Below are 227061 nucleotides of genomic sequence, written 5' to 3' on the forward strand. Positions count from 1 at the left end.
CCGTCTCCAATCTCGGCATGTTCGGCATCAAGGACTTTGCCGCCGTCATCAACCCGCCGCATGCGACGATCCTGGCGATCGGCGCCGGCGAGGAGCGGGCGGTGGTCAGGAACGGCGAGATCAAGATCGCCACCGTGATGTCGGTGACGCTGTCGACTGACCATCGTGCGGTTGATGGCGCGCTGGGGGCCGAACTGCTGGTCGCCTTCAAGAAGCTGATCGAGAATCCGATGGGCATGCTGGTCTAGGAAAGGGAAAGGCTGTGCGGATATTCTTCACCAGCCTTTTCGCCTTTTTGATTTCCGGCTTGGCCGGCGGCCTTATCGCGCAATGGTTGGCTGTCGCCACCGGCGCCGAGGAAGAATACATCATCGTCTTCATGTTCTCGGTGCTGGTGACTTTTGTCGCCACCTTCATCTTCTTCGTTGCGCAATTGACGAACGATCCGGTCGCGGCCGTTGCCAGGGCGGGCAAGTGGACGCTGATTGCCTTTGTGGCGCTTCTCGTCCTGCTGGTCGCGCTGATCCTCTACAGCGACAGCAGCGCCGCGAAAGACATACCGATGGTTGCCGGTCTCGGTCTGCCGGGCCTGGTGACGATCGTCATCCATTGGTTGTTCGTACGCTGGCGCGTGAAGCGCGGCGTGGCCGACACAAAGGCAGGTTGAACGGATGAAGACGGTGCTTTGTTACGGCGACTCGCTGACCTGGGGCTACAATGCCGAGGGCGGCCGTCATGGGCTCGGGGATCGCTGGCCAAGCGTCCTGCAAGCAGGCCTCGGCGAAGGCGTTCAAGTCGTCGCGGAGGGGCTCAATGGCCGCACCACCGCCTTCGACGATCATCTGGCCGGAGCCGATCGCAACGGCGCGCGGCTGCTGCCGACAGTGTTGACGACGCATGCGCCGATCGACCTGATCGTCATCATGCTCGGCGCCAATGACATGAAGCCATGGATCCATGGCAACCCGGTTGCCGCCAAACAAGGCATCCAGCGGCTGATCGATATCGTGCGTGGCCACGACTATCCGTTCGACTGGCCGGCACCGCAGATCCTGATCGTTTCGCCGCCTCTTGTCAGCCGCACCGAAAATGCCGACTTCAGGGAGATGTTCGCCGGCGGCGATGAGGCCTCGAAGCAGCTTGCGCCGCAATACGCCGCACTCGCCGACGAGGTCGGCTGCGGCTTCTTCGACGCTGGCACGGTGGCGCAAACAACACCTCTCGATGGCGTCCACCTCGATGCCGAGAATACGCGAAACATTGGCGAGGCGCTGACGCCGGTCGTGCGCGTCATGCTGGAATTGTGATTGAAGGAGAAACCCGTGGCTGAGAACTATGACGTCATCATCATCGGCTCCGGCCCCGGCGGCTATGTCACCGCGGTGCGTTCCGCCCAGCTCGGCTTCAAGACGGCGATCGTCGAGCGCGAGCATCTGGGCGGCATCTGTCTGAATTGGGGCTGTATTCCGACCAAGGCGCTGCTGCGGTCGGCCGAGATCATGCATTATTCCGATTATCTGAAGGATTATGGCCTGAAGCTCGATGGCGGCAAGATCAGTGCCGATACCGCCGCCGTCGTCGATCGGTCGCGAAAAGTGTCGCTCAGGCTCAATGGCGGCGTCGCCTTCCTGATGAAGAAGAACAAGGTCGACGTCATCTGGGGTGAGGCCAAGCTGACAAAACCAGGCGAGATCGTCGTCTCCAAGACGGCCAAGAAGCCGATGGAGCCGCAGCCTCCAGTGCCGAAAGGCGTCAAGGGCGAGGGCACCTACACCGCCAAGCACATCATCCTGGCGACCGGCGCCCGGCCGCGCGCTCTGCCCGGCATAGAGCCGGACGGCAAGCTGATCTGGACTTATTTCGAAGCCATGGTGCCGAAGGAGATGCCGAAGTCGCTGCTGGTGATGGGCTCAGGCGCTATCGGCATCGAATTCGCCTCCTTCTATCGCACAATGGGCGCCGAGGTCACGGTGGTCGAGCTGCTGCCGGCGGTGATGCCGGTCGAGGACGCCGAGGTCTCGAAATTCGCGCAAAAGCAGTTCGAGAAGCAAGGCATGAAGATCATCCTCGAGGCCAAGGTAACCAAGGTCGAGAAGGGGACGAACTCGATTACCGCGCATGTCGAGATGAAAGACGGCAAGGTCGAGAAGATCACCGCCGATCGCATGATCTCGGCCGTTGGCGTCCAGGGCAATATCGAGAACCTCGGCCTTGAAGCACTCGGTGTTAAGACCGAGCGCGGTTGCGTGGTCATCGACGGTTATGGCAAGACCAATGTGCTTGGTATCTACGCCATCGGCGATGTCGCCGGTCCGCCCATGCTTGCTCACAAGGCCGAGCACGAGGGCGTCGTGTGCGTCGAGAAGATCGCGAACTTCCCCGGTGTTCACGCCACGGACAAGCTCAAGATCCCTGGTTGCACCTACTGCAATCCGCAGGTCGCCTCGGTTGGACTGACGGAAGCAAAAGCCAAGGCCGAGGGCAAGGATATCCGCGTCGGCCGCTTCCAGTTCGGGGCCAACGGCAAGGCCATCGCGCTTGGCGAAGACCAAGGCTTCATCAAGACCATCTTCGACAAGAAGACCGGTCAGTTGCTCGGCGCACACATGGTCGGCGCCGAAGTCACGGAACTGATCCAGGGTTTTGTCGTGGCGATGAACCTCGAAACCACCGAGGAAGAGCTGATGCACACCATCTTCCCGCATCCGACGCTGTCCGAGATGATGAAGGAAAGCGTGCTCGACGCCTATGGCCGCGCCTTGAACGCATGATAGATTCCCCGCGGGAGACTCAGCTGTCAAAGCCGTGGGATCTCGACGGCGAGGCAGTTCGTTTCCGAATGCATTTTTACTGGCGCAAGGAGAAGGCATATGCACTTGAACGGCGTGGGCTGGATCGCAGCAATCATTATCGGCGGCCTGGCAGGCTGGTTGGCCGAAATGGTCATGAAGAGCAACACCGGCATATTCATGAACATTATCATGGGCATCGTTGGCGCGGTGGTGCTGAACGCAGTCTTGCAGGCGCTCAACATCGGCGTGTTCGGCGTCGGCTGGACCGCCTATCTGATCACCGGCTTCATCGGTGCCTGCCTGCTGATCTGGGTAGGTCGCCTGGTGCGCCGTTAGTCGATATCGTTTTCGGCTATGCGAAAACGGTTGTAGCGGCATGCGCCGCTGCAGCCTTTTTCTTTGTCCCGAAAAGTCCTAGATGACGTTAAGGTGACGATCGCCGACGGGCGGTCGCAAGAAAGGCCAGGGTTCAGATGGTCACTGTCCTCGACACGATCGCCAACGCGCCGCGGCTGCGGCATCCCGAGAAGGCCCACAAGCCCGACCAGGAGGTATTGCGCAAGCCGGACTGGATCCGCGTCAAGGCGCCGGTGTCGAAGGGATATGCCGAGACACGGGAGATCGTGAAATCGCACAAGCTGGTGACAGTATGCGAAGAGGCCGGTTGCCCGAACATCGGTGAGTGCTGGGAAAAGAAGCACGCCACCTTCATGATCATGGGCGAGATATGCACGCGCGCCTGCGCCTTCTGCAATGTCGCCACTGGCATCCCGACCGCACTCGACTCCGACGAGCCCGCGCGTGTCGCGCATGCCGTCAAGCAAATGGGCCTCAGCCACGTCGTCATCACCTCCGTTGACCGCGACGATCTCGACGATGGCGGTGCGCAGCACTTCGCCGATGTCATCCGTGCGATCCGGGCGGCAACGCCTCTGACGACGATCGAAATCCTGACGCCCGATTTCCTGCGCAAGGAAGGCGCACTGGAGATCGTCGTGGCGGCCCGGCCCGACGTCTTCAACCACAACCTCGAAACCGTGCCGTCGAATTATCTTAAGGTCCGGCCGGGCGCCCGCTATTTCCACTCGATCCGGCTGCTGCAGCGGGTCAAGGAACTCGATCCGTCGATTTTCACCAAGTCCGGCATCATGGTCGGCCTTGGCGAGGAGCGGAACGAAATCCTGCAATTAATGGACGATCTGCGTTCGGCCAATGTCGACTTCATGACCATCGGCCAATACCTGCAGCCGTCGAAGAAGCACCACCCGGTGATCCGCTTCGTCACGCCGGAGGAATTCAAGTCCTTCGAGACGATCGGCAGGACAAAGGGTTTCCTGCTGGTGGCATCGAGCCCGCTGACACGCTCTTCGCACCATGCCGGCGACGATTTCGCCCGGCTGCGCGCCGCGCGCGAAGCGCAGCTCCAGAAATTGGTCTAACGCCGGTTTCATGCCGAAATTCGAAGCCACCCGCCGCGTCGCCCACACGCCTGAGCAGATGTTCGCGCTGGTCGCCGACATCGAAACTTACCCGCAATTCCTGCCGCTTTGCGAAGCGTTGACGGTCCGCTCGCGCAAGGAGCGTGACGGCCGCACCATCCTCGTGGCCGACATGAGCATCGGCTATAAGGCGATCCGGGAGACTTTCACGACGCAGGTGCTGCTCAAGCCCGACGAACATGCCATCGACGTGAAGTATATTGACGGCCCGTTCAAATATCTGAGCAATGTCTGGCGGTTCGAGCCGGATGGTGCCGGTTGTGCCGTGCGCTTCTTCATCGACTATGAATTCAAGAGCCGCATCCTGGGTGCGCTGATGGGCACGATGTTCGATCGTGCCTTCCGCATGTTCGCCGAAGCTTTTGAAAAGCGCGCCGACATCATCTACGGCAAGAAACCGGCGGCCTGACTCTCGCCAAGCGCCTGCAAGCCGATCTCAAGTGCATGATGGACCGTTTCCCGGCGGATGAAGTCACGGCCATTGTCGGCAAACAGCTTGCGTTCAGCCGTCACGGGTCGGCCGTTCACCGCAACGCCAAACCAGACCAGCCCGACCGGCTTTTCCCTGGAACCGCCACCCGGACCGGCAATGCCGGTGACGGCCAGCGCCAGCCCGGCACGCGAACGGGCGAGCGCTCCGGCGGCCATCTCGATGGCTGTCTCGCCCGAGACCGCACCATGCACGTCGAGCGTGGCGGCGCGAACACCGAGCATGTCCATCTTGGCTTCATTGGAATAGGTGATGAAGCCGCGATCGACCACGGCGGAAGAACCGGCAATGTCGGTCAGCGCGGCGATGATCATCCCGCCGGTACAGCTTTCCGCGGTCGCCAGCATGATGCCGCGCTCCCGGCACGCCTCAAACAGGGCGGTTGCCAGTTCGCTGTTGGTCATTCCGGAACCTCGCCTGGAAACACCACACTGGCGGTGGCGATCGCCGCGATACCTTCCTCGCGGCCGACAAAGCCGAGCTTCTCGTTGGTTGTCGCCTTGACCGAGATGCGGTCGGCGGAAATGCCCAGCATCAGCGAAAGGACTGATGTCATCGCCTCGCGGTGCGGGCCGACGCGCGGCGCCTCGCAGATCAGCGTGATATCGGCATTGGCGATGCGTCCGCCGCGCTCCCGCACCAGTCTTGCCGCATGTTCGACGAATATCCGCGATGCAGCGCCTTTCCACTGCGGATCGGACGGAGGAAAGTGCGTGCCGATGTCGCCGGCCCCGCAGGTCGCCAGCAGCGCGTCGGTCAGGGCGTGCAGGCCGACATCCGCGTCGGAATGACCCGACAGTTTCCTGTCATGCGGGATGGCGACGCCACAAAGCGTAACATGGTCGCCGGGCTCGAAGGCGTGGACATCGTAGCCATTGCCGGTGCGGATATCGGGAAAGTGTGTCCGCTCGCTGGAAAGTCGCTGGTGCGCCATGGCGATGTCCCGTGCCCATGTGAGTTTGACATTGTCGGGCGATCCCGGAACGAGCTTTACCGGCATTTGCATCCATTCGGCGATCGACGCGTCGTCGGTAAAGTCGGATTTGCCGCTGTCATAGGCTTGCTCATGCATCGTCATGATCGCGAGGAAGGGAAAGCCTTGCGGCGTTTGCGCCGCGTGCAGCCCGCTCCTTGGCACCGTTTCGCCGACCATGCCGGTCGCCGATTCGCGTTTCAGCGTGTCGGCGACCGGCAGGGCGGGAAGCGCGCCTTCACGTTCGCCGATGGCCGCGATGGTGCGGTCGATCAGATCCATGTCGACAAAGGGGCGCGCGGCGTCGTGGATGAGGACCTTGTCCGGCGCGTAGCTTCTCAGCGCCTGCAGCCCGAGCCGAACCGAATCCTGCCTGGTCGCGCCTCCGGCAATTGCCGTTACCCGATCCGCATCGGTTCCGACCGCTTGCTGAAAAAGCTCGCGGTCCTCTGCATGGATCGCCACGACAATCCGGCCGATGAGTGGGTGCGCCAGAAAAATGTCTATCACACGAGCGATAACGGCGCGTCCGCCAATTCGTTGATATTGCTTCGGACCATCGGTTTGTCCGGCGCGCGCGCCGCGGCCGGCCGCGACGATAACCACCGCGACTTTGCCACCCGGATCCGGAGCCTGTTTTTCGGTTGCGCCAGTCATGCAGTCCGGTCCTAGTCGCGGCCAAGGCCGAAGGCCAGCATTTTCCCAATTGCGCCTTAATGTGGCGTCATTCCGCGTTGCACATTTCTCTCGATCTGGCTAGAGAATGTGCAACGAATGGACGTGCTTGGTTTTTGTGCATGGTTAACTTGACCGGATTGGCCCAGTCTCTCGACGTCGGCGGCGTCAGAATACTCAACCGCGTCTTCCTCGCGCCAATGTCGGGGATCACGGACGAGGCGTTCAGGCAGCGCGCCCATGGGCATGGCGCAGGCCTGGTGGTGTCCGAAATGGTGGCCAGCGGCGAACTCGCCAAGGGCAGGGCGGGTTGTGGCCTGCGGATACGCCATTCCGGACTGCCCGTCCACATGGTGCAGCTTGCCGGGCGCGAGGCAATGCATATGGCCGAAGGCGCGCGGATCGCCGCCGGCGAGGGCGCCGACATCATCGACATCAATATGGGCTGCCCGGCCAAGAAGGTCACCGGTGGCTATGCCGGTTCGGCATTGATGCTGGACCTCGACCACGCGCTCTCGCTGATCGAGGCCGTGGTGGGCGCGGTCAAGGTGCCGGTGACGGTCAAGATGCGGCTGGGTTGGGACGAAGGCGCACTCAACGCTCCTGTCCTGGCGCGCCGGGCCGAGCAGGCGGGCGTCAGGATGGTCACGGTCCATGGCCGCACACGCTGTCAGTTCTACCAGGGCAAGGCGGACTGGCGCGCCATCGCTCGCGTCAAGGAGGCTGTTTCCATTCCGGTCGTCGCCAATGGCGATGTCTGCTCCCCAAGCGAGGCAGCCGCCGTTCTCGAACAGTCCGGCGCCGATGCGTTGATGGTCGGTCGCGCCCATTATGGCGCGCCGTGGGTCGCCGGCGGCATCGCTGCGGCTGCCGGCGGGACATTTTCGCCCAGCATTCCCGAGACCGCGCAAGAGCTTACCGATTATGTCGTCGCCCACTACGAGGACATGCTGGCGCTTTACGGCATCGAGAGCGGCCTGCGCCAAGCGCGCAAGCATCTGGGCTGGTATCTCGACCGACATGCCGAGGGTGTCGCTGGCGAGAGTAGGAAAGCGATATTGACCGCGTCCGAACCGGCCCGCGTCATTGCCTTGCTGCGTGACGTGTTTTCGCGCGATCCGCAAACCTTGAACCTGCGGAGCGCCGCATGACCGCAACCCCTGGCCAAGGCGTTGAAATGGCGGATGCTGCCCAGATCGTGCTAAACACGATCCGCCGCCCGGTGATCATGATCAGCGAGGAAGGCTTCATCACCTTCGCCAATGCCGATGCCGAGGACTTCTTTCGCTCCAGCGCGACCATGCTGGCGCGCAACACCCTGTCCAAGCTCATACCCTTCGGCAGTCCGCTGCTGACACTGGTCGACCAGGTGCGCGAGCGCCGCGCGCCCGTCAACGAATATCGGGTCGACGTTTCGTCGCCGCGCCTCGGCATCGAAAAGGTCGTCGATCTCTATGTCGCGCCGGTACCGGAGTTTCCGGGCTCCGTCGTGGTCATGTTCCAGGAGCGGTCGATGGCCGACAAGATCGACCGGCAGATGACGCATCGCGGCGCCGCGCGCTCGGTGACCGGTCTGGCGGCGATGCTGGCGCATGAGATCAAGAACCCGCTCTCCGGCATCAGGGGGGCGGCTCAGCTGCTCGAGCTGTCCGCTTCCGATGAGGATCGCGCGCTGACGCGGCTGATCACCGATGAGACGGACCGTATCGTGTCGCTGGTCGACCGCATGGAGGTGTTTTCCGACGAGCGGCCGATCGACCGCTATCCCGTCAACATCCATGTGGTGCTCGATCACGTGAAAGCGATCGCAAAGAACGGTTTCGCTAGGAAAATCAAGATACTGGAGGACTATGATCCATCATTGCCTCCGGTGTTTGCCAATCGTGATCAGCTGATCCAGGTGTTCCTTAATCTGATCAAGAACGCCGCCGAGGCAATCGGTAGCGACCCCCAGGGCGAGATCGTGCTGTCCACCGCCTTCCGGCCCGGTATTCGCGTTTCGGTTCCGGGGACGCAGGACCGCGTGTCGCTGCCGCTGGAGTTCTGCGTGCGCGACAATGGTTCCGGCGTGTCGGAGGATATCCTGCCGATCCTGTTCGATCCCTTCATCACCACCAAGCCGAACGGCTCGGGGCTCGGGCTGGCGCTGGTCGCCAAGATCGTCGGTGAACATGGCGGCATCATCGAATGCGATTCGACGCCGCGCGCGACAACATTCCGGGTTCTGATGCCGGCCTGGAAGGAAACGGCGCTTGGCGCTGATCAAGACGGTGAAGGAGACCGCAAATGACCGTTCGCGGCAATATTCTGGTCGCCGACGACGACGCTGCGATCCGCACCGTTCTCAATCAGGCCCTGTCGCGTGTCGGTCACGAGGTGCGCGTCACCTCCAACGCGTCGACTCTGTGGCGCTGGGTGGCGGCTGGCGAGGGGGATCTCGTCATCACCGATGTCGTGATGCCTGACGAGAACGCTTTCGACATGCTGCCGCGCATCAAGAAGGCACGGCCGGAACTGCCCGTTATCGTCATGAGTGCCCAGAATACTTTCATGACGGCGATCCGCGCCTCCGAAACGGGCGCCTATGAGTATCTGCCGAAGCCTTTCGACCTGACCGAACTCCTTAACATCGTCAACCGCGCTTTGTCCGAGCCCCGGCGGCCGAAGATCGATGCCAGGCAAGAAGAGCCGCCCGAAACGATGCCGCTGGTCGGCCGTTCGGCAGCCATGCAGGACATCTACCGCATGCTGGCGCGCATGATGCAGACCGACCTGACGGTGATGATTTCGGGCGAATCGGGCACCGGCAAGGAACTGGTGGCGCGCGCGCTGCATGAATATGGGCGCCGTCGTGGCGGCCCGTTCGTTGCCATCAACATGGCGGCTATCCCGCGCGATCTCATTGAATCGGAACTGTTCGGTCACGAGAAGGGCGCCTTCACCGGCGCGCAGAGCCGCTCGACCGGTCGCTTCGAGCAGGCGGAGGGCGGCACGCTGTTCCTCGACGAGATCGGCGACATGCCGATGGAGGCGCAGACGCGCTTGCTGCGCGTCCTGCAGCAGGGCGAGTACACGACCGTCGGCGGCCGCACGCCGATCAAGACCGATGTGCGCATTGTCGCCGCCACCAACAAGGACCTGCGTACGCTGATCAACCAGGGCCTCTTCCGCGAGGATCTTTTCTACCGTCTCAATGTCGTGCCGCTCAGGTTGCCGGCCTTGCGCGAACGCTCCGAGGATGTGCCCGATCTGGTGCGCCATTTCTTCAAGCTCGGCGAAATGGAGGGGCTGCAGACCAAGCGCATCTCTTCCGGCGGCATCGAACTGATGAAGCGCTATCCCTGGCCAGGCAATGTGCGCGAGCTGGAAAACCTGGTCCGCAGGCTCGCCGCGCTTTATTCGCAGGACGAGATTTCCGCCGAGATCATCGAGACGGAGCTCAAGACGGGCGAACGCCCCGTGGTACCGGGTGGCGGCAACCTCATTCCCGACGATCTTTCCATCGGGCAGGCGGTGGAGCACTTCCTGCAGCGCTATTTCGCCTCCTTTGCGGGCGAATTGCCGCCTGCCGGTCTGTACGAGCGTATCTTGTCCGAAGTCGAATATCCGTTGGTGCTGGCTTCGATGACGGCAACCCGCGGCAACCAGATCAAGGCCGCCGAGCTCCTGGGACTCAATCGCAACACCCTGCGCAAGAAGATTCGCGAATTGGGCGTCAACGTTTACAAGTCCTCCCGCCAGACCTGAGCCCGCGCTGCATACAGGATCTTTTCAGGGGACCGACCGGGGAAAGAGTCCTGTAGTTGTCACACTTGTTGCATAATCGCCACAATGCGTTGCATAGATCGGACGCAATCACTGGCTCTAGACGGCGACATGGCTCCGCAGACACCTGTACTCAACAAACCGCTCTTCAGCGAACCTGGCGCGCGCGACGGGCGCCGGCTGCTGGCACTCCCCGGCGTGGTGGCGGTCGTCGGTGCCTTGGTCATGGCGGCTATTTCGTTCGCCATCCTGGTCGGTGCGACACCGATTGCGCCTGACGCCAAAACGACCTGGGCGCTGATCGCTCTCAACGCCGCCTTCGTGCTCTTCCTCATCGCGCTGGTTGGACGCGAGGTGCATCGCATCGTCATGGCGCGCCGGCATGGCAAAGCGGCTTCTCGGCTGCATGTGCGCATCGTTGCCATGTTCGCTCTCGTCGCCGCCATTCCCGCCATCATGGTGGCGATCATCGCCTCGATCACGCTCGATATCGGCCTTGATCGCTGGTTCGAAATTCGCACCAAGACGATCGTCAATTCGTCCCTGTCGATCGCCGACGCCTATGTGCAGGAGAACGCGCGCAACCTGCAGGGTACGACGTTGTCGATGGCCTACGATCTCGATGCGTCGCGAACGCTCTACGGCCTCGATCGCACCGGCTTTCTCGATCTCATGAACAAGGAAGCCGTGGGGCGCTCGCTGGCGCATGCCGCGCTGATCAAGCCCGATGGCTCCTTCGTCATGAGCGCCAAGACCGATGCCGATTTCGCCATGCCGGAACCGCCGGAAGGAGCGGTGGCCACCGCCACCGACGGCAAGCCGGTGCTGATCGAGCCGCGCACGCGCAACATCATGGGCGCCATCGTCAAGCTGCGCGAGCTCGATGGCCTCTATCTCTACACCATCCGTCTGGTCGACCCCGAGGTGATCAAGGCGCGGCAGATCGTCAGGTCCAACACCGACGAGTATCGCAATCTCGAGGACAACAGGCGTACCTCGCAAGTGGCGTTTGCGCTGCCCTATCTGTCGCTGACCCTGATCATCATCCTATCGGCAATCTGGACCGGCATAGCTGTTGCCGACCGGCTCGTGCGGCCGATCCGTCAGCTGATCGGCGCTGCCGACGAAGTCGCGACCGGCAATCTCGACGTCGCAGTGCCGGTGCGGCCATCCGATGGCGATGTCGCCTCGCTCGGCGACACGTTCAACAAGATGCTGCTGGAGCTCAAATCGCAGCGCAACGAGATCCTGTCAGCGAAGGACCTGATCGATGAGAGGCGGCGTTTTTCCGAAGCCGTGCTTGCCGGCGTCACCGCCGGCGTCATCGGCGTCGACCCTTACGGCATCATCACCATCGTCAATCGTTCTGCCGAATCGATGCTGGCCGTTTCCGCCAGCGCGGCACTTGGGCAGAATCTTTCCGCAATCCTGCCGCATGTCGGCCGCGTCTTCGAGATCGGTCGTAAATCCGGCAAGCCGGTCTACCGCGAACAGGTGACCTTCTATCGCGCCGGCGCCGAGCGGACCTTCAATGTGCAGGTCACCATCGAGGCAGGCGACGACGGCTCGGAGGAAAAATCCTATGTCGTGACCGTCGACGACATCACCGATCTGGTTCAGGCCCAGCGCTCATCCGCTTGGGCCGACGTGGCGCGGCGCATCGCCCACGAGATCAAGAATCCGCTGACGCCGATCCAGCTTTCCGCCGAACGCATCAAGCGCCGCTACGGCAAGGTCATCACCGAAGACCGCGAGGTTTTCGACCAGTGCACCGACACCATTATCCGGCAGGTGGAGGATATCGGCCGCATGGTCGACGAGTTCTCGGCTTTCGCGCGCATGCCAAAGCCCGAGATGAAGGCCATCGACCTGCGCGAATCGCTGCGCGAGGCTTCCTTCCTGGTCGAAGTCAGCCGCGCCGACATCACCTTCGAGCGGATATTCGGGAACGAGCCGCTCAAGGGAACGTTCGACAGCCGGCTGATGGCCCAGGCTTTCGGCAATGTGATCAAGAATGCCGCCGAGGCGATCGACGGACTGGAACATAAGGACGGTTCGCACGGCATAATCCGGATTCAAGCCGGCCGTCAGAATGGCGCGATTCGCATCGATGTCATCGACAATGGCAAAGGCCTGCCGCGCGAGAATCGCCAACGGTTGCTGGAGCCCTATATGACCACGCGTGAAAAGGGCACCGGGCTTGGTCTCGCTATCGTCAAGAAGATCGTGGAGGACCATGGCGGCAGGCTGGAACTCCATGACGCGCCTGCGGATTTCCACGGCGGGCGCGGCGCGATGATCAGCATCATCCTGCCGCCTGCAACCAGCGCGCTGCCGCGCGGCGAAACCAAGGCGGACCACGAAAGAGAAACTGAAAAGGTCGATAATGGCGTCTGATATTCTCATCGTCGATGACGAGGAAGACATCCGCGAACTCGTCGCGGGCATCCTGAGTGACGAGGGTCACGAAACCCGTACGGCATTCGATGCCGACAGCGCACTGGCGGCTATCGCCGACCGAGCACCGAGGCTGATCTTCCTTGATATCTGGCTGCAGGGTTCGCGTCTGGACGGCTTGGCGCTGCTCGACGAGATCAAGACCATGCACCCGAACCTGCCGGTAGTGATGATTTCAGGCCACGGCAACATCGAAACGGCGGTTTCCGCCATCCGTCGCGGCGCCTATGATTTCATCGAAAAGCCGTTCAAGGCCGACAGGCTGATCCTCATTGCCGAACGCGCACTCGAGACCTCGAAACTGCGCCGCGAAGTTTCCGACCTCAAGCTGCGCAGCGGCGAGACTTTCGATTTGATCGGCATGTCCTCGGCGATGAGCCAGTTGCGCCAGACAATCGAGCGTGTCGCGCCGACCAACAGCCGGGTGATGATCGTTGGCCCTTCCGGATCGGGCAAGGAACTGGCCGCCCGCGCCATTCATACGCTGTCGACGCGCAAGGGCGGGCCGTTCGTGACACTGAGCGCCGCCAATATCACGCCTGAACGCATGGAGATCGAACTGTTCGGCACCGAATCGAACGGGGTCGAACGCAAGGTGGGGGCGCTGGAGGAGGCCCATCGCGGCATTCTCTACATCGACGAAGTGGCCGACATGCCGCGCGAGACGCAGAACAAGATTTTGCGCGTCCTGGTCGAACAGCAATTCGAGCGGGTGGGCGGTACTAAGCGGGTCAAGGTCGACGTCCGCATCATTTCCTCGACCTCCCAGAACCTCGAGGCGATGATCGCCGACGGGCGTTTCCGCGAGGATCTCTACCACCGGCTCGCCGTGGTTCCGGTCATGGTGCCGGGACTGGCCGAGCGGCGCGAGGACATTCCCTATCTCGTCGACAACTTCATGAAGCAGATCGCCCGCCAGGCTGGCATCAAGCCACGCCGTATCGGCGACGACGCGCTGGCCGTGCTGCAGGCGCACAACTGGCCCGGCAACGTGCGCCAGTTGCGCAACAACGTCGAGCGACTGATGATCCTGGCGCGCGGCGAGGACGTGGACGCGCCGATCACCGCGGATCTGCTGCCGTCCGAAATCGGGGATGTCATGCCGCGCACGCCGAACCAGTCGGACCAGCATATAATGGCGCTGCCGCTGCGCGAGGCACGCGAACAGTTCGAAAAGGACTATCTGATCGCCCAGATCAACCGGTTCGGCGGCAACATTTCGAAGACAGCCGAGTTCATCGGCATGGAGCGTTCCGCCTTGCACCGCAAGCTGAAGTCGCTGGGCGTCTGACCCAATCCTCGGTGGCCCACGCGATTGTCCGTTACCTGCACGGCGGAATCGCTTAAACAGGCCGAACCAAATCTCCCGAGGTGACCATGCCGCGCATTGCCTATGTGAACGGGCGCTACATCACTCATGCCGATGCCTCCGTGCATATCGAGGATCGCGGCTATCAGTTCGCCGACGGTGTCTACGAGGTCTGCGAGGTGGCGCGCGGCTTCATCGTCGACATGCCGCGCCACCTTGCCCGGCTGAACCGCTCGCTGACCGAACTGTCGATCGCCTGGCCGGTGACACGCAACGTGTTGCCGCTGATCCTGCGCGAAGTGGTCAACCGCAATCATGTCGTCAACGGCCTGGTCTATGTTCAGGTGACGCGCGGTGTCGCCAGCCGGGAATTTGTCTTCCCATCGGCGAACGTCAAGCCCGCGCTGGTGGTGACAGCCAGGAAGGCCGACCCTGCCGCGGGAGCCAAGCGAGCCGAGACCGGTATCGCCGTCATCACCGTGCCGGAGAACCGGTGGGACCGCGTCGACATCAAGACCGTCGGGCTGCTGCCCAATGTATTGGCCAAGCAGAAGGCCAAGGAAGCGGGCGCGCAGGAGGCGTGGTTCGTGGATGCCGACGGCAACGTCAAGGAGGGCGGGTCGTCGAATGCCTGGATCGTTACCAGGGATGGCGTTCTGGTCACCCGGCCGGCCGAACATGGCATTCTGCGCGGCATCACGCGCACCACCATGTTCGAAGTCGCGGCAAGGCTCGGCCTGAAGATCGAGGAACGGGAATTTTCCGTCGCCGAGGCCAAAGCGGCCCGCGAAGCATTCATCAGTTCCGCGACGACTATTGCCATGCCGATCGTGGCCATTGACGGCGATCCCATAGCCAATGGCCACCCCGGCTCAATAACACTTTCGTTGCGGCATGCCTTTTTTGACATTGCGGAAAAAAGTCCAGCCTGATAACCGCACAGGTGGAATGAACATCAATATATCTCGTTCTGCTTGTCGTTACTGACGGCAAGAGGGTGTTTGCGCGCTTGACATGTGCCCGCTAATTTGGCGCATTGGCTGCAAACCGAAGGGGATCGGCGAAAGACAAAAACAATGGCGGAACGATCGCAAAACCTTCAGGACCTGTTCCTGAATTCAGTTCGCAAGAGCAAGAACCCGCTCACCATCTTTCTTATCAACGGCGTGAAGCTGACCGGCGTGGTCACTTCTTTCGATAATTTCTGCGTCCTGCTGCGCCGCGACGGTCACTCCCAACTCGTCTACAAGCACGCCATTTCCACGATCATGCCGAGCCAGCCGGTTCAGATGTTCGATGGCGAGGAAAGCCAGGGCGCCTGATTGGCACGTGAGAAGGACGCGGACGGCACGGTTCGCGGAAAACCAGCGCATCATCCCGGGACGGAAGCCAAGGGTCCGACCCGGGCCGTTGTCATTGTGCCTCTGCTTACCCGCCAACCGCGTAACGACGATGACACGAACCGTCCGCGGCTGACGCGCTCGGCCGAGGCGCGCCACGACGAAGCAGTCGGCCTTGCCCGCGCCATCGACCTTGATCTGATCCATACGGCGGTCGTGACCGTCAACGACCCGCGCCCGGCGACGTTGCTGGGCAGCGGCAAGGTCGAGGAGTTCGCCGGGATCGTCAAGGAAGGGCAGGCGGAAGTGGTCATCGTCGATCATCCGCTGACGCCGGTGCAGCAGCGCAATCTCGAGAAGCAATTCAACGCCAAGGTGCTGGATCGCACCGGGCTGATCCTGGAGATCTTCGGCGAACGGGCGCGCACCAAGGAAGGCACGCTGCAGGTCGAGCTTGCCCATCTCAACTACCAGAAGGGCCGCCTGGTGCGCAGCTGGACCCACCTGGAGCGTCAGCGTGGCGGTGCAGGCTTCCTCGGTGGCCCCGGTGAAACGCAGATCGAATCCGATCGGCGGCAGTTGCAGGAAAAGATCATAAAGCTGAAGCACGAGCTGGAAACCGTGCGCCGCACCCGCGACCTGCACCGCGCCAAGCGCAAGAAGGTGCCGTTTCCAGTGGTGGCGATCGTCGGCTACACCAACGCCGGCAAGTCGACGCTGTTCAACAAGCTGACCGGAGCAGGGGTGCTGGCGCAGGACATGCTGTTCGCCACGCTGGATCCGACACTGCGCCGCGTGCGGCTGCCGCATGGCACGCCGATCATTCTTTCCGATACGGTGGGCTTCATTTCGGACCTGCCGACGCATCTGATCGCGGCGTTCCGGGCGACCTTGGAAGAGGTGGTCGAGGCCGATCTCGTCATCCATCTGCGCGACATTTCCGATCCCGACACGGCGGCGCAGGCCGAGGATGTCGAGCGCATCCTCGCCGATCTCGGCGTCGACGCCAGCGACACCAGGCGCGTGATCGAAGTCTGGAACAAGATCGACCTGCTGGACGAAGGCAACAGGCAGCGGCTGCTTGCCGACAGCGCCGACGGTTCCAAGGAGCCGCCGATTGCCGTATCGGCGGTGTCAGGCGAAGGCATCGATGCGCTGAAAGCGGTCATCGAAACGCGGATGGCCGGCGAACTGCAAGACCTGACGGTGACGATCGAGCCGGCACAATTCGGCCTGGTCGACTGGCTTTATCGCAATGGCGATGTCGTTTCGCGAACCGACAATGACGATGGCAGCGCCACCGTTTCGCTGAAGGCCACGCAAAGCGCCCGCGAAGAGATTGAAAGCCGATTGCGTCGCAAAAACAACGGCTAACGCGCAGAAATTCGAGAAGAAGTATCGCGGTTTTCCGTCCGAGGCTATAGGCTTACCTTGCAGTTTTTGCTTCCTGCCAGAGCGCTTCCATCTCCTCTAGGCTAGCTTCCTCCAGCGAGCCGCCTGATTTTTCCAGGGCTCGCTCGACATAGTGGAAGCGTGAGCGGAATTTCTCGTTGGTGCCGCTGAGTGCCGCCTCCGAATCGAGCTTCAGGTGACGGCCGAGATTGACGACGGCAAACAACATGTCGCCGAACTCGTCCTTGATCGAGGCCGTCTCACCCCTCGCCAAAGCCTCGCGCAACTCCCCGATCTCTTCCTCGATCTTGTCCAGGATGGGAGCCGCCTCGCTCCAGTCGAAGCCGACACGGGCGGCTTTTTCCTGAAGCTTCAGCGCTCGCGTCAAGGCGGGCAGGGCGACCGGAACACTGTCCAGGAACCCCTTGCCGTTGTCCTCCGGGTCGAGGCCGCGTGCGAGGCGGGCTTGTCGCTTCTCGGCCTTCTCCTGCGCCTTGATCTTCTCCCACATGCCCTTGGCCATGCCGGCGCTGCGGGCCTTCTCATCGCCAAAGACGTGCGGATGGCGGCGGATCATCTTGGTGGTGATGGCCTGGACAACGTCAGGGAAGGCGAATTCGCCGGCTTCCTGCGCCATCTGGGCATGGTAGACGACCTGCAGCAGGAGGTCACCGAGTTCGTCGCGCAAATCGTCGAGATCGCCGCGCGCGATGGCATCCGCCACCTCGTAGGCCTCCTCGATCGTGTAGGGCGCGATGGTGGAGAAGTCCTGCTCGATATCCCACGGGCAGCCGGTCTTCGGCGCGCGCAACGCCGCCATGATCTCGATCAGGCGTGAAATGTCTTTCGATGGCGTCATGGTGCGGATGCTATCGCGCGAACCGCCACTCGGCCAACGCTGTCAGCCGGCGAGGGGACCTTGTCCACAGGCGCACCGTACCCGCCTCGTCAGTCCAGCACGGAAACGATCGCCTTGGCGAGGTCATCCATGCCGTCCTCGGGCAGGCCGGCGACGTTGATGCGGCTGTCGCCGACCATGTAGACGGCGTGCTCGGCGCGCAGCCTTTCGACCTGCGCTTCCGTGAGGCCGAGCCGCGAGAACATGCCACGATGGCTAGCAACGAAGTCGAAGCGGTCGGAATTGGATTGCCGGCGCAGCGCCTCGGCGAATGCGACCCTAAGCCTCAGCATACGAAGACGCATCTCTTCCAGTTCTGCTTCCCAGTCGGCACGCAGCGCGGCGTCTTCCAGGACGATGCGCACCGCCGCCGCGCCATGGTCGGGCGGCATAGAATACATGGCGCGCGCCGCCGACAGCATCTGGCTCATCGCGACGTCGGCCTGCGCGCCGTCCCTGGCCAGGATCATCGCCGCGCCGACCCGGTCGCGGTACACCGCGAAATTCTTCGAGCAGCTCGACGCGACAACCATTTCCGGAACTTTCGCGGCCAGCAGCCGCAAGCCGAGGGCATCGGCCTCCAGGCCGTCGCCAAAGCCTTGATAGGCGATGTCGACAAATGGCAGCAGGCCGCGCTCGACGACGAGATCGGCGATGGCTTCCCACTGGGCCGCATCCAGATTGGCGCCGGTCGGATTGTGGCAGCAGCCATGCAGCAGCACCACGTCGCCGCTGTTGGCCGACCGCAGCGTCGCCAGCATGTCGTCGAAACGAACCGCTCCCGAGGCCGCATCGAAATAGGGATATTCGCGAATCTGCAGGCCGGCGGAACGCATCACTGGCATATGGTTCGGCCAGGTCGGGTCGGAGACCCAGACCGTGGCATCCGAACGCGTCCGCTTGAGCAGTTCTGCCACCAACCGCAGCGCGCCGGAGCCACCAGGCGCCTGTGCCGCCCGGATGCGCGACAGGTCCGCGCCTGGACCGAAGGCGAGCTTGGCCATCATAGTGTTGAACCCGGTATCGCCGGCAAGGCCGAGATAGGTCTTGGTATCCTGGCTCTGCAGCAGTCGCTTCTCGGCCTCGCGCACGGCCCGCATAACCGGCGTCTTGCCGTCGCGATCCTTGTAGACGCCGACACCGAGATCGACCTTGCCAGGGCGTGGATCGGCGCGATAGAGGCCGATCAGCGCAAGAATCTTGTCGGCGGCAGCTGGCTGCAGGTCTTCGAACATCATTATGGTTCCGTTGGCGCGGCGGAGTGATACGCAAATTGGCCACGTTTCACCAGCGGTTTTGATCGCGCCGGCGCGAAAGGCGGCACCTGCTGGTGCGGCTTTTCAACCACTTCAGAGAAGGCATGCCATGCTCGTCCGTCTGACCATGATCTGCGCCGGTGCCACGGCGGCGACCCGGAAAGGGCGGTTTCCCTCGGATGAACCGCTGGAGCCACGATCGCTGACATTGGCAAAGGCGATGCGCGGGACGCTGCGTCGCGCCGACCGTGTGTGGACAGCGCCGGCGCTTCGCGCCTGTCAGACCGCCGACGCGCTGTCGCTGAACGCGACTGTCGATCCGATGCTGGCCGACCAGAATAACGGACGATGGGCAGGCAAGAGCTTTGAAGAGGTGCAGGCGCGACAGCCTGAAGAAATTGCCGCATGGCTTACGGATCCGAATGTGGCCCCGCATGGTGGTGAGTCGGTGGCCGATGTTGCCCGACGGACCGCTGGATTGATGGATCGATTGATCGCCGAACGTGGCCATACCATCGCCGTGACCCATGCCAGCGTCATCCGCGCCGCGATCCTGCATGTTCTCGGGGCGCCGCTTGCCGCCAGCTCAAAGATCGACGTCGAGCCACTGAGCATCACCGATTTTCGCAGCGACGGCCGCCGGTGGGTGTTGCGCGCCTGCGGTGTCACGGTTCCCAAACCGGCAAAACCACTTGGACCTAAGGGCGTTCACGGAACCTAGGCGAGACGAGATACCTGCAACCGATATTTCGCGCGAAGAAAAAACGGCACGGCCGGGATTAAAATCCCCACTGCTCCGTAAACAGGGCATGAAACGGTCGATGCCACGCTTTGACATCATTGGACAACTCGGGTCGCTGCGGCGCTACGCCCGTTCGCTGACGCGCGACGGCGTCGAGGCCGAGGATCTCGTCCACGACGCGCTGGTGCGCGCCTATGAGCGGCGCGGCACGTTCCGCTCGGGCGGAAACCTGCGCGCCTGGCTGCTGTCGATCGTCCACAACACCTTCATCGACCGCGTGCGCTCGCGCCGCTCGGAAGCGGCACGCCTCGAACAGGCCCGATATCTGGCCGACGGCAGCACCCCGGCGCCGCAGGACCATTCCGTGCGCCTGGCGCAGGTTCGCGAAGCCTTTTTCAGCCTGCCGGAAGAGCAGCGCTCGGCGCTGCATCTGGTCGCCATCGAAGGGCTCTCCTACCAGCAGGCCGCCAACGCCAGCGGCGTGCCGCTGGGCACGCTGATGTCGCGTATCGGCAGGGCGCGCACAGCCTTGCGGCAGATGGAAGAGGCGCCCGCCCGGGGCAAAAATCATCTCAGGATCGTGGGAGGTGACTCATGACCGCTCTTGTCGACCCGGTTACGGACGCCGATCTCGACGCCTATATCGACGACCAGCTCGACGTCAGCCGCCGCATCGAGGTCGAAGCCTTCCTGTCGGCGCGTCCGGACACGGCCGCGCGTGTGATGTCGGATCTGCGCACCCGCGATGAATTGCGCGTGGCGCTGGCCGGCTCCGAAGGCATGGCGCGGCCGGCGACGGCCGATGCGGCGCGGCGGCTGGAGAGGGGGCTTGGCCGGGGCCGCATCTTCGGTGTGCTGCAACGCGCGGCAGCGGTCGCCGCTTTCGTTGCCGCCGGTTGGCTGGCCAACGGCATCGTCGGGCCGATGTCGGTGACCAAGGTCGTCGCTTCACCGCAGCCGCCCGCCTATGTCGACGAGGCGGTACAGGCACACAGGACCACGCTGCTGCGCGAAAACATGCCCTCGCAGACCGAGGCGCCTAATTACAATGCCGGCGAGATCCGCGCCGCCACCGCCATCGTCATGCCGGCGCTGCCGAAGGATTGGAAGGTCCGCGACGTGCAGATCTATCCGTCGCGCTTCGGCCCGAGTGTCGAGATTGCGGTCGACACCAAGGAGATGGGCCTGGTTTCGCTGTTTGCGATCCGGCCGGGCACTTTCGATGTAGTCAAGCCGACCATGGCGCCCTCGGGCGACATCTCCTCGGCCTATTTCCAGATCGGCGATGTCGCCTACGCTGTCGTCGCCAAGAGCGAGGTTCATGATCTCGACCGCGCCGCCGAAACGCTCGCCAGAACGCTTTACTGACCAATCCACAAAGGAGACCTCGAATGAATACGCCCAATCTTGGACACCGCGTGGGCACAGGCGCCCGGACTGGAGCCGTCTATGACGAGGGCCTGCGCCAGCACATGCTGCGCGTCTACAATTATATGGGCCTTGGCCTGGTGGTTACCGGCCTTGTCGCCTTCCTGGTGTCGTCGACGCCGGCGCTTTATGTGCCGATCTTTTCCAGCCCGCTGAAATGGGTGGTGATGCTGGCGCCGCTCGCCTTCGTGCTCCTGTTTTCGTTCAAGATGCAGACCATGTCAGCGGCAAGCGCGCAGGCGATGTTTTGGGCCTTCTGTGCCGTCATGGGCCTGTCGCTGGCTTCGGTGTTCCTCGTCTTCACCGGCACCAGCATCGCGCGCACCTTCTTCATCGCCGCCACCATGTTCGGCGCCACCAGCCTCTATGGCTACACGACAAGGCGCGACCTGACGCAGTTCTCGTCCTTCCTGATCATGGGCCTGATCGGCGTGGTGATCGCCAGCATCGTCAACATCTTCCTCGGCTCGACCGCGCTGCAGTTCGCCATCTCGGTCATCGGCATCGCCGTGTTCATTGGCCTGACGGCCTGGGACACGCAGACGATCAAGGAGCAATACGCGGAGAATTTCGATGCGGAGTCGCGCCAGAAGCTCGCCGTCTTCGGTGCCTTCTCGCTCTATCTGAACTTCATCAACATCTTCCAGCTGCTGCTGAATTTTACCGGCGAGCGGGAATAGTCCGGACCGTAGCAGGCAACAGCTTTGAGCCTTGGCTGGCCGGAGGGAAACCTCCGGCCATCTTCTTTCGAAAGGGGCGCCTGGCCCACCATCAAGGTTCATCGGGATCGCGTGAAATGCAAATGCCGTCCGCCACCTTGAGTTCACGCCCGGCCATTTGCTAGCCTGCCGGCCACGCCGGACGAACCGCGAGGACATATGGAACAGGACAGTCTGACGCTTCATGGCGAGGGCATATCGGCAACCATCATCGCCCACGGCGCAGAGTTGGTTTCCCTGCGGGATGCACGAGGATTTGAGTTCCTGTGGCAGGCTGGACCGGCCTGGCGGCGCCATTCGCCGGTGCTGTTTCCGATCGTCGGCCGGCTGAATGGCGATCACCTGCACCATCGCGGCCAGACCTATCCGATGACGCAGCACGGCTTCGCCCGCGACAAGCCTTTTATGTGGGCGGAGAGGGGGCCTCGATCCTGCACGCTGGTGCTCGCCGACGACGCGGAAACCCGAACGCACTACCCGTTCGCATTTCGACTGGCCGTGACCTATACGCTGGGCGAGGCGCAACTCGACATAGAATTCGAGATTACCAACCCGGGCGACGAACCGATGCCGGCGTCGATCGGGGCGCATCCGGCGTTCAACTGGCCGGTTCTGCCCGATATGGCCAAGGACGCCTATCGCCTGACGTTTGCCCAGGCAGAGCCAGCGCCGATCCGCCGGCTGAAGGATGGCCTGCTCATCGCAACGCCGCAGCCAACGCCGGTCAAAGGCACTGTGCTCGTGCTGTCCGAACGGCTGTTTGAGGACGACGCTGTGATCCTGGACCGGCCGGCCAGCAACAGCGTTCGCTACGGCGCCGATGACGGTCCGGCGATCGAGGTCTCATGGCAGGGATTTCAGGAAGTGGGCATCTGGTCCAAACCCGGCGGCGCACCGTTCCTGTGCATCGAGCCCTGGCACGGCATTGCCAGTCCGTTGGATTTCGATGGCGAGTTCACCGACAAGCCCGGCCTGATGCTGATCGCGCCGGGCGCGAGGCGTTCGCTGAGTTACCGGATCAGCGTGGAGCAGGGGCCTCGGTAAAGTTTTCCTGCAAGCCATGAAGCGGGCGCAAAGCCGGGCCGGGGCTGTATTCGATCTCAGGTCGGGTCTCAGACCTGCCTGACCAAGGCGCCGATAACATTGACAAGAAGGCGCGCGGCGGTGAGCGCCGACAGGCCGTCACTGTCGGCTGGCGGATAGAGCTCCACAAGATCGAATCCGGCGATCCTCGCTCGCTTGCCCAGGCTCGCGATGAGATCGATGACCTGCGTATAGGTAAGGCCGCCGGGCGTACGCGCGGCCACGCCCGGCATGATGCCGGGGTCGAGACTGTCGCAGTCGAGGGTAACGACGACTCGCGCGCCTTCCGGAATATGGCCGAGCGCCGCTTCGACACCCAGGGCGTGGACCTCGCGAGCGGTGACGAAACGGCTGCCATAGCGCCGCGACGCTTCGATTTCCGTGAGGCGTGCGCTGCCGACGCTGCGCAGTCCGACCTGCACCATGCCGGCGACATGCGCCATCTCGCTCGCGCGGCGCATCGGGCTGGAGTAGCCATGGCGTTCGCCATGCACCTCGTCTCGCCAGTCGATATGGGCGTCGATCTGCAGGATCCAGACAGGCCCGTGATCCGCGAAGCCGGCGACCACGGAATCGTCTCCGCCGAGCAGGATGGGCACGGCCGGCAAGGACAGGATCTCGCGCGTCTTCGCCTCGATCCGGGCGCGGTTGCCGGCATTGTCATGCATGATGGTCAGGATGTCGCCGACGTCGACGCAGCAGACGGGCTTGCCGTCGAACAGCGGGCCGCCGAGATCGAAATCCCAATGCTCGACGAGCGCGGCATCACCCTGGCTCGCAACGCGGATGGCATCGGCGGCCAAGGCATGACCGCTGCTGTCCTTGCCGGGATAGGTGCTGCCGTGCCCGGCGCCGAAGATCACCGCGCGGGGGGCCGTGTCATCGGCGAGGCGATCGGGCAAGCCGAGAAAGGAAGATCGTGTGGTCATTCTTGATAAGCCTTTGAGTCCAGCCGAGGCGTGATGGATTGAAGCTAGCGTAGTTGCTGGGATGGTCGAATTCCATTGCCGAAATCGCCGTCCAGAAGTTCCGTCGGTTCCAAGCTGGAGGCGGCCCTGAGACGGGGACATTGAGCTTGCTAAAGTGGGTAAACGTTGCAGATTACTGGAACTGCGATAAAGCGAATGGACCGACCGAGGAAAATCCGCATGATCTATCTTTGTTGTCGAGTGCCGCGGTTCTTATGGCTGAACGCATCCGCATAGATGTGGTTGATGGGGAAGGGAATGACATTGCCAAAGTTCTCATGGCAGGCAGGTCTCCTTTTCGGCCTATGCGCTACTCCCGTTGCCTTCCTGCTGGCACTCTTTTCGGCCGGATCTGGGCATGGCGACTATGTGCTAGCCCGCATTCTCTATCCAATCCCCATGTTGGCAACTCTTTTGACCGACAACACGATTACCAGCCTTTCCCTAGGGTTGGCTGTGGCACAGTTTCCTGCCTATGGGGCATTTGTTGCTCAAGCCGGCCGCGCCGGTTGGTTGGCGCTTGGCCTCGTCCACGTCATTGCAATAGCAACTGCTTTCAGCGGGGTGCTCGACAATTTTTAGGAACGCCTACGACGCGCCTCGCTGCCGCTACGCGCAACGGAATCAGTCTGCAGGTACCGCTGCGCTGGCAGCTATATGCTAACGTCAAAGTGACCTGGAGACGCGACATCGCCAGCTTCGTCGGCAGGATTCCATTGCCAAAATGGTCAGGTCCCGGCCGTCCCGCACCGGTTGATCCTCCGATGTCTCTTGACGTTATTTGTCCCGGAACCTTCCAGCGCGAGCATCGTAAACGAGGAGAGGCATTGGAAGGCCAATGCCAGGGTCCACCATCTCGACCGCGACCCGGAGTTCCTGATCGAATTGCCGGAGCGAATCCAGATCCACCGCATCCTGCTCGACCGGCGGAGGCTGCCCTGATGCGACCGGTCGCGATGTAGGAACAGATGGAAAGCGTCGCGCGCCGCCGCCGCGTCATCTGGCATGATATGCTCGGTACGGGCGTCCGCCAAACCGGACGCGATGTCTCGAGCGACGTGCCGGTGTCGGCGGCGCCGGGTCAGGAGGTCGGGTGAAAATCTATAGTCCGCGTGTAGTGGAGGGACAGGAATGGGTTCTTCCCCAACAAGCCGAGGACTACCAGCTATTCGCGAGCCTCGGCGACCCAGGCCAGAAGCGATGGCGTCCGCCGCGGATGAAATTCCTGCGCGAGCAAGAAGACGGAACACCCCGGCTATATTCGGATTTTCCTTGGCTCGGCGAGCACGTGCTCATTCTGAGGAGCACGGCGTTGAAGTTGCTACGGCCGATTCTAGAACCGTATGGTGACTTCCTGCCGCTTCGTGCTGACGAACCCATATCGCTGTTCAACGTCACCAATGTGGTCGATGCGATGGACGAAGAACGTTCAAGAACCGTCCGGTTTGACGATGGCGGTATCATGACGATCGAAAATCTCGTCCTTCGGCCGGAGGCCATCGGCGGGGCCGAGATATTCAAGTTGCCGGAGCGGCCCGATGGCGTGCGACTATCCGATATCTATCTGCAAGAGACCATCGTGCGTCAGATTGGCGAGCTCGGATTCAAAGGCATCGCCTTTGAATTGGTCTGGAATGACGAAGCGGTCGGTCGCGACAGGATCGAATACCGCGGCATGGAGCGGCGTGCGCCAGTTTCATTCGCGAGTTTGAGACGCTTTTGGTCCGGTCTGCTTCGGAAGCCCGGGCTGTGAAGCAGGGCTGTGAGATGGATTCGAGATGCTTTTCACGCCGTGATAAAAGTCGCATAAGATAGATTATGGAACTTGCGCACGTAGCGCGGCCGGGGAATTGCTGCGGTTCTGACCGCTGCCGGCAATCATCGTGAATGCGCGCCACCGGCACTTCACGACCTCGAACCCATGGTCGAGCGTTCAAACGACGACTTGAAACGCCAACTGAGCAGCAGCCTCTAGCGGTTTGACTCGTATGGGATTTCGATCACCATGCCATCATAGGCTGGTTCGACATTGTCGGGCGTCTCGGCCATCACGGCGGTGTAATCGAGCGGCACGTGCATGTGCGTCAGCACGGCGCTCCCAGGCGAAAGCGCCTCGATCCAGTCCAGCGCCTGGCCAAGCGAAAGATGGCTTGGATGCGTGTTGTATTGCAAAGCGTCGATGACCAGCATGTCGAGACCTCGCAGCCGTTCTGCGGTGGTCTTGGGAAAGTCGCTGACATCGGGACAGTAGGCGAGCCCACCGATGCGGAAACCCAGCGAAATGATGTCGCCATGGATCTGGGGCAGCGGCTCGAAGGTGAGGGCACCCCCCTCTCCTTCGATCACGACCGGCCTGGTATGATCGATGATGCGGGCGTCGACGATCGGCGGATAGGAACTGCCTGCCGGCGTCTGGAAGCAATAGCCGAACGCCTCGCGCAGCCGCAGCATGGTCGGCTCGTCGGCATGGATGCCGATGCGATGCCGTTGTTCCAGCACATAGCCGCGCAGGTCATCGATGCCGTGGATGTGGTCGGCATGCGGATGCGTGTAGATCACCCCGTCGATGCGCCTGACTGAAGCCATCAGCATCTGCTCGCGGAAATCGGGGCCGGTGTCGATGACGACCGTGGTGCGGCCGCCATTGGCGGCAATGCGCTCGACAAGCGCCGCCGTGCGCATGCGCCGGTTCCTGGGATTGGTGGGATCGCAATTGCCCCAGTCGCCGGTGATGCGCGGCGTGCCTGGGGATGACCCGCAGCCGAGAATTGTCAGGCGCAGCCGGTCGCTCATGTCTCGAGCGCCTGCTGGCGAGGCATTTTTCCAAACAGCCGAAAGAAATTATCGGTCGTCACCGCCGCGATCTCAGCCTCGCTGACGCCGATTGTCTCGGCCAGCACCTTCGCGGTTTGCGCGACGTAAGCCGGCTCGTTGCGCTTGCCGCGAAACGGCACCGGCGCCAGATATGGCGCGTCGGTCTCGACCAGCAGCCGGTCACGCGGCAAATCGGCGGCGATGGCGCGCAATTCGATCGAGTTCTTGAAGGTCAGGATGCCCGAGAACGACACATAGCCGCCAAACGACACGCCGACCTCCGCGAGCCGCCGTCCCGACGAAAAGCAATGCAGGATGAACGGGAAGGCGCCCTTCCCTGTCTCGTCCTCGAGAATGGCGGCCATGTCGTCGTCGGCATCGCGTGAATGGATGACGAGAGGCAGCCCGGTCTCGCGGGCGGCGGCGATATGAGCGCGAAAACCCTGCGCCTGCGCATCGCGCGGTGCCTTGTCGTAGAAATAATCGAGACCTGCTTCACCGATCGCCACCACCTTTGGGTGAGTGGACAGGCGGACAAGGTCGGCGGTGGTGACGTCGAGCTCCTCGGCGGCATTGTGCGGGTGAGTGCCGACCGAGCAATAGACTTCGTCGAAAGTCTCCGCGATCTCAAGAACTTGCTGAAACCGCTTCACGCGCGTGGAGATCGTCACCATGCGGCCGATTCCGGCCGCCTTGGCGCGGGCGACAATGGCCGCCCGCTCCTCGGCGAAGTCCGGAAAATCCAGATGACAATGGCTGTCGACGAGCATCAGGCGTTCGCGTCCGTCTGTTCGACGTAGCGCGGAAACACGCCCTCCGGCGCGGGCAGCGCCGTCCCGGAAACAAGCGCGTGGTCGGCGTGGACATGCACGAACTCGCGATAGTCCGCCGGCACCGCCAGCAGGTCGAGCAGCTTGCCGGCCGAGCCCGGAATGAAGGGCTGGCATAGAACCGCCACGCGCCGGACCACTTCGGCCGTCGTCCACAGCACCGTTTCCATGCGCTCGGGATTGGTTTTCTTGAGCGCCCAGGGTTCCTGTCCGGCGAAATACCGGTCGGCTTCCGCAACCACGCCGAAGATCGCCGCCAGTGCCAGATGGATGCCCTGTTCGGCCATTGCCTTGCGCGCGGTGGCGAGAGCGTCGATCGCTTGATCCAGGATCACCTTGTCGGCTTCCGCCAGGTCGCCGCGCTTCGGTACCACGCCGCCGCAATTCTTGGCGATCATCGACAGCGAGCGCTGCGCCAGATTGCCGAGACCGTTGGCCAGATCGGCGTTGGTGCGGTTGACGATCGCTTCATGGCTGTAGCTGCCGTCCTGGCCGAACGGCACTTCGCGCAGGAAGAAGTAGCGTACCTGGTCGAGGCCATAATGCTCGATCATGGTGAACGGGTCGATGACGTTGCCGACCGATTTCGACATCTTCTCGCCGCGGTTGAACAGAAAGCCGTGGCCGAAGACGCGCTTCGGCAGCGGGATGCCGGCCGACATCAGGAAGGCCGGCCAATAAACCGCGTGGAAGCGCACGATGTCCTTGCCGATGATGTGCGCATCGGCTGGCCAGAACTTCCATTTCTCATCTTTTTCATCGGGATAGCCGACGCCGGTGATGTAGTTGGTCAGCGCGTCGACCCACACATACATGACATGCTTTTCGTCGCCGGGTACCGGCACGCCCCAGTCAAATGTGGTGCGCGAGATCGACAGGTCCTTCAGTCCCGACTTGACGAAGCTCATCACCTCGTTGCGGCGCTCGGCCGGACCTATGAAGTCGGGCTGGCCTTCATAAAGCGCGACGAGCTTGTCCTGATAGGCCGACAGGCGGAAGAAGTAGCTCTCTTCCTCGACCCATTCGACCGGCGTTCCCTGCGGCCCGTAGCGGACATTGTCGGGACGGACCTCGGTCTCCTCCTCGCCGTAATAGGCTTCGTCGCGCACCGAGTACCAGCCGGCATAGCCGCCCTTATAGACGTCGCCATTGGCGGCCATCGCCTTCCAGATCGCCTGCGAAGCAGCGTAATGGCGCTCCTCCGTGGTGCGGATGAAATCGTCGTTGGAGGCGTTGAGCGCGGTCGCCATGCGCTTGAACTCGGCTGAATTGCGGTCGGCCAGTTCGCGCGCAGAAATGCCTTCGCGCTTGGCTGTCTGCAGCATCTTGATGCCGTGCTCGTCGGTGCCGGTAAGGAAGAAGACCTGCTTGCCGTCGAGCCGCTGGAAGCGGGCAAGAGCATCGGTGGCGATCAGCTCGTAGGCATGGCCGATATGCGGCTTGCCGTTCGGATAGGAAATTGCGGTCGTGATGTAGAATGTGTCGCGTGACATGAATGAACCGTCATGAATGTCTGAATGGAGGCCGTGGCGGTGGATATCGCATCGGAATGGCGATTGCCATCCCGAGACCAGTGCATGCCGCCCAAAAGTGGCCCCGGTTTAAGGGGCAACGGCATGCACCAAAAAAGCCCGTCACATTCGCATTGCAGAATTCAGGCGGTCGATCATGGTCAGGGCGTGCTGCTTTTTGTCGAGATTGTAGGTGTCCGTCTCAGATATAGCGTCCAGCGCCTCATGCCAACTGTCCGACAGCGTTTTGGCCCGCTTGAGATCGCCAGCCCGCGCCGCCTGGCTTGCCGCATCCGACAGAAGGTCCAGCGCCCGGCGATTGAAGATGTCGAACTGTATCGCCTGGTCCTTGCCCGCGACCGCCTCGGCCAGGCGATAGGCGCCGCCAATATCGCTCTTTCCCGTCGCCACCAGTCCATCCAGCGTCCGCGCGATCTCCAGCCCGCCATACTGCGTCAACAGGATCGCGTTGCGGGCGCTGCCCCCTGCCCGCTCGACCAATGCAGCCCTCGCGGCCGGATCGTCGGGCGGCGGCGGCTCCGCTGTCTCCAGCACCGCCATCAGTTCGTTGGCGTCGAGCGGTGTCAGCCGCACCACCTGGCAGCGCGAGCGGATCGTCGGCAGCAGACTGCCGGGTGCATGGACGATGAGAATGAACAGGGTCCGTGCCGGTGGTTCCTCGAGATTCTTCAGCAAGGCATTGGCCGCATTGGCATTCATGTCGTCGGCCGGATCGACGATCACCACCCGGTAGCTGCCGTCATGCGAAGTCAGCGACAGAAAGCGGCTGACCTTGCGGATTTCGTCGACGGTGACGACGGTCTTGAAACTCTTGGTCTTGTCGTTCAACGGGCGGGTCAGATGCAGTACGCCGGGATGCGCGCCGGTTGCGATCTGGCGAAACAGCGGCGAGGCCGGATCGGGAACTGCTAGGTTGCCAGGCGCCTGGTCGAAGGCCGGATGCTTCAAAAGGTGGTGGGCGAGATGGAAGGCGAGCGTCGCCTTTCCGATCCCGACCGGACCGGCGAAGATAAGCGCATGAGGCAGCTTTCCCGCACGATAGGCGGCGGCAAGCATGGTGACGGCCTGCCCGTGTCCGACCAGACGCGGTGTTTCGGAGGGTTCCGGCACACCGTCCAGCGTATCATGCTGTTCCGGCGCGATGCGTTCGAAGATCATACGGGTGCGACCTGCCTGTTGCGCTCGGACGCCCTTGCCTCCAGTGCCGCGAACACGGTCGCCGTGACGACATCCTCCACCGTGTCCGGATCGGCGGACGCATCGACGACGATGCAGCGTTCCGGCTCTGCCGCGGCGATCGCCAGGAACGCTTCGCGGCGGGCCTGGTGGATGGCCAGCGTCTCTTTTTCGAAGCGGTCGGCTGTGGCATCGCTGCCACGCCGCAATGTCGCGCGCTTCAAACCCTCGGCCGGGTCGATATCGAAGATCAGCGTCATGTCGGGCATCATGCCGTTGATGGCGACCTGTTCCAGCATGGCCATGAATGCCGGATCGATCCCACCCGTAACGCCTTGATAGACACGCGAGGAATCCAGGAAGCGGTCACAAAGCACGATGGAGCCGCGTTCGACCGCCGGACGGATGACCTGCTCGACGTGGTCGGAACGCGCGGCTGCGAAGAGCAGCGCTTCCATCTTGGGCCCGAACGGTTCGGCGGCACCCGAAAGCAGCACATGCCTGACCGCTTCGGCGCCCGGCGAGCCGCCCGGCTCGCGTGTCCGTACGACATCATACTTCTTGGCGCGCATCTTGGTGGCCAGCCGCTCGATCTGTGTCGACTTGCCTGCGCCTTCGCCGCCTTCGAAGGTGATGAAAAAACCGCGCGCCAACCGAGGGCCTTTGTTCGTGTTCGAGTGGATTGTGGGGCTGTAGATAGTCCGCGTTCGGGAAAACGTCCATGCCCTCGGCGCTATCGAAGCCAGCCGATCGCCAGTTCCTTGACGGCATCGAGAGCGCGTTGCGGCAACGTGCCGACGCTGATCGACTCGGCGGCGAACAACGGTGTCTCCTGGCTCAGCGTGTCGCCGATCCAGACGCGCAGTGCGCCCACCGGCTGCCCCTCCTCCACCGGTGCCGCGACCGGGCCGGTGTAGATGATCCTGGCCGTCAGCTTGTCGCGGTTGGTGATCGGCAGGAAGATGTCGATCGGACCTTTTGCCTTGAGCGTCACGCCGGATTTCATGCCGCCAAAAACCTGGGCCTCTCCGACCACCTCGTCCTTGGCGAAGATTTCGGTCTTCTCGAACGAGCGAACGCCCCAATCGAGCAGTTTGCGTGCCTCTTCTGCGCGCTCCTTGTCATTTGCCAGCCCGCTCATCGCCGCGATCACCCTCGTGCCGTTGTGGCTGACCGAAGCCACGATGCCGAAACCGGATGTCTCGCTTGCGCCGACAGCCAGGCCGTCGGCGCCGATGTCCATCGCCAGCAACGGGTTGCGGTTCCTCTGCGAGATCTTGTTCCAGGTGAAATCCTTCAACCCGTAATACCGGTAGAAATCGGGGTATTCGCGCCATAGATGCAGGGCGAGCTGCGCCAATTCGCGCACGTTTGTCTGTTGGCCGTCGGCCGGCAGGCCAGTGGAGTTCACGAAAGTCGACGTCTTGAGGCCGATCTGGCGCGCACGTTCGGTCATCTCTCCGGCAAAATTGTCCTCGGATCCGGCCATGCCTTCGGCGATGACGATACAGCCGTCATTGGCGGCCTGCACGGTCACCCCCTGGATCAGGTCCTCGAGCCGGATCGCCGATTTGAGCTTGGCGAACATCGTCGAGGTTCCCGACGGCGCGCCACCTTTGCGCCAGGCGTTTTCGCTGACCACGAACGTATCGTCGAGTTTGAGGCGCCCGGATTTGAGGGCGTTGAAAACCACTTCCATCGTCATCAGCTTGGCCATCGAAGCCGGCGGAATGGGTTTATCGGCATCTTTCGAAAACAGCACCGTGCCGGTATCGGCATCGATCATGAAGGCTTGCGCGGCCTTGGTCTCGAAAAGCTGCGCTTGGGCCGGCGAAAGCGTAAGCAGGAGGCTGAGGAGAAAAAAAACGGCGAAAGGCTGTAGCAAGCGAAACTGCATGAAAATCGACCCGTTGGCCGGCCCCTCCGGCGTCCCGAAACTATCGGGCTTTTTCGGTGAGGGATCAACTGCCGGGCGCAAACCGGCGCTGGATCAGTCGCGCACGACCAGCGCGTCGGGCGCGCCATGAGACCACGCCGCCTTCAGCAACTCGTCCAGACCGCCATGGCCGTCCGGATAGAGGTTGACCGCATACCAGTCATTGCCGTCGAGATCGGAGCGCTGGATTTCTATTCTGCCGAAGGGCTTTAGTGCCGAGGCCACACGTGTGGCTTCGGTGGCGTCGTCGAACGTGCCGGCGGCGACATAGTCGGCACTGGATGGCGCCGCTTGGCGGCCGGTGTTTTTCCACGACCGCAGGATGTCTGCGGGCGACATGCCGCTGTCGTCCAGAGCGGCAAAGACATCCGCGCGATGGACGCGTTCATCCGCATAGGACAGCGACGCCATGGCGAACGGCGATTGCGGCGGCAGGCTGATCTGCGGCCGTTCCGGCACGATCGGTCCAAAATCGGGCAGCGCCGGATCGCCGAAGGCCGGCTGCGCGGCCATCCGTCCCTGCATCGGAGCCGCGGCATCCGTCAGCTGACCTGGAAACGGCACGGCGGCCGCGCCGACCGGAAGGCTCGGCGAAGGCCCGTTCATGGCCACCATGACGCCGGTCGGCAGGCCGTCCGATGGGTCCGGTATGCGGTTGCCTGGATGGTAAGAGGCCATCAGGTACTGGTCGTCATTGCCGTTGAGCGGCGCGCGGCCGATATATTCGACCTTCACCTTCGCGGTACCGACCTTGTCGTAGTCCAGCATCTGCGCGGCTCGCTCCGAGACGTCGATGATGCGGCCCTCATGGTAGGGGCCGCGGTCATTGACGCGCACGATGACCGAACTGCCGGTTTCGAGGTTGGTGACGCGGGCATAGCTGGGCAGCGGCATGGTCGGATGCGCCGCCGTCAGATGCGCCATGTCGTAGACTTCGCCATTGGCGGTCAGCCGGCCATGGAAGGCGTCGCCATACCATGATGCCAGACCCACCTTGGCGTACTTCTTGTCTTCCTTGGGATAATACCACTTGCCGCGCACCTGATAGGGCTTGCCAAGCTGGTCGCGACCGCCGCCGCGCCGCATGAAGGCAGCGCGCGGACTGGCCTTCACCCCATATTCGGTCTCGGCGAAATATTCCTTGGAGCGGGTCTTCTTGTAGACCATCCCTTTCGGCTCGGGCTGCGACGCGCAAGCGGCGAGCAATGCAGCCGACGCTGCAAGCAACGCAACCGTGGCAACGCGACGAAGACGCGGGTGCGTCACAGCCTGCATTCTTGATTGCCCCCTAAATCTCATGAAGACGTCGCATCCGACCATCAGAGGAGCCAAAGCACTCACTCGACAATGCCAACGACGCCTCGAACCCCGATCCTTTGTGCGCAGGAATTGTTTATCACGGTATTAACCGATTGTGGCCGGAACCGGGCAAGATTGTGACGCCGCCTGTCCTGTCCTAGGCTCAGGGAGCGACCTGCTCATGCAAGCCGGTTGACAGGCCTTTGCCGGGCACACTAGAGCAGTGGCCGGCAGTAGCTGGAGGGATGGCCGAGCGGTTTAAGGCACCGGTCTTGAAAACCGGCGTGGGCGCAAGTTCACCGTGGGTTCGAATCCCACTCCCTCCGCCAGATATTCCACTAATGGGTTGATTATACTTTACGAATTGGCTTTGCCTTTATTCGTGCCTAACTTGGTGCCTAACCCGTACAAACGATGAAGCCCGCCAGGGCGTACCGTGGCGGGCTTCGGCAAGCTTGCCGGTCCGAGGCGAATCACCAGCCGTTGCGGTGCCAGTCAGGCTACGCTCGATGCGCCGAGCTGTGCGCGGTCATCCCTCACCCCTTTCTTCGCCATACGGGCGATGTCCGCCATGATGTACCCGATATCGGCTTCGTCGGCGTACTCCCATGTTTTGTGGACCCGAGCCTTTGCTGCCAAATCGTCGAAACTGTGCGCCGGGGAGCGAATGACACGATTTGCGGCTGCCGTGGCCCGAGCGTGCTGGCGCTGGTAGGCACGGTTGACGCGGGTGAAGCCGGTGCTGCACCTGACCTTCCACTCGGCCCTGTTGTAGGTACGCAGCGCGTCGTCAAATTCGAGCGCTGCCATGGCTCCCGGCAGGCTGCGCGACATATCGCCAAGCTCAGCAACTGTCATGTTCCTTACAGCCTCGATCTCCTCCCGAGTGCGTTCTCGCAAGACAGGCTTCTGGAGCTTGACGCGTTCGTCGAAATACCGACGTTCGGCCGCGCCGTGTTCCGGCTCTAGGGCGCGAAGCTTATTCCATTCGGCGAAAAACGCGGCTTCGAGAGCCGGCAGCTTTGACGTAGCCCCAGCCCTCGCCGGTACGCTTGCAGCGATGCCAGCTACAGTCGCCGTGACATAGGCGGTGGTTTCAAAAAAGGTGCGGCGGCTGACATGTTGGTTCATTAAAGGCTCCATAGGCGAATTCAGTGTTCCGGGCTCACTTCCCGCACACGCATGCCAGGACATCAGCAGTTTACGTATGAAGCCCGTCTTTTGTGGATTGCGGGGACAATCGGGCATGCCTTCGGCTGCTGCCCGGACACAGGTGTTCGGCATTGACGTTGCTCCAAGTGGTGATATTTACACCATTAACGATACGACCATAACCGGTTTGCTGTCAATCACATTGGGTGATAAAAACCCCACATGAAGCCAGTTCAATGCCGCATGGGGCGTGCAGCCCTCAATTGGACCACTCTCGATCTTGCCAAAGCGGCAGGCGTTGGTGGGAATACAGTCAATCGTTTCGAGGCTGGACAGGATGCCCGAGTCAGCAGCGTGGACAAGATGCGCGAGGCACTAGAAGCAGCGGGCGTTGAGTTTATACCGGAGAACGGTGGTGGCGCGGGTGTGAGATTGCGAAAGTGAAGAAGTCCGCTGTTCGCGCAGCCGCCAAACAGGAGGCGTTGCAGGTCTCATTGATTCCTGCCGAGGTTCGCTATCAAGCTCAAAAGGAGCTTCTTTTCGGTGCTCTTGAGAGGCAATACGAGTACGGCAAGTGGCTGCTCGCTTCACTTCTTACCGTCCACGCAGGATCTCTTTTAGCAATCTCGCAGGCCGGCGCTGCCACTGCGCGCCTTTACCAGGCTTGCGGTCCCCTTCTGATCTATGGAGTTGCCACAACCCTGGTGGCCGGTGGTTTGGCGTGGATCAACTTCTCCGTCGTAGCCAACGTTTATGCGGGGTTTCTTAGTGACATTCGAAATGGAAGGGAGCCGATCTTGATTGGCGGACGAAAATGGCTCGCGAAACTGACGTTTTGGATCACGCCACTAGTTGCTATTGGGGCGCTGATCCTTTTCTTGGTTGCGGCCGTGCGCGCTGCAAGCGTCATATGAGCTTTGGCCTCGGACGAGGCCAGCTACATCACCGTGCCAAAGAGCACTTCGTAAAGGCGGGCTGGATCTAGCGCGGCAAATCCGCCCCGGCGACCTTGCGGGTATAGGCGCGCTCAACACCGAACACGGCTTCATCCTTGGTCTCAACGCTCCCGCTTGAGGAGCCACTAAACCAGAACCATCGGCCCGCCGACGGGCCGTGGAATTCCTTCATGATGCGGCCGGCGTTGTCAGTCTGGAATTCCGCCGAGAAATCACACGGTTTGGATTGACCGCTTATGATTGTTCGCCGCCACGCCAGACGTAGGCGACCGCCGCGATCGACTAGGCAGCGGAACGCGTCTTCCTTGGTCTCAAAGGTGTCCACGATGGTGCTGCCGTCGACAACCTGCCAGCCGCGTTGATATGCGAGACGGACGGTCAGGCGCTCGCTCATCCCCGAAACCTTTCGGTGTACCAGGTGATCTTGCCGTCCACCTTCATCGGCTTGTGGATCATGAGACGCTTCGGAAGGTGCTCGGGATGGACCTCCAAGAGCGTGATCTTCACTTGCGGCTTGCATCGGTTGCAGTCGAATTTCAGCTTCAAAGGATCAACCCCGCCGCCATAGACCATCATGAGATCGGCCGATCTGCAGTAGCGGACATTGCCGCAACTGCATTCCACTTTCACAAGCATATTGTGCCGGGTCGCCTTCCCCAGCGTGTCAATCGGATCGTGCGCCATGAGAACAGAAAAGGAACAAATTCCTTGCCCGTCAAGCCGTCTTGTTGAATCTTTCCGTAGACTCTTAAGGGTGCCGCGCTTCTTCTGCCGATACAGCGACAACCTCCTTATTCTCACGTCTAGCGCTTGCTCGCTGCCGCGCCGCTGCGATCCTCTCGCTCTTCGTCGTGGGGAACCCAGCAAGGCCGTAGGCATTCACAATCGAGCCGAAGCGCTTCGTGAAAACCTTGTATTTCGGCAGGCCGCTGGCAGCGTTGATCAAAGCCATCGTGACGAATCCGAACTTTGCATGCAGTCGGCGAATGCCGTTTAGCAGCTCGTCATCCGAGTAGTATCTACCTCGTTGCCCGGTCGGGGGGCACATGAAACCTACGGTCCTATACAGTGCCGGCAGGCTGCCGAAGTGCGCCCAATATGCATGAGAGGATGGTGTGTAAGGGCACTCGTTAATCATTGCCTGCGAAAGCCTCTTCTTCTCTCGAAAAAGTCGCTTCAGACTTGCGATCATGTCGGGCTCCCGGAGTTGGTAGCCCCGTCTGAGCCTGAATAGCCGCTGCGCTCGCGCAAATATTTTGGGATTGACAATAGGTTCCATTACCCTGGTTCGCACCCAAAGATCCGGAGGGTTGCGACTTACCGGCTTTTTCATTTTATGGTTGGTCCGGTTGAAGACATAATATCCGATCATCAACTCGCTTTGGAGGACGCTTTTAACCCGTGCCCTGCTCCATAAGGCGCCATCCGTCGACGGTATATTTTCGTCGTTCAACCTCTTAGCGATGTCCGCAATGCTCCGTTTCTGGACGACAAACATGCGGAAGATTCGCCTTACAATTTTGAGTTCATTCTGAGGGCCAGGCATAAAAACTACGCGATCTGAGTTCAGCCCCTTACGCTCGCCAGGTCCGAGCAAAAATCGCGGTGTTCCATCTTGGCTTACTAGAAAACGCGTTATGCCAAACAGCGCAGGGCCGCCCTGCTTGAACCCAAGGCGAGCTTGCTGGATGTGCGCTCTGCAGATTTTGCTGGAAAGTTCGCGGCTGTACTCGGCTGCCATCACCCGCTTAAGGGTCTTTACGATGCTGGTGACCACGCTGCCGTCATTCTCGAAAGGCTCCCCGCAGTAATGGACATTGACCCCAGCATCGCGGCAAATGAATTCATAGTGGGCGGCTTGGTCCGTATCCTGGAATCTCCCCCACCGGCTCACATCCAGCACCAATATGGCCGAGAAGCTAGGCTGGCCGGACACAACGTCGGTCAGCAGCTGCTTCAGGCCATCTCTTCCTTTAAGGCTTAGCCCACTTTTGCCGGCGTCTGCATACGTCTTAACAACGGCAAAGCCACGGCGCTCGGCATACTCCGCTATGGCCGCGCACTGATTGTCCAGCGAATAGCGTTGGTGCTCTGTGGACATGCGGATATATTGGGCTGCCGGGGTGCGAACGTCCGATGCGAGCTCAGTCACTGGAATGGCCCTCCATGTGATCCGCCATGGGCGGAACTGTATCATAGAAAAGCCTGCTTCATGGGCGCTGACAGGAGGCGGGCGGCCTGCACCATCCCGAGCCCATCGGGGACCAAGTCCCAGCTCGCCGACGCGAAGCTGACCATCCTAGTCGGACGGATAATCGATCGCGTCGGCCTCGCCGGCAGCCTCCGCCTTCCTGATGGCAGGCAAGCGTTGGCTATTGCCTATCCCGGAAATCGAGCAGCTTGGCATGACGCAGCTTCTCCTCGCCCTTCAGGAACCTCACGCGGCCGACCAGGCCTGGCTTCAGCCATTCTGCCTTGTCGCTCTTAAGCCCCTTCGGGACCGGACCGCCGACCTTGCCTTGCACGCGGTCCCATAGCGCTTGCCGTTTGTGAGCCTTGAAGGTGACAAAGGCGCCGCCGGCATAGCGGCCCTTGTCCGCCATGAGCACCATTGCGGGCTTCCCGGCCTCACGCTGCACGCCAATGATGTCCATTTCCTTCTCAGTATAGCACTTGATCTTGCGCCAGTTCATCGTCGGCCCGCTGCGATACGTGCTGTCCTTGCGCTTTGAAACCATGCCCTCGAGGCCGGCTTGGTCGACAAGGTGATAGACGGCATCGCCGGTCCCCGGCATTGCTTCGCTGAACTGGATGCGGCCGCCGGTCGGGATCAATGCCTGGAGAATTTCGCGGCGGTCTTCCACTGGCATGTCGCGCAAGTCATGGCCGTTGAGATGCAGGAGATCGAACGCCACCAGATAGAGGTCGCGAGATGGCGTTCGGTTGGTGACGGCTGACTGCATTGCATGGAAGTCAGACAGGCCGGCTTCGTTGATGGTGATCGCCTCTCCGTCGATGATGAAGTCTTTCGCCTCGATCGCCGCTGCTTCGCCGGCAAGCTGGATATAGCGGCCGGTCCAGTCATAGCCGTTTTTGGTGATCAACCGAATCCCATCGTCATCCTTTAAAACCTGGGTGCGGTACCCATCGAATTTGATCTCGTGGATCCACTCATCGCCCTGGGGCGGGGTGTCCACCAGTTCGGGCTCCATCGGCTTAATGAACTTCAGACGCATCAACTCACTCACGACACCGTCCGATTCAATAAGCCTTAGCTAAAATAGTTCCGAAACTGCAAGCGGCAGGCGCTGTCCGACCTCGGAGCGCCCATTCCCGGCAAGCGAGAATTTATCGTGCCCTTGTCGCGGCGCAATCGTCACCGCGTCAAGAACGTAGCCACCAGGACCATTAGGACCATTGATATCGCGCCTACTCCTACAAAAACCTGCTTGGCCTCGAATGCGGCTTGTCTCCCCCAATAGGCGCCTGACGCGTCGTCGTACTCGTAGACCTTTGTTGCAAGCGCTTTTTCAACGGTTATCAAGCCAAACACGTATTGCAGATAGTCACAAAGTATCGCCATCGCGCCGCAGAAACCTATCAGGAACACTAGAACTCCGTAGGTTTTTAGGTGGGTGGAGAATGATGAATTATCGGCGCTTATCGTATAGAATGCGACGAGCAGACCGAATGCGATGTAGCGGCAGAGATCTGAGATTGTTGCGCTCAGAGACTTTTTGTCTTGAAGGAAGTCTTCGCGTTCCAGCATCTTATTTCACTTTCGGCGCGCTTGGCCCGGGATCATCAGTGCCCGGATTAGAACTCTTTAAGATGAGCGCGCCGGCCGGATATGCGGCTGGATCTCGCGGGCTCACCAGCAGGAATTTGAAGTCGTCTTTGCACCGAAATAACGCGCCAGCAGCGGACCAAAAACCTTCTGGTGGGCAATCGACAGGCTTTTTTCCATCTGGTGTTACGTGAACAGGTTGCACAATTCCCGTCATTGCGTCGACTACTCTTGGCCCTGTCCCATTCTTAGGCACTAAATATAAACTATCAAAATTACCCGCATCGGCAAAAACAGCGGTCGTCGCTACGGCACACACCACAAGAAACAATCTGCGCATGATCCCCTCCCGAAAGAGCGGGCAACATACAGGAGTACCGTTAACCTGAGCCACCCTAATTCTATCGGTCAGAAAATTCGCATCCGCAGAGATGGAGCCGCTTTAAAAATCGAAGAAATCGAACTATGTTCCCGCCCCATGTCGCGCAACACGGTCATTCAGGTTATAGCCGCCGTCATCCTGCTTGCGATCCTGGTTGGCATCCACCAGGGGCTGGGATGGCTGCTGGACCAGATGACCACACAGTTCATATATGGCGCAGCGTCGGCATCAGTCGTCATACTTAGCGTTTTCGCCGTCGCCTTCTGGATGGAAGGTTCAGTGACGTTCGGCCGAAGAAAGCAAAAGCGCTCGCGCGACACGATCGACCTGTGACTGTTGTAGCGGAGATCCGAGGTTGACCTTCATCAGCGCGTTGAGTACGGGGCTTTGCTGACCGCTGGTTAGCGCGGTCGCCATCTGAGAAATCGCCTTCTCGTTTCCGCCGCTGCGCAAGGCGTTGATGACCTTTTCCGCACTGCGGTAGCCGGCCGCTCGTGCGGCGCCACGGACACCGCCGGCCATAAACGCTTCTGGCGCGCCGAAGCCTCGTCCTGACTCGCCCGTTACGGCATCCTGAGCAGCAATGCGTGCTGCGCTTTCAGAGTTTCGCGTGACGATGCTCGACGTATCGGCAAATTGCCGTTCGCGGTCGAGCAGATCAATGACGCGGTCAGCCTTGTCCTTGCCCCAGAGCGTAGTGAGCCGGTCGCGGTTCCAATCGCCCTCGCCCTTAATGATCTGTTGAAGCGCAACGCGGTCGTTCGCCTTTGTCCCGACGATTCGCTCAATCTCGGCGCGTGCCCCTTCGCGAAGCCGAAGCGGAACAGCCGAGGGACCGATCTGCATTCCCTGTGGCAGAGCGCCCTTCTGAAATTCTTGGGCAAGCTCTTGTGGACGGGGAGCATCACGTCCGCTGGCGAGGACGGTTTGACCGCGCTGCACGGCTTGCCTTTGCCGTGCCAACTCGGAATATTTGGCGTCGACTTCCTTGATGCCGGGAACAGAAGCGCGCAGTTCGTCATCTATCGCTTGCCGAGCGGTCGACAGTGAGTTGATGGTGTTCGTTCCTTGTGTCGTTTCCAGCATATCGTCGATGGCGTGCCGGGTGTTCAGCAGCTCGCCGGCATCGGTGACCAGCGTCGTGCCAGGCGGTGGCTGGCCTAGCGCGCGTGCCTGCGCGATTTCTGCCGGCGTTGGCTGATGGTCCAGCATGGAGCGGACCCGCTGCAACACCCGCTGCGGCTCGCCGCGCAGGGACTGAATGTCTTGGTCCAGGTAGCGAGCAATCGGCAAGGTATCGACTGGGCCCGCGTTATGCAGGGCTTCCCGATACTCTGGTGACAGTGCCCGCTGATTGGCCTCGATGCCGCCTGTGATGTGAGACGGAACCGGGGCGGTCCCGAGTTCTTGGTCAAGGGCGTTCCGAATGCGCTGGTTTGCGACCGTGTCCCTTGCATCGATCGCGCTGCGCACGATCTGCTTTCCCTCGCCTGGAGTAGCCGCGATGGCGCCGGCTGTGTGGCGCATATTCGGTCCGAGATCCATCAGCATCCCGTTATCGCCCAGCCTACCCAGCGCAGCCGGGTCAATTGTATCCTGCCGAGCCGCATCGGCGACGACAGAGAGCGCCCGCTTGTCAAGGCCGAGAGCGCGCGCCACACTTCCAAGATTGAGGCTATCGGCGACGGCCTTCACGCCCTTGCCCACCAAAGGGCCGACAACCGGGGCGGCTAGACCCGCGCCTAGGCCGAGTAATCCGCCTTTGAAGGTTTCGCGCGGGTCACCACCGGATCGCACTGCGGAGTCGGCGGCATTGATCAAGCCGCCGCTGCCAGCGCTCACAAGCGCCTGTGCGGGAATCGACGCGGCTCCAATGCCAAAAGCTTCCGGCGCAGCAAGCATGGCTGGCAAGGTGCCTGCCACGGCGCCAGTTACGTTGCCTGCCGTTCGGGCGATCGGATGCGCTGCCCGACTGGTCTCGTTCATCTGCTGCATGTCTGTGCTGACCTTGGAATAAGGCTCGCCGGTCAACGCGGACCCGATGCCGGCCGCCGCTGCGGTCAAGCCTTTGTCGATGTACGGTCCGGCGATCGGCACGCCCTCGCCTGTCGTTGTCAGAAACGTGCCACCAGCGCCCATATCAAACCCTGGGGGCTGATAGTCTGGCACCTTGTGGCCGCCTTCCGGCTTCGGTCCACCGCTTGCAACGACTGCCTGAGCCCGTGCAATGCCCGCCTGAGCGCGCGCGGCGGCATCGCCTTCTTCGCCAGTCGCTGGCGTCGGCAGGGACTTGGCAATCTCTTCAACCGCCGCGTTCTGCTGGTCTGGCGACATCGACAGAAACGCATCGTCGACCTTGACCTTCCGGCCTTGGATGTTGAGCGTGGCCATCAGGGTTCAAGGCTCCATTTCAGTCCGTTGCTGGTCGTTCCCGTTCCGGTGCCAGTAACGGCGGCTGGCGCATCGCCACCGCCACGGCTGCTTTTGATGGCATCAACCATCGCGCGGACACGAGCCAGCTTGTCGTCGACCGACGCTTGAGCCTCACCAGGCTTTGGCGTGAGGATAGATGCCTGGTTCTCGACTTCGGCAGGCGCAGCGGTCGCGCCGGACACGCTGTAGAGGTACGACGCAATGATGGTCTTCAGCGAATTTGATGCGCGCTGGTAATCGGACGATTTCAGATAGTCGGCGCCAAAATCCGAACCGTGCGGGATAGCCGAAAGCGCCTGATCCGAGGTGTTGGAAAGCGCCTTGAAATTGTCCTCGACGATTTGCAGCTCCGGCGCGACGACGGCGTAAAGTTTTGCGTCGCGCTGCTGCTGCTCGTTCTGCGGTTTCGTCTTCGGCCCGGTCAGCGGCATGATGCCCGGAGTCGGCGACGCATTGTCGGCACGCGGGCTCAATGGAGCGATAGGTGCTGCCGGGGCTGCCTGGGGGGCTGCGAGCGTAGGACTTAACTGTGCAGGCGCTCCCGGGGGCTGCTGGGCGGGCGTGGGCGCGGCGGAGGCCGGCGGCGAGACTGGCTGAGGTGCGCCGCCCTGGGCAGGCTGCCCAAACACGCCCTGCGGGGTCAGGAACATCAATTCCCCATTCGGTCCGGAAATGGTCTTGCCGGCACCAAGCTGCTGGGCCTGCTCTTCGCTGATCGCGTTGCTGTCCATCAGGCCGTTCAGCGATTGCGCCTCGACAGAATTGCCCTTGAACCTGAACTGACCAGCATTGGAACCGCCAGCCGTCACGGCCTTGGTTTGGCCGGTGCGCTTGTTGTAGAGCGTGCCGTCGTCGAGCTTTTCCCAATCGGTCTGCTGGCCGGTGTAAACGGCCTGGTGCGTATCTGGATCGACAAGGGAGCCGCCCACCTCGATCAGCTTGCTTTGATCGGCCTTGAGTTTGCGCTCATCGAAATCGAGCCGCGCTTTTTCTGCCGGCGTCATCTGCGGATTTTGCAGGCGCTCCGTCTCGATGCGGGTCTTTTCCATATCGAGACGGTTCTTCTCCATCTCCAGTTGGGTGGCCGGGTCGTTTTCCGCCATTTTCTGTTTCAACATGATGCCGACCACGCCGCGCTGCTCTGCGGACAGGCGCGGGTCTTGGGCGGCCTGCATGAGCTGCTGAAGCGTCGGGCCGCCAGCGACGCGAACGGGCTGCTGCTGAGCCGTGGACGCGGCCGGCGCTGCCTGGGAAATGGCAGACGCCGGGGTACCAACCGGAGCAGGCTCTGCCATGCGAGGCGACTGCGCTTGCGGACCAGCATTGAGCGCCGCCTCATTGACGGGGATCCAGCCAGACGCACCCGTCGCGCCGGTCATGCCGGTCGTTTCAGCGTACTGGTAGGTTTTCTCATCTGGACCACGCATCACCGTCCCGGGCGCAGCAGTCTTCGGAAGGCCCGCCTTGTGGGCCAGTGCAGTGGCGACAGCGTTTCCGGGCGCGGCAGGCCGAGCCGGTGCGGGTTTGGCGTTGAGAGCTTGCGCCACGCCCGCCGACGGATCGACGCTGGCGACTGTCACCGGGGCTGGCGATGGCTGATCGCTGTTGCCGAACTGAGACGCAAACGAGTTCGCAAGCGCAATGCGACGGCCAGCCTCGCCACCCGGTCGATCGTAGCCGGCGAATTTCCAGGCGTTGTTCATCATCTGCTGCGCCTCTGCCGGCGTCTTGGCAGAATTCAGCCGATCGATCAGGCCGGGATCTTCCTGTAGGAAATACTGTGCCTGAAGCTGCGGGCTCGGGCGGTTCGGATCGCCGCCGTTGTCCGCTGCGAACTTCTTCATGTTGGCCAAGCGCTCGGCACGCCAGGACATGATGCCGCCGGCCTGCCCTGCCTGGCCACTCTGGCTTGGATCGGACCATGACCGGAAGACATTGCCGGGAGAGAATTGGCTTTCCGCGTTGCCGGTCGCCGCCACTGCCGCCAGGGCGTTCGGGTTGGTGATCTTGCTTTTCACCGTGTCCATGAAGCCGGAATAAATGTCGTTGCCCGACAAATTAGGCGCCGACCCTGCAGAGCCGCCGAGGGCTGGCGTCGAACCGCTGGGCGCGCTGCTGGCAGTGGAAGCCGGTGCGGTGGTCGACGGATCGGCACCGCTGCCAAACAGAGCGGAAAACACGCTGTCGCCGCCCTTGCGCCAGTCCGTTTCCGCTTTGTTGGCTCTGCTGTTGGCCATGCGATAGCCAAGGGCCTCGCCAATCGCTTTCAAGCCTTCGCCGACATTGCGAGGCGCAGCCGGGCGCGAGAGCGCATCCGCGATGGCGCGGAGGCGTGCCAGTTCCTCGGGCGTCTTCACGCCCGTGTCGCCACCGAAGATGAAAGATGGCTGGACCGTCATGCGAGTGCCTTCCCATAATCGACCGCATCAAACCCATCGACCTTGAAGACAGCGTTCGGCCTGAACCGGCGCACCTCATCGGCCATGACGCCGGTCTGCTCGCCACCGCCCCACAGATATTCGAAAGCGTATTTCGCAAGGCCGTTGGCGTACTCGCCGACCCTGCGGACGTTGCGCTTCAGGCGACGGTCAGAATATTTGATGATGTTCGCACCGAGGCCGAACAGACCGCCCAGCACGCCGCTCGAATTGGCTTGGTCCTGCTGCCATGCCTGGAGCTTCTGGTTGTAGTTGGTGTTGATCAGCCCGGCCGTGTCTGTGGTCGGTATCGTTGGCATGTTCGCATTGACGAAATTCGGCTGGCTGACCTGAGAGCCAGAGAGCAGCGCGGTCAGGTTGTTGATCGGCGCCGAATTTTGAGCCAGGGCTTCCTGCACGGCCTGGCCGCGACCGCTCAGCAGCAACTGATTGTAGGCGTCGTTTTCGCCTTGATCCTGAATGTTCTGCGCTTGTGCGTAGTTGTCCGATCCCGGGCGGATGCCTCGGTTGATCAGGTCGGCCTCATTTGCGGCGCGGCGCTGGTCCAGCGCGGGCTGTAGGCGCTTCATGCCGAGATCCATCAACCGGCTTTCGGTTGCATCGTTCGACAGGTCGACCGGCTTGGCCAGGAAATCGTTCAGGAAAGCCGACTGGGTATTTGCCAGCTTACTCAGGTTCAGCTTGGCCTCGTCGGTCTGTCCCTGAATGGCCTTACCGGCGTCCGACAGGCTTTGCGTGGCCGTGTAGGTCGGGATGTCGTAGGACTTGCCCGTATAGGGGTCGTTCCACTTGTAGGTGCCGCTCTGGCTATAGGTCAGCGAGCCGTCAGGTGTGATCTGGTTGACGTTCCCAAGGTTCGCGTTGGCGATAGCCGTCCCCACGTTCGTCGAGGTCGACGCGGCGGACGTTTCTTTGGGATCTGGCGGCTCCGGGGCGGAAGGTGCGCACATTTTCAGTTACTCCTGAAGGAAGTAGGTCATAGCGATAGCCGACCGCCTGAAGCCCACGCGCTCGCACATTTTGGCGACGCGTAGGTCCGTGGCGATGGTGACGTGCGCTCGCTGACACCCGCGCGCTTTCAGTTCGGCCAAGATATGTTTGGTGAAACGGCGGCCGATGCCGTTGCGATGGTCGGGGCGCATGTAAATCGTGTCTTCCGAGCCGATCAATTCGCTATTGTGCATGTCCTGCGTGATCCAGATGAAGGCGTAGCCGACCGCCTCGCCGTCGATCCGGACAACGAAGCACAGGAGATGCGACGCGCCGCCGTAGACGTTCACGCGGGGGTTGAAGTCGCCGATCTTCATGCCTTCCGAAGCCATGCGGCGCTGCATCTCGCCGTAGTGCTCCCGGCAGAGCGGTTCGAGCTCCGGCCACGCTTCCTTGAACGGCTCAATCGCAATCGAATATTCAGACAACGACGCCTCCATTTTCAATGGTCACGTCGAGCTGGACGAATTCGGTAATGGGCCGTTGGTTGAGAAACCCGGTGATCTGCAGTTGCGGCTGCATGACATAGCCGCTCTTGCCTATCGATATCCACTGACCGCCGCCGACCGAGGCCACCGGCTGCGCCTGGTCCCACTTCGCAACATCCCACAGACCGGAATCCCAAAGGTCAGCGGAACCGCCATCTGCGGCGGCCGGTGCGGTCGGAAGGCTGACCGAGTAGTTGACCGAGAAAGAAATCTTCGGGTTGTAGGGCGTAGCGCTGAGAAACGTCGGGCGGGCCTGGTGAACCGTCTTCAGGCCGCCAAGCGACTTCATGTGATCGGGATTTCCGACATATGTGTAATAGATCGGCAAACCGGCGTCGTTGCCGCCAATATCAGCCTCGAAAACCAACCCCTCGTTGGTGCCGAAGAACAGGCGACTGTCGTGTAGTTCGATGCAGCGCGTGGCCCAGCCGACGAACTTGCACCAAGCTCCCGTTTCAAGATTGACCACAAACGCCCACGCGTCTTGGCCGTCCGCACTGATGGGCAGCGACACGATGGCATAGTTCATGTCTGGCCACTTGATGATCTCCCACGGCAGAGACAATCGGCGCGCTGCTTCTCTTTTCCAGTCCGGCTCGATGTTGCGTGACACTGCGGCCAGTGACAGAGCGGCGGCATCCTTGTTGATAGCCGCCGAAATCGGAACGAGCCCTTCCTTCGTCGCAACGATAAGGTCGCCGCCGGCTCGCATCGTCGCGCGCTTGCCCATGGGGTCGGTTAGGTCGTAGCGACCGACCAGGTTCCATTCGGCCGCTGTTGCACCAGCCGGGTTTGACCCTTCGAAGATAGCGGCCTCGCCTTCGGTGGTGATGAACACGCATTTGTCGTCAATGCCGTCACCCGCATCGAGCGACCAGGTGGCACCGAACAGCAGCGATCCGCCGCGCTGGAAGATACCGGACAGGTTGAGCGATCCGAGAGCGCCCGTCACACTGTCGACGCCGAGATAGCGAGCGCGCATCGTGCCACCCTCGATGAAGAACAGCCGATTGCGATAGAGCCAAACGTGCGACAGGGCCGAGGTGGCAACGCCCGTGATGGCCGCCGAAATCTGAACGATACCGGTCGGGATGTCCGCCTTCGCAGATCCGGCAATCGACCCGGTGATGGTCTCATTGTCCTGAAACGTGCCGGTGATGCTCTGGATGTAAAGCGAGCCTGTTGCACCGGCATCGATCGACTTGACCACTGTCGCGGTTGCCCCGCTGGTGCCGCCTGTGATGGTCTGACCTGAGACATAGTTGACGGTCTGGGTATCGAAATTGAGCCGATAGGTTGCCAGGCCATTGACGGCCGACCAGTCGAACGTGGTGCTGTAGAGTTGCAGGAAGTCGGTGCCGTTCACCGCGACCACGAACGAGCCGCCCGACGTGGTGAAATTCACATAAGAATAGTAACCGCTGGTCTGTCCCGAAACCGAGGCAGATGGGGGCGTGTTCGGATCTGCCGGAGCCGTAACGTCGCGAACGGTCGTGGCGTCGCAGGCCCAAATCTTCTTGGTGCCGCCGGCATTGTAGGTGATGAAGCTTTCAACCGGAACTGTGCCGGTTTTTGCCCGCTGGATCGATCCGCCGCGCAAGCTGATCCCGGTCGACGTCGGGAAGAAGTTCTCAAGCGTCTGGGCCGAAAACGGTTTCGATTTCACAAGACTCTGGTTTGTCACCCACCCGGCTACGGGCGCGCCGAACGTGTAAGGCTGCGACCGTGCCGCAGCCTGGACAGGAACAGCCTTACGGCGCCCCGGGAACCGCTCTGCCCTCACGCTGCACCTGTAACCGTGCCCGGCCAGGCGGACTTACGCCCGCGCCAGCTAAGCGGAGGGATTCCGGAGACAACCGGCTTCGAACCGGCATCCTTGTCGATCAGGCTCAGTTTCAGAGTTTCAAAGTCGTCTTGGGCCTGCTGGTAGGCAAGGCCCTTGTTCTGCTTCCACCGGTAGATGATCGCCATCTTCAGCAGCCGTTCGGAAAGCCTGAACGTGTCGGCATCTTCCGTGAACGCCGGCTTCAACGAGCCATTGCTGGCCGCGATAATCTGGTTGGAGACGTAGAAGAATTTCACCGTCTCGGCCACCGCCATGACAGGCGACTGGTGGAACTGGTCGGCAAAGATGATCCAGTATCCGTTGACCGACGCAACAGGCGTCACCTGAAGCTCAATCCAGTCGTTCGGGCTGGTGAGATGGCTGGTTTCCCAATGCCAGCGGGACGACCACAGCGACGATGTTTGCTGCATGCGTTCGTAATCGTCGGGAAGGTCAAAATCCGCGCTGATCCCGTCGCCGGTGATGGTCTTCGGGATCAGCAGTTTTTGCCAGTCGTAAGCGTCCACGATTTCAGACGCCATGACGTTGGCAAGTTCCTGCATCTCAACCATTTCTCGCGTGGTGTTGCCATAGACGAGTGTCGGCACATCCATGCCGAGCACTGTCGCTGCGCCCTTCACCACGTCGAGAATGGACATCAGGCAGCGTCCTTCGCCCTGGCCTTGGGCTGGGTGCGCTCTTCAAGTAGCGCCTCCATGGCCGCCATGCGCTCGACCAGCGTGGCGTTCTGCTCAGCCATCTGTTCAATGATGGCGTCCTTCTGAGCCTCCCGTTCGGCCGACTTCGCCGCATCGGAATTTTCGAGGAACAGTTTTGCTTGCTTGCGCATCTCGCGCATGTTCGGGAGGCGCACCTTGTCCATCTGGCCCTCGGTCAGGTCGCGCACTTCCTCAACCGTTCGAATGCCGGACTGCCGCAGGACTTCCGCCTGCTCGACCGACACGCCGGGCCATGCGGCGAGCGCCATGCCGTTGATCGGGATATCCCGGCCCGCCTTGAAGGCGTCATAAGCCGGCTGGATCTGCATCCAGCGGGCGGTCATGAACCGAAGCTTCTCGCCATCCTGGTCTTCGCCCATCTTGGTCGGGTCGGGCTGCATCAGGCGAACGCGCTCGGTCGTCTTGGTGTTCATCGGCGAATGAGACGGGGAATAGGTCACCCAGTCTTCCGCTTGAAGCTCCAGGAGGCGGCGTCCGCTGGCGTCGAGCTTGTAACCCTTCAGGTCGCACTTTTCCGTCACCGGATCGCCCACCACCGGCAGCTTTTCGTAGCTGGTCTTGAAACCCATCACGCGGATCATCGGGGCTGTGTTTTCGGACATTGGTCGTTCTCCTGCGCCGCAGCGCGCATTAGCTGTTGATGAGTTCGATGAGCCCGGGAAACTCGCCGAGCAGCGCGCCGTATTCCACGTCGGTGAACTGGCCAGAGGCCGCTAATTCCGCAGCGGCGCGGTGTTCCCCGCCGTTCCAGAGCTTGCGGAAACGGCGAAATCCATCGGCATCGGTGAGGACTGGATTAAGGGTCATCGGCGCGCCGGGCTCGGCCTTCATAGGGTCGGGCAAGATTGCCGGGTCAGTCTCGATCTCCATGGTGTCTTCGGCCATGACGGCGCTCCTTTACACAGAAAAGAGGAAAGCGGGGCCGGAGCCCCGCTTAGTCGATCAGCACGGGAACGCGCACATGACTATCTTCGCCGAAGCGAGGATGCAGTAGGCGCAAACCGTATCGGTGACGGCGGCGGCAACCTTCAGGGTGCCATCGGTAGTCACCGACAGGACCAAGGCGTTGCCGGACGCGCCGGACACCAGAGCCGTGTTGAGCGTGGCCGGGCCCTTCACCTGGATCCAGCCATATTCACCGTTGCCGGGCGTGCCCGCGAGCACGCCGGCACCGTTGGCCGCCGTGTCCGAAACGTCCGAGGTCACTTCGTTGTAGACGCCGGTCGAAGTACCGCCGGGGGCATAGAACCCCACGACATTTCCAGCAACGGCGGCGATGGCGCCGGCACCCTGGTTGTACTTCACGAAGCGGTAGGTCTTGCCGTCGTACGATTCGTACAGATCGCCGAGCTTGGGAGCCTTGCCGGATTCCGTGCCGACGAGCTGCGCCGCCGTGAACGTCTTGGTGACATCAACACCAACAAAAGAAGTCATGTTCCTTGCTCCTTATGCCGCATCGAACAGGACGCCCTGAAGCGACCGGTTCGAGGTGACGAGGTTGCCCATCCAGTAGAACGGGATGACAACAGCGTCCTGGTTGACGGGCTTCTTCTCGTCGTCCTGCGTCCACTGAGCTTCCTTGTGCTGGTCGACGTAGACGTAATCCGAGTTGATGAAGTAGCCCTTCTCGGCCGTGGTCGTGAAATTCGTGTTGTCGTCGAAAATCACGTCGGCGGTCTTGTACTTGAGGCCGATGAAGCCCGACTGGGCCATGTCGGCATCCATGTACCGCTGCAACTGCTGTTCGCCGAGTTCGTAGAGCGAATAGAAGTCGTGGCTGAAGGTGATCAGGTCGGGCTTGTCGGCGCCACGCGTGAGGCCGAGCCAGAGCTTGTTCATGTCAGCCTTGAACGACGCGGCGTTTGCTGCGGACGGCGATGCGGCAAGGTTAGTGCCGGTGGCCTCCAGGAACTTGTTGCGCCAGAACGTCCACGTTGCGGAATCGATGCCGCCGACCGTCCCCTGACCGTTGGTCTGGAGGATGTTCGCCAGGCCGCCGATCTGGTTGGACAGCGAACCATCCGAATAGAGGTCGACGGAAAAGTTGTTGGCCGCAGTCTTCAGGGCGTTGCCCTTCTTGGTCTTTACGAGGTTGATCATCGCGAACTTGCCGCTGTTCTGGCGAAGTTCCTTGCCGCTCGACACGACATGCAGCGCGACCTGCGCCCAGTCGAATTTCGCGGACGTGACGACATCCGAGCCATTGGTGTTCAGCGTGTCGAGACCGGCATAGCGCTGATAGGTGTTGTTCTCCGCGTATTCGAGCTGCACCTGGATTTCGGTGCCGCCATCGAGGTTGCGGATCTTGTTCTTCTTCTTCAGTCGGTTGAGGAAGGCGTTGTTCTTCGAAACGTTGTCGGCCACCTCATTCGCGCTATTGCGAAGGGTGGTGGACACCATTTCAGTAAAGACAGTCGACGGACCAGCCATCGGGTTTATCCTTTCTGATTGCGGTCGTAGACGGCGGCCAGCTCTTCATCTTCAGTGAGAGCGCGGCCCCGCCCGGATGCGGTTGATGGGATGTTGACGGCGGCGGCTCGACGAGCGCTTTCGATCTTGGCGGCGCCATTGGTAGCGGCTGGTTTCGCAGCGGCTGCTTTGGCCCTCAGATCGGGGTCAGCGTTCACGGCCATGTCGTAAGCCATGGTGAAAACGGCCTCTTTCGAGGCGGCATCTCCAAGCTTCCTTCGCGCCTTGTGGATTGCTTCAACCATGTCGACTTCTGGAATCTCCGAGTAGAGCGGCTTGTCAGCGGACAAGCGGGTCAACTCTTCGGCGGCCGACTGCTGGTCGGTCCGCTCCTGAAGCTTCTGGTTTATGCGGTCGTCGATCGTTGCGGGGTTATGCGCAGATGCGAGCATCTGCTTAAGCCCGGCGATTTCCCGCCGCAATTCGCTTTCGCCCTGCTGGACGGTCTGACCGAAGGCGGCGGCGAGCTTGTCGCGCACGCCATAGCTGTCGGCCAGGGCCAGGAGGGATTCGACCGGCGCAGCGTCCAGATTGGCCTGTGCCTGAAAAAGGAATTCGATGGCCCGAGCCGGGGTGACAACAGAGCCGTCCGCCGTCTTGCGGCCTTTCACCGGGTCGAAGTAATGGGCGAATTTGTCGATGGCCTCCTGCACCGGCTTCGCAGCCGAAATCTGGCGGCCATGGTCGGAAAGCCTGCTTTGCAGATCCTGCTCGCGAGCCGCAACGAAAGCGCGGATCTCGGCCGGCGTCTTCTCCCAAGCGCCCTTGACGACATCGGCGCCCTGAAGGCCCTTCCAGTTGTCAGGCAGGGGAACCGTACCGGCGCTAGGCGTCAGACCATCGCCAGCCGGTTCCCCGCCTTCACCGCCCTTCGGCGATGCCGTTGCAGCCACGTCGGCGCGCTTCTCCGGGTTGGGGCTGACGAACTTGCCATCCTCGCGTTCCGCGCCGTGATCACGCTCCATCTTGTCCCAGACAGCGCCCAGGGCGGCGTCTTCCGTCACAGTGTTGTCAACGACGACATCCGAGGTAGGAGCGGCTTCGGTCACGGTAGCGAGTGCGTTCATCGAAATTCCTCTGACACCTGAAGGCCCCGCTTCTGACAGAAGGCAGGGTTTTTGAACTTGCCCTTGGTTGGGGAAAGGCTCGGCTCGTACTCGACGCAATTGTGCTTCTTCAGATCGTCGCGGCGCTGCGAGCGCGACCCGATCAGCGCGCCGTCGATCGGCGAACGGTAACCCGGAATGTCCGACATCACGTTGGGCATGACGATCTGTCCGGCGAACGGCTTTTCCATCGGAACGCCGGTTTTCCGGTCTACAAAAATGCCATCGCGAAAGACGTAACGGGCCAAGAGATGCAATCCCTGCTTTGTGGGCAGGATCAGGGTGCGGCCTATCGATGCGAAAAGATAAGCCGTTTGGATTTCAAGAGGCCAACAGCAGCAAAATAGCGTCGTCGTCGTCCGCCATGGCCATAAGTTCGCGTTCCATCAGGATGCGACCCATGCGCGCGTCGAGACCGTCAACCATCCCGGGCAGATTTGACGCCGGAGCGGAGAGCCGAGCCATCAGCGCCGCGACGATTTCAGGGGTCAGTTCAAGCGCGGCCGGAACGGTTTCCAACTCAAACGGCGGCGGCTCGTTTAGGTCGACAACTTTCCCGTCGCGAACGTACTTGATGGGCCGTCGATAGTGCCCGCCATCACCGCCGACAGGATGCGCGATGACCGGCGATTCCGCCACCGTGGGGAAGTACCGGTTCGGGAAGTACCGTTTTCCGAAATACCGATCGGCAAACATCAGCTTGCGTCCAGCGTCACGCCCAGGCGGTTGCCGTCAGCATCGACTGAAGCAATAATTCGGTTCTTGGTATCCGAAACATCGCGGAAGACAGCCGTCGCGGTCGTCATTCCGCTTGCCTTGCCAAGCATCGCGGAATTCTGCAGCCTAGTCGACTGCCGGAAAGTCAAGGCGCCATCAACCACTGCATCGTGCACGGCAGTCGCAACAGTGGCAGCGCTCGGAATGTCGCCGGTTCCCGATGGCGTGGCCGGCAAGTTGTCGGTCTTGGCCTTGATCGCGTTGACTGTCGTATTCACGGTGCCAACGTCGGTGTTGACCGTGCTGAAAGCCGCCGCGATGTCTGATGCGTCGGCAGGGTCAGGCGGCAGATTGGCCGTTTTCGAGCTGATGCCGGAAAGCTGGGTGTCTAGATTGGCCGAAGCCAAGCCAACGGCGGTTCGCACGCCGGGCGCGTCCAGATCGTTGAAGCCTGTCACGCCGGTTCCCTTAGCCAGCACGATGTTCGTTCCAGCGGTCAAAAGGCGCGTTGTGGTCGACCAAACCGCATCGAGCGCGTTGGCTGCGAATTTCGCTGCTGTGATCGCGCCGGCCGCAAAGGTGTTGGCGGTGATCGCACCTGAATTCCACGCTGTGCCGCCAGCATTCACCACATTGACGCCCAGTTGCGCCGTGGTGGCGCTGACAGCCGCTCCGGCGATCTGGGTGGTGTTCACCGCTGCAATGCCCGCTGTGAGGCTGATCTGGCCTGTACCGGTTCCGGACGACAACAGCACGCTTGCGCCAATGTCGCGTGCTGTCTGCGCAGTGCCGGCAATCTTTGCTACGTCCACCCGGCCGTTCGCGTCGACCAGCGCAGTGGTGCCGCTCGTGGTGTCGCGCCGGAAAAGCTCGATGACGCGCGTGACCGGGGCCATGCTGGCCTGGGTAATGTGCACCGTGTACTCTTCCGCATCGGATGTCGACGCGATGGTCGTGTCCTCGTCGATCAGCAGCGAATAGACGCCGGGCATGTTGGCGGCCGACAGCTCGGCAACGGTCGGCGTGGTGTAGATCGTGGCCGTACCGCCGTTGCGGCTGCGATATACCGTGAAGGATGTCAGGCCCGTCTTGCGGGTCTTCAGGTCGGCCGAATCGACAGCGACGAAATAGATGTTCTGGTCACTCTTGCCGCTTGGAATTCTCATGGCTTAGGCATCCGGGAACGGGTACGTGCGCGGGGTGTAATTGGCGGAATAACGGCCGACCCCCTTGGTGATGCGAATTTCTTCAACCCAGCAGTCGATATAGCGGGACAAGGCAAGGTCTCTGCCAAACCAAAGGCCGCTTTGCAGAAAGCTGGTCGATGATGCGCCGCTCGCAACCTGGCTGCCGTCAATGAAGATTTTCAACACGTTGGACGTGCGGGAGCATGCCAGGCGATACCAAACTGCGGTTGTGGGTGACCACGAAAAGGCCAGTTCGGACGAGACCCCCGCCTTAGCAAACTGCCAGCTGCCAGCCGTCGTGGTCTGATAAATGGCCCACCCGCTGTTGATGTTGGTGTGGAAGATGTTTCGATCTGTGGCGGGCGCCGTGTTGAAACGGACGGCAAACTCGATAGTGAAATCACCCGGCAGGGCAAAAGCGGCGTTGGCTGCGGCAGAGATATAGTCCGTTGTGCCATTCGTGAGACGGATAGACCCACCGCTCGAAAATAGCGACTGCGCCGTGCTGATCTGGGCGGTTCCATTCGCCGTGAAAGTTTTGGGCGACGGAGAACTGTCCGTTATGGTGGTCGACCCATTCGCGCCATCGCCGTGAAGCAGGACCACAACGCTGGCGAAATTCAGATCGGCTTCGTTGATCCCCCCAATGATGGGGTACAGCAGTCCGTCCATGAATTGGAACGGCTCGCCGGGATAGAACTGTCCGTCAAACATTAGCTGTTGAGATCCACTGCGGCGACGGCATCGGCCTTGCCCTTCAGCGCGGTGAATTCAGTCGTCATCTTGGCAAGCTGTGCCTTAACCGCCGCTTCGTATGCATTACTGGTGCCGAAGGCAGTGACGGTTGCAATCACGTCGGCGAAGTCGTTCGGGATCGCCGCTAAAGCAGTTGAGGCCGTGCCCGCGCTCGCCTTGACCTTCAGCATCACCTGGCGTTGATCGCTCAGACGCTGCGAAATTGCAGCCATGCCAACTTCGATTTCACTGGTTGTAGCCATTGGCTTGAACTCCTGGGTTCTGCGTTGGGGCGGTCTGGATCGGGACTGCGGTGACGGCGCGCCCTTGCGCGTCCCTGACGATCTGCTTTGGCTTCGCAAGCTCCTGGATGAGAGCGGCGAGCAACTGGCCGAACTGGTCACGCTGCGCGGCCATTTCCTTGAGGAGGGATGGACCGTCGATGATTTCAGGGTCAGGAGGCGGGACAATCCCATTTGCCAGCAAGGCCTGGTTCTGATCGGTGCGCGCCTGCTGGCGCTTCATCTGCAAATCAAGCTGCTTTTCCTGCATCGTCATGCCGTGCAGCTCGCGCTTGTTCTGCATATCCTGCTCAGCTTGGGCGGCCTTGATCTTCGCGTCGTTTGCTTTTGCCGCCGCGTCCGCCTCTCCCGCCTTCGCTTTCGCTTCAGCGGCTTGTTGTTGGGCGTTAGGCTGTGGTGCCGGAGGGTTTTGGGCCTTCGCCTTGGCATCGGTGATCATCTTATCCAGAACGTCCTCAACGGACTTGCCGAGATTGAACAGGCGGGAATTCGCGGCGAAGATTTCGACCGCCACCTCTTTCGGTAGCTCGCCGCTCTGGACCATGGGACCGACCGCCGCCCAATACGCGCCAGCGCCCTGAAGGAATTCCGCAGCTTCGGCCTTCTGCCTGGAAAGGTCAGCTTTGACCGTCGAATCGCTCTCGACATCGATGCGGTACATGGTCGACAGCTTCTGCCCGAGCAGCGCCTGGACGGCCTGCATCTGGGCAACCTTGGCCTGCCGAGCCTTTTCCGCCTCCTGGGCCGCCTGAGCGGCCTGCTGATACTGCTGCATCATCTCGGGCGGCACCTGTGCGCCCTGTGGTGGCGGCGGTGGCGGCTGGACCGGTGTCAGATCCTGCTGTGTAGGGATCAACTGGATGCCGGTCATCTGCTGGAGCGTTTCATGAGAGAATTTCGCCGGGATGATTTCCGACATCATCACGAACAGGTCACGCGCACCGCGCTCCATCATGCGCTGCATCTTCTGTATGCGCAGACTGCCCCACTGCGTTTTGATCTGCTGCGCACCAAGCGTTTCGCTCGCCTGAGATGCGCCGCGCACGATGTCGGAAATCCCGGTGATTTCGTAAATGGCCTGCTTGGTCTGGTCGCGTGCCGTGTACAGCTCGCGCAGCACCAGAATGAACTTTTCCACCGGCCAGAACGCGACGGCCCCAGACAGGCCGCCGTTGGCCGCCCAAATCTCGGCATTGCCGATCGGAACAAATTCCGTATCATCGGCCGCCAGCATGTTGGCAATGTCGCCGGCATCTCCCGAATACCAGCCTTTGACCTTCATGTGGTTGGTGATGATCTTGATACGCTTGGTCGTCAGGTCCAGTTCGTCGGCGAGCTTCGAATAGACCGAGAACGGGTTGACCGGCATCAGGCGGCCGGTCAGTTCGATCGGTTGAACAGGCGTGGCGATCGGAAAGAAGTTTGTAAGGCCTAGCGGGTCATCGACCGTCTTCAGCATCACGCCGGTATCGTCGATGAAATAGACCTTGCGACTGGCCTTGCACCAGATTTCCCAGCCGACCAGATCGCTATCGGATTCGCCGCGAGCCTTCTTTTCCTGATCAGTCGTCTGCATGCCGATCATGGCGGAATCGAAAGCCGTATCCTCGTTCTCTCGCGACAGGATGAAGCGGAAGGCCTCCCACGGGCGATCTGCCCAGCGCTTGGCCGGGCCGTGCCGATAGTCGCGCCAGCTTACTGCCTCGAACTCGATGCGCTCGTTTGCAAGGCGTTCTTGGCCAGGTGCGACTGGATCTGCGGTCTCGTTCTCAGCATCGTAGCCAGCGCCTGCATCGGCCTTATCTGTGGCAACTTCAGCGCTTTGTCCGGCTGATCCAACCTCTGCCTTTGCTTCAAGGCCGTCGGTCGCATCCTTCACAAAATCGCTCTTGAAGCGTAGGCGGACGATGCCACGGCCTGCCAGGAAAGCATCTTGCGCCTGCCCCTCAAGCTCGACCTGAAGCTTTCCATCGTCGACCTGGACTTTGATGGCGCGTTCAAGGATCTGCGCCACGTCCTTGCCGGCTGGATCATCATCCGAAAATCGGCGGCGAACGTCTGGCGCGGGCGGGCTGTTGATGACAGCCGGGACGATGGTTTCGACGTTGGCGTAAAGAATGTTGAAATCGTAGGTGGTGCCGAGCGCCGTCGACGAGGAATAGTCTCGGGTCGACGTTTCGCCCGTGAATGCCTTCACTGCTATGTCGGCGTCATCGAGCCACTGCTTTTCAAGCTTGCCGGCCGCGTCAACGCGGTTGAGCCACTTGGCCCCCTCATCGCGAAGGGCCTTGCCCTGCTTCTGCTCGTCGGGACTGCGCTTGTCTGCCTTGGCCATGTCGGCAAGATGCCGGTCAGCCTAGCGAAAACATAAGCCGTTTGAGAGGGTGAAAAAGTCACTGCAACGGCTGGCCCGGCGGGGGTACCGCCTTGGTTGATTTCACCGGCTACTGGCAGCGCCGCCTTTAAGGTGGTGTAGCAGGAGGGGCTGCCGGAGCGGGAGCGCTCTGAACAATCGGCGGCGCCAGTACTGCCTGGAGACGAGGAATAATCGCAAGAAACCCACCCGCAATGACAAGGCTTGAGGTAACGACAGCCACGATGAACCCTTTGCCCGGCAGATGGTCGACCTTAACTTCCAGAGCAATTACTCTATCCCGCATTTCGCGGACGTCTTTGCGAGCCTCGTCAATATCTCTTCTGAGATTGGTGGCGTCGCCTTGAAGCTTGGCGATTTCCACCAAAGCGATATCGGATGACCGCTGCTGGTCACGCGGCGGCGGGCCGGCGGGCGCTTCGGGAGGCGGGGAAGATCCAGTTCGGTCGTTTCTCAAAGACTAACTCTTCGCGTTTGCCTTTAGCCATTCCCATAGAGTCTTACTATGCCATCCCCAATAGTTGTCGACGGCAAATATTACAAACTTCCCGCGCTCGCCCTTCTGGCCTACCCGCTCCGCCAACTGAACGGATGTCACCCCGTCTTCCTGAATAAGATACTGGCCGGGGGAGGGTGAAAATCCGGCGGGGAACGTCTCGCGCACGTAAGCCGCCATCGGCTCGTTGTCGGGCTCGAACAGGATCGCAAATAGCGTCATATGGCGATGCTCTTATCAAATTCCATCAGTGTCAAACAGTCTAGTCGCTCAAAGGTTCATATCTCATGCATATGACGGCCATATAAGGTAAGTGGTCAACGATGCCTAGGTCCAATGCCGTTCGCGGCATCTTCCGAACGAGTTTCATGCCAAGGCCCAGCGCCTCGGCCTTCCTTCGTGAATGCTCACGTCCCTATGGTTTTTCAGCGACGCTCTCAGTCTTCAGCCAACGGCTTAAATTTTCGCACGACCATCTCAAACACGATGTCAGAAATCCACATGGCAGAAACACCAATGAGAAAGGCCGCCGCGAGCGTCGTGGTGTCATCGTCAGTGGTCGGGACCGGCAACCCGGTCGACCGGAAGTAAGCGACGACAGGAAGGGTGAGATAGGCCGCCGCCAGCGCGCCACAGACTGGCGAGGCGACCATTTCGCGGATCTTGTATCGGTGCCGCGACAATGCCCGCAGAATGCCGCCAGAGAGGCCGGCAACGAGCACAGGGGCCTTGATGCCAAGCAGGTCGAGCAAATCGTGCATCACGGCTTCCACCTGCAAAGCTTGGCGCCCTTGAGATTGTGCGCGAGCGCGGTGCGAGCCTCTGCCGGCGTCATGTCCGAAACCGGATCACGGTTCGGCCGCTCGACATCGCAGAACGTCCCGCCGGGAGTCTGGCACGCCGTAAGCATCACCATGGCAATCAGGATCACGACTTTGGGCGGGACCATTTGGCCTGTCCTTTCAGCACCTCGGCATCTGTCATACCGGCAACTGCCTGGTCGATCTTGTCGGCTTCCGTTCGCGCCTGAAGGCGTTCGGCGTCGTGCTTGGCCTCATTGGCTTTCGCGCCCGACACGCGGCCATGAACCCACGCGCCACCCGCCGCGACAATCCCTGCTCCGAGAGCAAGGATGAACGGATTGGAGAGCAGAAGCGCCATCATTGGTTCGGCCTATCCTTAATGAGGTAGCCGAACACCAGAATGATGAGAGGCGTGACGTTCATCATGGTTTCGGGATCATACCAGCCGGGGGCGAGGTTCTTCAGCACCAAGCCGGAAATCGAGATTGCCGCCGCTGCCGCCATGGCTGCGGTCAGTTTATTCGTCGGGTTCTGTGTTGGCTGCGGAACGGTCACGTTGTCCATCGGTCAATGCCCCAGGTGGAAGAAGGTCGCCGCCGCGGCCAGCAGCATGAGGATGATCGCGATCAGGCCGCTATGGTGGGGCGGCGTGGGAACCGGTCGCGTTGCCGACTGACTCGCTGGCGCGGGGAGCTGGATTGTGATGCTCTGATCCGAGGCCGGGTCCTTGACCACAATCGGTGCTGGCAGGGCTTTGCCGGGCACCCAGGGCGTGTCCTTGATCCTGGACCACTTGCGGAAGGCATCCGCCAGCCTCACGTCGTATTCGTTCTTGGCGTAGCTCTTACCGTTGTATCCCAGCGCGAAAGCCGCCCAATTGTGGGATCTAAGCGCGGCGTCGAGATGGTTGTGCTGGATGAAGTTGATAGCCGCCGCAAGCTGGATTTCCTCATCCGCCATCATCCCTTCAACCATGGCCTGCGGCGTGAGGAAGCCGGCCGCCTCGAAATTCTCGCCAAGCACCTGGCCAAGGCCCCACGACGCCGATTTGAGTGCGGCGGTTTCGTCGATCGCACAGGCGGCAATCAGGCGCGGATAGCTGTCTTTAGGATATGGCTTCTCGCCCCATTCCGGATATGCAAGTCCTTGCGCGACGGCTTGCGCCAAAGCATCGCCAGTCAGGTTGCGATGAAACACGTGAGGCTCGAAAAGGATGATCGGCCGGCCCTGCGCATCGAAGCCGTGGCCGCGCGTCTCAACATCGACGAACGCGTGGATCTCATCCTCGCCTACGCCGATGCAAGCCCCGAGCTTCGGAAGGTCAATATCATCCAAGCGCTTCGCTGCGCCCACAAACGTTCTGTCCACTGCTGACACCCTTTCATCGCGGCGTGGCCAAAGGTGCATCAGGAGAGCGCGAAAACTATAGCCGCTTGATTTCAGAACCCCTCAAGGGCCTGATTTGGTCAAGGCGGATGGTGCTTTACACAGGTGCGAAGATGACACCCGTTGAATTTAGCGGCGATAGGGGGTTACTCATAGCTGCAGTCGACTACCGGGGTGTTCAATGGGCTTTGCAAGAAAACTTAAAATCAAACTGGGTCTTAGGCGGCCGCCGATTAAACTTCCCGAGCATCTATCGGTTGGGCGCTGGACATATGGCGTTCACCCCAGCAGTATCTTTTGCTGCGATGCGACCTCACCGATAAGAATAGGGGCGTTTTGCTCAATCGCGCCCGAAGTCATGTTTCTTGGCCGGGCCAAGCACCCCACGCACCTGGTATCGACTTTCCCATTCGAGTTTGCCATGACAAAGGATGCACCTTTCGGTGACCTGTCGGTCGAGGGGCCCACCGTAATTGGCAACGATGTGTGGATCGGACTGCGCGCGGTCATCATGCCGGGGATCAAGATTGGGGACGGGGCAATCGTCGGTGCCGGCTCGATTGTAACGAAGGACGTGCCGCCTTATGCCATCGTGGCGGGAAACCCAGCCAGGCTGCTCCGGTATAGGTTTACCGATGACCAGATCGCCAGCTTGCTCGCGATCCGCTGGTGGGATTGGAGCGACGACAGGCTTGAGGCTGAGCGGCCGAGATTATTCGGGCCGATCGATGCTTTCATTGCAGCGAACCAGGCTTCTAGCAGTACGAGATGTTAATTTTGCCGGCATCGAAAGCGTTGACCCCGCCTTGGGTCGTGAGGCGGATGCGGTCCAGCGTGCCAGCGAGAACCTTCGACCCCCCGGCCGTTGACGCAAAATTCGAGTTGGAAACACTGCCGACCCAAGACATGGACCAAGTGTTGCTTGCGGCCTCGATAAGATTGAATACAGCGACACCATGCACGGAATCAGCCGCCGCCGTCGCGGTGGGTGAGAACCGCAGCCCGTCCGATAAGACCAAGCTTGTGGCCGTACCCCCGATGGCGCCGACAGAGCCGTTATACCCAGTGTTTTCCACCCCGCCGGCGGTTCCCATCTGCAACATGACTGGGGATGTTCCGTTGGTGGATATCCCCGAGAGCGACACCGTTATGCACTTTGCTGTGGCGGGGATGCCGGTGAAATCCACCGCTACTCCTGAGGCCGATACAGGGGTGCCGAGCGTGACCCTATCCGCCCACGCCGGCGCCGTAGCGCCAGGATTCATGTTCAGGACTTGCGCGGCTGTGCCCTTGGCAAGCCGCGTCAGCACTTTCGAGGCGGACAGGTAAAGAAGATCACCAGCGACCGTGCTTGCGGGCAAGGGCACGAATATCTGTGTCGCAGCGCCATCGCCAACGACAATCACGTTGTCGTCGGTATCCCACTGGATACGGCCCTCCGCAGTCGGCACGGGCGCGGCGCTCTGCTCAAGCGTCAAGGCGGGCTGGGTGAGCACGTTGTTGAAGGGCGCTGTCGTCGCCCGCTGATAGCTGATGCACTGCCAGTTCCCGCCGCCGAGGGACCGCATCGTGGCGACGTCGCCAGCCGCCGTGATGATGTTGGCCGCCCCCGGCAGTATCATGCTGGTTGCGTTGTAGGTGAGCGTCAGAATGGCAGCGAAGGTCAGGACGCGCTCAGCGCCAGCCCCAACGACGCCAAAGCTGGTGATGGTCACGGTTCCGGTGATGGTAAGCGCGCCGCCCGTGGCATTGGCCAGGTTGACCGTCGCCGCTGAAGCCATGTTGGCGCCGGCTGCGTTCAGATTATCGCTGCCGCCGACTGCGGTAGTAGCCCCCATGCCGCCCGCCGTGACGGGACGAGCCGCGTTCGCGTCGGTGACAAGATCCGCCACCAGCGCGTTGTATTTCGCCGATTCAATCGTGGTGTTTGGCGTTCCTGCCGTCCCCGGAGGGGCGGAATATACTCCACCAGCGCGCGGCATGGCTGCTCCTGCTTTGACTGCGCGCTAACGTGCTGGCCCCATGACGAAAAGATAAGCCGCTTGAAAGCCTTTCAGGTAAGGGCCATCTGTCGTCAAATAAGCATTGAGAGGGGTTTACAGGATGGACACAGCAGATCAGGAGCGTCTGGCCGCAGCCTTCGCGACCATGGCAACTAACGTTAATTTGCGGTTGGCTAATAAACCTGTTCCTGGGAATGCAGGTACATCGGACCCGATTTTGGGTCTCATCCACGAGTTTGCATCTGAAGGTAAGGTGCGGGCGATGGGCGAGGCCTTTCACGAGTTCAAACGGCGTCACAGCTCCAACGCTTCTTTTGTTGCGCCCAAAATTCTCGGCATGATCACGGAGTATTGGCGTCGCCAGTCCGCTCTGCCCTCTGCTGAGAAAACTAAGCATCTGGCGTTATGGGAATCTCTGCACCCGGACTGGGCTGCTGAACTCGCGCACGCGTTGCAGACGCCATCTGCCTTTGAAGCCACAGTAGAGCAAATGCTTAGGGAGCAGAACGGGCTGATTGGCGGTCCTGTACCGGTTATGGCGGGCTATGCGGACGTCGACCGCAATGCGTTCGCCAAACTCTACCTTGGATCGGGCGACCAACTATCCGGCTCGGAAGAACAAGAGTTTGAGACGGCTTTTGACGCCTGCGCGGCGGCGATTGCGGCTCAAGATGAGGGGAAATACCAGAAGGTCCGGGTATGGGTTGAGGATGCAGGTTTTATCGATTTCCCCCTCATAGGGGACTATTACACCTATTGGGTCGCCAACCCGGAGCCATAAGCGCTACCTAGCGCTACGCCGGCGTCGTATCATCGCATCAACGGCCTCTTTCACTGTCTGACCGCTCCGGATCGAGCCATCCGGCATGGCCTGATAGGTTCCTTTGTTCTCCGGTGGCTTGGACACGGCTACGATGGCCTCTCGCCACGCGAGCCCAAGATACCGGAATGCCGACGCGTAGTGCTCCGCCCAGTTCTTCACTGGCGTGTCTCGAAACGCCTTCTTGTCGTCGTCCCATTCTCGGCGAAAGGCCTTGAGCCCTTCAACGCCATCGGCCACGCGCTCGTTGTTGCTGAAGCGCGCAAGCTTGATCGTCTGGCGGCCGGCGTTCACGCCATCGGCAAAGCTCGCTATGCCGACCATCTTCGGCTTGCGACCGTGGTCCTTGAGGGTTTGCAGACGCGTCCGCGCGGTTCCCCACTGCGGGTGCAGGATGTCGTGCGGAACATAGTCGTTGCCGTTATAGCCCTTGTCGTTGAGCCACTTGCACCAGTCGGCAATGTCTTCGCTGTCCGGTAGGTAGAAATCAACAATGATCGGCAGGCCATTGCGGACTTGGAAGCACCAAATGGGATTGTTGGCTGCCTTCCCCAGATCCCAAGCGGTATGAACCGGATAGGCTGGATCGACTTCGACGACACCGAAACCGATCCGCAATTCGCGTTCGGCCTTGGCAATCTCGGAGCCCCAATAGGAGCCTACGAGGGCGCCAGCGAACGAACAGTAATATTCCTGGTCAATGAGCAGATCGGCGGTCTCTTTGCCGAACAGGCCCACATAGATGGCCCGCTGCTCTTCGATGGTGATTTCGTCGATCGCCCCCGTGACGTTGGCCGGCAGCACCTCGCTGAACCAGCCGCGCGGGTTTGTCACCGGGTGGAACACGTTGTCCTTGACGGCATCGAGCATGCCCTTCGCATGGTTGTTGCCGCGCGGCGTCGTGATGAACGAGGCCCAGCCGCCATTCTCGGCTAGGATCGGCGACAGGTATGCCCATGCGGCTGGGTTGGCGATTGCCCATTCCGAAAAGGTGATACCGACCGGTGGCGAGCCAACCAACGAATTGAAATTATCGCTGCCGACGACCTGAAATGTCGAGCCGACCTTGAACCGGACGAACATCTCGTTGTCGTTCATGTTCTCGATTAGCGGCTCAGGGAAGGCCTCGAACAAGCGGCGCTTGCCGCTGTGCGGGTTAACGGCATTCCAGATCGCCTTGCGCGCCTGTGAGGCCTCGGGAAGCATGTGCCAGTACGTTCCAGGCCGCTCGTGCGCAGACACGGCATGCATGTTCAGATTGATTTCATCCTTGCCGGCGCGGCGATGCCAGAACAGGAGCTGGCGCTTGCACCCCTGCTCCCATGTGTCCCAAGCCTTTTTCTGATACCAGCGAGGGCGCCAGCCGCTATTGGGAAGCTGAATTGTCGGCATCGGCCGGCGCTTCCTGCTCGGACAGCTTCAGCACCTGGACGACAAGCGGGCCGCCGTCGCCATCCGTCAGCGCAACTTTGTCGCCGTACTTCTTCGGCCGCATCCGCGCCGCGATCCATTTGCGCGTGTCGATGCGCAACCGCGACCGTTGGATGTTCTCGCTGTTCAACACGTCTTCCGTCGACCCGTCACCTTTCGTCCGCTTGATCCAGTCATTGGTGCTGTCATCGGCGATGTCGGGCATTTCGTCGACATGGGTGTCGGCTTGGATCTCTCTCGCGCGCGCGTACTGGTTGCAAAAAGCCTCGCGGGCCGGATCAAGCAGCCAGCGATGAACTGTTACACGGTTGGGCATGTCGTCAGCCTCACAGATGGAACGGAGGCTTTGGCCGTCTGCAAGCTGTTCGCAGATCGTATCGGCTATCTCTTGGGTGAACTCGCTTGGCCTGGCCACTATCGCCCTTCCCTCAATCGGATCTGCACCAGGCGCACATTGATGTTCAGTCGCTTGGCAATCTCCCGCGACGACAGGCCCACAGCCTTGAGGTCGCTGATGGCCTTGCGCCGTTGAAGAGCGAGTTGGCGGCCGCGATGCTTGAAAGGTCGCTGCACCCTGACATCGCCCTTTATCCGCGCGCGTTTGACGTATTGGACAACGGTCGTAGGCGAAATGTCTAGACACTCTGCTATCGCCTCGTAGGTGCCCATCTCCTGGTACATGTCGAGCGCCTTGTTGCGGCGGCGAGCAACGAGGTCGACGGTCTTCCCTCCCTTCTTGTTGAAAGACGAGTAGGCATAAAAGGGCAGCGCTGCGCGGCTGTTGCGTTGCGACATCAAGGGCTACACCTCGTATCTCAGTTGCTGACGGATCATATCGAGCGAGGTTGGCATTGCCGGAGGCAGCGCATCAGCCCGTCCCAGAAGGGACAGCTCGTCGGCGCGCTCGTTGCCGATCACACCGGAATGGCCTCGTACCCACTCCAGCGTGATCGGCGTTGTGGTCAGCGCGAGGTCAAGCGCCTTCCACAAGTCGAGATTCGCGATAGCCGCTTTTTGTGGACCGGCGTTGGGTCCGCCCCGTTTCCAGCCCTTGGCCTTCCACGAATGACGCCAGTCATTGCACCCATCGACGGTATATTTGCTGTCTGAGAAGAGCCTGGCTACTGGGGCAGCAGATTGGTTTGCGCTAAGCCAGAGCAACGCCTGGAGAGCCGCTGTTAATTCCATTCGCTGATTGGTGGTATCGGCCTCGCCACCGCTTTCGCAGTGAACTTCAACGCCGTCATGATAGGCGACGAAGCCCCATCCGCCGGCGCCAGGGTTCGGCTCGCAAGCGCCGTCTGCATAGACCACCAGCCCATCGTCGTGATGTAACGTTTGCAAACGCTTGGTAACGTTTGCAAACGTTACGGGCTTCGGATTGTCGGGGCCGGTCAATGTTGCCGCTCCGATGTCAGCGGGTCCAGCGCGGAGCGGTTATATGGCAGATCAGCAAGGGTAGCGTCCGGGAAGAGCGCGTTCGCGAAGTGCTCACCGGCAAATGACACGGACCGCAGTAAAAGCTGGTTGCCGGACTTGTTGAAGGCGAGTGAGCCGAAAGGTGATTGTTCATTGCGACCCCACCGCTCCAACAAGGCAAGGGTGAAATTGCCCAAGAATAGTTGAGCACTGGAGATGAGCGCCACCGTCTCCCGGACAGCGCCCATCATCTTGATCGCTTGGCCGCCCCGGCTAAGAATTTCCAGTGTGGCGGCGTCGTTCGTCTCACCCGGGGACCAAGCCGGCAACGGCGTGTCCATCGTCGCGAGAAAGGCTTTTGCCTCGCGAAGCACGTTTTGAGGTCCAAAGCCTCGCTTCAAGAAGACATAGCCATAGGCTTGCCCGAGCACCACGGTATCAAGGATCACCTGTCCTTTTTGGTCGCGAAGACCAGTGTCGTTCTTGATGCTGATTTCGCCGCCGCGCTTATGCAGATCCGTGTACAAAAAATCCGCGAAGCCGGGCGCCTGATCATCGATCTGCTCTCGCACAAAGGCCAGAGCTTCGGCAGTTGGACGGATTTCATCAAACAACGTGAGCAAATCGCCGCGTCGGGCCGCCAACGACTTCCATGACAGGAGCAGGTGCCGGCATCGTGCATCAACCTTGAAGCGCTCTTCAGCCTCCGCATACAGCTCGCCAAAATGCCTCGCGGCGCACTTGTGTCCAATGAACCGGACCGCCTTCTCTTTCGGGAACCATGCGCCGCGTCCGACTTTGAACTTCTTTCCCGTCGGCGAGCAAATTGGGCATGGCACCCATTCTTGCCCTTCACGCCGCAGCACCGGCACTTTGACCTCGCCCGACAGAAGGACGACCTTGCCATGCTTCGGCGGATGGGTCGTGGTGACGTTCGGATAGGTCTCAGGGTAGCCGGTTTCGTTTATGTGAGCCAGCCAGCTGGCCACAAAGGCGTCATCAGGCTGCGTCGGAAATGCTGGAAAACAAGCTAGGTCAGTCATCTTCAACCTCTTGTTCGAATTTGGATTAGCAAGGGCAATTGCCGCTCGCCTGCTGATAGATTTGCTGCCCGCCCGCTGGTGCGGGCGAAAGTGGATCGGATCACGCCGCATCACCATCGTATGGGCGGGAACCGGACATCCTTGCGAAAACCGCGTCGGCAAAACCCTGCAACTCTGTCTCGATCACACGGCTCTGCAGGCCAGCCTTTTCCATTTGAGACCGCATGCCACCGATTACCTGTTGCCAGTATCGGTCAGCGCCCTTCCCGTGGCGGTCGCCCAGGATTTCGGCCGTGCGACGGATCTTTCCTGTCCGCCTATTCGCTGGAAAGGGTACGACTTCGCATGCTGAGGGCGTCCATGCTGGGACAGTCAGGCCATCATGTCGCATGGCATGTCCCCGTACCGGCCAAACTATATATAGCCCTTCGTATTCCCGAAATTGGCTGGAGCCTTGCGCTGCAACGGTTTGGCATGTGTCACCTCGCGCCGACAGCGCGACGGACTTCGGGAATACGAAGCGGAGGGGTTTCGGAAACCCCAAGCGAGGGTTTACGCTTTCGTCCTACGCCCGCCCGCTTGGCCTTGCGCTGATCCCTGACGCTCTCGACCCATTGTTTGGCGTGATCGTCGGTACAGCGACGCCAGTCATTCGTTGCTGCCGCACCCTCGAAATCACCATCGAAGGTCAGCCGGAAGACGTTCGGGTGGGCTGTCCCATTGCCAGCACGACCTCGATTTATCTTCAAGAGGCCTTTGAAATCCAGTTCATCCAGGGCGTCGCCGACATACTCGGCGGTGACGCCGTAGGAAATGAATTGCTCATGGGTAACGATCAATTTGCCATTGTTCGTCCTACCGTGGCCGATATGCTCTATCTTGAGCCGGTCGAGCGCCCGTCTGGCATTTGTGCTGAGGGTTCTATAGGCCGACGACTCCAAGAAGTCGCGGGTCTCGGCCATCCATCCGCCTTGATCAGTTGGAGGCTGAGTGTGCTTCTTCACCAGCGAGAACCGTTTGCCCCGCTCGGTCCGGCTATTATCTCGTTCGCTGCGAAAGGCCATCAATGCGCCCTCGCCTTCCCGAGGTTCGCTTCGCGCATCGCCTGCACAGCTTGTAAGGCGGTAAGGCCGAAACGTTGTCTGAGTTGAGGGACGACCGGCTTGGAGCGATCCGCCGAACCAGTTGCCAGCCAGCTTGCGGCAGCGGCAACCGGCGACATGTCCACCGCCGCGCTCATGCAGCCTCCGCAATGTCTTCAGTGATGCTGACAGAGGTCTCCAAGGTGTACCGCGCATGTGTCCCGCCGAAGTCTCCGCCGTGGCTTTCGTGTCTGGTCGAGATCACGAAGTGGCGCCGAAGCAAGAAGATGTAGTGCGCCATTCGAACACCGGTCGGCAGATCAAGCGGTGTGACGCCACGCGCACCGGCGTTGATCAATTGCTTCATTGCCCATGCGGCCCGCCCCTCAAGATGGACGGTTTGCCCGCCTGGTTGGACCTTCACCGTGAGGGTGAGTTTCTTGTTCGCTGTCTTCGAATGTGAGTTAACGGGCTTAGGCCCGCCTGCTATGTCCTGCATTGTCATTCTTCCTTTCCGATTTAGGTCCGCGATTGGGAGGGTGATGAAAAAGGGGAAGTAGGCGGCTGGTTTGGCGACGAGACCGCTTACTTCCCTTCGTTTACGTCCGGCGTCCCTTTCGGAAGGTTATCCAGCCAGGCATCGGCATCAACTTTGCGGATCAAAGTCTTCCTGCCTGCCTTTCGATATTCCAGCCGACCGGCCTTCATTTCGAGATATGCTGAGTTACGGCGGATGCCGTAAGCGTCGCAAAAATCAGCGACAGTAAAGGCGTTTGGACTACTGTTCATTTCCTTCCTTCCTTCCTTCGAGACGCCAACAAATCAATACGGAGATATTACCATCGTCAGGACTCGCGGACGACCCCAAAATCGAGCGATACCCGGTTTCCACAGGCGTAAAATTCCTGCTTAAAATTCAGACAGTTACTCATTCGAGAGATTGACTTTTCCACAGGATTTCCCCACGAGCGTTCTCTTTTGGTTCTGAGGAACAGGCGCACTAACGCGCCGATGGTCCCACAGACCAAAATTGCCCTCCCAGGCTATGCACGGAAAAAAGCGGGAACCACCGCGCCCCACGCGGTATCGCGGCCGGCTCAGAATCAAGCCGCGAATAGGTCCGGTCCCTCAAATCAGTTAGCAATATCGGCCCGAGAAATTCGACCGTCAAGACACTGCGGATGCCAGCAAACAGCTATTGTCGGTTTCCCCCGACCAGCCGCAAGTTACCCTTGTTCAATGGTGCCACCAAATAGTTCGACCATGCCGCCATCAACTTGCGCCGCTTCTCTAAAGCGTCCGACCGACGATATGCATTCTCGACCGCATCACCGACTTTATGGGCAAGAGCTGCTTCGGCGACTTCGCGCGGGAAGCTGGTTTGATCGCCGGCCCAATCACGGAACGCCGAGCGGAAACCATGTGGCGTGAATTGTCCGACTTCCATGCGGCGCATCTGCATCGTCATCGCCATAACCGACAGCGGCATATCAATCGGCCGCTTGCTTTCGCCCGGAAAGACGTAGTCCGACACGCGCGTCTCATTGAGCGGTGTCAGGATAGCGAGGGCGGCATCAGGCAACGGCACCCTATGGAGGACGCCGGCTTTCATCCGGTCAGCCGGCACGGTCCAGACCTTTTCGTCCAGATCGATTTCGGCCCACTTGGCGCCCAGCACTTCGCCCGAGCGCGCCGCCGTCAGGATGAGGAAGTCCATTGCCTTCGCTGACATAGCCTCAGAGGCCCTGAGGCGCTTCACGAACGCCGGCACGTCCGCGTATGGCATCGCTGCATGATGCCCGCGTGAGAGCTTCTTACGCTTCGCCAGGAGGTGTTGCAGATGGCTGCGCCACAGGGCTGGATTTTCGCCAGATCGATGACCAGCAGCCTTTGCCGAATCTAACACTCTTTCAATTCGGCCACGCAAGCGTTGCGCCGTCTCGGGCTTCTCGAACCAGATCGGTTTCAGGATCTGTAGAACATCGGCCGTGTCGACCTTATCCACCGGCTTGGAGCGGATCGATTTGCAGTATGCTTCGCCGAGGGTCATCTCCCATTGGGCTTTGTGCTTGGCGTTCCGCCAGCCCTTCCCGACAGCAGCGATTAGGTCTTCCGCGCACTTCGCGAACGTCGGTTTCTCTGTCTTGGCTTCCGTGTCGATCGGTTCCAGGCCCCGTCGCAAGCGGTCGCGGCAGTCTGTGGCGGCGATACGCGCGTCCTTGAGCGAGACGGAGGGATAAGATCCCAGCCCGGCTTCCTTCCACTCACGGCCCTTGCCCGAGCCCTTGAAGTGGATGAAGGCCCAGGACTTAGTCCCTTCCTTCTTCACGCGCAGATAGAGCCCGCCGCCGTCGCTATAGCGACCCGCTTTCAAGTCTTTCTTTCGGATGGTCGTTTCGGCGAGCAAGTTCAGTGAGCGAACCATATCCCAGCAACTCCGTGCCTAACTTCGAAGCATGATGTTAGCGGATTGGCGGGGATAACAGCAAACATAGAATGGCGGAAACCCATGGAAATCAACGGGTTTCTGATACATCAGCAAACGTTGAAGGACGGAGATTTAAATGACACTCCCTCCGCCACAACCTCTATGAATCAGATAGGGACCCCACCGCTATCCCCTGCCCGCTTGGCTGCGGTGGTGCCGCAACATCTTCACCAAATCATCCGCGGGTGCCATGGTCGAGTTCGAGACGGGCATCTGGGGCCGCCGATTTGAGAGCCGATAACGGGTGACTGCAAGGGCCGTAAAGCGTCTCGTAGTTACCATTCACGATGATTTTGGGCATGGTGGGCACAGGGAACCGGTAGCTATCCACCGCGTTCTCTCGGCATGCTCAAGAAAATCGCCTTTGCCGCCGTGCTTGTTCAAGTTGCAGCCTTGTCAGCCCTCCTGACGCAAACATTCCTCCTTGCATCCACGCCTACCCAAGCGGCCAGTGTGCAAGGCGAGCCCGTGGTGGCCGTTACGGCATCGGAATGCGCCAAGGCGACATGGCCTAATATTCCCGTTCAGTGCCTTGAGAGGGTTGAGGCGAGAGCGCAATAAAACCGGAGAAACGCAAGCCGGCGGGCCGCCTCCGACACACGGAATTGTTCCATTGCGTCCAAGGCGATCATTGCCATCGTCGAAAGCTACAGATTACTGCTGACGCCCGACCGGCGAAACTGTCACGATTAACGAATCATTGACCGCGCTGTCCTATTCTGAGACAGCGCGGTCAAATCCCAACCGGACTGCGCAGGCGGCTCCGGCAACCCAGCCCCCGCCGCACTGTCGGAGCCGCCACCATACAATGGAATAAATACCAGCAATGGTTGAATCAACCGTTACTGCAGTTGTTGCAACTAGAACGAACGATTCCACACCGTTCCGCACCATTCCACCTAGCGCTCCCGGTTCAAAAAACCGCAGGACGTCATAGGACCAAAAAAGCCCGCCGGGCGGAGCCAGTCCGCTCAGCGTGACAAACAGGAGACTGATAGCGAATCCGTTTCGATTTATGCTCTGAGCATGGAATGCGCCTTCGATGACATCGCCAGCGCCCAGATAGCCCGCAAACGGCAATGGGTAGCGCTATAGCAGCGAGTCTTGCTCTAGCTCCCTCTCGCAAGGCATGGGCCGTGCCACAGCCGGCTGACGCTCTACAGAAGAGCCGAGCAGTCAATCTGATCGCGCATCGAGGCTAGATCGTCGCGAACGAGCCATTCCGAGTAAGCCCGCAGTCGCCTGAGGCCAGCGGTCTTGGCGTCTCGCTCGGTTCGCTCGGCTTCCAGCGTTGCTGACGCTGGAAGCCACGCGATGCATTTAGGCTTCGGATGGTACCGAAGTGATCCGACAATTTGATCCTTCACCGGCCATTCCCTCATACGCCCTGTGAAGCTTTCACATGTGGCGGGGTAAGTCGTCCGTCATTGTGATGATGTCACGGCCAACTGCTATGCGTTAGCAATCGCTTGTTCCCTCTGGACTATCGCCGTGCCGACCGCGTTGTTTCCCGGCTGGTTCCAATGGCGGCACCTCCCAGCTGCGCGGGTGCAAAAAAGCCTTCGGCCGGGGCAGGAGGCAGTTCAAAGGGGCGAACCGATAACAGGGAAGCGGACCAGTTCCGAGCCTTCATGACCGGCACATATTTTTCAACCCACCAGCAAAAGGCCCGCCAGGTGGGAACCGGCGGGCAAGTTCTGGAGTGCTGGGATCAACCAGCATAGGTCAACGATGGGCGGCGAAGTTGGTTGCGGGGGCGACCCAACCGTAGACGGCTATTTCGACTCCACGCCCGGCTCAGGCTGAATGTCGATCGTGTCGCCATCTCCATGCACGGCATCACGGTCCCAATCATTGGCCTTGTCAGGTGTTTTGGCAATCGCTTTTCGGGTGTCCCTTCCTCGGTCCTTGCGGGGTTCTGGACCTGGCAGTTCGCGTGATGACTTCGGCTCCACATGCGCCTCCTGTTCTCTACCAAAACAAAGTCGGGGGGCTCGGGTTCCAACAAAGCAAAGCCCGCCGCCTCCGGGAGGAGCGCAGCGGGCCATTCGGCTAGGAGTTGAGGGGACATCTCCACGCTGCCAAAACAACAGATCGGCAGCGGATTGGTTCCCTGAGACGGGACCGTGAGATAGCGTGTTAGCCCAACAGCCGCCGCAACCGCTCCGCCCGGCAAACGATCGGCGTTTGCTATTTGGCTTTTAGCCGGAGACATGTCAGCCAGATTTTTTGGCTCGGTCGCTTTTCGCTGCGCGTTCGTCTGGTGGCCCCGACGCTTGGTGCAACCCGACCGTCTCCCGCCGTTTGAATGATGCCGTTTCTGGAAGCTGGCGTATTAACGGTCAAGCTGGCGGGTAATCATCCCAACCCAACACCGCTGGTCAGGCCCGGCGGCGTCCCACCCCTCCTCGCCGGGCCGCCCGCATGTTGCACAAAGGCGAAGGTCGCCACCTTGCTCAGTCGGACTGCTGTGTGCGCTCCGCGATGGCAAACGCCTGCAGGTTCCTGGCCTTGCCGATGTCCCGGTCGGCGTTCGCGATGATCGAAAAGAAGGCTGCTCTGGCGATATCCTTCTTGGAGGCCTTGGGGTGCGCTTTCCGGGCAGCCTTGACGAGCTGCTTGGGAGACATGTCGGGCGTGACGATCCTCATGAGGGTATCGCCGATCGCACTCATTTCGCTTGCATCCATGATGGGCGTCCCTGCTGACCGCAATGCCACAATAGCAAGGACAACTCGCGACCGACAATATGGTTCTGAAAATGAGAAACCCCGCCGGCAGGGACCGGAGGGGTTAGTCCTGGAAGGACGCGCGTTGCGCTGCGTTCGACAAGCGCGCATTGTCCAGATATCGCGCGGTTGCGACACCGATGTGACACAAGGACAGATGGCTGCGTACGCCCTTCGCAAGGACGATCGGTACGCGTCTCGCGGTCTTGCGACATCGGTGGCGATCACATGCCGGCCATAAGCATTATCGGAGATCCCTTCAGCCTTTGGAAAGGGAGATGTGGTTCTGCTGAGGAGTTGAAGCGCTGGCGGCGTGCCGGCGACAGGCTGGGCGATAGGGGCGGATGGACATCTTTGGCATCAAGGCGCTTTTGATCTGTGCGCTGATCTTCATTCCGTTCGAACATCTGTTTGCCGAGCAGCCGCAGAACGTCCTCCGCAAAGGCTTGGATGTCGATCTGATTTATGTGCTGTTCAACACCTTCGTCATAAAGGCAGCCATGGCCATGATGGCGCTCGGCACCCTCGAAGCCGCCGCGATCTTTGTCCCGCAATCGGTAACGCGGGCCGTCAGCGGCCAGCCCATCTGGCTGCAGGTTGCGGAAATGATCCTGATCACCGATATCGGCGTCTATTGGGCGCATCGGGCCTTCCATAAAATCCCCGCTCTCTGGAAATTCCATGCGATACACCATGGCATTGAGGAGCTGGACTGGCTCGGCGCTTTCCATTCCCACCCGGTCGACGCGATCGTCACAAAGGCAATATCGTTGACGCCGATCTACCTCCTTGGCTTCTCCGACGCCTCACTCGCCGTCTTTTCGCTTATCTACTTCGGCCACACGATGCTTGTTCATTCAAACCTGCGGATTGCGTTCGGCCCCTTCAAGTGGTTGATCGCCAGCCCGCAGTTCCATCGCTGGCACCATGCCAACCAGCGCACAGCCTACGACAAGAACTTCGCCGGCCAATTGCCGTTCCTCGACGTGATATTCGGCACCTACAATGCCACCGGCAACAAGCTGCCCGAGAAATACGGCGTCGATGATCCCATCCCCTCCAGCTATTTCGGCCAGCTCGGCTATCCGTTCTTGCCTCACAGGAAGCCGTCGAAACGGGCAGCGCCGAGCGTCGAAGCAGGCTGGTTGCCGGACACGCCGGGCATCGAGCATGTCGACAGATGAGTTCGGGGCCACGGTGCCGAGGCCTTTCATGGCGAATCGGCTAAGCCTCGAGGCATGAACGAGACCTCACTCTACGCGCCGGTGAAGCGCTTCCTCGAAAACCTCGACTTCGTCGTGAAAGGGGAAATCGGCGGTTGCGACATCGTCGCGCTGCGCGAGGGAGAGCCGCCGATCGTCGTCATCTGCGAGCTGAAGCTGCAGTTCAATCTCGAACTGGTTCTGCAGGGCGTCGACCGTGCGGCTGCTTGCGATGAAGTTTGGCTGGCAGCGCGCATGTCGGCGCGGGGCAAGGGGCGCGAAAGCGATGCCAGGTTCCGCAATCTCTGCCGTCGGCTTGGCTTCGGCCTGCTCGCGGTGACCGCCAATGACAGGGTCGAAGTGCTTCTCAGTCCGGTCGCCCAGGCACCGCGCAAAAATGCGCGACGGCGTTCTCGCCTTGTCGATGAGCATCAGCGCCGCCGCGGCGATCCTGTCGCTGGCGGCGGATCGCGCACTCCGATCATGACCGCCTACCGGCAGAGCGCCCTCGCCTGCGCCGCCGCGCTTGCGGACGGCCCCAAACGGCCGCGCGATCTGAAAGCCTTGACGTCGATCGCGCCGAAGATTCTTCAGCACAATGTCTATGGCTGGTTCGCAAGGGTCGAGCGTGGTCTCTATGATCTCACGGATGCCGGCCGAGCTTCGCTGGTTCGTTGGCCGCAGGTCGCTCACGATGAAGCCCGACACGAGATTTTGATTGCGCCGGACCTCTGAATGCCGGGGTTTGCCGAGCATGAACCGCCGCTATTGGTTGATTTTTCAGACAAAACATGTTGCTTGTCCCGCCCATGAAGACACTCTGCATGATGGCCATTGCGTCCCTGACGCTGGCCTTTCCGGCCAGTGCGATGGACAACGCTTTGCGCGCCGGGCTGATGAAACTTGATCCGCAAACCCGCCTCGAACAGCGTTGCGATGCCGAAATCCTGGACCGGATCACCCACGATGATCGCAAGTTCAAGGCCGACCGCGTCGTCGCTTACGCCTTCGCGACGCCGGAGATGAGCGCCGACGCAATCCGGAGTCCGGGTGCGGCGTTCCGCAGCAAGGGGCAATGGTACCGGCTGAAATTCAAATGCCAGACGGGACCGGACCACATGGAAGTTCTCCAGCTCCGCTATCGGATCGGCGACGAGATTCCGGAAGCCGACTGGGCGAAATACAATCTCTACGATTAGGTTCTCGCGGGCTTGCGCCGCCTCCGGCTTGTGCCGGCGGCTGTCGAGAACCTCCCGCAATTCCACCGCCACGAAAATGGTTTTCCAGCGTTGCCCGTTGCCGCACTTGACGCCAGCGGACCATGCCTTTAGGCCCGTTCGGACGATCGACGACGAACACTCGACGAAGGGCTTCCAGGTCGATGGAAATATTTACCGCCGCGGGCTTTTCGGCTCTCCTTCAGGTCATCGCCATCGACCTTGCGCTCGCGGGCGACAATGCCATCGTTATCGGCCTTGCCGCTGCCGGCCTGCCGGCCAGCCAGCGCCAGCGAGCCATTCTTGTCGGCATCGCGGCGGCCACCGTTCTTCGCATTTTCTTCGCCCTGATCACGCAATGGCTGCTGACCATTGGTCCCATGCTGCTTATCGGCGGCGGCCTGCTTTTGCTGTGGGTTTGCTGGAAGATGTGGCGCGAATTGCGTGTCAGCCACGACGACGAGCGCGACGCCACCGAAGCGCTGTCGAACGGCGACTTCGACAAGGACGGCGTCATTGGCGGCAAGGGGCCGAGCAAAACCTTCTCGCAGGCCGCTTGGCAGATCGTCATTGCCGACGTCTCGATGTCGCTCGACAATGTTCTGGCCGTCGCGGGAGCGGCTATGAACCATCCGACGGTGCTGATTGTCGGACTGGCGCTGTCGATCGCGTTGATGGGCTTTGCGGCGTCGTTCGTCGCGCGCTTGCTGCACAAATACCGCTGGATTGCCTATATCGGCCTGGTCATCATCCTCTATGTCGCGGTCAAGATGCTGCTGGACGGAGCCGTGCAGCAATTCCCCGATCATTTCGCCTTCCTGTCACCCTGGTTCGGGTCAAGCGGGCACTGACGCAAATGTCGGGCCGCAGGGCTCCGTTTGCCTGATTGAGCAAGCCGTGCTATTGCGCCGCCCAAATTGAGCTCCTGCCAGGAGCCATGCAAGCCATCATATGTTGAGACTGCGGGCCGGATCGGTGTTTCCGGTTCGCGTCCATTGGAAAATTGCCCATGTCCGCCCCACGCGTCAGCTTCGTCAGTCTCGGATGTCCCAAAGCCCTTGTCGATTCCGAGCGCATCATCACGCGTCTGCGGGCCGAGGGCTACGAGATCGCCCGCAAGCATGACGGCGCCGATCTCGTTGTCGTCAACACCTGTGGCTTTCTCGACTCCGCCCGCGACGAGTCGCTCAACGCCATCGGCTCGGCACTGTCGGAAAACGGCAGGGTCATCGTCACCGGCTGTCTGGGCGCCGAGCCGGACGTGATCCGCGAGAAGCACCCCAACGTGCTGGCGATCACCGGCCCGCAGGCCTATGAGAGCGTGATGGCCGCGGTCCATGAGGCCGCCCCTCCCGCACACGATCCCTACATCGACCTGCTGCCGCCGCAAGGCGTCAAGCTGACGCCGCGCCATTATGCCTATTTGAAGATTTCGGAAGGCTGCAACAACCGTTGCACCTTCTGCATCATTCCGGCACTGCGCGGCGATCTCGTCTCGCGGCCGGCCGCCGATGTGCTGCGCGAAGCCGAGAAACTGGCCAAGGCCGGCGTCAAGGAACTGCTCGTCATCTCGCAGGATACCAGCGCCTACGGCATCGACATCAAGTACCAGACGTCCATGTTCGGCGACCGCGAAGTGCGGGCGAAATTCCTCGATCTCTCGGAGGAATTGGGCAAGCTCGGCATCTGGGTGCGCATGCATTATGTCTACCCCTATCCGCACGTCGCCGACGTCATCCCGCTGATGGCCGAAGGAAAAATCCTTCCCTACCTGGACATCCCCTTCCAGCATGCCTCGCCACAGGTGCTGAAGAACATGCGCCGGCCCGCCCATGGCGAAAAGACGCTGGAGCGCATTCGCGGCTGGCGCGACGTGTGCCCGGATCTCGCCATCCGCTCGACCTTCATCGTCGGCTTCCCCGGCGAAACGGATGACGACTTCGAGATGCTGCTCGATTGGCTGGATGAAGCGAAAATCGATCGCGCCGGCTGCTTCAAATACGAGCCGGTCAGAGGCGCCCGCTCCAACGAGCTCGGGCTTGAGCAAGTGCCGCAGGAGATCAAGGAAGCGCGCTGGCATCGTTTCATGCAGCGCCAGCAGAAGATCTCGGCAGCGCAGCTGGCCAGGAAGGTCGGCAAGCGTCTGCCGGTGCTGATCGACGAGGCGCACGGCACTTCGGCAAAGGGTCGCACCAAATATGATGCGCCCGAGATCGATGGTTCGGTCCACATCCAGTCGCGCCGCCCGATGCGCGCCGGCGACATCGTCACCGTCAAAATCGAGCGCGCGGACGCTTACGATCTCTACGGCTCGGCTGTCTGAGCCTTCCGTCAAGTTCACCATCCAAATGAAAAAGGGCGCCTCGCGGCGCCCTTCCCATAGAGACGTGGCGTGCTGCCTATTGCGGCAACTTGTCGTCGACGCCCTTGACGTAGAAATTCATGCCGAGCAGCGTGCCGTCGTCGGCGACCTCGCCGTCCTTCAGCCATGCCGAGCCGTCCTGCTTGGCGATCGGCCCGGTGAAGGGGTTCCAGCCTCCGGCGATCTTCTTTTCGGTCGCTTCGGCCATCGCCTTCACGTCGTCGGGCATGTTGGTGTAGGGCGCGAGCTTGACCGCGCCGTCCTTGATGCCGAGCCAGACATTGTCCGGCTTCCAGGTGCCGTCGATGGCCGCCTGCACGCGGCTGATATAATACGGACCCCATTCGTCCGTCAGCGAGGTCAGCTGCGCGTTGGGCGCGAACTTGATCATGTCGGACGACTGGCCGAAGCCGTGCAACTTGCGCTCCTCGGCCACCTGCAGGGCCGCGGTCGAGTCGGTGTGCTGGACGATGATGTCGGCGCCCTGGTCGAACAGCGCCTTGGCGGCGTCGGCTTCCTTGCCCGGATCGAACCACGAATTGACCCAGACGATCTTGGCCTTGAAGTTCGGATTGATCGACTGCGCGCCGAGCATGAAGGAGTTGATCCCCATCACCACTTCCGGGATCGGGAAGGAGACGATGTAGCCGGCGACGCCGGACTTCGATTCCTTGGCGGCGATCTGGCCGAGCACATAGCGGCCTTCATAGAAGCGGGCATTGTAGATGCCGAGATTGTCCCCGGTCTTGTAGCCGGTGGCGTGCTCGAACATCACTTTGGGAAACTTCTTGGCGACCTTCACTTCGGCGTCCATGAAGCCGAACGAGGTGCCGAAGATGATCTTGCAGCCTTCGCGCGCCAGGCGCTCGAAAGCACGGTCGGCATCGGGGCCTTCGGAGACGTTTTCCAGGTAAGCAGTCTCGACCTTGTCGCCGAGCGCCTTCTCGACCTCGAGGCGTCCCTGGTCGTGCTGGTAGGAATAGCCAAAATCGCCGATCGGGCCGGTGTAGACCCAGCAGGCCTTCAACTTGTCGGCGGCCTCCGCGGACACGGCCAGCGACAAAGCCGCTGTCGTCGTCATCAGGACAATAAGCAGTTTTTTCATTGTGTTACCTCTCTGAGTTAAGCCTTGGAGCTTCCCGTCTTGTTCTTGTTGTCAACGATCCGGAACGAATGGCTGCCCCAGGGATGCCGGCGTGTTCATCATCGTCAGACGCTTGTTGCGCGAGATTAGAACGAGAACCACGACGGTTGCCAGATAGGGCAGAGAAGAAAGCATCTGCGAGGGCACTGGAATGCCAAAAGCCTGTGCATGAAGCTGGCCGATCCACACCGCGCCGAAGATGTAGGCGCCGGCCAGTACCCGCCATGGCCGCCAGGACGCGAACACCACCAGTGCGAGTGCGATCCAGCCTCGGCCCGCGGACATGTTCTCGACCCACTGTGGCGTATAGACGAGCGACAGATGCCCACCGGCGAGACCGGCGCAGGCACCGCCGAAGATGACCGAGAGATAGCGGTAACGAATGACCTTGATGCCGAGCGCATGCGCCGAGGCATGGCTGTCACCAATCGAGCGCAGCGTGAGGCCGGTACGCGTCTTGAACAGGAACCACATCACCGCGGCCGTCAGCGCGATCGAAATGTAGAAGATCGGATCCTGGCCAAAAAGAAGCCTGCCCACGACCGGTATGGAACTGAGGCCGGGAATATCGAGATTGGGCAGCCTGACACCGGGCTGGCCGACGAAGCTTGTTCCCATCATGCCGGAAAGGCCGAGACCAAGCAGCGTCAGTGACAGGCCTGTTGCCACCTGGTTGGTGGCCAGCGACAGCGTCATCACGGCAAAAAGCAAGGAGAACAGCGCGCCCACGACGATCGCCGCCAGAAGGCCGATCCAGGGCGATCCCGTCAGATAGCCGGCCCCGAAGCCGCCGACGGCGCCCATGACCATCATGCCTTCGACACCGAGGTTGAGCACGCCGGAACGTTCGACCACCAGTTCGCCAATCGCCGCGATCAAAAGCGGCGTCGCCGCCGTGGCTATGGTCAGGAGGATGTTGACGGTGATGTCCATCAGCGGGCTTCCTTCAACTTTGGTGCGGCCTCGAGCTTCGCGGGCGTTTCCTGTTTCGTCAGCGCCAGACCGATCAAGCGGATGCGGTAATGAATGAGCGTGTCGCAGCCGAGCACGAAGAACAGCAGCATGCCCTGGAACACCCTCGCCACCTTGTCGGAAATGCCGAGTGCGCTTTGCACGGCCTCGCCGCCGAGATAGGTCAGGGCCAGCACCAGGCCCGCGGCGACGATGCCGAGCGGATTGAGGCGGCCGAGGAACGCAACGATGATGGCCGTGAAGCCATACCCGGGCGAAATCACGGGCTGAAGTTGCCCGATGGCGCCGGAAACTTCGGAGATGCCGGCAAGGCCGGCCAGCGCTCCCGATAGCAGGAAGGCAAAGAACACCATCCGGTTGAGGCCGAAGCCGGCGAAGCGCCCTGCCCTTGGGCTGGAGCCCAGCACGCGGACCTCGAAGCCCTTGAGCATGCGGGCCATCAGGATCCAGATCAGCACCGCGGCCACCAGGGCAAACACAAACCCCCAATTGGCGCGCCCGGCATCGGGCATCAGTTCCGGCAGCACGGCCGCGTCGCCGAACTGGATCGTCTGCGGAAAGCCGTGGCCCTGCGGATCGCGCCAGGGACCCCGCACCAGCCAGTCGAGGAAGAGCTGCGCGACATAGACCAGCATGAGGCTGGTCAGGATCTCGTTGGTATTGAACCGGGTCTTCAGCAAGGCCGGGATCGCCGCGTAGGCCGCACCGCCGACCATGCCGAGCAGAAGCATCAGCGGCAGCACCAGCGGGCCATCGAATTGCGGGAACAGCACGGGAATGATCGAGCCGAAGATTGCGCCGAAGATGAACTGGCCTTCGGCGCCGATGTTCCAGATGTTGGCCTTGTAGCAGACCGACAGGCCGACAGCGATCAGGATCAGCGGCGCTGCCTTGATCGCCAACTCGTGCAACTGCCAGACCTGGCTGATCGGCTCGATGAAATAGATATGGAAGGCATTCAGCGGGTTGACGCCGAGCAGCGCGAACAGAACCGCGCCGGCAATGATGGTCAGCGCGAAGGCGATGAACGGCGACAGCATCGAAAACAGCGCCGAGCGCTGCGGGCGTTTGACGAGTTCGAGGCGCATCATGCCGTCTCCAGCGTATGTTCGGCGTGGCCGGGCTCGGCGCCACCCATCAGCAAGCCGACCTTCTCGAAAGTCGCTTCGGCGATCGGCATCGGCCTGGACAATTCTCCATTGTGCATGACGGCGATCGCGTCCGATATTTCGAACAGCTCGTCGAGATCCTGGCTGATCACCAGCACCGCTGATCCGCTGCGAGAGAGCTCGATCAAGGCCTGACGGATGTGCGCTGCGGCTCCGGCGTCGACACCCCAGGTCGGCTGGTTCACCACCATCACGCTTGGCCGGCGATCGAGCTCGCGGCCGACGATGAATTTTTGCAGATTGCCGCCCGAAAGTGCTGCCGCTTCAGGATCCGGGGCGCTCTTGCGCACATCCATCGCCTCGATGATGCGCTGCGAGGCGGCATAGACGGCGCCGCTCTTGACCATCCCGCCGCTGCCGACAAAAGCCTTGCCGTCCGTGGCATGGCGCGACAGCAGGAGGTTTTCCGAGAGCTTCATGCGCGGCGCGGCGCCATGGCCGAGACGCTCCTCCGGCACGAACGCGGCCCCCAACAGGCGCCGCCCGGTAATGGTGAGGCTGCCGGCGTTCTTGCCGCGGATGCGCACCGAAGCGGCATCCTGCTGCAAAACCTCGCCGGAGACGGATTCGAAGAACTCGCCCTGGCCGTTGCCGGCGACACCGGCAATGCCGATCACCTCGCCAGCGCGGACATTGAGGCTGATGTTCTTGAGCGGAATGGAAAACGGCGTTGCCGGCTTGCGGTTGAGGTTGAGGATTTCGAGCAGCGGCTGCGCGGTTTCGATCCCCTCGACCGGCGCGCGCACCACGGCCTGCACTTCGTTGCCGACCATCATGCGGGCGAGCGATGAGGCTGTCTCCTCGCGCGGGTTGCAGTGACCGACCACCTTGCCGTGCCGCAGCACCGTGGCGCGGTCGCAGATGCGTTTGACCTCTTCGAGCCGGTGCGAAATGTAGAGGATCGATTTGCCTTCCGCGCGCAAGCGTTCCAGCGTCTCGAACAACTTGTCCGCTTCCTGCGGCGTCAGCACCGATGTCGGCTCGTCCAGGATGATGAGCTGCGGCGTCTGCAGCAGGCAGCGGATGATCTCGATGCGCTGGCGCTCGCCGACGGACAGATCGCCGACCAGCGATTCCGGATCGAGCGGCAGGCCGTAGCTGTAGGAAAGCGCCCTCGCCTTGGCCGCGATGCTGCCGATCGGCGAGCCGTCATCCAGCGACAGCGCGATGTTCTCGGCGGCCGTCAGGGCTTCGAACAGCGAGAAATGCTGGAAAACCATGCCGATGCCGAGCTTTTTGGCAACGCCTGGACTGGTGATCCGCACTGCCTGGCCGTTCCAGAAAATCTCGCCGGAATTGGGTTCCAGCGAGCCGAACAGCATCTTGACCAGTGTCGATTTGCCGGCGCCGTTCTCACCGAGCAAAGCGTGGATTTCACCTTTGGCGATGTTGAGATCGATATGATCGCACGCTGTCAGCGTGCCGAATATCTTGGTCAGGCCCCGAACCTCGAGCAGGTTCGCCCCATCATGATTTGCACTCACAGTGCCTCCCGTCCGGATTACCGGACATGTTCTGTGTTCCCGCAAGCATCGTATGCGCGGCCGGCTCTCGTGCGAAAGCAGCACCCAACTTGAAAGAGCTTCAAGAATTTCAGCGGAAACTCAAGGGCAAAGATCAGCCTTCCTTCGCACAAGCATATGGCGGGCCGGCTTTTCGGGCAAACCATGCTCGCGGCTGCGGCAGCGCGCTGAAAACCCAGGCAGATTGCCTTCAGGGAACCAGAATGGTCGTACCTGTCGTTCTGCGGCCTTCAAGGTCCGCATGTGCCTTGCCGGCATCCTTCAGTGCGTAGCGCTGATTGATCTTGATCTCGACGGCGCCGCTGAGCACGACCTCGAACAGTGCGGCGGCGGAGGCATCGAGGTCCTCACGTCTGGCATTGTAGACGAACAGCGTCGGCCTGGTTGCGAACAGCGAGCCCTTCTGCGCCAGCAGCGACATCGAGAACGGCGGGATGGGTCCCGAGGACTGGCCGAAGCTGACGAACATGCCGAGCGGCTTCAGGCAGTCGAGCGAGGCCGGAAATGTGTCGTTACCCACCGAATCGTAGACGACATCGCACTTCTTGCCGCCGGTGATGGCGGCTACGCCGGCGACGAAATCCTGCTCCTTGTAGTTGATGACATGGTCGAAGCCGTGCGCCTTGGCGAGTTCGATCTTGTCGGTGGAACTGGCGGTGCCGATGACCGTCGCGCCGAGATGCTTCGCCCATTGGCCGAGGATCAGGCCGACCCCGCCGGCCGCGGCATGAAACAGGATGGTGTCGCCCGCCTTCACCTTGAAGGTGCGGCGCAGAAGATATTCCGCGGTCATGCCTTTCAGCATCATGGCGGCGGCCTGCTCGTCGCTGATGCCGTCCGGTACCTTGACGACCTTGCTGGCATCGATGACGCGCTCTTGCGCGTAAGCGCCGGTCGTCACGGCATAGGCAATCCGGTCGCCCGACTTCAGCCAGTCGATGCCCCCGCCGACTTCCAGCACCACGCCGGCGGCTTCGCTGCCCGGAACGAGCGGAAATCCGCCGGGCGGCGGATAAAGACCCGAGCGATGATAGACGTCGATGAAATTGAGACCGATCGCGGTATGCCTGATCAGGATCTGCCCCGAACCCGGCTGGCCAGGATCGGTGTCCTCATGGATCAGGACTTCCGGACCGCCATTGGCGTGGATGCGGATGGCTTTGGACATGGAGAGGATTCCTTGAAGAGCGGCTGGTCAGGCCTTTTTGGCGCCGAGGTTCGGAAAGAACTGCATGAGGCCACCAATGGTTGCGAGATAGAGCCCGGTAACGGTGATTCCGATCTTGGTGAAAGTGCCGACTTGTTCGCCAAGCACGCCGATCTGGTCGTAGAAAGCGGCGAGTGCGGCCTGCGCAAGCGCGAGCGCGCCGAAAGCACACCACAACAGCGTCATGCCGAGGTTGATCGGCCGCAGCCGCTTCACCCGCACCGGATGGATGAAGTTTATCGGGACAAAAGTCAGAATGCCGGCCACCACCACCACCGCGAACGAGACCCATTGTCCCGGTTCGATGACAAACAGCGTGAACACGACCATGTTCCAGACCACCGGGAATCCCTTGAAGAAATTCTCCTTCGTCTTCATGCCGGTGTCGGCATAGTAGATCGCGCTGGAGACGACGATGATCGCCGCCGAAAGGAACGACAGGCCCTCGCCCATGAAGCCCCGTTGGTAGAGCGCGAAGGCCGGGATCAGCACGTAGGTCACGTAGTCGATGATGTTGTCGAGGAGTTCGCCGGACCAGGTCGGCAGGATTTCCTTGACCTCCAGCTTTCGGGCGATCGGCCCGTCGATGCCATCGACGAACAGCGCCAGGCCTAGCCACCAGAACATGGCCGTCCAGCGCTCCTCGCTCGCCGCCACCAGCGACAGGAAAGCCAGGAACGAACCGGAGGCGGTCAGCAGATGCACCGAAAACGCACGCGCCTGCGGCCAGGTGACCTTCTTCTTCGGCCGCGGAATCCGGTCGGTGATCTTCCCGGCGATCTTGCGGGCTTTTGTGTTCTTGCTCACGGGCCCCGCCAATCAAGCTTGCAGATCTCGGCCGAGCGGCCGGCGAAATTCCAGTTGCGGCCAAAGGCGCGCATCTTGCTCTTGTCGGACCTTGCCACGATGATCTCCGGCGCGATCCAGTATTCCGAGTTCGTGATCACCGTATCCTTGTCGCGGTCCTTGCCCGCGATTGGCGTGACCGCCCCGTCGATGATCTTCGGAATCTGGAAGATACGCGTCTTGTCCCGTGTCTCGTAGGTGATCGGCACCTGTTCTACGCCCAGGAATTTGCCGACGAGGATCGAGAGCAGCGACGTGGTCCCGCCGGCCTTGCCGGTGAAGATCCTGGTCAACGCCTTGACCGCGTAAACCGAGGCTCTGATGTCGATGAACAGGCCTGCGGTCCAATTGCCGCGGCTCATGTAACCGGGGATTTCCATGATCAACCCAAGGTTGAGGCCGGAGAGGTCGACTTCGCCGAAGTGACCCGCATCGATACGGAACCCCGCCCATGTCTGGCAATAGCCCTCTGTTGGTGGGTGACTGCCGAGCGACAAGACGCAAGGGCAAAAAACCGTGCAATTGCAGGAGAGTACGAGCTCTCCTTTCATTGCCCAGCCCTGGTCAGTCATCGAACTCCCCCCAATCACAGTGAGACTACTAGCAGCACGGCTGCCCAGACAAGCAGTATCGCACCGGCCAGCCGGGTTGGAAGACTGCCCGTCGTTTGTTTTTCAATCAGGGTGAACACGCCGATCAGCGCCATCCAGAAGACGTTCATGACGCCGACTGCGAACATCACCAGCATCAGTGCCCAGCAGCATCCCAGGCACCAGATGCCTTGCACGATGCCCAGCCGAAAGATGCGGAAGGTCTCGGCACTCCAGTTTGAAAACAAGGTCGAGAATGGGTTCCGGCATTTCGTCAGGCAGGCCTCCTTGAGGCCGCTGAACTGGTAGAGGCCGGCAACCAGCAAGGCCAGCCCACCAGCAACGCCAAGCACCGGATCGAATACCCCCGCGGACGCGGCGACTGCGTGGACGGCAAGTGTCAGTGCCGCAAACAGCAGCGATGCGGCGAGCCAGGCGCAGAGGTAGCCGGCAACCAGCACCAGCGGATGGACGACCGGCGCCCGCTTGATCCGCGCCGTATCGGCGATCTCGCAATAGGTGCGGATCATCGGTGCCGCCGACGGCAGCATCGCGGCGATCGCCATCAGGAACCACATGAGGATGAGTGCCAAAGCACGCGGGCCGATGCTTGCGTCCAGCGGCGCTGGCGAAAGGCAAAGAACGAAAAAATGGTCCAGGAAATCGGGCAGCGGCAGCTGTGGCAGGTTGCGCAGGAGAGCGTCACCCGGCGCGCTGATCCGCGCCTCGGCGCCGCGTATCGCCATCGCGGCAAGCAGCAGCCAGGCCAACGCGATGCTTGCACAGACGACGACGTTGACCGTCAAACGCGGGTCGCGCGCGACATTTGCCGTGGCGCGGCCGGCGCGGTCGAGATGGCTGAAGTCGTCCTGTTGGCCGGTCATGACATCCGAATGGGCCGAATCGCCGCGTTGATCAAGCCGCATGATCTGCCCTATATGCCTCTTTCGACTGGCGGGTCTGGTGGCCGCCTCTCAACTGCAGACCGGAAGCCGATCTTGGAGCATCAGGAAACAGCGCGGATACTGATTGCGGGCACGGGGCCGGCGGGGTTGATCGCCGCGCTTGCCTTCGCCGATGCCGGCTTTCCGGTGACGATTGCCGGGCCGGAAACCTCGGCTCCCGACGGTCGCACCACGGCGCTCATGACGCCTGCCCTGAAGATGCTGGAACGGCTGGGCGTGATCGAGGACATCAGGCCCAAGGGCGCGCCGTTGAAGGTGATGCGCATTGTCGATGCGACCGGCCGGCTGATCCGCAGCCCCGTCGTCACCTTCCGCGCCAGCGAGATCGGCGAGGAACAGTTCGGCCTGAACCTGCCCAACGGCGTCCTTGGCCCGGCGCTTGCCAGCAAGGTGGCCGCGCATTCCGGGATCGAGTGGCGCAGATCCATGGTGAAGGCATGGCATCTCGGCGCCGGCAAAGCGCATGCCACGCTGGCTGATGGCAGCGAGATCGATGCGTCCCTTGCGGTCGCCGCCGACGGCCGCCTGTCGCCGGCCCGCGAGGCCGCGGGCATCTCGACGGCGGCGCGCGCCTACCCTCAGGCGGCGCTTGTCCTCAATTTCGGCCACAACCGCGAACATGGCTTCACCTCGACGGAATTCCATACAGAGACCGGCCCGTTCACGCAGGTTCCACTGCCGGGCAATCGCTCCAGCCTTGTCTGGGTGGTCAAGCCAGAGACCGCCAAGGAGCTTGCCGCTTTGGACGATGCAACGCTCTCGCTCCGCGTCGAGCAAAAGATGCAATCGATGCTGGGCCGGGTATCCGTCGAGCCGGGTCGCCAGATTTATCCATTGTCGACGGTGACCCCCCTGCGTTTCGCGGCGCGACGGGTGGCGCTTGTCGGTGAGGCGGCGCACGTGTTCCCGCCGATCGGCGCGCAAGGCCTCAACCTAGGCATCAGGGATATTGACGATCTGGTTGGAATCGCGCGTGAAAATCGTGAGGATCCGGGGGCTGTTGCGGCCCTTGCTGCATACGATTTCAAGCGCCGGCCAGATATTCTGGCGCGCAGCAGCGCAGTCAATCTGCTCAACATGTCGCTGCTTTCGGACATGTTGCCGGCGCAGATGGCGCGTGGCGTTGGCCTGGGTGTACTTGGCGGCTTTACGCCGCTGCGCGCCTTCTTCATGCGGGAAGGGCTTCGCCCGGGCAGCGGCTTTGCGGCAGTTGCGGGCGGCCTTCGGAAGCCGGCTCGGCAGCGGTAGCGATTTTGCGGACTTTGCCGCGGTATCGCGACGTTCATCAAAACCTTTGTTGCGCATACCGCGTATCTTGAAGGCGCTCAGACGCTCGGGATTGAATTGATGCGGAGTCTGCGCCAAATAAAGCCAAGGAATTCAGTGGTGAGTGCGATGAAAACGGCCAAATTCGCGATCGGACAGGTGGTTCGCCACCGGCTGTTCCCGTTCCGAGGCATCATTTTCGACGTCGATCCGCAATTCGCCAACACCGACGAATGGTACGAGGCCATCCCCGCCGACGTACGGCCGCGCAAGGACCAACCATTCTACCACCTGCTCGCCGAGAATTCGGAAACCGAATACATCGCCTATGTGTCCGAGCAGAATTTGCTCGAGGACCAATCGGGAGAACCTGTCCGCCATCCGCAAATCAAGGAAATGTTCGACAAGAAGCCGGATGGGCGCTATGCGCCGAAACGGCAGTCCAGGCACTGACTTCCGGCATGCTGAGTATGGCCAGAAATGAAAAAAGCGGGGCATGACCCCGCTTTTTTGACTCGCTATATTCCCGACGCCGGATCAGTTGGCGGTCTTCGCCTTGTCCTGCTCGTCCTTGAGCTTCTTGGCGAAATCCTGGTTGTTCTTGGCGACGAAGTCCTGAAGCTTCTTCTGCCGGTCCTCGATGTCCGACTGCTGCAGCGGCGGGCCGTCATAGGCGCCGCTGAAGCCCTGCAGCGCGATCTTGATCGGGTTGGCCTGGTTCTGGAAATTGATCGAGGTCAGCGTGATCCCCTGACCCTTCTTGAACGAAGCGACAAGCTGATCGGTCAGCGGCACTTCCGCCACGCAACGATCCGGGAAGCAGATGACATAGTCGAGCTTCTGCGCCTTGCCGGTGTCGATCTGCAGGCCGATGCCGGGAGGCACGAGGCGGCCGGTCGGGACCGTCACCTGGAACACTTTGCGGTTCACCTTGCCCTTGAGCTCGATCAGGCTGACGCCGGTGACGAGTTGGCCATTGCCAGCGGTGACGATGTTCTGGACATTGCAGATGTCGACGTCTTCCTGCTTGGTGCAGGCCTTGAACCAGCCCTGCGGAATCTGCGGCTGCTGCTGCGCGGAAGCAGAGGGAAGTCCTGCGCCGAGAAAGCCAACCACGCCTGCGGCCATGACCGACAGGCGGTACGCGTTGCTGTTCAGGCTCGTCATGTCGTGCACTTCCTCTCAATGATCCCGGGACCGGCTTCTTCGCGCCGTGTGGTCCAGCTACCTGTTGCCAAAATGAGGCAACAGAATGACTTCGGACGGCGTGTTACACTGCAAGCGGCGTCGAATCCAGCCCGCCGACCGGTAATTCTTGACGACGCCATTGGCCGCCACGCAGGTGCCCCATGCTAGGGTGCGGACCGAATCATCAAGCCGACCTGTTAAGGAGACGGTCATGGGCCGCGTTCTTGTTTGGCTGGTCACCGCATTATCGTTTTTCAGCCTGTCGTCGCCTCCGGCGCTGTCGGAGCCGAAACACGCGATTGCGATGCAGGGCGAACCGGCCCTGCCGCCGGACTACACCCATTTCAGCTACGTCAATCCCGACGCGCCGAAGGGTGGCAGCATTACCTATTGCGTCGTCGGCAGCTTCGACAATCTCAACCCTTTCATCCTGAAAAGCCTGCGCACGACCGCGCGCGGCATGATGGACACGATTTACGGCAATCTGGTCTTCGAGCCGCTGATGCAGCGCAGTGCCGACGAGGCCTTTACCCTTTATGGGCTTCTGGCCGACACCGCCGACATGGATCCCGAGCGCAAGACCATCGAATTCCATCTCAACCCGAATGCCAAATGGTCGGATGGTCAGCCAGTGACGCCGGAAGACGTGCTGTTCACCTACGATGCCTATACGCAGAAAGGCCGTCCGCCCTACAGCGACCGCATGGCCAGGATCGCCAAGCTCGAAAAGACGGGCGACCATAGCGTGCGCTTTACCTTCAATGACAAGGCCGATCGTGAGTTTCCGCTGATCATCGCGCTGACACCGATCATCCCCAAGCACGCTTTCGACATCGACACTTTCGACAGGACGACGCTGAAGCCGTTGATCGGCAGCGGTCCCTACAGGATCGCGCAGGTGACGCCCGGCCAGCGCATCGTCTTCAAGCGCAACCCCGACTATTGGGGCAAGAACGTTCCCGCCAAGCGCGGTTTCGACAATTACGACCAGATCACCATCGAGTATTTTCTCAACGCCAACGCCAAGCTCGAAGCTTTCAAGAAGGGTCTTTGCGCCATCGACGACGACAGCGATCCGGTGAAACGCGAGCGCGATCTCGACTTTCCGGCGTTTCATAGGGGAGACGTTGTCTCAGAAACCTTCGATACCGGCATTCCACCCGTCGTGACGGGTTTTCTGTTCAACACGAGGCTGCCGAAGTTTTCCAACCCCGTGGTTCGGCGCGCGCTCGGCATGCTTTATGATTTCGAATGGGCCAACAAGAACCTGTTCGGCGGCAAGTACACCCGCACGATGAGCTACTGGCAGAACTCGGAGCTTTCCGCGCTCGGCCATCCGGCTGATGACAGGGAAAAGGCGCTGCTGGCGCCCTATCCCGGCCGCGTGCCGGCCGACGTCATGGACGGCACCTGGAAACCGCCGGTGACGGACGGTTCGGGCCAGGACCGCAAGGTGCTGAAGACCGCTTTCGATCTTCTGAAAAGCATCGGCTACCATGTGCAGGACGGCACGATGATCGATCCCGACGGTAAACCTTTCGACTTCGAGATTCTGACCGCCTCGCAGGATGAAGAACGTCTGGCCGGCATCTATCAGCGCACGCTTGAGAAGATCGGCATCAATGTCAGCATACGCAGCCTGGACGGCGACCAGATCCAGTCGCGCAAGCAGCGTTTCGATTTCGAGGTCCTGATCGGCTCCAGCGGCTTCAACAATTCGTTGTCCCCTGGCATCGAGCAGATCGGGCGCTGGTCGTCCGCCGCGGCCAGGACCGAGGGATCGTTCAACCTCGCCGGCGTCGCCGATCCGGCGATCGATGCGGCCATCGACGCAATGCTGCGAGCCCGTTCGAAAGAGGATTACGTCGCGGCGGTTCGCGTTCTCGATCGGCTGCTGATCTCCGGCAATTACATGGTGCCGATGCAGTACAATACGCAGCAGTGGCTTGCTTACTGGAATTATCTGGAACATCCGCGCAAGACGCCCATATTCGGTTATCAGCTGCCAACATGGTGGCGCAAACCGAACTGAAGTCCGGAGATCGAGATGAGCGAAGCGAACGCCATAACCGTCGACGTGGTGTCGGACGTCGTCTGCCCGTGGTGCTTCATCGGTCAGAAGCGGCTGGACAAGGCGATCGCCGCGGCCGGCGATGTCGAAGTGCATATACGCTGGCGGCCGTTCCAACTCGATCCAACCATTCCGCCGCAAGGCAAGGACCGCCACGACTACATGCTGGCCAAGTTCGGCAGCGACGAGCGCATTCGCGAAATTCATGCTCGCATCGAACCGCTTGGCGAAGCTGAAGGCATTTCCTTTGCCTTCGACGCTATCAAGGTGGCGCCGAACACACTCGACGCGCATCGGCTGATCCGCTGGGCCGGTGCCGCCGGCGAGGACGTCCAGAACCGACTGGTGCGCCACCTATTCCAGCTGAATTTCGAGGAAGGCGCCAATATCGGCGACCACACCGTCTTGGTCGAAGCTGCCCGCGAGGCCGGCATGGACGCCGCTGTTGTCGAAACGCTCTTGCCGAGTGACGCTGATGTCGAGGCGGTTCGCACGGAAATCGCCACCGCGTCGCGCATGGGCATCACAGGCGTGCCGTGCTTCCTGCTCGAGGACAAATATGCCGTGATGGGTGCGCAGGATGCCGACACGTTGGCCGATGCGATCCGTCAGGTCGCGGCGGCCAAGGCGCGTGGCGAGTTGGAGAAAACCGGCTGAGGCCAGGGGACGCCACTTCTCCTCCATTTTGACGTAGCTGATGAAAGAGCCGCTTGCCATTGGGCCGGTGCGGATCCCCCATTTGGTTGACGAATGGGCAAGAGAACGATCCTGCACTCCCGCTGTTCCGATGCGATATTGGCGACTTCGCCGCGGCAAGGAAGCGGCGTCGACCCCGGCCCTCATGATTTTTTGAGTCACGAAACCGTGTACCAGGTTTCCCCAGGGGAAGATCGACAAAAGCCCCGTTCGCCGCGTCCAAGCTGCTGAAACCAATCAAAATTTCCTGATCGCTGCCCACCGTTTTGCTGGCGATTCGATCTTCAATCTGTTGCTTCAGTGCAACGGCCGCGAGAGCAATCCCACAGGCCTGGTTTAAAAATTAATGGAAAATGATCAATTGGTGTTACCATCCGTAACAAAACAAAAAAGGTTTGGGCGGGATCGTGATTCGGATCGGCAGGCGATCGCAAGAGTCAGTACCGGATGGACTACGCAGCGACGCCGCAGGGCGGTCGCATTTGACGCCGGTATCCTCGATGCGCAATTTCTGGGGGCTCGTGCGAGCCTACTGGATCTCGGACCGCTGGAAGGAAGCCTGGGCGCTGACGCTGGTGATAGCCCTGCTCACCGCGCTGTCCAGCAAGGCTAGCGTGTGGTTCGCCATGGCGTCGGGCGAATTGGTGAATTCGATCGCCTTCCTGCACGATGCCGCCAACACCAGGCCCTTGGAAACAATCCTGACCAACGCCGGCATACTGGTGCTGCTCGTCATGCTCAAGGATGTCGGCTTCACCGGCGTGCGCAATCTCGTCTCGGCAACCTTGCACCGCAAATGGCGCGGCTGGCTGAACGACCAATTCAACCAGGCCTTGCTCGACGGCAACCATACCCATTTTCACGCTCAACATGGTTCCGCGGACGGCGGCATCGTTGCGCCCGACAATGTCGACCAGCGCATCCAGGAATCGATCAAGGACATGACCGGCGGTGCGATCGGCCTCGCCATGGGCGTGCTGGGGCTGGCGACTTCGCTCTATTTCATAGGCCAGAACCTGTTGCAGTCGTCAGTGGAGGTCAAAGGCCTGGAGTTCCTTGGCAGCTATGGCAGCGCTGTTCTCGCCCTTCTCGCGGTTGCCACTTACGTCCCCCTCAATACCTGGATCGCCGTCAAGCTCGGCAGCCTGCTGGAACGTCTCAATATTCGCATGCAGAAGGCCGAGGGAAGTTATCGTAGCGAACTGACGACGTTCCTGCGCCGCAGCTTCCATGTCGCCGCCTCGCATGGCGAGGGCGTGCAGAAGAGGATGCACGACCGGCTCTATGTCGACATCGATCGCACCTGGGGGCGGCTGAATGTCGTCAACTCCAGCTATATGTCGTTCGAGCTGATCTACAACTTCGTCGGCGCCCGTATCGTCGCCTATGCTCCAGGCCTTGTGCCGTTCATCCACAGCCGCTTGGACTATAAAGGCTACATCACCGGCTCCGAAATGGTCGCCCAGCTCATCAGCCAGTGTTCCTGGTTCATTCATGTCATGCCCGCCATCGCGACGCTGCGCGCCAACAGCCAGCGCGTGACGGAGCTCGCCAACGCGATCGAGAAAGTCCAGCACCCGCAGGAATTCTACAGCCAGAGCGGCCGTTCCGACTTCCACTACGCCAGCCAGAATCCGGTCTTCGGTCTGACCATCCAGAAGCTGGAGCTGGCGCATCAGGGTGAGGATGCGACACCATTCCTCAGTTCCGCCAACCTGCGCTTCCGGCGCGGCGAATGGACCTTCCTGAAAGGCGAATCCGGGTGCGGCAAGACCTCGCTGATCAAGGCGATCAACGGCCTGTGGCCTTATGGCCGCGGCACCATCGTCTTCCCCGAGGGCGTCAAGAGCTTCTATGCCGCCCAGGAGGTCAAGCTGCCGCAGGTGTCGCTGAAACAGCTGGTCTGCCTACCAGGCTCCGAAGGCGACCACGGCGATACCCAGGTCGCGTCGGCACTGCACAAGGCTGGCCTTGGCGATTTCATCGAACACATGGCCAATGAAAGCCGCGAGGGCAAGAGCTGGGATCAGGTCCTGTCGGGCGGCCAGAAGCAGAAGCTGGTGGTGGCTCGTATCATCCTGCAGCAACCGGGCCTGCTGTTCCTCGACGAGGCGACCGGGGCTCTCGACCCTGATGGCAAGATTGCCTTCCACCAAGCCATCAAGGACAACTGCCCTGATGTGACGGTGATCAGTGTCATGCACGAAGCCGTGGCACCGAGATCTGCTGCCGGGACCGAGTTCTACCACTCGATGGTCCTGATTGCCGACGGCGTCGCCACGAAGAAGCCGCTTGCCCCAAGCCTGCCGCTGGAACTCACCACGATCCTGGCCCAGCCAAGGCCGGTCGAGGACAAATGGACGCGTTTCTCGCGCCGGCTGAAGCAGAAATAACGCTGATGTCCCCGTGGCTTGCCACGGTGAACGGTCCACGGTGATCACAGTCTCGCGATCCGGGCCGTTCGGCACTGTTTTCCTTCCTCACCGCGATTGACTCGGCAAGGCGCGCTCCTATGTTGCGCCGGCTTGCAGCAGTCAAAAGCGAACCCGCAAGCAGAAAGGTCACCGCGCCATGCCTGGCGACAGTCACAGTCGAACGCAACGGCCGTCCGCCTAGACGTGACCTGAATGGTTCATGTCCTGCCGGACGGCAAGGAGTGAGCCATGAACGATTTTTTCCCCGAAGCGGACGACGAGGCCGTCGCTATCGCCCGCATCCTTGCCAATGATCACGTCGCCGACCTTGTCGAGGCGCTCAACCATGAATCGCGCGAAACCGCGACGGAGCTGCTTTGCGCCGTACCCTTCGAACGGCTGGTCGAGATTTTCGACCAGCCTGAGCTCGAAGGCGCGCCCGAACTGGCGGAGGCTCTGCCCCGTCCCAAGGCGAGCAAGCTGCTCACCGCCATGTCCGTCGACCGCGCGGCCGACATCCTGCGCGAGCTCGACGAGCCGGCACGCTCCGAGCTGCTCGGTGCGCTGGCGCCGCCGCTGCGCGCCACCCTGCTTTCCATTCTGGGCTATCCCGAAGGCAGCGCCGCCTCGATCATGACCACGGAGTTCGTCAGCGTGCCCTCCGACTGGACCGTCGGACGCACGCTCGACTACATCCGCAAGGTCGAACGGACGCGCGAGACCGTCTATGCAATCTACATCGTCGATCCGCGGACAAATCTCCTGGTGCGGTCGACGGGCTTGCGTCGGCTCATCACCGGTGAACCGGACGACCCGATCCTGTCGGTAGCGCCGGACCGCCTGCCGGTGACAGTCACTCCGCTGACGGATCGTGAACACCTGGCGCAGACGATCTCCAAATACGATCTGCTCGCCGTCCCGGTCGTCGACAACGGCAAGATCCTCGGCATCGTCACCATCGACGACATCATCGACACGATGATCGAGGAGACGACCGAAGACGTGCATCGCTTTGGCGGCATGGAGGCTTTGGACGAGCCGTACATGAAGATGAGCTTTCTCGCCATGATCAAGAAGCGCGGTGGTTGGCTCTGTGCGCTGTTCATCAGCGAGATGCTGACGGCCAATGCAATGCAAAGCTATGAGGGCGAGCTGGAGAAGGCGATCGTGCTGACGCTGTTCATCCCGCTGATCATGAGCTCCGGCGGCAATTCCGGCTCGCAGGCGACCTCGCTGGTCATCCGCGCGCTGGCGCTGCGCGAAATCGGCCTTCGTGACTGGTGGCGGGTGGCGCTGCGCGAACTGCCTACCGGTCTCGTGCTCGGCGCCATGCTGGGCGCGGTCGGCGTCTGCCGCATCGCGCTCTGGCAATATATGGGCTTCTATGACTATGGCCCGCACTGGCCGTTGATTGCCGCGACCGTTGGTGCCGCACTGGTCGGCATCGTCACCTTCGGTTCGCTGTCGGGGTCGATGCTGCCTTTCGCCCTGAAACGGATCGGTTTCGACCCCGCCAGTGCATCCGCACCGTTCGTCGCCACGCTGGTCGATGTCACCGGACTGGTGATCTATTTCTCGGTGGCGCTCGTCATCCTGCGCGGCACCTTGCTGTAGCGGTTCGACTGCCGCCGCCGGCCGTGGCTGGCGGCGGCAGCGCCGCGTCAAGCGACGTCAGACGCGCTCGCCGTCCTTCACTCGATAGGTCGGCTTGTACATGGTGACGAGCTCTTCGGAGGCGGTCGGGTGCACGGCCATCGTGCGGTCGAAGTCGTCCTTGGTCAGTCCGGCCTTCAGGGGGATGCCGAGCAGCTGTGCCATTTCGCCGGCATCCGGCCCCAATATGTGGGCGCCGAGAACCCTGCGCGAAGCGCCATCGACGACCAGCTTTATCAGCATCTTTTCGTCACGGCCCGACAGCGTGTGCCGCATCGGCCGGAAGCTGGCGCGGTAGATTTCGATATCGGCGAAGCGCTTCACGGCTTCGTCTTCCGACAGGCCGACCGTGCCGATTTCCGGTTGCGAGAAGACAGCCGTCGCGATCGTGTCGTGGTCGGGCGCCGTCGGGTTGTCCTTGAATGCCGTCTCGACGAAGCACATGGCTTCGTGAATCGCCACCGGGGTCAGCTGCACGCGGTTGGTGACATCGCCGATCGCCCAGATATTGTCGATGTTGGTGCGGGAATACGGGTCGACCTTGATCGCACCGGTCGCGGCGGTCATCTCGATGCCTATGCCTTCCAGGCCCATATTCTCGGTGTTGGGGAGGCGGCCGATGGCCAGCATCACCTGATCGACCGTCAGCACCTGCCCCCCGATGAGCTGCGCGTCGAGCCGTCCGTCCGGCCGCTTGCTGACCGATTCGGAGACGGAATGGCAAAGGATCTTTATGCCCTTCTTCTCCATCGTCTCATGCAGCGTGCGCCGCAGGTCCATGTCGAAGCGGACGAGGATTTCCTTGCCGCGATAGACCAGCGTGGTGTCTACGCCGAGGCCATGGAAGATGTTGGCGAACTCGACCGCGATATAGCCGCCGCCCTCGATCATGATCGCCTTTGGCAGGTCCTTGAGGTCGAAAGCCTCATTGGAAAAGATGCAGTGTTCGTGGCCGGGCAGCGCCGGATGCGCCGCTGGACGGCCGCCGGTGGCGATCAGTATCTGATCGGCGGTGACGGTGCGGTCCTCGCTCAGGAGGTGGATCACGTGCGGGTCGACGATCATCGCCCGCGTGTGAAACGTCTCGCCACCCGAACCCTCGACATTCTTCTTGTAGATCGCTTCCAGCCGGCTGATCTCGCGGTCCTTGTTGGCGACCAGCGTCTGCCAGTCGAAACTGGCTTCCGGCACTGTCCAGCCATAGCCGGCGGCGTCGGCGAAATGCTCGGGAAATTGCGAGGCATAGACATAGAGCTTCTTCGGCACGCAGCCCCTGATGACGCAGGTGCCACCGAAACGGTATTCTTCGGCAATGCCAACGCGCTTGCCGAGCGCTGCCGCGACCCGCGCCGCCCTCACCCCTCCGGAGCCGCCGCCGATGACGAAGAGGTCGTAGTCATAACCGGCCATGAAGCGGCTCCTTGAACGCCAAAATTCGACTGACAGGTAGGCCGCAAACCGTCAAAAGAAAAGCCCGGACAAGCCGGGCTTCACAGATGGCCGCAAGGCCGTCGGAAAGATCACGATCAGTTCTGCGTGCCGTCCGCCGGCGCAGAACCGTCGGCGGGGGCCGCGCCATCCGCCGGAGCAGCTCCGTCCGCAGGAGCAGCACCATCCGCGGGGGCGGTTGCATCGGCGGGTGCGGCCGGCGCCTTGGCTTTTGCCGCCGCTGCCAGAGTCTCGCCGACTTGCTGGGCGAGATCGCGCGCGACGCCGTTCTGCCAGATGTCGGCGGCCTTGACGAGGTCACGCGTCACCGTCGGGCCGCTGTCGAGCAGCTTCTTGCCGGACTCGGAGCTGTAGAAAGCCGCGATGTCGGAGAGTTCCTTTTCGGAAAACACCTTCGCATAGGCAAGAGCCGCTTCCTTCTCGAGATCCGCACGGCGTGAGGCCATCGCCAGCGCCTTCTCGTTGATCGTCTTGCCGATCAGTTCCTGCATGTCCGGGTTCTTCTGGATAAGCTGCGATTCGAGCGCCGCGGCGGCCTGCGGCAGGATGTTGTCGAACGGGTCGGTCGCGTGGATCGCGGCGACCGCGGCGCGTGCGGCCTTCAGATGCGATTCCGTGACGTCCTGCGCGAAGACAGGCGAGGAGAACGCGAAGACGGCCGAAGCCGCCACAAGGACGGAAAGACGGCGAACCCGGTTATGCAACATCATGATCGGTAGAACTCCCTGGTTTTCGGGCGGCATGGACAGTTTGGATACCGTCGCCGCCGGCGATGATGGCCGCTGACGCCAGCCCGATGAAAAGACCATGCTCGACCACGCCAGGAATGGCGTGGAGAGCATTCGAAAGCGCTCTTGTATCCGGAATGCGGCCAAAAGATGCATCGAGGATAAAATGGCCGCCGTCTGTAACAAAAGGCTGGCCTCCCGTCATCCTCAATGTCACCGGACCGGAAAGGCCGAGATTTCCAGCCGCCATGGCCACGGCGATCTCGGTCGCGCGCAGGCCGAACTGGTTGACTTCTATTGGAAGCGGAAACCGGCCGAGTGTCTCGACCATCTTCGAACGATCGGCGATGACGATCATGCGCTGCGAGGCCGCGGCCACGATCTTCTCGCGCAGCAGCGCCCCGCCGCCGCCCTTGATCAATGTCAGCTCCGGGTCGACCTCGTCGGCACCGTCGACGGTGAGATCGAGTTCGGGCGTTTCCTCCAGCGTCGACAGCGGCACGCCGAGTTCGCGGCACAGCGCAGCAGTGCGTTCAGAGGTCGGCACGCCTGTTATGGTCATGCCGGTGGCGACCTTGTCGGCAAGCAGCCGCACGAACTCCTCGGCGGTGGTGCCGGTTCCGATGCCGAGCCGCATGCCGTCGCTGACATGGGCAAGGGCCGCCCGCGCGGCCTCGACCTTCAATTGCCTCGCATCCATGCTGCTTTGCTGCCCTGAAACCGAATGCATGTCGCCCAAAATGACCTCGGCTTTGGGAAAACGACATGCATGAAAGAAAGACCTGAAGCGTGCCGCATGAGTCTGTTTCGACGCGACGCGCTTTAGCGTTTTCGGCTCCTAGCATTTTTGCAGGCCGGGTCAAAGCCCTTGGCGGCCGTCCCGCCGGTCTGCTTGCCTTAACGCGTCGCAGCCGCTATCGCCTGCCCATGCACAAACCTGCGCAGGATGGATCATGACTCGCCCGATCATCGTGTTCGACCTCGATGGAACGCTGATTGACACGGCGCCGGACCTGCTCGACAGCCTCAACCACAGCCTGGCGGCCAGCGAACTATCGGCCGTCGACGAAGCCGGCTTCAAACGCTTCGTCGGCCATGGCGGCCGGGTGATGATCGAACGGGCGCATGCCGCGCAGCAACGATCCCTCAAGGTCGAGGAGCACGACCGGCTGCTGAAACTGTTCCTCGATCACTACACCGACAACATTCCGGGCAAATCCCGCCCCTACCCCGGCGTGACCGAGGCGATTGCCCGTTTTGAGAAGGCCGGCTATCTGCTGGCAATCTGCACGAACAAGTACCACGCCAATTCGCTGGCGCTGATCGAAGCACTCGGCTTGACCAGGCATTTCGCGGCAATTGCCGGGCAGGACACGTTCGCGTTCCGCAAGCCCGATCCGCGCCACCTGATCGAGACCATCAAACTCGCCGGCGGTGATCCGCACCGCGCCTTGATGGTCGGCGATTCGCAAACCGATATCGACACCGCCAAGGCGGCCGGCATTCCTGTCGTCGCCGTCGATTTCGGCTACACCGACCGTCATGTGCGCGAGTTCGAGCCCTCGGCGGTGATCTCGCATTTCGATGCGTTGACGCTCGATCTGGCGCAAAGGCTGATCGGCGCCGCCGCACACTGAGCGCCACGATGAAAATCTCTGCGGAACGGGCCTTGGCGAGACCGCAAATCCGATCTGTGTGACAACACCAGACGCTGCCTTGACTTAATGGGTCGGCCTCCCTTATATCGCGGCTCGCTTGGCCTTCGGGCAACGAGCGGGCGATTAGCTCAGCGGGAGAGCACACCCTTCACACGGGTGGGGTCGCAGGTTCAATCCCTGCATCGCCCACCATCTGTTTGCTGAACATCACATCGGCAGCTACAGCCCGCCTTCCCCTTTGGCGCTCTGCCTTTCCGCACAGGCGCTGAACGCCGGAACACCCACATGCGGAACAAACCTGCATGACAGCGAGTTTCCTTGCGTCGAAACTTGAGGGAAAACCATGTCCAGATTTCTGCTTGCGGCCTCCGTCGTCGTTCTTTTCGCCGCCGGACCCGCCTTTGCCGCGGATGAAACTGCACTGCCGCCACCCAATGCCAAGAAGCTGTCGGAGATCATCGCCAAGGTCGAGCAGCGTGACGGGTTTCGCTACGTGAAGGAGGTCGACTGGGACAAGGACGGCTACACCGTCACCTACTATACCTCGGACAAGGCAAAGGTCGAAATCGTCTTCGATCCTGTGACGGCCGAACCAAAATAAGGTTCGCGGACATCACGTCGCGAATGCGCTGCGTCTGGGTGTTCTCAACGACAAAACGAGCGTCAAAATTGTCCATCCTGGCGTATGTTAGGCTGGGCGCGGGGCCGCGCCTTCGGCAATCCTGTTGGCTTGGGGGCCATCATGCGATGTTTCGTTAGACCCTATCTTCTGTCTGTATTCGCCATCGTCCCAGCCGGCGGCTTCCTTGCCGTTTCTCCGGCATTGGCGGACGGGTCGTCCTTCGACTGCGGCAAGGCAAACCTGCCGGCGGAAAAGGCGATCTGCGCCGACCCGCAGTTGTCGGCCATCGATCTGCTGGTTTCGAAGGCCTACAAGGAATTCGAGCCGGCGTTCGGCGGCGACAGGCGTAAGATTGCCCGCGGGCTGATCGCCGATCGCAATGCTTGCAAGAGCGATACCCCCTGTATCGCCAGCGCGCTCGACAACGCCTTGCAGACCTATGGAAATGCGCCGTCCTGGGTGCAGGACTACACCATCGCGCTGATCGGCAAGAAGGCGCTGGACGCTGCTGCACGGAATCCCGGCAATAAGGAGCAGCCCCTGCCCTCGGCGATCGGCCAATGCGCGTCGACGCATATCGAGACGCTGACCACGCGGCTTGGCGACGATCCGGCTGGAAACGGCTACTCCCGAAGCGGGCAGCGCGGCCACATTCACCAATGGCGGCGGCGCCGTATCCTATGATCGCGAGGCTGGCCTTGCCGCCGCCAAGGTCGGCGAACCCGTCGTCATGTGCTTGATCTCCATTCCCAGGGACTGCCCCAAGGACGACGACCGTGGCCGGGTTTATTATTCCGTCGACCTCGTCGCGAAAGGCTCCTGGGCTCTCCCGATTCGCAGCATATGTGCGGCGGCGCCTGAGCTGCGGGATTTTCACCAGCGAGCCCAGGAGTGCTCCGTCTCCCCTTGCGTCAATTCGCCATTGATGGCTGATTGTGGAGGGACCGCGCTTCAGGGGGTGGGTATGTCGGCTGCGAAGCACTTGATGAAGCGCGTCCTCATGATGCTGGCCGGCTATCTCGTCGCCATACTGGTTGGTCTGATCGCCGTCGTGGCGATCTATGCCGCGCTGAGTTCCCTGCCCAACGCGCCAGCCTATTTCGACCTCATGGGGGTCTCGCCGATCGCGGCCTTTGTGGTACCGCCGCTCGGCATGTTCATCTATTTCCTGACCATCGTGGTGACCGCGCCCCAGACGCTGATTTTTGCGCTGATCGCCGAATTCTTCTCTCTTCGCAACGCTATGCTGCACATGGTCTTCGGCGCCGCGGCTGCGGCCGGAGGTTTCTTCCTGATCTGGCCGGGCGCGGCGGAGGACGTGGATCTGGAGCGCTGGGCCGACATCGGCATCATAGCCGCCGCCGGTCTGGTTGCCGGGCTGGTCTATTGGCTGATCGCCGGGCGCGACGCCGGTTTCAGGCGCTCGCTGTCGGAGCGATAACGACTAGCTCGAGGGTGAGCGCACCGCCTCGGTTGCGTCCAGGGCCTGCTTCAGCCGGGAATCGCGATCGTAGACGTCGCTGAAATACTCGACCTTGCCGGACATGTCGGGCCAGGCGGTGAAATAAGCGACATAGACTGGGATCTTGCGTGTCACATCCTCGGTCGAGTGTCCGTGCTTCAATTTCTCCGCGATATAATCGACCGAGGTGCCGAGCACTGCCGCCGCCATGCCGCGCGGATCCTGCAGGCGCACGCAGCCATGGCTGAGCGCGCGCATATCCTGCTTGAAAAACGATTTCTGCGGCGTGTCGTGCATGTAGATCGCGTGCTTGTTGGGGAACAGGATCTTCAGTTCGCCCAGAGCATTGGCCTCGCTCGGCTGCTGGCGCACATTATAGGGAATGTTGGCGCCATAAGCGCCCCAGTTCACCGCCGACGAAGGGATGCGCTTGCCGCGTGAATCCGTCACCTCGTAGCCGGCCCGGTCAAGATAGCCGGGATCGCCGCGCAACCTCGGCAGCATTTCGTTGACGATGATCGACTGCGGCACGCCCCAGTAGGGGTGGAAATCGACCTGCTTGATCTGGTCGTAGAAGAAGGCGGTCTGGTTGGTGACGCGGCCGACGACGGCACGCGTCTTCAATTTTTCCTGGCCGTCGTCGATATAGCTTGCGGTGAAGGCAGGCTGGTTAATGAAAACACGCGGGCTGCCGAGATCGGAAGGCAGCCAGCGCAGTTCTTCCAGCGCCACCTCCACCTTCAGCAGCCTGTCGGCCTTCGACGTCCCGGCCAGCGTGGCGACCGTGCGTGGACCGATGACGCCATCGCCCTTCATGCCTTCCTTCTGCTGCACCGCCTTGATCAGCGGCACCAGCTCGGGAACGTAGACTTCGCTGGTTGCCAGCCGCGACAGGACCTCGCCATAGGTGCCGCCCATTTCGTCATCGAGATTACGCGCGATCAGCGACAGCAGCTTCGGCAATTCGGGGCTGGTTTCGCCTGGCTTCAGCAGCAGCTTGGGATCGACGACGATTTCGTTCTCGGCGCTCGCCTGCAGCGCTTCCAGTTCGACGCGCAGCGCCTGATATTCCGCATTCTGCGGATGGCGCGATTCCAGATAGGTGCGAACCTCTTGGGTATGCGCCAGAGTCTTCAGCACGCCCATCATGTCGAGCGGCTTGGCCGGGAAATCGTAGTAGCCGGTCATGCGGTTGGGCTCGACACGGCCATTCTGGGCGTCATGGGCATAACGCAAGACACGTGCCGACAGCGCCATCTCGAACCGCACGAGCTCCTTCAGCTTGGCTGCCTCGTCCGCCGAGGACGAACTGGCGGCAGGCACATCGACCGTGTAGTCGGCAGGCGTGAGGCCGTAGCTTGCAGCCTCGCCAAGCACCCGCACGGCATCCTGGGCGCGGTTGTTCGGGGTGGTTCCGGTCACCCAGATGAAATCCGGGTTGGCCGAGTAATAGGCGATCAGCGCCTTGGCGATGTCGGGCTCGGCATAGAGTTCATAGTCGGCGAGCCCGGCAATGGCTTCATGGAAGGCAGCACCCGTGGCCGAAGGCACGAAAGCGGCATCTTGCGGTGTAGCCGGCTGCGGCGCCGTCGCCAGCGTCGAGAAGTCGACACGCACCAGCTTGTCGGCCTTGTAAGTATAGTAGGACGGACTGCTGATCCTCACACCGCCCCCGCCGGCCGGAGCGTTCGGCTTGGGTTTGTGCTTCGGCGGAGGAGGCGGAAACTCGCCTTTCGGCTCATGCCTGATGCCCCCGCCGAACAGCATGTCGAAAAATCCCTGGGCCCCTGCCTGAGGCATGCCGAAAGCCAGCGTCGCCGTAACCGCCACCAGCGGCATCACGGTTGCTTTTTTACCGAGGAATTTCATGGATCACCCGCTCCGGTCGCAACCGGTTCCCGTTCCGCACGCTAGACCGTCCCGCTCACCGCATGGCGGATGTAAGGCGCGACTATACCGATTCATACCGATTTCGTTAAGCTTTCATAAATTTCGGCAGGGCTGTTGCAGAACGGTTTCACAACATCGTGACGGCCGGCGCGCCCGAACTGTCGCGCCGGCCCGGGAATCCCTGTGGCTTACGCGTTTGCGCCTCCATCGATGGTCAGCGCGGCTCCGGTGACGAACCTGCTCTCCGGTCCGGCGAGCCAGGCAACCATGCCGGCGATATCGTCAGCTTCGCCGAATCGCGGGGTGGCCATCTTCTGGCGCTGATGCTCGGCATGCGGGCCGTCGGCCGGGTTCATGTCGGTGTCGGTCGAACCGGGATGGACGAGATTGGCGGTGATGCCGCGTGACCCGAGGTCGCGGGCCAATGCCTTGGTCAGGCCGACCAGCGCCGCCTTGCTGGCCGAGTAGGCGCCCAGGCTGGTGTCGGTGACCCGCTCGGCCAGATTGCTGCCGATCGAGATGATCCTGCCGCCCTCGCCCATGTGCCTTGCCGCCGCTTTCGAGGCGATGAACGGCGCTCTCAGATTGATCGACATGGTTTCGTCGAAATCGGCAAGCGACAGCGCATCGATCGGCGCGGCGCGCCAGATGCCGGCACTGTTGACCAGGATGTCGAGCCGGCCGAAGGCAGTCACAGCATCGGCCACCGCCTGGTCTATGGCCTCGGCGTCACGGTTGTCGGCTTTAATGGCGATGGCGCGACCGCCCTTGGTCTCTATCTCGGCGACGACGGACCGAGCCTGCTCCTCGCCATGCACATAGGTCAGCGCCACATCGGCCCCCTCCGCCGCCAACCTTCGTGCAATGGCCGCGCCGATACCGCGGCTGCCTCCGGTGACGAGTGCTGCCTTGCCGTTCAAATTTCCTGATGACATCGGTTTCTCCATTTATGTAGCGATTGATACATAAATACCTGCCAGCCTTGCCTGGCCGCGTCAACTCATTTATGTATCGATCAACACAGAAAAGAGCATCATGTCGGAAAGAGGCCGTCCACGAACCTTCGATCGAACCGCGGCCTTGCGGCGCGCGATGGACGTGTTTTGGGCCAAGGGCTATGAAGGCGCATCGATCAGCGATCTCGCCGTGGCAATGGGCATAAATTCGCCGAGCCTCTACGCCGCCTATGGCAGCAAGGAGGCCCTGTTCCTCGAGGCGACCGATCTCTATTCCCGCGTTGAGGGCGCCGACATCTGGCTCGCGCTGGAAGAGGCGCCAACGGCGCGGCTTGCGATCGAGCGGTTCTTGCGCCGGACCGCGAAGGCCTATTCGCAAAGCGATCGTCCGCAGGGCTGCCTGATTACGCTGGGTGCGCTGCACGAAGACTCGAGCCGGGGCGCGATCTGCGCGGATTTGCGGCGCCGGCGCGCCGAGAATCTCGCCGCGCTGAAGAAGCGTCTGGAGCGCGGCGTGGCCGAAGGTGAATTGCCTGCCGACTTCGATTGCCGTGCAGCCGCGACCTTTTTCGCAACGGTCCAGCATGGCATGTCGATTCAGGCGCGTGACGGCGCTTCCCGCGCCGCCCTGATGGCGACGGTAGCCGGGGCAATGGCCGCTTGGAAGGCCATGGCCGGCACCATCGAGGCGTGACAAACACCATCCGTTGTGCTCGAAATCCGACTTGCCAGCAAACTTGCGGCCGGAGGGAACCACGTGAAAAAAGGGTATCGCGAACTGCTGGATGAAGCCAATGCCGAGATCGAAGTGGTTTCGCCCGAGGAAGCGGCAGGGCTGCTTGAGGACGAAGACACCATCTTCGTCGATCTGCGCGATCCTCGTGAAATCGAACGCGACGGCAGAATTCCCGGCGCCAAGCACGTCACGCGTGGCATGCTGGAGTTCTGGATCGATCCCGAAAGCCCCTACCACAAGCCTTTCTTCGCTTCCGGAAAAAGCTTCGTCTTCTTCTGCGCCGGCGGCTGGCGTTCAGCGTTGGCTACCAAGACGGCGCAGGACATGGGTCTTTCCCCGGTCAAACACATCCTCGGCGGCTACACGGCCTGGAAGGCTGCCGGACTGCCTGTAGAGCCCGGAGACAAGAAGAAATAGCCTGAGTGCCGCTCAGTGGAGCAGCGACGGGTTCTGCTGCATGGTCACGAAGCCGACGGCGCGTTCAACCACGCCCTTGTCGGCCAGAATGCGGCGATGGCCGAGCCCGTCGGCCCAGTGCAGCCGTACATGGTCGCCGGCGCCGGCATAGCGTCGTGCATGTTCAGCCGGCACCTCCCGGTCGTCGGGCGCGTGGATGACCAACGTCGGCACGGGCGCCTGGGCGAGCTGCCGGTCACCGGTGAATTCGTGCAACGGCCGGCCGGAGAGATATTCGACGCGGTCAGCCATGGCGACCTGCGAGCGGGGACCGACATTGAGCATGCGGCTGAAGTCGGCGAAGATTGCCGGCAGCGAGCTTGGTGCCGCGATCAGCACAAGACGTGCGGCCGACAGCGGCGGGATGTCCTTGACGGAGCCGGCGATGGCATTGGCGGCAACGGCGCCTCCGAAGGAATGGCCGACGGCAGCCACGAACGGCCCAAACCATTCGCCGGCCACTCTTGCGGCTTCGACGGCATTGACCATGTTCAGGTGCCTGCCCTGCGAATGGCCATGACCGGGAAGATCGAGCGAGACGACCTTGTAGCCGGCGGCGCGAAAACCTTCGATCAGCACGCGCATATATTCGGTACGCGAGCGCCAGCCATGGATGACGAGGACGGTGCCGGCGGACTCGCGGCCCGGCTCGGGGCGGAATTCATGAACCATGACGCAGCCGGTCGCGGTCTTCAGCCGATGATGCCGCGCCTCGGCCATGAACTCCGCGGCGCGGTCGATGGCGCGACGCTCGCCGTCGGTCAGTGTCCTGGTGCTTGGCGTACGGCAGAACAATTCGAAAGCCGCGCGCCCGGTGATGCGCGGCGCGACATGTTCGGCCGCACCAAACACACCTCGGATGACCTTCAGCCCGAATGATGCCATAGTCAGAATCCATCCATACGTTCAAGCATGAACATAATAGTTCAAAGATGAACAATAAACAAGAGCTACCCTGGGACAACCCGCGTTTTCGCAACTGGGTCGCGGTGGCGCGCGCCTGCCATGTGCTGGAGCGCACGCTGGCGGTGAAACTTGCGCCGCTCGACCTTAAGCCGGCGCAGCTCGACGTGCTGATGAACCTCTACCGCCACCCGGGCATGTCGCAGCACGACCTCGCCCGCAAGCTGCTCGTGGGCCGCTCCAACATCACCATGCTGTTGCCGCAGTTGGAGACGCGTGGCCTGCTGCGGCGCGAAGGCGATGAGAAGGACAAGCGCATCTTGCGGCTTACGCTGACCGAAGCCGGCGAGGCGCTGCTGATGCGGGCGTTGAAAGTGCATATGGCGCTGATCGAGAAGGCGATGAGCCAGTCGACGCCGGAACAATGCGACATGATCGGCGAGCAGATGCGCAAGATCTATGACGTGCTGAACGAGGCGTGATCGCGCTTCCAGGCGATCACCACATCGACTTCTTCGCCCGCTCCGGCCACTCCCTGTCGTAGGTTTCGCCGTCGATATTCTTGCGGCTGGTGATTTCCAAAATCCTTCCGGGTGTCGGCAGCGACTTCGGGTCGACATGCTTGGCAGGGTTCCACAGTTCCGACCGCACGATGGCGCGAGCGCACTGGAAATAGACCGAATCGACATCGATCACGGTGACCGAACGCGCAGGCTTGCCGTCGACCATGAACGACGCGCACAACGCTGGGTCCGTGGTGATATGGGCCCGGCCGTTGATGCGCAGCGTCGTGCCGGAGCCCGGCACCAGGAACAAAAGGCCGACGCACGGATCCCTGATGATGTTCTTCAGCGAATCGGCACGGTTGTTGCCGCGCCGGTCCGGCATCATCAGCGTTTTCACATCGACGATGCGCACGAAGCCCGCGAGATCGCCGCGCGGCGAACAATCCAGCCCCTCCGGGCCGCTGGTGGCTAGCGCGACAAAGGGCGAGGCTTCGATAAAGGCGGCGTATTCGGGAATGACATGGTCGAGTTCCTTGACCGCCGAGGCCTCGCCCGGCAATCCGTAAAGGGCTTCGAGTTGTTCGACTGTGGTGATGACCGACATTTTTTTCCGTCTCCCGTTCCGCCCCCTACGCCCGATCGGTGACGTTTTGACGACGCAATGGCGGCTAACGATCGCGGCTCAGGCCCTTCTCGTCGAGTTCCGCGAGATAGGCATTCCAGCGCGCATCCTTCTCATGGCCGAGCGTGTGCAGGTAATTCCAGGTGAAGATGCCGGTGTCATGGAAGTCGTCGAAGGTGATTCGCACCGCATAGTTGCCGACCGGCTCGATCTTCAGGATGGCCACATCGCGTTTGCCGGGAACCGTCACCCGCTGTTCGGGCGAATGGCCCTGCACTTCCGCCGACGGTGAGGCGACGCGCAGCAGCTCGGCCGGCAACTCGAACGGCTGGTGGCCGGGAAAGGTCACGGTGAGCAGCTTGCGGTCCTTGGAGACCCTCAGTTCTTTCGGAGCCGTCATGATCGATCCTGCCTGAATTTGCCCTTCCCTACGCTGCTTCGCGCCAAGCGAAAAGGTATGGGATCGTGCCGACACGCAATGTCGGTCGCGGAATGTTACCAAAGATCGAGGTCGGCTATCTTGAATGGCGGGCTGGATCGTATCACATAGCTGTATATAACGGCGCCGTTAACGGCCACGGAAACGCTCGAACATGAACATGATCGACCCCTTCGGTCGCACGATCAGCTATCTCAGAGTGTCGGTTACCGACCGCTGCGATTTCCGCTGCACCTATTGCATGGCCGAGGATATGGCCTTCCTGCCCAAGAAAGACCTGCTGTCGCTGGAAGAACTCGACCGGCTCTGCACCGTGTTCATTGAAAAGGGTGTCAAACGGTTGCGCCTCACCGGCGGTGAGCCGCTGGTGCGCAAGAACATCATGCATCTGGTGCGCCAGCTTTCCCGGCACCTTGACAGCGGCGCACTGGAAGAACTGACGCTGACCACCAACGGTTCGCAGCTTTCGCGCTTCGCCGCGGAACTCGCCGATTGCGGCGTCAAGCGCATCAATGTTTCGCTCGATACGCTCGATGCCGACAAGTTCCACGCCATCACCCGCTGGGGTCATCTCGGCAAGGTCATGGCGGGCATTGATGCCGCCCAGGCGGCTGGATTGAAAGTCAAGCTCAACGCGGTGGCGCTGAAGGATTTCAACGACGCCGAGCTGCCCGAAATGATGCGCTGGGCGCATGGTCGCGGCATGGACCTTACCGTCATCGAAACCATGCCGATGGGCGAAATCGACGCCGATCGCACCGACCAGTACTTGCCGCTGTCGCTGCTGCGCGCATCACTCGAGCGCCAGTTCACGCTGACCGACATTCCGTTCAAGACCGGTGGCCCGGCCCGCTATGTCCAAGTCGCCGAGACCGGCGGAAAACTCGGCTTTATCACCCCGATGACGCATAATTTCTGCGAAAGCTGCAACCGGGTCAGGCTGACTTGCACGGGCACGCTCTATATGTGCCTTGGCCAGGAAGACGCGGCCGACCTGCGTGGCCCGTTGCGTGCCTCCGAAGGCAATGAACTGGTTGCCGACGCTATAGACGAAGCCATCGGCCGCAAGCCGAAGGGCCATGACTTCATCATCGACCGCCGCACCAGCCGTCCGTCGGTGTCTCGGCATATGAGTGTCACCGGCGGCTGACCTCGTCGCCTGTCCGTGCGAGAATGCCGTGCAATCATCGGCTTCGGGGCAAGGCATGCGACGGCTCTACTCAATCGTCATATCTCTTGCCGCGGTCTCGGCGAATACCGCGTTTGCCGCGCAATCCACCTACGTGAACGAGCGCTTCGGCACCGTTTGCACCTTCCCCGACGATATCTTCACCGATCGCCAGCCCGAGCCTGAGAATGGCGACGGTCAGGTATGGCTGAGCGCGGACGGCGCCAGCCTGACATGCTCCGGCATCCTCAACATTGACCATGAGACGCCGAAAGACTTTGTCGTCGGCGAAAAGGCGAGCAAGGAGCCTGGCTACAAGGTCACCTACGGCAAGGCCGGCAAGGATCGGGCGGTCCTGTCGGGCGTGAAGGACGGAAAGATTTTTTACGAGCGGCGGCTGTTTGGCGGGGATGGCGTCATCCGCACGATCTGGATCGACTATCCGCCGGCGCTGAAATCGAAATATGACCCGCTGGTCGGCGCCATCGCTGGCAGCCTCAAGGGGCCATGAACCGTTCGAGCCAAGAGTATTTTAGCCACACCGCAAACAAATCTCTGTCGGCAAATGTCGGTCTGATTTACTGGTCATGGTTTCCCGCCTACCCTCCGTTCCGTAGCGATTCATCGCATTTTCGGGGGATTACATCATGCGCAAACTTCTTCTCGCTTTCGCCTTGCTCGGCTTGGCTGCCCTGCCGGCGGCTGCCCAGTCGATCGGCGGCACTTACACCGTTGCCGGCACCAATTTCGATGGTTCGTCCTATGGCGGCGAAGCCACCATCACGCTGACCAGCGGCACCACCTGCACGATCCACTGGGAGACCGGCGGTTCTTCTTCCGATGGCATCTGCATGCGCAACGACAACGCATTCTCCGCTGGCTACGAAATGGGCAAGGATATCGGCCTCGTCGTCTACAAGGTCGAGGATGACGGGTCGCTGCATGGTCTGTGGACCATCGCCGGCAAGGAGGGGAACGGCACCGAGGTGCTGTCACCCAAGAAGTAGACAATCCCTCGTCCGCACCGTGTCGGGAGGCGTTGCCGCCTTCCGACAGAATTCATACCTCGTCCGGGATGGTTTCACGCCGGCGAAGATGGATATCGGGTCCTGGCCCAGCCCTTTGCCGTTGCTGTCTCGTGGCGGGCTGTTACAGCCTTGCTTGCCAAAGCAACCGGTAGATGTCTTGCCCCTTTCCCCAAATCTTCGCGGCGCGTTGTTCATGGTGGTAGCGATGGTTGGCTTCACGCTCAACGACGCCATCACCAAATACTCTTCTGAGTCGATGAACATGGCGCAGGTCATGTTGATCAGAGGGGCGTTCGCCTCGCTGTTCGTCGGTCTGCTGGCTTGGCAACGTGGCGCACTTTTTCAGCCGCGCCTGATGCTGCAGCCGCTGGTGGCGGTCCGTGTCCTGGGCGAGGCGGGCGCTACGGTGTCCTTCCTGGTCGCGCTCGCCCATTTGCCGATCGGCAGCGTTTCGGCCGTTCTGCAAGCGCTGCCGCTGGCGGTGACGATGGGCGCGGCGCTGTTTTTCGGTGAAGCGGTCGGCTGGCGGCGCTGGCTGGCGATCGCCATCGGGTTTGCCGGGGTCATCATCATCGTGCGGCCGGGTTTCGAGGGCTTCAGCATTTACTCGCTGGTGGCGCTGGCATCCGTCGCCTGCTGCACGGTGCGGGACCTTGCCACCAAGCGCATCCCCCAGGCCATCCCGACGATGCTGGTCTCGACCGCCACCGCGCTGGCCATGACCGTAGTCGGTGCGTTTTTGTTGACGCCGATGGGTGGCTGGACACCGATGACCGGCAAAAGCACGGCGCTGCTGGCGCTGGCCGCGGTGCTGGTGCTCATCGGCTACCAATTCATCATCATGGCGATGCGATCGGGTGAGATCTCCTTCATCGCCCCGTTCCGCTACACGGCGCTCCTCTGGTCGATACTGCTTGGCTTGATTATTTTCGGTGACATACCGGACGTGCCGATGATTGGCGGCGCGGCAATAGTTGTTGGCTCGGGTCTCTATACGCTTTATCGCGAGCGGATGGTCGGCCGGCGAAAGATCGTCGCCGAAAGCACCGGCCCGGCCATGGCGCCGGAAGGACTCTAGCACCCCCTTGAAGCCGCTTGCGATTTCCGCGGCTGGCGTACAGGCTGGATAGCATGAAGCGGGATATTGCTGGGCTCATCCTGGCAGGTGGCCAGTCGAGGCGGATGGGCGGTGGCGACAAGGCGTTGTTGCCGCTGGGCGGCGGCTGCGTGCTCGACCAGGTGCTGTCGCGATTTGGCCCGCAGCTCGAGACCCTGGCGCTCAGCGCCAATGGCGATCCGGCGCGGTTCGCCCGGTTCGGGCTGCCGGTGCTTGCCGATACCATCGAAGGCTTTGCCGGGCCGCTTGCCGGAATCCTGACCGGCCTGGAATGGGCCGCCGCCGGCACGCCTTGCAGGGCGATCGTCACAGCGGCCGGCGACACGCCTTTCCTGCCGCCGGATCTCGTTGATCGTCTTGCGGCGGCGGCGCATCAACACCCCGGTTCGATCGCCGTCGCCTCTTCGGCGGGCCGGCGGCATCCGACCTTCGCGCTGTGGCCAACCGGATGCCGCGAAGCCTTGCGGCATTTCCTGGTCGATGAGGACAACAGGCGCGTTTCGACCTTTATCGAACAACACGGCCATGTCGACGTGGAATTCCCTGTCCCGCAATCCGCCGGAATCGATCCTTTCTTCAACATCAATGTGCCGGACGATCTTGCCCAGGCTGAACAGCTGTTGCAGAGCATGTCGCCATGAACAGACGCATCTTCGGCATCACCGGCTGGAAAAACTCCGGCAAGACCACACTGACGGAAAGGCTGGTCGCGGAGCTTGTGCGGCGCGGCTGGAAAGTCTCGACGGTCAAACATGCTCATCATCATTTCGACATCGACAAGCCCGGCGCCGACAGCTTCCGCCACCGGCAGGCGGGTGCTACCGAGGTTGCGATCGTATCGGGCAGTCGCTGGGCGCTGATGCACGAATTGCGTGGCGAGCAGGAGCCGCCGCTGGACGCCATCCTGTCGCGGCTCGCCCCCTGCGACATCGTGCTGGTCGAAGGCTACAAGCGCGAATCCCACCGTAAGATCGAAACGAGGCGGCTGGAAGCGAAGGACCGGACGCCGCTTGCGGTGGATGATCCCAATATTGTCGCCGTCGCCGCGGATTTCGCCATCGCCGACCAGAGCCTGCCGGTGTTCGACCTCGATGACGCAAAATCCATAGCCGACTTCATCGAGCGTACGACCGGCCTCGTTGCTTGAGAAGTAACGTAACGGTAGAAGCCCATTACCGATTTCGGCGGTTTTGCGGTTGCTTTTTTCTTGGAAAGAGTGGGAGTATCGGCCTAGCGGGCGGTCAAAAAGCACCGCCCCACAGAGCCGTTTCGGAACGACGGCCGGGACCATAAAGAGAGGACTATCATGCGTATTGCACTGCGTATCGCGCTCGCCGCATCGGCTGCGCTGCTGACGCTCGGCGTAGCCCAGGCCCAGGAGAAGACCCTGCGGATCGGCACCGAAGGCGCCTACCCCCCCTTCAACAACCTCACCGCCGATGGCCAGCTTGTCGGCTTCGACATCGACATCGCCAAGGCACTTTGCGATGAGATGAAGGTCAAGTGCACCTTCGTCGCCCAGGATTGGGACGGCATCATCCCCGCACTTCAGGCCGGCAAGTTCGACGCCATCGTGGCCTCGATGTCGATCACGCCGGAGAGGCAGCAGAAGGTCGACTTCTCGCACAAATACTACAACACCCCGTCGGCGATCGCCGTGCCGAAGGATTCGCCGCTCAAGGGAGTGACCAAGGAAGACCTCGCCGGAAAGAATATCGGCGTCGCCACCACCACCACCCATTTCAACTATGCCTCGAAGACCTACACGGACAGCACCATTAAGGGCTATCCGAGCAGCCCCGAGGAACAGGCTGACCTCGCCAATGGCCGTCTCGACGCCATCGAGGACGATATTGTCGTGCTGCAGCAGTTTCTGGATTCGCCTGAAGGCGCCTGCTGCAAGATTCTCGGCCAGCCCTCGCCGCAACCTGTCGAAATTTTCGGACCTGGCGCCGGCATCGCCGTTCGAAAGGGCGATACCGACCTGGTCAACAAGCTGAATTCCGCCATCGACGCCATCCGCGCCAACGGAAAATACAAGGAAATCAACGACAAGTACTTCAAGTTCGACGTCTACGGCGCCGAGTCCTGATCATCATTGCCAAGGCGGCGGGGTTTCCCTGCCGCCTTGTTCATCTCGGGAGCGCCGTGGGGTAAGGCCAGTCAATGCCAGTCCAAAGCATATGGACACTGCTCAGTTGGGGACCGGAGGGCTGGAGTGACGATATTGCCTATGGTGCGTTGGTCACCATCGCGCTCGCGCTTGCAACGCTGCCGATCGGCCTGACGATCGGCTTTTTCGTAGCCTGGGCCAAGCAGTCCGAAGAACCGTCGCTGCGGCTGGCCGCCAACATCTACACCACCATGTTTCGCGGCCTGCCGGAATTGGTGACGCTGTTCCTGTTCTTCTTCGGCATGCCCATCTTGCTGCAATACGTCATCCGCCTCTTCAAGCCCGAGGCAACGATCGATGTCGACAGCTTCATCGCCGGCATGATCGTGCTGTCGCTGATCTTTTCTTCCTACGCCAGCGAGGTATTCCTCTCCGCCTTTCGCGCCATTCCGAAGGGCCAGTATGAAGGCGGCTATGCAATCGGCCTGTCGAAATGGCTTACCATGCGCAAGGTGATCCTGCCGCAGCTGCTGCGCATCGCCTTTCCCGGCCTTGAGAATTGCTGGCTGAGCCTGCTCAAGGACACCGCCCTCGTCTCGGTCGTCAACCTCGCTGAAACCCTGCGCAATGCCGGCGTGGCGGCACGTGTCACCAAGCATTCCTTCCTGTTCTACAGCGTCGCCGCACTGGTTTTCCTCGTCCTGGCGATCCTGTCCTCGATCGCAACCGGGTTCATCTTGCGCTCGCTGGGGCGGAGGGAGGCACGATGAGCGTCACGGAAGCGATCTCGGTCGACCGCCCGCCGCCGCGGGCACGCGGCTGGCCGCGCACCCGCATCGTCGGTTACGCACTCGTCGGCCTCTGGATCCTCTTCGGCCTCGGTATCCTCGCCTATCTCGCCTACGCCTGGAATGGCGAGTTCTTTGCCAGATATGCACCCGCCTATCTGCAGGGACTGTGGACCACGCTGTCGCTCGTGGCGATCTCGATGGTGGCCGGCGCGATCTTTTCGCTGCCCGTCACCTATGGCCGCATATCGAAGAACCGGTTCTTGTCTGGCCTTGCCTATTGCTATGTCTATTTCTTTCGAGGCACACCGCTGCTCGTCCAAGTCTACCTCGTTTACTATGGCTTGGGTTCTTTCCGGCTGCAGCTCGAGTCCATCGGGCTGTGGTGGTTCTTCCGCGAGGCCTTCAACTGCGGGGTGTTCGCCTTTGCGCTCAACACCGCGGCCTACCAGGCCGAAATCCTCCGCGGCGCCATCGAGAGTGTTCCCAGGGGCCAATGGGAAGGTGCTGCCTCGCTCGGCCTGCACAAGCTGCAGACGCTGCGCAAGGTCATCCTGCCGCAGGCGTTCATCGTGGCCTTGCGGCCCTACGGCAATGAACTGGTTCTGATGATCAAGGCCTCGGCCATCGTCGCCATCATCACGGTCTATGACCTGATGGGCAATGCGAAGCTTGCCTACGCCAAATCCTTCGATTTCCAGGCCTATGTCTGGGTCGCCATCGTCTATCTGGTGATGGTCGAAATCCTGCGCCATGGCGTCGAATGGATCGAGCGCAGGATCACGATCCACCTCAATCGCTGAGCCGCTCCGGATCGGCCTGTGCCAGTCGATGCCGCAGCGCGCGCCTTGACGAATTCGTCGCATGGCATAGAGCTTCCGCAGCTGAAATCTCTTTTCCGTCGGAAGGACAAGGCATGGCATCGGTGGCATTTCTCGGTCTTGGCGTCATGGGCTATCCCATGGCCGGACACCTGAAGAACAAGGGTGGCCACGACGTGACCGTCTACAACCGCACCCAAGCCAAAGCTGAGCAGTGGGTCGCCCAACATGGCGGCGGCTTTGCCGCGACGCCGGCCCAGGCCGCCGAGGGCAAGGATTTCGTTTTTTCCTGTGTCGGCAACGATGACGACTTGCGCTCGGTGACTACAGGCCCCGCGGGCGCTTTCAAGGCGATGAAGAAAGGCTCGGTCTTCATCGACAACACCACGGCTTCGGCTGAAGTCGCGCGCGAACTGGCCGAAGCCGCGCAATCGGGCGGCTTCTCATTTCTCGACGCGCCCGTCTCCGGTGGCCAGGCGGGCGCCGAGAACGGCGTGCTGACTGTCATGGTCGGCGGCGATGAGGCCGCCTTCGACAGGGCCAGGCCAGTTATCGACGCTTTTGCCCGCATGGTTGGACTGATGGGATCGGCGGGCGCCGGGCAGCTCACCAAGATGATCAACCAGATCTGTATCGCCGGGCTGGTGCAGGGGCTTTCGGAAGGCATCCATTTCGGCAAGAAGGCAGGTCTCGACATTGAGAAGGTCATCGAGGTGATTTCCAAGGGCGCGGCCGGTTCCTGGCAGATGGAAAACCGGCACAAGACCATGAATGCCGGCAAATATGACTTCGGTTTCGCCGTCGACTGGATGCGCAAGGATCTCGGCATCTGCCTTGAAGAGGCCGATCGCAATGGCGCCAGGCTGCCGGTGACCGCGCTGGTCGACCAGTTCTACAAGGACGTGCAGGCGATGGGCGGCAAGCGCTGGGACACGTCCTCGCTGCTGGCGCGGCTGGAGAAGTAGGCGCAGTGTCCCTGCCCGTTCCAGGCTGGACCGCGCAGGACATCGTCGCCCATCTGCGCTCGATCGGAACCGAGGAAACCCGCGCCGGCATGGGGCGGTTCGGTATCAACACCGCGACCGCGCTCGGTGTCGCCAATGCGGATTTGCGGCCTTTGGCGCGCAAGCTGAAACGCAACCACGAGCGATCCCTGGCGCTGTGGGACAGCGGCGTTCGCGAAGCACGGCTGATGGCGGCCTTCACCGGCGAGCCGAAAAAGATCACCATTGAAGAGTGCCGCCGCTGGGCCGGCGATTTCGACTCCTGGGAGATCGTCGACACCGTCTCGGATCTGTTCGTGGACACGCCGTTCTGGCGCCAGCTGGTCGAGGAGTTTGCCGCCGACGAGCGCGAATTCGTCCGCCGCACGGCCTTCGCGATGCTGGCATGGGCGTCAGTGCATTTGAAAAAGGAGCCGGACGCGACGTTTCTGTCCTACCTGCCGCTAGTCGAGGCTCATTCCCGCGACGAGCGCAATTTCGTCAGGAAAGCGGTCAACTGGGCGCTGCGGCAAATCGGCAAACGGTCGGTGGGTTTGCATGGCCCTGCCCTTGCCCTGGCGCAGGAACTTGCCAACTCCGCGAACAGGACGGCGCGCTGGATCGGCAAGGATGCGGTGAAAGAACTCTCGCATGCCAAAACCCACGAACGCCTCGCCACCAGAAAGACCTGACAAGGCGGGGATTGCCGCAGCCGGTTCTCGCCGACATGTGACGCGGCTCGAGCATTGACGCCACCGACAGCGGCGTCTTTACTCGCCCGCAAAGGATGCGACCATGAACCATTTCAAAGCGATCCTGGCGCTTGCGGCCGCGCTTGCACTCTCCACCGCGGGCGCTTCGGCCGAGACCACGTACATCTTCTGGAAGGATCTGCGCCCGGCGACCCAGGCCATCGCCGAAGACGCCGGCTTGCCGATGATCGCGGCGAAACTGCCGGATCATGGCGAGACACTCTCGGTCGCCCTGCACGACAAGACCATACAATTAGCCGGCTATGCATTGCCGGTCGATCGCGACGGAGATCTCGTTTATCAGTTCCTGCTGGTGCCATGGACGGGTGCGTGCAGCCACATGCCGACGCCTCCGCCCAACCAGATCGTGCTGGTCACACCAGCCCGTCCCTACAAGATGTCCGAGGCCTACCAAACGGTTGCCGTCACCGGCGCCCTGAAGCCGGACATGGAGAAGAGCCAACTGTTCATTCTCGACGGCGTCAGCGTCATCCAGTCCGGCTACACCGTGCGCAAGGCAGATGTCGTGGGCGTCGACACGGTTCCGGACTCCGTTGTGTTGCCGGTGAACTCGCCCTGGAGCTTCCTCAACAAGAAGAAGAATTGAACGGCGGGCTCAGGCCGCGTTCGCGCCCGACTCCTTGTCCAGCAGCATATAGTCGAGCGGGATTTCCGTCGTGTACTTGATCTGCTCCATGGCGAAGGACGACGACACGTCCCGGATCTCGATCTTGGCGATCAGCCGTTTGTAGAAGGCGTCGTAGGCGGCGATGTCGGGCACCACGACGCGCAAGAGGTAATCGACGTCGCCACTCATGCGATAGAATTCGACCACCTCGGGAAATTCCTGGATAACCTCGGAAAACCGGCGCAGCCATTCATGACTATGCGAATTGGTGCGGATCGACACGAAGACGGTGACCCGCACATTGACCTTCTCGTGGTCGAGAATGGCGACGCGCCGTTTGATGACGCCCTCCTCCTCCAGCTTCTGGATGCGTCGCCAGCACGGCGTGGTCGAGAGGCCGACTTTCTTGGCGACGTCGGCGACCGCGAGCGTCGCGTCCTCCTGCAGCAGGCGGAGAATTTTTCGGTCGAGGCGATCCATCGGAGGCTCCTGGTGGAATAGTTTCGCTATATTCCCTTTTATTTGGGCCATTCACAAGAAAAAAATTCTGCCGCTTGCGTCGAAAGCGAGTGTTTTCTTGCTCAATGCCTAACCGAGGCGATAGCGGATTTCCGAGCGCAGGAAAGGCAGCAAATCCATTTCAAACCACGGATTCTGCTTCAACCAGCCTGTGTTGCGCCAGGATGGATGTGGCAGCGGCAGCACTTTGGGGCCGACGGAATTCTCCCAGATGGCGCGCCAGTCCATCACCGTTTCCGTCAGCGAGGCGCGCCGCGCCGCGCCCATATGCCAGGTCTGCGCGTAGATGCCGATCGTCAGCACCAGGTCGATCCTCGGCATCAGCGCCATCAAGGGCGCCCGCCAGGCCGGGGCGCATTCGCGCCTCGGCGGCAGGTCGCCGCCCTTGGCGTCCTGTCCCGGAAAGCAGAAGCCCATCGGCACGATGGCAAATTTCTCGATGTCGTAGAATTCGTCGCTTGTCACATCAAGCCAAGTCCGCAAACGGTCGCCCGAAGCATCGGTGAAGGGCATGCCCGACAGATGCACCTTGGTTCCGGGTGCTTGGCTGGCGATCAGGATGCGGGCGCTGGAAGAGGGTCGTAGCACCGGACGCGGCTCATGCGGCAGCGGCTTGCCGATGGGATTGTCCGCGCAGATGCGGCAAGCGCGGACCGTCGTGGCGAAGCTGTCCAGTTCCACGCTCAAGCAGCGGCACTCGGCCGGCTGGAGATTGCCTGATGCCAACGCGACACATTGGTGCATTCCTCTGGCACCTTGATGCGTGCCGGCTTCATGAAGTCGATTGCGATCAGCCCTGTGATGTCGGCAATGGAATAGCTGTCGCCGGCGACGAATTCACGGCTGCCGAGTTCAGCATCGAGCAGCATGAGAAACTCCACCGCCTTCGGCTTGTTGGCCTCACCCCATTCGGGGACCTGCGGAATTTCCCATTCCTTCATGGCGGGATGGACATGGCGGAAAGCCTGCGTGACGCTGCTGAGCAGGTTGAATTCCATTCGCCTCTGCCACATCTCGACCTGCGCCTTGCCAAGCGCGCCGTTTCCGAACAATGCCGGCTCGGGATGGAGTTCCTCGAAATAGCGGCAGATGGCGACGGATTCGGTGAGGATGGTGCCATCATCGAGTTCCAGCACCGGCAGGCGCCGCAGCGGGTTGCGCGAGCTTATTGGCTGCTGCTTGTGTTCCAGCGCGCCCATGTCAACGGGCACCAACGGAACCGCGATCCCCTTCTCGGCGAGAAAAACCCGAACCCGCCGAGGGTTGGGTGCCCGGCCGCCGTCGAACAGCTTCATTTCGATCCTCCTCTTCCTTCCGCCAGACACGCTTCACCAGAAGCGAAAGATCTCGCGCGCCGCGTCGCCGATCGACGCCAGTGTGCCATGTTTTCGCTCGACGACCTCGCCGTGATGACTGTCGCGCCAGTCCTGTGGCAGGTCGAACGTGCCCGCCCAGATGCCAACCCTGGCCGCGCGGGCCGTCGCTTCCTCGCCTTCGAAAGCGCCGTAGGCAACGGCCCAGCCGGCCTCGACTTGGGCGCGGTTTAGGTCGGTGCCGCCGGCCTTGCAGTCGCCGAGCAACCGGCCATAGCGGTCGCGCTGCCAGCCGCTGCAGGTGACCGGCCTGCCTGCGATCAGCCGCACCAGCGACTGGCGCGCCAGCGTGCCACAGGCATAATCGGCGCCGTTCTTGTGGCAAGTCTGGGTGTATTCCGGGGCGTCGATGCCGCGCATGCGGATGCGCTCGGTGCCGAGCGTGATCGAATCGCCGTCATTGATGATGGCTATACCTTGCGTCTTGCGTGTCTCCACTCGATCGAGACGCGCCGCAAGCAGGATCAGCAGCCCCAGAATGATGACGGTCAGCCCGTAATCCAGCAGCTTTCGCCACGGACTTCTCGGGCGCGCTGCCGCGTACCTCGGGCGCGACCTTGGCGACCACGAACGGCTCATATGGCAAACGGTTGGTTAATCATTCGAACGTAGCTTAACACCTTGAAATCGCTGCGCGCATAAATTGAAGCTTTTGATGCCCTTGCAACGCTCGAACACGGCGGACAAGTTCATTGTGGACCGCAGGAAACGGCATCGCAACAGCGATGTCGCGCGCGCGGTGCGCAAGACGCGCGACCGTCTTTCGCAGCAGGCCGGCAATCTCGATTTCGACCGCGAGCTGCTGAAGCTCCATGCCCAGGCGATGACCAGCGGTGCCGTCGTCATCCCGATGCTCGTCCTGGCGATCGCCGCGGCCGGTCGTCTGGCCGGTGTCGGCAATGAGATCGGGCTCTGGGCGTTGTTTACGCTGACCTCTTATACGATCGTCGTTTTCATGGCGCGGCGCATCGAGCGCACGGAAGCTTCCGAACTTAACGCCTTGCAAACGCGAAGGGAATTCCTGGTCGGCCATTTCCTTTGTGGTCTGGGCTGGGCCTGGTTCGTCTGGCTGGGCTGCGGGGCCTGCGAGGTCGACCAGTTCCAGGCGGTCAAGGCGGTGGTGCTGCTGTTTGCCATGGCAGGGACGGCGCTCATGGCCTCGTCCCTGGGCGGAGCACTGCTGGCGACCTTCGCGGTTCCAGTGGCGCTCTACGCCTATGCCGCGACCAAGTCGTGGATGCCGGTCGAGGCCATCATGGCCGCGTTGCTTGTCCTGTCGCTGCCTTTCTTCGCCTATATTGCCAGTCACCTCAATCGCTTCTCCCTGCTGCTGTTGTCGTTCCGCTCCGAAAAGGACGCGCTGATCGCCGAAGTGGAGACGGCGAAGTCGATGTCGGACGAGGCGCGGCGGCGGGCTGAGGACGCCAACCTGGCAAAATCGCGTTTCCTCGCTTCGATGAGCCACGAATTGCGCACGCCGCTCAACGCCATTCTCGGCTTTTCCGAGGTGATGGCGAACGAAGTCCTCGGGCCGATGAGCAATCCCACCTATCGTGACTACGCCCACGACGTGCATGACTCAGGCCAGCATCTGCTCGACCTGATCAACGAGATCCTCGACCTATCGCGCATCGAGGCCGGCCGCTACCAGCTCAACGAGGAGCCGGTCATGTTGCTCAACATCGTCGAGGATTGCTGCCACATGATGGAGTTGAAGGCGCGCAACAAGGACATCCGCGTCATCCAGGATTTCGAACAGACATTGCCGCGGCTGTTCGCCGACGAGCGCGCCGTGCGCCAGATCACGCTCAACCTTCTGTCCAATGCCATCAAGTTCACCGCCACCGGCGGCGAAATCCGCGTCCGGGTCGGCTGGACGGCGGGCGGCGGACAATACATTTCGATCAAGGACAACGGTCCGGGCATTCCCGAGGACGAGATTCCGGTCGTGCTTTCAGCCTTCGGCCAGGGTTCGATCGCCATCAAGAGCGCCGAGCAAGGCACCGGGCTTGGCCTGCCGATCGTCCAAGGGCTGCTCGCCATGCATGGCGGCGAGTTCGAGCTTCATTCCAAGCTGCGCGAAGGCACCGAGGCGATCGCTATTTTCCCGCTGAGCCGGGTGATGGAAGAACTGCCGGCGCTGCCGACCGCGGCGGTGGCCGCGCGACGGCGGTAAGGACCCCGTAAACGCTGGTGCCGCGTGGTCAACCCCGCACAGCCGCCGCCATGCCCGAACTGGTCAGTGCCGCCGCCTTGACCAGCCCAGCCGCCAGAGCGGCTCCCGCCCCTTCGCCGTGGCCGATCCCCAGATCGAGCAGCGGACGCAGCCCGAGGTGCTCGGCCGCCCTTGCATGCGCGAACTCCGGCGACAGGCTGGCGAGAAGACAATGATCAAGGGCTGCGGGGTTCGCTGCATGCAGCACCGCCGCGGCTGCCGTTGCCGCGAATCCATCGAGCAGTACCGGTATTCGCTGCGTCCGCGCGGCAAGGATTGCGCCGGCTATCGCCGCGAACTCGCGGCCGCCCACCCGGCGCAGCGCCTCAAGCGGATCTTCTAGATGGCGGCCGTGAAAGGCCAGCGCCGCATCGACCACCTCTGCCTTGCGAGCCCGCATCGCCGCGTCGGCACCGGATCCCGGGCCAACCCAGTCGGCACCCCTGCCCCCCAAAAGCGCGGCGAGCAGGGCGGCGGCGACGGTGGAATTGCCGACACCGAAATCGCCGAGGCAAAGCAGGTCGGTGCCGCCGGCAATCGCCTCCATGCCGAAGGCCATGGTGGCGGCGCAACCGCGCTCATCGAGCGCCGCGTCCTCGGTGATGTCGCCGGTCGGGATGTGCAGGGCAAGATCGAACACTTTCAGACCGAGGTCGTTGGCAATGCAGATCTGGTTGATCGCCGCACCGCCGGCCGCGCAAAGCTCGACCGCGTTAGCGGTCGCCGCCACGGGCCTCGGCGAAATGCCTTGCCTGGCAACGCCATGGTTGCCGGCAAAGACAGCCATCAGGGGCCTGGTCACGGCAGGCGGAGCGCGACCGCTCCAGGCTGCGAGCCATGCGGCGATGTCCTCGACGCGACCAAGCGAATTCTCAGGCTTGTCGGCCTTGGCAAACAGTGTGCGCACGCGCGCTTCAGCTTTGAGGTCGGCCAATGGCAGATTGCCGAGCAGGTCGCGGAAATCGTCGAAAGGCAGTGCACTGGTCATGTCGCGAACAATCGTTGCTGGAGCAGAGGAGCGGAATAGCTGTCTTGCGTGACCGGCACAACCTCCTCGATCGTCCTTCCTGATTTGCCGCAAAGGCAGCCACGGAAGGCGCGATCGGGAGGGCTTGCATTGGCTTTGCCGTTGCACCATGTGGAGATGAAAGAGCGGATTCCGAACGGGTCCCTCGAGAGAAAGTCATGACGGCCATCGAATCTCCCTGCATCCTGGTCTGTTCGATCGATATGAAAACCGGCTTCTGCTTCGGTTGCGGCCGCACGCGCGAGGAGATCGGCGCCTGGATAGGGATGACGCCCGAGACGCGCCGCAGCGTGATGGCCGAACTGCCAGCCCGGCTCGAAACCGTCGAGCGCCGGCCGCGCCGGGAAACGCGCCGCACCCGCATGGCACGCGAACGCGACGCACTCTAGCGAGGGACGAGTGAGCAGCCGGCTGTTCTGGGTTGTGATGGCGGTGATCGGTGTAGGGGCAGCCCTGCTCATGCTCAACGATTCCGCCGGCAGCACGTTCGGCGTCGAGAATTACGATTTTGGCCGGCTGATCTGGCTTGGGGCTTTCGGCGCCCTTATCGGCGCCGGCTTGCTGCGGTCCGCTCCGCTGGGAGTAATGGCCCGCAATCTCGGCGCCTGGGCGGCTATCGTGCTCGCGCTGATCGCCGGCTATCAATATCGCTACGAGCTGCAGGACGTCGCCAGCCGGGTGACCGCCGGCCTTGTTCCCGGCAGCCCGCTGGCGCTCGGTGTCGAAGACGGCCACGCCACCGTGACCTTGGACAAGGCCGACAATGGCCATTTCGAAGCGCGCATCCTGGTCAACGGCAACCCGGTTCGCGCCGTTGTCGACACCGGCGCCACCAGCACGGTTCTGACTTCGGAGGACGCCCAGGCCGCAGGCTTCAATCCCGCGGCGCTCAACTACACGATACCGGTTTCGACCGCCAATGGCATGGCGCGCGCCGCGGCGGTCAAAACCGACGAACTGGCGATCGGCGGCATCGTGCGCAAGGATATGCCGGTGATGATCGCCGCCCCCGGCATGCTGAGCCAAAGCCTGCTCGGCATGAACTTCATCGGTTCGCTGTCGGGCTTCGACGTGCGCGGCGACCGGATGATCCTCAGGGACTGAGCTCAGGCCGCTTCGGCGGTCGCTCCACCGAGTTCGACAGCCGCGAAAGCAGTCTTCAGCACGTCAGCCCCGGCCCCGGGTCGGGTTGCGTCGGTGGACAGGATCTGACGATAGCGGCGCGCGCCGGGCAGCCCATGAAACAGCCCGACCATATGGCGGGTGACATGGCCGAGCCGGCCGCCCTGTTCGATATGGCGCGCCGCATACTCCGCCATAGCATCGATCAGTGCCGCGAAATCGAACGCTTCCGACCGTGCACCGTAGAAGGCGGCGTCAACGCCGGCCAGAATGCCTGGTGTGTGGTACGCGGCGCGGCCGAGCATGGCTCCGTCGACATGATCGAGATGCAGCCGCACCTCGCCAAGAGACTGAATACCGCCATTGATACCTATGAATTTGCTTTGTTTTCCAGCCTTCAACCGATAAACCCTGTTATAGTCTAGCGGCGGGATGTCGCGATTTTCCCTGGGGCTCAGCCCTTCCAGCCAGGCCTTGCGAGCATGCACCCACAAGGCATCGGCGCCGGCATCGAAAACCCCATTCGCCAGCGCATCGAGCGCCGGCTCCGGATCCTGTTCGTCGACGCCGATGCGGCACTTGACCGTGACTGGCACCGTCACCGCCGCCTTCATCGCCGCGATGCAGGTTGCGACGAGGTCGGGTACTTTCATCAGGCAAGCGCCGAACGTGCCCGACTGGACGCGGTCGGACGGGCAGCCGACATTGAGATTGATCTCGTCATAACCAAAGGCTTCGCCAACGCGCGCCGCTTCGGCAAGTTTTGCCGGATCGGAGCCGCCAAGTTGCAGAGCGACGGGATGTTCCACCTCATCGAAGCCAAGCAGCCGCTCGCGCGCGCCGTGGATAACCGCGTCGGCCACAACCATTTCGGTATAAAGCAGCGCATGTGTCGTCATCTGGCGATGGAAGAACCGGCAATGCCGGTCCGTCCAGTCCATCATGGGGGCCACGGCCACTCTATGATCTTGATTTTTCAGCATTTTTTCTTTAACATCAAATCGTTAGAACCTGCCGAGTGCACACGAATTTACGCCAAGTCGATCATGGTGAGACGCTGACAAAGTCCCGTATAGCGCGCCTGAAGCCCTTCGGTGAATTCATCGACCTTCATATCGACGACATGTGCGATGTAGGCAAGTCCCTCTCCGATCTGTGTCGTAAGCACATGACATGAGTTGTCCGGATTAGGCAGCACATTAGTTGTCGGTTCTATCGCCAGCCAAAGGAGGCTTGGGATGACACGGACAGCATGGCTGAACACCAGCCTTCAAATCCAACTGCACGAATTTTTCCAAAGCAGGAACATAGAAGCATTGTGCGAGTTAGGCACGACGCCTGCTCGCGTTCCACGATCTGCCAGGGTTCTCTTTGATGTTCGAACGAATGCCCAAGACAATGTATCGCTGTCAGCTTTTCGTATCTGCCTTTGGTTTGCTGTTGCTGATGGGCGACCTGCTCCACGATGACAGGGCCATGGCGCAGCAGGCTTGTCCGGCCGATCACGATAAGCTGCTTACAGTCCTCAAAGCCAATGTGAAGGCAAGCGGCGGACCAGCGAATGGCGGCTTTGAAACCAACGAATGGGGCGCGATCGTTGCCCGCGATGGCACTGTCTGCGCGATTGCGTTCAGCGGCCCCGCAGTCGATTCGCAATGGCCGGGCAGTCGGCTCGTCGCAGCGGAGAAAGCCAACACCGCCAACGGTCTCAGCCTGGCTCAAATGGCCCTGTCGACGGCCAATCTCTACGCTGGCGTGCAACCGGGTGGGCCGCTCTTCGGGCTGCAGGCGACCAACCCCGTCAACCAAGCCGCGGCTTATGCGGGCGATCCCAAAACCTTCGGCAGCGCCAACGATCCGTTGGTCGGCAAGCCTATCGGCGGCGTCGTCGTGTTTGGCGGGGGCTTGGCCCTTTACGACGGCAAAACGATCGTCGGCGCGCTTGGCGTCAGTGGCGATTCCTCTTGCGCCGACCACAATGTCGCCTGGCGCGTTCGCGCGGCTCTCGGCCTCGACAAGGTCCCGGCAGGCGTCAATCCCAACCGTAAGGATGCCATCATCTATGATCTCGATCCCGGCGGAAAAAGCGCCTCCGGCTGGGGTCACCCGCTATGCTCGGGCACCGAGGCCGACATCGCAGCGGAAATCGGTTCAGGCGTCGGAGGCGCGACACCGAAATGAAGCAAGCAGCGCGGTGTGCAACACCCTGCGTCGACGCGGTACGCACGAACCGACCGGCGGCAGCTAGAAAACGTCTCCAGAGCTTCCTTGCGGGGTTGCTGCTGGCTTGCACTCCTCTGCTGACGGGCGCTTCCGAAGCTCCGCCACCGTCGGCGATCTCGCCGCCTGCTTCCGCCGCACCGCGCGACGATGGGCAATGGACGATGCCGGCCAAGAACTACGCGTCGACCCGCTACAGTGAGCTCACGGAAATCAACGAAGGCAATGTCAAGAACCTGCAGGTGGCCTTCACCTTCTCCACCGGCGTCAACAAAGGCCAGGAAGCGGCGCCGCTGGTCGTCGGCGGCACTATGTACATCGTGACCCCCTTCCCCAACATGGTCTACGCGCTCGACCTCACCAAGCCAGGCGCGCCGATGAAATGGAAGTTCGAACCCAATCCCGAACCCGCGGCGCAAGGGGTTGCCTGTTGCGACGTCGTGAATCGCGGCGCGGCTTTCGCGGACGGGCGCATCTTCTTCAACACACTGGACGGTCACACCATCGCACTCGATGCGAACACCGGTCAGCCGATCTGGAACTCCCATATCGGCAACATCAACATAGGCGAGACCATCACCATGGCGCCGTTGGTGGTGAAAGGCAAAGTGCTGGTCGGCAATTCAGGCGGCGAGATGGGCGTCCGCGGCTGGGTCAAGGCGCTTGACGCCGGCGACGGTCATGTCGTCTGGACGGCCTACGGCACCGGACCGGACAAGGACGTGCTGATCGGCCCCGATTTCAAGCCGCATTACGACATGGACAAGGGCAAGGACCTTGGCGTCACGACATGGCCGCCGGAAGCCTGGAAAATCGGCGGCGGCAACATGTGGGGCTGGATTTCCTACGACCCGGATCTCAACCTGATCTTCCACGGCACCGGCAACCCCGGACCGTGGAACCCGGATCTGCGGCCCGGCGACAACAAATGGACGTCAGGGATTTTCGCCCGCGACCCTGATACCGGAGCGGCGAAATGGTTCTACCAGTGGAGCCCGCATGACCTCCATGACTATGACGGGATCAATGAGCAGGTCCTGCTCGACATGAACTGGCAGGGCAAGCCGCGCAAGGTGCTGGTCCGGCCCGAGCGCAACGGCTATCTCTACATTCTCGACCGGACCACCGGCGAAGTGCTGTCCGCGAAACCCTACGGTCCCGTCAATTCCAGCAAGGGTGTCGACCTCGACAGCGGCCGTCTGGTCGAAAACCCGGACAAGAAGACCGGTACCGGCAAGGTCGTCCGCGACATCTGCCCGACCGCATCGGGGCTCAAGGACTGGCAGCCTTCCGCCTTTTCGCCGAAGACCGGGCTGCTCTACATCCCGCATAACAATCTGTGCATGGACGAAGAAGGCGTCGAGGTGAACTACATCGCCGGCACGCCCTATGTCGGCATGAACGTGCGCATGATCCCCGGGCCTGGTGGGAACCGGGGCGCCTTCACCGCTTGGGACATCGCCGCGGAGAAGCCCGCCTGGAGCCTCAAGGAGAACTTCCCGGTGTGGAGCGGCGCGGTCGTGACCGCCGGCGATGTCGTCTTCTACGGAACCATGGAGGGTTGGTTCAAGGCGGTCAGCGCCAAGACCGGCGAGTTGCTTTGGCAGTTCAAGACGTCGTCCGGCATCATCGGCCAGCCCATCACATATCGCGGCCCCGACGGACACCAATATGTGGCGATCCTGTCGGGTGTAGGCGGCTGGGCCGGCGCCATCGTGTCCGGCGATCTCGATCCGCGCGACGCCACCGCTGCCCTCGGTTTCGTCAACGCGATGAAGGATCTCAAGGACGCGACAACGGCGGGAGGCACGCTCTATGTGTTCCGGCTGCCCTGAGGCACTCGAGCGGCCCTCGCGCCAGGTGCGAAAGGCGCTCCAGCGGATGGCAACCGGCATGGCCGCCCTCGCCTTGCTGCTCTTGCCGGCGACAGCGAATGTGCGTGAACTGAGGGTCTGCGCCGACCCGAACAACATGCCCTTCTCCAACGCCGCCGGTCAGGGCTTCGAGAACAGGATCGCTGAGATCGTGGCCGCCGATCTCGGCGCCAAACTGACCTACACTTGGTGGGCACAGCGCCGGGGCTTCGTGCGCAACACGCTGAAGGCCGGCCTTTGCGATCTCGTGCCCGGCACGCCGGCCAATCTCGAAATGCTGCGCACCACCACGCCCTACTATCGGTCGTCCTATGTTTTCGTCACCCGCCAGGACGCTCCGGATGTGGCGTCCTTCAACGATCCGCGGCTGCGCGCCATGCGGATCGGCGTGCAACTCATCGGCGACGACGGGGTCAATTCGCCTCCCGTCCAGGCGCTCGGCCGCCGCGGCATCGTCGGGCATCTCGTCGGCTATCCCGTCTATGGGGACTACTCCGCACCCAACCCTCCGGCGCGCATCGTCGAAGCGGTGGCGACCGGCGACATCGATCTTGCCGTCGTCTGGGGCCCGCTCGCCGGCTACTTCGCCGCCAAGCAGAAAGTGCCCCTCCGCGTCACGCCCGTCACGCCTCGTATCGACGGACCACAATTGCCCATGATCTACGACATCTCGATGGGCGTTCGGCGCGAGGACGATGCGCTGCGTGGCGATGTGAACGGCGCGCTCGCCAGGCACAAGGCCGAGATCGACGCATTGCTGTCGCAATATGGCGTGCCGCGCCTCGATGGCCCGGGGAGCCCAGTGCGATGAAGCACGGCGGCGCCATGCTCCTGTTCGCGATCCTAGCGCTTACGGCGTGCCAGCGCGAGGAGCGCGACACGCGCCCGCAATCCTCGCTCGGATCGGGCGAGCAGCCGATGCCTGTGACGACATTGGAACCCGGTGGACAGCGGCCTTCGGCCAGCGACAACAAGGCAGCCAGCTTCGAGGCTAATGCCTTCCACCTCAGCGAGGGCAAGCGCCTGTTCAGCTGGTTCAACTGTTCGGGCTGTCATGCCAATGGCGGCGGCGGCATGGGGCCGGCCTTGATGGACCAGAAATGGCTTTACGGCAGTTCGATCGAAAGCATCCACGCCACCATCCGCGATGGGCGGCCAAAAGGCATGCCGAGCTTCCGCGACAAGATACCCGATGACCAGATTTGGGAGCTTGCCGCCTTCGTTCGCTCGCTGAGTGGCAACGCACCCTCGTCCGCCGCGCCGCAACGCAATGACGACATGATGCCGCATCCGTCGGAAAACCGCATGCCAGATGCAGCCACGCTGGGGAAATCACCGTGAAGCGCCTTGCGTCGACCGGGTTCGGCACGGCCTGCGTCTTGTTTCTGCAGGGATGCGCGGGATGGCAATCAGCGCTCGACCCGAAAGGGCCAGCTGCCAGTGAGCTGGCATGGCTCATCTGGTTTTTCACCGCGCTTTGCGCGGTGATCTGGGTCCTGGTGATGATCGCTCTTGCCACGCCGTTGATGATGCGGTCGCGGGACGGCGCCGAGCCGCTCGTGCTCGACGCCGGCGCCGACCATCGAAAGTTGCGCGTTGTCGTGATCGGCGTCGGGCTGACCGCAGTGATCGTGGTCGGACTGACCTTGCTGAGCTTCTTCGCCAACAGGACGCTTGCGGCGATCGGCTCCGACGCCGCGCTCACCATTCGCGTCACGGGCCACCAATGGTGGTGGGAAGTGCGCTATGAAGACGCCACGCCGAGCCGTATCCTGACCACGGCGAACGAGATCCACATCCCCGCCGGGGAGCCCGTACGGCTTCTGCTGACATCGACGGACGTGATCCATTCCTTCTGGGTGCCGAGCCTTTCCGGCAAGCTCGACCTCATCCCCGGCCATATCAATGTGCTCGACATCAAGGCCGACAAGCCTGGCGTATATCGCGGCCAGTGCGCCGAGTTCTGCGGTGCGCAGCATGCGAACATGGGTACCTTCATCATCGCTGAGCCGAAGGAAAAGTTCGACGCTTGGTGGAACGACCAGTTGCAGCCGTCTGGCCCTCCGGCGAGCGACGAGGCCAAGGCTGGCGAGGACCTGTTCCTCAAGCGTCCCTGCGTGATGTGCCACAGGATCGGGGGCACTCCAGCGGGAGGAACCGTCGCGCCGGATCTGACGCATATTGCCAGCCGGCGCACGCTCGCCGCCGGCACGTTGACGATGAGCCGAGGCAATATCGCTGCCTGGATAGCGGACCCCCAAGGCGTGAAGCCCGGTTCCCACATGCCTGTGGTGGAGCTCAACGGCGACGAACTCAACGCCATCGTCGCCTACCTTGAGGGTCTGAAATGAGCAGCGCGGATCTGATCAGCGAACGCGACCTGCCGCCGAAACGCGAGACCGCCACCAAGGGCGACCTGGCTCCCGAGCATGACGGACCGCGCGATACCGGCATGGACGATGCCAGCCTGCACCACTGGCTCACGCGGGCATGGCGCACGCCGCCCGGCATCATCGGAGCATTGTCGAGCGTCGACCACAAGGTCATCGCAAGGCGCTATCTGATCACGGCCTTCATCTTCCTGTGCCTTGGCGGGCTGAACGCGGTCGCCATGCGAATCCAACTCTCCGGGCCGCAGCGCGGGCTGATCGGGCCGGACCTCTACAACCAGCTGTTCACGATGCATGGCGTCACCATGATGTTCCTGTTCGCTGTGCCCATCGTTCAGGCAACGGGAATCTATCTGGTGCCGCTGATGGTCGGCACCCGTAACATCGCCTTCCCGCGGCTCAATGCATTCGGCTACTGGATCTACGTCTCGGGCGGGGCCTTTGCCTGGATCTCATTCCTCCTCAACATGGCGCCGGACGTCGGCTGGTTCGCCTATGTGCCCCTATCCGGACCGGAATTCTCTCCTGGCAAGCGCGCTGACGTCTGGGCGCAAATGATCACCTATACCGAAGTGTCGTCGCTTGCGGTCGCCGTCGCCACCATCGTCACCGTGTTCAAGCAACGCGCGCCCGGCATGTCGCTGGACAAGATACCGCTTTATGTGTGGGCACTGCTGGTCACTTCCTTCGTCGTCGTCTTCGCGATGCCGGCGGTCATGATCACCTCGACCTTCCTCATTCTCGACCGGCTTGTCGGAACCCACATTTTCAACCCCGCGGAGGGCGGCGACGCCCTGCTGTTTCAGCATCTGTTCTGGTTCTTCGGTCATCCCGAGGTCTACATCATCTTCCTGCCGGCGACGGGCATGGTCTCCTCCATCATTCCCGCTTTTGCCCGGCGACCGACGTTCGGCCATTTAGGGCTGGTCCTGTCGCTGATCGCGGTGGGTTTCCTGTCGTTCGGCCTCTGGGTGCATCATATGTTTGCAACAGGATTGCCGAAGCTCGGGGCGAGCTTCTTCACGGCGTCCAGCATGCTGATCGCCATCCCCAATGGCGTGCAGATCTTCTGCTGGCTGGCGACCTTGTGGGATGGCAGACCGGTGATCCGCACGCCGCTGCTGTTCGTCTTCGGCTTCTTCTTCATCTTCGTCATCGGCGGGCTAACCGGCGTCATGCTCGCCTCGGTGCCGCTCGACCTTCAGGTGCACGACACCTACTTCGTCGTCGCCCACTTCCACTATGTGCTGATCGGCGGATCGGTATTCCCGCTGCTGGGCGCGGCCTATTTCTGGTTCCCCAAGATCACTGGGCGCATGATGAGCGAACGTCTCGGACGTTGGCATTTCGGCCTGGCCTTCATCGGCTTCAACGCGGCCTTCTTCCCGATGCATCTTGTCGGCCTGTGGGGCATGCCGCGCAGGGTCTACACCTATCCGGCGGAGCTTGGCTGGGGCAACATCAACCTGTTCATCAGCGCCGGCGCGGTGCTGTTCTTCCTAAGCTTCGTGCTGTTCACCTTCAACCTGATACATGGCGCATTGAAAGGGGCTCCGGCCGGCGATAACCCCTGGGATGCCGGCACCCTGGAATGGGCCACGTCGTCCCCGCCTCCAAGTTACAATTTCTCGCGCATTCCGATCGTGACGAATGTCGAGCCGCTGTGGGCCGAACGAGAGGCGCTTCCCGTCGCAACTGGACTCCGCGTCGATGTCCGCGAGTTGCTCATCTCGACGGTGGCGGAGGCCTACCCCGACATCCGCGAGAAATCGGCGACGCCGTCGATCTGGCCGCTGCTGGCGGCGATCGCCGTGGGCGGCACGTTCCTCTACTCGATCTTCACGCCGTGGGCGATCGTCTGGGGCGCCATGCCGATCGCGCTCACGCTGCTCGGCTGGTTCTGGCCCAAGGGCGATCCGGAGGACGAGGAATGAACCAGCGGCCCGTCACCGACCTTTCCGCCCTCCCTACGTTTGGCCATGGTCCGCGCAGCCCAACCTGGTGGGGCACGCTCGGCTTCATGGCATTGGAAGGGACGGGCTTCGCGCTGGCGGCCGGCGCCTATCTCTATCTGGCGATGTCATGGCCCAACTGGCGTCTGAGCGCCCCGGAACCTAACCATTGGCCGGGAACGATCGTCACCCTGTTGCTGATCGCCAGCCTGGTGCCAAACCACATCCTCAATCGCTACGCCGAGCATTGCGCCATCGTACCGGTGCGGATCGGCATGGTCGTGATGTCGCTGTTCGGTGTCGCCCCGCTCGTGGTGCGCTGGTTCGAGTTCCCGGCATTGAATATCTATTGGGACACAAACGCATACGGCTCGATGCTTTGGGTGCTGCTTGGACTGCACACCACGCATCTGATCACCGACGTGGGCGACACGATCGTGCTGACGGTGCTGATGTTCACACGCCATGGGTATAGCGGCCGGCGCTTCGGCGATGTGGGCGACAACGTCTTTTACTGGGATTTCGTGGTGCTCACCTGGATCCCGATCTACCTGCTCATCTACTGGGTACCGAGGCTAGGCTGATGCGCGCGCTGCGGTTGGGAATGTCCTGGGGTGGTCTTTTGTCGGGGCCTTTGGCTTGGGCAATCTCGACGCAGCTGAACTACGCGCTTGTTCCGTGGCAGTGCAATCGCCAGGTTCCGGTCGTGCTTCCGATCGCATTGCTGCTGGCCTTCCTTTCACTTCTCGGCGGCATGCTTTCTTGGCGGGCACGGCGGCAAGGGGGCGCGGCTTTCAAGCCGGAGCGCACGCGCGGCACCGAGAAATTCGTCGCCGATCTCGGCATTCTTGCGGCTTTGCTTTTTGCCCTCGTCATCGTCATGCAGGGCAGCGCCGCACTCATTCTCGACGAGTGCCTGCGATGAGCTTCGAGGCCTTCTTCTCAACCTCGATCTGCTATGGCGCCGGCGCGCCCGAAGCGGGATGGACGCTTGCGTTTCCCATCACGCTCCCTTTGGCCGCAATCGCGCTCATCTATGCGCTCGGAGCGAGCCGGCTATGGCGCCGCAGCAGCCGGGGCCGCTCCGAGCGGACGCGGCAAGTTCTGTTGTTCACCGCCGGCTGGGGCGTGCTGACCGGAGCGCTGGTCAGCCCGATCCATGCGCTTGGCGAACGGGTGTTTGCCGCCCACATGATCGAGCATGAACTGCTGATGGCGGTAGCGGCGCCACTCCTTGTCGCCGCCTGCCCCGGCGCAGCCCTGATATGGGCATTGCCGACCGGACTTCGCCGAGGGACGGGAAGGCTCACGCACGGCAGGACTCTTCGTGCGATCTGGACCGTTGCCAGCCGCCCCCTCAACGCAACCGCCATCCACGGCATCGCGATCTGGATCTGGCACGTTCCCGTCCTGTTCGAGGCAGCGCTTCAGCAGGGCGTGCTGCACTACGCCCAGCATGCGAGCTTCCTCGGCACAGCCCTGCTGTTCTGGTGGGGGATTCTGCCGCGTTCCGGCCGCCAGCAGGCCTATGGCAGCGCGGTCATGCATCTCTTCTTCACGTCACTGCACACTGGTCTGCTCGGCGTGCTGCTGCTGTTGTCGCCCAGACTCTGGTACCCGCAGAATGCCGCCGGCGCGGCGCTCTGGGGTCTAACCCCGATCGAGGACCAGCAGCTCGCCGGACTGGTGATGTGGGTTCCGGCTGGCCTGATCTATGGCGGAGCCGCCTTGCTGCTTGCCGGCCTTTGGATAAGTAAGAGCGGAATCAGGGAGGCAAGCCATGCGCTCCGGCCTGGCTAGGATGGTGGGCGGCGCGCTCGCCGCGATCCTGCTGCTGACCGCGGCAGTCGCCGCAGCGACCTTGTGGTCCGACCGGCGCGATCGTGTTCGCCACGAATCGGACATGGCGACCGGCGGCTTGGAAGCGCGCGCCATTCCGATCATGATCGCGAACGGCTGCTCTGGATGCCATACGATCCCCGGCGTGCCGGGGGCACAAGGCCAGGTTGGTCCGCGCCTCGATTCCAGCCTTGCCGACCGGGTCTTTATCGCCGGCGTGCTGGCGAACAATCCGGAGAACCTGATCCGCTGGATACGAGCGGCCAGGGAGATCAATCCGCACACGGCAATGCCATCGACGGGGATCACAGAGCAGCAGGCGCGTGATATCGCTGCCTACCTCTACGCCCTGAAATGATCAGCCCTCGCCGCCGCGCCGGGACCACAGGCCGCGGCCGGGGTCGTAGCCGACCACTGCCGCCAGGAAAAACACGACGAGGCAGGCGAGAACGACAAGGGCGGAAACGGGATCGAAGCGCAGATAGAGCGTGAAGCGTATCAGTTCGACCGCCGAACTGAACGGCCCTCGAGCGACAGCGCCTTCATGGACCGATCACCACTCCCCAGGGGCCGCGTCCCACCGGCACCGACTTCACCACCTCCTCATTCTCCAGATCGATGAACGAGATGTCGCCGGAATTGCCATTGGCGCTGACCAGGCGCTTCTGGTCATCGGACAACGCCAAGTGCCACGGCCGCTGGCCGACGAGATAGAGGCGGCGCACCGCCAGCGTCTTGGCATCCACTTCGGCCACCCGGTTGGCCGAACCGAGCGCGACATAGGCAGTGGCGCCGTCGCGTGCCATTTCGATGTCGACCGCCTGGACGCCCTCGCTGCGGATGCCGGGGACCTCGAACTCGACCTTGCCGGTCTCTGCACGAGACGTGGTGTCGAGGCGGTCACCGTCCCGGGACCAACAGAAGCAGCAGGATCGAGAGCGCCAGTTTCATTGATGGAGAGGTTGGGCGAGAATAGGAGTTCATTGACGACCTGAGGATCGGCCACGTCGATCTTCGCCCGCGGGCCGTCAACTGGCGACGGAAGAACCGGCAATACCGATCCGTCCAATCCATAGCGAATTTTGCTTCCAGCATGTTTTATTTTAGTTGCTCTCTGCCGAGGCTGGTCAGTGTTGATCACCGAACAGCTTGGAAAGCCTGTAATCTACTGCATTCTCTTTGTATTTCAAACACTTGGCGGGCGAGCATTGCCGCAATTCACGGCTGTTCGATGCTCGTTTGAATCGGTTTAGATTCATATTAATTTCAAAAATGCAATAGGCATATTGAATTATCCACAAATTGGAGTAGCTTTTTAGCTATTGCTAATAAAAGGAGGACGGCATGCACATCCGTGCGTGCCAAGGGAGGGGGGTCATCATCATGGCCTATTTATTGCCTGATAGCATCCGCCGGCCGCGGATGATCCACGCGCGCAGGACACGTCCGCGCGGGAACGCCTGACCGGGGCATGAGCGAAGGGCTTGGAACGCACTCGACGCCCTACCCCCGATCCATTTCACCACTCCACTTTCTTTAACGAGGACGCGTAGCGCCGGCCGTACCGGCGGATGCGCGCCCATGCGGCCGGTTGTCGGCGTTGGGGCCGATTTGGGCCTGCCGCAATAACCAGGGAGAATTCCGATGGCACTCGACATCCTCGCCCAAGACATCATCATCGACGAAACGACCGGCCTTCAGCAGCCCAGTGAAATAGACCCGACCGGCAACAGCAATGGCACGTTGCTATATCTCCTCAGCCGCGACGGAGCGGGGGGGCTGGCCTCACCGCAGGTCGCCTTCCAGTCCAACTTCGTGGTGGCCTCGGCGAGCGCGGGGGAAACCATCGACTCAGTCGTTCTTACGCAGAACGCCTCCGGAACCCCGTTTTCCACCACCGTCGGTGTGAACAGCGGCATTCAGACGGCCGACGGCAATTATGTCTGGCTATTCCAAGCCGTGGGGCACCCAAATGTAGTGATCGGCGTCATTGGGACCTCTAGTCTGGTCATCGCGCCAGACGCGAACGGCCCGCTCGCCTTCTCGTTCGGGCTGGATGGCACCGGCGCGAGTGCGGACCTCTACCTGGTTCAGTATGTGCCGTTGCTCCATCTGAACCCGGCCGACCCAGACGACCGCATCGATCTGACCGGCAAGGTGTTCGCATCGGTCTCGGGAACCACCGTCGTCAATTTCAGCCAACTTGGCGATGCCCCTCCCGGACACAACAAATGGTACATTCTCGACGCCGATGCGGCGAGCTCACAGAAGATTCTCGTCACTGCTCACGACAATGGCGTGCAAGCCGAAGTCAACATCAGCACGCAAGGCCTGGGTGTCTCATCCCAGGACGTGCGCTTTGGCCGCGAGCTACAGATTGACCTCATCAATGGTGGCACCCAGAGCGCGGGCAAGAACTTCACCAACTCGCCGCTCGCGCCAGACTACGGCAGCCACATCGAAACTGTCATCAGCGCCGGTTTTTCGGTCTCGCAGTCCACACCTACCAATACCAAGGCCGATATCGAGATCCACGCCTACAACAATAACGACAACGCGGAAGGCGCCGCGTTGCCCGGCGATGACAATGATGCAGAGATAAATATCTCCGCGGTGACCTTCAAACTGAACGGCGTCACAACCACGGCCGCAGCCCTGGGCATCACCATTAATGACAGCGGCCCTGGACTGATCCTTCATGATGTCGGCGAGGGCGTGACGGTCGATTTCACTGCAGACGCTACCTTTGACCGCTTCACCATCAAGAACATCGATACGCAGAAAGATTATTTCGATGTGAAGGAAGTTCACTTTGGTGGACAATCAACCAACGCCTACACCGAACAAGTCGGCTCCTTTATCAACTTCGACGACGACGGCCCGGCGGCCAGTTTGATCGAGGAAACGGCCACGCTGCTGCAGGACGAGACATCCGGTGTCGACCTCAACTCCGATGACCAGCCGCTCGGCTCCCTGCCCGCCGCCTTCGTGGCGCTTGGCTCGGCTATTGGCTGGGCGTCCAGCGCTTCCGCCGCTGTCACGCCTAACTCGAACTTCGGCGCGGACGCACCTGGCACAGAGACGCTGTCGCTTGGCGTCAGCGGGCCAAACGCTGACTCCGGCTTTGATTCGCTTGATGGCCATAATATCCTGCTTAATGTCGAGAATGGCCTCGTGATAGGCCGGGTTGATGTCGGCAATGACGGCAGCGTCGCCAGCGACCCGATCGCGCTCGCTATCTCGATCGACCAGAACGGCATTCTCAGCATCGCGCAGTACTTGGCGATTGCCCACTCGAATCCCGGCGACGCGGACGACGTGCAGACAATGCTCGACAGCGCGCTGGTCGCCAAGCTCCATGCCGTCGACAGCGACGGAGACAGCAGCGACACCAGCGTCGCCATCGGCGATAAGGTACAGATCAGGGATGACGGCCCGAGCGTCACGGGGGACGGCACCAAGCCGACGATCACGGTTGACGAGTCCAGCCTGGGCGACAAAAGCGGCGATTTCTCTGCCGCCTTCCAGTCGAATGCCGGTGCAGATGGTGGTGACATCAGCTATGCGCTCGGAATAAATCTGGTCACGAACGACAGCGGCCTGATCGATACCTTAAGCGGCCAGTCCGTCCTGCTTTTCGTCGAAAGCGGCGCCGTGGTCGGTCGTGCCGGCTCAGCCGGTGGCGCCGTCGTGTTCACGGTTAGCGTGGATATTGACGGTAACGTCACACTCGATCAGGAGCGCGCCATCATTCATTCGCCGGACACCGGGCCGGATCAGCAAACAACATTGACGTCCGATGATCTCATCACGTTGACGGCAACCATCACGGATGGCGACGGCGATCAGGATTCTGACACCGTCAACATCGGCACGAGTCTCATCTTCAAGGACGATGCTCCGACGATCACCGTGCCGTTCGACGGCGACCAGACCGGCACTGCCGGCACCCCCGAGACTCTGGCCAATACGACCAGCGCATCAGCCATAGGAGCCTTTGGCTACGACGTTGGCGCGGATGCTCATCCGGCTGCCTTCTACACGGGTGGCGGTTCGGACTTTGTCGACCAGGACAGCGTGCTCTCCGGCATCCAGCTCAGCCTTGGTGGTAACCTCACCGGCCTTGCACCAGGCGCGACTCCGTTCATCAGCTCGTTCGCGACGCTCCAGTCGGAAGACGCCCATCAGGCATCGTTCAACTGGCAAATCACTTACGACAGCGACCCCAACTCGGCCGCCGACCCCCCGGCAACGGCGGGCGGCACCCTTGTCTTCGACAAAGATAATGACACCTACACCATCAACTTGAACGACGCGGTGGAGGGCTTCACCAAAGACATTCTTCACACCAGTGAGCTTCTATCCAAGGAGCCTACGGGCAATACCGGCCACCCGAATATCGTGGTGGAGAAGCTCTTCGAGGCGGACAGTACACCGGAGACGACCGACCGTGACTTCTTCGTGCAGTTCACGGCGAACTCGACCACCAACACCATTAAGTTCGGGCTTAACACGACCGGCGACAGTGACGGGGTCGGCGCGACACCTACCGACACCCAGTGGAACCCCGGCGACCTGGTCACAAACAGCCACGAGGATTGGGTGTCTGCCACACAGAGTACGAACGGGGTTGCTGGTGACACCATCCAGAAGGGCGAATTGCTGACGCTGCGGTTCTTCGACCACAGTCCCGGCATCGCCACCGAGGACACCATTCCCACCCAGGCGGCCAGCGACATGGCGATCAAGTTCGACGGCATCGGCAGCAGCGAGGACCTGATGGTCATTCTTCAACTGGTCAGCAGCACCGACAGTTCGGTGCACACCTCCAAGGCGGTCTACATCTCCAACGCCGATATCTACAAGACTGGGCAGGTGCCTGCCGCCTACGCGGCGGACTTCCCGCTCGATAACAACGACGGCCTCGTGATCATCGAAAAGAACGACTACAACGCTGCCGGCGAGAACTGGGTGATCCAAGGTGCCCAGATCATGCAATCCGGCAACGGGATCACAGGCGACAACACTGCGATCGACCTGCAACGGGCGATTGGCTCTGGTGGTGGTAGCTCCCAGAACACACTGGTGAACTGGGACGCGACCGACAACGATGTGCTGAAGATCGTCGACCTCGGCTTCACCTCGACCCAGACCACGACACCGGACGCGCACCTCGACTTCGGCGTCCAAGTGGCGGACGCGGACGGCGACATGACCAACGTGCAGTTCATCCACGTCGACATCGCCTGACGGTCAACTACGGGGGCAGCAGCTGCTGCTGCCCCCACCCGCCACGCCCCAGCTGAGCGCCCGGGCACTCGCAGTAGCATCGAAGTGGGAATTCCGTGATGCAGCCAAGACCGCAATTCCAGGAGGTAATGCATCTGGCACGCCACCAGGTCCCCGCCCTCCTCCTCTTCAGCCTGGTCTCCAATCTTCTCCTGCTCGCCAGCACCGTTTACATGCTGCAAATCTACGACCGGGTACTGTCGAGCGGTTCCATCGACACATTGTTCTGGCTCACATTGGCCGTTGTCGGCGCCATCGCCGTCTACGGCATGCTGGAACACGCCCGCCGTATGATGCTGGGGCATATCAGCCAATGGCTGGACGACCAGCTCAGCGTTCCGGTGATCGAACGCGCCATGGACGCGCGGCTCGCCGGCAGCAGCCTCGAAGCCGGGCTGAAGGACGTAGCGGACCTGCGCGGTTTCATCGCCGGCGACGGCATCCTGACCTTTCTCGACGCGCCATGGACACCGGTCTTCCTGGCGTTCATGTGGTTGCTGCATCCCGCGCTGGGCGTGGTCGGTCTTGCCGGCGCCGTGCTTTTGTTCTGTGCTGCGCTCGCCAATGATTTCCTCACCCGCCGCAAGAGCCAGGAGGCCGCGGCCGGACTGCGCCGCAGCCAGACCGCCGTCGGGCAGTTCATCGACGGCGCCGAGACATTGCGCTCGCTCGGCATGTCCGAGCCGGCGCTGCGGCGCTGGGAGGAAAACCAGCAGTCGCTGATGGATATCCAGACCCGGCTCCTGCGGCGCACCACCGTCATCGGCAGCTTGTCGCGTTCGCTTCGCCTAGCGCTCCAAGTGGCGGTGCTCGGGCTCGGCGCCTATCTCGTCCTGCGTCGCGAGCTGACGCCAGGCTCGATGATTGCGGCCTCGATCCTGCTCAGCCGCGCGTTGGCGCCGATCGAGCGCTCTATCGGCGCCTGGCGCGGCCTGGTCAGCGCGCGAACCGCGCGCAGCAATCTCACGAAGCTTTTCGCCGACACCAGATCGATGCAAACGGTTGGCGTCACATTGCCCCGCCCACAAGGCAGGCTGAAGCTCGAGAACCTGCATTACTGCGCGCCGGGAACGTCCCAGGCGCTTGTCAATGCCATAAGCTTCGGCGTTGAGCCGGGCCAGACCTGCGGTGTGATCGGCCAGTCCGGTTCCGGCAAGACCACGCTCTGTCGTCTTATCGTCGGCGCGCTGCGGCCTTCGCTCGGCCATGTCAGGCTGGATGGCGCGGAGGTGTGCAACTGGCCTTCGGACGAACTTGGCATGCATCTCGGCTATCTGCCGCAGCAGGTCGAGCTGTTCCCCGGAACGATCGGCGAGAACATCGCGCGCCTGCGTGACGTCGACAGCGACGCGGTCATCGCCGCGGCGCAGCTTGCCGGCATCCATGATATGATCCTGCGGCTGCCGAACGGCTACCGGACCGAAGTGGGACCGCATGGCGCTCGCATTTCGCGCGGCCAGCGCCAGCGTATCGCGCTGGCCCGGGCACTGTTCGGCGATCCGCAGCTGATCGTTCTCGACGAACCGAACACCGGCCTGGACGGTGAAGGCGAAGTGGCGCTGTTCAACGTGCTCCAGCAACTGAAGGAGCGGGGCCGCACTGTCATTCTCGTCAGCCACCAGACCAATCTCCTGCGCACCGCCGATCATGTCGTCTTCCTCCATGACGGATCGGTTTCGATGTTCGGCACGCGCGACGAGGTGCTCGGCGCGCTCGGCGGACCGCCCAGGCGCATTCCGGTTCCGGCGGCCTTGCGGGAAAAGCTTGTTGCCAACGCGGCAACGAAACTGAACGCAGCGGAGTGAGCCATGAGCGATCGATTTGGCGACTTCTCGACGACGCTGAACCGGCTGACGGACAGCTTGCACGAACTCACCGACAGGCTGACCGCCTCCGCCAACGACCTCAGCACAGCGGTATCGGTTTGGTTGGATGGGACCGACACGCCGTCTCGCATAATGTTGCTGGCGGTGGCTGGCGCGCTCTTCCTGCTCTTGATTGCGGGATTGCTCCGGCGACGCTCGCGCGCCTACCGTGCCAGCAGGCGCAATCTGAAGCTGCGGACGCGGCCGGCGCGAATGCTGGGCTACGCTTCGGCCATCCTTTTCGTAGGCGGCACCGCTGCTTGGTCAAGCGTCGCCCTGCTGGCGAGCGCTGTCGTTGCCAACGGCGTCGTCAGCCCCGAAGGTTATCGTAAGACCATCCAGCATCTGGAGGGCGGCATCATCGGCGCGATCCACGTTAAGGAGGGCGATAAAGTCAGCGTCGGCCAAGTGCTTATCAGCCTGAAGACGACCGATGCGCAAGGGCGATATGACGAGCTGGAGGGGCGCTATGTTCGCCTGCTGGCGACCGAGGCGCGACTTGTTTCGGAACTTGCCGGTCGGGACCGGATCTCCTTCCCCAAGGAGCTGACCTCGATCGACAGCGAGAGCGCGCGAAAGGTGGTCGCCGAAGAACAGGCGCTGCTCGACAGCCGCCTCGCAACCCGCCAAGGCCGCACACAGATCCTCAACAAGCGCATCGCGCAGATCGAAGAGCAAAGCACGGGAGCGAGGGATGTCATGGCGGCCGAGGCCGAGCAACTCGGCCTGATCGACCAGGAGATCGCCTCCGCGCAGGAGATGTACAGGAAGGGCCTCGAACGCCTGCCGCGGATATTGGCGCTTCAGCGCTCCCAGGCCGACATTCGAGCCAACCAGGCATCGAACCGGGCGCAGATAGCGAAGAACGATCAGCAGATCGGCGAGACCCAGTTCCAACTCCTCAACCTGCGTCAGCAGGATAGCGAGAGCGCCAACGAGGATCTTGCCAAAGCGCGCACGGATCTCGCCGAATTGCGCAGCCAATTGCCTTCGCGCCAGGACGTGCTGGCGAGGACGGACATCGTCGCGCCAATCGCCGGAACGGTGATGAACCTGCGCGTAACAACGGAATCGGGCGTGATCTCCAGCGGTCAGGCGCTTCTCGACATCGTCCCGAACGAGGCCAATCTGATCATCGATTCCCGCATCAAGCCCACGGATATCGACGTGGTGCATCCGGACATGCCGGCCCGTGTGGTGCTGTCGGCCTATCCAACCAGACACCTGCCGCAAATCCATGGCCTGCTGACCTCGATTTCGGCTGACCGGCTGACGGACGAGAGAACCGGAGAGCCTTATTTCCTTGCCAAGGTCAAGATCGACGCGGCCGATCTCAGGGATCTGCATGACATCCATCTATCGCCCGGCATGCCGGCGGAAGTCATGATCCTGACCGGCGAGCACACGCTGCTGGACTATATGTTGGCGCCGGTTCGCGATTCGCTCAATCGTGGGTTCAGGGAGAATTGAGAAGCGATACCCACCGACCTGCCCCGAGGGTCAAGCATAACCTCCATCGCGCCCGTAAGGGGCGCGATCCACCAGAGGCAGAGGGGCGTGGCGGCTATCGCCGCAGCGCGTGTATGCTCGCCATGCTGTCGCTGCCCATCGGCAGTGCCATGTCATCGTCGAGAAGCCGCGTGATCCGGGCAAATCCGGTGAACGCCTTTCTGGCTTCCTCCGCCGACATCTGTCCCGACAGGGCAGCCGAGCAGCAATTCAGCGCGCACTGATACACTGGCCCACGTCGTCCCGTCGGCCATTTACGCAAGAAAACCATCGCCTCGGCGACACTATCCACTTCTTCTACAGGATGCCCCTGCCCGCGCGATATCCGCACGGGCGCAAAGAAATGCAGGTAGTCCATTGTTTCCTCCCGGTCGATCGAGATGCGCTCGATCGAACCGTATGAAACGCCCCGCCTGGTGATTTGTTCCATACGGAAAACAGAATTTTTTAAAAGATTCTGGCGATCGGAATGAGGTCGGCTATACCGTCGGGAAGTGGCAAGCCGCTTTGCGGCCGGATTGGTGCTCCCTCAGCTCCGGCCGTTCCGAACGGCAGCGCTCAACCGCGATTGGGCATCGGGGGTGGAAACGGCAGCCGGATGGCGGGTTGAGCGGGCTCGGTACGTCGCCTGTCAGAATGATACGCTTGCGCGTCCCAGTGGGCGTCGCCTGCACGACGGGAACGGCCGAGATCAACGCCTGGCTGTAAGGGTGGGCCGGGGCTGAAAATACCTCTTCCGCCGGTCCTTCCTCGACGATGGAGCCGAGATACATGACCGCGATGCGGGTCGAGACCTGACGCACCACGGACAGGTCGTGGGCGATAAAGACATAGGTGAGGTCCAACTTCTCCTGGAGATCGGCAAGCAGGTTGACGATCTGCGCCTGTACGGACACGTCGAGCGCGGAGACCGGTTCGTCGAGAACGACGAGATCGGGATTCAGGGCGATGGCGCGCGCAATGCCGACACGCTGGCGCTGCCCGCCCGAGAATTCATGGGGAAAGCGCATGACATGGTCCGGCAACAGTCCGACGAGGTCGAAGAGTTCCGCGACGCGGCTGGCGATCTCGCGCGATGAAAGCCTGCCATGGATGCGCAGCGGTTCGGCCACCAGGTCGCCGACGCGCCGGCGCGGATTGAGCGAGGCCGACGGGTCCTGGAAGACCATTTGCAGGCGCCGCCGCAGCGGCCTCAGTTCAGACAGCGATTTCGAGGTGATGTCGTCGCCTTCGAACAGGAGCTTGCCGTCCGAAATGTCGTAAAGCCTGACCAGGCATCGCGCCAGCGTGGACTTGCCGCATCCGGACTCGCCGACCAATCCAACGGTTTCGCCGCGCCGCACTGTCAGGGAGACATTGTCGACCGCGTGGACGGTTCGCCTGCCCTCCGCGGAAAAACGGCTGCCGATCGAGAAGCGTTTGCCGAGCCCGCGCGTTTCGAGGATTGGACGGTCTTTGTCGATCATCGGTCCGCTCATGTCTGCGCCACCCGGAAACAGGCCGCCGCGTGCGTGGCGGCGCCAAGCTCGGGCTTGCCGGTTAGGCAGGGCTCGTACCCGACGGGGCAACGCGGACCGAAGGCGCAGCCTTGCGGCAATCGCAGCAGCGATGGCGGAGACCCGGGAATGGCCGGCAGGCGGCGGGGTTTGGCACCGGTCAGCGGCGGGATCGAACCAAGCAATGCACGCGTATAGGGGTGTCGCGGGTCGGAAAACAGCTCCGTGCGGCTGCCGCGTTCCACGATGCGGCCCGCATACATGACCATGACCCGGTCGGCGAGTTCGGAGACCACGCCCATGTCATGGGTGATGAAGACCACCGCCGATTTGTGCGTGGCGCGCAGCTTGCGCACCAGATCGAGAATGCCGGCCTGCACCGTGACGTCGAGCGCCGTGGTCGGCTCGTCCGCCACCAGCAGCGCCGGGTTGCAGGACAGCGCCATCGCGATCACCGCCCGTTGGCGCATGCCGCCGGAGAGCTGGTGCGGATAGCGCGACATTGCTTCGTGCGGATTGGGGAAATTCACCTCCGCCAGAAGTTCCTCCACCCGCTCCATGGCCTTGGATTTGCTGATGTTGCGATGCGCGCAGATCTGTTCGGCGATCTGCCAGCCGATGGTGTAGACCGGCGTCAGCGCCGTCATCGGATCCTGGAAGATCATTGCGATCTCATTGCCTCGCAGGCGCCTCAGTTCGCGCGGTGGCAATCCGACCAACTCGCGACCCTTGTAGCGGATCGAGCCTTCGATGATGGCGTTGGGATCGGTGATAAGCCCCATCACCGCAAGCAGCGACACGGTCTTGCCGGAGCCGGACTCGCCGACGACACCGAGAATTTCGCTTTCCGCGAGGTCGAAGGAAACGCCATCGATGGCCCTCACCAGGCCATCATCGGTCCGGAAGGATACACGGAGATCACGCACCGACAATATCATGATGTCCTCAGGCGCGGATCAAGAAGGATGTAGACGAAATCGACGACCGCGTTGGCGACCACCACGAACATGGAAGCGTACATCACCGTCGCCATGATCATTGGCAGATCGAGGTTCTGCAGCGCGTCATAGGTGAGCTTGCCGATGCCGTGCAGCCCGAACACCACTTCGGTCAGGAGGGCCGAGCCGCCCACCAGTGCGCCGAAGTCGAGACCGAACAAGGTGACGAAGGCGATGAGCGACGTGCGCAAGGCATGGCGCAGCAGGATGCGGGTCTCCGAAAGGCCCTTGGCGCGGGCCGTGCGGATATAATCTTCCTGCAGGGATTCGATGATCGCCGCGCGCAAGACCCGCCCGTAAATGCCGATGTAGAGGATGGCGAGCGTGATCCAGGGTATGACCAGCGTCAGGAACCAGCCTTTCGGATCGTCGGAAAAATTCTTGTAGCCAAGCGGCGGCACCCAGGAAAATGCCCAGCTGTCGTGATAGCGGCTCTGGGTGATCAGGTTCATCACCTCGCCCAGCCAGTAGACCGGCATGGAAATGCCGAGCAAGCCCAACGCCATCAGAAGCTTGTCGAGCCAGCTGTCGCGGGTTGCGGCGGCGACGATGCCGATGATGATGGACACCACCACCCACAGGATCGCCGCGCCGAATACCAACGAGAGCGTGACCGGGATCGAATCCATCACCGCCGGCACCACCTTCCAGCCGCGATTGACGAAGGAAGTCAGATCGCCCGTGACGAAGATCTTCTCCATCATGGTCACGTATTGCACGTAGAGCGGCCGGTCGAAGCCGAAGCTGTGGCGTACCGCCTCGAGCACTTCGGGCGATGCATTGCGGCCGGCGATACGGGCCGCCGGGTCGGCGCCCGGTGTGGCGAAGAAAATCAGGAAGACGATGACCGAGATGCCGAACATCACGAACAGCATCTGACCGAAACGGCGCAGGATGGCGTAGATCATCAGTCGCGCCCCAGCCGAACCTTCGAGCGCGGGTCGAGCGCGTCGCGCAGGCCGTCGCCGAAGACATTGAGGGTCATGACGGAAATCGCGATCGCCAGGCCTGGCACCAGCGCCACGAGTGGCCTGGTGTAAAGCAGCGCCTGCCCGTCCTGGATGATGGTTCCCCAGCTCGCCGCGGGCGGCTGGACGCCAATCGAGAGGAAGGAGAGCGCCGATTCGGTAAGCATGTTCAGCGCCATCATCAGCGGTATGAACACGATGAGGGTGGTGGTGATGTTGGGCAGGATGTCGCGCCACAATATCCGCCATCCCGGTACGCCCAGATTGATCGCGGCCAGAACGAACTCGCTGTGCCGCAGCGACAGAACCTGCCCCCGGATCGGACGCGCTACATAGGGTATATAGACGATACCGATGATGATGACCGGCAACCACAGGCTGCCGGACTCGATCTCGATCGGTCCGATCGAGATGCCTTGCGAAATTGTGACAATGGAAAGCGAAATCGCCAGGAGATAGATCGGAAATGCCCAGAGCACATCCAGCAAGCGCGACAGAACTGTGTCGGTAACGCCGCCGAAATACCCCGCGATCAATCCCGCCGCCGTGCCGAGAACCAGCGTGAAGATGGTCGCTGCTCCGGAGATCAGCAGCGAGCTCAGCCCGCCATAGAGCATCCGGGCCATGACATCGCGCCCCTGGCTGTCGGCGCCGAGGAAATAGTTGCCGACCCGCCAGGTCGGGCCGAGCGGCGTGTAGCCAAGCCCGAGCCCCTCTGTCGATTGTTCCATCACCGGAACATCGGCGCCGTCGATCTGGATGACGGCGTCGAGCGTCGAGGCGAAGGGGTCTGTACCTGCCCATTTCGCGTAGAGAGGCGCACTGAGACAGGCAAGGACGATGACGAGGAACACGGCCAGGGACGCCATGGCGGCCCTGTTTCTTGCCAGCTTCGCAAACGCGACGGCCCAGGGCCCTCGCGTTTTGCGCGGCACGGCAGCGACTTGGTACGACACGGACGTGCCCTCCGCGGTTCGTTACTGCACCCAGGCCACTACTGTACCCAGGCCATTACTGTACCCACGACCGGGTGATCATCCAGTTGAACTGCCGGTTAAACTTGAAATTGCCCACGCGCTTGCTGACGAAGTCAAGCCGCTTCGGCGTGAAGAGGCCGACGGCCGGTGCCTTGTCCGTGACTTGCCTGTCGATTTCGGCCCACATTTTGTCGGCGGCTTTCTGGTCGGTCACACCGAGGTCCAATGCCTTCTGCATTTTGGCGTCGATATTCTTGTCGCAGAAGCCGGCGATGTTGATCGATGCGTCCGAGCCTTCACGGAAAGATGCGCAGCTGAACAGGATGTTCAGGAAGTCCGAAGCCGCGGGATAGTCCTTGTACCATTGGGTGACGGACATCTGCACTTTGTTGTTGGTGTTCTGGATGTAGGTGAACTGGATGTTCGACGAGATCGGCTTGACGTCGGCGACATAGCCGATGGTGGTCAGCACGCTCTGCAGATAGACGCCGATGGAGCGGGAAATGGCCGTGTCCTCGACGATGATGGTCACCTTCTGGCCCTTGGTGCCCGATTCCTCGACGAGCTGCTTTGCCTTGTCGAGGTCTGGCGCCGACCACTTGGCGCCGGGGTTCTTGGTGAAGGGGCAGTAGTCTTCGTGGCCGGGGAAATCCGGAGGCAGGACCTGACACACCGGCGAGGCCAGCACCTTGCCGCCAAACAGCTTGACCAGCGTGTTGCGGTCGACCGCGTAGGCAACGGCCTGCCGCGCCTTTTCATTGTCGAACGGCGCGAGCCGGTTGTTGAGCGGCGCATACCACCAGGCCGAGAGCGGCGAGATATGCAACTGGTCCATGGCCTTGGTACCGAGTTCGCCGAGACGATCGCTGGGCAGCGCGTCGAACATCCAGTCGGCTTCCCCGTTCTGGATCGCGGTGACGGCAGCTTCCTCGGAGAGGCCGAAATCATACTGGACGACATCAGGATAGCCGTCCGGTTGGGCGTCCTCGCTCCATTGCTTGAAATTGGGGTTGCGGGTCACCGTCATGCCCTTGTTGGGATCGAAGGCGGAGATCATGTAGGCGCCGGTGCTGGGGATGGGCTTGGAGCCCATGTCTTCCGCGGGCGTGTCCGCCGGCAGAACCACGGCATGCGGCAACGCAAGCTTGTAGAGGATCTCGGCGTCCGGCTTGGTGAGGTTCAACGTAATGGTGCCTGCCGCTTCGTCGCCGACAACGCCGCCTTCCAGCGTGCAGCTCTTGGTTTCGGCAAGGCATTTGTCGGCGCCGACGATGCCGGCATAGAAGGTGCCGGAGGTCGGTCCGGAGACCTTGAAGATGCGCTGGAAGGAAGCAACGACGTCCTTCACGCCGAGATCCTTGCCGTCGGAGAACTTGATGCCCTTGCGCAGTTTGAAGGTGAAGGTCTTGCCGTCATTGGTCACCTCGGGCAGCGCCTCGGCCAGATCGGGGACGATGGTGAAGCCGTCCATGCCCTCGGCCTTGCGGAAGGCGACCAGCCCGTCATAGATCGGCTGATACATCTGCCAGCCCTGGTCGGTGTAATTGATGTGCGGATCGAGCGTTCCGGCGGCCGAGCGGGCCAGCAGGCGAATAGTGCCGCCGCGATGTTCCTTGAGGTATTCGGCCTGTGCCGGAGCCAGCCACGAGCCGGCCAGCAATGCCGCGGCTGAGGCCGCCAAGAGCAGTTTCTTCATGTCGCAGTTCCCCTTTTGTCAGTTGTCGTTGTCGTCCAGGAAGTCTCCCACCACCCGCATGCATAGATCCTGCTCTTCGACATGCGGCATATGGCTGGAATGCTCGAATACCTGCCAGCGCGATCCCTCGATGCCGTCCTTGAACGGCTGCACGGTCGCGGGCGTGGCTTCGTCGTAACGGCCGGAAACGATCAGCGTCGGAACATCGACGGCAGGCAGCCGATCGATGATGCTCCAGTTCTTCAGCGTACCGATGACATGGAACTCGTTCGGCCCGTTCATGATGTTGTAAACGGTCGGATTGCGCACGACCTGGGCGAAGGTCTCGGTCACTTCGGCGGGGAACGGAACGATCCGGCAGACATGCCGCTCGTAAAACACCATCGTCGCTTGCTGGTAGTCCGGATGATCCGTCGTGCCAGCCTGTTCGTGCCGGGTCAGTGTCTCCTGTACGTCCATGGGCAGGTCGGCGCGCAGCCGGTTGGCCTCCTCTACCCAGAGCTTCATGGACGCCGGCGAGTTGGCGATGGTCAGCGACTTCAAGCCCTTCGGCCGCGTCACCCCATACTCGGCGCCCAACATGCCGCCCCAGCTCTGTCCGAGCACGTGGAAGCCGCCGCGGATGCCGAGATGGTCGACAAGGTTTTCAAGCTCATCGATGAACAGCCTGGGTGTCCAGAAATCGGCGCCTTTGTCCGGCAGCAAGGTGGAATTGCCGCAGCCCAGCTGGTCGTAGTGGATGACGGCGCGGCCTCTTCGGGCAAGAAGCTTGTAGGCATCGACGTAATTGTGGGCGGCTCCCGGCCCGCCATGCAAAATGACGATCGGAGCCTTGTCAGCATCGAGGTTACCGCTGACGCGATACCAGGTTTCGTAGTCGCCGAAATCGGCCCGCCCTTCCCTGGTGACGATCTCCGATGACATCCCGATCTCCTGAATGTTTGAAGGCATGCCGCTGGTCACCTAGTTTGCAACTCGGCTGGCGCGAACCCATTCTTCCAGCATCTGCACGCCGAATGCGGTAGCGCCTTCCCGGCCCAAGGGCTGATCCTTCTCGGTCAGTTCCTTGCCGGCGATGTCGAGATGCACCCAGGGGCGGTCTTCCGTGAAGTGTCGCAGGAACGCCGCCGCGTAAGGAGCGTCGCCGTCTTCCATGTCCTTGGCGTGATGTCGCAGGTCCGCGAACGGCGATTGCAGGCCCTCGTCATAAGCCCGGTCGAGCGGCAGCTGCCAGAACCGCTCGCCGACTATTTCTCCGGCCGCGATCATCCGCGAGGCGATGGCATCGTCGGTGCTGAAGAGACCGGCGAATACCGATCCAAGACCGCGCATCACCGAATAGGTCAAGGTGGCGAGGTCGACGATCACCGACGGATTGAAGCGCGAAGCGGCATAATAGAGGCAGTCGGCCAGGATCAGGCGGCCTTCCGCATCCGTGTCGAACACTTCCACGGTTTGCCCGGACGCTGTCGTGATGATGTCGCGCGGCTTGAGCGCGGTGCCTGACGGCATGTTCTCGGCAATGCCGAGCACACCGACGACGTGCACCGGGCTGCCTTGCCGGGCCAGGGCGATCAGCAGGCCGACCACGGCGGCCGCACCGCCCATGTCGGCCTTCATATCGAACATCTGCTCGCCGCGTTTAATGCAGAGACCGCCGGAATCAAAACAGACACCCTTGCCGACGAACGCCAGCGGCTGCGCAGGAGCACCCTTGCCGCGATAGCGCAGGACGGCGAGTCGTGGCGGCCGTACCGAACCCGACCCCACGGCCAGTATCGCGTTCATGCCGAATTCCCTGAGCTTCGCCGTATCGAGTATCTCGACGTCGATGCCGGCTTCGCGCAGAGGCTCCAGGTGATCGTGGAAATTGTCGGGATGGAGATGGTTCGGCGGCAGGTTGACCAGTGTGCGCGCATATTCGACGCCATCCGCGATGGCATTGATCCGCGCCAATGCTGAATTCAGCTCCGGACCGCCGGCCCCGACCAGTTGCACCCGCAGGGTCCGATCGGCCCCCGCCCCTTGGCGCCGGTTGCGCATGTCGAAACGATAGCGCCGCAGCCGCATGCCAAGCGCGACTCTTGCCAGGATTTCCGCTCCCGGCAGACTTATGCCGGCAATGGGGTCCAGGACCAGGGTGGCCGCGCATTCCCCTTTGCCCTCCAGATGCGCGGCAAGCAGGCCGCCGGCACGCGCCAAGGAGAGTGCGGTGACGGCCTCGGCCTTGCCCATGGCCAGGACAATCACGCGCCGCGCCGATACCGCCTGGGGGGCGATGACATCGATACAGGCGCCGGATTCAGCCAAGGCAGCCGCATCGGCACAGGCCCGGGAGAGGATCCCGCCCATTTCGGTGTCCAGGGCCGTTGCCCGCGGGCCAAAGCCGGTTTGAGCGGCCTGCAAAATCACGACGACGGAGGTTTCAGCGGAAATCTCGTCCGCCGTTTCAAAGACCGGCACTGGCGATTGAGGCATAGGTAGGCGTTCTCCTCTTTGCGGGGCTTTGGCCGAGGCGCGGCTTGCAGTTTGCGCAAGGCTTCTCCCGCCACCGGTGGAAACCGGTCAAACCGGCCGTCACCTCTGGTTGGATCGTGCCGAAGTCCCCAAATTGTCGTTCTTGAGACGACTTAATTGCTCTTGCCTCTTGGGTATCCCCGAACGGGTCAGGCGATCAAACGCCAATTTTGTCCATATCGATTGACAAAAACTCAACTGGCAATTCATGATCGGCCGATGGCCCTACCCTCACTCAATGGCATGCGCGCTTTCGAGGCCGCCGCCCGTCTCGGCAGCGTCAAGGACGCAGCCGAAGAGCTGCATCTGACACCCTCGGCTATCAGCCGTCACATCCGCGCACTCGAACGGAATCTCGGCCAGGAGCTGTTCGAGCGCGGCTTTCGGCAGATAACGCCGACCATTCGGGGCTCTTATTACGCACGCAGCCTCTCCGAAGCATTCGAAGCCATCTGGCGGGCCACCGACGATGTCAGTCTCGCCGGGCCCCCAAGCCACGGCAGGACCCAGCGTGTCCGGGTTTTGTGCGTCCCTGCCGTCCTGAACCTTTGGCTGGCGGACCGGCTGCCGAATTTTCGCCGACGGCATCCGTCCGTGGATCTCGAGATCTCGACATCGGGCAAGCGGGCCAATTTCGATTTGGCCATCGTCGACGAGTTCGTCTACAAGGCCGGCCCGGCTCTGACGCTGCTGATCCCGCTGGTCCTGACGCCGGTCTGTGCGCCCTCGCTGCTTGAAGGGCCGATGCCGCTGCGATCGCCCGCCGACCTGGTCAACCACCACCTGATCCACGAATGCGAGACCATGCGATGGAAGCGCTGGCTGGAGCAGGAAGGCGTGTTGGACACGACGCCGAAATCCAGCACGACGCTGGATGATTGTACGCTGATCATGCGCGAGGCGATCAATGGCGCTGGAATAGCGCTCGCCGACACGATGATGGCCCAGGATCTGCTGCAGCAGGGCAAACTGGTCGCCCCGTTCAGCGCCCGCCATACCTATCCGGCCGGCATCTACCTGCATCAGCGCCGCAGCATCGGAAACAAGCCGGGTACCGGCCTGTTTCAGGATTGGCTGCTTTCCGAAGTCGAGGACCACAAGCGGGTGATGGCCATCGCCTAGGCAGCCTTGCTTGCCGATAGGCGTCGGGAACGCGGGTTTGTCCAGCTTGGAAGCCGTGGATCGAGAATTCGAATCGACAGGCAGCCCTGTTTCAAAAGCGGCTCACCATCACGGGCTCTCGATAATCGCGGTTCACATTGAATATCTTTAAGGCCAAAGCCGGCAAATCGATTGCTTGCCGGTTCCCCTGCGTCAGGCGTAACCTCTGCGGTCAACGCGTGAGGGCGCGTGCTGCAAGAAGGGGACATTGCAATGACGATACAAGGCGCATCGCCTGACCTGTATAATGAAGACCTCGCTCCTGCCAAGGTTCGAAACTGGGGACCGTTCTCGATCTTCAACGTCTGGACGTCGGACGTCCATAGCCTGTGGGGCTACTACCTCGCCGCCAGCCTGTTTCTGTTCTGTGGCGGCTTCGTCAATTTCATCATCGCCATCGGCATCGGTTCGCTGATCATCTACGCACTGATGAACATGGTCGGTTATGCCGGTGTAAAGACCGGTGTGCCCTACCCCGTGCTCGCCCGCGCCTCCTTCGGCATCTGGGGCGCCAACATTCCGGCACTGGTGCGCGCCATCGTCGCCTGCTTCTGGTACGGCGCGCAGACAGCGGCCGCCTCAGGCGCCATCGTCGCATTGCTGATCCGCTCGCAATGGTTCGCCGATTTCAACGCCAATACCCATTTTCTTGGCCATTCCGGCCTGGAGGTGATCTGCTTCGTGATCATATGGGCACTGCAACTGCTGATCATCCAGCGCGGCATGGAAACGGTGCGCCGCTTCCAGGACTGGGCTGGCCCGGCGGTCTGGGTGATGATGCTGATCCTGGCGGTCTATCTCTGCGTCAAATCAGGAACCTTCGCCTTCACCAGCGATATCCCAATGGATGTACTGCTGGAAAAGACCAAGGATGCGGGCGTCCCTGGTACTCCAGGGTCTTGGACCGCACTGTTTGCCGTGGCGGCGATCTGGGTGACGTACTTCTCGGCGCTCTATCTAAACTTCTGCGATTTCGCCCGTTATGCCCCCGACCAGGCATCGCTGCGCAAGGGCAATATCTGGGGCCTGCCTATCAACCTGATCCTGTTCTCGCTGGTCGCCGGCGTCACCACCATCGCCGCATACGACGTCTACCATGAGGTGCTGCTGCACCCCGACCAGATCTCGGCCAAGTTCGACAGCTGGTTCCTGGCCGCGCTCGCGGCGCTCACCTTCGCGGTGGCGACGCTCGGCATCAATGTCGTGGCCAACTTCGTCTCGCCGGCCTTCGACTTTTCCAATGTCTTTCCCCGCCAGATCGACTTCAAGAAAGGCGGCTACATCGCGGCCGTCATCGCGCTGGTGCTCTATCCCTTCGCACCGTGGGAAGGCAGTGCGGCTTCCTTCGTCAACGTCATCGGCGCAACGATGGGGCCGATCTTCGGCGTGATGATGGTCGATTACTATCTGATCCGCAAAGGTGAAGTCGACGTCGAGGCGCTGTATCGCGAGGACGGCGAGTTCCGCTTCCAGGGTGGCTGGCACGTCAATGCGTTCATCGCCGCCGGCATTGGCGCCATCTTCTCGTCGATCCTGCCCAACTTCACCAACTGGCTGCCGTCCTGGTGGGGCGTCTATGGCTGGTTCTTCGGCGTGGCGATTGCCGGCGTCATCTACTACGTGCTGCGCACCGCGGCCGTGAGCGCCAGCGCCAAGATGGCGAAAGCTTGATGAAACCATAGCGGGGCGGCCCCGAGCCGCCCCGCTCTACCGCGCGATCATTTCGGCCAGCTTGCGCACGGTGTTCCAGTTGCGCGATGTGCCGACGCCCATGCGCTTGTGGTTGGCAGCGGCAAGCAGGCGCGAGCTAGGCCTCTCCCTTGAAAAGACGATCCAGATGTCGCCGCCGACCAGAAGCACCTTCTCGTCCGCGACGGCACAGGCTTGAAGCCCCGATATGGCATCTTCGGCCACAGGTTTGCGCATCACGCGCACCGCCACCTGGTCGCCGGCTTCCACCGACTCGGTTGGGAATGGATTGCTGGCTGCGAGTTTGCGCCAGTCTTCGGCGGCACGCACGATGATATCGACATGGCGGCCAAAGGCCTGTTCGAAGGCGGATTCCAGGCGTGTCTCAAGCGTGGTGATCGAGGTCTTTTCACTCTCGAAGACCAGGTTGCCGGTCGCCACCAAGGTGCGGACATTCTTCAGGCTGAGACTTTCCGCCATGGCCTTGAGGTCGGACATGACGACCCGCCGCCCCTCTCCCAGGACGATGCTGTAGAGAAGCGCGACATAGGTCCGCATGGGAGCGATCAGACCAGGCGGCTCTGCTCCACCGCCGCCTCGATGAAGCTGGCAAACAGCGGATGCGGATCGAGCGGCCGGCTCTTCAGTTCGGGGTGATATTGCACGCCGATGAACCAGGGATGGTCGGGGTATTCGACCGTCTCCGGCAGCACACCGTCGGGCGACATGCCTGCAAACACCAGCCCGCAATCCTCCAGGCGCTGCTTGTAGTCGATATTGACCTCGTAGCGGTGCCGGTGACGTTCGGAAATCTGGGTGTCGCCGTAGATGTCGGCGATCTTCGAACCCTTGGCGAGCTCGGCCTGATAGGCGCCGAGCCGCATGGTGCCGCCGAGATCGCCAGTCGCCCTGCGCTTTTCCAGCATGTTGCCTTTCAGCCATTCGGTCATCAAACCGACGACCGGCTCCTTGGTCGGGCCGAATTCGGTCGACGAGGCATGTTCGACACCGGCCAGCGATCGCGCCGCCTCGATGCACGCCATCTGCATGCCGAAGCAGATGCCGAAATACGGCACCTTGCGCTCGCGTGCGAATTTGGCCGCCAGGATCTTGCCTTCCGAGCCGCGTTCGCCGAAGCCGCCGGGCACCAATATGCCGTGCACCTTCTCCAGCCAAGGCGTCGGGTCTTCCTTTTCGAAGATTTCCGATTCGATCCAGTCGAGCTTGACCTTGACGTGATTGGCCAGCCCGCCATGCGAAAGCGCCTCGATCAGCGATTTGTAGGCATCCTTGAGGCCGGTATACTTGCCGACGATGGCGATGGTGACCTCGCCTTCCGGATTGTGGATGCGGTTGGAGACGGCCTGCCACGGCTCCATGCGCGGCTTGGGCGCCGGCTCGATGCCGAAGGCAGCGAGCACTTCCGAATCCAGACCTTCCTTGTGATAGGCCATCGGCACGTCGTAGATATGTGGCACGTCGAGCGCCTGGATGACGGCGCTTTCCCTGACATTACAGAACAGCGACAGCTTGCGGCGCTCTTCCTTGGGGATGGCGCGGTCGGCGCGCACCAGAAGAATGTCGGGCGCGATGCCTATGCCGCGCAGTTCCTTGACCGAATGCTGGGTCGGCTTGGTCTTCAGTTCGCCCGCCGTCGGGATATAGGGCATCAGCGTCAGGTGGACATAGACGGCGTTGTTGCGCGGCAGATCGTTGCCGAGCTGGCGGATCGCCTCGAGGAACGGCATCGCCTCGATGTCGCCGACCGTGCCGCCGATCTCGCACAGCACGAAATCATAATCGTCATTGCCGTCGAGGACGAAGTTCTTGATCTCGTCGGTGACGTGCGGGATCACCTGCACGGTGGCGCCGAGATAATCGCCGCGCCGCTCGCGCTCGATGATGTTTTTGTAGATACGCCCGGTCGTGATGTTATCCTGCTGATTGGCGGACCGGCCGGTGAAGCGCTCGTAATGGCCAAGATCGAGGTCAGTTTCGGCGCCGTCATCAGTGACGAACACCTCGCCGTGCTGGTACGGCGACATCGTGCCGGGATCGACGTTCAGATAAGGGTCGAGTTTTTTGATGCGTGCGCGATAACCTCGCGCCTGCAGGAGAGCCCCAAGGGCCGCTGCGGCAATGCCTTTTCCAAGTGAGGAAACCACGCCGCCTGTGATGAATACATATCGCGCCATGGGAGTCATCGCTTAACGCGGCCGGATTGATTCCGCCAGAGAAAAAACCGCCGCGAAGGCTTTTTCCCAAAAAGGCGCTCGGACCATGATCCCGAAAAGTGGGATCCGGCTTTCGGACAGGCATCACGGCCAAAGGGTTTTGACCGGGGGTCTTACAGCAATTCCAGGACAGGTGCGTAGCGGTTTTTCGTCTGGAATTGGCGTAAAAACAACGACTTAGAGCGGGTCGACCCTTCAAACGTTGAATCGCTCTAAGCAAAACAAAAGGGCCGGCTGAGCCGGCCCTTTCGGTATGATGACGGAAACGTCAGATGATGACGACTTTGGTGCCGATCCGGACGCGGCTGTATAGATCCATGACGTGCTCGTTCATCATGCGGAAGCAGCCATTGGACGCGCTGGTGCCGATCGACTGCGGCGCGATGGTGCCGTGGATACGCAGATGCGTGTCCTTCCTGCCATCATAGAGATAGATGGCGCGGGCGCCGAGCGGGTTCTGGCCGCCGCCTGCCATGCCGTCCTTGTACTGGCCGTAGTGCTTGGGCTCGCGCTTCTGCATGTCGAGCGTCGGGATCCAGCGCGGCCACTCCTGCTTGTCGCCGACCGCGACCGTGCCCTTGAACTGCAGGCCTTCGCGGCCGACCGCGATGGCGTAACGGCGTGCGGTGGTCGATGATTCGACGAGGTAGAGTCGGCGAGCGCTGGTGTCGATGACGATTGTGCCGGCGTCATAGCCGGTGAATTCCACGTCCTGAGGCACGAATTCCGGCTTCACCTTGAACGGCTTCTTGGCGTTCTTCTGGGCAAGTGCCGAGTCGAGCGCGCGTGTCTCGGGCAGATAGCTGATCGATGAGCCAGACGATGTTCCACCGAACAGACCCGCGAACAGGCCGCCGCTTGACTGCTTCTGGCCGCCGACGACCTCGCTGCGCAGTTCGCCATTGTTGCCCGTCAAAGCGACATTCATCGCCTCGGCTGGGATCGGCTCGGCCGCCGGGATCGGGGTGACAGGTTCGATCGGTTCGATGATCTTGACGGTCTTCTTGGCCGGCTTGGCATCGGCTACTTCGGTTGCCGCTGCTTTCTGGCCCTTGCTGGCCAGGAACGCCTGCCGATCTGCGTCAGCCCTGGCCTTGGCCGCCTCGCGCATCGCCATTTTCCTGGCCTCGAGCGCCTTGGCCTTGGCATCCTCCTTGTCGGCAACGATCTTGGCCTCGATCTTCTTGATCTGGGCAAGATCCTCCGGCGTGGGGTTTTTCTTCTTCTTGAGAAGCTTCAACTGCGTCGCATCGCTTTTGGCAGCGACGGGGATGGCGCCGGTCTTTTCGAGCGACACCGACTGTTGTGCGGCCATGTTTGCCGGCATGGCGGCGGAGGCCGGGGAACTCATGCCGATTGCGGCGCAAAGTCCCAGGAAAATGAAGCTGCGAAGCTGCATGGCGAAGATCCGATCGTTCAATGCTTGTTGCCCACGGCGTCGCCCGGCGTCCCCCAAGGACGCCGAAAATGCCGCGTGCAATCTATAGTCGAATAAGCGCGTATGCCTCAAGCGCGAGACCGCGCCGCGGTCTGTCGAATCTTCGTGATTGCGCAGCATTTGCCGCGACTGTGTTCAAACGAACACAGATCGCGGTTTCGAACGTGAGGTTATTGGTTCGGAACCTGAGGCGACGCCGGCGCGGTGTTGGTGGTTCCATTGGCCGCTGGCGGCGTGGTGCTGCCGGCGGGCGCGGTGGCCGGGGCCGTCGCCAGCGGTTTTGTCGCGGCGTCGTTGCCGGACGGCGGCGTCGGCGTGGTGTTGCCGGCGGGTGCCGGCGTGGCCGTACCCGGCAATTGGTTGAGCACGCCCTTGCCGGCGCCATCCGAGGTCGCGGGAACCCGATCGAGAATGTCGATCGGCTTTTCGCCGTAGCGGGCAATGATCGACAAGGTCAGCGACGTCACAAAGAACGCTGCCGCCAGGATCGCCGTCGCCCGGGTCAATGCGTTGGCCGCGCCGCGCGCGGTCATGAAGCCCGATCCGCCACCAATGCCGAGACCGCCACCTTCGGAGCGCTGCAGCAGCACCACGCCGACAAGGGCGAGCACGACCATGAGATGGATGACGATCAGTACGGTTTGCATAATTTATCCTGGCAAGGCCCTGCCCGGCCGCGGACACGGCCGGTGAATTGGAGGCGGCTCAATACAATGCTTTCACGGCATTTCCAAGCCCGTGGCCGGAATATGGGAAGCAACGCCCTCTTTGCAACGAATTTGGACGGGACGAGACCCGTCCATCCTCGCGAATCTCAGCCAGCAATGCTGCGATAGGCTTCGGCGATGCCCAGGAAATCAGCTGCTTTCAGGCTGGCACCGCCGACCAGCGCGCCGTCGACATTCCTGACGCCCAGCAGTTCAACGGCATTGGAAGGCTTGACCGAGCCACCGTAGAGGATGCGCATCCTGGCGGCGGCGGTCCCAAGTTTTTCCGCCAGCTTTTCGCGGATATGCGCATGCGCCTCGGCCACATCGGCCGCGGTTGGCGTCAGGCCGGTGCCGATCGCCCAAACCGGCTCATAGGCAATGACGGTGTTGGATGGCGTGGCGCTTGGCGGCACCGAGCCGGCGACCTGGCGCGACAGCACCTCCAGCGTCGCTCCAGCCTCACGCTCCTGCCGCGTCTCGCCGATGCACACGATGGCCACGAGCCCGGCCCGCCAGGCGGCGGTGGCCTTGGCCTGGACCGTCGCATCGTCCTCGCCGCTTTGCTCGCGGCATTCGGAATGGCCGACAATGACATGGCTGGCGCCTGCGTCCTTCAGCATCTCCGCTGAGATACAGCCGGTATAGGCACCGCTTTCCTTGGGATGACAGTCCTCGCCACCGGCATGGACCGGCGTGCGCGACAAAATCTCCGCGGCATGGGAAAGCAGCGTCGCGGGAACGCAGACCAGCGCTTCGGTCTCGGCGTCGAGCCCGCTCATGAAACCGTTGCCGATCATCCTGAGCTCGTTCAGCGAGGCGCTGGTGCCGTTCATTTTCCAGTTGCCGGCGACAAGCGGGCGAATTCCTGGTGTCATGGTGTGCTTCTCCGGGCGATATCAAGCTCTGGCCCTCACTACCAAAATCAGGCCACAAAGCAATCGACAGTGGGCAGGAAGGGCGCTATTGCGCTTGGTTCAGACTCGGCGCATGCGAAAATGCGCATAAATCGGAAGTAACCATGCTTGGTATATTGAGAAGCGCGGCGGGTACCTGGGTCGCGAAGACATTGCTTTCGCTGCTGGTGGTCAGTTTCGCCGCCTGGGGCATCTCCGGACGGCTGATGGGCGGCTTCGCGGGCCACGATTCGGTAATAACGGCCGGCGGCACCAAGGTATCGATCAACGAATACCGCCTCGCCTATGACCGCCAGCTCGCCGTCATGTCGCAGCAGTTTGGTCAACGCCTCACGCATGAACAGGCAAAGGCGCTCGGCATCGACAACCAGGTGCTGGCGCAACTCGTTTCCGGTGCCGTCCTCGACGAGCAGGCACGCAAGCTCGGCCTCGGCCTTTCCAAGGATCGGCTGGCCGAACTCACCCGCGAAGACCCGGCTTTCAAGGGCCCTGGCGGTCAGTTCGACCGAAGGACATTCGACTACATGCTGCACCAGGTCGGCATGCGGCCCGAGGATTATCTGAAGAACCGTGCCCAGGTAGCGGTGCGCCAGCAGATCGTCGAGGCGGTCTCGGACGGCCTCAAGGCGCCGGACACGTTCTTCAAGGCGGTCGCGCTCTACCGCGGTGAAGACCGCACCGTCGACTATTTGACTTTGCCGAAGGCGCTGGTCGAGCCGATCGCGGCGCCGAGCGACAGCGTGCTTCAGGCCTATTTCGAGGCCAACAAGAAGAGCTACGCCGCACCTGAATACCGCAAATTCTCGTATGTTCGCCTCGAACCGGCGGACATAATGGATACGACCGCGGTCACCGACCAGCAGGTCAGTGACGACTACAACAAGAACAAGTCACGCTACACCACGCCCGAAATGCGCACCATCGAGCAGCTTGTGTTCAAGACACCGGATGCCGCCAAGGCGGCACTCGATTCGCTCAAGGCCGGCGCTACCTTCGACAAGCTGGTGACCGCCGAGGGCAAGACCCCGGCCGACACGCTGCTTGGCACGCTCGCCAAGGACAAGATCGCCGACAAGGCTGTTGCCGATGCCGCCTTCGCGCTCAACGCCAACGAAGTCAGCCAGGTCGTGCAGGGCGCCTTCGGTCCGGTGCTGCTGCGCGTGACCGAGATCAAGCCCGAGGTGGTGAAGCCGCTCGCCGAAGTGTCGGACCAGATCCGCAAGGACCTGGCGCTGGGCGAGGCAAGCCGCATCCTTCTGGATGTGCACGACAATTATGAAGACACCCGCGCATCGGGCAGTTCGCTGGCCGATGCCGCCGCCAAATTGAAGCTTAAGGACATCACCATCGACGCCATCGATCGCAACGGCCTGAGGCCCGATGGCTCCATCGTCAAGGACCTGCCGGAATCGCCGGCGCTGATCAAGGCCGTCTTCGATGCGGAACCGAACACCGAAAACGAGGCGCTGACCACGGCGGACAACGGCTTCGTCTTCTATGAGGTCGGTTCGATCACACCGGCCCGCGACCGCACTCTTGATGAGGTGCGCCAAAAGGTTGTCGCCGACTGGACGGCGGCCGAGACCGCCAAGCGGCTCGCCGCCAAGGCGGACGAACTCGAGAAGCGCCTCAAGGCCGGCACCACGCTCGACGTCATCGCCGGCGAACTCAAGCTGGAGAAGCAGACCAAGCGCGGCTTGAAGCGCGAAGCCGACGATGCCGATTTCGGCAAGGAAGGCGCCGCCGTCATGTTCGGCGTCGGCGAAGGCGGCACCGGATTGATCCCCTCGCCCACCGGCGACGGCCAGATCCTGTTCAAGGTCGCCGAAGTGTTCGAACCGGCCGGCGCCGACGCCAGCTCGGTGCCGGACGACGCGCAGAAATCATTCACCTCCGGCATGTCCGACGACCTGCTCGACCAGTTGGTGGCGCAGTTGCAGACGCAGTACGACGTCCGCGTCGACCAGGCCGCCGTTGCCCAAGCCTCGACAAGATGAGCGCGCTGAAAACCCATATCGCCAAGGTCGCGACCGGCACCGCACTGTCCTTCGAGGAGGCCTGCGAGGCCTTCGACATCATCATGTCGGGCGATGCGACCCCAGGGCAGATCGGCGGCTTCCTGATGGCGTTGCGCGTACGCGGCGAGACGGTGAGCGAAATATCGGGCGCTGTCGCCACGATGCGCGCCAAGATGCTGCGCGTCGATGCTCCTGACGGCGCCATCGACATCGTCGGCACCGGCGGCGATAATTCGCACTCGGTCAACATCTCGACGGCTTCCGCCTTTGTCATTGCCGGCAGCGGCGTGCCGGTCGCCAAGCACGGCAATCGCGGCCTGTCCTCGCTGACCGGCGCGGCCGACGTCCTAATTGCCCTTGGCGTCAGGATCGACATCGCGCCGGAGCTAATCGGCAAGTGCATCCATGAAGCCGGCGTCGGCTTCATGTTCGCGCCAGCGCACCATCCGGCGATGAAGCATGTCGGTCCGGTTCGTGGCGAGCTTGGTACGCGCACCATCTTCAACCTGCTCGGCCCGCTTTCGAACCCGGCTAGCGTCAGGCGGCAGATGGTCGGCGTGTTCATGCCGGAATGGATCATGCCGGTGGCCGAAACGCTGAAGGCGCTCGGCACCGAGCATGCCTGGGTCGCCCACGGCGATGGTTATGACGAGATCACCACCACAGGCGACACACAGGTAGCCGAACTGGTTGGCGGCGAAATCCGCAGCTTCACGCTGACCCCGGAAGAGGTTGGACTGAAGCGTCATACCAAGGATGAGTTGCGTGGCGGTGACGCCGCCTACAATGCCAAGGCCTTGCGCGATATGCTGGGCGGCACCGCCGGCGCCTATCGCGACACGGTGTTGATGAATGCCGGCGCCGGACTGGTGATTGCGGGCAAGGCGACGACACTCGGTGACGGCATCGCCATCGCCGCACAGGCCATCGACAGCGGCCGGGCGCTGCAGGTGCTCGACCGGCTGGTCGAGATTTCGAACGGGTGAACCGTGTCTGACATTCTGCGCAAGATCGAAGTCTACAAGCGCGACGAGATCGCCGCCGCCAAGGCAAGCGTGCCGCTGGCAGAGATCAAGGCGCGCGCGAAGGACGCCGACGCGCCGCGCGGGTTCCTCGCCGCGCTCGAAGCCAAGCGCGGATCGGGTGGCTTCGCACTGATAGCCGAGATCAAGAAGGCAAGTCCGTCCAAAGGGCTGATCCGTGCCGATTTCGATCCGCCGAGCCTGGCCAGGGCCTATGAAAAAGGCGGCGCGGCCTGTCTTTCCGTGCTGACCGATGGGCCCTCCTTTCAGGGCGCACCGGAGTTTCTGGCCGAGGCGCGAGCCGCTGTGACGCTGCCCGCCCTGCGCAAGGATTTCCTGTTCGACCCCTACCAGGTCTACGAGGCGCGGGCCTGGGGCGCGGACGCCATTTTGATCATCATGGCCAGCGTCGATGATGCCATGGCCAGCCAACTCGAATCGACTGCGTTCGAGCTCGGCATGGACGCCCTGATCGAGGTGCACGATGAAGCCGAGACCGAGCGAGCGCTGAAACTGTCATCGCAATTGATCGGCATCAACAACCGCAATCTGCGGACATTCGAGACCAGCCTCGATACGTCGGAGCGGCTGCGGGCGATGGTGCCGGGGGGTCATTTGCTGGTCAGCGAAAGCGGCATCTTCTCGCATGACGATTGCCTTAGACTGCAAAGGATGGACATCGGCGCCTTCCTGGTGGGCGAGAGCTTGATGCGCCAACGGGATGTGACCGCTGCAACGCGCTCGCTGCTCACGGGCAAGGCGTCCGATGCATCGGGCCGAGAATCGGAATCGATTTTCGGAGAGCACGATGCATAGAGTCAAAGCGACAGAGCGCACTCTGTGCGTCCGAATGGACGCACGTCGCTCTATGGCGATTTGACGATGACAGGCGCTCTCACCCATCTTGGCGCACAGGGCGAGGCCAACATGGTCGATGTCGGCGACAAGAACGAGACGACGCGCACCGCGATCGCAGAGGGTTTCGTCTCGATGCAGCCAGAGACGTTGAAGACCATCCTCGCCGGCAATGCCAAGAAAGGCGATGTGCTGGGCACGGCGCGCATCGCCGGCATCATGGCGGCCAAGAAGACGCATGAGTTGATCCCGCTCTGCCACCCTCTGCTGCTGACCAAGGTTTCCGTCGACATAGAGCCTGACCATGCTCTGCCCGGCCTGAAGGTCACGGCCCTTGCGCGCGTCACCGGCAAGACCGGCGTCGAAATGGAAGCATTGACGGCAGCCTCGGTGGCCTGCCTGACTATTTACGACATGGCCAAGGCGGTTGACCGCGCCATGGTCATCTCCGGCATACGGCTGGTCGAAAAGACCGGCGGCAAGTCCGGCGACTACAAGGCAGGGCTCTGATGGCACTGGTTCCGGTCGCCGACGCGCTCGAGCGCCTGCTCGACGGCGCCGTGCCGCTGGCCGGCGAAAGCGTCCCGCTCATCGAGGCGATCGATCGTGTGCTGGCGGAACCGGTCATGGCGCTGCGCACCCAGCCGCCCTTCAACGCTTCGGCCATGGACGGCTATGCGGTGCGAGCCGCCGATGTCGCGTCGGTGCCGTCGAAACTCTCGGTGATCGGCATGGCGCCGGCCGGACGCGGCTTTGACGGCGCGGTCGGCCAGGCACAGGCAGTGCGTATCTTCACCGGCGCACCGCTGCCTGACGGCGCCGACACCATCGTCATCCAGGAAAACGTCCGGGATCTCGGCGGCGGCAACATCGAAGTGATCGAGCCAACCGCCGTGTGGCGTAACATTCGCCGCGTCGGCCTCGATTTTTCCAAGGGCGACGTGCTGCTGGAGAAGGGGCGCGTGCTCGACCCGGCGGCACTGTCGCTGACGGCATCGGCCAATCATCCCCGAGTAGGCGTGGTGAAACGGCCGCTGGTCGCCATCATCGCCACCGGTGACGAGTTGTTGCCGCCCGGCAGCGAACTCGGGCCCGACCAGATTATCTCGTCCAACGCCTACGGCGTCGCCGCGGCGGCACAATCGGTCGGTGCCTGTGCGCTCGATCTCGGGATCGCCGCCGACCGCAAGGACGACATCGCCGGCCTGGTCAGGAAAGCGGTCGCGGCGGGTGCCGATGTCATCGTCACGCTGGGCGGCGCATCGGTCGGCGACCGCGACCTGGTCCATGACGTGCTGACCGGCGAAGGCATGACGCTCGGCTTCTGGAAGATCGCCATGCGTCCCGGCAAGCCGCTGATGTTCGGGCGCCTCGGCGATATCAGATGCATCGGCCTGCCCGGTAATCCGGTAGCAAGCCTGGTCTGCTCGCAATTGTTCCTGAAGCCGCTTCTGGCAAGGCTGGGCGGTCGCGACCATCGTCAGGATATCCGCCCGGCACGGCTGGGCGCCGCAATGGCGGCCAATGACCTGCGCCAGGATTATGTGAGGGCGGTGGTCAGGGAAGATGACGGCGAACTGGTGGCGACGCCGTTCGGCATCCAGGATTCCTCGATGCTGAGAATGCTGGCCGACGCCAACGGACTGGTCGTGCGCGCGCCTTTTGCCCCTGCATCCGCTGCGGGCGACGCTTGCAGCGTTCTGATGTTGCGCTGAAGTATTTCGTAATAACTTACTGATCACAGGGCTTATTCCGAGATCAAGGTCCGCGTCAATGCATGCGCCGGATCGGCCAAGCCATCCACTACATCGTAGTGATGCCGGTCGGGCTCGACCACGGCACTGGTGGTGGCGCCAAGCCCGGTCCAGATGTTGGCCAGCAACGCATTCTGTCGCAGGAACTCCGAGCGCTCGCCGCCGCCGGCCCAGCAGGTGATGCGGACACCATCGATTGGCCGCAGCAGTGCCGGGCTTTCCGTCAGCGCCTCATGCTCATCGATTTCCAGCACGGCGTTCATGCCGGTGCGCATCAGCGGGCGCAAATCATGCAAGCCGGAAATCGAAACGACGTGGCGTATGCGCCGCGCGACATCGGTGGCGAGCGGTGTGGTTGTGGTCACCATGCGGCTGGCGAGATGTCCACCGGCCGAATGTCCGGTCAACATCAGCGGTCCCCCGACCATTGCCGCCGCTTTGCCGATCGCCGCCCCGATTTCGCTGACAATGCCGGCAATGCGGATGTCCGGGCACAGCGTGTAGGAAGGCATAGCCACCGCAAAGCCGTTGCCGACCGCGCCCTTGGCGAGATGCGACCATCCGCTTTTATCGGACTCCAGCCAGTAGCCGCCATGGATGAACACGACGAGCCCCCTGGGCGTGGCCTCCGGCAGGAAAAGATCGAACCGGTTGCGCGGCCGATCGCCATACGCGATGTCGAACCGTGCCCGGCCCTCCCCCGACAGTGCGTCACGGAACGCTTGCGCCGGTCCCGACCAGGCGGCGGGCCAACGGTCGCTGCCGGCAATATTCGCGCCGTTGGCATAGGCATTGTCCCAATCGGCAATGCGATGGTCGAGCATCGGCACCCTCCCCGAAACAGCGTCGTCTCAGTGCTAGCAATGGCCGCCACCATACCGTGCGTCAAGGCTTTGGGGTGAAACATTTTAGGCTTGAAACAAATTTCGACTGGTGCGATCCTGCCTTCGGAACAGCCGACAAAATGGGAGGTCCGCTGTGCCGTCCGAACCCGCCGATGGTCACCTTTCCGGTGACATGTCGACAAGGGTGTAGCCGGCCGCACGAAGCCTTCCGCGAGAGACAGGAATTCAGATCCACCGCCGCCGGCCAGGTGCCACGCACGCTGCCGGGGGGCAGACAGGGACAGCGGCGACATGCTTGGGCCTTCAGCGCATACCGACACGTTCACCCGCGATAATCTGCCGCCGCCCGAGCAATGGCCCGACTTCCTGCTCGACGGCTTCGACTATCCAGAACACCTCAATGCCGGTGTCGAATTGACCGACAGGCTCGTCGAGAAGGGCCTTGGTGACCACACCGCGCTGATCGGCAATGGCCGCCGCCGCACCTACAAGGAACTGTCCGACTGGACGAACCGGCTCGCCCATGCGCTGGTCGAGAACTACGGCGTCGAGCCGGGCAACCGGGTGCTGATCCGCTCCGCCAACAACCCGGCAATGGTCGCCTGCTGGCTGGCCGCCACCAAGGTCGGTGCTGTCGTCGTCAACACCATGCCGATGTTGCGCGCCGGTGAACTCACCAAGATCGTCGACAAGGCCGAGATCACGACCGCGCTCTGCGACACCAGGCTGATGGACGAGATGACCGCCTGCGCCAAGGACAGCGCGTTCCTGAAGCAGGTGATCGGCTTCGACGGCACCGCCAACCATGACGCCGAGCTCGATCGCGCCGCCCTCGACAAGCCGGTTACCTTCACCGCCGTCAGCACCGGCCGCGACGATGTCGCCCTGCTCGGCTTCACTTCGGGCACGACCGGCGTGCCGAAGGCGACGATGCATTTCCACCGCGACCTGCTGATCATCGCCGATGCCTACGCCCGTGAAGTCCTGCAGGTGACGCCCGACGACATCTTTGTCGGCTCGCCGCCGCTCGCCTTCACTTTCGGCCTTGGCGGGCTTGCCATCTTCCCCCTGCGCTTCGGCGCGGCGGCAACGCTTCTGGAACAGGCGACGCCACCCAACATGGTCCACATCATCGAGACCTACAAAGCGACCATTTCCTTCACCGCGCCGACCGCCTACCGGGCCATGCTGAAGGCCATGGACGAAGGCGCCGATCTTTCATCATTGCGCGTTGCCGTCTCGGCCGGCGAGACCTTGCCGGCTCCAGTCTTCGAAGAGTGGACGCGAAAGACCGGCAAGCCTATCCTTGACGGCATCGGCGCCACCGAAATGCTGCACATCTTCATCTCCAACCGCTTTGACGACAGGAAGCCCGCTTCGACGGGCAAGCCGGTGGCCGGTTACGAAGCGCGCATCGTCGACGAGGAGATGCGCGAGGTGCCGCGTGGCGAGACCGGACGGCTGGCGGTGCGCGGTCCGACCGGCTGCCGCTACATGGCCGATGACAGGCAGAAGGACTATGTGCGCGACGGCTGGAATCTCACCGGCGATACCTTCACGCAGGATGAGGACGGCTTCTTCCACTTCGCCGCGCGTTCCGACGACATGATCGTCAGCGCCGGCTACAACATCGCCGGACCCGAGGTCGAGGCGGCGCTGCTGTCGCATCCCGATGTCGCCGAATGCGCGGTCATCGGTGCCGAGGATGGCGAGCGCGGCCAGATCGTCGAGGCGCATGTCGTGCTGGTGCAAGGTGTCCCGCCAGACGCAATGACCGTCAAGCGCCTGCAGGACCACGTCAAGGCAGCCATCGCGCCCTACAAATACCCCCGATCGGTCAAATTCATCGCCGCTCTGCCGAAGACCCAGACCGGCAAGATCCAGCGGTTCCGGCTGCGCACGGAGAAGATCAATTGAGCGAGCCTTACGATCCGGCCTCTGAAGGCGCAGAGATGTCGTTCAAGGAGCGCATGTCCTACAGCGACTATCTGCACCTGGAGAAAGTGCTGGAGGCCCAGACACCGCTGTCCTCGGCGCATGACGAAATGCTGTTCATCATCCAGCACCAGACATCGGAATTGTGGATGAAACTCGCTTTGCACGAGATTGGCGCGGCGATCCGCTCGATCCGTGCCGACCGCCTCGAACCGAGCTTTAAGATGCTGTCGCGTGTCGCCCGCATTTTCGAGCAGTTGAACAATGCCTGGGACGTGCTGCGCACGATGACGCCCAGCGAATACACCGAGTTCCGCGACGCGCTCGGCCAGTCCTCGGGTTTCCAGTCCTGGCAGTATCGCGCCATCGAGTTCATGGCCGGTAACCGCAACCTCGCCATGCTCGGGCCGCACAAGCACCGGCCGGACCTCAGCCAGAAGCTGGAGGCGATCCTGGCCGAGCCGTCGCTCTACGATGAAGCGCTGCTGCTTCTGGCCCGCAATGGCTTCGACATCGGGGTGGACGCAAAGCGCACGGATTGGCGCGAGACGCGGACCGGGAACGAAGAAGTCCTGGTCGCCTGGCAGACGGTGTACCGCGATCCGCAGCGCTACTGGATGTTTTATGAACTGGCCGAGAAGCTGGTCGACTTCGAGGACTATTTCCGCCGCTGGCGCTTCAACCACGTCACCACCGTCGAGCGCATCATCGGCCTGAAGCGCGGCACCGGCGGCACGTCGGGTGCCTCCTATCTCAAGAAGATGCTCGAGGTCGTCCTGTTTCCGGAACTGTGGATGGTTCGCACCCGGCTCTGAACTCTTTGTTTTGGCACGGTTTTGGACGGAAACCGCGTCACATTTTTCCCGGCTTCGCGCCGGCTTCAGGTCACCGCCGTCTTGACCGCGAAGCGTGCATCCTGCCAGGCGCCAGTGCGCAGGATATCTTCCAGGACCTCGACCGCCTGCCAAACATCGGCGTAGCCGACATAGAGCGGGGTGAAGCCGAAGCGGATCGTCGACGGCGCACGGAAATCGCCGATCACGCCGCGCTCGATCAGGGCCCGCATCACCTGGTAACCGTTGGGATGGAGGAAGGACACCTGGCTGCCACGCTGATTGCCGTCGCGCGGGCTTTCCAGCTCCAGGCCGTAGGCGCCGCATCTGGTCTCGACGAGCTGGATGAACAGGTCGGTGAGCGCGATGCTCTTCTTGCGCACCGTCGCCATGTCGACATCGTCCCAGATATCCAGCGCCCCCTTCAGCGCCCGCATCGATAACACCGGCTGCGTGCCGCACAGGAACCGGCGGATACCGCTGCCGGCCGCATAACCCTGCTCGAAGGCGAAGGGCCGCGCATGGCCCCACCAACCGCTGAGCGGCTGCTGGACTTTATCGTGATGACGCTCGGCGGCGTAGATGAAGGCTGGCGCGCCCGGGCCGCCATTGAGATATTTGTAGGTGCAGCCGATGGCGAAATCGGCATTGGCGCTGTCGAGCTCGACAGGCAGCGCGCCGGCGGTGTGGCAGAGATCCCAGACGATCAGCGCTCCGACCTGATGGGCCTTGCATGTCAGTGCCGCCATGTCGCGCAGCTGGCCGGACTTGTAGTTGACGTGGTTGACCAGGATGACCGCAACGCGCTCGTCGATCAGCTCCTCAATGGTCGGCGCATCAACGCCCTCAAGCCGCAACACCGTGCCGGGGCGCGTCGAGGCCACGCCTTCGGCCATGTAGAGATCGGTTGGAAAGCTGTCTCCCTCGGCGACGATGACCGAGCGGTCCGGCCGCATGCCGAGTGCGGCATGCAGCACCTTGTAGATGTTGATCGAGGTCGTATCGCAGACCACCGTCTGGCCGGCCGCCGCGCCGATCAGCCGCCCCAGTTGGTCGCCGAGCGCGACCGGCATGTCGAACCAGCCGGCGGTGTTCCAGGCACGGATCAGATCCTGTGCCCACTCCTGGGTCGCGGCTTTCCGCAGCTCGTCGAAGACGGCGGGTGCTGCGGCGCCGAGTGAATTGCCGTCGAGATAGATCACGCCTTCCGGCAAGATGAACCGGTCGCGCATGGCACGCAGCGGGTCCGCCGCATCCATGGCTTCGACGGCTGCGAGATCGAGCGTTGCAGGCATAATTTGTGACATTCCCTGGTTATTCACGCCTTGGTCATTCACGCCGGTTACTCACGAATCGCTTCGCGAACCGGTGCGGAACCCCGGCTGCGCTTGAGGCTGGGCAAGGCAAGCATGGCCAGTACGAACAGGCCCGTGGCAAGCTTCAGGTCAGGCGGCGGCATGCCGGCCGCAAGGCAGAACGACACCAGCTGGTAGTAGATGATCGCGCCGGCGAAGGGCGCCAGCAATTGCCGCCACACCGTCTGCTTGCCGACGACGGCTTCGCCGATCATCAGCGCGGCAAGGCCGTTGATGAGAATTCCCAGGCCCATATTGACGTCGGCGAAGCCTTGCGACTGCACCATCAGCGCACCGCTTGACGCCGAAAAAGCGCTGGCCAGCCCGACACCGCCTATGGTCGCGGCCCAGACATTGATGCCTTGCGCCTCGGCCATGTCAGGATTGGCGCCCACGGCGCGCACGGCAGTCCCCTTCTCGGTCCTGAAGAACATGTAGAGCAGCATGAAGGCGGCAAGCGCGAGGAGACCCGCGACGACGATCTTGCTGGCGGGGAAACCCGGCCGCGCGAACGGCACCCAGTCGAACACCGAGGGCGAACCGAAGACGGACAGGTTGGACTTGCCCATAATGCGAAGGTTGATGCTGTAGAGCATCGTCATCATCAGGATGCCCGCAAGCAGCGTGTGGATGCGGAAGCGCAGATGGATGAAGGCGGTGCAGCAGCCCGCCGCGAAGCCAGCGACAAGGGCGGCAGCAACGCCCATCAGCGGCGATGCGCCGGCGGCAAGGAGAACGCCGCAGACGCAGCCGCCCAGCGGAAAAGCGCCTTCGCTGGTGAGATCGGGAAAATTCAGCATGCGAAACGGGATCATGATCCCGAGCACGACAAAGGCCAGGATCAGGCTTTGCGCCAGGGTGACCGGCATGATCGCGACGAAGCTGGTGAGAACGTTCCCAACAAAACCCATGATGATCAGCTCGCCAGCAACATGCGATCGGTCTTGACGGAGAAATGGCCGATCAGATCGATAACCGTGACCCTCGCCTTCTCCCGCCCGGCGACTTCCAGGAGCACCCGGCCCGCATCGAGCATGATCACCCGGCTGCCATAATCGACGGCGTGTTGCATGTTGTGGGTCACCATCAAAGTCGTCAGTTTCAGCGCGTTGACGGCGCGCACGGTCGCTTGCATGACGATTTCGGCCGTGCGCGGGTCGAGGGCCGCGGTGTGCTCATCGAGCAGCAGCAAGTCCGGCGATCCGCCGACCGCCATGATCAGCGACAAGGATTGCCGCTGCCCGCCGGAGAGCAGGTCGACGCGCGTGTCGAGACGATTTTCCAGACCGAGACCCAGGATCGACAGGCGTTCCCTGTAGGATGCAAGCCGGGTGGTGTTCAGCCCCGGGCGCAAGGTGCGCTTTTGGCAGCGCAAATCGGCCAGCAGCATGTTTTCCGCAACTGTCATGCTGGCGGCGGTGCCGCGCATCGGGTCCTGGAACACGCGCGCCAGTTTCGCGGCGCGCTTGTGCACCGGCATTGCAGTCACGTCGGCGCCGTTGATCAGGATCTGGCCGGAATCGAGGATCAGGGCGCCGGAAATGGCGTTGAGCATGCTGCTCTTGCCGGCCCCGTTTGAGCCGATGACGATGCCGAACTCTCCGGTGGCCAAGGACAGGCTGAGACCGTCCAGCGCGACCTTCTCGTCGGCCTGGCCCTTGTAGAACACTTTGCGCGCGGATCGAATCTCGAGCATCGTTTCTCCCTGACCTCGGGATGATGGCGCCGACGCCGTCACCCCAGCAGTTCCGATGTTAGTCGACGATGCAGTCGCAATCGGCCATTGAAGCCGGTATCTCGATGCCGAACGCGGCCATCGCCTTGCGCGAGATCGTTGCCATGTGGTCCTTGTAGGCCGGGCGCGACGGCACGATCGTCTTGGGATCCTTGCCCTTGAGGATCTCGGCGGCGATGTTGCCGGCGTTGACGCCGACCTGGGTGTAATTGACCGCGAAGCTCGCCGGCACGGTGCCGTTGCGGACCGCGCTGTCATCGGAGTTGACGACCGGGATACCGGCCTGGCGGGCGGCTGCGGAGACAGCGGCGATCGCCGGCTGGATCAGGTTCGAGGCCGGGCCGTAGATCACGTCGGCCTTGCCGGCGAGCGAAGCGATGCGTTGCTGGATGTCGTTGACGTTGTCGATGCCGACCTCCACCACCTCGAAACCGGCGGCCGGTGCCGCCGCCTTGATCTTTTCGACCAAGGCAACGTCATTGGCCTCACCGGGATTATAAGGCACGCCGAAGCGCTTGGCGTTCGGCAGCAGCTTCTTGGTGAAGGCCATCACCGCGGCGACGTCCTGCAGATCGCTGGCGCCGGTCATGCCTTCGTCTCCGGCGTCCCATGACGGCACCAGCTTGGCCGCCACCGGATCGGTGACCGCGGCAAAAACGATCGGAATGCCGGAACCGGCGAGCGCTTTCTTGGCGATCTGCGAGACCGGCGTGGTGATGGTGTAGATCAGCTTGGGCTGCTCGGCCTGCAGCTTGGCGATCATCTGCGGCACCAGCGACGCATCGAAATTGGTGTGGCTCTCCGTGTAGACGACGTCCTTGCCCTCGACGAAGCCGTTATCCGTCAGCGCCTTCTTGAAGCCGGCTATGGCGGCGTTCAATTGCGGATGCTCGCCGAAATTGGCAATGCCGATACGGATCTGATCGGCCGCGGCACTGCCGGCACTGACCATCAATGCGCCTGCCAGGGCCAAGCCCGACAACCAAGCGGATTTCGACTTCAACATCATTTCCTCCCAGATTTGATCAGGGCCGCTTGGAAACGCGGCTACTACGGCGATCATGGTGAGTCCGCTGGTCTGTGTCAAACATTATATATAATTGTTGCTGTGACGCACTATCATATATACTTTTCGCCAGACGACGGATTGATCACCATGCTGAATGAAACGAGTTCCACAAAAACGGAAGCCGCCTATCAGCTGTTGCGGCGCGACATCCTGACCACGCGCCTCATGCCCGGCGCCCCGCTCAAACTGAGTGCGCTGCGCGGCACCTATGGCGTCGGCTGGACACCGTTGCGCGAAGCCCTGTCGCGGCTCGAGGCCGAACGCCTGGTCACCGCGATCAGCAATCGTGGTTTTGCCGTGGCTCCGGTGTCGCGGGCCGAGCTGGAGGATCTGGCACGCGCCAGGATGGTGATCGAGATACCCCTGTTCCTCGAATCGATGGAAAAAGGCGGCAGGGAGTGGGAGGATGCCGTGGTCACCGCCCACTACCGGCTCTCGCGTTGCAAGACGGCGGTCGACGATCCCTCGGACGCGGCCGTCGACAGATGGGACGAGAACCACGAGGCTTTCCATGCGGCGCTGCTGAGCGCCGCCACATGCGACTGGCTGTTGCGGTTCCGCTCGACGATCTCGGATCAGCTGCGCCGGCATCATCGCTTTCTTGGTCTGGCGCCGACACTGCGGGCCGCGGCCGGCCTCAAGGATGGCTATGAAGAGGCAATCGAAGCGCTACGCGAAGCGATTGCGATCGAACACCATACCGCGATCATGGAAGCGGCGCTCGACCGTGACGTCGAGCGGGCCAAGGCGCTGATGACGGCGCATATCGGCTACACACTGCACGTCTATGTCCACAGCGAAGACAGCGGCGCTACCAGATACGCCGCTCGCGCCGGCAGCTTGAAGGCGGGTTCGGGATAACTTCAGCGCTTCCGCGACGCCTATTCGAACGCGCTGGCCGGAGTGCGCCGAACGCCCCGATCCATGGCCGCCCGAAGCTACCAATCGTTGGCATTTTGGTTTCGTTTCGTTCCGCGAATAATGGCTCCGCGAATTATACGTCCCTCCGAGGAGAAGCCTTCCAACTAACTGATGCCAAAGCCTCGTCGGCGGATGGGCCACAGGCCATTAACCAAAACGATTTCAATGCGCCTGCCGACGGCGGAAAGGACTGGTTGCCGCCCGCCGTCGCGGGCAAAAAACTTCAGACCCCTTAACAAATTCATTAAACTTTAAACGGTTGCAGAACACAACTGGAACAGATAGTGTTTGTTCTGGGTTTGTTTTTTCGATTCTGGTTCAACCTTTCGTTCAATGTCTTGGGGGCCGCCATGCTGACACGCAAGCAACATGAACTGCTGATGTTCATCCACGAACGGCTCAAGGAAAGCGGGATACCGCCTTCCTTCGACGAGATGAAGGAAGCACTCGATCTTGCCTCCAAGTCGGGGATCCATCGCCTGATCACGGCCCTGGAGGAGCGCGGCTTCATTCGCCGGCTACCCAATCGGGCGCGCGCGCTGGAAGTGCTGCGGCTGCCGGACTCGATCGCGCCGGGCCTCAATGCGGCAAAGAAGTTCTCGCCAAGCGTCATCCAAGGCAGCCTTGGCCAAGGCAGTCTCGGACGCCAGATCAGGCCGGCCGCTGCGCCTTCGCGCCTGCCCGCGGCCGGCAACGACGACGACGCGGTTTCAGCCGTGTCCATCCCGGTCATGGGCCGTATCGCCGCCGGTGTGCCGATCGATGCCATCCAGCATCAGACGCATTCGATCTCGGTGCCGCCGGACATGATCATGGGCGGCGAGCACTATGCGTTGGAGGTCAAGGGCGACTCGATGATCGAGGCTGGTATCTTCGATGGAGACACGGTCATTATCCGCAATGCCGACACGGCAAGCCCGGGCGAAATTATCGTGGCACTGGTCGACGAAGAGGAAGCGACACTGAAGCGGTTCCGCCGCAAAGGCGCTTCGATCGCGCTCGAGGCCGCCAATCCAGCCTACGAAACGCGCATTTTCGGGCCGGACAGGGTCAAGGTACAAGGCAAGCTGGTCGGGTTGATCAGGCGCTACTGAACCGGCTTGTCATCGGGCTTGTCGGGTTTTTTGTACGGCGGCAGCCCCCTCGCCTCGCGTGAGAATTTTCGCTGTTCGTGCCAGGGCCGATATGGTCCGTCGACGGCAAATGCGATCGCGGCCCGGGTCGTGGCCGACTGGGGATTGAAGAAGACGGCAGCGCTTCCCTTGCGGGCGAGCTGCCGTTTGGTGACGACGAGAACCAGTGGATTGTGGCAGGCGTCATAGGCGGTTGCGTCATTGACGATGATCAGGTCGGCGAAAGCGCAGGCTTTCCAGGTGGTCTTGCGGTCCTCGACATAGGCAATGATCGCGCCGGAAGGGTGCCTGGCAAGGCACAGGCCTTCGCGGCAGTAGAAGGGCGATCCCGGCGGCAGGTCGGTGGGACTGGCAACATCGAATTGCCTGTCTGTCGTGTCGAACATTTCCGGTTTGACGATTGTTTCGGAGATCAGGGCGCGCTTCCAGTTGTCGGTTGCGAATTCGTTCGGCCGTTCCCGGTTGACGGCCAGTTCGCCATTGCCGATCGGCAGCGCGACCAGCCGCGCATCTTCCGAGATCAGCACATCGGGCGCGCGCGTGTGCGACACAGTCAACAGGCCGGCGAGCGCGAATGGCAGCGCCGCGAGCCGCAGCCATGTCGTCGCCATCGTCGCGATAACCAGCGCGACGGTGACCAGCAGCACGGATTGCTGCGAAATCAGCCCGACTCCATCGACCGGAGAGCGCTCCGATATCCACGCCGACACGGCGATCATTGCTGTCAGGCCCTTGCCCATGAGGTAGAGAGCCGGCCAATCCAATCCGAATGGCATCAACAGCGCGCTGGCGACGGCCAGGAACATCACGACCGATACGATAGGCATCACGGCCAGATTGGCGAACAGGCTGAGCGGCGATACCCGCTGGAAATGCCAGATGGCAAACAGTGCCGTGGCGCTGCCGGCGATAATGGACGTCATGGCCAGTCCACCTGTCGCCAGCAGGAATTTTCGCGTCAGGAACCCGGGCAGCGATCGCTTTGGCGGCGGTGGCCGCGTCTTTCCCGCACGGTGATCGGCCCAGCCGGCATAAGCGCCAACCAGGGCCGCGGTCGCGGCGAACGACATCTGAAAGCTCGGGCCGACGACCTCATGAGGCGAGACCAGGATGACGGCGATCGCCGAGATCCCCAGATTGCGCATGGTCAGCGCAGCGCGATCGAAGAAGACGGCAATCAGCATCACCGCCAGCATGATGAAGCTGCGTTCGGCGGCAACGACGACACCGGAAATGATGAGATAGGCCGCGATCGAGAACAGTGCGGCGGCGGCCGCGTATTTCTTCACCGGCCGGCGCGCGGAAAAGTCTGGAAACAGCGCGAAGGCACCACGCAGCAGACCCATGATGGTGCCGGCCACAAGCGCCATATGCAGTCCCGAAATAGAGATGATGTGATAGATGCCGGTACGCCGCATCGCTTCATTGATTTCATCGGGTATGCCGGCGCGCACGCCGACGATCAGCGCCGCCGCGATCTCGCCTTCAGCGCCGCCGACGCTGCCCCTGATGTGGTCGGCGATGGCTTCGCGGGCATTTTCGATGCCTGAAAAAAGGCGAGCCGATAGCGGCATCTCACCGTCGTCGGCGGAAACAACCGTTGGATTGCCGAGAAAGAAGCCGCTGCCGCCGATGCCGGCGAAATAGCTGTCAAAAGAGAAGTCGTAGCTGTCCGGCCGCACCGGGCCGGTCGGCGGCAACAGTTTGGCGTAGCCTGTGATGAGCGAGCCGGCGGTCATTCCCGGCGGTATCTTGCGTGCGGAAAGCCGGACCCTTTCCGGCGCATAGCGCAGTTTCGGCCGGGCGGTCGAAATCACGTCCATGGTCAGCCGGATGCGGCCGCTCTCCATCTCCTCGATCGAGACCACGCGGCCGGTCAGTTGCGTGGAGATTTCCGAACCCAGCATCCGGGTTCCGGCTCGCCATGTTTCGACCTTCGCCGCGAGCAGGCCCAGCGCGCACAACAGCACTGCCATGAGACACAGATGGGTTTTGGGCCAGGAACGCGAGACGAAGGCACAGACCGCCATCAGCACCACGACCGCGACGGGCTTTGCAAAGTCGGGCTCGGACGCCAGCGAGAAATAGGCGATCGCCCCAACGGCCAGACAGACCGGCACCAGCAGGAACGCGATGCCTCGGTCGAGTTCAAGCTCCGCCGCCCGGGTCACGCCATGGCGCAGGCGAGGCAAGGATACCAGGCCGATTTGCCGGCGCACGCGCACGATCCTGCCCGCGGCAGGAGCCGGCGCCGGCGCCTGCCCACCTGCCTGCAGCGACCTGGTCTCGGGTGCAGCCACGAGCGGAGATGGCAGTGGGATCGTCGCAGGCGCCGCAAACAGGGATCGCTCGCTGACGCCGATAGCGGCATCCTCGCCCCGATCCGAGCCCCGGCCTCGTCCAGTCATCGGGTCTGCCCCTTGCACCCTCGACGTCCTATGCTACATGAACGCGCAACGCGCGAAAGTCCGCACGCTCCGCACCCAGCTTCAGACGTTTTCCGAGAGTTCCATGCCCGACAAGGTCATCACCCGTTTTGCCCCCTCGCCGACCGGCTATCTGCACATCGGCGGCGCGCGCACGGCGCTCTTCAACTGGCTCTATGCAAAGCATACCGGCGGCACGATGCTGCTGCGCATCGAGGACACCGATCGCGAGCGTTCGACCGATGCGGCCACATCGGCCATTCTCGATGGCCTGACCTGGCTTGGCCTTTCGTGGGACGGTGACGCGGTCTCCCAATTCGAGCGCGCGCCGCGCCATCGCGAGGTGGCCGAGGAGCTGGTGCGCCTGGGCAAGGCCTATTACAGCTACGAGACTTCAGCCGAGCTGGAGGCAATGCGCGAGGCTGCACGCGCCAAGGGCCTGCCGCCACGCTATAACGGCCATTGGCGTGACCGCGACCCCTCGGAGGCGCCGTCCGGCGTCAAGGGCGCCATCCGCATCAAGGCACCGACCGAGGGCGAGACGGTGGTGCAGGACCGGGTCCAGGGAGACGTGCGCTTCCCCAACAAGGATCTCGACGACTTCATCATCCTGCGTTCGGACGGCAACCCGACCTACATGCATGCCGTCGTCGTCGACGATCACGACATGGGCGTCACCCACATCATCCGTGGCGACGATCACCTGACCAACGCCGCCCGCCAGACCGTGATCTACAACGCCATGGGCTGGGACGTGCCGTCGATGTCGCATATCCCGCTGATCCACGGCGCCGACGGCGCCAAGCTGTCGAAGCGCCACGGCGCGCTCGGCGTCGAAGCCTATCGCGCCATGGGCTATCTGCCGGAGGCGCTGCTCAATTACCTTGCGCGGCTCGGCTGGAGCCATGGCGACGACGAGATCATGTCGATCGAGGACATGGTCTCGTGGTTCGACATTGGCGACGTCAACAAGGGCGCGGCGCGCTTCGACTTCGCCAAGCTGGAAGCGATCAACGGCGCCCATATGCGACGTATGGCCGACACCGAGCTGTTCGATATCTTCATCGCCACCTTGCCCTATCTGGAGGGCGGTCCGGCGATGGCGGCGCGCCTCGACGACAAGAACAAGGCGCAGCTGCTGGCAGCACTTCCGGGCCTGAAGGAGCGCGCCAAGACGCTGGTCGAGCTTGTCGACGGTGCCGGCTTCCTGTTTGCCGCGCGGCCGCTGCCGATCGACGACAAGGCGGCACTCCTGCTCAATGACGACGCGCGCAAGATCCTGCGTGGCGCTCACGAAGCTTTGAAGTCGCTGTCAGGCGACTGGACGGCGGCCACGGCCGAGGCCGCGATCCGCGACTTTGCGTCGGCTGGCGGCCACAAGCTTGGCGCCGTGGCCCAGCCGTTGCGGGCTGCGTTGACCGGCAAGAGCACGTCACCGGGCGTATTCGACGTGCTTGCCGTTCTGGGGCGTGAGGAAAGCCTGGCGCGCATAGCGGATCAAATCGATTAGGAGCAAACTGGCCCAAGAAGATTGGCATTGAAAGGCGGGTTTCGCAGTGCAACATTAGGCCTTGGCCCAATCTGGCACGCACCTCCTAGAATGCGGTGGCGAGTACGCGCATTGCGGTGATTTCGACGTGTCGCTCTGCGGATTTTGCCTTTGCCGGCATGACGAAACAAGAAGGAGTTTGCAATGACCGAAGCTGCGAAAAAACTGGATGTGGGCGGCCAAGAGGCCACGGCGACGCTGGAATTCGCCGGCAAGACTCACGAATTCAAGGTGCGAAGCGGCTCGGTCGGACCTGACGTCATCGACATCGCCTCGCTCTACAGCACCACCGGCGCCTTCACCTATGACCCGGGCTTCACCTCGACGGCAAGCTGCGAGTCGGAAATCACCTTCATCGATGGCGACGCCGGCATCCTCCTGCATCGGGGCTATCCGATCGACCAGTTGGCCGAACATGGCGACTTCCTCGAAGTCTGCTACCTCCTGCTCTACGGCGAATTGCCGACCAAGGCGCAGAAGGACGATTTTGACTACCGCGTAACGCGCCACACAATGGTGCACGAGCAGATGTCGCGCTTTTTCACCGGCTTCCGCCGCGACGCGCACCCGATGGCGGTGATGTGCGGCGTGGTTGGCGCGCTGTCGGCCTTCTATCATGACTCGACCGACATCTCCGACCCGTACCAGCGCATGGTTGCCTCCATGCGCCTGATCGCCAAAATGCCGACGATCGCGGCCATGGCCTACAAGTACCACATCGGCCAGCCCTTTATTTACCCGAAGAACGATCTCGGTTTCGCGGCAAACTTCCTGCACATGTGCTTTGCCGTGCCGTGCGAGGAGTACAAGATCAACCCGGTGCTGGCGCGCGCCATGGAGCGTATCTTCATCCTGCATGCCGATCATGAGCAGAACGCTTCGACCTCGACCGTTCGCCTCGCCGGCTCCTCGGGCGCCAACCCGTTCGCCTGCATCGCCGCCGGGATTGCTTGCCTGTGGGGCCCGGCCCATGGCGGCGCCAACGAAGCGGCGCTCAACATGCTGGGCGAGATCGGGCATGTCGATCACATCCCGGAATTCATCGCCCGCGCCAAGGACAAGAACGATCCGTTCCGCCTGATGGGCTTTGGCCACCGCGTCTACAAGAACTACGATCCGCGTGCCAAGATCATGCAGAAGACGGCGCATGAGGTTCTGGGCGAACTCGGCATCAAGGACGATCCGCTGCTCGACATCGCGATGGAACTGGAAAAGATCGCGCTGACCGATCCCTATTTCATCGAGAAGAAACTCTACCCGAACGTCGACTTCTATTCCGGCATCACGCTGAAGGCGCTGGGCTTCCCCACCACCATGTTCACCGTGCTGTTCGCGGTTGCCCGCACGGTCGGCTGGATCGCCCAGTGGAAGGAAATGATCGAGGATCCACGCCAGAAGATCGGCCGTCCGCGCCAGCTCTATACCGGTGCGCCAGAGCGCGACTACGTGCCGATCGCCAAGCGCTGAGACGAGTGAGTAGTGACTAGTGACTAGTGACTAGTGACTAGTGACTAGTGACTAGTGACTAGTGAGTAGTCAGGTTAGAGAGTTTTCTAACTCACTACTCACTATTCGCCACTCACTACTGCCTACTCACTCTCTTGATACACCCCATGACCACCTGCGCCGCGATCTCACCGGACGGTTTGTCCGTTGCCATGCGCCGTGAAATCTCGGCGAACCCGTCTTTCTGCCAGGCGCGCATGCCACTGTCGGCCAACAGCGCTTCCAGCTGGCGTGCCAGATTGTTCGGCCTGACGTATTCGTCGTAGAACTCCGGGATCAGCGCGCGATCCGAGATCAGGTTGGGCAGCAGCGCCGACCAGACCGAAACGAGATATCGCGCCACGGCGCGTGCGACAGGATCGAGCCGGTAGCAAGAGATCATCGGCACGCCCGACAGTGCCAGTTCCAGGGAGACGGTGCCGGACGCGATCAACGCCGCGTCGGCCTTGCCGAAGGCCTGCCATTTGCGCTCCGGTTCCAGGATAATCTCGGGTTTTTCATCCCAGCGCGTGACCGCGGATCGTACGGTGTCCGCGACATGCGGCACCGTCGGCAACATCAGCCGAAGCCGATGCCCGCGTGCCCGCAGCATCGACACGGTCTCACCGAACGGCTCGAGCAGCCGCCGCACCTCGCCGCGCCGCGAGCCGGGCAGGACAAGCAGCGTCTTCACGCGGTCTGGTGAAAGATCACGCGGCTGGGCCTGCGCCCTGGCGGCCGACAGCACGCCGGGATCATGCGTCAGGCGATGGCCGACATAGGTGCCGGGCGGGCCACCCAGCCTATCGAGCTCCTTCACCTCGAACGGCAGGATGCACAGGATGTGATCGACATACGGCTTCATCGCCACCGCCCTGCCCGGCCGCCATGCCCAGACGCTCGGGCAGACATAGTGGACGATCGGGATCGTCGGGTTGGCTGCGCGCACCTTTTTGGCGACGCGCAGCGAAAAATCGGGGCTGTCGATGGTGACGAGGCAGTCCGGCTTGGCATCCGCAACCAGCCCCGCCAGCTGACCGATCCGCCGCATCAGGCGCGGCAGGTCACGCAGGACGGCGCTGAACCCCATTAGCGCGACCTCGCTGGCGTCGAACGGCGAAACCAGCCCAAGCGCCTGCAGGTGGCGGCCACCGAGGCCGACGAGCTGCACATCGCGCCCTGTTATTTGGCGCAGCGACTGGACAATGTCGGCGCCAAGCAGGTCGCCTGACTCCTCGCCCGCGACGATCGCGATCTTCAGCGCCCTGTCAGCCATGACCTGACTCCGTTGCGGCCAGGCCGACAATGAACAGCCCAAGGTCATTGGCACGCGAGAGGGTTGCGGGAGCTTCGAGGATTAGGGAGCGTCCCGCCTCGACGGCAATGCCGGCAAGCCCGGCCGCATGCGCTGCTTCTACCGTCTGGGGCCCTATGGAAGGAAGATCCGCGCGCAGCTCCTGGCCAGGCTTGGCGCATTTGACCAGCACACCGCGCGTCTTGCCGGCGATACGGCCGTGGCCGCGCAGCAGCCTGGCGCGGTCCAGCAATCCGGCCGTGCCCTCGATGCCTTCAAGCGCGATGGTCCGGCCGCCGACCGCGATCGCCGCCTGGCCGATATCCAGCGCCCCGATGGCTTTTGCCGCGGCAAAACCTGCCTCGATGTCGCGCCAGTCCGACTTCCGGGGCGTGGCCCTGGTCAACACCCCTTCGGCGGCGACAAGGTTCGGCACGATCTCGTGGGCGCCCACGACCTTTATCCCCCGGGCCTCGAGCCCGCGCGCCACCACCTTGAGCAGTCCATCGTCGCCGCGCGCCAACGCCATGACGACGACGGGTATCACAGCGAGCAGGCTGAGGCTTGGGCGCATCTGTGTCAGCCTTGGCCTGCGCTTAATCTCGCCGGCAAGCACCAGATGCGTAATCCGGTTACGCTTGAGCAGCGGAATGAGCGATCCTATCGCCTCCAGGGCAAGGGTCTCATGCTCGTAACGGCACAATTCAGCCAGGCGGTCGGCCTCACCGTCCATGAGCACGACGAAGGGCGGATGACCCTGTCCGGCCAAACCGGCCGCGACTTCGACCGGAAGGCTGCCGCCGCCGGCGATGATGCCGACCCTGGCACCAGGCGGGAGATCAAGACCAGCCGCGGCTGTCTCAGCCCTCGTCATCGGCATCGTCGCCATCGCCGCCCTTGAGCGATGGCACCGCATAGTGCCGCTTGCCGCGACTGGTGATGAAGTCGATGATCTTCATCGCTGTCGGCGACGAGGCGAACTCCACCTTGGCGAACTCGATGTTCTCGCCGACGGTGCGGGAGCGGTCGAAGATCGTCTTGTAGGCCTTGCGCAGCAGATGGATTTCGGAACGCGGCAGACCGGCGCGCTTGAGCCCGATAATGTTCAAGCCGCGCAGGCTGGCGCGGTTACCGACCGCGATGGCATAGGGAATGACATCACCGACAAAAGCCGAGCACCCGCCAAGAAAGGCGTTGTCACCCACGCGCACGAATTGATGGACGGCGCTGAGGCCGCCAATATAGACGTTGTTGCCGATCTCGCAGTGGCCGCCCAATGTCGCCCCATTGGCGAAGGTGGCGTTGTTGCCGACGGCACAGTCATGGGCGATATGGGCGTAGGCGAGAAAATTGCCATTGTCGCCGACCGTGGTTTCGCCACGGCTGGTGTCGGTGCCGACATGCATGGTCACGCCTTCGCGGATGGTGCAGTTGGCGCCGATGACCAGCGTCGTGCGGCCGCCCTTGTGCTTGGTGTTTTGCGGCGGTGCGCCCAGTGTCGCCATCGGATAGACCTTGGTCGACGCCCCGATAGTGGTCGCGCCCATCACCGAGACATGGCTGACCAGTTCGACCCCGTCGCCGATCACGGCATCGGCGCTGACATGGCAGAACGGCCCTATGCGCACACCCTGGCCGATCTGGGCGCCTTCTTCCACGACGGAGGAAGGATGGATTGACGTCTTGATTTTCATAGGCACTCGATCGTCAGTCGCCGGTGACCATCATGGCTGAAATCTCGGCCTCGGCCGCCTTGGTACCTTCGACCAGGGCTTCACAGGCGAATTTGAGCAGGTTGCCGCGCTTCTTGATTTTCTTGACATGGATCTTCAACTGGTCGCCGGGGACGACCGGTTTACGGAATTTGGCGTTGTCGATGGTCAGAAAATAGACCAGCGACGGCTTCGATGCCCCGAGGCTGCGGATGCAGATGGCTCCGGCCGTCTGGGCCATGGCCTCGACGATCAGCACGCCAGGCATCACCGGCTGCTCCGGGAAATGCCCCTGAAAATGCGGCTCGTTTATGGTCACGTTCTTGATGCCGATGGCGGAGTCGTCGCCGTCGATGTCCACGATGCGGTCGATCATCAGGAAGGGATAGCGGTGCGGCAGGAGCTTCATCAGCCCCAATATGTCGACCGCTTCCAGCGTTGTCGCCGCCACCATGTCAGCCATTGTCCTTGCCCTGCTTGCGTGCCCTGGCCATCGTGCGCAACATGGCTATCTCTCGCATGGCTTCCGCCATCGGCTGCGCCGGATAGCCACCCCAGATCTCGCCGGCGGGAACATTGCTCATAAATCCACTTCTGGCTGCAAGCTTGGCACCTGTACCAATCGTCAGATGATCCGCAAGCCCGACACCGCCGCCCATGGTGACATTGTCACCCACCACCACGGAACCGGAAATACCCGACAGCCCGGCCACTATACAATTGCGGCCGATGCGGACGTTATGGGCGATCTGAACGAGATTGTCGATCTTGGTGCCTTGCCCGATGATCGTATCGGACATGGCGCCACGATCGACGGTGGAATTGGAGCCGATCTCGACATCGTCCTGGATGACGACGCGTCCGATCTGTGGAACACGCTCCGGCCCCTTGGCGCCGCCGACAAAACCAAAGCCGTCCTGGCCGATCCTGGCGCCACCATGGATGATGACCCGATTGCCGATCAGAGCGTACTGGATACTGGCGCCCGGCCCGACATAACCGTCACGGCCAATCTGGCAGGACTGTCCGATGACGGCGTTGGGCGCAATGACTGTGCCGCTGCCGATCGAGACACCAGGCCCGATGACCGCGCCGGCCTCGATGATAGCCCCGGCTTCGACATGCGCCGTCGGATCGACATGGGCATGCGGCGAAACACCGGTTTCACTCGTCATTGGCCCCGGCGTGGCGGCTGTCGGGAACAGCAGGCGCCCAACCAGCGCGAAAGCCTGCTGCGGCCGTGGATGAGTCAAGACAGCGACGCTGGAAGGCGCCTTGTTTGCGAATTCGGCCGTGCACAGGACCGCCGCCGCCCGCAGCGACGGCATCAGCGCGGAATTACGCCTGCCGTCGACGAAGACAAGCGCATTGGCGCCGCCTTCATTGGCCGGCGCCAGCGCTTCGATCAAAACGTCGGATTGGCCGGAATCGACAAGCACCGAGCCGGTCAGATTCGCGACTTCGGCCGCCGTATACCGGCGTGATGGCGCGAAGAACACCGGATCGGTCATTCCAGAAGCTATATCCAGCTAGGTCGGAACATTTCTCCCGGATCCAAAACCCGGGAGCATCGTTGGCCGCCGATCAGAAGCGGGTCGATATGCCGAAGTTGAATTCCTGCACGTCGTCGCTCGCTTCCTTCCTGACCGGGATTGCATAGTCGATACGGATCGGACCAAACGGAGAGGCCCACATCAGCCCGACGCCGACCGATGCACGAAGCTTCATCTCGAGAGAAGCCTGATCGACACTCGTATCGATCTTACTGCCGTAGAGAGTTGCGGCGTCTGCGAATACAGCACCGCGCAAGCCGAAACTTTCAGGAACGACCGGCAACGGGAACTGAGCCTCTGCAGAAGCGTTGAAATAAGTCGTACCGCCGAGATGGTCACCGGTATTCGGATCTACGGGGCCAATACCACCATAAGCAAAGCCCCGGATCATGCGATCCGTGCTTTGGAACTGATCGAAGATGCGCAGAGTACCGTCGCCACCGTAAGCCTCAACGTGACCAGCACCGGCAGAGATCAGACCGACAAGATCAAGCTGCTCCGAAAGCGTCTGATAAACACTGCCACGTCCTGTGAACTTCACGAACTTGGCATCGCCGCCGACCCCGGCAAATTCAACCGAGGTGTTAGCATAGATGCCTTCATGTGGGTTCTTCATATCGTCGATGGTGTTGTAGACCAGCCCCAGGCTGATCGACGACTTGATCCATGGACTTTGCGCGATACCATCCAAGATAGCCGGTGAAATCGTGCAATTAGGTCCATCCGGATCTCCAACGGTGGTAGCACCGCAATCGTCGTCGACCTTATACTTCTCTTGCGAGATGTTGTACGCCAACTGGGTGGTGATGCTGTTGGTGATCGGCAGTCCGAAGCGGATCGTCGCGCCGGTCGTGTCGCTGTCGTAATTGTTTTTGTACTGCCGCGTCGACTTGAAAATGTCGAAGCCGGCGGCGATGCGCCGCCCGAGGAAATAGGGCTCGGTGAAGGATAGGCTGTAGTCGCGCGAGTTCTTGCCGCCACCAGCCGACACCTTGATGAACTGGCCACGGCCGAGGAAGTTGCGCTCTGTGATCGATCCTTCGACGGACGGTCCAGCCGAATCGCCGCCGGTCGAATAGCCGGCGCCAACCGAGAATTCACCCGTCGACTTCTCGACCACGTCGACCACCAGCACGACTTGATCAGGGGCCGAGCCAGGCACGGTCGAAATGTCGACTTTGTCAAAATAATTCAGGTCTTCCAGGCGCTTCTTCGCGCGCTGGATGAGCACCTGGTTGAACGCATCGCCTTCGCTGACATCGAATTCGCGACGGATGACATAGTCACGCGTGCGGTCGTTGCCGCGGATCTCGATGCGCTCGACATAGGCCTTGGTGCCCTGGTCGACGGTGTAGACCACCGAGATCGTGTGGTTCTCGAAGTTGCGGTCGCCGCGCGGTGTCACCTGGGCGAAAGCATAGCCGGAACCAGCCACCTTCTCCGTCAGCGCAATGATGGAGTCTTCGACGTTCTTGGCATTGTAGACATCGCCCTTGCGGGTTTCGACCACTGATTCCAGCGACTTGGAGTCGACTTCCGGAATCGTGCTTTCGACGCTGATATCGCCAAAATTGTAGCGCTCGCCTTCCTGGACGGTGATGGTGACCGTGTATTTGTTGGTCGCATTGTCGAGCTCGCCGACGGCGGACACAACCTGGAAGTCGGCATAACCGTGATTGTAATAGAAGCGGCGCAGCAGCTCCTGGTCGGCGCGCAGCTTGTCTTCGTCGTAGACGTCGTCGCGCAGGATGAACGAGACCCAGGACGAGCGCTTGGTGTTGATCACATCAGACAGGCGGCGGCTGGAATAGGCGCTGTTGCCGACGAAATTGATTGCCGCGATCTGCGTGCGATCGCCTTCGGTGATGTGGAAGACCACGTTCACGCGGTTGTCGCCAAGCTCCATGATCTGCGCGGTCACGCCGGCATCGTCACGGCCGATGCGCCTGTAGGCGGCCTTGACCGCCTCGACATCCGAATCCAGCGTAGCCTGAGAGAACGTGCCGCGCGGCTTCAGCTGAACCGCCGCCTGAAGCGCGTTGTCCTTGAGCTTCTTGTTGCCCTGGAACAGCACCTGGTTGACGACCTTGTATTCCGAAACCTTGACCACCAGGGTCGAGCCGACCTGGTTGATCTGGACATCCGAGAACAGGCCGGTGCCGAACAGCGCCTTGACCGCGCTATCGACATCGGAGCTGGAGAAGGCCTTGCCGGGCTTGATGGTGATGTAGTTGCGGATGGTATCGGCGTCGACACGCTGGTTGCCGCTCACCTCCACCCGGCTTACGACCGCGGCTTCGGCCGCCGATGTGGCAACGAACTGCACTGCGAGCGCACCTGGTACGACCAGAGCGGCGGACAGTGCCGCCGCTGACGCGGCGTTTAGAAACTTGGATGCTGCCTTCATCGGGCTTAATAACCTTTTCTCGTAGTCCCCACGGCGAGAAAACCGGACGTGCGGTCATTTCCCCTACCGTATTAACCGGATTTTCCCTACACGCAAGGCTTCTGGTTAATTTGTATTTACTTAACCCTGGTGCGTGGCTTTCGCGTCACTCATATCCCCGTGCATGGTAAACGGCGTCTCAACATCCGCCATGCTCAGGCCAAATTCCTTCATGATTTCAGCACCCAAAGAGATCGTTCCAGAACACGAACCCCATGAAGCACAGCACCAGAAGCAGACCGGCCCGATAGGCCATTTCCATCATCCGTTCCGACACCGGCCGGCGGATGACGGCCTCCACCCCGTAGAACAACAGATGGCCGCCGTCGAGGGGGGGAATCGGCAAAAGGTTTAGAATGCCTATCCCCACGGACAGCAGCGCGACGAGCTGCACCAGCCATTCGAAACCGAGTTTGGCCGCCTTGCCGGCCATGTCGGCGATCTTGACCGGGCCACCCAACTGGCACTTGTCCTCGCGCCCGACGGCGAAGCGCTGCAGGAACTGTCCTGTGCGCTCGATGACGTGGCCGGTTTCCGCAACGGCCGCCGCAACGGCTCCGACCGGGGTGTAGGTGATGAGGCGGGGCTGGCCGAGTTCCTTGTTGTTGACGACGCCGATCACGGCGACCTTGACCTTGTTGCCGAGCGCGTCCTCCTGCTCCATCAGCTGCGGCGACGCGGTCACCGTGACCTCCTTGCCGCCGCGCAGCATGACGAAGGTGATGGTGTCGCCGGCGCGGCCCGAGACCAGCCGCTGCACGTCGCCGAAGGTTTCGACCTTGCTGCCGTCAACGCTGACGAATCGGTCGCCTGGCAAGATGCCGGCCTTGGCCGCGGGACTGTCTGTTGTAACCTCCGCCACCATGGGCTCCGCGACATAACGCCCATAGGCGGCAAACAGCACGGAAAAGACGACGATCGTCAGCAGGAAGTTGAACAGCGGCCCGGCCACCACCGTTGCCGCGCGCTTCCAGATCGCCTGGGTGTGGAAGGCAACCTTGCGTTCCTCGTCGGTCAGCGTTTCGAGTTCTTCCGATGTCGGCTGGCTGGAGGTGGCGTTCATGTCGCCGACAAACTTGACATAGCCGCCAAGCGGTATGGCGCAAAGCTTCCAGCGCGTACCATGCCTGTCGTTGAAGCCGATGAGCTCCGGACCGAAGCCGATTGAGAAGGCCCTGACCCCGATGCCGCACCAGCGGCCGACGAGATAGTGGCCCATCTCGTGAACGAACACCACGACGGTCAGAACGAAGAGAAACGGCACGAGCGTGCCGAGAAAGAGGCCTTCCGTGCTGAAAATCGCGTGAAGAATCTCGTTCAATTCAGGCCCTCAAGTTCTTCCGCGTCGCTGCGTGACTGTGACATCAATACAGGCGAATCCAAGGCGCCCGCGCCAGATCGTGGAATGACACCGTTCAAATGGGAAACAGCCCCTGTGCCGGATGCTCGGCGCCCGCCGCGATCCAGCCGATGACGTATAGGGCAAGAGCGGCCGCGACAAGCCCGTCGACACGGTCCATTACGCCGCCATGCCCAGGGATGAGCACGCCAGAATCCTTGCGGCCGTGCCGCCGCTTGACCCAGGATTCGAAGAGGTCGCCGGCCTGGGCGACGATCGACAGCACCAGCGCCACAACACCCAGCAACGCCAGGTTGCCGGCGCCGGCGAAGGCGGCAAGCAGAAGCCCTGCCACGACACCACCGACCGCCCCGCCGAGGGCGCCGCTGCGGGTCTTGCCGGGCGAGATCGAAGGCGCCAGTTTGGGCCCGCCGACGGCACGCCCGACAAAATAGGCAAAAATGTCGGTTGCCCAGACGACCGCGAACAGGAACAGGATGGCGACGAGGCCCGAATGGTCGCCGTCCCGCAGCAGGGCAAGCGACAGGCCCGACATGCAGGCATAGGCAAGGCCGCTGGCGTCCCACTGGCCGATCTTGCGAACTCCGGCGGTGATCGCAGCTGTCGCAACCAGAATCACGACGAGCGGCAGCAGCCACCGTGCGGGCAGGCCGGCAATCAAGGCGCCGACGAAAAGGACCATCAGCGCTTCCGGCAGAAAACCAAGCCCGTCGGCGGCGGCGGGCCGCGACATGCGTGTCCACTCGTAGAAGATCATTGCCGCCATGATGGCGCACAGCAGCCGGAACGGCAGGCTACCGAGCCAGGTCAGGCCGAGGGCGACAATGGCCAGCACGACGGCCGAGATGACGCGCAGCTGAAGGTTGCTCATCCCGCGGCCGGCCGCGAAGCGACGTCCTGCGGCCCCAGTCCGCCGAAGCGGCGCTCGCGGCCGGCATATTCGCGCAAGGCCTCGGCGAAATGCTCGCGGTTGAAATCCGGCCAGTAGCACGGCAGGAAGACGAGTTCGCTGTAGGCGGCCTGCCACAAGAGGAAGTTGGACAGGCGCAGTTCGCCGCTGGTGCGGATGACCAGCTCCGGATCGGGAATGCCTTGCGTGTCGAGAGAGCCGGCAAAGCTTTCAGCCGATATAGCCTCGCTGTCCATTTCGCCGCGGGCCACGGCCGCCGCAAGCTTGCGCGCCGTGCGGACGATCTCGTCGCGCCCGCCGTAATTGAAGGCGATCACCAGCGTCAGCGAGGTGTTGTGGATCGTCAGCGATTCGGCCTCGTCGAGCAGCCCTCTGATGTCCGCCTGCAGCCCTGTGCGGTCGCCGATGATCCTGACCCGTACGCCGCTCTGGTGCAGCTCGGCAAGGTCGCGACGGATGAACAGCTTCAACAGACCCATAAGGTCGCTGACCTCGGACTTCGGCCGCGACCAGTTCTCCGACGAGAAAGCGTAGACGGTCAGGAAGGAGATGCCGAGACCCGGGGCGGCGCGCACCGCCTTGCGCAGGGCCTCGACGCCGGCGCGATGACCGGCGAGCCTCGGCATACCGCGCGCCTTGGCCCAGCGTCCATTTCCATCCATGATGATCGCGACATGCGCGGGCGTTGTCATGATCTCGCTTTCGGGTCAGCCAAGGGCCAACCCTAAACCTGCATGATTTCAGCTTCCTTGTCGGAAAGCAGATGATCGATGGTGCTGATGGTTTCGTCGGTAAGTTTCTGGACCTGGTCGGAACGCTTGCGCTGATCGTCCTCGCTGATGTCGCCGTCCTTCTCCGCCTTCTTCAGGAAATCCATGCCGTCGCGGCGCACATGGCGCGCGGCGACACGGGCGTTCTCTGCGTAGCCGTGCGAGATCTTGACCAGTTCCTTGCGGCGCTGTTCGTTGAGCTCCGGCAGCGGAATCCTCAGATTGGTGCCATCGACGATCGGGTTGAAGCCCAGATTGGATTCCCGGATCGCGCGGTCGACCGCGCCGACCATCGATTTGTCCCAGACCGAGACCGAGATCATGCGCGGCTCCGGCACCGAAACGTTGGCCACCTGGTTGATCGGCATGGTGGTGCCATAGGCCTGCACCTGGATCGCATCGAGCAGGTTGCTGGAGGCGCGACCGGTCCGCAGCGAAGCCAGGTCATGCTTGAACGCGGCGATGGCCCCATCCATGCGCCGCTTCAGATCGTCGTACTCACCACTCATCTTAGTCTCCTCGACCCGTCTGCCGCGGGTTCACTGCTTCGGGGCAAGGGCCCCGTGTTCGAGCCTGATTTTCGAAAGCCGGTTTCCCCTTCCAGGGATCGGCCCCGATCATTCGTCCGCGACGACCGTGCAGCGGCCGCCGCCCCTTAGAATATCGCCGAAACCACCCTTTTCGTGGATCGAATAGACGATTATCGGAATGTTGTTTTCGCGCGCAAGTGCAATCGCAGCGGTATCCATGATGGAAAGGCCGCGATTTATGACTTCGGCGTGGCTGATGCGCTCGAAACGTGTCGCATTCGGGTCCTTTTTCGGGTCGGCCGAATAGACGCCGTCAACCTGTGTACCCTTGAACAGCGCGTCGGCGCCGATTTCGGCCGCGCGAAGTGCCGCCGCCGAATCAGTGGTGAAGAACGGATTGCCGGTGCCGCCGGCGAAGATCACCACCTTGCCCTGGTTCATGTAGGCGGTCGCCTGGCGCTGCGAAAAACTCTCGCAAAGCTCGGGCATGGCAATTGCGGACAGCACGACGGCATCGACACCGATCTTGTTCAGCGACGTGCGCAACGCCAGCGAATTGATGACCGTGGCAAGCATGCCCATGTGATCGCCGGTAACGCGGTCGCCTCCCTTGGAGGCGACCGCCACGCCGCGAAAGATATTGCCGCCGCCGATAACGACACCCACCTCGATGCCCAGCGCACGGGCCTCGGCAATGTCGCCGGCGATGCGGTCGACGACCGAGACGTCGATGCCGAAATGTTGTTCGCCCATCAACGCTTCGCCCGAAGCTTTCAGCAGAACACGTCGGTAGCGGGGCTTGACCGTCATCTGGTTCCTCGAAATTCCGGCGTGGCAAGCTCTGAAGGCGAAAACGCCCCCTGCTTCGCCCGGCGGTGCTGTCATGACGGGTTGACCGGATACACGAAGGGCGCGGCGATGTCACGCCGCGCCCTTGTGCAAAATTCCAGGCTTTCTGGATCAGTTGCTGCTGATGGCAACCGCCTCGCCTTCGACCACGACCGGCAATGCGTAGCCTGACGGCTTGTCGCCGGTCACGACACCGCCCGCGACACGGACCTGGATCTCGGGACCGAAATAAGAATGCGGGAACGGTGCCGGCGTGCCGCTCACCTTGTCCAGGCGCTGGCGAAGCGCGGGCGGTATGGAGAAATCGAGCGCCGCAAGATTATCCTGCAGCTGCGAAAGCCGCGTTGCTCCGAGAATGACGGTGGCAACTCCTGGCTGAGTCGCCACCCAGTTCAGCGCGACCTGAGCCATGCCGCGGCCGAGTTCGGCGGCGACTTTCTCCAGCTCCGCCACCACAGCCCAGTTGTGCTCGCTGAATTTCTGGAAGCCTGGGTGGGTGGTGTTGCGGAAGCCGTCGAGCCGGCCGGCATTGCCCGCCTGCGCCGGGCGGTATTTGCCACTTAGCAGTCCGCTTGCCAGCGGGCTCCAGACCATGATGCCGGCGCCATGGCGTGTCCCGAACGGCACGAATTCATGCTCGATGGCACGCTCCGCCAGGGAGTATTCAAGCTGCAACGCCGAGATCGGCTCATAGCCGCGCAGTTCGGCGATCGCCTGCGCCCGCCCGGCATACCAGGCCGGCACGTCGGACAGGCCGATGTGACGTATCTTGCCTGCCCGAACCAGATCGTCGAGCGTACGCAGCACTTCTTCGGCCGGCGTCAGCCTGTCCCAGATATGCATGAGATAGAGATCGATATAGTCGGTACCCAGCCGCTTCAGCGATGCGTCGACGGCACGCATGATGTTCTTGCGGCCATTGCCGCCGGCGTTCGGATTGCCGGGGTTCGAGTTCATGGTGAATTTGGTGGCGATCACCGCCTTGTCGCGCAAGCCCCGCTCGGCCACGAATTCACCGAGCCAGGTCTCGGCCGTGCCGCCGGTGTAAAGGTCGGCGGTGTCGAAGAAATTGCCTCCGGCCTCGACATAGGCGTCGAACATCGCGCGCGCCGTATCCCGGTCCGCGCCCCAGCCCCATTCCGTCCCGAAAGTCATCGTGCCCAGTGCCAGCCGGCTGACGCGCAGGCCGCTGTTGCCGAGTGTGTAGTAGCTCATCGTCATTGTCTTTTCCGATCTCGGTCGGGTTGATACGGGCGTCATTGGCCAGGTGTCGCCTTGACCCAGGGATTGCCGCGCTCATGCGTCATGCGGAAGGTGAAGCCATCGACCTTCCAGCCAGCCGCGGAGCGCGTGAGGTGATGCTCATACGTGCCCCAGACCTCCCAGAGCGGGTCGCCATTACCCTCCATCCGGTTCCAGGCGTAGCCGTTCGACAGAACGGTCGCCGTGTCCGCTTCAAGGACGACCTGGTGATTGGTGCGCAGATGCAGGCTGGTCTTGCTGCCTTTGAGATTGCCGGCCCAGGCGCCGATCAGATCGTCGGAGGCGATGTTGGCCGCGGGCTGCCCGGACAGGCTGCTGAAGTCGGCGGTGACCCTATCCGCGAAATAGCTGCGCGCGCGTTTCCAGTCCTGCGCGTCGACCGCGCGGTCGATGGCGTCGACGATGCGGATGATGGCGCGGTCATCGGCAAGCGCCTGCCAGCCCATCGGCTCGGCCCCGCCGGCGTCGAGCGGCGCCAAGGCAAGCCCTGCGGCGAAGGTAGCGTGTTTCAAGGCGTTCATGTCTCTTCTCCTCGATACCATCAGCCCGATCGCCGATGTGTTGGCGACAATGTGAACCTCTGCCTCGGCGTCGATAAGATTGCATTGTCCGCAAAGACTATGCGATACTGTTCATGAATGGACCGGGATCTGCTCAGCCATCTGCCTGTCATCATTGCGGTCGCCCGGCGCGGCGGTTTTGCCCTTGCCGCGGCCGAACTGGGCATGAGCCCTTCGGCGGTCAGCCATGCAGTGCGCCTCGTCGAGGAGCGGATCGGTCAGCCGCTGTTTGCGCGCACCACGCGCAGCGTTTCGCTCACCGAGGCCGGCAAGGCGCTGGTGGAAACGGCGGCCCCTGCCCTCCAGGATATCGCCGAGCGGATGGATCGTATTCGCAGCGTCAAGGGCAGGCCGTCCGGGCTGCTCAGGATCAACGCCTCCAACATTGCAATGCCGTTGGCGGTGACGCCGGTCGTGGCGGCGATGGCCGAGCGATATCCCGACATCACGGTCGAGATTTTTGCCGATCAAGGGTTGGTCGATATCGTCGGCGAAGGTTTTGACGCCGGCATCCGGCTCGGCGAGATGATCGCCCAGGACATGGTGGCCATCCGACTGACGCAGCCCTTCAAAGCCGTTATCGTCGCCTCGCCCGCCTATATCGGGCGACATGGCCGTCCGCGCAGCGTGGCCGATCTCGCGAACCACAATTGCATCGGATACCGTCTCGTTCGCTCCGGTGCTCTCTATCGCTGGGATTTGACCTGGGACGGCAAGGACGTGGTCATGGAAACCAGCGGTACGGCCATCGTGACGGATTCGCTTGCGGCAATCGACCTGGCTCTCGCCGGAGTGGGCCTTGCCTATATGTTCGAGCCGCTGGCGCGCGCCGATCTCGCGGCCGGTCGCCTGGTGCAGGTTCTGCCGCAATCAGCGATCGAGGAACCCGGCCTTTTCCTCTACTTTCCGCGTCGCGCGGCGATGGCGCCCAAACTCAGGGCCTTTATCGACACCGCGAACGAAATCGGCCGGGCATCCCAGCGGATGTCCGGCCGAAAAAACACAGGCGAAATGGACCGGTAAGAAGTTACTTCTTGACCGCCGCCGCGACTTCCGCGGCGAAATCCGTCTCTTCCTTCTCGATGCCCTCGCCAAGGGCGAAGCGCAAATAGGCCGTGATCTTGGCCGGCGCGCCGATTTCCTTTTCGGCATCCTGCAGCGCCTTCTCGACGGTGATGTCGGGATTGAGCACGAAGGCCTGCTTCAGGAGCACGACTTCCTCATAGAACTTGCGCAGGCGACCCTCGACCATCTTCTCGATGATGGCTTCCGGCTTGCCGGACTGGCGCGCCTGATCGGAGAAGATTGCCTTCTCGCGCTCGACCGCGGCCGGATCGATCTGCTCGGCGGTCAGCGCCATCGGGTTGGTGGCGGCGACATGCATGGCGACCTGGCGGCCAAAGGCATTGGCGGCATGCTCGTTGCCCGTGGTCTCGATCGCGACCAGCACACCGAGCTTGCCGAGACCATCGGCAACAGCGTTGTGGACATAGGTCGCAACCGCGCCATGCGGAACGGTGAGCTTGGCCGAGCGGCGGAAGCCCATGTTCTCGCCGATAGTGCCGACCGCGTCCTTGATGGTGTCGGTGACCGACTTGTCGGAGCCCGGATATTTGGCGGCGGCGACCGCTTCGGTCGTGCCATAGGCAAGCGCCACCTTGGCGACGTTGGCGACGATTTCCTGGAAGGCGGCATTGCGGGCGACGAAGTCGGTCTCGGAATTCACCTCGACCACGGCAGCTTCACGCACACCGTTGTCGACGCCGATCAGACCTTCGGCTGCCGTACGGCCGGCCTTCTTGTCGGCCTTGGAGATACCCTTCTTGCGCAGCCAGTCAACGGCCTCTTCCAAGTTGCCGTTGGTCTCGTTCAACGCCGCCTTGCAGTCCATCATGCCCGCGCCGGTCAAGTCGCGGAGTTCTTTGACCTGTGCAGCCGAAATGCTCATTGTCGCCTCTTTGTTTAAATGCACCGACGCACCATCGGTATTCGATGGTGCGTCTGTTTAGCGTGCCAAAATATGAGAAAGATGAAGGCCGCAACCGGCCTTCGATTGTCAAGCCTCGGGGGCTTCCGACGCCGGAGCCGGATCGAGCGCCGGTTCGATCGGAGCTTCGACCGAAGCGCCGATATCCATGCCGAGCGCGCCCTGCTGACGGGCGATGCCGTCGATGGCGGCCTTGGCGATCAGATCGCAATAAAGCTGGATGGCGCGGGCCGCGTCGTCATTGCCGGGGATCGGGAAATCGATCTTGTCCGGATCGCAGTTCGAATCGATGATGGCGACGACCGGGATGCCCAGGCGCTTGGCCTCGAGGATGGCAATCGCCTCCTTGTTGGTGTCGATCACGAACATCAGGTCGGGCGTCGAGCCCATGTCCTTGATACCGCCGAGCGCCTTGTCGAGCTTCTCGCGCTCGCGATCGAGGTTCAGGCGTTCCTTCTTGGTCAACCCTTGCGCTTCGCCGGCCAGCATCTCGTCGAGCTTGCGCAGGCGCTGGATCGAGTTCGAGATCGTCTTCCAGTTGGTCAGCATGCCGCCGAGCCAACGCGAGTTGACGTAGTACTGGGCCGAACGCTGTGCCGCATCGGCAACGATGTCCGACGCCTGGCGCTTGGTGCCGACGAACAGCACGCGGCCGCCCTTGGCGACGGTGTCGGAAACCTGCTTCAGCGCCTGGTGCAGCAAAGGCACCGTCTGCGAGAGGTCGATGATGTGGATGTTGTTGCGGGCGCCGTAGATGTAGGACGCCATCTTCGGGTTCCAGCGGTGGGTCTGGTGGCCGAAGTGAATGCCAGCTTCCAAAAGCTGGCGCATGCTGAAATCAGGCAGTGCCATTCTAAGTTCCTTTCCGGTTAGCCTCCACGGACACAGGCATTTTTGGACCGAGGTCCTCGAACGCCACCGGAGGTCTCAGCCGGATTTCTCCCGGGCAGACACCAAAGTCCGTGTGTGGAATGAGCGCGCATATAGAGGGGAAGTCCGACAAACGCAAGCGGGGCGGCGCTTTAACGCCTAGCGTGCGGCAATCAGCGCTCCGGTGCCGATCATGGCGCTGCCGGCGAACCTGTTCATCAGCCGCATGCGCCAGGGTGTCCTGAACCAGCCCGAAGCCCGGCCCGCGAGCGCGGCATAGACCCCCATCGTCACGATATTGGCGCTGATGACGGTAGCCACCACCAGCAGGCCATCGAAAAAGGTCATCGTGTCGAGGTCGAGAATCAGCGGCATGATCGAGGCATGGAACAGGATCGCCTTCGGGTTTCCGAGCGCTATGAACGCGCCGAGCAGGAAGGATCGGGACAATTTCGCCTGCCCCGTCCGCGGCTCATTCGATTGCGCGACCGAGGCCCGCCACATCCTGACGCCGAGAAAGATCAGATAGGCGGCGCCGGCATATTTCAACAGGAGGAAGATCCATTCGAAGGTCTGAGCCAGGGCCACCAACCCCAGCAGCGCCAGAGTGACGAGCACGGCATCGCCGGCGGCGACCCCAAGGCCTGCCATGAAGGCCCGCAGGAACCCACGCGACACGCCGTTGGTGATGACCGCGAACATTGCCGGCCCCGGCGTGGCGGCGGCGAGCGTCACAGCGGCGCAATATGCCAGGAATGCCGTTGGTGTCATCGCTTGGACTTTCCGTTGGGCACCCGCACGCGCCGGAAGATGGCGACGATCTGCTCGCGGCTGCACTCGATGGCGCCCAGCCGCACCGCACGGTCGCGCTCGAAGCCGGTTATGTCATAGTGCGGAGCGGATGTCTTAGGCGGGCCCTGGTAGGACGAGCGCTTGATGCCGAGTTCCGCCGCAAAGCGATGCAATTCGTCGGTGTCGTCGGCTAGGAGATGGCACCAGAGATGGCCGGCCCATTTCCAGATCGCCGCATCTACATAGACTGCCATCAAGCCCGCCACGGCCAGCTCAATTGCCCGACCCTGCTATTTCGATACTGGGCAAGGCTTTGTCTGGTCGAACAGCGATAGGTTGACCAGCTTGCCGGTCATCGAGAAGTCGCCATAGTCCATGACGAGATCACGGGTGATGCCGTTCTCGTGCAGCTTGAAGCTGATCCGGTATTCCGGCACTTCCTCGCCGTTCTGGGCGCTGTCGTCGAAATAGGCGATGTCGACCGGCCAGTATTTGTCGGTGGCAAGCTTCGCCAATGCCGGCGCCTCCGGATCGGCCTTGTCGGCCTCGCTCTTCTTGCCGACGACGACGGTGGTCGTCATCACCTTGTTGGCGTCTTCCGAACCATCAAACAGGTTGGTCTGATAGAAGTTTTCGCCTTTTTCGGCCTTTCCGATCAGCTCGACCAGGTGCTGGGTCGGAAACTGGGTGGCGGCGAGTTCGAGACTGTTCTTCTCCGGCTTGTCGATGTCGACCTTGAGGCCCTTCGCGTCTTTCGTGGCCATACCCCTGACCTCCTTGTCGAGGTTCTGGTCGACAAAGGATTTCGTCACGAATGAAAAGGTCTTGCCTTCGGCATCCTCGAAAGTCGTCGTCTGCTGGTCGGTCAGCTTCGTGTTGTCGTTGGTGGCGATCTGGGTGACGAAACGGAATTTCACCGTATAGCCTTCGCAGGCCGAGCCATTGAACTCGTAGACCATGCGGCCGGTGATGCCGGTGATGCCGGACCGATCATCCGCCTTCTTGAGCGTGAGATCATAGACGGCGCGATGCGCCTGCAGCGCCGGTGCGGCGACAGCGGCGCCTGTTGGCAAAAGCGCCGACAACAGAACGGCGTGGAATGCAAGGCGCGTCGCGCGCATGAGGTACTCCGATCGTCGCGGCTGATGGCAGGCCGCAGGGAAAGATGGTCCAGCTTAAAAAAAGTCGTGGCGGAAGCGAGGCAAAAATAGCAATTTCGGCCCGGCCAGCGCGGCACCTTCCAGCAATAGGGAAAAGCAATGAGTGAAACAATCGAAAAGCGGCTAAGTGATCTCGGCGTGGCGCTTCCCGTTGCCGCCGCACCAGCCGCCAACTACGTGCCCTATTGCAGGACCGGCAGCCTGCTGTTCACCGCCGGACAATTGCCTCTCAAGGACGGCAAGCTGCAGGCGAGCGGCCTGCTCGGCCGCGATGTCGACACCGCCACCGGCAAGGACGCGGCAAAATACTGCGCGATCAACATTCTGGCACAGGCCAAGGCCGCGCTCGGCGACCTCGAGAAAATTCGCCGCCTGGTGAAGATCACCGTCTTCGTCGCCTCCGCCGCAGACTTCGTCGAGCAGCATCTGGTTGCCAACGGCGCCTCCGATTTCCTGGTCGCCGCCCTTGGCGAGCGCGGCAAGCACGCCCGCTCGGCCGTCGGTACCGCCTCCCTGCCGCTTAATGCCGCAGTGGAAATCGAAGCGATCTTCGAAGTCGAGTGAGCCCGAACACCATGACAGACCTATCCTGGCTGACCGCCCGGCCCGTTGCCCATCGCGGCTTTCACGACATGAACAAGACGCGCTGGGAAAACACGCTTTCCGCCTTCGCTGCCGCGGCCGAACGCGGCTACGCGATCGAATGCGACGTGCATCTGTCGTCGGACGGCATCCCCGTCGTGATCCATGACGACGATTTGCAACGGCTGACCGGGCAGGACGGTTTCGTCTGGCAACGCAGCGCGGCCGAACTTACCGCGCTCAAGGTTGGCGGCACGGCGGATCACGTGCCGACGTTGCAGGAAGCACTCGACCTCGTCGATGGTCGCGTGCCCATGGTGGTCGAACTGAAAGGAACTCCCGGTCGCGACGAAGGCCTGGTGGCGCGCGTCGGCAAGATGCTCAAGCGCTACAAGGGCAAGGCGGCGATCATGTCATTCGATCACTGGCTGATCCGCGATTTCCCCAAACACGCGCCCGGCATCCCGGCTGGATTGACCGCCTATGGCAAGGACGCCAAGCTGATCGAAGCACATTTCGCCATGCTGGCGCACGAACTCGCCTTTACGTCGTATGCCGCAGGCGACTTGCCGAACCCGTTTGTCAGCTTCGTGCGCGAAAAGCTCAAAATGCCTGTCATCACCTGGACGGTGCATGATCAGCCCGCGATCGACCTGACCTTTAGATACGCCGACCAGATGACGTTCGAAGGGTTCGAACCCGACCTGGTCGAAGTCGCCTGAACAGGGTGCCCGAAACGTGACTTGTAGCGGCCCGAATGGAGCTTAAATAAGCCTCATGGATCAGGGTGATGACGGCGACGGGCAAATGGCGAATGCGGACTATTCGATCCGCATCGCCGCCGGCATCGGTGCCTTTACCTGCGACGAATGGAACGGCTTTTCCGGAACCACGCGTGGCGACACGGAGGCCGGGTACAACCCGCTCGTTTCATTCGCTTTTTTGAGCGCTCTTGAGGATTCCGGCTGTGCGGTGCGGCGCACCGGCTGGCAAGGTCATCACCTGCGGCTGGAGACCGCGCAAGGCAGGCTCCTCGGCGCCGTTCCCTGTTATCTCAAGTCGCACAGCCAGGGCGAATACGTGTTCGATCACGGCTGGTCGGATGCCTTCGAGCGCGCCGGCGGCCGTTACTATCCAAAACTGCAAAGTGCCGTGCCGTTCACCCCCGTCACCGGCCCTCGCCTGCTGGTCGGCAAAGGCGAGGATCAGGATGCGGTGAAGGCTGGGCTTGCGGCCGGTCTCAAAATGGTGACCGACAAGCTCGGCGTCTCCTCTGCGCATGTCACCTTCGTGCAGGAGAGCGACGTCGCGACGCTGGAAGCCGCGGGCTTCCTGCATCGCACCGACCAGCAATTCCATTTCTTCAACGAAGGCTTTTCAACCTATGACGACTTCCTCGCCACGCTTGCCTCACGCAAACGCAAGGCGATGAGGAAGGAACGGCGCGAGGCGCTGGCCGATGGCATCTCGATCGACTGGCTGACCGGAAAGGACCTGACCGAAAAGGCCTGGGACGATTTCTTCGCCTTCTATATGGACACCGGCAGCCGCAAATGGGGCCGCCCCTACCTGAACCGCCAGTTCTTCTCGTTGATCGGCGAACGCATGGCGGACGACATCCTGCTGGTGATGGCCAGGCGCAACGGGCGCTATATTGCCGGCGCCATCAACTTCATCGGTTCCGACGCGCTCTACGGCCGCAACTGGGGCTGCATCGAGGATCACCCCTACCTGCATTTCGAGGTTTGCTATCACCAGGCCATCGACTTCGCCATCGAACGCAAGCTGAAGGTGGTCGAGGCAGGCGCGCAAGGCGAACACAAGCTGGCGCGCGGCTACCGGCCGGTGACCATGCATTCGGCCCACTACATTTCCCATCCTGGCCTGCGCAACGCGGTCGCCGACTATCTCAGGCGCGAGCGGCGCGAAGTGGAGCGGATGGGCGAATATCTGGAAGAGCATACCCCGTTCCGCAAGGATATTGGCGACCTCGGTTGATCGCACCGCAGCTTCGCCTTGCTGCTCGCAGGTCGCTTCGCTACACCGGACGGCAAGGCACACTTCGGAGCGTTTGCCATGATTGAGGCCGCCTATAATACCGGCAACATCTTCGCAAAGATCCTGCGCGGAGAGATCCCCTCGCATCGCGTTTACGAGGACGAAGCCGTCGTGGCTTTCATGGATGTGATGCCGCAAGGACCCGGCCATACGCTGGTGGTGCCGAAAGCGCCGTCGCGCAACTTGCTCGACGCCGATCCGTTGACCTTCGGCCCGCTTTTCACGGTTGTTCAGAAAGTGGCCCGAGCGGTCAAAAAAGCCTTCGACGCCGACGGTGTCACCATCATTCAATTCAACGAGCCTGCTTCGGGGCAGACTGTCTATCACCTCCACGTCCACGTCATTCCGCGTTTCGATGGCATCCCGCTGAAGCCGCATTCGGGCGAAATAGAGAAGCCTGAGGTGCTGGCTGAGAACGCCCGCCGGATAAAAGCGGCGTTGGCGTTATCCTGACGCCTGGCTTTCAGCGGTTGCCAGCACCTGCGGACTTCCGCGGAGATTGCGCAGTTGCGTATCGAAAACCATTAACCCGAGCCGCCAGGATATCAGCGTGATCGTCGTTCCACCGAACACATCCATCAGATTGTGCCCGCCTTGGATGAGGATCGCAGGCAACAAGGCGGCACTGATCAGGATCAATGCAAAACGCATCGGCCTGTAGGGCCAGATCGCGATCAGCGAAATCAGCGCCATGACGGTATGAAACGAGGGAAACCCAATGAGACCGGTTACTTTCAGGCTGGAAACATCCGGTACGCCCTCGGCGAACAGGCGATTCAATTCCGTGCCATAAGCCGAGCTTACGACCGGCCGGACAATACGGTCCACCTCCGGCGCCAGCGTCCAGTAGCCTGCGGCGCCGGCGGACGGGAACAGCGCCCAGCAGAATATGGTCGCCAGTGATGCTATTACTGTCCCCAATGCGGCCGCATGCAGGCGGCGCCGGTCGTTCGCCATGCCGAGGAAGAGAAACGTGAACAGCAACTGGGCCAGCGTCAGGTTGTAGATTTGCCGAAGCAAATCCGAGAGGCGGGGATATTGCGCAATCCAGGCGCAAAAGCCCGGCCAGGAATATCCCAGCCACGAATCCATCCGGACAAGCATGGCGTCGATCGGCTCCGATGGCCGCGGCAGCAACAGTATGTTGAAAAGGGCGGCAGGCACGGAATAGGCGATGAACAGCGCCAGAATGTGTGTGGTGAGGGCAACGCGCTCCGCCTTGCGGACCCGACGGTAGAACTGGCCGATGATTGTCAAGAGAACGGCAAAATAAACGGAAGGAATATATCCGTCGAGCGAGACGACGGTTCCTTTCTCCCAAACAAGAAAAAGGCAAACCGCCACCAGCGCCAGGGTAGCCGCCAATATCGTGCGTTCTGCAGGGAGGAGAACCATTCGTCAAATCTGCACGAAGGTCGTTAATTCAGAATGAAAACACAACCGTCAGCCGGCTGAAATCCATTCCCATCGCCCGCCAGGACGCGTGATCAGAATGGTTTGGTCGTGGAGACAGCCGAAAGCTTCTCAAACGCCGTCGGATGCTCTGCATGTTGCCGCAGCCGTTTGCGGATCGCATCCGCGCATTGTGCAGGCGTCAGCAGCGACGTGTCGACTTCCAGATCGTATACGCCTGGCCGGTGCACCTCCTCTTGCCACAGGCGCACCGGCAACGGCACGGGATCGTCAGGCGAGCCGGTCACATACCCCCTCGCCGTCGCAGTGGCGGCACGCCTCTGCATGATGATTCCGATCGGGCAGCGAATACCCACAAATAGTACCGGAAGGCCGACGAGACGACGAGCACAGTCGGCAAGGCAATCAAAGGGCTTCGAATAGGCGTCGTGGTGACCAACATCCGCCACGACGTTCAGTCCCAGCCGGCTGTGGGCGGCGATCGACTCGTAGAGAGCGGCGTATAATTCCGGCACAAGGCCCTCGAGGTCCGGACGCTCGCCGCCCGGCCGCAGTCCTATTCCAGGCCGGCATCGTGGCGGCGTGGCCAGCTCGAAAACATCCACGCCGAGATTCATCCAGACGCCATCGAAATGCTCCTGAATGGCCTGGACGGTGCTTGATTTTCCCGATCGCGGCGCGCCGTTCAGGATGATGATTTGCCCGACCATGGATCGCCTCTTCTCCAACGAAAAAAGCCCCGTTGCCGGGGCTTTTCGAGGGGGTGACTGTTCAGCCTTTGCGGGGCAATTGGGGCACAAGGCTGCGCTTGCCGCCGTCCTTGCCCTTGGGCTCCGGCTTCTGCGCCACGGCCTTCTTGGCCGCGGGCTTCTTGGCCACCGCCTTGGGCGGCTTCGGCGCGTCTTCGGGCTCTTCCTTCTTCGGCTTCACCGGTGCCTCGTCGGCGAGCGATTCGAGCTTCAGGCCGGTCTCGCCGGTTTCCTTCTTCTCGACGGTGACGCGCACCGTGCCGCCCTTCTTCAGCTTGCCGAACAGCACCTCGTCGGCCAGCGGCTTCTTGATGTGCTCCTGGATGACGCGGCCAAGTGGACGCGCGCCCATGCGTTCGTCATAACCCTTGTCGGCAAGCCAGGCGATCGCGTCCGGCGACAGGTCGAAGGTGACGCCGCGCTCGGAGAGCTGGGCTTCCAGCTGCATGACGAACTTCTGCACCACCTGATGGATCACCGGCACCGGCAGCGAGCCGAACGGGATGATCGCGTCGAGACGGTTGCGGAATTCCGGCGTGAACAGCCGGTTGATCGCCTCGACATCGTCGCCTTCGCGCTTGGTCGAACCGAAACCGATCGCCGCGCGCTGCGCATCGGATGCGCCCGCATTGGTGGTCATGATCAGGATGACATTGCGGAAGTCGATCTGCTTGCCATTGTGGTCGGTCAGCTTGCCGTGGTCCATCACCTGCAACAGGATGTTGAACAGGTCCGGATGCGCCTTCTCGACCTCGTCGAGAAGCAGCACGCAGTGCGGATGCTGGTCGACACCGTCGGTCAAAAGGCCGCCTTGGTCGAAACCGACATAGCCGGGAGGCGCGCCGATCAGCCGCGAGACGGTGTGGCGTTCCATATATTCCGACATGTCGAAGCGGATCAGTTCGACGCCGAGCGAGGCGGCCAACTGCTTGGCGACCTCCGTCTTGCCGACGCCGGTCGGGCCCGAGAACAGGTACGAGCCGATCGGCTTTTCCGGTTCGCGCAGGCCGGCCCGTGCCAGCTTGATCGCCGAGGTCAGCGCCGTAATGGCGGTGTCCTGGCCGTAGACGACGCGCTTGAGCTCAATGTCCAGGCCCTGCAGCACCTTCTCGTCATCGGCCGAAACCGTCTTCGGCGGAATACGCGCCATGGTGGCGATCGTCGCTTCGATCTCCTTGATGCCGATCGTCTTCTTGCGCTTGGCTTCCGGCACCAGCATCTGCGAGGCGCCGGTCTCGTCGATCACGTCGATCGCCTTGTCCGGCAGCTTGCGGTCGTTGATGTAGCGCGCCGACAGTTCCACCGAGGCCTTGATCGCCTCGTTGGTGAACTTCACCTTGTGAAATTCCTCATAATAGGGCTTCAGGCCCTTCATGATCTCGATGGCGTCCTCGACGGTCGGCTCATTGACGTCGATCTTCTGGAAGCGCCGCACCAAGGCACGGTCCTTCTCGAAGAATTGGCGGAACTCCTTGTAGGTGGTCGAACCGATGCAGCGGATCGCACCGGAAGACAGCGCCGGCTTCAACAGGTTCGACGCATCCATGGCGCCGCCAGAAGTGGCGCCGGCGCCGATCACCGTATGGATCTCGTCGATGAACAGCACGGCACCCGGATAATCCTCGAGTTCCTTGACGACCTGCTTCAGCCGTTCCTCGAAATCGCCACGATAGCGCGTGCCGGCCAACAGCGTGCCCATGTCGAGCGCGAAGATGGTGGCATTGTGCAGCACTTCCGGCACGTCGCCCTCGACGATGCGCTTGGCCAACCCTTCGGCGATCGCCGTCTTGCCGACACCGGGGTCACCGACATAGAGCGGGTTGTTCTTGGAACGGCGGCACAGCACCTGGATGGTGCGGTTGATCTCGCCTTCGCGGCCGATCAGCGGATCGATCTTGCCGGCCTTGGCCTTGTTGTTGAGGTTGACGCAATAAGCGGTCAGCGCGTCCTGCTGCTGCTTCTTCTTGCCGCCCTCCTCCTGTGGCTCGGCGCCGTTCGGGCCGCCCTGCTCGTCATCGGCACCGCGCGGGCTGCGGCTCTCCGACGCGCCCGGACGCTTGGCGATGCCGTGCGAGATGTAGTTGACCGCGTCGTAGCGGGTCATCTGCTGTTCCTGCAGGAAATAAGCGGCATGGCTTTCGCGCTCGGCGAAGATCGCCACGAGCACGTTGGCACCAGACACTTCCTCGCGACCCGATGACTGCACATGGATCACCGCGCGCTGGATGACGCGCTGGAAGCCGGCGGTCGGCTTAGAGTCCTCGTCGTAGCCGGTAACCAGATTGTCGAGCTCGGTATCGATATAGGTGAGAACGGTATGCTTCAGCTCGTCGAGATCGACGTTGCAGGCGCGCATGACGGCGGCCGCCTCGGTGTCGTCGATGAGCGCGAGCAGCAAATGTTCAAGTGTTGCATATTCATGGTGGCGCTCATTGGCGAGCGTCAGCGCCTGGTGAAGCGCCTTTTCCAGGCCTTGGGAGAAAGCCGGCATGTTACCTCACTTCTTCTCCATCACGCATTGCAGCGGATGCTGATTCTGTCGGGCGAAATCCATGACCTGAGACACTTTGGTCTCGGCCACCTCGAATGTATAGACCCCGCACTCGCCCACTCCATGATTGTGAACATGAAGCATGATGCGTGTGGCGGCTTCGCGGTCCTTCTGGAAAAAACGTTCCAGCACGTGAACCACGAACTCCATCGGAGTGTAGTCGTCGTTGAGGATGAGGACCCGGTAAAGGCTGGGCTTCTTGGTTTTGGTTTTGGTGCGCGTGATGACGGCCGTCCCGCGGCCGGCCTCATTGCCGTCGCCGCCGCCGTTTTGCATCCGCGCCACTTGTATCGTGGCAGTCAAACCGATCGTCACGTAATCCTGCCTCTTTCGAATCCTCATGCGAGTTCAACATGTAGGTGTTCGATGGACGATTTTAAGCCCTTCTGGTTAGCTGACAATATGGCTAGGTGGCCAACCTGGCGGTTTTTCGCAATCGTGAAGCGCTGGCATGAAAAAACCCGGCCGCGTTTCCGCGGTCGGGTTTTGTCCCGCGCCCAAAGGGCCGGATTTTAATTCACGGGCGAAAAATTACTTCGCCTTGGCAACGATCGATTCGAACGGCTTGTAGGCCTCTTTGGCGAGTTCGGCATAGAGGTCGCCAATCTTGGTAGCCTCGGCGACGAACGCCTCGTAGGACTGCTTGGCATAGTCGGATTGAATCTCGATCGCCTTGTCCAGCGACTTGGCCGAGAACAGCTTCTCGCACGCGACGCTGCCGGCTTCGAAGCTCTTCTTGGTGTATTCGCCGGCCTCGGTGGCGATCGCCTGCGCGCCCTTGGACAAGGAGGCGAAGCTCTTCAATCCGGTGTCGGCGAACTCCTTGCCGTATTTGCTGAAGTCCTCATAGGTCTGGGTCATTTCGTACTCTCCCTGGACGGTTGACGCGCCCTGCCCCGAGCGCCGTTGTGCAATGCATAATATATATTGTGCAGCGCACAAAAGTCAAGAAGTCGGGGACTCGCGACCCCGCGGGCAGCGGCAATGGCTAAAATTCGAATAAAGGAAGGCTCAAACCCCCAGAAAATGGTGAACGCGGCGGTTACCATAAACGGATTGGTAACGCTGCCCCGCTAGCTTGGCCAGAAGTGAGGCAGGATCCCTTTGCCGCCTCCAGCGCAACGAGAAATTCAAAGGAACTACCAGTGCGTCAGGCGTTGTCGGGCTTCGTTTCCAAATCCGCGTTCCCTCTTAAAACGATCATGATCCTCGCCATGGCGATGACCTTCGTCGTCGCGGACGTCGCCTCGTCGCTCGCGGCGAAATCCGCGGCCATCGTCGTCGATGCCAAAACCGGCAAGGTTCTGTACTCGGCTAATGCCGATGGCCGGCGCTATCCCGCTTCGCTGACCAAGATGATGACGCTCTATCTGACCTTTGAAGCGATGGCGAAGGGCAAGATCAGCAGAAACTCGCCAGTCGTGTTTTCGGCACATGCGTCAGCCGAGGCGCCGACCAAGCTCGGCGTGAAGCCTGGTGGATCGGTGGCGGTCGAGACCGCGATCCTGTCGATCGTGACGAAGTCGGCCAACGACTCGGCGACCGCGCTCGGCGAAATGCTCGGCGGCAACGAAACCAACTTCGCCCGCATGATGACGGCCAAGGCGCGGCAGCTTGGCATGAACGGCACGGTCTTCCGCAACGCCAACGGCCTGCCGGATCCGGGACAGTTCACCACCGCGCGCGACATGGCCACGCTCGGCATTGCGCTCAGGGAACATTTTCCCCAGTACTACGGCTATTTCGCGCAGCGATCCTTTCTCTACGGTCGCCAGCGCATCAATGGCCATAACCGTCTGCTCGGACGCATCAAGGGCGTCGACGGCATCAAGACCGGCTATACCCGCGCCTCCGGCTTCAATCTCGTCTCCTCCGTTAATGACGGCAACCGCCGCCTGGTCGCCGTTGTCATGGGCGGCACGTCGGGCGGCAGCCGAGACAACCAGATGGCAGGCCTGATCAACACCTATCTGCCGAGGGCCTCGACCCGCGGTGGCGGCGACCTCGTTGCCAAGGCGGACAGCAACCCCATCAGCGCACTTGCAAAGGTTCTCCTGCCCAAGCATGATGCGCCGACCCCGGACGAAAAGCCGGTGGCCGTGGCGGAAGCCGATACGGCCGTCGCCGACGACGCGACCGTTGCCCAGGGCGACAGCGAGGACGAGGATACAGCCGAGGCGGAGGCACCCAAGCTGGTTGTCCCGGCAAAGAAGGTAAAGACGGTCATCGTCTCCGCTCCCAAGGTCGCCACCGCCCAGGTCGTGGCCGCCTATGCCGAGCCCACCCCGGCCGTTGATCCGGTCAGCACCGCGTCGGTTCCGTCAGGCTGGGCCATCCAGGTTGCCTCCTCGCCGAAGCAGTCCGAAGCCCAGGCTTTCCTCGACAAGACCACCAAGCAGGCTCCCAAGGTGCTGGCCAACGCTTCCGGCTTCACCGTCGCTTTCGACAAGGACGGCGCCACCTACTACCGCGCTCGCTTCGGCGGCTTTGGGTCCAAGGATGCCGCCTGGAAGGCCTGCACCGCTTTGAAGAAGAAGAAAATCGAGTGCTACGCCGTCCAGCAATAGGACTGCGTGGAAGATATCTCCCGGAAAATTTTTGCGTCGAAGGAGACTAGTTGTGATTGGAGAGCAAGACGTCCTTGGCTTCGTTAATCCGCGCCGCCAGGAAAGACGTGCCGCCGACATCGGGGTGCAGGCGCTGCATCAGGCGGCGGTGCGCCTTGCGGACATCCGCCGCGGCGGCCCCCGCTTCAAGACCAAGGACCTTGTAGGCCTCCTCCTTAGTCATGGCGCCCGAACCTGGCGCAACACCCAGCCTTTCGCCACCATTCGTCTCAGCGTATTTGCGCCAGACGGGAAATCTGCCGTCAAGATACGTCTCTAGCAACTGCCGGCTCTCCGGATCGCCGGAGAGTTCACGGTAGAGATGCTGCAATTGCGCAAGGGTCATCGAGCCAAGCATCTTGCCATCGTGGCGGCCGGCCAGAACCAGTCCTTCCAGGCCGCCAGTATTGTGATCGAGTTCCATCTCGAGTGCCGCCGTCCGCACGGTTGAGCGTTTTCCAGCACGCGGCCTGGCCTTTGGCCGGCCCGTATGCGTGGCGCCGTACCAGGCGATTGCCACGAACAGGATGATGCCGCCGATGCCTTGGCGCCCGACCAGGAGCACGGCGCCGCCGACCAGCGCCAGCAGGATCGGTCCCAATTTTCTCATTCCGCTTGCGAGTTGCGCCGGATCCGCGCGGAGAAAGGCTGTGGCTACCCCCAGCAGCACCAGCAACAACGCGACCACAATGATAATTGCGCCTAACATTTCGCACCGCCCCGCAGGGGTCCTGTCCGCTCGGACAGCCGCGTGATGTCCTTCAACATTTTTCCTGCGCCAGAATCATGGCCTTTAACCGGGCCGGGAGGAGGACCATCATGCGAACTGATCCTCCAAAGCGCAGCGGCCTGTGTCGACAGTTCTTCATCGCGCATGGATTTCAAGATGTGGCGTCGTCGCGTCGCTTGCAAGTCCAGCCCGGGGCAAGATTGAGGGCCAGAAAACGCGGGCGCGGCAGCAGGCAATCCTTCGCTCAAGCCCTAGAGCAGGCCGAGGTCGGCCAGCTCGCGCCTGAGTTTCGGCGGCATCTCGACCAATCCCGCCTTGCCCTTGCCGAGGTCGGCCGGGGCGTCCGCCGGCTTCAGGTAACGCCAGCCCTGGAAGGCGCGGCGCGGCTGCCAGTCGGTGCGCACCACCTCGGGGTCGAGCATCAAATGGCAGCGGCCGATGCCGTCGTCATCGGTGAACGGCCGGATTTCCGTGATCAACTGGCGGCACTGCACGCTGCCCTTGATCACCCAGTAGAGCGAACCGCCATCGGTGACCTCGTCGCCACGTGTCGGCATCATGCGGGTGGTGTGCCAGTGTTCGGCTGGTTCGCCGGCACGGCGGCGCTCGTCAAGACGGAAGGCGATCCACTCTTCGAGATCCTCGACACTGTCGCAACCGACGCAAAGCTTTAGGAGATTGAGAGCCATCGCCCAAGGTTAGTCCGGAGCGCCGGGACGTCAACGGCCTGACGGACTTCTCCACAGTGCCGGCTTGGGCCAGCCCTCAACACTCAACGACATTGACCGCCAGGCCGCCAAGGCTGGTTTCCTTGTACTTCTCGTTCATGTCGAGGCCGGTCTGGCGCATCGTCTCGATCGCTGCATCGAGCGGCACGAAATGCACGCCGTCGCCTTTGATGGCCAGTGACGCGGCCGTCACCGCCTTGACGGCACCCAATGCGTTGCGCTCGATGCAGGGCACCTGGACCAGCCCGCCGACCGGGTCGCAAGTCATGCCGAGATGATGTTCGAGCGCGATTTCGGCAGCATTCTCGACCTGCTCGGGCGTGCCGCCCATGACCGCGCACAGGCCGGCCGCAGCCATCGCCGAGGCGGAACCGACCTCGCCCTGGCAGCCTACCTCGGCGCCCGATATCGACGCATTGGACTTGATGATGCCGCCGACGGCCGCTGCCGTCAGCAGGAAGTCGCGAATGCTCGGCTGGTCGGCCTCGGGATGGAAATGCAGCCAGTAGCGCAGCACCGCCGGCAGCGTGCCGGCGGCACCATTGGTCGGCGCGGTGACGACACGCCCGCCGGCCGCATTCTCCTCGTTGACCGCCATCGCATAGATCGACAGCCAGTCATTGGCGAGCAGCGGGTTCGGCCGGTTCTGCTGCCACTGCTCCTGCAGCTTGTCATGGAGCTGTCTGGCGCGGCGGCGCACCTTGAGCCCGCCTGGCATGATGCCGTCCTGCGACAGGCCGCGGTCGATGCAGCCCTTCATGGCGTCCCATATCGCGTCGAGGCCGGTGTCGAGCGCCTCGCGCGACATCTGCGTCTCCTCGTTGACGCGCTTCATTTCGGCAATGGAAAGGCCGCTCCTGGCCGCCATCTTCAGCATCTCGACCGCATTCTTGAAGGGATACGGCACTTTCTTGCCCTCGGTTGTGACCGAGCCCTTCGACTTCATCCGTTGCAGCTCTTCTTCCGAAACCACGAAGCCGCCGCCGATCGAATAGTAGATGCGTTTGAGCAGCAACCGGCCGCCGGCGTCGTAAGCGTAGAACGCCATGCCGTTGGCATGGCCGGTGAGCGGCGTCTTGCGGTCGAGAACCAGATCGGTGGCCGGATCGAAATGGTAGGAGGGGTGGCCGGGCGGTGAAACCAGCTTGTCGGCGGTGATGCGGCTGACAATGTCGTCGGCTCGGTCGGGGTCGACCGTTTGTGGCGTCTGGCCGGCAAGGCCGAGAATGACGGCACGGTCGCTGCCATGGCCGATGCCGGTATAGGCGAGCGAGCCATGCAGGCTGGCGCCGATGCGGTCGACCTTGGCGCCGGCGGGACGCGGCCAGTCGTCGCCCGCGACCTCGTCGAGAAAGCGGCGCGCAGCCGTCATCGGTCCCATCGTGTGCGAGCTCGAAGGGCCGATGCCGATCTTGAACAGGTCGAAAACCGAAAGGAACACGCTGTCTCCTGGGTCACGTCGAGGATTACATATAGGAATTCCCGGGATGTTTCCGCTCTTTTGACAATCGCGGCGCAGCACCTGCCGACCTTGTTTGCTCCGGCAGCGACATCGAGTGCAACGCGCCGTGCAAGGTCATCGAAGCAACCGGGCCGAATATGGTAGATTCGGCGCCATAGGCGATTCCTATCTTTCGACGGCCGATCTCGCGGCGCTGAGCTTTTTCCTCCTCGCATGGGTGCTGCACACGCTCGCCTCGGACGGCCACCTGGTCAGCCGCGTGTCGCTGACCACCGCCATGAATGCGCAACGCGAGGCCTGGATGCGCACCATGGCCGAGCGCGAGATCCGCATCGTCGACACCGCCATCATGAGCGGCCTGCAGCAGGGAACCGCCTTCTTCGCCTCCAGTTCGCTGATCGCGCTCGGCGGCTGCTTCGCCCTGCTTGGCGCGTCGGACCGGGTGCTTGAGGTGCTGAGCACCCTGCCCTTGGGCGGCGCGCCGTCGCGCTCGGCCTTTCAGATCAAGGTGGTGGGACTGGTGCTGATCCTGGCCTTTTCCTTCTTCAAATTCGGCTGGGCCTATAGGCTGTTCAACTACTGTTCGATCCTGATCGGCGCCGTGCCGATCCCGCATGGCGAGGCCTCGCGCAATCCCCTCACGCAAACGGCCGTGTGGCGCGCGACGCAAATGAACATGCTGGCCGGCAAGCATTTCAACTCTGGCCTGCGCGGCGTGTTCTTCTCGATCGGCTATCTCGGCTGGTTCGTCGATCCCCTGGTGTTCGTGCTGTCGACGCTTCTGCTGCTGGCCGTCCTGGTACGGCGGCAGTTCTTCTCCGCGGCGCGGCGCGCGGTGATCGGTCAGCCGCCGGGCGTCGGAAACGGCTGATCGATGCGGCCGGAAAGCCAATAGGCGAAAAGCCCGATCCATTCGCGAACCGCGATGGTCGTGTTCTGCAGTGAATCGGCCGCGTTGTCGCGAAACAAGCCGATGCCTTCCCGACCCGAGGTGCGATAGTCGACCGGCCATTGGACAGTTGGAAAACCTGCCTTGTCGAACAGGGCCTTGGCGCGCGGCATGTGAAAGGCTGATGTCACCAAAAGCCATGTCTCGCCAGGTTTGGGCTTGACCAGTTCGCGGCTGAAGACCGCGTTCTCGTAAGTGTTGCGGGATTTGTCTTCGAGGAGCAGCTGGTCGGCCGGGACACCCAGCGCCTCGAGCAGGCGCGGCGCGGTGTCGGCATCACCTTCGCCGTCGAAGAACAGTGAACCGTTTCCACCGGAGACCACCACCTTTGCCTGCGGGAAACGCCTGGCGAGGATCGCGGTCTCAACCATGCGATCGCCGCTGCTGTTCAATTCATAGCCGCCGCGCACAAGGTTGATAGCGCCCTCGAAGCCGCCGCCGAGCACGACGATGCCGTCTACCTTCTCCGGCAGCGGCGGCCTGGGAAAGCGTTCCTCCAGCGGATTGAGCATCATCGCTCCAAGTGACGTCCACGCCGACAGCGCAAGGATCAGAAACGCCAGCACGCCGCCGCTGACGGCAAGTCGCCGCCGGCCGGCCATCCCGGCGAGCAGGCCTGCCAAAAGCAGGAAGATCGTCAGGTTGAGCGGCTGGATGAAGAACCAGAATATCTTGGAAAGATAGTAGAACATCGCTCACTCATTACAGCCCGCAAGGCTGTCCAAAATCGATCGCGATTTTCAGGACCATGCGTCAGGCGAGCGATACCCTTACCACCACTTCTCCGGCTGGAATGTGCCGGCCGCCTGCTCGATGACGGCGGCGGTCTGGAACAGCGTCTCTTCCTCGAATGGCCTGCCGATCAATTGCAGGCCGAGCGGCAGCCCCTTGGGGTCGAGGCCGGCGGGCACTGCGATGCCGGGCAGGCCGGCCATGTTCACGGTGACCGTGAAAATATCGTTGAGGTACATCTTGACCGGATCGGCGGCCATGTCCTCGTCGGCAATGCCGAAGGCAGCGGACGGCGTCGCAGGTGTCAGGATGACATCGACGCCGGCGGCGAAGACATTTTCGAAGTCGCGCTTGATCAGGTTGCGCACCTTCTGAGCCTGCAGGTAGTAGGCGTCATAGTAGCCGGCCGACAGCACATAGGTGCCGATCATGATGCGGCGCTTGACCTCGCGGCCGAAGCCGGCGGCGCGGGTCTTCTCATACATCTCGACGATGTCCTTGCCCGGCACGCGCAAGCCGTAGCGGACGCCGTCATAGCGGGCGAGGTTGGAAGAAGCTTCCGCGGGCGCCACGATGTAATAGGCCGGCAGCGCGTATTTGGTGTGCGGCAGGGAGATGTCGACGATTTCGGCGCCCGCGTCCTTGAGCCAGGCAATGCCCTTCTGCCACAACGCCTCGATCTCTTCCGGCATGCCGTCGACACGGTATTCCTTGGGAATGCCGACTTTCATGCCCTTGATCGGCTTGCCGATCGCCGCCTCGTAGTCCGGCACCGGCCGGTTGACGGACGTGGTGTCCTTGGGATCGACCGACGCCATGGATTTCAGAAGAATGGCGGCGTCGCGCACGTCGCGGGCGATCGGTCCGGCCTGATCGAGCGACGAGGCGAAGGCGACGATGCCCCAGCGCGAGCAGCGGCCATAGGTCGGCTTGATGCCGACGGTCCCGGTGAACGCGGCTGGCTGGCGGATCGAACCGCCGGTGTCGGTGGCGGTTGCGCCTGCACACAGGAAGGCCGACACGGCGGTCGCCGAACCACCGGAAGAACCACCCGGCACCAGCTGCGCATTGTCGAGGCTACGCTGGGTTTTCGTGCCACCTGCCGAGACGAAGCCGCCATCACCCTGATGCGTCGTCGGCATCACCACCGTATCGAGGCGCGAACGCCGCCACGGGTTGATGACCGGGCCGTAGTAGGAGGTCTCGTTGGACGAGCCCATGGCGAATTCGTCCATGTTGAGCTTGCCCAGCATGACGGCGCCGTCGGCCCACAGGTTGGACGTGACCGTTGATTCATAGCGCGGCTTGAAGCCGTCGAGCACGTGGCTGCAGGCCTGGGTGTGGACGCCTTCGGTACCGAACAGGTCCTTGATCCCGAGCGGAATGCCTTCCAGCGCACCGCCCTCGCCCTTGAGCAGCCTGGCATCCGACGTCTTGGCCATGTCGCGCGCCTTGTCGCCGGTCACCGCCACATAGGCATTGAGCGCCGGATTGGCGCGATCGATCGCCAAGAGATAGGCTTCGGTGATCTCGGTCGCGGTGATTTCCTTGGCGCGCAGCTTGGCGCGGGCCTGCGAAATCGTCAGATGGGTCAGGTCGCTCATCAAAGGCTCTTTTCGTAAAACACCGACCACTCGGAATCGGGATAGTCCAGCACCGGGCCGCAGCGCGAGAACCCGGCGCGTTCATAGACGGTCCAGGCGGCGGGATGGCGATCGCCGGTCTCCAGCACCAGCCGCTTCAACCCTTCATCGCGCGCCAGCGCCTCGACCCGTTGGACGATTCCAGCGCCAATCTTGCGGCCACGATGCGAAGGCCTCGTGTACATACGCTTGACCTCGCCAATGGCATCGTCATGGCGCTTGAGTGCACCACAACCAATGGCGACGCCGTTGTCGCGAGCGATGAAAACCGTCGTGTCCTTGCCTGCCATCTGCTCGACCGTCAGGTGGTAGCAGTGCTCCGGCGGCGTCAGTTCGAGCAAGGTCGCGTTGAGTTCCGCGACCAAGCCGCGCACGTCGTCCTGCAGCGGCGTTTCGATGGCGATCTCGATAGCCATCGGTGCCTTACTCCACGACCTTCGGCACGAAGCCATCGGTGCCTTACTCCACGACCTTCGGCACGAGGAAGAAATTCTCGTCGGTCGCGGGCGCGTTGGCGACGATGTCGGCCGCCTTGTTGCCGTCGGTGACGACATCGCCGCGCTTCTTCATTTCCATCGGCGTCACCGACGTCATTGGCTCGACGCCGGAAACATCGACCTCGTTCAACTGCTCGATGAAGCCCAGTATGGCATTCAACTCGCCGGTCATACGCTCGGCATCTTCCTCGCTCACCGCGATGCGGGCGAGATGCGCCACGCGCTTCACTGTCTTGACATCAACGGACATGTATTTGCCTCGGGGAAAACCAGTCCGGGCTATAGCGGCGCGGCGCGCGACGCGCAACATGTGCCGCCCGACAATCGGGCAACAACCTCATGGCAGGGCAATGCCCTCGCACAGATAGTAGCTGCCGCTGTTGCCGCTCGCCTCGCTTTCATCGTCGATCGGCCGGGCCGACACGAGATCGACCTGCGTCGGGTTCATCTGCGTCACCGACAGGACGTCAGGAAAGACATAGCCCGGCTCCTGGCAGATCGCCGTCACAGCCCAGCTCGGCGAGCGTGTCGCCTTGCTGACCTGAACGAATTCGCAATTGTATTCGACGCCTTGCAGGCCGTTCTTCGAAAGAACGATGTTGCCGGCATCGATCAGCGTCTGCAGCGTATCCTTTTTGGCTTGGGTACAGAGTTCCTCCGACTGGAGATAGACACCTTCGATGAAGTCATCCGCAGCAAGCGCGGGCGACGCCGCGACAAACATCGATACGCAAAGAGATCGCCCTAATGCCATGGATTTGTTCCGCTTTGGCTGTTCTAGATGGTAATCGTTTCACCAATCTTCGGCAATGCAAGCTTGACCCCAGATCCTTCCAGCCCGGCTTCGAACTTCTCGGGCGTCGGGTCGATCATTGGAAACGTGCCGAAATGGCAAGGGACCACCGTTTCGAACTTGAAGAAGCGGCGGCAGGCAAGGGCCGCCACCGCACCGCCCATGGTGAAGCGATCGCCGATCGGAACGATGCCAATCTTTGGCTCGTGCAATTCATTGATCAGCGCCATGTCGGAAAAGATGTCGGTGTCACCCATGTGGTAGAGCGTCTGGTCTTCCGGGAAATGCAGGACCAGCCCACCCGGATTGCCGAGATAGACGTTCTTGCCGCCCTCTTCGCCAAAGGAGGACGAATGCAGCGCCTGAACGAAAGTGGAGGTGAAACCGCCGCAATCGACCGTGCCGCCAATGTTGCCGGGATTGATCTTCTTGTCGCTGACGCCCCTGCCGACAAGGTACATGCAGATCTCGAAATTGGCGACCAGTTGCGCGCCGCTCTTGCCGAGCACTTCCAGCGCGCCGCTGATGTGGTCGCTGTGCCCGTGCGTCAAAAGAACATGCGTGATCCCTTCGGCCGGTCCTTCCCACCCGTCCGTCCAGGACGGGTTGCCGATCAGATAGGGGTCGATGAGGATTTTCGCGTCACCGGTTTCGATGCGGAAGGCCGAGTGGCCATACCAGGTCAGTTTCATGAATGCATTTCCTCGATTTTTCCCGAGCCAAAGGATAGAACGCCGATAGCCTTGAGATCAAAGGGTATAGTGTCCGCCGGGCATCCGAAAGGACGCGTGCTGTCGAAAAAACGAGGGAAAGCCGTTGACCGTCATCACGATTGAGCAATTGCCGGCACGGCTCGCCAACGGCAGGACCTTGGCGGGGCTCGATCTCGGCGACAAGACGATCGGCGTGGCGGTTTCCGATCGGGGGTTCTCCTTCGCTCATCCGCGTCCAGTCATCATCCGGCGGAAATTCTCGCTCGACGCCGCCGTCCTTCTGGCATTGCTGACGAAAGAGAATGTCGGTGCGGTGGCGATCGGATTGCCGATCAACATGGATGGATCGGAAGGTCCGCGCGCACAGAAATCGCGCGCCTTCGTGCGCAACATGGCGCGGCTAAGCGACCTGCCCTTCGTATTCTGGGATGAGCGGCTGTCGACCGTCGCGGCCGAACGGACGCTGATAGAGATGGATTTCTCGCGCGCCAAACGCGCCGGCAAGATCGATTCGGCGGCGGCCGCCTTTATTCTGCAGGGAGTTTTAGACCGGCTTCAGTCACTCGATGCAGCCGATCGAACGGGACCGGACCCGTCCAGCGACGCCTGACCCAGCCCAATATCTCGCGACGCCTGCGAAACACCCATATCGCCACGAGCAGCAAGCCATCGAACACGCAGGCTTTTGCCACCATGCCCGGGATGGTTGCGGGGTCGATGCCGAGCATCTGACCGTAGAGCTGGAACACGAAATCGTGCAGCTGCCGGCTGAGCATCACATAGCCGAAATTCATGTCGTTGAGCGACAGGTAGAACCAGCCCCAAAACAGCGCCATCGGCGCGGCCCACAACGCGAAGATGTAGCGCATCAGCGGCCTCCCTTCCCGTTCGGGCCGGTCCGTCCCGATATCATGGAGAGCAGCGAATTGTGCGCCGCGGCTTTCGCCATGCTGTGCGCCGTGGCGTGGAAATCCTCCTCATCCAGCGCAGCTACCGAACGCCGTTCGGCAAGCATTGCGACATAGGAGACCAGAAGTGCGGCCAGTTGCACTGCGACCACCATGAACAGGCCGTTGATGCCTTGGGCCGCACCGCCGATCAGGATCATCGACATCACCCCGGAAGCGGAAATGAAGGCGATGCGAACGACGCTGTCGGCGCCGGGGCTGGACGCGTCGTTGATCAGTGTATCGACAAAGGCCCAGAAGAACAGCACCGCCACGACCAGCAACGCGATCGCCAGCGGAGCGACCACGACGATGTTCTCCAGATTGACAAACTGGGCGCTCTCGACGGTCACGCCGAGTACGCCGAGAGCCGCCGTCACACCTCGATTTCCATCGATACAGATCACCGCAAGCAGGGCAAAAACGATCGCCCAGTGCACGGACAGAAAGGAGGTCAGTACGTGTCGCATCGTGATTCCTGCTTCGACAGGATTGACAGTGGGCTTTGCGGTTCGCCGCCGCAACGGAAACCATTTGTTAAGGTTAACGGCGACGGCGAGGTCAGTGGGGATTCCGGCACCGCCGCTCAAACATGAAAGGCATCTCCGTCAATTCACCGGCGGATAGAGCGTATCGATGATCATGCGCGCGTCGTGGCGCGAATCGAGCATGCCGTAGGTATTGCGCCACTGGCCCGCGAGCCGCGTCTCGACGAAGGCATCGGCGATCCGCCCTGCCCCGAGCCGACGCAACTCGGCGGCCGCCGCAGAGAGCGCAAGCTGTTCCGTCAGCAGCCGGGCCGAGCCCTCGTCGGTCGAAGCGACCTGCATGGCCGCCTTCAGAACGCCGATCGTGCCGCGCCCGCCGGCGCCGAGGTCGCGATCGATGCCGGTCAATACTTCTTCGAAAAGCCCCGGCGCGCGGCCAAGCACGCGCAGCACGTCGAGCGCCATGACATTGCCCGACCCTTCCCAGATCGCGTTGACAGGCGCTTCGCGGTAATAACGGGCGAGCGGAGCTTCCTCGACATAGCCATTGCCGCCAAGGCACTCCATCGCCTCGTAAAGCAGCGGTGGCGCGATCTTGCAGACCCAGTATTTGACGACCGGCGTCATGGCGCGGGCGAACGCCGCCTCGCCGCGATCGCTCGCCGCCTCGTCGAAGGAACGCGCCAGCCGGAACGACAGCGCGGTCGCCGCGGCAACATCGAGCGCCATGTCGGCCAGCACGCGCTGCATCAACGGCTGCTCGATCAAGGTCGAACCGAACACCTGGCGATGGCGGGCATGATGGATCGCTTCGGCCAGCCCCGCCCGCATGATCGCCGAAGACGCCACCGCGCAGTCGAGCCGGGTCAGCGTCACCATGTCCATGATCGTCTTGACGCCGGCGCCGGGTTCGCCGACCATCTCCCCGATGGCGTTGACGAATTCAACCTCGGAAGACGCGTTCGAGCGATTGCCGAGCTTGTCCTTCAGCCGCTGGAAGCGAAAGCCGTTGCCAGACCCGTCGCCGAGCACGCGCGGCACCAGGAAGCAGGACAGTCCCTCCGGCGCCTGTGCCAGCACCAGGAAGGCGTCCGACATCGGCGCCGACATGAACCATTTATGTCCCGTCAGGCGGTAGAAGCCGCTGCCGACGCGTTCCGCCCGGGTCACATTGGCACGCACATCGGTCCCGCCCTGTTTCTCGGTCATGCCCATGCCGAGCGTCAGTCCGGTCTTTTCGACGGGTGGCTTCTGGCTCTGGTCGTATTTGCGCGTCGTCACGCGCGGCGCCCATTCGCGAAACAGTTTTGGGCTGGCCATCAATGCCGCCAGCGAGGCGCTGGTCATGGTGATGGGGCAGAGATGCCCGGTCTCGAGTTCCGCCGTCAGGTAAAAACGGGCGGCGCGCACCTGATGGCGGCGGCCGATCTCGGCGTCGCCATTTTCCCAGACCGAGGAATGCAGGCCGTTGGCCACCGAGCGGCGCATCAAGGCGTGGTAGGCGGGATGGAATTCGACCAGGTCGATGCGCCGTCCCTGGCGATCATGCGTCCTGAGTTTCGGCGTCTCGACATTGGCGAGGCGCGCCAGTTCCTGCGCTTCTTGCGTCAGCACGAAACGGCCGAGCCCGTCGAGATCCTTGCGCACCGGATCGGAAAAGCGCTCGGCAAGCTGGATCAGCAACGGATCGCCTCGCCAAGCGTTGCCGCCCGTCAGCGGCGGCGGCTGGTTCGTTACGTCGTCGGTCACGCCCAATCCTTCTAGCCGATCCTTCTAGAAAGGCCCTATTGTCGGAAAGCCTCGAATCCGAGGCCGTCGGCTTAGATATAGCCAAGCGTTGCTGCGCGCGCGACGAAAATACCGGCCGATCTAATCGGCTATCTACACGAAAAAATTGAGGAGAACGGCGTCAATCCAAAGCGGGTGCTTGCGGGCGCGAAATCCGCACCCTATAGCAGCCCCTTGAGATGACCGACGCTTCGTCCCTGCCACTCTACCCTCACCGCCATCTTCTGGGCATCAGCGACCTTTCGCCCGCCGACATCGAGCTTTTGCTCGACAGGGCGGATCGGGCGGTCGCGATCTCGCGCCAGTCCGAAAAAAAGACCTCGACGCTGCGCGGCCGCACCCAGATCAATCTCTTCTACGAAGCCTCGACCCGCACGCAATCCTCGTTCGAGCTGGCCGGAAAGCGGCTTGGCGCCGATGTCATGAACATGTCGGTGGCGAGTTCCTCGGTAAAGAAGGGCGAAACGCTCATCGACACCGCGATGACGCTCAACGCCATGCGGCCTGACATATTGATCATCCGCCATCAGTCGGCGGGCGCGGCGGCCCTCCTGGCGCAGAAGGTCGGCTGCTCGGTGGTCAATGCCGGCGACGGCGCCCATGAACACCCGACACAGGCGCTGCTCGACGCACTCACCATCCGCCGCGCCAAGGGTGCGCTGTCGAAGCTGATCGTGGCGATCTGCGGCGACATCCTGCATTCGCGTGTCGCGCGCTCCAACATCATGCTGCTCAACGCACTCGGCGCACAAATACGGGTGGTGGCGCCCTCGACGCTGTTGCCCTCGGGCATCGACAGGATGGGCGTGATCGTCTGCCGCTCGATGGCGGAGGGCCTGAAGGACGCGGATGTGGTGATGATGTTGCGCTTGCAGCGCGAGCGCATGGAAGGAGCCTTCGTGCCATCGGTGCGCGAATATTTCCGCTATTTTGGTCTAGACGCTGAGAAACTGAAGGCCGCCAAGGACGACGCGCTTGTCATGCATCCTGGCCCGATGAACCGCGGTGTCGAGATCGCGTCCGAAATCGCCGACGGCCCGCAAAGCGTCATCCAGGAGCAGGTGGAAATGGGCGTCGCCGTGCGCATGGCGGTGATGGAAGCGCTGCTCGATTCTCGCCGCAATCAAGAGGGCCGCAATCAAGAGGGCCGCAATCAAGAAGGCCGCGGCGCATGAGCATCACGGTCTTTGAACGCGCCCGCATCGTCGATCCGTCACGCGGCCTTGATGAAGTTGGCTCCGTCATAGTCGAAGGCAGGAAAATCGTTGCCGCGGGCAAGGCGGCGCTGAACCACGGCGTCCCCGACGGCGCTACGGCGATCGACTGCAGCGGCAAGGCGATCATCCCCGGCCTGATCGATGGTCGGGTCTTCATCGGCGAGCCCGGCGGCGAGCATCGCGAAACCATCGCTTCGGCAAGTGTCGCCGCGGCGGCCGGCGGCGTCACGTCCATCGTGATGATGCCAGACACCGATCCGGTGATAGACAATGTGGCGCTGGTCGAATTCGTGCTGCGCACCGCCAAGGACACGGCCGTCGTCAATATCTTTCCGGCCGCCGCCATCACCAAGGGCCTCCACGGACGCGAAATGACGGAGTTCGGGCTGCTGCGCGAGGCGGGCGCGGTCGCCTTCACCGATGGCAGGCATACCATATCGAGCGCGCTGGTGATGCATCGCGCGCTAACCTATGCGCGCGATTTCGGCGCCACCATCGTCCATGAAACGCAGGATGCCGATCTTGGGTCGTCGGGCGTCATGAACGAAGGCCTGTATGCCAGTTGGCTCGGCCTCTCCGGCATTCCACGTGAAGCCGAATCCATCCCGCTCGAGCGTGACCTCGCGCTGGCGCGGCTGACGCAAGGTTCGTACCACGCCGCGAAGATCTCGACGGCAATGGCGGCAAGCGCCGTGGCGCGTGCGAAGGCCGACAGCGCGGCAGTGACGTCTGGCGTGTCGATCCACAATCTGTCTCTCAATGAAAACGACGTTGGCGAGTACCGCACCTTCTTCCGCCTGACGCCGCCGCTGCGGGCCGAGGAGGACCGGTTGGCGATGATCGATGCGGTCAAGGACGGAACGGTCGATGTCATCGTCTCCTCGCACGATCCGCAGGACGTCGATACCAAGCGCCTGCCCTTCGCCGACGCCGCGGCCGGTGCCATTGGCCTCGAAACCCTGCTGGGCGCGGCCTTGCGCCTCTACCACAATGGCGACGTGCCCCTGCTCAGGCTGATCGAAACCTTGTCCACCGCGCCGGCGAGGCTGTTTGGATTGGCCGGCGGCACGCTGAAGCCAGGCGCCGTCGCCGATCTCGCGCTTGTCGACCTCGATGAACCCTGGATAGTCAGCGAAAGCGGTATCCGCTCGCGCTCGAAAAACACCTGCTTCGAAGGCGCACGGCTGCAAGGCAAGGTCTTGCAAACGCTGGTGGCGGGCCGCACAATATTTTCTGCCTGAGCCGGCGGTAGCCATGCGACTTCAGGCATGGTTGGGGGAACGCGGGGGGAACAATGACTTACGGCCCAATCCTGGCGCTGGTGTTCGGCTATCTGCTGGGCTCGATTCCGTTCGGCCTGCTGCTTACCCGCGCGGCCGGCCTTGGCGATGTGCGCAAGATCGGTTCAGGCAATATCGGCGCCACCAATGTGCTGCGCACCGGCAACAAGGGGCTTGCCGCCGCGACTTTGCTGCTCGATGCGCTGAAAGGCACGGCCGCCGTGCTGATAGCAAGCCATTTCGCGCCTGAAGCCGCGATCTGGGCTGGTCTCGGCGCCTTTCTGGGCCACCTGTTCCCGGCATGGCTCGGCTTCAAGGGTGGCAAGGGCGTCGCCACTTATCTCGGCGTGCTGGTCGGCCTTGCCTGGCAAGTCGCATTGATCTTCGCTGTCGTATGGTTGGTGATGGCTTTCCTCTTCCGCTACTCATCGCTGGCGGCGCTGGCTGCTGCCGTGGTGGTACCGATCGCGCTTTATTTCCTGAGCACGCCGCAGATAGCCATTCTGTTCGTGGTGATGAGCATCATTGTCTTCATCAAGCACCGAGAAAACATTTCGCGACTGATTGCCGGCTCCGAAGGCAAGATCGGAGCCAAGGAGTGAGCGAACCGGCCGCCGGGCCGCGTCTCACCGATCGCCAGCGGCTGAGCTGGCTGCGGCTGATCCGCACCCAGAATGTCGGCCCTGCCTCCTTTCGCGACCTGATCAACCGTTTCGGTTCGGCCGAAGTCGCGTTGGAAATGCTGCCGGAACTGATGATTTCCGGCGGCGCCAACCGGATCGTGCGCATTCCTTCCCTTGCCGAGGCCGAGGCCGAGATGGAGGCCGCGCGGCGAGTTGGAGCACGCTTTGTCGGTATTGGGGAGGCGGACTATCCGCCGCTGTTGCGCAGCATGGACAATCCGCCGCCGATGCTGGCGGTCAGGGGCAATGCCGCGGTGTTCCGGTTGCCGGGTGTCGCGATAGTCGGCGCCCGCAACGCATCGCTTGCCGGCATCAAGATGGCGCGCATGCTGGCAGCCGATCTCGGACGAGACGGCTACGGCATCGTCTCCGGCCTGGCACGTGGCATCGACACGGCGGCGCATCAGGGCAGTCTCTTGACCGGTACGGTCGGCGTGCTCGCCGGTGGGCTCGACCTGCCCTACCCGCCCGAAAATGCCGGTCTGTGCGATGACATTGCGGAGCGTGGCGCCATCATCTCGGAAATGCCGTTCGGCTGGCAGCCGTGTGCCCAGGATTTCCCGCGCCGCAACCGCCTTGTCGCGGGCGCCGCTCTTGGGCTGGTGGTGGTTGAGGCAGCACAGCGCTCAGGCTCGCTGATCAGCGCCAGGCTTGCCGGCGAGATGGGCCGGTTGGTCTTTGCGGTACCCGGCTCCCCGCTCGATCCGCGCGCGGCCGGTACCAACGGTCTGCTCAAGGACGGCGCCACGCTGGTCACCGAAGCTTCGGACATTTCCAGGGCGATCCTTCCGCTGACCGGCATGCGGGCGCCTGATCTGCCGCCGTTTGAGGACCCGCCCGACTTTTCGGCCACACCGCCACCAGGGGAGAGCGACCGGGCCAAGGTGATCGAGGCGCTGGGGCCGACACCGGTGCCGATCGACGAGATCATCCGCCACACCGGCCTGCATCCCGCCCAGGTCTTCATGGTGCTGCTTGAACTCGACCTTGCCGGCCGCCTCGAGCGTCACGCCGGTGGAAATGTTTCGCTTGTTTTCGGGGAAGGCTGACCGCCCTCAGTGGCGGCTGGTCTTTCTATCTCCGGTCTCGTCGTAATCCTGCATGTTGGCGTCAAAGAGATCCTTTTGAACAAACTGGCGCCAGACCTCATCCGCGTCCTGCGGGCGCGACGGATCGAAACTCGGCTGGGTCTCGTGCGTATTCGGCAGCGACCGCCGGCGTAGCCAAGCAGGCATGATCTCCAAGATGAGACTGGTGAATTGGGTCATCACGGACTCCTTCGATTGAAGGGATGGACCAGGCCGGTCGATCCACCCAAATTACGCTGGCTCACCGCACCCAGCCAAGCCAAAGCCTCCCCGACGTCGGCAAGCACATGGCGCGCCGCTGTCGGTCCGTGCGGTTTGATGCGGATCGACATGCCGTCCATCTCGTTCACGGCCTCGAAACCATTTTCGTCGGATGTGTCGTCGCCCAGAAACACCGGCCGCCGCCCCTCGAAAGCCGGCAGATCCAGAAAGCGCCTGATGGCGGCTCCCTTTGCTGCCTCCAGCGGCATCAATTCAACGCCGGCATTGCCGGCCAGCACCCGATATCCCGTAGGCAACCTGCCCAACGCCTGTTCGACCAGTTGCGTCGCGCGCCGCAACAGTTGCGGTGCCGCGCGCGTGTGGACTGCCAGGATCGGTCCCTTGCGCTCGATATAAACGTCCGAACTGCCCAGCTCCGCTTCGATTTCCTCGGCAAGTGCCGCAATGTCGGCCGGCTCTCCCGCTGCCTCGACCGGGCCGTCGCGGATGAGCCTGTGCTCAAGCCCATACAGCCCGGCGGCGCGCAATCTGAGCGGCTGGAAAAGATGGTCGACCGCGGCGATCGATCGTCCCGTGATGAACGCCAGAGCTCCATCCAATTGCAATTCGAGCCTCGCCAGCAGCGTACGCAATTCATCGCCGACAACCACCGCATCGGGATGCGCGGCGTGTTCGAGAAGCGTGCCGTCAATGTCCAGGAACAAGGCCCACGGCCCTGTTGGGAGCTCAGGCGCGGGCAGCTTTGGCAGAAGCGACATCACAGCGCCGCCACCCGTCTGCGATCGAGCAGCGAGATCACGTTGCCCGATGAGGTCGGGGCGGCGCCGACGGCGCGATCGACCGCAACGCGTTTGCGCAGGCGCGCGGCATCGAGAAGCATGCTGCCTGCCCACCGGTAGACATTATTGTCGCGAACGACCTCACGCATCCTTTGCATGCGCTGCCGCTGCTCTTCCGACGACATCGTCAAAGCCTGCAACAAGGCGTCGCCCATCATTGTGGCGTCGTAGGGATTGACGATCAGCGCTTCCAGCAATTCCTTGGAAGCGCCGGCGAACATGCTGAGCAGCAGGACCCCCTGTTCGTCATTGCGCGCCGCGACGAACTCCTTGGCCACCAGGTTCATGCCGTCATGCAGGCTCGTGACCAAGCAAACGTCGGCGGCCCGGTAGATTTCGTAGACCTGTTCCTGCGAATGATGTTCCGTGACCATCAGGACGGGAGTGTAGCCGTCGCGGCCATAGCGCCGGTTGAGATCATCGGCTTGACGCAGACACTCTTCATGCAACTGTTGGTATGCGGGCAAGGTGCCGCGACTGGGTGCCGCGATCTGCAGGAAGGCGACCTTGCCAATCCATTCCGGATGGAGCCTCAGCAGCTCGTCGAGTGCGGTAAAGCGATCGAGGATGCCCTTCGTGTAGTCGAGACGTTCGACGCCGACACACAGCCTGACATCGTCCGCCAGCCCGAATTTTTCACGAACATGCCGACGGCATTGCGCCACCTCGGGCAGCTGGGCCTGTCGCGCCGGCTCCCATTCGATTGAAATCGGATACGCGTGAACCAGGCTGATCTGGCCGCCATAGGAGATGGCGGAATCCTCGCGCTCGATCCTGCTCTCCAGGAAGCGGTCGACGCTGTCGATGAAGTTGTTGCAATGGAACTGGGTGTGAAAGCCGACGATCGAACTGCCCAACAATCCTTCTAGGATCTTCTCGCGCCATGGGCAGATGCTGAACACCTCGGAATTCGGCCATGGAATGTGCCAGAAGGTGATGATGATGGCTTCCGGCAGGCGCTCCCGGATCATCCGCGGCAACAGGGCGAAATGGTAGTCCTGGACCAGCACGATGGGTCGCTCGTTACGTGCCTCCGCGACGACGGTGTCGGCGAATTTGCGGTTGACCGCCTCGTAGGCCTCCCAGTCGGACGCACGGAATATCGGTCGGGTGAAGGCTATGTGGCACAGCGGCCAAAGCCCCTCATTGGCAAAGCCGAGATAATAGCCTTGCTGTTCTTCCTCGCTCAGCCAGACACGGCGCAACGTATAGGAAGGGTTTTCGGGCGGCACTTCGACGCGGTCGTTTTCGTCGACCACCAGCGCATCGGCCGAACCGCCGCCATAGGCGATCCATGTGCCCGCACAGGCGCGCGTGATCGGCTCCAGGGCGGAGACCAGCCCGCTGGCGGGTACGACCAGCTGGATGCCGTCGCCGTTGCGGTTATGGATGTAGGGTTCGCGATTTGACACCACGATCACCTGTGCATCGGGAAGTTCCTTCGCCAGAATGTGACGCAACGTTTCCGGCGACCATTGGACGAGGGCGGCGGCCGCAGATTGCCCGTTCTTTTCGAACTCCGGCAATGGGCTGCGAACGGATCCTGCTTCGAGACGGGCGAGCTTCATGTTTCTGGCCCGGCGCGCCCGTGACAGCACCACCGCGAGCGCGACGCATGAGATACCGACAATTACGAGAACGAAGAGCCACAGTGCGGCCGAGGGTACGACCAGGTACGAACTGTTGTCGGGCATTTCGAATTGATTACCTTTCAATGGGACGCGGCAGATCCACCGACAGGAACTCCAGCATCCTTGGCGTGCTGATCCAACGTTCCGCACCCGTGATGGTTCCGATTTTTCAGCTCTTGACCACCAGTGGCACCAATCCTTCATGCGCATCCGCAAGGAAGGCAC

Annotated in this window: 235 protein-coding genes and 2 tRNA genes (1 of these 237 only partly in view); 98 read left to right on the top strand and 139 right to left on the bottom strand. The window is 62.0% G+C overall.

What is annotated here, in order from left to right; translation table 11 throughout:
• The 7 genes from LB571_RS19795 to LB571_RS19825 all read left to right on the top strand — a co-directional run.
• Positions 1-248, top strand: a 248-nt coding sequence (locus LB571_RS19795; RefSeq protein ID WP_224597208.1) for a 2-oxo acid dehydrogenase subunit E2, incomplete at its 5' end; no start/stop codon positions are given.
• A gap of 14 nt (positions 249-262) precedes the next feature.
• A complete protein-coding gene (locus LB571_RS19800; protein ID WP_224597211.1) occupies positions 263-667 on the top strand; it encodes a hypothetical protein in 405 nt (134 codons plus the stop codon).
• 4 nt (positions 668-671) lie between these two features.
• A complete protein-coding gene (locus LB571_RS19805) occupies positions 672-1307 on the top strand; it encodes an SGNH/GDSL hydrolase family protein (protein WP_015317930.1) in 636 nt (211 codons plus the stop codon).
• 15 nt (positions 1308-1322) lie between these two features.
• Positions 1323-2771, top strand: coding sequence for a dihydrolipoyl dehydrogenase (gene lpdA, locus LB571_RS19810; protein ID WP_224597215.1), 1449 nt, complete (start codon positions 1323-1325; stop codon positions 2769-2771).
• Positions 2772-2870: 99 nt separating this feature from the next.
• On the top strand, positions 2871-3128 hold the full coding sequence (locus LB571_RS19815; RefSeq protein WP_140619600.1) for a GlsB/YeaQ/YmgE family stress response membrane protein: 258 nt from the start codon (positions 2871-2873) through the stop codon (positions 3126-3128).
• Positions 3129-3265: 137 nt separating this feature from the next.
• Positions 3266-4231, top strand: a complete 966-nt coding sequence (gene lipA, locus LB571_RS19820) for a lipoyl synthase (protein WP_224597218.1) — start codon at positions 3266-3268, stop codon at positions 4229-4231.
• Between the two features lie 10 nt (positions 4232-4241).
• Positions 4242-4700: a type II toxin-antitoxin system RatA family toxin gene (locus LB571_RS19825; protein WP_023773674.1), complete on the top strand. Its 459-nt coding sequence runs from the start codon at positions 4242-4244 to the stop codon at positions 4698-4700.
• Here LB571_RS19825 and LB571_RS19830 read toward each other — a convergent pair.
• Entirely contained in the window at positions 4676-5185 is a 510-nt protein-coding gene (locus tag LB571_RS19830) for a CinA family protein (RefSeq protein WP_224597221.1), read from the bottom strand. The genes LB571_RS19825 and LB571_RS19830 overlap by 25 nt on opposite strands.
• Positions 5182-6411, bottom strand: coding sequence for a bifunctional 2-C-methyl-D-erythritol 4-phosphate cytidylyltransferase/2-C-methyl-D-erythritol 2,4-cyclodiphosphate synthase (locus LB571_RS19835; protein ID WP_224597223.1), 1230 nt, complete (start codon positions 6409-6411; stop codon positions 5182-5184). Before LB571_RS19835 ends, LB571_RS19830 begins: the two co-directional genes overlap by 4 nt.
• Before the next feature lie 140 nt (positions 6412-6551).
• On the opposite strand from LB571_RS19835, the gene dusB reads away from it, so the two are divergent.
• The 8 genes from dusB to hflX all read left to right on the top strand — a co-directional run bounded on the left by dusB (position 6552) and on the right by hflX (position 16674).
• Positions 6552-7580, top strand: a complete 1029-nt coding sequence (gene dusB, locus LB571_RS19840) for a tRNA dihydrouridine synthase DusB (protein ID WP_224597225.1) — start codon at positions 6552-6554, stop codon at positions 7578-7580.
• On the top strand, positions 7577-8719 hold the full coding sequence (locus LB571_RS19845; RefSeq protein ID WP_140619608.1) for a two-component system sensor histidine kinase NtrB: 1143 nt from the start codon (positions 7577-7579) through the stop codon (positions 8717-8719). The genes dusB and LB571_RS19845 overlap by 4 nt, the downstream gene beginning before the upstream one ends.
• Complete coding sequence (gene ntrC, locus LB571_RS19850) at positions 8716-10176, top strand: nitrogen regulation protein NR(I) (protein WP_023783973.1); 1461 nt, start codon at positions 8716-8718, stop codon at positions 10174-10176. Before LB571_RS19845 ends, ntrC begins: the two co-directional genes overlap by 4 nt.
• A gap of 84 nt (positions 10177-10260) precedes the next feature.
• Positions 10261-12591, top strand: coding sequence for an ATP-binding protein (locus LB571_RS19855; RefSeq protein ID WP_411961428.1), 2331 nt, complete (start codon positions 10261-10263; stop codon positions 12589-12591).
• Positions 12581-13942, top strand: a complete 1362-nt coding sequence (locus LB571_RS19860) for a sigma-54-dependent transcriptional regulator (RefSeq protein WP_015317919.1) — start codon at positions 12581-12583, stop codon at positions 13940-13942. Before LB571_RS19855 ends, LB571_RS19860 begins: the two co-directional genes overlap by 11 nt.
• An 86-nt stretch (positions 13943-14028) precedes the next feature.
• Positions 14029-14892, top strand: coding sequence for a D-amino-acid transaminase (locus LB571_RS19865; protein WP_140824401.1), 864 nt, complete (start codon positions 14029-14031; stop codon positions 14890-14892).
• 144 nt (positions 14893-15036) lie between these two features.
• Complete coding sequence (gene hfq, locus LB571_RS19870; RefSeq protein ID WP_006202172.1) at positions 15037-15282, top strand: RNA chaperone Hfq; 246 nt, start codon at positions 15037-15039, stop codon at positions 15280-15282.
• A complete protein-coding gene (gene hflX, locus LB571_RS19875; RefSeq protein WP_224597227.1) occupies positions 15283-16674 on the top strand; it encodes a GTPase HflX in 1392 nt (463 codons plus the stop codon).
• 52 nt (positions 16675-16726) lie between these two features.
• Here the strand turns inward: hflX and mazG are convergent, their stop codons facing one another.
• Both mazG and LB571_RS19885 read right to left on the bottom strand, forming a co-directional pair.
• The gene (gene mazG / locus LB571_RS19880) at positions 16727-17551 is read right to left on the bottom strand and encodes a nucleoside triphosphate pyrophosphohydrolase (RefSeq protein ID WP_224597229.1); all 825 of its coding nucleotides are present in this window, start codon (positions 17549-17551) and stop codon (positions 16727-16729) included.
• A gap of 89 nt (positions 17552-17640) precedes the next feature.
• The gene (locus tag LB571_RS19885; protein ID WP_140664581.1) at positions 17641-18825 is read right to left on the bottom strand and encodes an aromatic amino acid transaminase; all 1185 of its coding nucleotides are present in this window, start codon (positions 18823-18825) and stop codon (positions 17641-17643) included.
• A gap of 4 nt (positions 18826-18829) precedes the next feature.
• Between LB571_RS19885 and LB571_RS19890 the strand changes: the two genes are divergently transcribed.
• From LB571_RS19890 to LB571_RS19910, 5 genes are all read left to right on the top strand, one after another.
• The gene (locus LB571_RS19890; RefSeq protein WP_318011726.1) at positions 18830-19567 is read left to right on the top strand and encodes a histidine phosphatase family protein; all 738 of its coding nucleotides are present in this window, start codon (positions 18830-18832) and stop codon (positions 19565-19567) included.
• 88 nt (positions 19568-19655) lie between these two features.
• Positions 19656-20186, top strand: coding sequence for a sigma-70 family RNA polymerase sigma factor (locus tag LB571_RS19895; RefSeq protein WP_411909938.1), 531 nt, complete (start codon positions 19656-19658; stop codon positions 20184-20186).
• Complete coding sequence (locus tag LB571_RS19900) at positions 20183-20956, top strand: anti-sigma factor family protein (RefSeq protein ID WP_224597233.1); 774 nt, start codon at positions 20183-20185, stop codon at positions 20954-20956. Before LB571_RS19895 ends, LB571_RS19900 begins: the two co-directional genes overlap by 4 nt.
• A gap of 23 nt (positions 20957-20979) precedes the next feature.
• Positions 20980-21696 (top strand): Bax inhibitor-1/YccA family protein, encoded by a 717-nt coding sequence (locus LB571_RS19905; RefSeq protein ID WP_224597235.1) that lies wholly within the window; start codon positions 20980-20982, stop codon positions 21694-21696.
• A 198-nt stretch (positions 21697-21894) separates the two neighbouring features.
• Positions 21895-22779, top strand: a complete 885-nt coding sequence (locus LB571_RS19910) for an aldose 1-epimerase family protein (RefSeq protein WP_224597237.1) — start codon at positions 21895-21897, stop codon at positions 22777-22779.
• Positions 22780-22847: 68 nt separating this feature from the next.
• On the opposite strand, the gene LB571_RS19915 is transcribed toward LB571_RS19910, so the two are convergent.
• Entirely contained in the window at positions 22848-23747 is a 900-nt protein-coding gene (locus LB571_RS19915) for an agmatinase (protein WP_224597239.1), read from the bottom strand.
• A gap of 297 nt (positions 23748-24044) precedes the next feature.
• Here LB571_RS19915 and LB571_RS19920 point away from each other — a divergent pair, with 297 nt between their 5' ends.
• Both LB571_RS19920 and LB571_RS19925 read left to right on the top strand, forming a co-directional pair.
• Positions 24045-24368, top strand: a complete 324-nt coding sequence (locus tag LB571_RS19920; RefSeq protein WP_224597242.1) for a hypothetical protein — start codon at positions 24045-24047, stop codon at positions 24366-24368.
• Positions 24369-24879: 511 nt separating this feature from the next.
• Complete coding sequence (locus LB571_RS19925) at positions 24880-25539, top strand: imm11 family protein (RefSeq protein ID WP_224597246.1); 660 nt, start codon at positions 24880-24882, stop codon at positions 25537-25539.
• 218 nt (positions 25540-25757) lie between these two features.
• On the opposite strand, the gene LB571_RS19930 is transcribed toward LB571_RS19925, so the two are convergent.
• From LB571_RS19930 to LB571_RS19960, 7 genes are all read right to left on the bottom strand, one after another.
• On the bottom strand, positions 25758-26579 hold the full coding sequence (locus tag LB571_RS19930) for an MBL fold metallo-hydrolase (RefSeq protein WP_224597248.1): 822 nt from the start codon (positions 26577-26579) through the stop codon (positions 25758-25760).
• Complete coding sequence (locus LB571_RS19935; protein WP_015317903.1) at positions 26576-27370, bottom strand: TatD family hydrolase; 795 nt, start codon at positions 27368-27370, stop codon at positions 26576-26578. The genes LB571_RS19930 and LB571_RS19935 overlap by 4 nt, the downstream gene beginning before the upstream one ends.
• A complete protein-coding gene (gene metG, locus LB571_RS19940) occupies positions 27370-28923 on the bottom strand; it encodes a methionine--tRNA ligase (protein ID WP_015317902.1) in 1554 nt (517 codons plus the stop codon). The genes LB571_RS19935 and metG overlap by 1 nt, the downstream gene beginning before the upstream one ends.
• A 141-nt stretch (positions 28924-29064) precedes the next feature.
• Positions 29065-30120, bottom strand: coding sequence for a DNA polymerase III subunit delta' (locus tag LB571_RS19945; protein WP_140792876.1), 1056 nt, complete (start codon positions 30118-30120; stop codon positions 29065-29067).
• Entirely contained in the window at positions 30117-30791 is a 675-nt protein-coding gene (tmk, locus tag LB571_RS19950) for a dTMP kinase (RefSeq protein ID WP_015317900.1), read from the bottom strand. Before tmk ends, LB571_RS19945 begins: the two co-directional genes overlap by 4 nt.
• Positions 30792-30871: 80 nt before the next feature.
• Positions 30872-32035, bottom strand: a complete 1164-nt coding sequence (locus LB571_RS19955; RefSeq protein ID WP_140619636.1) for a D-alanyl-D-alanine carboxypeptidase family protein — start codon at positions 32033-32035, stop codon at positions 30872-30874.
• Between the two features lie 93 nt (positions 32036-32128).
• A complete protein-coding gene (locus LB571_RS19960) occupies positions 32129-33349 on the bottom strand; it encodes a septal ring lytic transglycosylase RlpA family protein (RefSeq protein ID WP_224597250.1) in 1221 nt (406 codons plus the stop codon).
• A 263-nt stretch (positions 33350-33612) separates the two neighbouring features.
• Between LB571_RS19960 and LB571_RS19965 the strand changes: the two genes are divergently transcribed.
• Positions 33613-33702: transfer RNA gene (locus LB571_RS19965), tRNA-Ser, on the top strand.
• A 166-nt stretch (positions 33703-33868) separates the two neighbouring features.
• On the opposite strand, the gene LB571_RS19970 is transcribed toward LB571_RS19965, so the two are convergent.
• Positions 33869-34504: a hypothetical protein gene (locus LB571_RS19970; protein ID WP_224597253.1), complete on the bottom strand. Its 636-nt coding sequence runs from the start codon at positions 34502-34504 to the stop codon at positions 33869-33871.
• Between the two features lie 461 nt (positions 34505-34965).
• On the opposite strand from LB571_RS19970, the gene LB571_RS19980 reads away from it, so the two are divergent.
• Positions 34966-35439, top strand: coding sequence for a hypothetical protein (locus tag LB571_RS19980; RefSeq protein WP_224597259.1), 474 nt, complete (start codon positions 34966-34968; stop codon positions 35437-35439).
• 67 nt (positions 35440-35506) lie between these two features.
• On the opposite strand, the gene LB571_RS19985 is transcribed toward LB571_RS19980, so the two are convergent.
• The 30 genes from LB571_RS19985 to LB571_RS20130 form a co-directional block, all read right to left on the bottom strand.
• Positions 35507-35875 carry a hypothetical protein gene (locus LB571_RS19985; RefSeq protein ID WP_224597262.1) on the bottom strand — a complete coding sequence of 123 codons (369 nt, stop codon included), beginning with the start codon at positions 35873-35875 and terminating at the stop codon, positions 35507-35509.
• Positions 35872-36267: a hypothetical protein gene (locus tag LB571_RS19990; RefSeq protein ID WP_224597264.1), complete on the bottom strand. Its 396-nt coding sequence runs from the start codon at positions 36265-36267 to the stop codon at positions 35872-35874. The genes LB571_RS19985 and LB571_RS19990 overlap by 4 nt, the downstream gene beginning before the upstream one ends.
• On the bottom strand, positions 36230-37633 hold the full coding sequence (locus LB571_RS19995; protein ID WP_224597266.1) for a recombinase family protein: 1404 nt from the start codon (positions 37631-37633) through the stop codon (positions 36230-36232). Before LB571_RS19995 ends, LB571_RS19990 begins: the two co-directional genes overlap by 38 nt.
• 220 nt (positions 37634-37853) lie before the next feature.
• Positions 37854-38717, bottom strand: coding sequence for an RNA ligase family protein (locus LB571_RS20000; RefSeq protein WP_224597702.1), 864 nt, complete (start codon positions 38715-38717; stop codon positions 37854-37856).
• Positions 38718-38857: 140 nt separating this feature from the next.
• Positions 38858-39250, bottom strand: coding sequence for a hypothetical protein (locus LB571_RS20005; protein WP_224597268.1), 393 nt, complete (start codon positions 39248-39250; stop codon positions 38858-38860).
• 1 nt (position 39251) lies between these two features.
• Positions 39252-39608, bottom strand: a complete 357-nt coding sequence (locus LB571_RS20010; protein ID WP_224597270.1) for a hypothetical protein — start codon at positions 39606-39608, stop codon at positions 39252-39254.
• Positions 39609-39926: 318 nt separating this feature from the next.
• A complete protein-coding gene (locus tag LB571_RS20015) occupies positions 39927-42041 on the bottom strand; it encodes a hypothetical protein (RefSeq protein ID WP_224597272.1) in 2115 nt (704 codons plus the stop codon).
• The gene (locus LB571_RS20020) at positions 42041-44482 is read right to left on the bottom strand and encodes a phage tail tip lysozyme (protein ID WP_224597273.1); all 2442 of its coding nucleotides are present in this window, start codon (positions 44480-44482) and stop codon (positions 42041-42043) included. Before LB571_RS20020 ends, LB571_RS20015 begins: the two co-directional genes overlap by 1 nt.
• Positions 44479-45471, bottom strand: a complete 993-nt coding sequence (locus LB571_RS20025) for a tail fiber domain-containing protein (RefSeq protein ID WP_224597278.1) — start codon at positions 45469-45471, stop codon at positions 44479-44481. Before LB571_RS20025 ends, LB571_RS20020 begins: the two co-directional genes overlap by 4 nt.
• A 6-nt stretch (positions 45472-45477) precedes the next feature.
• Complete coding sequence (locus tag LB571_RS20030) at positions 45478-45939, bottom strand: GNAT family N-acetyltransferase (RefSeq protein ID WP_224597282.1); 462 nt, start codon at positions 45937-45939, stop codon at positions 45478-45480.
• Positions 45932-47665, bottom strand: a complete 1734-nt coding sequence (locus LB571_RS20035) for a hypothetical protein (RefSeq protein ID WP_224597284.1) — start codon at positions 47663-47665, stop codon at positions 45932-45934. The genes LB571_RS20030 and LB571_RS20035 overlap by 8 nt, the downstream gene beginning before the upstream one ends.
• Positions 47666-47778: 113 nt before the next feature.
• A complete protein-coding gene (locus tag LB571_RS20040) occupies positions 47779-48447 on the bottom strand; it encodes a hypothetical protein (protein ID WP_224597288.1) in 669 nt (222 codons plus the stop codon).
• A gap of 35 nt (positions 48448-48482) precedes the next feature.
• Positions 48483-49166, bottom strand: a complete 684-nt coding sequence (locus LB571_RS20045) for a hypothetical protein (protein WP_224597291.1) — start codon at positions 49164-49166, stop codon at positions 48483-48485.
• Between the two features lie 28 nt (positions 49167-49194).
• The gene (locus tag LB571_RS20050; RefSeq protein WP_224597293.1) at positions 49195-49449 is read right to left on the bottom strand and encodes a hypothetical protein; all 255 of its coding nucleotides are present in this window, start codon (positions 49447-49449) and stop codon (positions 49195-49197) included.
• A 57-nt stretch (positions 49450-49506) separates the two neighbouring features.
• Entirely contained in the window at positions 49507-49998 is a 492-nt protein-coding gene (locus LB571_RS20055; protein WP_224597297.1) for a hypothetical protein, read from the bottom strand.
• 12 nt (positions 49999-50010) lie between these two features.
• A complete protein-coding gene (locus LB571_RS20060) occupies positions 50011-50994 on the bottom strand; it encodes a phage major capsid protein (RefSeq protein ID WP_224597300.1) in 984 nt (327 codons plus the stop codon).
• Positions 50995-50999: 5 nt separating this feature from the next.
• Positions 51000-52082, bottom strand: a complete 1083-nt coding sequence (locus LB571_RS20065; protein ID WP_224597303.1) for a hypothetical protein — start codon at positions 52080-52082, stop codon at positions 51000-51002.
• Positions 52083-52096: 14 nt separating this feature from the next.
• Complete coding sequence (locus LB571_RS20070) at positions 52097-52330, bottom strand: hypothetical protein (RefSeq protein WP_224597306.1); 234 nt, start codon at positions 52328-52330, stop codon at positions 52097-52099.
• Between the two features lie 130 nt (positions 52331-52460).
• Positions 52461-52835: a hypothetical protein gene (locus LB571_RS20075; protein ID WP_224597309.1), complete on the bottom strand. Its 375-nt coding sequence runs from the start codon at positions 52833-52835 to the stop codon at positions 52461-52463.
• Positions 52835-53848: a hypothetical protein gene (locus tag LB571_RS20080; RefSeq protein ID WP_224597313.1), complete on the bottom strand. Its 1014-nt coding sequence runs from the start codon at positions 53846-53848 to the stop codon at positions 52835-52837. Before LB571_RS20080 ends, LB571_RS20075 begins: the two co-directional genes overlap by 1 nt.
• A 177-nt stretch (positions 53849-54025) precedes the next feature.
• On the bottom strand, positions 54026-54757 hold the full coding sequence (locus LB571_RS20085; RefSeq protein WP_224597315.1) for a LamG domain-containing protein: 732 nt from the start codon (positions 54755-54757) through the stop codon (positions 54026-54028).
• Positions 54757-55041, bottom strand: coding sequence for a hypothetical protein (locus tag LB571_RS20090; RefSeq protein ID WP_224597318.1), 285 nt, complete (start codon positions 55039-55041; stop codon positions 54757-54759). The genes LB571_RS20085 and LB571_RS20090 overlap by 1 nt, the downstream gene beginning before the upstream one ends.
• A complete protein-coding gene (locus LB571_RS20095) occupies positions 55025-57415 on the bottom strand; it encodes a hypothetical protein (RefSeq protein ID WP_224597321.1) in 2391 nt (796 codons plus the stop codon). Before LB571_RS20095 ends, LB571_RS20090 begins: the two co-directional genes overlap by 17 nt.
• 127 nt (positions 57416-57542) lie before the next feature.
• On the bottom strand, positions 57543-57818 hold the full coding sequence (locus LB571_RS20100; protein WP_224597323.1) for a hypothetical protein: 276 nt from the start codon (positions 57816-57818) through the stop codon (positions 57543-57545).
• 96 nt (positions 57819-57914) lie between these two features.
• Positions 57915-58172: a hypothetical protein gene (locus LB571_RS20105; protein WP_224597326.1), complete on the bottom strand. Its 258-nt coding sequence runs from the start codon at positions 58170-58172 to the stop codon at positions 57915-57917.
• 215 nt (positions 58173-58387) lie between these two features.
• Positions 58388-58711, bottom strand: a complete 324-nt coding sequence (locus LB571_RS20110; RefSeq protein ID WP_224597346.1) for a hypothetical protein — start codon at positions 58709-58711, stop codon at positions 58388-58390.
• Positions 58711-58899 (bottom strand): hypothetical protein, encoded by a 189-nt coding sequence (locus LB571_RS20115; RefSeq protein ID WP_224597350.1) that lies wholly within the window; start codon positions 58897-58899, stop codon positions 58711-58713. Before LB571_RS20115 ends, LB571_RS20110 begins: the two co-directional genes overlap by 1 nt.
• The gene (locus LB571_RS20120; RefSeq protein WP_224597352.1) at positions 58878-59114 is read right to left on the bottom strand and encodes a hypothetical protein; all 237 of its coding nucleotides are present in this window, start codon (positions 59112-59114) and stop codon (positions 58878-58880) included. Before LB571_RS20120 ends, LB571_RS20115 begins: the two co-directional genes overlap by 22 nt.
• On the bottom strand, positions 59111-59317 hold the full coding sequence (locus LB571_RS20125; RefSeq protein ID WP_224597354.1) for a hypothetical protein: 207 nt from the start codon (positions 59315-59317) through the stop codon (positions 59111-59113). Before LB571_RS20125 ends, LB571_RS20120 begins: the two co-directional genes overlap by 4 nt.
• A gap of 3 nt (positions 59318-59320) precedes the next feature.
• Positions 59321-60106 (bottom strand): N-acetylmuramidase family protein, encoded by a 786-nt coding sequence (locus LB571_RS20130; protein WP_224597357.1) that lies wholly within the window; start codon positions 60104-60106, stop codon positions 59321-59323.
• Positions 60107-60320: 214 nt separating this feature from the next.
• Here LB571_RS20130 and LB571_RS28875 point away from each other — a divergent pair, with 214 nt between their 5' ends.
• Positions 60321-60914 (top strand): CatB-related O-acetyltransferase, encoded by a 594-nt coding sequence (locus LB571_RS28875; RefSeq protein ID WP_318012409.1) that lies wholly within the window; start codon positions 60321-60323, stop codon positions 60912-60914.
• Here the strand turns inward: LB571_RS28875 and LB571_RS20140 are convergent.
• Positions 60895-62121, bottom strand: a complete 1227-nt coding sequence (locus LB571_RS20140; protein WP_224597360.1) for a hypothetical protein — start codon at positions 62119-62121, stop codon at positions 60895-60897. The two genes, LB571_RS28875 and LB571_RS20140, sit on opposite strands and share 20 nt — an antisense overlap.
• Positions 62122-62242: 121 nt before the next feature.
• Between LB571_RS20140 and LB571_RS20145 the strand changes: the two genes are divergently transcribed.
• Positions 62243-62923, top strand: coding sequence for a hypothetical protein (locus LB571_RS20145; RefSeq protein ID WP_224597363.1), 681 nt, complete (start codon positions 62243-62245; stop codon positions 62921-62923).
• 3 nt (positions 62924-62926) lie between these two features.
• Here LB571_RS20145 and LB571_RS20150 read toward each other — a convergent pair whose 3' ends face one another.
• From LB571_RS20150 to LB571_RS20205, 12 genes are all read right to left on the bottom strand, one after another.
• Entirely contained in the window at positions 62927-64354 is a 1428-nt protein-coding gene (locus tag LB571_RS20150) for a hypothetical protein (protein WP_224597366.1), read from the bottom strand.
• On the bottom strand, positions 64329-64808 hold the full coding sequence (locus LB571_RS20155) for a terminase small subunit protein (protein WP_411969717.1): 480 nt from the start codon (positions 64806-64808) through the stop codon (positions 64329-64331). Before LB571_RS20155 ends, LB571_RS20150 begins: the two co-directional genes overlap by 26 nt.
• On the bottom strand, positions 64808-65188 hold the full coding sequence (locus LB571_RS20160) for a helix-turn-helix domain-containing protein (protein ID WP_224597371.1): 381 nt from the start codon (positions 65186-65188) through the stop codon (positions 64808-64810). Before LB571_RS20160 ends, LB571_RS20155 begins: the two co-directional genes overlap by 1 nt.
• A 6-nt stretch (positions 65189-65194) precedes the next feature.
• Complete coding sequence (locus LB571_RS20165) at positions 65195-65791, bottom strand: ribonuclease H (RefSeq protein WP_224597374.1); 597 nt, start codon at positions 65789-65791, stop codon at positions 65195-65197.
• On the bottom strand, positions 65788-66855 hold the full coding sequence (locus LB571_RS20170) for a hypothetical protein (protein WP_224597378.1): 1068 nt from the start codon (positions 66853-66855) through the stop codon (positions 65788-65790). The genes LB571_RS20165 and LB571_RS20170 overlap by 4 nt, the downstream gene beginning before the upstream one ends.
• A 100-nt stretch (positions 66856-66955) precedes the next feature.
• Complete coding sequence (locus tag LB571_RS28975) at positions 66956-67246, bottom strand: DUF6074 family protein (protein WP_224597380.1); 291 nt, start codon at positions 67244-67246, stop codon at positions 66956-66958.
• A gap of 88 nt (positions 67247-67334) precedes the next feature.
• Positions 67335-67919, bottom strand: a complete 585-nt coding sequence (locus tag LB571_RS20180; protein ID WP_224597383.1) for a hypothetical protein — start codon at positions 67917-67919, stop codon at positions 67335-67337.
• Positions 67919-68095 (bottom strand): hypothetical protein, encoded by a 177-nt coding sequence (locus LB571_RS20185; protein ID WP_224597397.1) that lies wholly within the window; start codon positions 68093-68095, stop codon positions 67919-67921. Before LB571_RS20185 ends, LB571_RS20180 begins: the two co-directional genes overlap by 1 nt.
• Complete coding sequence (locus LB571_RS20190) at positions 68092-68442, bottom strand: hypothetical protein (RefSeq protein ID WP_224597400.1); 351 nt, start codon at positions 68440-68442, stop codon at positions 68092-68094. The genes LB571_RS20185 and LB571_RS20190 overlap by 4 nt, the downstream gene beginning before the upstream one ends.
• Before the next feature lie 80 nt (positions 68443-68522).
• Positions 68523-68726: a helix-turn-helix domain-containing protein gene (locus tag LB571_RS20195; protein ID WP_224597402.1), complete on the bottom strand. Its 204-nt coding sequence runs from the start codon at positions 68724-68726 to the stop codon at positions 68523-68525.
• A gap of 406 nt (positions 68727-69132) precedes the next feature.
• Complete coding sequence (locus tag LB571_RS20200; protein WP_224597405.1) at positions 69133-70362, bottom strand: tyrosine-type recombinase/integrase; 1230 nt, start codon at positions 70360-70362, stop codon at positions 69133-69135.
• A gap of 2519 nt (positions 70363-72881) precedes the next feature.
• Positions 72882-73115 carry a hypothetical protein gene (locus tag LB571_RS20205; RefSeq protein WP_023784107.1) on the bottom strand — a complete coding sequence of 78 codons (234 nt, stop codon included), beginning with the start codon at positions 73113-73115 and terminating at the stop codon, positions 72882-72884.
• A 383-nt stretch (positions 73116-73498) separates the two neighbouring features.
• On the opposite strand from LB571_RS20205, the gene LB571_RS20210 reads away from it, so the two are divergent.
• The 5 genes from LB571_RS20210 (at position 73499) to rimO (ending at position 77896) form a co-directional block, all read left to right on the top strand.
• Positions 73499-74338, top strand: coding sequence for a sterol desaturase family protein (locus LB571_RS20210; protein WP_224597408.1), 840 nt, complete (start codon positions 73499-73501; stop codon positions 74336-74338).
• A gap of 54 nt (positions 74339-74392) precedes the next feature.
• Positions 74393-75091 carry a DUF2161 domain-containing phosphodiesterase gene (locus LB571_RS20215; protein WP_015317895.1) on the top strand — a complete coding sequence of 233 codons (699 nt, stop codon included), beginning with the start codon at positions 74393-74395 and terminating at the stop codon, positions 75089-75091.
• Between the two features lie 56 nt (positions 75092-75147).
• A complete protein-coding gene (locus LB571_RS20220; protein WP_041163455.1) occupies positions 75148-75555 on the top strand; it encodes a DUF930 domain-containing protein in 408 nt (135 codons plus the stop codon).
• A 182-nt stretch (positions 75556-75737) separates the two neighbouring features.
• Positions 75738-76424 carry a TerC family protein gene (locus tag LB571_RS20225; protein WP_023773709.1) on the top strand — a complete coding sequence of 229 codons (687 nt, stop codon included), beginning with the start codon at positions 75738-75740 and terminating at the stop codon, positions 76422-76424.
• 158 nt (positions 76425-76582) lie between these two features.
• Positions 76583-77896: a 30S ribosomal protein S12 methylthiotransferase RimO gene (rimO, locus tag LB571_RS20230; protein WP_015317892.1), complete on the top strand. Its 1314-nt coding sequence runs from the start codon at positions 76583-76585 to the stop codon at positions 77894-77896.
• Between the two features lie 76 nt (positions 77897-77972).
• Here rimO and LB571_RS20235 read toward each other — a convergent pair whose 3' ends face one another.
• The 8 genes from LB571_RS20235 to LB571_RS20270 all read right to left on the bottom strand — a co-directional run bounded on the left by LB571_RS20235 (position 77973) and on the right by LB571_RS20270 (position 86270).
• Entirely contained in the window at positions 77973-79040 is a 1068-nt protein-coding gene (locus LB571_RS20235; RefSeq protein ID WP_224597410.1) for a BMP family ABC transporter substrate-binding protein, read from the bottom strand.
• 51 nt (positions 79041-79091) lie between these two features.
• Entirely contained in the window at positions 79092-80012 is a 921-nt protein-coding gene (locus LB571_RS20240) for an ABC transporter permease (protein ID WP_015317890.1), read from the bottom strand.
• Complete coding sequence (locus LB571_RS20245; RefSeq protein WP_140664462.1) at positions 80012-81142, bottom strand: ABC transporter permease; 1131 nt, start codon at positions 81140-81142, stop codon at positions 80012-80014. The genes LB571_RS20240 and LB571_RS20245 overlap by 1 nt, the downstream gene beginning before the upstream one ends.
• Positions 81139-82704, bottom strand: coding sequence for an ABC transporter ATP-binding protein (locus LB571_RS20250; RefSeq protein ID WP_015317888.1), 1566 nt, complete (start codon positions 82702-82704; stop codon positions 81139-81141). The genes LB571_RS20245 and LB571_RS20250 overlap by 4 nt, the downstream gene beginning before the upstream one ends.
• A gap of 229 nt (positions 82705-82933) precedes the next feature.
• Positions 82934-83911, bottom strand: a complete 978-nt coding sequence (locus tag LB571_RS20255) for a quinone oxidoreductase family protein (protein ID WP_140619646.1) — start codon at positions 83909-83911, stop codon at positions 82934-82936.
• A gap of 27 nt (positions 83912-83938) precedes the next feature.
• Entirely contained in the window at positions 83939-84706 is a 768-nt protein-coding gene (pcsA, locus tag LB571_RS20260) for a phosphatidylcholine synthase (RefSeq protein WP_224587278.1), read from the bottom strand.
• A gap of 47 nt (positions 84707-84753) precedes the next feature.
• Positions 84754-85368: a DUF1326 domain-containing protein gene (locus tag LB571_RS20265; protein ID WP_224597412.1), complete on the bottom strand. Its 615-nt coding sequence runs from the start codon at positions 85366-85368 to the stop codon at positions 84754-84756.
• Positions 85369-85382: 14 nt separating this feature from the next.
• Positions 85383-86270, bottom strand: a complete 888-nt coding sequence (locus tag LB571_RS20270; protein WP_224597414.1) for a DUF2182 domain-containing protein — start codon at positions 86268-86270, stop codon at positions 85383-85385.
• A gap of 114 nt (positions 86271-86384) precedes the next feature.
• On the opposite strand from LB571_RS20270, the gene LB571_RS20275 reads away from it, so the two are divergent.
• Positions 86385-87599 carry a UbiH/UbiF family hydroxylase gene (locus LB571_RS20275; protein ID WP_224597416.1) on the top strand — a complete coding sequence of 405 codons (1215 nt, stop codon included), beginning with the start codon at positions 86385-86387 and terminating at the stop codon, positions 87597-87599.
• Between the two features lie 147 nt (positions 87600-87746).
• Positions 87747-88070: a heat shock protein HspQ gene (gene hspQ, locus LB571_RS20280; protein WP_027142695.1), complete on the top strand. Its 324-nt coding sequence runs from the start codon at positions 87747-87749 to the stop codon at positions 88068-88070.
• Positions 88071-88154: 84 nt separating this feature from the next.
• On the opposite strand, the gene LB571_RS20285 is transcribed toward hspQ, so the two are convergent.
• On the bottom strand, positions 88155-88784 hold the full coding sequence (locus LB571_RS20285; protein WP_015317881.1) for an invasion associated locus B family protein: 630 nt from the start codon (positions 88782-88784) through the stop codon (positions 88155-88157).
• Between the two features lie 232 nt (positions 88785-89016).
• Between LB571_RS20285 and LB571_RS20290 the strand changes: the two genes are divergently transcribed.
• The 4 genes from LB571_RS20290 to mgtE all read left to right on the top strand — a co-directional run bounded on the left by LB571_RS20290 (position 89017) and on the right by mgtE (position 95600).
• Positions 89017-90837, top strand: a complete 1821-nt coding sequence (locus tag LB571_RS20290; RefSeq protein ID WP_224597419.1) for an extracellular solute-binding protein — start codon at positions 89017-89019, stop codon at positions 90835-90837.
• Between the two features lie 15 nt (positions 90838-90852).
• On the top strand, positions 90853-91533 hold the full coding sequence (locus tag LB571_RS20295; protein WP_015317879.1) for a DsbA family oxidoreductase: 681 nt from the start codon (positions 90853-90855) through the stop codon (positions 91531-91533).
• Between the two features lie 539 nt (positions 91534-92072).
• Positions 92073-93965, top strand: a complete 1893-nt coding sequence (locus LB571_RS20300) for an ABC transporter ATP-binding protein/permease (protein WP_181173931.1) — start codon at positions 92073-92075, stop codon at positions 93963-93965.
• 270 nt (positions 93966-94235) lie between these two features.
• A complete protein-coding gene (gene mgtE, locus LB571_RS20305; RefSeq protein WP_224597421.1) occupies positions 94236-95600 on the top strand; it encodes a magnesium transporter in 1365 nt (454 codons plus the stop codon).
• A gap of 57 nt (positions 95601-95657) precedes the next feature.
• Here the strand turns inward: mgtE and gor are convergent, their stop codons facing one another.
• The 3 genes from gor to rpiA all read right to left on the bottom strand — a co-directional run bounded on the left by gor (position 95658) and on the right by rpiA (position 98516).
• Positions 95658-97049 (bottom strand): glutathione-disulfide reductase, encoded by a 1392-nt coding sequence (gene gor, locus LB571_RS20310; RefSeq protein ID WP_224597424.1) that lies wholly within the window; start codon positions 97047-97049, stop codon positions 95658-95660.
• 116 nt (positions 97050-97165) lie between these two features.
• Positions 97166-97798, bottom strand: a complete 633-nt coding sequence (locus LB571_RS20315; RefSeq protein WP_140619662.1) for a DUF2059 domain-containing protein — start codon at positions 97796-97798, stop codon at positions 97166-97168.
• Entirely contained in the window at positions 97785-98516 is a 732-nt protein-coding gene (rpiA, locus tag LB571_RS20320) for a ribose-5-phosphate isomerase RpiA (RefSeq protein ID WP_140664506.1), read from the bottom strand. The genes LB571_RS20315 and rpiA overlap by 14 nt, the downstream gene beginning before the upstream one ends.
• Positions 98517-98769: 253 nt before the next feature.
• Between rpiA and LB571_RS20325 the strand changes: the two genes are divergently transcribed.
• From LB571_RS20325 to LB571_RS20345, 5 genes are all read left to right on the top strand, one after another.
• Positions 98770-99453 carry a phosphoglycolate phosphatase gene (locus LB571_RS20325; RefSeq protein WP_224597427.1) on the top strand — a complete coding sequence of 228 codons (684 nt, stop codon included), beginning with the start codon at positions 98770-98772 and terminating at the stop codon, positions 99451-99453.
• A gap of 138 nt (positions 99454-99591) precedes the next feature.
• A tRNA-Val gene (locus tag LB571_RS20330) sits at positions 99592-99666 on the top strand.
• A gap of 151 nt (positions 99667-99817) precedes the next feature.
• A complete protein-coding gene (locus LB571_RS20335) occupies positions 99818-100075 on the top strand; it encodes a PepSY domain-containing protein (RefSeq protein ID WP_015317872.1) in 258 nt (85 codons plus the stop codon).
• Between the two features lie 141 nt (positions 100076-100216).
• Complete coding sequence (locus LB571_RS20340; RefSeq protein ID WP_224597428.1) at positions 100217-100780, top strand: lysozyme inhibitor LprI family protein; 564 nt, start codon at positions 100217-100219, stop codon at positions 100778-100780.
• Between the two features lie 280 nt (positions 100781-101060).
• Positions 101061-101537: a hypothetical protein gene (locus tag LB571_RS20345; RefSeq protein WP_015317870.1), complete on the top strand. Its 477-nt coding sequence runs from the start codon at positions 101061-101063 to the stop codon at positions 101535-101537.
• 3 nt (positions 101538-101540) lie between these two features.
• On the opposite strand, the gene LB571_RS20350 is transcribed toward LB571_RS20345, so the two are convergent.
• Positions 101541-103427, bottom strand: coding sequence for a murein L,D-transpeptidase (locus LB571_RS20350; protein ID WP_140824448.1), 1887 nt, complete (start codon positions 103425-103427; stop codon positions 101541-101543).
• A gap of 209 nt (positions 103428-103636) precedes the next feature.
• Positions 103637-104383: a 3-oxoacyl-ACP reductase family protein gene (locus LB571_RS20355; protein WP_224597431.1), complete on the bottom strand. Its 747-nt coding sequence runs from the start codon at positions 104381-104383 to the stop codon at positions 103637-103639.
• A gap of 100 nt (positions 104384-104483) precedes the next feature.
• Here LB571_RS20355 and LB571_RS20360 point away from each other — a divergent pair, with 100 nt between their 5' ends.
• Together LB571_RS20360 and LB571_RS20365 are read left to right on the top strand one after the other, a co-directional pair.
• Complete coding sequence (locus LB571_RS20360; protein WP_140718199.1) at positions 104484-105098, top strand: TetR/AcrR family transcriptional regulator; 615 nt, start codon at positions 104484-104486, stop codon at positions 105096-105098.
• A 63-nt stretch (positions 105099-105161) separates the two neighbouring features.
• Entirely contained in the window at positions 105162-105557 is a 396-nt protein-coding gene (locus tag LB571_RS20365; protein ID WP_015317866.1) for a rhodanese-like domain-containing protein, read from the top strand.
• Between the two features lie 12 nt (positions 105558-105569).
• On the opposite strand, the gene LB571_RS20370 is transcribed toward LB571_RS20365, so the two are convergent.
• Positions 105570-106481 (bottom strand): alpha/beta hydrolase, encoded by a 912-nt coding sequence (locus LB571_RS20370; RefSeq protein ID WP_015317865.1) that lies wholly within the window; start codon positions 106479-106481, stop codon positions 105570-105572.
• A 47-nt stretch (positions 106482-106528) separates the two neighbouring features.
• On the opposite strand from LB571_RS20370, the gene LB571_RS20375 reads away from it, so the two are divergent.
• Positions 106529-106981 (top strand): MarR family winged helix-turn-helix transcriptional regulator, encoded by a 453-nt coding sequence (locus LB571_RS20375; protein ID WP_140720439.1) that lies wholly within the window; start codon positions 106529-106531, stop codon positions 106979-106981.
• A 16-nt stretch (positions 106982-106997) separates the two neighbouring features.
• On the opposite strand, the gene LB571_RS20380 is transcribed toward LB571_RS20375, so the two are convergent.
• Positions 106998-107609, bottom strand: a complete 612-nt coding sequence (locus LB571_RS20380; RefSeq protein WP_224597433.1) for a pyridoxamine 5'-phosphate oxidase family protein — start codon at positions 107607-107609, stop codon at positions 106998-107000.
• Positions 107610-107673: 64 nt separating this feature from the next.
• Positions 107674-108027 (bottom strand): gamma-butyrobetaine hydroxylase-like domain-containing protein, encoded by a 354-nt coding sequence (locus LB571_RS20385; protein ID WP_015317862.1) that lies wholly within the window; start codon positions 108025-108027, stop codon positions 107674-107676.
• A 193-nt stretch (positions 108028-108220) separates the two neighbouring features.
• Between LB571_RS20385 and moaA the strand changes: the two genes are divergently transcribed.
• The 12 genes from moaA to LB571_RS20445 all read left to right on the top strand — a co-directional run bounded on the left by moaA (position 108221) and on the right by LB571_RS20445 (position 117443).
• Complete coding sequence (gene moaA / locus LB571_RS20390) at positions 108221-109216, top strand: GTP 3',8-cyclase MoaA (protein WP_224597449.1); 996 nt, start codon at positions 108221-108223, stop codon at positions 109214-109216.
• A gap of 55 nt (positions 109217-109271) precedes the next feature.
• Positions 109272-109745 (top strand): hypothetical protein, encoded by a 474-nt coding sequence (locus tag LB571_RS20395; protein ID WP_224597451.1) that lies wholly within the window; start codon positions 109272-109274, stop codon positions 109743-109745.
• Positions 109746-109881: 136 nt separating this feature from the next.
• On the top strand, positions 109882-110241 hold the full coding sequence (locus LB571_RS20400; protein ID WP_015317859.1) for a hypothetical protein: 360 nt from the start codon (positions 109882-109884) through the stop codon (positions 110239-110241).
• Between the two features lie 178 nt (positions 110242-110419).
• Positions 110420-111340: a DMT family transporter gene (locus tag LB571_RS20405; protein ID WP_140619722.1), complete on the top strand. Its 921-nt coding sequence runs from the start codon at positions 110420-110422 to the stop codon at positions 111338-111340.
• Between the two features lie 53 nt (positions 111341-111393).
• Positions 111394-112020 carry a molybdenum cofactor guanylyltransferase MobA gene (gene mobA / locus LB571_RS20410; protein ID WP_140790821.1) on the top strand — a complete coding sequence of 209 codons (627 nt, stop codon included), beginning with the start codon at positions 111394-111396 and terminating at the stop codon, positions 112018-112020.
• A complete protein-coding gene (mobB, locus tag LB571_RS20415; protein ID WP_140619683.1) occupies positions 112017-112526 on the top strand; it encodes a molybdopterin-guanine dinucleotide biosynthesis protein B in 510 nt (169 codons plus the stop codon). Before mobA ends, mobB begins: the two co-directional genes overlap by 4 nt.
• A 159-nt stretch (positions 112527-112685) precedes the next feature.
• Positions 112686-113471 carry an ABC transporter substrate-binding protein gene (locus tag LB571_RS20420; protein WP_015317855.1) on the top strand — a complete coding sequence of 262 codons (786 nt, stop codon included), beginning with the start codon at positions 112686-112688 and terminating at the stop codon, positions 113469-113471.
• 74 nt (positions 113472-113545) lie between these two features.
• A complete protein-coding gene (locus tag LB571_RS20425) occupies positions 113546-114262 on the top strand; it encodes an ABC transporter permease (RefSeq protein WP_015317854.1) in 717 nt (238 codons plus the stop codon).
• Positions 114259-115083 carry an ABC transporter permease gene (locus tag LB571_RS20430; protein WP_224597454.1) on the top strand — a complete coding sequence of 275 codons (825 nt, stop codon included), beginning with the start codon at positions 114259-114261 and terminating at the stop codon, positions 115081-115083. The genes LB571_RS20425 and LB571_RS20430 overlap by 4 nt, the downstream gene beginning before the upstream one ends.
• Before the next feature lie 113 nt (positions 115084-115196).
• Positions 115197-116066 carry an NAD(P)-dependent oxidoreductase gene (locus tag LB571_RS20435; protein ID WP_140664534.1) on the top strand — a complete coding sequence of 290 codons (870 nt, stop codon included), beginning with the start codon at positions 115197-115199 and terminating at the stop codon, positions 116064-116066.
• A gap of 5 nt (positions 116067-116071) precedes the next feature.
• Positions 116072-116776, top strand: a complete 705-nt coding sequence (locus LB571_RS20440) for a DNA alkylation repair protein (RefSeq protein ID WP_224597457.1) — start codon at positions 116072-116074, stop codon at positions 116774-116776.
• Between the two features lie 103 nt (positions 116777-116879).
• Positions 116880-117443 carry a DUF3299 domain-containing protein gene (locus LB571_RS20445; protein ID WP_224597460.1) on the top strand — a complete coding sequence of 188 codons (564 nt, stop codon included), beginning with the start codon at positions 116880-116882 and terminating at the stop codon, positions 117441-117443.
• Positions 117444-117452: 9 nt separating this feature from the next.
• Here LB571_RS20445 and LB571_RS20450 read toward each other — a convergent pair whose 3' ends face one another.
• The 4 genes from LB571_RS20450 to LB571_RS20465 all read right to left on the bottom strand — a co-directional run bounded on the left by LB571_RS20450 (position 117453) and on the right by LB571_RS20465 (position 119935).
• Positions 117453-117944, bottom strand: a complete 492-nt coding sequence (locus LB571_RS20450; RefSeq protein ID WP_015317849.1) for an Lrp/AsnC family transcriptional regulator — start codon at positions 117942-117944, stop codon at positions 117453-117455.
• A 108-nt stretch (positions 117945-118052) separates the two neighbouring features.
• On the bottom strand, positions 118053-118727 hold the full coding sequence (locus LB571_RS20455; RefSeq protein ID WP_140720426.1) for a uracil-DNA glycosylase family protein: 675 nt from the start codon (positions 118725-118727) through the stop codon (positions 118053-118055).
• Positions 118667-119278, bottom strand: coding sequence for a glutathione S-transferase (locus tag LB571_RS20460; protein WP_140664545.1), 612 nt, complete (start codon positions 119276-119278; stop codon positions 118667-118669). The genes LB571_RS20455 and LB571_RS20460 overlap by 61 nt, the downstream gene beginning before the upstream one ends.
• Before the next feature lie 33 nt (positions 119279-119311).
• Entirely contained in the window at positions 119312-119935 is a 624-nt protein-coding gene (locus tag LB571_RS20465) for a thermonuclease family protein (protein ID WP_015317846.1), read from the bottom strand.
• A 76-nt stretch (positions 119936-120011) separates the two neighbouring features.
• Here LB571_RS20465 and LB571_RS20470 point away from each other — a divergent pair, with 76 nt between their 5' ends.
• Positions 120012-121532, top strand: a complete 1521-nt coding sequence (locus LB571_RS20470) for a sensor histidine kinase (protein ID WP_015317845.1) — start codon at positions 120012-120014, stop codon at positions 121530-121532.
• Between the two features lie 28 nt (positions 121533-121560).
• On the opposite strand, the gene LB571_RS20475 is transcribed toward LB571_RS20470, so the two are convergent.
• Positions 121561-122559: a nicotinate-nucleotide--dimethylbenzimidazole phosphoribosyltransferase gene (locus LB571_RS20475; protein WP_224597463.1), complete on the bottom strand. Its 999-nt coding sequence runs from the start codon at positions 122557-122559 to the stop codon at positions 121561-121563.
• A gap of 197 nt (positions 122560-122756) precedes the next feature.
• On the opposite strand from LB571_RS20475, the gene LB571_RS20480 reads away from it, so the two are divergent.
• Positions 122757-122987 (top strand): DUF1289 domain-containing protein, encoded by a 231-nt coding sequence (locus tag LB571_RS20480; RefSeq protein ID WP_041163452.1) that lies wholly within the window; start codon positions 122757-122759, stop codon positions 122985-122987.
• A 10-nt stretch (positions 122988-122997) separates the two neighbouring features.
• Positions 122998-123702: a TIGR02281 family clan AA aspartic protease gene (locus tag LB571_RS20485; protein WP_015317842.1), complete on the top strand. Its 705-nt coding sequence runs from the start codon at positions 122998-123000 to the stop codon at positions 123700-123702.
• A 2-nt stretch (positions 123703-123704) separates the two neighbouring features.
• Here the strand turns inward: LB571_RS20485 and dusA are convergent, their stop codons facing one another.
• Both dusA and LB571_RS20495 read right to left on the bottom strand, forming a co-directional pair.
• Positions 123705-124703: a tRNA dihydrouridine(20/20a) synthase DusA gene (gene dusA / locus LB571_RS20490; protein WP_224597466.1), complete on the bottom strand. Its 999-nt coding sequence runs from the start codon at positions 124701-124703 to the stop codon at positions 123705-123707.
• 47 nt (positions 124704-124750) lie between these two features.
• Positions 124751-124888, bottom strand: coding sequence for a hypothetical protein (locus LB571_RS20495; RefSeq protein ID WP_224597469.1), 138 nt, complete (start codon positions 124886-124888; stop codon positions 124751-124753).
• Positions 124889-125094: 206 nt separating this feature from the next.
• Between LB571_RS20495 and LB571_RS20500 the strand changes: the two genes are divergently transcribed.
• The 10 genes from LB571_RS20500 to LB571_RS20545 are packed head-to-tail and all read left to right on the top strand — an operon-like array spanning position 125095 to position 134353.
• Positions 125095-125901, top strand: a complete 807-nt coding sequence (locus LB571_RS20500) for a heme-binding protein (RefSeq protein ID WP_224597473.1) — start codon at positions 125095-125097, stop codon at positions 125899-125901.
• A complete protein-coding gene (locus tag LB571_RS20505; RefSeq protein ID WP_224597475.1) occupies positions 125898-127775 on the top strand; it encodes a methanol/ethanol family PQQ-dependent dehydrogenase in 1878 nt (625 codons plus the stop codon). The genes LB571_RS20500 and LB571_RS20505 overlap by 4 nt, the downstream gene beginning before the upstream one ends.
• A complete protein-coding gene (locus LB571_RS20510; RefSeq protein ID WP_224597477.1) occupies positions 127756-128625 on the top strand; it encodes a substrate-binding domain-containing protein in 870 nt (289 codons plus the stop codon). Before LB571_RS20505 ends, LB571_RS20510 begins: the two co-directional genes overlap by 20 nt.
• Positions 128622-129155: a c-type cytochrome gene (locus tag LB571_RS20515; protein WP_224597480.1), complete on the top strand. Its 534-nt coding sequence runs from the start codon at positions 128622-128624 to the stop codon at positions 129153-129155. The genes LB571_RS20510 and LB571_RS20515 overlap by 4 nt, the downstream gene beginning before the upstream one ends.
• Positions 129152-130165: a cytochrome c oxidase subunit II gene (coxB, locus tag LB571_RS20520; RefSeq protein WP_224597484.1), complete on the top strand. Its 1014-nt coding sequence runs from the start codon at positions 129152-129154 to the stop codon at positions 130163-130165. The genes LB571_RS20515 and coxB overlap by 4 nt, the downstream gene beginning before the upstream one ends.
• Entirely contained in the window at positions 130162-132138 is a 1977-nt protein-coding gene (ctaD, locus tag LB571_RS20525) for a cytochrome c oxidase subunit I (RefSeq protein WP_140619713.1), read from the top strand. Before coxB ends, ctaD begins: the two co-directional genes overlap by 4 nt.
• Positions 132135-132740 (top strand): heme-copper oxidase subunit III, encoded by a 606-nt coding sequence (locus LB571_RS20530; protein ID WP_224597487.1) that lies wholly within the window; start codon positions 132135-132137, stop codon positions 132738-132740. The genes ctaD and LB571_RS20530 overlap by 4 nt, the downstream gene beginning before the upstream one ends.
• The gene (locus LB571_RS20535) at positions 132740-133081 is read left to right on the top strand and encodes a hypothetical protein (RefSeq protein ID WP_140720409.1); all 342 of its coding nucleotides are present in this window, start codon (positions 132740-132742) and stop codon (positions 133079-133081) included. The genes LB571_RS20530 and LB571_RS20535 overlap by 1 nt, the downstream gene beginning before the upstream one ends.
• Complete coding sequence (locus LB571_RS20540; protein ID WP_140718218.1) at positions 133078-133956, top strand: cytochrome c oxidase assembly protein; 879 nt, start codon at positions 133078-133080, stop codon at positions 133954-133956. The genes LB571_RS20535 and LB571_RS20540 overlap by 4 nt, the downstream gene beginning before the upstream one ends.
• Entirely contained in the window at positions 133937-134353 is a 417-nt protein-coding gene (locus LB571_RS20545; RefSeq protein ID WP_015317831.1) for a c-type cytochrome, read from the top strand. The genes LB571_RS20540 and LB571_RS20545 overlap by 20 nt, the downstream gene beginning before the upstream one ends.
• Before the next feature lie 184 nt (positions 134354-134537).
• On the opposite strand, the gene LB571_RS20550 is transcribed toward LB571_RS20545, so the two are convergent.
• A complete protein-coding gene (locus tag LB571_RS20550; protein WP_224587228.1) occupies positions 134538-134801 on the bottom strand; it encodes a hypothetical protein in 264 nt (87 codons plus the stop codon).
• 838 nt (positions 134802-135639) lie between these two features.
• On the opposite strand from LB571_RS20550, the gene LB571_RS20555 reads away from it, so the two are divergent.
• From LB571_RS20555 to LB571_RS20565, 3 genes are all read left to right on the top strand, one after another.
• Entirely contained in the window at positions 135640-139245 is a 3606-nt protein-coding gene (locus LB571_RS20555) for a DUF5801 repeats-in-toxin domain-containing protein (RefSeq protein ID WP_015317829.1), read from the top strand.
• Between the two features lie 128 nt (positions 139246-139373).
• Positions 139374-141089, top strand: a complete 1716-nt coding sequence (locus tag LB571_RS20560; protein WP_224597490.1) for a type I secretion system permease/ATPase — start codon at positions 139374-139376, stop codon at positions 141087-141089.
• A 3-nt stretch (positions 141090-141092) separates the two neighbouring features.
• On the top strand, positions 141093-142619 hold the full coding sequence (locus LB571_RS20565; protein WP_015317827.1) for an HlyD family type I secretion periplasmic adaptor subunit: 1527 nt from the start codon (positions 141093-141095) through the stop codon (positions 142617-142619).
• Between the two features lie 94 nt (positions 142620-142713).
• On the opposite strand, the gene LB571_RS20570 is transcribed toward LB571_RS20565, so the two are convergent.
• From LB571_RS20570 to LB571_RS20605, 8 genes are all read right to left on the bottom strand, one after another.
• Complete coding sequence (locus LB571_RS20570; protein ID WP_015317826.1) at positions 142714-143016, bottom strand: DUF982 domain-containing protein; 303 nt, start codon at positions 143014-143016, stop codon at positions 142714-142716.
• A 121-nt stretch (positions 143017-143137) separates the two neighbouring features.
• Positions 143138-144124, bottom strand: a complete 987-nt coding sequence (locus LB571_RS20575) for an ABC transporter ATP-binding protein (RefSeq protein ID WP_224597493.1) — start codon at positions 144122-144124, stop codon at positions 143138-143140.
• Between the two features lie 8 nt (positions 144125-144132).
• Complete coding sequence (locus LB571_RS20580; RefSeq protein WP_224597496.1) at positions 144133-145092, bottom strand: ABC transporter ATP-binding protein; 960 nt, start codon at positions 145090-145092, stop codon at positions 144133-144135.
• Complete coding sequence (locus LB571_RS20585) at positions 145089-146060, bottom strand: ABC transporter permease (protein ID WP_015317823.1); 972 nt, start codon at positions 146058-146060, stop codon at positions 145089-145091. Before LB571_RS20585 ends, LB571_RS20580 begins: the two co-directional genes overlap by 4 nt.
• Positions 146060-147076 carry an ABC transporter permease gene (locus LB571_RS20590; RefSeq protein ID WP_015317822.1) on the bottom strand — a complete coding sequence of 339 codons (1017 nt, stop codon included), beginning with the start codon at positions 147074-147076 and terminating at the stop codon, positions 146060-146062. Before LB571_RS20590 ends, LB571_RS20585 begins: the two co-directional genes overlap by 1 nt.
• Positions 147077-147131: 55 nt before the next feature.
• Entirely contained in the window at positions 147132-148793 is a 1662-nt protein-coding gene (locus tag LB571_RS20595; protein ID WP_224597499.1) for an ABC transporter substrate-binding protein, read from the bottom strand.
• Between the two features lie 18 nt (positions 148794-148811).
• Positions 148812-149717 carry a proline iminopeptidase-family hydrolase gene (locus LB571_RS20600; RefSeq protein WP_224597513.1) on the bottom strand — a complete coding sequence of 302 codons (906 nt, stop codon included), beginning with the start codon at positions 149715-149717 and terminating at the stop codon, positions 148812-148814.
• Between the two features lie 39 nt (positions 149718-149756).
• On the bottom strand, positions 149757-151271 hold the full coding sequence (locus LB571_RS20605; protein WP_224597516.1) for a leucyl aminopeptidase: 1515 nt from the start codon (positions 151269-151271) through the stop codon (positions 149757-149759).
• A 258-nt stretch (positions 151272-151529) separates the two neighbouring features.
• Between LB571_RS20605 and LB571_RS20610 the strand changes: the two genes are divergently transcribed.
• Together LB571_RS20610 and LB571_RS20615 are read left to right on the top strand one after the other, a co-directional pair.
• Positions 151530-152432, top strand: coding sequence for a LysR substrate-binding domain-containing protein (locus LB571_RS20610; RefSeq protein ID WP_224597519.1), 903 nt, complete (start codon positions 151530-151532; stop codon positions 152430-152432).
• A 252-nt stretch (positions 152433-152684) separates the two neighbouring features.
• Positions 152685-154142, top strand: coding sequence for an NCS1 family nucleobase:cation symporter-1 (locus tag LB571_RS20615; RefSeq protein WP_224597522.1), 1458 nt, complete (start codon positions 152685-152687; stop codon positions 154140-154142).
• Positions 154143-154178: 36 nt separating this feature from the next.
• Here the strand turns inward: LB571_RS20615 and LB571_RS20620 are convergent, their stop codons facing one another.
• The 5 genes from LB571_RS20620 to tpiA all read right to left on the bottom strand — a co-directional run bounded on the left by LB571_RS20620 (position 154179) and on the right by tpiA (position 159417).
• The gene (locus LB571_RS20620) at positions 154179-154718 is read right to left on the bottom strand and encodes a DUF1697 domain-containing protein (RefSeq protein ID WP_224597542.1); all 540 of its coding nucleotides are present in this window, start codon (positions 154716-154718) and stop codon (positions 154179-154181) included.
• Positions 154719-154726: 8 nt separating this feature from the next.
• On the bottom strand, positions 154727-156364 hold the full coding sequence (locus tag LB571_RS20625; protein WP_083883046.1) for a CTP synthase: 1638 nt from the start codon (positions 156362-156364) through the stop codon (positions 154727-154729).
• A 298-nt stretch (positions 156365-156662) separates the two neighbouring features.
• Complete coding sequence (locus tag LB571_RS20630) at positions 156663-157793, bottom strand: L,D-transpeptidase (protein WP_224597545.1); 1131 nt, start codon at positions 157791-157793, stop codon at positions 156663-156665.
• Positions 157794-158002: 209 nt separating this feature from the next.
• Positions 158003-158479: a preprotein translocase subunit SecG gene (secG, locus tag LB571_RS20635; RefSeq protein WP_140616434.1), complete on the bottom strand. Its 477-nt coding sequence runs from the start codon at positions 158477-158479 to the stop codon at positions 158003-158005.
• Between the two features lie 167 nt (positions 158480-158646).
• Positions 158647-159417: a triose-phosphate isomerase gene (gene tpiA, locus LB571_RS20640; protein ID WP_140664064.1), complete on the bottom strand. Its 771-nt coding sequence runs from the start codon at positions 159415-159417 to the stop codon at positions 158647-158649.
• Positions 159418-159560: 143 nt separating this feature from the next.
• Here tpiA and LB571_RS20645 point away from each other — a divergent pair, with 143 nt between their 5' ends.
• The 5 genes from LB571_RS20645 (at position 159561) to glp (ending at position 165066) form a co-directional block, all read left to right on the top strand.
• Complete coding sequence (locus LB571_RS20645) at positions 159561-161453, top strand: SurA N-terminal domain-containing protein (RefSeq protein WP_015317810.1); 1893 nt, start codon at positions 159561-159563, stop codon at positions 161451-161453.
• Entirely contained in the window at positions 161450-162460 is a 1011-nt protein-coding gene (trpD, locus tag LB571_RS20650; protein WP_015317809.1) for an anthranilate phosphoribosyltransferase, read from the top strand. Before LB571_RS20645 ends, trpD begins: the two co-directional genes overlap by 4 nt.
• Positions 162461-162463: 3 nt before the next feature.
• Positions 162464-163312, top strand: a complete 849-nt coding sequence (gene trpC, locus LB571_RS20655) for an indole-3-glycerol phosphate synthase TrpC (protein ID WP_224597548.1) — start codon at positions 162464-162466, stop codon at positions 163310-163312.
• Positions 163313-163378: 66 nt separating this feature from the next.
• Complete coding sequence (gene moaC / locus LB571_RS20660; RefSeq protein ID WP_140824573.1) at positions 163379-163861, top strand: cyclic pyranopterin monophosphate synthase MoaC; 483 nt, start codon at positions 163379-163381, stop codon at positions 163859-163861.
• Positions 163861-165066, top strand: coding sequence for a gephyrin-like molybdotransferase Glp (gene glp / locus LB571_RS20665; RefSeq protein WP_224597551.1), 1206 nt, complete (start codon positions 163861-163863; stop codon positions 165064-165066). The genes moaC and glp overlap by 1 nt, the downstream gene beginning before the upstream one ends.
• Positions 165067-165098: 32 nt before the next feature.
• On the opposite strand, the gene LB571_RS20670 is transcribed toward glp, so the two are convergent.
• Positions 165099-165929: an alpha/beta hydrolase gene (locus LB571_RS20670; RefSeq protein ID WP_224597553.1), complete on the bottom strand. Its 831-nt coding sequence runs from the start codon at positions 165927-165929 to the stop codon at positions 165099-165101.
• Positions 165930-166241: 312 nt separating this feature from the next.
• Here LB571_RS20670 and LB571_RS20675 point away from each other — a divergent pair, with 312 nt between their 5' ends.
• Entirely contained in the window at positions 166242-167867 is a 1626-nt protein-coding gene (locus tag LB571_RS20675; protein ID WP_224597557.1) for an AMP-binding protein, read from the top strand.
• The gene (gene kynA / locus LB571_RS20680; protein ID WP_263484902.1) at positions 167864-168700 is read left to right on the top strand and encodes a tryptophan 2,3-dioxygenase; all 837 of its coding nucleotides are present in this window, start codon (positions 167864-167866) and stop codon (positions 168698-168700) included. Before LB571_RS20675 ends, kynA begins: the two co-directional genes overlap by 4 nt.
• A gap of 65 nt (positions 168701-168765) precedes the next feature.
• On the opposite strand, the gene kynU is transcribed toward kynA, so the two are convergent.
• Genes kynU through LB571_RS20700 form a run of 4 tightly spaced genes read right to left on the bottom strand, consistent with a single transcriptional unit; the run spans position 168766 to position 172814 of the window.
• Positions 168766-170013 (bottom strand): kynureninase, encoded by a 1248-nt coding sequence (kynU, locus tag LB571_RS20685; protein WP_224597559.1) that lies wholly within the window; start codon positions 170011-170013, stop codon positions 168766-168768.
• Between the two features lie 47 nt (positions 170014-170060).
• Positions 170061-170984 (bottom strand): ABC transporter permease, encoded by a 924-nt coding sequence (locus tag LB571_RS20690; protein WP_140718009.1) that lies wholly within the window; start codon positions 170982-170984, stop codon positions 170061-170063.
• A gap of 5 nt (positions 170985-170989) precedes the next feature.
• On the bottom strand, positions 170990-171769 hold the full coding sequence (locus LB571_RS20695; protein WP_224597574.1) for an ABC transporter ATP-binding protein: 780 nt from the start codon (positions 171767-171769) through the stop codon (positions 170990-170992).
• A gap of 58 nt (positions 171770-171827) precedes the next feature.
• On the bottom strand, positions 171828-172814 hold the full coding sequence (locus LB571_RS20700; protein ID WP_224597576.1) for an ABC transporter substrate-binding protein: 987 nt from the start codon (positions 172812-172814) through the stop codon (positions 171828-171830).
• 150 nt (positions 172815-172964) lie between these two features.
• Here LB571_RS20700 and LB571_RS20705 point away from each other — a divergent pair, with 150 nt between their 5' ends.
• Positions 172965-173738, top strand: coding sequence for a GntR family transcriptional regulator (locus LB571_RS20705; RefSeq protein ID WP_224527701.1), 774 nt, complete (start codon positions 172965-172967; stop codon positions 173736-173738).
• A gap of 410 nt (positions 173739-174148) precedes the next feature.
• Positions 174149-174892, top strand: a complete 744-nt coding sequence (lexA, locus tag LB571_RS20710) for a transcriptional repressor LexA (protein WP_015317797.1) — start codon at positions 174149-174151, stop codon at positions 174890-174892.
• Here the strand turns inward: lexA and LB571_RS20715 are convergent.
• Positions 174886-177339 carry a ComEC/Rec2 family competence protein gene (locus tag LB571_RS20715; protein WP_224597579.1) on the bottom strand — a complete coding sequence of 818 codons (2454 nt, stop codon included), beginning with the start codon at positions 177337-177339 and terminating at the stop codon, positions 174886-174888. The genes lexA and LB571_RS20715 overlap by 7 nt on opposite strands.
• A gap of 103 nt (positions 177340-177442) precedes the next feature.
• Between LB571_RS20715 and gltX the strand changes: the two genes are divergently transcribed.
• Together gltX and gltA are read left to right on the top strand one after the other, a co-directional pair.
• On the top strand, positions 177443-178867 hold the full coding sequence (gene gltX, locus LB571_RS20720) for a glutamate--tRNA ligase (protein ID WP_015317795.1): 1425 nt from the start codon (positions 177443-177445) through the stop codon (positions 178865-178867).
• A 183-nt stretch (positions 178868-179050) separates the two neighbouring features.
• Positions 179051-180373: a citrate synthase gene (gene gltA / locus LB571_RS20725; RefSeq protein ID WP_015317794.1), complete on the top strand. Its 1323-nt coding sequence runs from the start codon at positions 179051-179053 to the stop codon at positions 180371-180373.
• 115 nt (positions 180374-180488) lie between these two features.
• Here the strand turns inward: gltA and lpxB are convergent, their stop codons facing one another.
• From lpxB to LB571_RS20790, 13 genes are all read right to left on the bottom strand, one after another.
• Entirely contained in the window at positions 180489-181667 is a 1179-nt protein-coding gene (gene lpxB, locus LB571_RS20730) for a lipid-A-disaccharide synthase (RefSeq protein WP_224597598.1), read from the bottom strand.
• Complete coding sequence (locus LB571_RS20735; RefSeq protein ID WP_411961423.1) at positions 181660-182559, bottom strand: LpxI family protein; 900 nt, start codon at positions 182557-182559, stop codon at positions 181660-181662. The genes lpxB and LB571_RS20735 overlap by 8 nt, the downstream gene beginning before the upstream one ends.
• Entirely contained in the window at positions 182546-183379 is an 834-nt protein-coding gene (gene lpxA, locus LB571_RS20740; protein WP_140664109.1) for an acyl-ACP--UDP-N-acetylglucosamine O-acyltransferase, read from the bottom strand. Before lpxA ends, LB571_RS20735 begins: the two co-directional genes overlap by 14 nt.
• 13 nt (positions 183380-183392) lie before the next feature.
• Positions 183393-183860, bottom strand: a complete 468-nt coding sequence (gene fabZ / locus LB571_RS20745) for a 3-hydroxyacyl-ACP dehydratase FabZ (protein ID WP_015317790.1) — start codon at positions 183858-183860, stop codon at positions 183393-183395.
• Positions 183853-184908: a UDP-3-O-(3-hydroxymyristoyl)glucosamine N-acyltransferase gene (gene lpxD / locus LB571_RS20750; protein WP_015317789.1), complete on the bottom strand. Its 1056-nt coding sequence runs from the start codon at positions 184906-184908 to the stop codon at positions 183853-183855. The genes fabZ and lpxD overlap by 8 nt, the downstream gene beginning before the upstream one ends.
• A gap of 73 nt (positions 184909-184981) precedes the next feature.
• Positions 184982-187357: an outer membrane protein assembly factor BamA gene (gene bamA, locus LB571_RS20755; RefSeq protein WP_224597604.1), complete on the bottom strand. Its 2376-nt coding sequence runs from the start codon at positions 187355-187357 to the stop codon at positions 184982-184984.
• Between the two features lie 217 nt (positions 187358-187574).
• Positions 187575-188717 (bottom strand): RIP metalloprotease RseP, encoded by a 1143-nt coding sequence (rseP, locus tag LB571_RS20760; protein WP_140664114.1) that lies wholly within the window; start codon positions 188715-188717, stop codon positions 187575-187577.
• A gap of 94 nt (positions 188718-188811) precedes the next feature.
• Positions 188812-189627, bottom strand: a complete 816-nt coding sequence (locus LB571_RS20765) for a phosphatidate cytidylyltransferase (RefSeq protein WP_140664117.1) — start codon at positions 189625-189627, stop codon at positions 188812-188814.
• On the bottom strand, positions 189624-190358 hold the full coding sequence (locus tag LB571_RS20770; protein ID WP_140664120.1) for an isoprenyl transferase: 735 nt from the start codon (positions 190356-190358) through the stop codon (positions 189624-189626). Before LB571_RS20770 ends, LB571_RS20765 begins: the two co-directional genes overlap by 4 nt.
• 32 nt (positions 190359-190390) lie before the next feature.
• Positions 190391-190945, bottom strand: a complete 555-nt coding sequence (frr, locus tag LB571_RS20775; protein ID WP_015317784.1) for a ribosome recycling factor — start codon at positions 190943-190945, stop codon at positions 190391-190393.
• 108 nt (positions 190946-191053) lie between these two features.
• Positions 191054-191776, bottom strand: a complete 723-nt coding sequence (gene pyrH, locus LB571_RS20780; RefSeq protein ID WP_015317783.1) for a UMP kinase — start codon at positions 191774-191776, stop codon at positions 191054-191056.
• A 150-nt stretch (positions 191777-191926) separates the two neighbouring features.
• Positions 191927-193036 carry an aldo/keto reductase gene (locus LB571_RS20785; protein ID WP_015317782.1) on the bottom strand — a complete coding sequence of 370 codons (1110 nt, stop codon included), beginning with the start codon at positions 193034-193036 and terminating at the stop codon, positions 191927-191929.
• Positions 193037-193071: 35 nt separating this feature from the next.
• A complete protein-coding gene (locus LB571_RS20790) occupies positions 193072-193599 on the bottom strand; it encodes a nuclear transport factor 2 family protein (protein WP_140824583.1) in 528 nt (175 codons plus the stop codon).
• A gap of 117 nt (positions 193600-193716) precedes the next feature.
• Between LB571_RS20790 and LB571_RS20795 the strand changes: the two genes are divergently transcribed.
• Positions 193717-194661 (top strand): LysR family transcriptional regulator, encoded by a 945-nt coding sequence (locus tag LB571_RS20795; protein WP_140664123.1) that lies wholly within the window; start codon positions 193717-193719, stop codon positions 194659-194661.
• A 4-nt stretch (positions 194662-194665) separates the two neighbouring features.
• Here the strand turns inward: LB571_RS20795 and tsf are convergent, their stop codons facing one another.
• From tsf to LB571_RS20820, 5 genes are all read right to left on the bottom strand, one after another.
• Entirely contained in the window at positions 194666-195586 is a 921-nt protein-coding gene (gene tsf, locus LB571_RS20800) for a translation elongation factor Ts (protein WP_015317779.1), read from the bottom strand.
• Positions 195587-195694: 108 nt separating this feature from the next.
• On the bottom strand, positions 195695-196477 hold the full coding sequence (rpsB, locus tag LB571_RS20805) for a 30S ribosomal protein S2 (RefSeq protein WP_140824584.1): 783 nt from the start codon (positions 196475-196477) through the stop codon (positions 195695-195697).
• A gap of 177 nt (positions 196478-196654) precedes the next feature.
• Positions 196655-197266 carry a LysE family translocator gene (locus tag LB571_RS20810; protein ID WP_140824585.1) on the bottom strand — a complete coding sequence of 204 codons (612 nt, stop codon included), beginning with the start codon at positions 197264-197266 and terminating at the stop codon, positions 196655-196657.
• Positions 197263-197541 (bottom strand): DUF4031 domain-containing protein, encoded by a 279-nt coding sequence (locus LB571_RS20815; protein ID WP_140616396.1) that lies wholly within the window; start codon positions 197539-197541, stop codon positions 197263-197265. The genes LB571_RS20810 and LB571_RS20815 overlap by 4 nt, the downstream gene beginning before the upstream one ends.
• Before the next feature lie 36 nt (positions 197542-197577).
• Positions 197578-198408 carry a cell envelope integrity EipB family protein gene (locus tag LB571_RS20820; RefSeq protein WP_140824586.1) on the bottom strand — a complete coding sequence of 277 codons (831 nt, stop codon included), beginning with the start codon at positions 198406-198408 and terminating at the stop codon, positions 197578-197580.
• Between the two features lie 138 nt (positions 198409-198546).
• On the opposite strand from LB571_RS20820, the gene LB571_RS20825 reads away from it, so the two are divergent.
• The 4 genes from LB571_RS20825 (at position 198547) to LB571_RS20840 (ending at position 201540) form a co-directional block, all read left to right on the top strand.
• A complete protein-coding gene (locus LB571_RS20825; RefSeq protein ID WP_140824587.1) occupies positions 198547-199011 on the top strand; it encodes a RidA family protein in 465 nt (154 codons plus the stop codon).
• An 11-nt stretch (positions 199012-199022) separates the two neighbouring features.
• Positions 199023-199751 carry a glycerophosphodiester phosphodiesterase gene (locus LB571_RS20830; protein WP_015317773.1) on the top strand — a complete coding sequence of 243 codons (729 nt, stop codon included), beginning with the start codon at positions 199023-199025 and terminating at the stop codon, positions 199749-199751.
• Positions 199752-199806: 55 nt separating this feature from the next.
• A complete protein-coding gene (locus LB571_RS20835; protein ID WP_140824588.1) occupies positions 199807-201027 on the top strand; it encodes a GNAT family N-acetyltransferase in 1221 nt (406 codons plus the stop codon).
• Positions 201028-201105: 78 nt separating this feature from the next.
• Positions 201106-201540 (top strand): HIT family protein, encoded by a 435-nt coding sequence (locus tag LB571_RS20840; RefSeq protein WP_140824589.1) that lies wholly within the window; start codon positions 201106-201108, stop codon positions 201538-201540.
• Here the strand turns inward: LB571_RS20840 and LB571_RS20845 are convergent.
• From LB571_RS20845 to LB571_RS20865, 5 genes are all read right to left on the bottom strand, one after another.
• Entirely contained in the window at positions 201532-202482 is a 951-nt protein-coding gene (locus LB571_RS20845; RefSeq protein WP_140873804.1) for a phosphatase PAP2 family protein, read from the bottom strand. The genes LB571_RS20840 and LB571_RS20845 overlap by 9 nt on opposite strands.
• Positions 202483-202574: 92 nt before the next feature.
• Positions 202575-203210 carry a chloramphenicol phosphotransferase CPT family protein gene (locus LB571_RS20850; RefSeq protein WP_140824590.1) on the bottom strand — a complete coding sequence of 212 codons (636 nt, stop codon included), beginning with the start codon at positions 203208-203210 and terminating at the stop codon, positions 202575-202577.
• Positions 203211-203271: 61 nt separating this feature from the next.
• Positions 203272-205740 (bottom strand): ATP-dependent Clp protease ATP-binding subunit ClpA, encoded by a 2469-nt coding sequence (clpA, locus tag LB571_RS20855; RefSeq protein ID WP_140824591.1) that lies wholly within the window; start codon positions 205738-205740, stop codon positions 203272-203274.
• 6 nt (positions 205741-205746) lie between these two features.
• Positions 205747-206076 carry an ATP-dependent Clp protease adapter ClpS gene (gene clpS / locus LB571_RS20860; RefSeq protein ID WP_010909565.1) on the bottom strand — a complete coding sequence of 110 codons (330 nt, stop codon included), beginning with the start codon at positions 206074-206076 and terminating at the stop codon, positions 205747-205749.
• Positions 206077-206331: 255 nt separating this feature from the next.
• The gene (locus LB571_RS20865) at positions 206332-206661 is read right to left on the bottom strand and encodes a phasin family protein (RefSeq protein WP_015317766.1); all 330 of its coding nucleotides are present in this window, start codon (positions 206659-206661) and stop codon (positions 206332-206334) included.
• 284 nt (positions 206662-206945) lie between these two features.
• Between LB571_RS20865 and LB571_RS20870 the strand changes: the two genes are divergently transcribed.
• Positions 206946-208367, top strand: coding sequence for a D-alanyl-D-alanine carboxypeptidase family protein (locus LB571_RS20870; protein WP_140616379.1), 1422 nt, complete (start codon positions 206946-206948; stop codon positions 208365-208367).
• Between the two features lie 46 nt (positions 208368-208413).
• On the opposite strand, the gene LB571_RS20875 is transcribed toward LB571_RS20870, so the two are convergent.
• From LB571_RS20875 to LB571_RS20885, 3 genes are all read right to left on the bottom strand, one after another.
• A complete protein-coding gene (locus tag LB571_RS20875; protein WP_224597615.1) occupies positions 208414-209115 on the bottom strand; it encodes a DnaJ domain-containing protein in 702 nt (233 codons plus the stop codon).
• Positions 209116-209387: 272 nt separating this feature from the next.
• Positions 209388-209825 carry a DUF1489 family protein gene (locus LB571_RS20880; RefSeq protein ID WP_140616375.1) on the bottom strand — a complete coding sequence of 146 codons (438 nt, stop codon included), beginning with the start codon at positions 209823-209825 and terminating at the stop codon, positions 209388-209390.
• A gap of 76 nt (positions 209826-209901) precedes the next feature.
• Positions 209902-211305, bottom strand: a complete 1404-nt coding sequence (locus tag LB571_RS20885; protein WP_140824593.1) for an L-serine ammonia-lyase — start codon at positions 211303-211305, stop codon at positions 209902-209904.
• Positions 211306-211480: 175 nt separating this feature from the next.
• Here LB571_RS20885 and LB571_RS20890 point away from each other — a divergent pair, with 175 nt between their 5' ends.
• Positions 211481-212197, top strand: a complete 717-nt coding sequence (locus LB571_RS20890) for a DUF599 domain-containing protein (RefSeq protein WP_224597708.1) — start codon at positions 211481-211483, stop codon at positions 212195-212197.
• On the opposite strand, the gene LB571_RS20895 is transcribed toward LB571_RS20890, so the two are convergent.
• The 6 genes from LB571_RS20895 to LB571_RS20920 all read right to left on the bottom strand — a co-directional run bounded on the left by LB571_RS20895 (position 212170) and on the right by LB571_RS20920 (position 216632).
• The gene (locus LB571_RS20895) at positions 212170-212967 is read right to left on the bottom strand and encodes a YdcF family protein (RefSeq protein WP_015317760.1); all 798 of its coding nucleotides are present in this window, start codon (positions 212965-212967) and stop codon (positions 212170-212172) included. The two genes, LB571_RS20890 and LB571_RS20895, sit on opposite strands and share 28 nt — an antisense overlap.
• Before the next feature lie 78 nt (positions 212968-213045).
• Positions 213046-214611 carry an amidase gene (locus LB571_RS20900; RefSeq protein ID WP_140616367.1) on the bottom strand — a complete coding sequence of 522 codons (1566 nt, stop codon included), beginning with the start codon at positions 214609-214611 and terminating at the stop codon, positions 213046-213048.
• On the bottom strand, positions 214611-215066 hold the full coding sequence (locus LB571_RS20905; RefSeq protein ID WP_140616365.1) for a GNAT family N-acetyltransferase: 456 nt from the start codon (positions 215064-215066) through the stop codon (positions 214611-214613). Before LB571_RS20905 ends, LB571_RS20900 begins: the two co-directional genes overlap by 1 nt.
• 43 nt (positions 215067-215109) lie before the next feature.
• A complete protein-coding gene (gatC, locus tag LB571_RS20910; protein WP_224597617.1) occupies positions 215110-215397 on the bottom strand; it encodes an Asp-tRNA(Asn)/Glu-tRNA(Gln) amidotransferase subunit GatC in 288 nt (95 codons plus the stop codon).
• A gap of 87 nt (positions 215398-215484) precedes the next feature.
• On the bottom strand, positions 215485-215901 hold the full coding sequence (locus LB571_RS20915; RefSeq protein ID WP_140616363.1) for a hypothetical protein: 417 nt from the start codon (positions 215899-215901) through the stop codon (positions 215485-215487).
• 23 nt (positions 215902-215924) lie between these two features.
• Entirely contained in the window at positions 215925-216632 is a 708-nt protein-coding gene (locus LB571_RS20920) for a metal-dependent hydrolase (RefSeq protein WP_015317755.1), read from the bottom strand.
• 124 nt (positions 216633-216756) lie between these two features.
• On the opposite strand from LB571_RS20920, the gene ruvX reads away from it, so the two are divergent.
• Positions 216757-217263: a Holliday junction resolvase RuvX gene (gene ruvX, locus LB571_RS20925; protein WP_015317754.1), complete on the top strand. Its 507-nt coding sequence runs from the start codon at positions 216757-216759 to the stop codon at positions 217261-217263.
• On the opposite strand, the gene LB571_RS20930 is transcribed toward ruvX, so the two are convergent.
• The 3 genes from LB571_RS20930 to LB571_RS20940 all read right to left on the bottom strand — a co-directional run bounded on the left by LB571_RS20930 (position 217181) and on the right by LB571_RS20940 (position 219837).
• The gene (locus LB571_RS20930; RefSeq protein WP_015317753.1) at positions 217181-217522 is read right to left on the bottom strand and encodes a DUF6105 family protein; all 342 of its coding nucleotides are present in this window, start codon (positions 217520-217522) and stop codon (positions 217181-217183) included. The genes ruvX and LB571_RS20930 overlap by 83 nt on opposite strands.
• Positions 217522-218070 (bottom strand): hypothetical protein, encoded by a 549-nt coding sequence (locus LB571_RS20935; RefSeq protein ID WP_015317752.1) that lies wholly within the window; start codon positions 218068-218070, stop codon positions 217522-217524. Before LB571_RS20935 ends, LB571_RS20930 begins: the two co-directional genes overlap by 1 nt.
• Before the next feature lie 138 nt (positions 218071-218208).
• Positions 218209-219837 (bottom strand): DNA alkylation response protein, encoded by a 1629-nt coding sequence (locus tag LB571_RS20940; RefSeq protein ID WP_015317751.1) that lies wholly within the window; start codon positions 219835-219837, stop codon positions 218209-218211.
• Between the two features lie 218 nt (positions 219838-220055).
• Between LB571_RS20940 and LB571_RS20945 the strand changes: the two genes are divergently transcribed.
• From LB571_RS20945 to dprA, 4 genes are read left to right on the top strand one after another with little or no spacing between them, the layout of a single operon-like run.
• Positions 220056-221051, top strand: a complete 996-nt coding sequence (locus tag LB571_RS20945; RefSeq protein WP_224597619.1) for an aspartate carbamoyltransferase catalytic subunit — start codon at positions 220056-220058, stop codon at positions 221049-221051.
• Complete coding sequence (locus LB571_RS20950; protein ID WP_224597622.1) at positions 221048-222334, top strand: dihydroorotase; 1287 nt, start codon at positions 221048-221050, stop codon at positions 222332-222334. The genes LB571_RS20945 and LB571_RS20950 overlap by 4 nt, the downstream gene beginning before the upstream one ends.
• A 53-nt stretch (positions 222335-222387) precedes the next feature.
• Entirely contained in the window at positions 222388-222975 is a 588-nt protein-coding gene (plsY, locus tag LB571_RS20955) for a glycerol-3-phosphate 1-O-acyltransferase PlsY (protein WP_224597624.1), read from the top strand.
• Entirely contained in the window at positions 222972-224105 is a 1134-nt protein-coding gene (dprA, locus tag LB571_RS20960) for a DNA-processing protein DprA (protein ID WP_224597627.1), read from the top strand. Before plsY ends, dprA begins: the two co-directional genes overlap by 4 nt.
• Positions 224106-224111: 6 nt before the next feature.
• On the opposite strand, the gene LB571_RS20965 is transcribed toward dprA, so the two are convergent.
• From LB571_RS20965 to LB571_RS20980, 4 genes are all read right to left on the bottom strand, one after another.
• Positions 224112-224324 (bottom strand): hypothetical protein, encoded by a 213-nt coding sequence (locus tag LB571_RS20965; protein ID WP_015317746.1) that lies wholly within the window; start codon positions 224322-224324, stop codon positions 224112-224114.
• On the bottom strand, positions 224324-225124 hold the full coding sequence (gene otsB / locus LB571_RS20970; RefSeq protein WP_140664179.1) for a trehalose-phosphatase: 801 nt from the start codon (positions 225122-225124) through the stop codon (positions 224324-224326). Before otsB ends, LB571_RS20965 begins: the two co-directional genes overlap by 1 nt.
• Positions 225124-226899 (bottom strand): trehalose-6-phosphate synthase, encoded by a 1776-nt coding sequence (locus LB571_RS20975; protein ID WP_224597711.1) that lies wholly within the window; start codon positions 226897-226899, stop codon positions 225124-225126. The genes otsB and LB571_RS20975 overlap by 1 nt, the downstream gene beginning before the upstream one ends.
• Before the next feature lie 106 nt (positions 226900-227005).
• Positions 227006-227061, bottom strand: the 3' end of a protein-coding gene (locus LB571_RS20980) for an amylo-alpha-1,6-glucosidase (RefSeq protein ID WP_140616516.1). 2107 nt of this gene lie beyond the right edge of the window; only the last 56 of its 2163 coding nucleotides appear in the window; its start codon lies off the right edge, out of view — the gene reads right to left on this strand; the stop codon is at positions 227006-227008.

It is taken from the genome of Mesorhizobium sp. BR1-1-4 (assembly GCF_020165375.1).
Classification (GTDB): Bacteria; Pseudomonadota; Alphaproteobacteria; order Rhizobiales; family Rhizobiaceae; genus Mesorhizobium; species Mesorhizobium australicum.

Bases quoted from the DNA above. Each gene is read 5' to 3' on its own strand.
- LB571_RS19805 (WP_015317930.1), top strand. From the start codon at position 672: ATGAAGACGGTGCTTTGTTACGGCGACTCGCTGACCTGGGGCTACAAT.
- LB571_RS19815 (WP_140619600.1), top strand. From the start codon at position 2,871: ATGCACTTGAACGGCGTGGGCTGGATCGCAGCAATCATTATCGGCGGC.
- lipA (WP_224597218.1), top strand. From the start codon at position 3,266: ATGGTCACTGTCCTCGACACGATCGCCAACGCGCCGCGGCTGCGGCAT.
- LB571_RS19825 (WP_023773674.1), top strand. From the start codon at position 4,242: ATGCCGAAATTCGAAGCCACCCGCCGCGTCGCCCACACGCCTGAGCAG.
- LB571_RS19830 (WP_224597221.1), bottom strand. From the start codon at position 5,185: ATGACCAACAGCGAACTGGCAACCGCCCTGTTTGAGGCGTGCCGGGAG.
- LB571_RS19835 (WP_224597223.1), bottom strand. From the start codon at position 6,411: ATGACTGGCGCAACCGAAAAACAGGCTCCGGATCCGGGTGGCAAAGTC.
- dusB (WP_224597225.1), top strand. From the start codon at position 6,552: ATGGTTAACTTGACCGGATTGGCCCAGTCTCTCGACGTCGGCGGCGTC.
- LB571_RS19845 (WP_140619608.1), top strand. From the start codon at position 7,577: ATGACCGCAACCCCTGGCCAAGGCGTTGAAATGGCGGATGCTGCCCAG.
- ntrC (WP_023783973.1), top strand. From the start codon at position 8,716: ATGACCGTTCGCGGCAATATTCTGGTCGCCGACGACGACGCTGCGATC.
- LB571_RS19855 (WP_411961428.1), top strand. From the start codon at position 10,261: ATGCGTTGCATAGATCGGACGCAATCACTGGCTCTAGACGGCGACATG.
- LB571_RS19860 (WP_015317919.1), top strand. From the start codon at position 12,581: ATGGCGTCTGATATTCTCATCGTCGATGACGAGGAAGACATCCGCGAA.
- LB571_RS19865 (WP_140824401.1), top strand. From the start codon at position 14,029: ATGCCGCGCATTGCCTATGTGAACGGGCGCTACATCACTCATGCCGAT.
- hfq (WP_006202172.1), top strand. From the start codon at position 15,037: ATGGCGGAACGATCGCAAAACCTTCAGGACCTGTTCCTGAATTCAGTT.
- mazG (WP_224597229.1), bottom strand. From the start codon at position 17,551: ATGACGCCATCGAAAGACATTTCACGCCTGATCGAGATCATGGCGGCG.
- LB571_RS19885 (WP_140664581.1), bottom strand. From the start codon at position 18,825: ATGTTCGAAGACCTGCAGCCAGCTGCCGCCGACAAGATTCTTGCGCTG.
- LB571_RS19890 (WP_318011726.1), top strand. From the start codon at position 18,830: ATGGTTCCGTTGGCGCGGCGGAGTGATACGCAAATTGGCCACGTTTCA.
- LB571_RS19895 (WP_411909938.1), top strand. From the start codon at position 19,656: ATGAAACGGTCGATGCCACGCTTTGACATCATTGGACAACTCGGGTCG.
- LB571_RS19900 (WP_224597233.1), top strand. From the start codon at position 20,183: ATGACCGCTCTTGTCGACCCGGTTACGGACGCCGATCTCGACGCCTAT.
- LB571_RS19905 (WP_224597235.1), top strand. From the start codon at position 20,980: ATGAATACGCCCAATCTTGGACACCGCGTGGGCACAGGCGCCCGGACT.
- LB571_RS19910 (WP_224597237.1), top strand. From the start codon at position 21,895: ATGGAACAGGACAGTCTGACGCTTCATGGCGAGGGCATATCGGCAACC.
- LB571_RS19915 (WP_224597239.1), bottom strand. From the start codon at position 23,747: ATGACCACACGATCTTCCTTTCTCGGCTTGCCCGATCGCCTCGCCGAT.
- LB571_RS19920 (WP_224597242.1), top strand. From the start codon at position 24,045: ATGACATTGCCAAAGTTCTCATGGCAGGCAGGTCTCCTTTTCGGCCTA.
- LB571_RS19930 (WP_224597248.1), bottom strand. From the start codon at position 26,579: ATGAGCGACCGGCTGCGCCTGACAATTCTCGGCTGCGGGTCATCCCCA.
- LB571_RS19935 (WP_015317903.1), bottom strand. From the start codon at position 27,370: ATGCTCGTCGACAGCCATTGTCATCTGGATTTTCCGGACTTCGCCGAG.
- metG (WP_015317902.1), bottom strand. From the start codon at position 28,923: ATGTCACGCGACACATTCTACATCACGACCGCAATTTCCTATCCGAAC.
- LB571_RS19945 (WP_140792876.1), bottom strand. From the start codon at position 30,120: ATGATCTTCGAACGCATCGCGCCGGAACAGCATGATACGCTGGACGGT.
- LB571_RS19955 (WP_140619636.1), bottom strand. From the start codon at position 32,035: ATGCAGTTTCGCTTGCTACAGCCTTTCGCCGTTTTTTTTCTCCTCAGC.
- LB571_RS19960 (WP_224597250.1), bottom strand. From the start codon at position 33,349: ATGCAGGCTGTGACGCACCCGCGTCTTCGTCGCGTTGCCACGGTTGCG.
- LB571_RS19970 (WP_224597253.1), bottom strand. From the start codon at position 34,504: ATGAACCAACATGTCAGCCGCCGCACCTTTTTTGAAACCACCGCCTAT.
- LB571_RS19985 (WP_224597262.1), bottom strand. From the start codon at position 35,875: ATGAGCGAGCGCCTGACCGTCCGTCTCGCATATCAACGCGGCTGGCAG.
- LB571_RS20000 (WP_224597702.1), bottom strand. From the start codon at position 38,717: ATGCGTCTGAAGTTCATTAAGCCGATGGAGCCCGAACTGGTGGACACC.
- LB571_RS20005 (WP_224597268.1), bottom strand. From the start codon at position 39,250: ATGCTGGAACGCGAAGACTTCCTTCAAGACAAAAAGTCTCTGAGCGCA.
- LB571_RS20010 (WP_224597270.1), bottom strand. From the start codon at position 39,608: ATGCGCAGATTGTTTCTTGTGGTGTGTGCCGTAGCGACGACCGCTGTT.
- LB571_RS20015 (WP_224597272.1), bottom strand. From the start codon at position 42,041: ATGGCCACGCTCAACATCCAAGGCCGGAAGGTCAAGGTCGACGATGCG.
- LB571_RS20020 (WP_224597273.1), bottom strand. From the start codon at position 44,482: ATGACGGTCCAGCCATCTTTCATCTTCGGTGGCGACACGGGCGTGAAG.
- LB571_RS20025 (WP_224597278.1), bottom strand. From the start codon at position 45,471: ATGTGCGCACCTTCCGCCCCGGAGCCGCCAGATCCCAAAGAAACGTCC.
- LB571_RS20045 (WP_224597291.1), bottom strand. From the start codon at position 49,166: ATGTCCGAAAACACAGCCCCGATGATCCGCGTGATGGGTTTCAAGACC.
- LB571_RS20050 (WP_224597293.1), bottom strand. From the start codon at position 49,449: ATGGCCGAAGACACCATGGAGATCGAGACTGACCCGGCAATCTTGCCC.
- LB571_RS20055 (WP_224597297.1), bottom strand. From the start codon at position 49,998: ATGACTTCTTTTGTTGGTGTTGATGTCACCAAGACGTTCACGGCGGCG.
- LB571_RS20060 (WP_224597300.1), bottom strand. From the start codon at position 50,994: ATGGCTGGTCCGTCGACTGTCTTTACTGAAATGGTGTCCACCACCCTT.
- LB571_RS20070 (WP_224597306.1), bottom strand. From the start codon at position 52,330: ATGGAAAAGCCGTTCGCCGGACAGATCGTCATGCCCAACGTGATGTCG.
- LB571_RS20075 (WP_224597309.1), bottom strand. From the start codon at position 52,835: ATGTTTGCCGATCGGTATTTCGGAAAACGGTACTTCCCGAACCGGTAC.
- LB571_RS20080 (WP_224597313.1), bottom strand. From the start codon at position 53,848: ATGCCCGGCGTCTATTCGCTGCTGATCGACGAGGACACGACCATCGCG.
- LB571_RS20085 (WP_224597315.1), bottom strand. From the start codon at position 54,757: ATGTTTGACGGACAGTTCTATCCCGGCGAGCCGTTCCAATTCATGGAC.
- LB571_RS20090 (WP_224597318.1), bottom strand. From the start codon at position 55,041: ATGGCTACAACCAGTGAAATCGAAGTTGGCATGGCTGCAATTTCGCAG.
- LB571_RS20095 (WP_224597321.1), bottom strand. From the start codon at position 57,415: ATGGCCAAGGCAGACAAGCGCAGTCCCGACGAGCAGAAGCAGGGCAAG.
- LB571_RS20105 (WP_224597326.1), bottom strand. From the start codon at position 58,172: ATGACGCTATTTGCGATCCTGTTCGAGCCCGACAACGAGCCGATGGCG.
- LB571_RS20110 (WP_224597346.1), bottom strand. From the start codon at position 58,711: ATGCACGATTTGCTCGACCTGCTTGGCATCAAGGCCCCTGTGCTCGTT.
- LB571_RS20115 (WP_224597350.1), bottom strand. From the start codon at position 58,899: ATGGTCCCGCCCAAAGTCGTGATCCTGATTGCCATGGTGATGCTTACG.
- LB571_RS20120 (WP_224597352.1), bottom strand. From the start codon at position 59,114: ATGATGGCGCTTCTGCTCTCCAATCCGTTCATCCTTGCTCTCGGAGCA.
- LB571_RS20125 (WP_224597354.1), bottom strand. From the start codon at position 59,317: ATGGACAACGTGACCGTTCCGCAGCCAACACAGAACCCGACGAATAAA.
- LB571_RS28875 (WP_318012409.1), top strand. From the start codon at position 60,321: ATGGGCTTTGCAAGAAAACTTAAAATCAAACTGGGTCTTAGGCGGCCG.
- LB571_RS20140 (WP_224597360.1), bottom strand. From the start codon at position 62,121: ATGCCGCGCGCTGGTGGAGTATATTCCGCCCCTCCGGGGACGGCAGGA.
- LB571_RS20145 (WP_224597363.1), top strand. From the start codon at position 62,243: ATGGACACAGCAGATCAGGAGCGTCTGGCCGCAGCCTTCGCGACCATG.
- LB571_RS20150 (WP_224597366.1), bottom strand. From the start codon at position 64,354: ATGCCGACAATTCAGCTTCCCAATAGCGGCTGGCGCCCTCGCTGGTAT.
- LB571_RS20160 (WP_224597371.1), bottom strand. From the start codon at position 65,188: ATGTCGCAACGCAACAGCCGCGCAGCGCTGCCCTTTTATGCCTACTCG.
- LB571_RS20170 (WP_224597378.1), bottom strand. From the start codon at position 66,855: ATGACTGACCTAGCTTGTTTTCCAGCATTTCCGACGCAGCCTGATGAC.
- LB571_RS28975 (WP_224597380.1), bottom strand. From the start codon at position 67,246: ATGCGACATGATGGCCTGACTGTCCCAGCATGGACGCCCTCAGCATGC.
- LB571_RS20180 (WP_224597383.1), bottom strand. From the start codon at position 67,919: ATGGCCTTTCGCAGCGAACGAGATAATAGCCGGACCGAGCGGGGCAAA.
- LB571_RS20185 (WP_224597397.1), bottom strand. From the start codon at position 68,095: ATGAGCGCGGCGGTGGACATGTCGCCGGTTGCCGCTGCCGCAAGCTGG.
- LB571_RS20190 (WP_224597400.1), bottom strand. From the start codon at position 68,442: ATGACAATGCAGGACATAGCAGGCGGGCCTAAGCCCGTTAACTCACAT.
- LB571_RS20195 (WP_224597402.1), bottom strand. From the start codon at position 68,726: ATGAACAGTAGTCCAAACGCCTTTACTGTCGCTGATTTTTGCGACGCT.
- LB571_RS20200 (WP_224597405.1), bottom strand. From the start codon at position 70,362: ATGGTTCGCTCACTGAACTTGCTCGCCGAAACGACCATCCGAAAGAAA.
- LB571_RS20205 (WP_023784107.1), bottom strand. From the start codon at position 73,115: ATGGATGCAAGCGAAATGAGTGCGATCGGCGATACCCTCATGAGGATC.
- LB571_RS20210 (WP_224597408.1), top strand. From the start codon at position 73,499: ATGGACATCTTTGGCATCAAGGCGCTTTTGATCTGTGCGCTGATCTTC.
- LB571_RS20215 (WP_015317895.1), top strand. From the start codon at position 74,393: ATGAACGAGACCTCACTCTACGCGCCGGTGAAGCGCTTCCTCGAAAAC.
- LB571_RS20220 (WP_041163455.1), top strand. From the start codon at position 75,148: ATGTTGCTTGTCCCGCCCATGAAGACACTCTGCATGATGGCCATTGCG.
- LB571_RS20225 (WP_023773709.1), top strand. From the start codon at position 75,738: ATGGAAATATTTACCGCCGCGGGCTTTTCGGCTCTCCTTCAGGTCATC.
- rimO (WP_015317892.1), top strand. From the start codon at position 76,583: ATGTCCGCCCCACGCGTCAGCTTCGTCAGTCTCGGATGTCCCAAAGCC.
- LB571_RS20235 (WP_224597410.1), bottom strand. From the start codon at position 79,040: ATGAAAAAACTGCTTATTGTCCTGATGACGACGACAGCGGCTTTGTCG.
- LB571_RS20240 (WP_015317890.1), bottom strand. From the start codon at position 80,012: ATGGACATCACCGTCAACATCCTCCTGACCATAGCCACGGCGGCGACG.
- LB571_RS20245 (WP_140664462.1), bottom strand. From the start codon at position 81,142: ATGATGCGCCTCGAACTCGTCAAACGCCCGCAGCGCTCGGCGCTGTTT.
- LB571_RS20255 (WP_140619646.1), bottom strand. From the start codon at position 83,911: ATGTCCAAAGCCATCCGCATCCACGCCAATGGCGGTCCGGAAGTCCTG.
- LB571_RS20265 (WP_224597412.1), bottom strand. From the start codon at position 85,368: ATGACTGACCAGGGCTGGGCAATGAAAGGAGAGCTCGTACTCTCCTGC.
- LB571_RS20270 (WP_224597414.1), bottom strand. From the start codon at position 86,270: ATGACCGGCCAACAGGACGACTTCAGCCATCTCGACCGCGCCGGCCGC.
- hspQ (WP_027142695.1), top strand. From the start codon at position 87,747: ATGAAAACGGCCAAATTCGCGATCGGACAGGTGGTTCGCCACCGGCTG.
- LB571_RS20285 (WP_015317881.1), bottom strand. From the start codon at position 88,784: ATGACGAGCCTGAACAGCAACGCGTACCGCCTGTCGGTCATGGCCGCA.
- LB571_RS20290 (WP_224597419.1), top strand. From the start codon at position 89,017: ATGGGCCGCGTTCTTGTTTGGCTGGTCACCGCATTATCGTTTTTCAGC.
- LB571_RS20295 (WP_015317879.1), top strand. From the start codon at position 90,853: ATGAGCGAAGCGAACGCCATAACCGTCGACGTGGTGTCGGACGTCGTC.
- LB571_RS20300 (WP_181173931.1), top strand. From the start codon at position 92,073: ATGCGCAATTTCTGGGGGCTCGTGCGAGCCTACTGGATCTCGGACCGC.
- mgtE (WP_224597421.1), top strand. From the start codon at position 94,236: ATGAACGATTTTTTCCCCGAAGCGGACGACGAGGCCGTCGCTATCGCC.
- gor (WP_224597424.1), bottom strand. From the start codon at position 97,049: ATGGCCGGTTATGACTACGACCTCTTCGTCATCGGCGGCGGCTCCGGA.
- LB571_RS20315 (WP_140619662.1), bottom strand. From the start codon at position 97,798: ATGATGTTGCATAACCGGGTTCGCCGTCTTTCCGTCCTTGTGGCGGCT.
- rpiA (WP_140664506.1), bottom strand. From the start codon at position 98,516: ATGGATGCGAGGCAATTGAAGGTCGAGGCCGCGCGGGCGGCCCTTGCC.
- LB571_RS20325 (WP_224597427.1), top strand. From the start codon at position 98,770: ATGACTCGCCCGATCATCGTGTTCGACCTCGATGGAACGCTGATTGAC.
- LB571_RS20335 (WP_015317872.1), top strand. From the start codon at position 99,818: ATGTCCAGATTTCTGCTTGCGGCCTCCGTCGTCGTTCTTTTCGCCGCC.
- LB571_RS20340 (WP_224597428.1), top strand. From the start codon at position 100,217: ATGCGATGTTTCGTTAGACCCTATCTTCTGTCTGTATTCGCCATCGTC.
- LB571_RS20345 (WP_015317870.1), top strand. From the start codon at position 101,061: ATGTCGGCTGCGAAGCACTTGATGAAGCGCGTCCTCATGATGCTGGCC.
- LB571_RS20350 (WP_140824448.1), bottom strand. From the start codon at position 103,427: ATGAAATTCCTCGGTAAAAAAGCAACCGTGATGCCGCTGGTGGCGGTT.
- LB571_RS20355 (WP_224597431.1), bottom strand. From the start codon at position 104,383: ATGTCATCAGGAAATTTGAACGGCAAGGCAGCACTCGTCACCGGAGGC.
- LB571_RS20360 (WP_140718199.1), top strand. From the start codon at position 104,484: ATGTCGGAAAGAGGCCGTCCACGAACCTTCGATCGAACCGCGGCCTTG.
- LB571_RS20370 (WP_015317865.1), bottom strand. From the start codon at position 106,481: ATGGCATCATTCGGGCTGAAGGTCATCCGAGGTGTGTTTGGTGCGGCC.
- LB571_RS20375 (WP_140720439.1), top strand. From the start codon at position 106,529: ATGAACAATAAACAAGAGCTACCCTGGGACAACCCGCGTTTTCGCAAC.
- LB571_RS20380 (WP_224597433.1), bottom strand. From the start codon at position 107,609: ATGTCGGTCATCACCACAGTCGAACAACTCGAAGCCCTTTACGGATTG.
- LB571_RS20385 (WP_015317862.1), bottom strand. From the start codon at position 108,027: ATGACGGCTCCGAAAGAACTGAGGGTCTCCAAGGACCGCAAGCTGCTC.
- moaA (WP_224597449.1), top strand. From the start codon at position 108,221: ATGAACATGATCGACCCCTTCGGTCGCACGATCAGCTATCTCAGAGTG.
- LB571_RS20395 (WP_224597451.1), top strand. From the start codon at position 109,272: ATGCGACGGCTCTACTCAATCGTCATATCTCTTGCCGCGGTCTCGGCG.
- LB571_RS20400 (WP_015317859.1), top strand. From the start codon at position 109,882: ATGCGCAAACTTCTTCTCGCTTTCGCCTTGCTCGGCTTGGCTGCCCTG.
- mobA (WP_140790821.1), top strand. From the start codon at position 111,394: ATGAAGCGGGATATTGCTGGGCTCATCCTGGCAGGTGGCCAGTCGAGG.
- mobB (WP_140619683.1), top strand. From the start codon at position 112,017: ATGAACAGACGCATCTTCGGCATCACCGGCTGGAAAAACTCCGGCAAG.
- LB571_RS20420 (WP_015317855.1), top strand. From the start codon at position 112,686: ATGCGTATTGCACTGCGTATCGCGCTCGCCGCATCGGCTGCGCTGCTG.
- LB571_RS20425 (WP_015317854.1), top strand. From the start codon at position 113,546: ATGCCAGTCCAAAGCATATGGACACTGCTCAGTTGGGGACCGGAGGGC.
- LB571_RS20430 (WP_224597454.1), top strand. From the start codon at position 114,259: ATGAGCGTCACGGAAGCGATCTCGGTCGACCGCCCGCCGCCGCGGGCA.
- LB571_RS20435 (WP_140664534.1), top strand. From the start codon at position 115,197: ATGGCATCGGTGGCATTTCTCGGTCTTGGCGTCATGGGCTATCCCATG.
- LB571_RS20445 (WP_224597460.1), top strand. From the start codon at position 116,880: ATGAACCATTTCAAAGCGATCCTGGCGCTTGCGGCCGCGCTTGCACTC.
- LB571_RS20450 (WP_015317849.1), bottom strand. From the start codon at position 117,944: ATGGATCGCCTCGACCGAAAAATTCTCCGCCTGCTGCAGGAGGACGCG.
- LB571_RS20455 (WP_140720426.1), bottom strand. From the start codon at position 118,727: ATGCACCAATGTGTCGCGTTGGCATCAGGCAATCTCCAGCCGGCCGAG.
- LB571_RS20460 (WP_140664545.1), bottom strand. From the start codon at position 119,278: ATGAAGCTGTTCGACGGCGGCCGGGCACCCAACCCTCGGCGGGTTCGG.
- LB571_RS20465 (WP_015317846.1), bottom strand. From the start codon at position 119,935: ATGAGCCGTTCGTGGTCGCCAAGGTCGCGCCCGAGGTACGCGGCAGCG.
- LB571_RS20470 (WP_015317845.1), top strand. From the start codon at position 120,012: ATGCCCTTGCAACGCTCGAACACGGCGGACAAGTTCATTGTGGACCGC.
- LB571_RS20475 (WP_224597463.1), bottom strand. From the start codon at position 122,559: ATGACCAGTGCACTGCCTTTCGACGATTTCCGCGACCTGCTCGGCAAT.
- LB571_RS20480 (WP_041163452.1), top strand. From the start codon at position 122,757: ATGACGGCCATCGAATCTCCCTGCATCCTGGTCTGTTCGATCGATATG.
- dusA (WP_224597466.1), bottom strand. From the start codon at position 124,703: ATGCTGAAAAATCAAGATCATAGAGTGGCCGTGGCCCCCATGATGGAC.
- LB571_RS20500 (WP_224597473.1), top strand. From the start codon at position 125,095: ATGTTCGAACGAATGCCCAAGACAATGTATCGCTGTCAGCTTTTCGTA.
- LB571_RS20505 (WP_224597475.1), top strand. From the start codon at position 125,898: ATGAAGCAAGCAGCGCGGTGTGCAACACCCTGCGTCGACGCGGTACGC.
- LB571_RS20510 (WP_224597477.1), top strand. From the start codon at position 127,756: ATGTGTTCCGGCTGCCCTGAGGCACTCGAGCGGCCCTCGCGCCAGGTG.
- LB571_RS20515 (WP_224597480.1), top strand. From the start codon at position 128,622: ATGAAGCACGGCGGCGCCATGCTCCTGTTCGCGATCCTAGCGCTTACG.
- ctaD (WP_140619713.1), top strand. From the start codon at position 130,162: ATGAGCAGCGCGGATCTGATCAGCGAACGCGACCTGCCGCCGAAACGC.
- LB571_RS20530 (WP_224597487.1), top strand. From the start codon at position 132,135: ATGAACCAGCGGCCCGTCACCGACCTTTCCGCCCTCCCTACGTTTGGC.
- LB571_RS20535 (WP_140720409.1), top strand. From the start codon at position 132,740: ATGCGCGCGCTGCGGTTGGGAATGTCCTGGGGTGGTCTTTTGTCGGGG.
- LB571_RS20540 (WP_140718218.1), top strand. From the start codon at position 133,078: ATGAGCTTCGAGGCCTTCTTCTCAACCTCGATCTGCTATGGCGCCGGC.
- LB571_RS20545 (WP_015317831.1), top strand. From the start codon at position 133,937: ATGCGCTCCGGCCTGGCTAGGATGGTGGGCGGCGCGCTCGCCGCGATC.
- LB571_RS20550 (WP_224587228.1), bottom strand. From the start codon at position 134,801: ATGGCACGCGACGGCGCCACTGCCTATGTCGCGCTCGGTTCGGCCAAC.
- LB571_RS20555 (WP_015317829.1), top strand. From the start codon at position 135,640: ATGGCACTCGACATCCTCGCCCAAGACATCATCATCGACGAAACGACC.
- LB571_RS20560 (WP_224597490.1), top strand. From the start codon at position 139,374: ATGCATCTGGCACGCCACCAGGTCCCCGCCCTCCTCCTCTTCAGCCTG.
- LB571_RS20565 (WP_015317827.1), top strand. From the start codon at position 141,093: ATGAGCGATCGATTTGGCGACTTCTCGACGACGCTGAACCGGCTGACG.
- LB571_RS20570 (WP_015317826.1), bottom strand. From the start codon at position 143,016: ATGGACTACCTGCATTTCTTTGCGCCCGTGCGGATATCGCGCGGGCAG.
- LB571_RS20575 (WP_224597493.1), bottom strand. From the start codon at position 144,124: ATGATCGACAAAGACCGTCCAATCCTCGAAACGCGCGGGCTCGGCAAA.
- LB571_RS20580 (WP_224597496.1), bottom strand. From the start codon at position 145,092: ATGATATTGTCGGTGCGTGATCTCCGTGTATCCTTCCGGACCGATGAT.
- LB571_RS20585 (WP_015317823.1), bottom strand. From the start codon at position 146,060: ATGATCTACGCCATCCTGCGCCGTTTCGGTCAGATGCTGTTCGTGATG.
- LB571_RS20595 (WP_224597499.1), bottom strand. From the start codon at position 148,793: ATGAAGAAACTGCTCTTGGCGGCCTCAGCCGCGGCATTGCTGGCCGGC.
- LB571_RS20600 (WP_224597513.1), bottom strand. From the start codon at position 149,717: ATGTCATCGGAGATCGTCACCAGGGAAGGGCGGGCCGATTTCGGCGAC.
- LB571_RS20605 (WP_224597516.1), bottom strand. From the start codon at position 151,271: ATGCCTCAATCGCCAGTGCCGGTCTTTGAAACGGCGGACGAGATTTCC.
- LB571_RS20610 (WP_224597519.1), top strand. From the start codon at position 151,530: ATGGCCCTACCCTCACTCAATGGCATGCGCGCTTTCGAGGCCGCCGCC.
- LB571_RS20615 (WP_224597522.1), top strand. From the start codon at position 152,685: ATGACGATACAAGGCGCATCGCCTGACCTGTATAATGAAGACCTCGCT.
- LB571_RS20620 (WP_224597542.1), bottom strand. From the start codon at position 154,718: ATGCGGACCTATGTCGCGCTTCTCTACAGCATCGTCCTGGGAGAGGGG.
- LB571_RS20625 (WP_083883046.1), bottom strand. From the start codon at position 156,364: ATGACTCCCATGGCGCGATATGTATTCATCACAGGCGGCGTGGTTTCC.
- LB571_RS20630 (WP_224597545.1), bottom strand. From the start codon at position 157,793: ATGCAGCTTCGCAGCTTCATTTTCCTGGGACTTTGCGCCGCAATCGGC.
- secG (WP_140616434.1), bottom strand. From the start codon at position 158,479: ATGCAAACCGTACTGATCGTCATCCATCTCATGGTCGTGCTCGCCCTT.
- tpiA (WP_140664064.1), bottom strand. From the start codon at position 159,417: ATGACACCAGGAATTCGCCCGCTTGTCGCCGGCAACTGGAAAATGAAC.
- LB571_RS20645 (WP_015317810.1), top strand. From the start codon at position 159,561: ATGCTTGGTATATTGAGAAGCGCGGCGGGTACCTGGGTCGCGAAGACA.
- trpD (WP_015317809.1), top strand. From the start codon at position 161,450: ATGAGCGCGCTGAAAACCCATATCGCCAAGGTCGCGACCGGCACCGCA.
- moaC (WP_140824573.1), top strand. From the start codon at position 163,379: ATGACAGGCGCTCTCACCCATCTTGGCGCACAGGGCGAGGCCAACATG.
- glp (WP_224597551.1), top strand. From the start codon at position 163,861: ATGGCACTGGTTCCGGTCGCCGACGCGCTCGAGCGCCTGCTCGACGGC.
- LB571_RS20670 (WP_224597553.1), bottom strand. From the start codon at position 165,929: ATGCTCGACCATCGCATTGCCGATTGGGACAATGCCTATGCCAACGGC.
- LB571_RS20675 (WP_224597557.1), top strand. From the start codon at position 166,242: ATGCTTGGGCCTTCAGCGCATACCGACACGTTCACCCGCGATAATCTG.
- kynU (WP_224597559.1), bottom strand. From the start codon at position 170,013: ATGCCTGCAACGCTCGATCTCGCAGCCGTCGAAGCCATGGATGCGGCG.
- LB571_RS20690 (WP_140718009.1), bottom strand. From the start codon at position 170,984: ATGGGTTTTGTTGGGAACGTTCTCACCAGCTTCGTCGCGATCATGCCG.
- LB571_RS20695 (WP_224597574.1), bottom strand. From the start codon at position 171,769: ATGCTCGAGATTCGATCCGCGCGCAAAGTGTTCTACAAGGGCCAGGCC.
- LB571_RS20700 (WP_224597576.1), bottom strand. From the start codon at position 172,814: ATGTTGAAGTCGAAATCCGCTTGGTTGTCGGGCTTGGCCCTGGCAGGC.
- LB571_RS20705 (WP_224527701.1), top strand. From the start codon at position 172,965: ATGCTGAATGAAACGAGTTCCACAAAAACGGAAGCCGCCTATCAGCTG.
- lexA (WP_015317797.1), top strand. From the start codon at position 174,149: ATGCTGACACGCAAGCAACATGAACTGCTGATGTTCATCCACGAACGG.
- LB571_RS20715 (WP_224597579.1), bottom strand. From the start codon at position 177,339: ATGACTGGACGAGGCCGGGGCTCGGATCGGGGCGAGGATGCCGCTATC.
- gltX (WP_015317795.1), top strand. From the start codon at position 177,443: ATGCCCGACAAGGTCATCACCCGTTTTGCCCCCTCGCCGACCGGCTAT.
- gltA (WP_015317794.1), top strand. From the start codon at position 179,051: ATGACCGAAGCTGCGAAAAAACTGGATGTGGGCGGCCAAGAGGCCACG.
- lpxB (WP_224597598.1), bottom strand. From the start codon at position 181,667: ATGGCTGACAGGGCGCTGAAGATCGCGATCGTCGCGGGCGAGGAGTCA.
- LB571_RS20735 (WP_411961423.1), bottom strand. From the start codon at position 182,559: ATGACGAGGGCTGAGACAGCCGCGGCTGGTCTTGATCTCCCGCCTGGT.
- lpxA (WP_140664109.1), bottom strand. From the start codon at position 183,379: ATGAAAATCAAGACGTCAATCCATCCTTCCTCCGTCGTGGAAGAAGGC.
- fabZ (WP_015317790.1), bottom strand. From the start codon at position 183,860: ATGGCTGACATGGTGGCGGCGACAACGCTGGAAGCGGTCGACATATTG.
- lpxD (WP_015317789.1), bottom strand. From the start codon at position 184,908: ATGACCGATCCGGTGTTCTTCGCGCCATCACGCCGGTATACGGCGGCC.
- bamA (WP_224597604.1), bottom strand. From the start codon at position 187,357: ATGAAGGCAGCATCCAAGTTTCTAAACGCCGCGTCAGCGGCGGCACTG.
- LB571_RS20765 (WP_140664117.1), bottom strand. From the start codon at position 189,627: ATGAGCAACCTTCAGCTGCGCGTCATCTCGGCCGTCGTGCTGGCCATT.
- LB571_RS20770 (WP_140664120.1), bottom strand. From the start codon at position 190,358: ATGACAACGCCCGCGCATGTCGCGATCATCATGGATGGAAATGGACGC.
- frr (WP_015317784.1), bottom strand. From the start codon at position 190,945: ATGAGTGGTGAGTACGACGATCTGAAGCGGCGCATGGATGGGGCCATC.
- pyrH (WP_015317783.1), bottom strand. From the start codon at position 191,776: ATGACGGTCAAGCCCCGCTACCGACGTGTTCTGCTGAAAGCTTCGGGC.
- LB571_RS20785 (WP_015317782.1), bottom strand. From the start codon at position 193,036: ATGACGATGAGCTACTACACACTCGGCAACAGCGGCCTGCGCGTCAGC.
- LB571_RS20790 (WP_140824583.1), bottom strand. From the start codon at position 193,599: ATGAACGCCTTGAAACACGCTACCTTCGCCGCAGGGCTTGCCTTGGCG.
- LB571_RS20795 (WP_140664123.1), top strand. From the start codon at position 193,717: ATGGACCGGGATCTGCTCAGCCATCTGCCTGTCATCATTGCGGTCGCC.
- tsf (WP_015317779.1), bottom strand. From the start codon at position 195,586: ATGAGCATTTCGGCTGCACAGGTCAAAGAACTCCGCGACTTGACCGGC.
- rpsB (WP_140824584.1), bottom strand. From the start codon at position 196,477: ATGGCACTGCCTGATTTCAGCATGCGCCAGCTTTTGGAAGCTGGCATT.
- LB571_RS20810 (WP_140824585.1), bottom strand. From the start codon at position 197,266: ATGACACCAACGGCATTCCTGGCATATTGCGCCGCTGTGACGCTCGCC.
- LB571_RS20815 (WP_140616396.1), bottom strand. From the start codon at position 197,541: ATGGCAGTCTATGTAGATGCGGCGATCTGGAAATGGGCCGGCCATCTC.
- LB571_RS20820 (WP_140824586.1), bottom strand. From the start codon at position 198,408: ATGCGCGCGACGCGCCTTGCATTCCACGCCGTTCTGTTGTCGGCGCTT.
- LB571_RS20825 (WP_140824587.1), top strand. From the start codon at position 198,547: ATGAGTGAAACAATCGAAAAGCGGCTAAGTGATCTCGGCGTGGCGCTT.
- LB571_RS20830 (WP_015317773.1), top strand. From the start codon at position 199,023: ATGACAGACCTATCCTGGCTGACCGCCCGGCCCGTTGCCCATCGCGGC.
- LB571_RS20835 (WP_140824588.1), top strand. From the start codon at position 199,807: ATGGATCAGGGTGATGACGGCGACGGGCAAATGGCGAATGCGGACTAT.
- LB571_RS20840 (WP_140824589.1), top strand. From the start codon at position 201,106: ATGATTGAGGCCGCCTATAATACCGGCAACATCTTCGCAAAGATCCTG.
- LB571_RS20845 (WP_140873804.1), bottom strand. From the start codon at position 202,482: ATGGTTCTCCTCCCTGCAGAACGCACGATATTGGCGGCTACCCTGGCG.
- LB571_RS20850 (WP_140824590.1), bottom strand. From the start codon at position 203,210: ATGGTCGGGCAAATCATCATCCTGAACGGCGCGCCGCGATCGGGAAAA.
- clpA (WP_140824591.1), bottom strand. From the start codon at position 205,740: ATGCCGGCTTTCTCCCAAGGCCTGGAAAAGGCGCTTCACCAGGCGCTG.
- clpS (WP_010909565.1), bottom strand. From the start codon at position 206,076: ATGCAAAACGGCGGCGGCGACGGCAATGAGGCCGGCCGCGGGACGGCC.
- LB571_RS20865 (WP_015317766.1), bottom strand. From the start codon at position 206,661: ATGACCCAGACCTATGAGGACTTCAGCAAATACGGCAAGGAGTTCGCC.
- LB571_RS20875 (WP_224597615.1), bottom strand. From the start codon at position 209,115: ATGTTAGGCGCAATTATCATTGTGGTCGCGTTGTTGCTGGTGCTGCTG.
- LB571_RS20880 (WP_140616375.1), bottom strand. From the start codon at position 209,825: ATGGCTCTCAATCTCCTAAAGCTTTGCGTCGGTTGCGACAGTGTCGAG.
- LB571_RS20895 (WP_015317760.1), bottom strand. From the start codon at position 212,967: ATGTTCTACTATCTTTCCAAGATATTCTGGTTCTTCATCCAGCCGCTC.
- LB571_RS20900 (WP_140616367.1), bottom strand. From the start codon at position 214,611: ATGAGCGACCTGACCCATCTGACGATTTCGCAGGCCCGCGCCAAGCTG.
- LB571_RS20905 (WP_140616365.1), bottom strand. From the start codon at position 215,066: ATGGCTATCGAGATCGCCATCGAAACGCCGCTGCAGGACGACGTGCGC.
- gatC (WP_224597617.1), bottom strand. From the start codon at position 215,397: ATGTCCGTTGATGTCAAGACAGTGAAGCGCGTGGCGCATCTCGCCCGC.
- LB571_RS20915 (WP_140616363.1), bottom strand. From the start codon at position 215,901: ATGGCATTAGGGCGATCTCTTTGCGTATCGATGTTTGTCGCGGCGTCG.
- LB571_RS20920 (WP_015317755.1), bottom strand. From the start codon at position 216,632: ATGAAACTGACCTGGTATGGCCACTCGGCCTTCCGCATCGAAACCGGT.
- LB571_RS20930 (WP_015317753.1), bottom strand. From the start codon at position 217,522: ATGCGCTACATCTTCGCGTTGTGGGCCGCGCCGATGGCGCTGTTTTGG.
- LB571_RS20935 (WP_015317752.1), bottom strand. From the start codon at position 218,070: ATGCGACACGTACTGACCTCCTTTCTGTCCGTGCACTGGGCGATCGTT.
- LB571_RS20945 (WP_224597619.1), top strand. From the start codon at position 220,056: ATGACCGACGCTTCGTCCCTGCCACTCTACCCTCACCGCCATCTTCTG.
- LB571_RS20950 (WP_224597622.1), top strand. From the start codon at position 221,048: ATGAGCATCACGGTCTTTGAACGCGCCCGCATCGTCGATCCGTCACGC.
- plsY (WP_224597624.1), top strand. From the start codon at position 222,388: ATGACTTACGGCCCAATCCTGGCGCTGGTGTTCGGCTATCTGCTGGGC.
- LB571_RS20965 (WP_015317746.1), bottom strand. From the start codon at position 224,324: ATGACCCAATTCACCAGTCTCATCTTGGAGATCATGCCTGCTTGGCTA.
- otsB (WP_140664179.1), bottom strand. From the start codon at position 225,124: ATGTCGCTTCTGCCAAAGCTGCCCGCGCCTGAGCTCCCAACAGGGCCG.
- LB571_RS20975 (WP_224597711.1), bottom strand. From the start codon at position 226,899: ATGCCCGACAACAGTTCGTACCTGGTCGTACCCTCGGCCGCACTGTGG.